Annotated in this window: 246 protein-coding genes, 1 riboswitch and 2 other annotated features (1 of these 249 only partly in view); of the genes, 75 read left to right on the top strand and 171 right to left on the bottom strand. The window is 42.1% G+C overall.

Annotated features, from left to right (window positions below):
* A protein-coding gene (locus PFZ69_RS13715; protein ID WP_270181637.1) for a hypothetical protein crosses the window boundary here: on the top strand, positions 1-59 show its final stretch. Its footprint begins 118 nt before the window's first position; the window shows 59 of its 177 coding nt (coding positions 119-177); the start codon falls outside the window, past its left edge; the stop codon is at positions 57-59.
* A 37-nt stretch (positions 60-96) separates the two neighbouring features.
* Here the strand turns inward: PFZ69_RS13715 and PFZ69_RS13710 are convergent, their stop codons facing one another.
* Entirely contained in the window at positions 97-1,302 is a 1,206-nt protein-coding gene (locus tag PFZ69_RS13710; RefSeq protein WP_270182047.1) for a putative glycoside hydrolase, read from the bottom strand.
* A 193-nt stretch (positions 1,303-1,495) separates the two neighbouring features.
* Here PFZ69_RS13710 and PFZ69_RS13705 point away from each other — a divergent pair, with 193 nt between their 5' ends.
* Complete coding sequence (locus PFZ69_RS13705) at positions 1,496-2,020, top strand: HD domain-containing protein (RefSeq protein WP_270181636.1); 525 nt, start codon at positions 1,496-1,498, stop codon at positions 2,018-2,020.
* Between the two features lies 1 nt (position 2,021).
* Here the strand turns inward: PFZ69_RS13705 and PFZ69_RS13700 are convergent, their stop codons facing one another.
* The 6 genes from PFZ69_RS13700 to PFZ69_RS13675 all read right to left on the bottom strand — a co-directional run bounded on the left by PFZ69_RS13700 (position 2,022) and on the right by PFZ69_RS13675 (position 8,497).
* Positions 2,022-2,414 (bottom strand): hypothetical protein, encoded by a 393-nt coding sequence (locus tag PFZ69_RS13700; protein ID WP_270181635.1) that lies wholly within the window; start codon positions 2,412-2,414, stop codon positions 2,022-2,024.
* A gap of 249 nt (positions 2,415-2,663) precedes the next feature.
* Positions 2,664-3,602 (bottom strand): ABC transporter ATP-binding protein, encoded by a 939-nt coding sequence (locus PFZ69_RS13695; protein ID WP_270181634.1) that lies wholly within the window; start codon positions 3,600-3,602, stop codon positions 2,664-2,666.
* Positions 3,595-4,665 (bottom strand): ABC transporter ATP-binding protein, encoded by a 1,071-nt coding sequence (locus PFZ69_RS13690; RefSeq protein WP_270182046.1) that lies wholly within the window; start codon positions 4,663-4,665, stop codon positions 3,595-3,597. The genes PFZ69_RS13695 and PFZ69_RS13690 overlap by 8 nt, the downstream gene beginning before the upstream one ends.
* 11 nt (positions 4,666-4,676) lie before the next feature.
* A complete protein-coding gene (gene opp3C, locus PFZ69_RS13685; RefSeq protein ID WP_270182045.1) occupies positions 4,677-5,699 on the bottom strand; it encodes an oligopeptide ABC transporter permease in 1,023 nt (340 codons plus the stop codon).
* Between the two features lie 5 nt (positions 5,700-5,704).
* Positions 5,705-6,634 (bottom strand): oligopeptide ABC transporter permease, encoded by a 930-nt coding sequence (gene opp3b, locus PFZ69_RS13680; RefSeq protein ID WP_270181633.1) that lies wholly within the window; start codon positions 6,632-6,634, stop codon positions 5,705-5,707.
* A 174-nt stretch (positions 6,635-6,808) separates the two neighbouring features.
* A complete protein-coding gene (locus PFZ69_RS13675) occupies positions 6,809-8,497 on the bottom strand; it encodes a peptide ABC transporter substrate-binding protein (RefSeq protein ID WP_270181632.1) in 1,689 nt (562 codons plus the stop codon).
* Positions 8,498-8,932: 435 nt separating this feature from the next.
* Here PFZ69_RS13675 and PFZ69_RS13670 point away from each other — a divergent pair, with 435 nt between their 5' ends.
* Together PFZ69_RS13670 and trpS are read left to right on the top strand one after the other, a co-directional pair.
* Positions 8,933-9,304 carry a DUF3899 domain-containing protein gene (locus tag PFZ69_RS13670; protein ID WP_270181631.1) on the top strand — a complete coding sequence of 124 codons (372 nt, stop codon included), beginning with the start codon at positions 8,933-8,935 and terminating at the stop codon, positions 9,302-9,304.
* A gap of 55 nt (positions 9,305-9,359) precedes the next feature.
* Positions 9,360-9,588: a binding site (T-box leader), on the top strand.
* 63 nt (positions 9,589-9,651) lie between these two features.
* Positions 9,652-10,641 carry a tryptophan--tRNA ligase gene (gene trpS / locus PFZ69_RS13665; RefSeq protein ID WP_270181630.1) on the top strand — a complete coding sequence of 330 codons (990 nt, stop codon included), beginning with the start codon at positions 9,652-9,654 and terminating at the stop codon, positions 10,639-10,641.
* A 581-nt stretch (positions 10,642-11,222) separates the two neighbouring features.
* Here the strand turns inward: trpS and PFZ69_RS13660 are convergent.
* From PFZ69_RS13660 to PFZ69_RS13650, 3 genes are all read right to left on the bottom strand, one after another.
* Complete coding sequence (locus PFZ69_RS13660; protein WP_270181629.1) at positions 11,223-11,969, bottom strand: YjbA family protein; 747 nt, start codon at positions 11,967-11,969, stop codon at positions 11,223-11,225.
* Between the two features lie 137 nt (positions 11,970-12,106).
* The gene (fabF, locus tag PFZ69_RS13655; RefSeq protein ID WP_270181628.1) at positions 12,107-13,345 is read right to left on the bottom strand and encodes a beta-ketoacyl-ACP synthase II; all 1,239 of its coding nucleotides are present in this window, start codon (positions 13,343-13,345) and stop codon (positions 12,107-12,109) included.
* Positions 13,346-13,382: 37 nt separating this feature from the next.
* Entirely contained in the window at positions 13,383-14,321 is a 939-nt protein-coding gene (locus PFZ69_RS13650) for a beta-ketoacyl-ACP synthase III (protein ID WP_270181627.1), read from the bottom strand.
* Positions 14,322-14,497: 176 nt separating this feature from the next.
* Between PFZ69_RS13650 and PFZ69_RS13645 the strand changes: the two genes are divergently transcribed.
* Positions 14,498-14,923, top strand: a complete 426-nt coding sequence (locus PFZ69_RS13645) for a YppG family protein (RefSeq protein WP_270181626.1) — start codon at positions 14,498-14,500, stop codon at positions 14,921-14,923.
* A gap of 33 nt (positions 14,924-14,956) precedes the next feature.
* On the opposite strand, the gene PFZ69_RS13640 is transcribed toward PFZ69_RS13645, so the two are convergent.
* Genes PFZ69_RS13640 through PFZ69_RS13625 form a run of 4 tightly spaced genes read right to left on the bottom strand, consistent with a single transcriptional unit; the run spans position 14,957 to position 16,833 of the window.
* Positions 14,957-15,100, bottom strand: a complete 144-nt coding sequence (locus PFZ69_RS13640) for a hypothetical protein (protein ID WP_270181625.1) — start codon at positions 15,098-15,100, stop codon at positions 14,957-14,959.
* A 13-nt stretch (positions 15,101-15,113) separates the two neighbouring features.
* Complete coding sequence (locus PFZ69_RS13635; protein ID WP_270182044.1) at positions 15,114-15,278, bottom strand: ComZ family protein; 165 nt, start codon at positions 15,276-15,278, stop codon at positions 15,114-15,116.
* Between the two features lie 57 nt (positions 15,279-15,335).
* Positions 15,336-15,890: a DinB family protein gene (locus PFZ69_RS13630; protein WP_270181624.1), complete on the bottom strand. Its 555-nt coding sequence runs from the start codon at positions 15,888-15,890 to the stop codon at positions 15,336-15,338.
* Positions 15,891-15,909: 19 nt separating this feature from the next.
* Positions 15,910-16,833, bottom strand: coding sequence for an NAD-dependent epimerase/dehydratase family protein (locus tag PFZ69_RS13625; protein WP_270181623.1), 924 nt, complete (start codon positions 16,831-16,833; stop codon positions 15,910-15,912).
* A gap of 84 nt (positions 16,834-16,917) precedes the next feature.
* Between PFZ69_RS13625 and PFZ69_RS13620 the strand changes: the two genes are divergently transcribed.
* On the top strand, positions 16,918-18,105 hold the full coding sequence (locus tag PFZ69_RS13620) for an NAD(P)/FAD-dependent oxidoreductase (RefSeq protein WP_270181622.1): 1,188 nt from the start codon (positions 16,918-16,920) through the stop codon (positions 18,103-18,105).
* 2 nt (positions 18,106-18,107) lie between these two features.
* Here the strand turns inward: PFZ69_RS13620 and PFZ69_RS13615 are convergent, their stop codons facing one another.
* Positions 18,108-18,833 (bottom strand): hypothetical protein, encoded by a 726-nt coding sequence (locus PFZ69_RS13615; protein ID WP_270181621.1) that lies wholly within the window; start codon positions 18,831-18,833, stop codon positions 18,108-18,110.
* A gap of 213 nt (positions 18,834-19,046) precedes the next feature.
* On the opposite strand from PFZ69_RS13615, the gene PFZ69_RS13610 reads away from it, so the two are divergent.
* Positions 19,047-19,511: a TspO/MBR family protein gene (locus PFZ69_RS13610; RefSeq protein ID WP_270181620.1), complete on the top strand. Its 465-nt coding sequence runs from the start codon at positions 19,047-19,049 to the stop codon at positions 19,509-19,511.
* Positions 19,512-19,586: 75 nt separating this feature from the next.
* The gene (locus PFZ69_RS13605; protein ID WP_270181619.1) at positions 19,587-19,766 is read left to right on the top strand and encodes a YjzD family protein; all 180 of its coding nucleotides are present in this window, start codon (positions 19,587-19,589) and stop codon (positions 19,764-19,766) included.
* Between the two features lie 29 nt (positions 19,767-19,795).
* Here the strand turns inward: PFZ69_RS13605 and PFZ69_RS13600 are convergent, their stop codons facing one another.
* On the bottom strand, positions 19,796-19,984 hold the full coding sequence (locus tag PFZ69_RS13600) for a YjzC family protein (protein WP_270181618.1): 189 nt from the start codon (positions 19,982-19,984) through the stop codon (positions 19,796-19,798).
* Between the two features lie 158 nt (positions 19,985-20,142).
* Between PFZ69_RS13600 and PFZ69_RS13595 the strand changes: the two genes are divergently transcribed.
* The gene (locus tag PFZ69_RS13595) at positions 20,143-20,955 is read left to right on the top strand and encodes an undecaprenyl-diphosphate phosphatase (RefSeq protein ID WP_270181617.1); all 813 of its coding nucleotides are present in this window, start codon (positions 20,143-20,145) and stop codon (positions 20,953-20,955) included.
* 32 nt (positions 20,956-20,987) lie between these two features.
* Here PFZ69_RS13595 and moaD read toward each other — a convergent pair whose 3' ends face one another.
* The 4 genes from moaD to PFZ69_RS13575 are packed head-to-tail and all read right to left on the bottom strand — an operon-like array spanning position 20,988 to position 23,415.
* Positions 20,988-21,224 carry a molybdopterin converting factor subunit 1 gene (moaD, locus tag PFZ69_RS13590; protein WP_270181616.1) on the bottom strand — a complete coding sequence of 79 codons (237 nt, stop codon included), beginning with the start codon at positions 21,222-21,224 and terminating at the stop codon, positions 20,988-20,990.
* Positions 21,217-21,681, bottom strand: a complete 465-nt coding sequence (locus tag PFZ69_RS13585) for a molybdenum cofactor biosynthesis protein MoaE (RefSeq protein ID WP_270181615.1) — start codon at positions 21,679-21,681, stop codon at positions 21,217-21,219. The genes moaD and PFZ69_RS13585 overlap by 8 nt, the downstream gene beginning before the upstream one ends.
* Entirely contained in the window at positions 21,668-22,171 is a 504-nt protein-coding gene (mobB, locus tag PFZ69_RS13580; RefSeq protein WP_270181614.1) for a molybdopterin-guanine dinucleotide biosynthesis protein B, read from the bottom strand. Before mobB ends, PFZ69_RS13585 begins: the two co-directional genes overlap by 14 nt.
* The gene (locus tag PFZ69_RS13575) at positions 22,168-23,415 is read right to left on the bottom strand and encodes a molybdopterin molybdotransferase MoeA (RefSeq protein WP_270182043.1); all 1,248 of its coding nucleotides are present in this window, start codon (positions 23,413-23,415) and stop codon (positions 22,168-22,170) included. The genes mobB and PFZ69_RS13575 overlap by 4 nt, the downstream gene beginning before the upstream one ends.
* 146 nt (positions 23,416-23,561) lie before the next feature.
* On the opposite strand from PFZ69_RS13575, the gene PFZ69_RS13570 reads away from it, so the two are divergent.
* Entirely contained in the window at positions 23,562-25,235 is a 1,674-nt protein-coding gene (locus tag PFZ69_RS13570; protein WP_270181613.1) for a LysM peptidoglycan-binding domain-containing protein, read from the top strand.
* A gap of 39 nt (positions 25,236-25,274) precedes the next feature.
* On the opposite strand, the gene PFZ69_RS13565 is transcribed toward PFZ69_RS13570, so the two are convergent.
* From PFZ69_RS13565 to PFZ69_RS13555, 3 genes are all read right to left on the bottom strand, one after another.
* Complete coding sequence (locus PFZ69_RS13565; protein WP_270181612.1) at positions 25,275-25,586, bottom strand: metal-sulfur cluster assembly factor; 312 nt, start codon at positions 25,584-25,586, stop codon at positions 25,275-25,277.
* Between the two features lie 78 nt (positions 25,587-25,664).
* A complete protein-coding gene (locus PFZ69_RS13560; RefSeq protein WP_270182042.1) occupies positions 25,665-26,432 on the bottom strand; it encodes an alpha/beta fold hydrolase in 768 nt (255 codons plus the stop codon).
* Positions 26,433-26,549: 117 nt separating this feature from the next.
* Positions 26,550-26,870 (bottom strand): hypothetical protein, encoded by a 321-nt coding sequence (locus PFZ69_RS13555; protein ID WP_270181611.1) that lies wholly within the window; start codon positions 26,868-26,870, stop codon positions 26,550-26,552.
* Between the two features lie 189 nt (positions 26,871-27,059).
* Between PFZ69_RS13555 and PFZ69_RS13550 the strand changes: the two genes are divergently transcribed.
* The 3 genes from PFZ69_RS13550 (at position 27,060) to PFZ69_RS13540 (ending at position 28,367) form a co-directional block, all read left to right on the top strand.
* Complete coding sequence (locus PFZ69_RS13550) at positions 27,060-27,899, top strand: Cof-type HAD-IIB family hydrolase (protein ID WP_270181610.1); 840 nt, start codon at positions 27,060-27,062, stop codon at positions 27,897-27,899.
* Between the two features lie 102 nt (positions 27,900-28,001).
* Positions 28,002-28,148, top strand: a complete 147-nt coding sequence (locus tag PFZ69_RS13545) for a hypothetical protein (protein ID WP_270181609.1) — start codon at positions 28,002-28,004, stop codon at positions 28,146-28,148.
* Complete coding sequence (locus tag PFZ69_RS13540) at positions 28,149-28,367, top strand: DUF3813 domain-containing protein (RefSeq protein ID WP_270181608.1); 219 nt, start codon at positions 28,149-28,151, stop codon at positions 28,365-28,367.
* 37 nt (positions 28,368-28,404) lie between these two features.
* On the opposite strand, the gene PFZ69_RS13535 is transcribed toward PFZ69_RS13540, so the two are convergent.
* Complete coding sequence (locus PFZ69_RS13535) at positions 28,405-28,986, bottom strand: GDSL-type esterase/lipase family protein (protein WP_270181607.1); 582 nt, start codon at positions 28,984-28,986, stop codon at positions 28,405-28,407.
* Positions 28,987-29,019: 33 nt separating this feature from the next.
* A complete protein-coding gene (locus PFZ69_RS13530) occupies positions 29,020-29,679 on the bottom strand; it encodes an adenine nucleotide alpha hydrolase (protein WP_270181606.1) in 660 nt (219 codons plus the stop codon).
* Positions 29,680-29,824: 145 nt separating this feature from the next.
* On the opposite strand from PFZ69_RS13530, the gene PFZ69_RS13525 reads away from it, so the two are divergent.
* Positions 29,825-30,283, top strand: coding sequence for a GNAT family N-acetyltransferase (locus PFZ69_RS13525; protein WP_270181605.1), 459 nt, complete (start codon positions 29,825-29,827; stop codon positions 30,281-30,283).
* Between the two features lie 61 nt (positions 30,284-30,344).
* Positions 30,345-30,605: a NifU N-terminal domain-containing protein gene (locus tag PFZ69_RS13520; protein ID WP_270181604.1), complete on the top strand. Its 261-nt coding sequence runs from the start codon at positions 30,345-30,347 to the stop codon at positions 30,603-30,605.
* A gap of 33 nt (positions 30,606-30,638) precedes the next feature.
* Here PFZ69_RS13520 and PFZ69_RS13515 read toward each other — a convergent pair whose 3' ends face one another.
* Complete coding sequence (locus PFZ69_RS13515) at positions 30,639-31,478, bottom strand: YitT family protein (protein WP_270181603.1); 840 nt, start codon at positions 31,476-31,478, stop codon at positions 30,639-30,641.
* Positions 31,479-31,713: 235 nt separating this feature from the next.
* Here PFZ69_RS13515 and PFZ69_RS13510 point away from each other — a divergent pair, with 235 nt between their 5' ends.
* A complete protein-coding gene (locus tag PFZ69_RS13510) occupies positions 31,714-32,568 on the top strand; it encodes a DegV family protein (RefSeq protein ID WP_270181602.1) in 855 nt (284 codons plus the stop codon).
* An 80-nt stretch (positions 32,569-32,648) separates the two neighbouring features.
* Positions 32,649-32,780: a DUF3941 domain-containing protein gene (locus PFZ69_RS13505; protein ID WP_270181601.1), complete on the top strand. Its 132-nt coding sequence runs from the start codon at positions 32,649-32,651 to the stop codon at positions 32,778-32,780.
* A gap of 79 nt (positions 32,781-32,859) precedes the next feature.
* Here the strand turns inward: PFZ69_RS13505 and PFZ69_RS13500 are convergent, their stop codons facing one another.
* The 5 genes from PFZ69_RS13500 to PFZ69_RS13480 all read right to left on the bottom strand — a co-directional run bounded on the left by PFZ69_RS13500 (position 32,860) and on the right by PFZ69_RS13480 (position 37,745).
* The gene (locus PFZ69_RS13500) at positions 32,860-33,660 is read right to left on the bottom strand and encodes an energy-coupling factor transporter transmembrane component T family protein (protein ID WP_270181600.1); all 801 of its coding nucleotides are present in this window, start codon (positions 33,658-33,660) and stop codon (positions 32,860-32,862) included.
* On the bottom strand, positions 33,644-35,071 hold the full coding sequence (locus PFZ69_RS13495) for an ABC transporter ATP-binding protein (RefSeq protein WP_270181599.1): 1,428 nt from the start codon (positions 35,069-35,071) through the stop codon (positions 33,644-33,646). Before PFZ69_RS13495 ends, PFZ69_RS13500 begins: the two co-directional genes overlap by 17 nt.
* 11 nt (positions 35,072-35,082) lie before the next feature.
* Positions 35,083-35,661, bottom strand: coding sequence for an ECF transporter S component (locus PFZ69_RS13490; RefSeq protein WP_270181598.1), 579 nt, complete (start codon positions 35,659-35,661; stop codon positions 35,083-35,085).
* The gene (tenA, locus tag PFZ69_RS13485) at positions 35,658-36,350 is read right to left on the bottom strand and encodes a thiaminase II (RefSeq protein WP_270181597.1); all 693 of its coding nucleotides are present in this window, start codon (positions 36,348-36,350) and stop codon (positions 35,658-35,660) included. Before tenA ends, PFZ69_RS13490 begins: the two co-directional genes overlap by 4 nt.
* A gap of 116 nt (positions 36,351-36,466) precedes the next feature.
* A riboswitch (TPP riboswitch) is annotated at positions 36,467-36,569 on the bottom strand.
* A gap of 48 nt (positions 36,570-36,617) precedes the next feature.
* The gene (locus PFZ69_RS13480; protein WP_270181596.1) at positions 36,618-37,745 is read right to left on the bottom strand and encodes a histidine kinase N-terminal domain-containing protein; all 1,128 of its coding nucleotides are present in this window, start codon (positions 37,743-37,745) and stop codon (positions 36,618-36,620) included.
* A gap of 142 nt (positions 37,746-37,887) precedes the next feature.
* Here PFZ69_RS13480 and PFZ69_RS13475 point away from each other — a divergent pair, with 142 nt between their 5' ends.
* The 4 genes from PFZ69_RS13475 (at position 37,888) to ligD (ending at position 42,059) form a co-directional block, all read left to right on the top strand.
* The gene (locus PFZ69_RS13475) at positions 37,888-38,757 is read left to right on the top strand and encodes an SDR family oxidoreductase (RefSeq protein ID WP_270181595.1); all 870 of its coding nucleotides are present in this window, start codon (positions 37,888-37,890) and stop codon (positions 38,755-38,757) included.
* A 259-nt stretch (positions 38,758-39,016) separates the two neighbouring features.
* Positions 39,017-39,859: a non-homologous end joining protein Ku gene (gene ku, locus PFZ69_RS13470; protein ID WP_270181594.1), complete on the top strand. Its 843-nt coding sequence runs from the start codon at positions 39,017-39,019 to the stop codon at positions 39,857-39,859.
* A 35-nt stretch (positions 39,860-39,894) separates the two neighbouring features.
* Entirely contained in the window at positions 39,895-40,824 is a 930-nt protein-coding gene (locus PFZ69_RS13465; protein ID WP_270181593.1) for an ATP-dependent DNA ligase, read from the top strand.
* Positions 40,825-40,835: 11 nt separating this feature from the next.
* Positions 40,836-42,059: a DNA ligase D gene (gene ligD / locus PFZ69_RS13460; protein ID WP_270181592.1), complete on the top strand. Its 1,224-nt coding sequence runs from the start codon at positions 40,836-40,838 to the stop codon at positions 42,057-42,059.
* Positions 42,060-42,096: 37 nt separating this feature from the next.
* Here the strand turns inward: ligD and PFZ69_RS13455 are convergent, their stop codons facing one another.
* From PFZ69_RS13455 to PFZ69_RS13440, 4 genes are all read right to left on the bottom strand, one after another.
* Positions 42,097-43,116 (bottom strand): LacI family DNA-binding transcriptional regulator, encoded by a 1,020-nt coding sequence (locus tag PFZ69_RS13455; protein ID WP_270181591.1) that lies wholly within the window; start codon positions 43,114-43,116, stop codon positions 42,097-42,099.
* A gap of 168 nt (positions 43,117-43,284) precedes the next feature.
* On the bottom strand, positions 43,285-44,127 hold the full coding sequence (locus tag PFZ69_RS13450) for a sugar ABC transporter permease (RefSeq protein ID WP_270181590.1): 843 nt from the start codon (positions 44,125-44,127) through the stop codon (positions 43,285-43,287).
* Position 44,128: 1 nt separating this feature from the next.
* Positions 44,129-45,412 (bottom strand): carbohydrate ABC transporter permease, encoded by a 1,284-nt coding sequence (locus PFZ69_RS13445; RefSeq protein WP_270181589.1) that lies wholly within the window; start codon positions 45,410-45,412, stop codon positions 44,129-44,131.
* 95 nt (positions 45,413-45,507) lie between these two features.
* Positions 45,508-46,791: an extracellular solute-binding protein gene (locus PFZ69_RS13440; protein ID WP_270181588.1), complete on the bottom strand. Its 1,284-nt coding sequence runs from the start codon at positions 46,789-46,791 to the stop codon at positions 45,508-45,510.
* 284 nt (positions 46,792-47,075) lie between these two features.
* Between PFZ69_RS13440 and PFZ69_RS13435 the strand changes: the two genes are divergently transcribed.
* The 3 genes from PFZ69_RS13435 (at position 47,076) to PFZ69_RS13425 (ending at position 50,814) form a co-directional block, all read left to right on the top strand.
* On the top strand, positions 47,076-48,812 hold the full coding sequence (locus PFZ69_RS13435; RefSeq protein WP_270181587.1) for an alpha-glycosidase: 1,737 nt from the start codon (positions 47,076-47,078) through the stop codon (positions 48,810-48,812).
* Between the two features lie 249 nt (positions 48,813-49,061).
* Positions 49,062-49,403, top strand: a complete 342-nt coding sequence (locus PFZ69_RS13430) for a P-II family nitrogen regulator (RefSeq protein WP_224881418.1) — start codon at positions 49,062-49,064, stop codon at positions 49,401-49,403.
* Positions 49,404-49,425: 22 nt separating this feature from the next.
* A complete protein-coding gene (locus PFZ69_RS13425) occupies positions 49,426-50,814 on the top strand; it encodes an ammonium transporter (RefSeq protein WP_270181586.1) in 1,389 nt (462 codons plus the stop codon).
* Between the two features lie 39 nt (positions 50,815-50,853).
* On the opposite strand, the gene PFZ69_RS13420 is transcribed toward PFZ69_RS13425, so the two are convergent.
* Positions 50,854-52,071: an MFS transporter gene (locus PFZ69_RS13420; RefSeq protein ID WP_270181585.1), complete on the bottom strand. Its 1,218-nt coding sequence runs from the start codon at positions 52,069-52,071 to the stop codon at positions 50,854-50,856.
* Between the two features lie 62 nt (positions 52,072-52,133).
* Positions 52,134-52,383: a binding site (T-box leader), on the bottom strand.
* A gap of 122 nt (positions 52,384-52,505) precedes the next feature.
* On the opposite strand from PFZ69_RS13420, the gene PFZ69_RS13415 reads away from it, so the two are divergent.
* On the top strand, positions 52,506-53,228 hold the full coding sequence (locus tag PFZ69_RS13415) for a DUF4386 domain-containing protein (RefSeq protein ID WP_270181584.1): 723 nt from the start codon (positions 52,506-52,508) through the stop codon (positions 53,226-53,228).
* Here PFZ69_RS13415 and PFZ69_RS13410 read toward each other — a convergent pair.
* From PFZ69_RS13410 to PFZ69_RS13380, 7 genes are all read right to left on the bottom strand, one after another.
* Positions 53,208-53,792 (bottom strand): Crp/Fnr family transcriptional regulator, encoded by a 585-nt coding sequence (locus PFZ69_RS13410; RefSeq protein WP_270181583.1) that lies wholly within the window; start codon positions 53,790-53,792, stop codon positions 53,208-53,210. The genes PFZ69_RS13415 and PFZ69_RS13410 overlap by 21 nt on opposite strands.
* A 32-nt stretch (positions 53,793-53,824) precedes the next feature.
* The gene (locus PFZ69_RS13405; protein WP_270181582.1) at positions 53,825-54,301 is read right to left on the bottom strand and encodes a DUF523 domain-containing protein; all 477 of its coding nucleotides are present in this window, start codon (positions 54,299-54,301) and stop codon (positions 53,825-53,827) included.
* A 171-nt stretch (positions 54,302-54,472) separates the two neighbouring features.
* Positions 54,473-56,320 (bottom strand): asparagine synthase (glutamine-hydrolyzing), encoded by a 1,848-nt coding sequence (asnB, locus tag PFZ69_RS13400; RefSeq protein ID WP_270181581.1) that lies wholly within the window; start codon positions 56,318-56,320, stop codon positions 54,473-54,475.
* A gap of 96 nt (positions 56,321-56,416) precedes the next feature.
* On the bottom strand, positions 56,417-57,415 hold the full coding sequence (locus PFZ69_RS13395) for a class I SAM-dependent methyltransferase (protein ID WP_270181580.1): 999 nt from the start codon (positions 57,413-57,415) through the stop codon (positions 56,417-56,419).
* Positions 57,416-57,434: 19 nt separating this feature from the next.
* Positions 57,435-58,763 carry an FAD-dependent oxidoreductase gene (locus PFZ69_RS13390; RefSeq protein WP_270181579.1) on the bottom strand — a complete coding sequence of 443 codons (1,329 nt, stop codon included), beginning with the start codon at positions 58,761-58,763 and terminating at the stop codon, positions 57,435-57,437.
* A 129-nt stretch (positions 58,764-58,892) separates the two neighbouring features.
* On the bottom strand, positions 58,893-60,641 hold the full coding sequence (locus tag PFZ69_RS13385; RefSeq protein WP_270181578.1) for a sensor domain-containing protein: 1,749 nt from the start codon (positions 60,639-60,641) through the stop codon (positions 58,893-58,895).
* 206 nt (positions 60,642-60,847) lie between these two features.
* The gene (locus PFZ69_RS13380) at positions 60,848-61,198 is read right to left on the bottom strand and encodes a DUF1516 family protein (RefSeq protein WP_270181577.1); all 351 of its coding nucleotides are present in this window, start codon (positions 61,196-61,198) and stop codon (positions 60,848-60,850) included.
* A gap of 166 nt (positions 61,199-61,364) precedes the next feature.
* Here PFZ69_RS13380 and PFZ69_RS13375 point away from each other — a divergent pair, with 166 nt between their 5' ends.
* A complete protein-coding gene (locus PFZ69_RS13375) occupies positions 61,365-62,558 on the top strand; it encodes an ornithine--oxo-acid transaminase (RefSeq protein ID WP_270181576.1) in 1,194 nt (397 codons plus the stop codon).
* Between the two features lie 39 nt (positions 62,559-62,597).
* On the opposite strand, the gene PFZ69_RS13370 is transcribed toward PFZ69_RS13375, so the two are convergent.
* From PFZ69_RS13370 to addB, 8 genes are all read right to left on the bottom strand, one after another.
* Positions 62,598-64,022: an NAD-dependent succinate-semialdehyde dehydrogenase gene (locus tag PFZ69_RS13370; RefSeq protein WP_270181575.1), complete on the bottom strand. Its 1,425-nt coding sequence runs from the start codon at positions 64,020-64,022 to the stop codon at positions 62,598-62,600.
* A gap of 66 nt (positions 64,023-64,088) precedes the next feature.
* Entirely contained in the window at positions 64,089-64,967 is an 879-nt protein-coding gene (locus tag PFZ69_RS13365; protein WP_270181574.1) for a fumarylacetoacetate hydrolase family protein, read from the bottom strand.
* Positions 64,968-65,026: 59 nt separating this feature from the next.
* Positions 65,027-66,157 (bottom strand): efflux RND transporter periplasmic adaptor subunit, encoded by a 1,131-nt coding sequence (locus tag PFZ69_RS13360; RefSeq protein WP_270181573.1) that lies wholly within the window; start codon positions 66,155-66,157, stop codon positions 65,027-65,029.
* 19 nt (positions 66,158-66,176) lie between these two features.
* Entirely contained in the window at positions 66,177-66,827 is a 651-nt protein-coding gene (locus PFZ69_RS13355) for a hypothetical protein (RefSeq protein ID WP_270181572.1), read from the bottom strand.
* A gap of 151 nt (positions 66,828-66,978) precedes the next feature.
* Complete coding sequence (locus PFZ69_RS13350) at positions 66,979-70,320, bottom strand: AAA family ATPase (protein WP_270181571.1); 3,342 nt, start codon at positions 70,318-70,320, stop codon at positions 66,979-66,981.
* Positions 70,321-70,338: 18 nt separating this feature from the next.
* Positions 70,339-71,499, bottom strand: a complete 1,161-nt coding sequence (locus PFZ69_RS13345; RefSeq protein ID WP_270181570.1) for an exonuclease SbcCD subunit D — start codon at positions 71,497-71,499, stop codon at positions 70,339-70,341.
* A gap of 75 nt (positions 71,500-71,574) precedes the next feature.
* Positions 71,575-75,294: a helicase-exonuclease AddAB subunit AddA gene (addA, locus tag PFZ69_RS13340; RefSeq protein ID WP_270181569.1), complete on the bottom strand. Its 3,720-nt coding sequence runs from the start codon at positions 75,292-75,294 to the stop codon at positions 71,575-71,577.
* A complete protein-coding gene (gene addB, locus PFZ69_RS13335) occupies positions 75,278-78,784 on the bottom strand; it encodes a helicase-exonuclease AddAB subunit AddB (RefSeq protein ID WP_270181568.1) in 3,507 nt (1,168 codons plus the stop codon). Before addB ends, addA begins: the two co-directional genes overlap by 17 nt.
* Before the next feature lie 189 nt (positions 78,785-78,973).
* Here addB and PFZ69_RS13330 point away from each other — a divergent pair, with 189 nt between their 5' ends.
* From PFZ69_RS13330 to cotJC, 4 genes are all read left to right on the top strand, one after another.
* The gene (locus tag PFZ69_RS13330; RefSeq protein ID WP_270181567.1) at positions 78,974-79,171 is read left to right on the top strand and encodes a hypothetical protein; all 198 of its coding nucleotides are present in this window, start codon (positions 78,974-78,976) and stop codon (positions 79,169-79,171) included.
* Positions 79,172-79,285: 114 nt separating this feature from the next.
* Positions 79,286-79,495, top strand: coding sequence for a spore coat associated protein CotJA (locus PFZ69_RS13325; protein WP_270181566.1), 210 nt, complete (start codon positions 79,286-79,288; stop codon positions 79,493-79,495).
* 2 nt (positions 79,496-79,497) lie between these two features.
* The gene (locus PFZ69_RS13320) at positions 79,498-79,764 is read left to right on the top strand and encodes a spore coat protein CotJB (RefSeq protein ID WP_270181565.1); all 267 of its coding nucleotides are present in this window, start codon (positions 79,498-79,500) and stop codon (positions 79,762-79,764) included.
* A gap of 20 nt (positions 79,765-79,784) precedes the next feature.
* Positions 79,785-80,354, top strand: coding sequence for a spore coat protein CotJC (cotJC, locus tag PFZ69_RS13315; RefSeq protein ID WP_270181564.1), 570 nt, complete (start codon positions 79,785-79,787; stop codon positions 80,352-80,354).
* 794 nt (positions 80,355-81,148) lie between these two features.
* On the opposite strand, the gene PFZ69_RS13310 is transcribed toward cotJC, so the two are convergent.
* The 5 genes from PFZ69_RS13310 to PFZ69_RS13290 form a co-directional block, all read right to left on the bottom strand.
* Entirely contained in the window at positions 81,149-81,763 is a 615-nt protein-coding gene (locus PFZ69_RS13310; protein WP_270181563.1) for a TVP38/TMEM64 family protein, read from the bottom strand.
* A 121-nt stretch (positions 81,764-81,884) separates the two neighbouring features.
* Positions 81,885-82,340 carry a pyridoxamine 5'-phosphate oxidase family protein gene (locus PFZ69_RS13305; RefSeq protein WP_270181562.1) on the bottom strand — a complete coding sequence of 152 codons (456 nt, stop codon included), beginning with the start codon at positions 82,338-82,340 and terminating at the stop codon, positions 81,885-81,887.
* 210 nt (positions 82,341-82,550) lie between these two features.
* On the bottom strand, positions 82,551-83,906 hold the full coding sequence (locus PFZ69_RS13300; RefSeq protein ID WP_270181561.1) for a hypothetical protein: 1,356 nt from the start codon (positions 83,904-83,906) through the stop codon (positions 82,551-82,553).
* A gap of 83 nt (positions 83,907-83,989) precedes the next feature.
* On the bottom strand, positions 83,990-84,508 hold the full coding sequence (locus PFZ69_RS13295; RefSeq protein WP_270181560.1) for a hypothetical protein: 519 nt from the start codon (positions 84,506-84,508) through the stop codon (positions 83,990-83,992).
* Between the two features lie 235 nt (positions 84,509-84,743).
* Positions 84,744-84,962: a hypothetical protein gene (locus PFZ69_RS13290; protein ID WP_270181559.1), complete on the bottom strand. Its 219-nt coding sequence runs from the start codon at positions 84,960-84,962 to the stop codon at positions 84,744-84,746.
* Positions 84,963-85,145: 183 nt separating this feature from the next.
* On the opposite strand from PFZ69_RS13290, the gene PFZ69_RS13285 reads away from it, so the two are divergent.
* From PFZ69_RS13285 to PFZ69_RS13275, 3 genes are all read left to right on the top strand, one after another.
* Positions 85,146-85,592 carry a protease complex subunit PrcB family protein gene (locus PFZ69_RS13285; protein ID WP_270181558.1) on the top strand — a complete coding sequence of 149 codons (447 nt, stop codon included), beginning with the start codon at positions 85,146-85,148 and terminating at the stop codon, positions 85,590-85,592.
* Between the two features lie 35 nt (positions 85,593-85,627).
* Positions 85,628-86,395 carry a DUF3891 family protein gene (locus tag PFZ69_RS13280; protein ID WP_270181557.1) on the top strand — a complete coding sequence of 256 codons (768 nt, stop codon included), beginning with the start codon at positions 85,628-85,630 and terminating at the stop codon, positions 86,393-86,395.
* Between the two features lie 231 nt (positions 86,396-86,626).
* Positions 86,627-88,036, top strand: coding sequence for a SulP family inorganic anion transporter (locus tag PFZ69_RS13275; RefSeq protein WP_270182041.1), 1,410 nt, complete (start codon positions 86,627-86,629; stop codon positions 88,034-88,036).
* Positions 88,037-88,087: 51 nt separating this feature from the next.
* Here the strand turns inward: PFZ69_RS13275 and PFZ69_RS13270 are convergent, their stop codons facing one another.
* The 18 genes from PFZ69_RS13270 to PFZ69_RS13185 all read right to left on the bottom strand — a co-directional run bounded on the left by PFZ69_RS13270 (position 88,088) and on the right by PFZ69_RS13185 (position 101,289).
* The gene (locus PFZ69_RS13270) at positions 88,088-88,225 is read right to left on the bottom strand and encodes a hypothetical protein (RefSeq protein ID WP_270181556.1); all 138 of its coding nucleotides are present in this window, start codon (positions 88,223-88,225) and stop codon (positions 88,088-88,090) included.
* Between the two features lie 113 nt (positions 88,226-88,338).
* Positions 88,339-90,201, bottom strand: coding sequence for a PAS domain S-box protein (locus PFZ69_RS13265; RefSeq protein WP_270181555.1), 1,863 nt, complete (start codon positions 90,199-90,201; stop codon positions 88,339-88,341).
* Between the two features lie 110 nt (positions 90,202-90,311).
* A complete protein-coding gene (locus tag PFZ69_RS13260; RefSeq protein ID WP_270181554.1) occupies positions 90,312-90,551 on the bottom strand; it encodes a hypothetical protein in 240 nt (79 codons plus the stop codon).
* Positions 90,552-90,620: 69 nt separating this feature from the next.
* Positions 90,621-90,770: an aspartyl-phosphate phosphatase Spo0E family protein gene (locus PFZ69_RS13255; RefSeq protein ID WP_270181553.1), complete on the bottom strand. Its 150-nt coding sequence runs from the start codon at positions 90,768-90,770 to the stop codon at positions 90,621-90,623.
* Between the two features lie 651 nt (positions 90,771-91,421).
* Positions 91,422-91,592: an H-type small acid-soluble spore protein gene (locus tag PFZ69_RS13250; RefSeq protein WP_270182040.1), complete on the bottom strand. Its 171-nt coding sequence runs from the start codon at positions 91,590-91,592 to the stop codon at positions 91,422-91,424.
* Between the two features lie 63 nt (positions 91,593-91,655).
* On the bottom strand, positions 91,656-92,288 hold the full coding sequence (locus tag PFZ69_RS13245; RefSeq protein WP_270181552.1) for an HD domain-containing protein: 633 nt from the start codon (positions 92,286-92,288) through the stop codon (positions 91,656-91,658).
* Positions 92,289-92,334: 46 nt separating this feature from the next.
* Positions 92,335-93,060, bottom strand: a complete 726-nt coding sequence (locus tag PFZ69_RS13240; RefSeq protein WP_270181551.1) for a SurA N-terminal domain-containing protein — start codon at positions 93,058-93,060, stop codon at positions 92,335-92,337.
* 141 nt (positions 93,061-93,201) lie between these two features.
* A complete protein-coding gene (locus PFZ69_RS13235) occupies positions 93,202-93,879 on the bottom strand; it encodes an amino acid ABC transporter permease (protein WP_270181550.1) in 678 nt (225 codons plus the stop codon).
* 16 nt (positions 93,880-93,895) lie between these two features.
* Positions 93,896-94,741, bottom strand: coding sequence for a transporter substrate-binding domain-containing protein (locus tag PFZ69_RS13230; protein ID WP_442865160.1), 846 nt, complete (start codon positions 94,739-94,741; stop codon positions 93,896-93,898).
* 161 nt (positions 94,742-94,902) lie between these two features.
* Entirely contained in the window at positions 94,903-95,157 is a 255-nt protein-coding gene (locus tag PFZ69_RS13225; RefSeq protein ID WP_270181549.1) for a hypothetical protein, read from the bottom strand.
* 68 nt (positions 95,158-95,225) lie between these two features.
* Positions 95,226-97,064, bottom strand: a complete 1,839-nt coding sequence (locus PFZ69_RS13220) for an LTA synthase family protein (RefSeq protein ID WP_270181548.1) — start codon at positions 97,062-97,064, stop codon at positions 95,226-95,228.
* A gap of 132 nt (positions 97,065-97,196) precedes the next feature.
* Positions 97,197-97,469, bottom strand: a complete 273-nt coding sequence (locus PFZ69_RS13215) for a hypothetical protein (RefSeq protein ID WP_270181547.1) — start codon at positions 97,467-97,469, stop codon at positions 97,197-97,199.
* 90 nt (positions 97,470-97,559) lie between these two features.
* Positions 97,560-98,348 (bottom strand): formate dehydrogenase accessory sulfurtransferase FdhD, encoded by a 789-nt coding sequence (gene fdhD / locus PFZ69_RS13210; RefSeq protein ID WP_270181546.1) that lies wholly within the window; start codon positions 98,346-98,348, stop codon positions 97,560-97,562.
* Positions 98,349-98,353: 5 nt separating this feature from the next.
* Positions 98,354-99,373, bottom strand: a complete 1,020-nt coding sequence (gene moaA, locus PFZ69_RS13205) for a GTP 3',8-cyclase MoaA (RefSeq protein WP_270181545.1) — start codon at positions 99,371-99,373, stop codon at positions 98,354-98,356.
* A gap of 119 nt (positions 99,374-99,492) precedes the next feature.
* On the bottom strand, positions 99,493-99,975 hold the full coding sequence (locus PFZ69_RS13200; RefSeq protein ID WP_270181544.1) for a ribonuclease H-like YkuK family protein: 483 nt from the start codon (positions 99,973-99,975) through the stop codon (positions 99,493-99,495).
* Between the two features lie 89 nt (positions 99,976-100,064).
* Positions 100,065-100,271 carry a DUF2188 domain-containing protein gene (locus PFZ69_RS13195; RefSeq protein WP_270181543.1) on the bottom strand — a complete coding sequence of 69 codons (207 nt, stop codon included), beginning with the start codon at positions 100,269-100,271 and terminating at the stop codon, positions 100,065-100,067.
* A gap of 48 nt (positions 100,272-100,319) precedes the next feature.
* Positions 100,320-100,571: a hypothetical protein gene (locus PFZ69_RS13190; protein WP_270181542.1), complete on the bottom strand. Its 252-nt coding sequence runs from the start codon at positions 100,569-100,571 to the stop codon at positions 100,320-100,322.
* Between the two features lie 58 nt (positions 100,572-100,629).
* On the bottom strand, positions 100,630-101,289 hold the full coding sequence (locus tag PFZ69_RS13185) for a DUF4397 domain-containing protein (protein WP_270181541.1): 660 nt from the start codon (positions 101,287-101,289) through the stop codon (positions 100,630-100,632).
* Positions 101,290-101,493: 204 nt separating this feature from the next.
* Between PFZ69_RS13185 and PFZ69_RS13180 the strand changes: the two genes are divergently transcribed.
* The 6 genes from PFZ69_RS13180 to PFZ69_RS13155 all read left to right on the top strand — a co-directional run bounded on the left by PFZ69_RS13180 (position 101,494) and on the right by PFZ69_RS13155 (position 103,464).
* Positions 101,494-101,715, top strand: coding sequence for a spore germination protein (locus PFZ69_RS13180; RefSeq protein ID WP_270181540.1), 222 nt, complete (start codon positions 101,494-101,496; stop codon positions 101,713-101,715).
* A 71-nt stretch (positions 101,716-101,786) separates the two neighbouring features.
* Positions 101,787-102,398: a spore germination protein GerPC gene (gerPC, locus tag PFZ69_RS13175; protein WP_270181539.1), complete on the top strand. Its 612-nt coding sequence runs from the start codon at positions 101,787-101,789 to the stop codon at positions 102,396-102,398.
* The gene (locus PFZ69_RS13170) at positions 102,395-102,571 is read left to right on the top strand and encodes a spore gernimation protein GerPD (protein WP_224881323.1); all 177 of its coding nucleotides are present in this window, start codon (positions 102,395-102,397) and stop codon (positions 102,569-102,571) included. Before gerPC ends, PFZ69_RS13170 begins: the two co-directional genes overlap by 4 nt.
* A complete protein-coding gene (locus PFZ69_RS13165; RefSeq protein WP_270181538.1) occupies positions 102,568-102,957 on the top strand; it encodes a spore germination protein GerPE in 390 nt (129 codons plus the stop codon). Before PFZ69_RS13170 ends, PFZ69_RS13165 begins: the two co-directional genes overlap by 4 nt.
* Positions 102,958-103,018: 61 nt before the next feature.
* Positions 103,019-103,234, top strand: coding sequence for a spore germination protein (locus PFZ69_RS13160; RefSeq protein WP_270181537.1), 216 nt, complete (start codon positions 103,019-103,021; stop codon positions 103,232-103,234).
* 14 nt (positions 103,235-103,248) lie between these two features.
* Positions 103,249-103,464 carry a spore germination protein GerPB gene (locus PFZ69_RS13155; protein WP_270181536.1) on the top strand — a complete coding sequence of 72 codons (216 nt, stop codon included), beginning with the start codon at positions 103,249-103,251 and terminating at the stop codon, positions 103,462-103,464.
* Between the two features lie 73 nt (positions 103,465-103,537).
* Here the strand turns inward: PFZ69_RS13155 and PFZ69_RS13150 are convergent, their stop codons facing one another.
* The gene (locus tag PFZ69_RS13150; RefSeq protein ID WP_270181535.1) at positions 103,538-106,333 is read right to left on the bottom strand and encodes a transglycosylase domain-containing protein; all 2,796 of its coding nucleotides are present in this window, start codon (positions 106,331-106,333) and stop codon (positions 103,538-103,540) included.
* Positions 106,334-106,467: 134 nt separating this feature from the next.
* Here PFZ69_RS13150 and PFZ69_RS13145 point away from each other — a divergent pair, with 134 nt between their 5' ends.
* Positions 106,468-107,307: a superoxide dismutase gene (locus PFZ69_RS13145; RefSeq protein WP_270181534.1), complete on the top strand. Its 840-nt coding sequence runs from the start codon at positions 106,468-106,470 to the stop codon at positions 107,305-107,307.
* A 36-nt stretch (positions 107,308-107,343) separates the two neighbouring features.
* Here PFZ69_RS13145 and PFZ69_RS13140 read toward each other — a convergent pair whose 3' ends face one another.
* Positions 107,344-107,658 carry a hypothetical protein gene (locus PFZ69_RS13140; RefSeq protein ID WP_270181533.1) on the bottom strand — a complete coding sequence of 105 codons (315 nt, stop codon included), beginning with the start codon at positions 107,656-107,658 and terminating at the stop codon, positions 107,344-107,346.
* Positions 107,659-108,157: 499 nt separating this feature from the next.
* Between PFZ69_RS13140 and PFZ69_RS13135 the strand changes: the two genes are divergently transcribed.
* Both PFZ69_RS13135 and PFZ69_RS13130 read left to right on the top strand, forming a co-directional pair.
* Positions 108,158-108,631, top strand: a complete 474-nt coding sequence (locus PFZ69_RS13135; RefSeq protein ID WP_270181532.1) for a glycine/sarcosine/betaine reductase selenoprotein B family protein — start codon at positions 108,158-108,160, stop codon at positions 108,629-108,631.
* Between the two features lie 39 nt (positions 108,632-108,670).
* Positions 108,671-108,895 (top strand): hypothetical protein, encoded by a 225-nt coding sequence (locus PFZ69_RS13130; protein WP_270181531.1) that lies wholly within the window; start codon positions 108,671-108,673, stop codon positions 108,893-108,895.
* Positions 108,896-108,929: 34 nt separating this feature from the next.
* Here PFZ69_RS13130 and aceA read toward each other — a convergent pair whose 3' ends face one another.
* The 9 genes from aceA to PFZ69_RS13085 form a co-directional block, all read right to left on the bottom strand.
* On the bottom strand, positions 108,930-110,204 hold the full coding sequence (gene aceA, locus PFZ69_RS13125) for an isocitrate lyase (RefSeq protein ID WP_270181530.1): 1,275 nt from the start codon (positions 110,202-110,204) through the stop codon (positions 108,930-108,932).
* A gap of 21 nt (positions 110,205-110,225) precedes the next feature.
* Entirely contained in the window at positions 110,226-111,140 is a 915-nt protein-coding gene (locus PFZ69_RS13120) for a hypothetical protein (RefSeq protein ID WP_270181529.1), read from the bottom strand.
* A gap of 17 nt (positions 111,141-111,157) precedes the next feature.
* Positions 111,158-111,304 (bottom strand): hypothetical protein, encoded by a 147-nt coding sequence (locus tag PFZ69_RS13115; RefSeq protein WP_270181528.1) that lies wholly within the window; start codon positions 111,302-111,304, stop codon positions 111,158-111,160.
* 254 nt (positions 111,305-111,558) lie between these two features.
* Positions 111,559-111,891 carry a thioredoxin family protein gene (locus PFZ69_RS13110; protein ID WP_333489741.1) on the bottom strand — a complete coding sequence of 111 codons (333 nt, stop codon included), beginning with the start codon at positions 111,889-111,891 and terminating at the stop codon, positions 111,559-111,561.
* Between the two features lie 4 nt (positions 111,892-111,895).
* Positions 111,896-112,738, bottom strand: coding sequence for a DUF1206 domain-containing protein (locus tag PFZ69_RS13105; protein ID WP_270181526.1), 843 nt, complete (start codon positions 112,736-112,738; stop codon positions 111,896-111,898).
* A gap of 242 nt (positions 112,739-112,980) precedes the next feature.
* Positions 112,981-113,865, bottom strand: a complete 885-nt coding sequence (locus PFZ69_RS13100) for a metal ABC transporter permease (protein WP_270181525.1) — start codon at positions 113,863-113,865, stop codon at positions 112,981-112,983.
* Between the two features lie 2 nt (positions 113,866-113,867).
* A complete protein-coding gene (locus tag PFZ69_RS13095; RefSeq protein WP_270181524.1) occupies positions 113,868-115,199 on the bottom strand; it encodes a metal ABC transporter permease in 1,332 nt (443 codons plus the stop codon).
* Between the two features lie 15 nt (positions 115,200-115,214).
* On the bottom strand, positions 115,215-115,967 hold the full coding sequence (locus PFZ69_RS13090; protein ID WP_270181523.1) for a metal ABC transporter ATP-binding protein: 753 nt from the start codon (positions 115,965-115,967) through the stop codon (positions 115,215-115,217).
* Between the two features lie 30 nt (positions 115,968-115,997).
* Positions 115,998-116,921: a metal ABC transporter solute-binding protein, Zn/Mn family gene (locus tag PFZ69_RS13085; protein WP_270181522.1), complete on the bottom strand. Its 924-nt coding sequence runs from the start codon at positions 116,919-116,921 to the stop codon at positions 115,998-116,000.
* A 395-nt stretch (positions 116,922-117,316) separates the two neighbouring features.
* Here PFZ69_RS13085 and PFZ69_RS13080 point away from each other — a divergent pair, with 395 nt between their 5' ends.
* Positions 117,317-117,553 carry a helix-turn-helix domain-containing protein gene (locus PFZ69_RS13080; protein ID WP_270181521.1) on the top strand — a complete coding sequence of 79 codons (237 nt, stop codon included), beginning with the start codon at positions 117,317-117,319 and terminating at the stop codon, positions 117,551-117,553.
* A 99-nt stretch (positions 117,554-117,652) separates the two neighbouring features.
* On the opposite strand, the gene PFZ69_RS13075 is transcribed toward PFZ69_RS13080, so the two are convergent.
* Positions 117,653-119,455, bottom strand: a complete 1,803-nt coding sequence (locus tag PFZ69_RS13075; RefSeq protein ID WP_270181520.1) for an ATP-binding protein — start codon at positions 119,453-119,455, stop codon at positions 117,653-117,655.
* A gap of 201 nt (positions 119,456-119,656) precedes the next feature.
* Between PFZ69_RS13075 and PFZ69_RS13070 the strand changes: the two genes are divergently transcribed.
* The gene (locus PFZ69_RS13070) at positions 119,657-119,941 is read left to right on the top strand and encodes a hypothetical protein (RefSeq protein WP_270181519.1); all 285 of its coding nucleotides are present in this window, start codon (positions 119,657-119,659) and stop codon (positions 119,939-119,941) included.
* Here PFZ69_RS13070 and PFZ69_RS13065 read toward each other — a convergent pair.
* Both PFZ69_RS13065 and PFZ69_RS13060 read right to left on the bottom strand, forming a co-directional pair.
* Positions 119,932-121,782 carry a helix-turn-helix domain-containing protein gene (locus PFZ69_RS13065; protein ID WP_270181518.1) on the bottom strand — a complete coding sequence of 617 codons (1,851 nt, stop codon included), beginning with the start codon at positions 121,780-121,782 and terminating at the stop codon, positions 119,932-119,934. The genes PFZ69_RS13070 and PFZ69_RS13065 overlap by 10 nt on opposite strands.
* Positions 121,783-121,812: 30 nt before the next feature.
* Complete coding sequence (locus PFZ69_RS13060) at positions 121,813-122,997, bottom strand: amidohydrolase (RefSeq protein WP_270181517.1); 1,185 nt, start codon at positions 122,995-122,997, stop codon at positions 121,813-121,815.
* A gap of 231 nt (positions 122,998-123,228) precedes the next feature.
* Here PFZ69_RS13060 and PFZ69_RS13055 point away from each other — a divergent pair, with 231 nt between their 5' ends.
* Complete coding sequence (locus PFZ69_RS13055) at positions 123,229-123,846, top strand: NAD(P)-dependent oxidoreductase (protein ID WP_270181516.1); 618 nt, start codon at positions 123,229-123,231, stop codon at positions 123,844-123,846.
* Here PFZ69_RS13055 and PFZ69_RS13050 read toward each other — a convergent pair whose 3' ends face one another.
* The 6 genes from PFZ69_RS13050 to PFZ69_RS13025 form a co-directional block, all read right to left on the bottom strand.
* Positions 123,847-124,935: a Ger(x)C family spore germination protein gene (locus PFZ69_RS13050; protein ID WP_270182038.1), complete on the bottom strand. Its 1,089-nt coding sequence runs from the start codon at positions 124,933-124,935 to the stop codon at positions 123,847-123,849.
* 1 nt (position 124,936) lies between these two features.
* Positions 124,937-126,022 (bottom strand): GerAB/ArcD/ProY family transporter, encoded by a 1,086-nt coding sequence (locus tag PFZ69_RS13045; protein ID WP_270181515.1) that lies wholly within the window; start codon positions 126,020-126,022, stop codon positions 124,937-124,939.
* Positions 126,023-126,059: 37 nt separating this feature from the next.
* Positions 126,060-127,511 (bottom strand): spore germination protein, encoded by a 1,452-nt coding sequence (locus tag PFZ69_RS13040; protein WP_270181514.1) that lies wholly within the window; start codon positions 127,509-127,511, stop codon positions 126,060-126,062.
* 116 nt (positions 127,512-127,627) lie between these two features.
* Entirely contained in the window at positions 127,628-128,335 is a 708-nt protein-coding gene (gene deoD / locus PFZ69_RS13035) for a purine-nucleoside phosphorylase (RefSeq protein WP_270181513.1), read from the bottom strand.
* Positions 128,336-128,757: 422 nt separating this feature from the next.
* A complete protein-coding gene (locus tag PFZ69_RS13030) occupies positions 128,758-129,288 on the bottom strand; it encodes a DUF420 domain-containing protein (RefSeq protein WP_270181512.1) in 531 nt (176 codons plus the stop codon).
* 122 nt (positions 129,289-129,410) lie between these two features.
* Complete coding sequence (locus PFZ69_RS13025) at positions 129,411-130,001, bottom strand: hypothetical protein (protein ID WP_270181511.1); 591 nt, start codon at positions 129,999-130,001, stop codon at positions 129,411-129,413.
* Positions 130,002-130,379: 378 nt separating this feature from the next.
* Here PFZ69_RS13025 and zwf point away from each other — a divergent pair, with 378 nt between their 5' ends.
* Together zwf and PFZ69_RS13015 are read left to right on the top strand one after the other, a co-directional pair.
* The gene (zwf, locus tag PFZ69_RS13020; RefSeq protein ID WP_270181510.1) at positions 130,380-131,876 is read left to right on the top strand and encodes a glucose-6-phosphate dehydrogenase; all 1,497 of its coding nucleotides are present in this window, start codon (positions 130,380-130,382) and stop codon (positions 131,874-131,876) included.
* 74 nt (positions 131,877-131,950) lie between these two features.
* Positions 131,951-132,574, top strand: coding sequence for a cyclase family protein (locus tag PFZ69_RS13015; RefSeq protein WP_270181509.1), 624 nt, complete (start codon positions 131,951-131,953; stop codon positions 132,572-132,574).
* A 26-nt stretch (positions 132,575-132,600) separates the two neighbouring features.
* Here PFZ69_RS13015 and PFZ69_RS13010 read toward each other — a convergent pair whose 3' ends face one another.
* The 3 genes from PFZ69_RS13010 to gndA form a co-directional block, all read right to left on the bottom strand.
* Positions 132,601-133,218 (bottom strand): TetR/AcrR family transcriptional regulator, encoded by a 618-nt coding sequence (locus PFZ69_RS13010; protein ID WP_270181508.1) that lies wholly within the window; start codon positions 133,216-133,218, stop codon positions 132,601-132,603.
* On the bottom strand, positions 133,172-134,440 hold the full coding sequence (locus tag PFZ69_RS13005; protein ID WP_270181507.1) for an MFS transporter: 1,269 nt from the start codon (positions 134,438-134,440) through the stop codon (positions 133,172-133,174). The genes PFZ69_RS13010 and PFZ69_RS13005 overlap by 47 nt, the downstream gene beginning before the upstream one ends.
* Before the next feature lie 143 nt (positions 134,441-134,583).
* Positions 134,584-135,996 (bottom strand): NADP-dependent phosphogluconate dehydrogenase, encoded by a 1,413-nt coding sequence (gene gndA / locus PFZ69_RS13000; protein WP_270181506.1) that lies wholly within the window; start codon positions 135,994-135,996, stop codon positions 134,584-134,586.
* A 226-nt stretch (positions 135,997-136,222) separates the two neighbouring features.
* Here gndA and rpiA point away from each other — a divergent pair, with 226 nt between their 5' ends.
* Positions 136,223-136,885 carry a ribose-5-phosphate isomerase RpiA gene (gene rpiA, locus PFZ69_RS12995; RefSeq protein WP_270181505.1) on the top strand — a complete coding sequence of 221 codons (663 nt, stop codon included), beginning with the start codon at positions 136,223-136,225 and terminating at the stop codon, positions 136,883-136,885.
* Between the two features lie 30 nt (positions 136,886-136,915).
* Here the strand turns inward: rpiA and PFZ69_RS12990 are convergent, their stop codons facing one another.
* Both PFZ69_RS12990 and PFZ69_RS12985 read right to left on the bottom strand, forming a co-directional pair.
* Positions 136,916-137,350, bottom strand: a complete 435-nt coding sequence (locus tag PFZ69_RS12990; RefSeq protein ID WP_270181504.1) for a universal stress protein — start codon at positions 137,348-137,350, stop codon at positions 136,916-136,918.
* Between the two features lie 84 nt (positions 137,351-137,434).
* Positions 137,435-138,712, bottom strand: a complete 1,278-nt coding sequence (locus PFZ69_RS12985; protein ID WP_270182037.1) for a purine/pyrimidine permease — start codon at positions 138,710-138,712, stop codon at positions 137,435-137,437.
* Positions 138,713-138,904: 192 nt separating this feature from the next.
* On the opposite strand from PFZ69_RS12985, the gene PFZ69_RS12980 reads away from it, so the two are divergent.
* From PFZ69_RS12980 to PFZ69_RS12965, 4 genes are all read left to right on the top strand, one after another.
* Positions 138,905-140,182: an NCS2 family permease gene (locus PFZ69_RS12980; RefSeq protein ID WP_270181503.1), complete on the top strand. Its 1,278-nt coding sequence runs from the start codon at positions 138,905-138,907 to the stop codon at positions 140,180-140,182.
* 74 nt (positions 140,183-140,256) lie between these two features.
* The gene (locus PFZ69_RS12975; protein ID WP_442865158.1) at positions 140,257-141,099 is read left to right on the top strand and encodes a polysaccharide deacetylase family protein; all 843 of its coding nucleotides are present in this window, start codon (positions 140,257-140,259) and stop codon (positions 141,097-141,099) included.
* A 59-nt stretch (positions 141,100-141,158) separates the two neighbouring features.
* Positions 141,159-141,284 (top strand): DUF6254 family protein, encoded by a 126-nt coding sequence (locus tag PFZ69_RS12970; protein ID WP_270181502.1) that lies wholly within the window; start codon positions 141,159-141,161, stop codon positions 141,282-141,284.
* Positions 141,285-141,361: 77 nt separating this feature from the next.
* Positions 141,362-141,571, top strand: coding sequence for a heavy-metal-associated domain-containing protein (locus tag PFZ69_RS12965; protein WP_270181501.1), 210 nt, complete (start codon positions 141,362-141,364; stop codon positions 141,569-141,571).
* Positions 141,572-141,651: 80 nt separating this feature from the next.
* On the opposite strand, the gene PFZ69_RS12960 is transcribed toward PFZ69_RS12965, so the two are convergent.
* Both PFZ69_RS12960 and PFZ69_RS12955 read right to left on the bottom strand, forming a co-directional pair.
* The gene (locus tag PFZ69_RS12960; protein WP_270181500.1) at positions 141,652-142,497 is read right to left on the bottom strand and encodes a YihY/virulence factor BrkB family protein; all 846 of its coding nucleotides are present in this window, start codon (positions 142,495-142,497) and stop codon (positions 141,652-141,654) included.
* A gap of 479 nt (positions 142,498-142,976) precedes the next feature.
* Positions 142,977-143,990 carry an LCP family protein gene (locus PFZ69_RS12955; RefSeq protein ID WP_270181499.1) on the bottom strand — a complete coding sequence of 338 codons (1,014 nt, stop codon included), beginning with the start codon at positions 143,988-143,990 and terminating at the stop codon, positions 142,977-142,979.
* 173 nt (positions 143,991-144,163) lie between these two features.
* Here PFZ69_RS12955 and PFZ69_RS12950 point away from each other — a divergent pair, with 173 nt between their 5' ends.
* The 3 genes from PFZ69_RS12950 (at position 144,164) to PFZ69_RS12940 (ending at position 148,266) form a co-directional block, all read left to right on the top strand.
* Positions 144,164-145,819 (top strand): PAS domain S-box protein, encoded by a 1,656-nt coding sequence (locus tag PFZ69_RS12950; RefSeq protein WP_270181498.1) that lies wholly within the window; start codon positions 144,164-144,166, stop codon positions 145,817-145,819.
* Positions 145,820-145,930: 111 nt separating this feature from the next.
* On the top strand, positions 145,931-146,947 hold the full coding sequence (locus PFZ69_RS12945) for a YecA family protein (protein WP_270181497.1): 1,017 nt from the start codon (positions 145,931-145,933) through the stop codon (positions 146,945-146,947).
* Between the two features lie 635 nt (positions 146,948-147,582).
* A complete protein-coding gene (locus PFZ69_RS12940) occupies positions 147,583-148,266 on the top strand; it encodes a DNA alkylation repair protein (RefSeq protein ID WP_270181496.1) in 684 nt (227 codons plus the stop codon).
* 49 nt (positions 148,267-148,315) lie between these two features.
* Here the strand turns inward: PFZ69_RS12940 and PFZ69_RS12935 are convergent, their stop codons facing one another.
* On the bottom strand, positions 148,316-149,047 hold the full coding sequence (locus PFZ69_RS12935) for a CAP domain-containing protein (RefSeq protein WP_270181495.1): 732 nt from the start codon (positions 149,045-149,047) through the stop codon (positions 148,316-148,318).
* Between the two features lie 301 nt (positions 149,048-149,348).
* On the bottom strand, positions 149,349-149,903 hold the full coding sequence (gene lepB / locus PFZ69_RS12930; protein WP_270181494.1) for a signal peptidase I: 555 nt from the start codon (positions 149,901-149,903) through the stop codon (positions 149,349-149,351).
* Positions 149,904-150,082: 179 nt separating this feature from the next.
* Between lepB and PFZ69_RS12925 the strand changes: the two genes are divergently transcribed.
* From PFZ69_RS12925 to PFZ69_RS12915, 3 genes are all read left to right on the top strand, one after another.
* Positions 150,083-150,751, top strand: a complete 669-nt coding sequence (locus PFZ69_RS12925; RefSeq protein ID WP_270181493.1) for a haloacid dehalogenase type II — start codon at positions 150,083-150,085, stop codon at positions 150,749-150,751.
* Between the two features lie 154 nt (positions 150,752-150,905).
* Positions 150,906-150,992, top strand: coding sequence for a YjcZ family sporulation protein (locus tag PFZ69_RS12920; protein ID WP_224882924.1), 87 nt, complete (start codon positions 150,906-150,908; stop codon positions 150,990-150,992).
* 213 nt (positions 150,993-151,205) lie between these two features.
* Entirely contained in the window at positions 151,206-151,541 is a 336-nt protein-coding gene (locus tag PFZ69_RS12915; protein ID WP_270181492.1) for a hypothetical protein, read from the top strand.
* Here the strand turns inward: PFZ69_RS12915 and PFZ69_RS12910 are convergent.
* Positions 151,536-152,369, bottom strand: coding sequence for an STAS domain-containing protein (locus PFZ69_RS12910; RefSeq protein WP_270181491.1), 834 nt, complete (start codon positions 152,367-152,369; stop codon positions 151,536-151,538). The two genes, PFZ69_RS12915 and PFZ69_RS12910, sit on opposite strands and share 6 nt — an antisense overlap.
* 595 nt (positions 152,370-152,964) lie before the next feature.
* Between PFZ69_RS12910 and PFZ69_RS12905 the strand changes: the two genes are divergently transcribed.
* Entirely contained in the window at positions 152,965-153,441 is a 477-nt protein-coding gene (locus PFZ69_RS12905; RefSeq protein ID WP_270181490.1) for a sigma-70 family RNA polymerase sigma factor, read from the top strand.
* A gap of 34 nt (positions 153,442-153,475) precedes the next feature.
* On the opposite strand, the gene PFZ69_RS12900 is transcribed toward PFZ69_RS12905, so the two are convergent.
* The 4 genes from PFZ69_RS12900 to PFZ69_RS12890 form a co-directional block, all read right to left on the bottom strand.
* Entirely contained in the window at positions 153,476-153,718 is a 243-nt protein-coding gene (locus tag PFZ69_RS12900) for a type B 50S ribosomal protein L31 (RefSeq protein WP_270181489.1), read from the bottom strand.
* Between the two features lie 360 nt (positions 153,719-154,078).
* Entirely contained in the window at positions 154,079-154,270 is a 192-nt protein-coding gene (locus tag PFZ69_RS12895; RefSeq protein WP_270181488.1) for an aspartyl-phosphate phosphatase Spo0E family protein, read from the bottom strand.
* Positions 154,271-154,452: 182 nt separating this feature from the next.
* Positions 154,453-154,632 carry a Fur-regulated basic protein FbpA gene (fbpA, locus tag PFZ69_RS21035; RefSeq protein ID WP_442865157.1) on the bottom strand — a complete coding sequence of 60 codons (180 nt, stop codon included), beginning with the start codon at positions 154,630-154,632 and terminating at the stop codon, positions 154,453-154,455.
* An 11-nt stretch (positions 154,633-154,643) separates the two neighbouring features.
* A complete protein-coding gene (locus tag PFZ69_RS12890; protein WP_270181487.1) occupies positions 154,644-155,339 on the bottom strand; it encodes a DUF421 domain-containing protein in 696 nt (231 codons plus the stop codon).
* A 147-nt stretch (positions 155,340-155,486) separates the two neighbouring features.
* Here PFZ69_RS12890 and recQ point away from each other — a divergent pair, with 147 nt between their 5' ends.
* On the top strand, positions 155,487-157,565 hold the full coding sequence (gene recQ / locus PFZ69_RS12885) for a DNA helicase RecQ (RefSeq protein WP_270181486.1): 2,079 nt from the start codon (positions 155,487-155,489) through the stop codon (positions 157,563-157,565).
* Positions 157,566-157,604: 39 nt separating this feature from the next.
* Here recQ and PFZ69_RS12880 read toward each other — a convergent pair whose 3' ends face one another.
* The 11 genes from PFZ69_RS12880 to PFZ69_RS12830 all read right to left on the bottom strand — a co-directional run bounded on the left by PFZ69_RS12880 (position 157,605) and on the right by PFZ69_RS12830 (position 172,379).
* Positions 157,605-158,792: an ABC transporter permease gene (locus tag PFZ69_RS12880; protein ID WP_270181485.1), complete on the bottom strand. Its 1,188-nt coding sequence runs from the start codon at positions 158,790-158,792 to the stop codon at positions 157,605-157,607.
* Positions 158,789-159,478, bottom strand: coding sequence for an ABC transporter ATP-binding protein (locus PFZ69_RS12875; RefSeq protein ID WP_270181484.1), 690 nt, complete (start codon positions 159,476-159,478; stop codon positions 158,789-158,791). The genes PFZ69_RS12880 and PFZ69_RS12875 overlap by 4 nt, the downstream gene beginning before the upstream one ends.
* Positions 159,475-160,593: an efflux RND transporter periplasmic adaptor subunit gene (locus PFZ69_RS12870; protein ID WP_270181483.1), complete on the bottom strand. Its 1,119-nt coding sequence runs from the start codon at positions 160,591-160,593 to the stop codon at positions 159,475-159,477. The genes PFZ69_RS12875 and PFZ69_RS12870 overlap by 4 nt, the downstream gene beginning before the upstream one ends.
* Before the next feature lie 4 nt (positions 160,594-160,597).
* Complete coding sequence (locus PFZ69_RS12865) at positions 160,598-161,272, bottom strand: Yip1 family protein (RefSeq protein ID WP_270181482.1); 675 nt, start codon at positions 161,270-161,272, stop codon at positions 160,598-160,600.
* 277 nt (positions 161,273-161,549) lie between these two features.
* Complete coding sequence (locus tag PFZ69_RS12860) at positions 161,550-162,791, bottom strand: DHH family phosphoesterase (protein WP_270181481.1); 1,242 nt, start codon at positions 162,789-162,791, stop codon at positions 161,550-161,552.
* A gap of 158 nt (positions 162,792-162,949) precedes the next feature.
* Positions 162,950-164,509 (bottom strand): fatty acid--CoA ligase, encoded by a 1,560-nt coding sequence (locus tag PFZ69_RS12855; protein ID WP_270181480.1) that lies wholly within the window; start codon positions 164,507-164,509, stop codon positions 162,950-162,952.
* A 233-nt stretch (positions 164,510-164,742) separates the two neighbouring features.
* Positions 164,743-165,339, bottom strand: coding sequence for a TIGR00730 family Rossman fold protein (locus PFZ69_RS12850; RefSeq protein ID WP_270181479.1), 597 nt, complete (start codon positions 165,337-165,339; stop codon positions 164,743-164,745).
* Positions 165,340-165,481: 142 nt separating this feature from the next.
* Complete coding sequence (locus tag PFZ69_RS12845) at positions 165,482-166,192, bottom strand: NAD-dependent deacylase (protein WP_270181478.1); 711 nt, start codon at positions 166,190-166,192, stop codon at positions 165,482-165,484.
* Positions 166,193-166,331: 139 nt separating this feature from the next.
* On the bottom strand, positions 166,332-167,891 hold the full coding sequence (locus PFZ69_RS12840) for a glycine betaine uptake BCCT transporter (RefSeq protein ID WP_270181477.1): 1,560 nt from the start codon (positions 167,889-167,891) through the stop codon (positions 166,332-166,334).
* A 174-nt stretch (positions 167,892-168,065) separates the two neighbouring features.
* Positions 168,066-168,350 carry an HNH endonuclease gene (locus PFZ69_RS12835; RefSeq protein WP_270181476.1) on the bottom strand — a complete coding sequence of 95 codons (285 nt, stop codon included), beginning with the start codon at positions 168,348-168,350 and terminating at the stop codon, positions 168,066-168,068.
* Positions 168,351-169,142: 792 nt separating this feature from the next.
* Positions 169,143-172,379, bottom strand: coding sequence for a DEAD/DEAH box helicase (locus PFZ69_RS12830; protein WP_270181475.1), 3,237 nt, complete (start codon positions 172,377-172,379; stop codon positions 169,143-169,145).
* Between the two features lie 170 nt (positions 172,380-172,549).
* Between PFZ69_RS12830 and PFZ69_RS12825 the strand changes: the two genes are divergently transcribed.
* Positions 172,550-173,188 carry a LysE family translocator gene (locus PFZ69_RS12825; protein ID WP_270181474.1) on the top strand — a complete coding sequence of 213 codons (639 nt, stop codon included), beginning with the start codon at positions 172,550-172,552 and terminating at the stop codon, positions 173,186-173,188.
* Between the two features lie 21 nt (positions 173,189-173,209).
* Here PFZ69_RS12825 and PFZ69_RS12820 read toward each other — a convergent pair whose 3' ends face one another.
* Together PFZ69_RS12820 and PFZ69_RS12815 are read right to left on the bottom strand one after the other, a co-directional pair.
* A complete protein-coding gene (locus PFZ69_RS12820) occupies positions 173,210-173,404 on the bottom strand; it encodes a hypothetical protein (RefSeq protein ID WP_270181473.1) in 195 nt (64 codons plus the stop codon).
* Between the two features lie 254 nt (positions 173,405-173,658).
* On the bottom strand, positions 173,659-174,255 hold the full coding sequence (locus tag PFZ69_RS12815; RefSeq protein WP_270181472.1) for a kinase: 597 nt from the start codon (positions 174,253-174,255) through the stop codon (positions 173,659-173,661).
* 126 nt (positions 174,256-174,381) lie between these two features.
* Between PFZ69_RS12815 and PFZ69_RS12810 the strand changes: the two genes are divergently transcribed.
* Positions 174,382-174,513, top strand: coding sequence for a hypothetical protein (locus tag PFZ69_RS12810; protein WP_270181471.1), 132 nt, complete (start codon positions 174,382-174,384; stop codon positions 174,511-174,513).
* A 33-nt stretch (positions 174,514-174,546) separates the two neighbouring features.
* On the opposite strand, the gene PFZ69_RS12805 is transcribed toward PFZ69_RS12810, so the two are convergent.
* The 5 genes from PFZ69_RS12805 to PFZ69_RS12785 all read right to left on the bottom strand — a co-directional run bounded on the left by PFZ69_RS12805 (position 174,547) and on the right by PFZ69_RS12785 (position 179,620).
* Positions 174,547-175,080 carry a GNAT family N-acetyltransferase gene (locus tag PFZ69_RS12805; RefSeq protein ID WP_270181470.1) on the bottom strand — a complete coding sequence of 178 codons (534 nt, stop codon included), beginning with the start codon at positions 175,078-175,080 and terminating at the stop codon, positions 174,547-174,549.
* Positions 175,081-175,138: 58 nt separating this feature from the next.
* Positions 175,139-175,855 carry a trehalose operon repressor gene (treR, locus tag PFZ69_RS12800; protein WP_270181469.1) on the bottom strand — a complete coding sequence of 239 codons (717 nt, stop codon included), beginning with the start codon at positions 175,853-175,855 and terminating at the stop codon, positions 175,139-175,141.
* An 11-nt stretch (positions 175,856-175,866) separates the two neighbouring features.
* Entirely contained in the window at positions 175,867-177,546 is a 1,680-nt protein-coding gene (gene treC / locus PFZ69_RS12795) for an alpha,alpha-phosphotrehalase (RefSeq protein WP_270181468.1), read from the bottom strand.
* Between the two features lie 108 nt (positions 177,547-177,654).
* A complete protein-coding gene (gene treP, locus PFZ69_RS12790; RefSeq protein WP_270181467.1) occupies positions 177,655-179,058 on the bottom strand; it encodes a PTS system trehalose-specific EIIBC component in 1,404 nt (467 codons plus the stop codon).
* 61 nt (positions 179,059-179,119) lie between these two features.
* Complete coding sequence (locus tag PFZ69_RS12785) at positions 179,120-179,620, bottom strand: PTS sugar transporter subunit IIA (protein ID WP_270181466.1); 501 nt, start codon at positions 179,618-179,620, stop codon at positions 179,120-179,122.
* Positions 179,621-179,870: 250 nt separating this feature from the next.
* On the opposite strand from PFZ69_RS12785, the gene PFZ69_RS12780 reads away from it, so the two are divergent.
* Positions 179,871-180,386: a cupin domain-containing protein gene (locus tag PFZ69_RS12780; protein WP_270181465.1), complete on the top strand. Its 516-nt coding sequence runs from the start codon at positions 179,871-179,873 to the stop codon at positions 180,384-180,386.
* A 94-nt stretch (positions 180,387-180,480) separates the two neighbouring features.
* On the opposite strand, the gene PFZ69_RS12775 is transcribed toward PFZ69_RS12780, so the two are convergent.
* From PFZ69_RS12775 to PFZ69_RS12760, 4 genes are all read right to left on the bottom strand, one after another.
* On the bottom strand, positions 180,481-181,329 hold the full coding sequence (locus PFZ69_RS12775) for an aldo/keto reductase (RefSeq protein ID WP_270181464.1): 849 nt from the start codon (positions 181,327-181,329) through the stop codon (positions 180,481-180,483).
* A gap of 24 nt (positions 181,330-181,353) precedes the next feature.
* Positions 181,354-181,632: a hypothetical protein gene (locus tag PFZ69_RS12770; protein WP_270181463.1), complete on the bottom strand. Its 279-nt coding sequence runs from the start codon at positions 181,630-181,632 to the stop codon at positions 181,354-181,356.
* A gap of 333 nt (positions 181,633-181,965) precedes the next feature.
* The gene (locus PFZ69_RS12765) at positions 181,966-182,628 is read right to left on the bottom strand and encodes a type 1 glutamine amidotransferase domain-containing protein (protein ID WP_270181462.1); all 663 of its coding nucleotides are present in this window, start codon (positions 182,626-182,628) and stop codon (positions 181,966-181,968) included.
* Positions 182,629-182,714: 86 nt separating this feature from the next.
* The gene (locus tag PFZ69_RS12760) at positions 182,715-182,978 is read right to left on the bottom strand and encodes a hypothetical protein (RefSeq protein ID WP_270181461.1); all 264 of its coding nucleotides are present in this window, start codon (positions 182,976-182,978) and stop codon (positions 182,715-182,717) included.
* A 188-nt stretch (positions 182,979-183,166) separates the two neighbouring features.
* Here PFZ69_RS12760 and PFZ69_RS12755 point away from each other — a divergent pair, with 188 nt between their 5' ends.
* Entirely contained in the window at positions 183,167-183,970 is an 804-nt protein-coding gene (locus tag PFZ69_RS12755) for a peptidoglycan-binding protein (RefSeq protein WP_270181460.1), read from the top strand.
* Between the two features lie 69 nt (positions 183,971-184,039).
* On the opposite strand, the gene PFZ69_RS12750 is transcribed toward PFZ69_RS12755, so the two are convergent.
* From PFZ69_RS12750 to PFZ69_RS12725, 6 genes are all read right to left on the bottom strand, one after another.
* Positions 184,040-184,459 (bottom strand): DUF4181 domain-containing protein, encoded by a 420-nt coding sequence (locus tag PFZ69_RS12750; protein ID WP_270182035.1) that lies wholly within the window; start codon positions 184,457-184,459, stop codon positions 184,040-184,042.
* Between the two features lie 169 nt (positions 184,460-184,628).
* On the bottom strand, positions 184,629-185,528 hold the full coding sequence (locus PFZ69_RS12745; RefSeq protein ID WP_270181459.1) for a zinc-dependent metalloprotease: 900 nt from the start codon (positions 185,526-185,528) through the stop codon (positions 184,629-184,631).
* Positions 185,529-185,726: 198 nt separating this feature from the next.
* Positions 185,727-186,827, bottom strand: a complete 1,101-nt coding sequence (locus PFZ69_RS12740) for an AI-2E family transporter (RefSeq protein WP_270181458.1) — start codon at positions 186,825-186,827, stop codon at positions 185,727-185,729.
* 9 nt (positions 186,828-186,836) lie between these two features.
* Positions 186,837-187,445: a serine/threonine protein kinase gene (locus PFZ69_RS12735; protein ID WP_270181457.1), complete on the bottom strand. Its 609-nt coding sequence runs from the start codon at positions 187,443-187,445 to the stop codon at positions 186,837-186,839.
* Between the two features lie 130 nt (positions 187,446-187,575).
* Entirely contained in the window at positions 187,576-188,520 is a 945-nt protein-coding gene (locus tag PFZ69_RS12730; RefSeq protein ID WP_270181456.1) for a nucleoside hydrolase, read from the bottom strand.
* 144 nt (positions 188,521-188,664) lie between these two features.
* Positions 188,665-189,552, bottom strand: coding sequence for a diacylglycerol/lipid kinase family protein (locus tag PFZ69_RS12725; protein ID WP_270181455.1), 888 nt, complete (start codon positions 189,550-189,552; stop codon positions 188,665-188,667).
* A gap of 170 nt (positions 189,553-189,722) precedes the next feature.
* Here PFZ69_RS12725 and PFZ69_RS12720 point away from each other — a divergent pair, with 170 nt between their 5' ends.
* Positions 189,723-190,337 (top strand): PH domain-containing protein, encoded by a 615-nt coding sequence (locus PFZ69_RS12720; RefSeq protein ID WP_270181454.1) that lies wholly within the window; start codon positions 189,723-189,725, stop codon positions 190,335-190,337.
* A gap of 32 nt (positions 190,338-190,369) precedes the next feature.
* Here the strand turns inward: PFZ69_RS12720 and PFZ69_RS12715 are convergent, their stop codons facing one another.
* From PFZ69_RS12715 to PFZ69_RS12695, 5 genes are all read right to left on the bottom strand, one after another.
* The gene (locus tag PFZ69_RS12715) at positions 190,370-191,407 is read right to left on the bottom strand and encodes an STAS domain-containing protein (RefSeq protein ID WP_270181453.1); all 1,038 of its coding nucleotides are present in this window, start codon (positions 191,405-191,407) and stop codon (positions 190,370-190,372) included.
* 22 nt (positions 191,408-191,429) lie between these two features.
* A complete protein-coding gene (locus PFZ69_RS12710) occupies positions 191,430-191,663 on the bottom strand; it encodes a hypothetical protein (RefSeq protein WP_270181452.1) in 234 nt (77 codons plus the stop codon).
* A gap of 70 nt (positions 191,664-191,733) precedes the next feature.
* Complete coding sequence (locus PFZ69_RS12705; protein ID WP_270181451.1) at positions 191,734-192,618, bottom strand: aminoglycoside 6-adenylyltransferase; 885 nt, start codon at positions 192,616-192,618, stop codon at positions 191,734-191,736.
* 86 nt (positions 192,619-192,704) lie between these two features.
* Complete coding sequence (locus PFZ69_RS12700; RefSeq protein ID WP_270181450.1) at positions 192,705-192,959, bottom strand: hypothetical protein; 255 nt, start codon at positions 192,957-192,959, stop codon at positions 192,705-192,707.
* A gap of 73 nt (positions 192,960-193,032) precedes the next feature.
* Positions 193,033-193,881 (bottom strand): MBL fold metallo-hydrolase, encoded by an 849-nt coding sequence (locus PFZ69_RS12695; RefSeq protein ID WP_270181449.1) that lies wholly within the window; start codon positions 193,879-193,881, stop codon positions 193,033-193,035.
* 162 nt (positions 193,882-194,043) lie between these two features.
* On the opposite strand from PFZ69_RS12695, the gene PFZ69_RS12690 reads away from it, so the two are divergent.
* From PFZ69_RS12690 to PFZ69_RS12670, 5 genes are all read left to right on the top strand, one after another.
* A complete protein-coding gene (locus tag PFZ69_RS12690; RefSeq protein WP_270181448.1) occupies positions 194,044-194,700 on the top strand; it encodes a peroxiredoxin in 657 nt (218 codons plus the stop codon).
* A 132-nt stretch (positions 194,701-194,832) separates the two neighbouring features.
* Positions 194,833-196,257: a spore germination protein gene (locus PFZ69_RS12685; RefSeq protein ID WP_270181447.1), complete on the top strand. Its 1,425-nt coding sequence runs from the start codon at positions 194,833-194,835 to the stop codon at positions 196,255-196,257.
* A gap of 4 nt (positions 196,258-196,261) precedes the next feature.
* The gene (locus tag PFZ69_RS12680; protein WP_270181446.1) at positions 196,262-197,413 is read left to right on the top strand and encodes a Ger(x)C family spore germination protein; all 1,152 of its coding nucleotides are present in this window, start codon (positions 196,262-196,264) and stop codon (positions 197,411-197,413) included.
* Between the two features lie 11 nt (positions 197,414-197,424).
* Complete coding sequence (locus PFZ69_RS12675) at positions 197,425-198,528, top strand: GerAB/ArcD/ProY family transporter (RefSeq protein ID WP_270181445.1); 1,104 nt, start codon at positions 197,425-197,427, stop codon at positions 198,526-198,528.
* Positions 198,525-198,728, top strand: coding sequence for a hypothetical protein (locus PFZ69_RS12670; protein ID WP_270181444.1), 204 nt, complete (start codon positions 198,525-198,527; stop codon positions 198,726-198,728). The genes PFZ69_RS12675 and PFZ69_RS12670 overlap by 4 nt, the downstream gene beginning before the upstream one ends.
* A 79-nt stretch (positions 198,729-198,807) precedes the next feature.
* Here PFZ69_RS12670 and PFZ69_RS12665 read toward each other — a convergent pair whose 3' ends face one another.
* Complete coding sequence (locus tag PFZ69_RS12665) at positions 198,808-199,212, bottom strand: peroxiredoxin-like family protein (RefSeq protein ID WP_333489740.1); 405 nt, start codon at positions 199,210-199,212, stop codon at positions 198,808-198,810.
* A gap of 257 nt (positions 199,213-199,469) precedes the next feature.
* Here PFZ69_RS12665 and PFZ69_RS12660 point away from each other — a divergent pair, with 257 nt between their 5' ends.
* The gene (locus PFZ69_RS12660; protein WP_270181443.1) at positions 199,470-199,886 is read left to right on the top strand and encodes a VOC family protein; all 417 of its coding nucleotides are present in this window, start codon (positions 199,470-199,472) and stop codon (positions 199,884-199,886) included.
* Positions 199,887-199,921: 35 nt separating this feature from the next.
* On the opposite strand, the gene PFZ69_RS12655 is transcribed toward PFZ69_RS12660, so the two are convergent.
* The 14 genes from PFZ69_RS12655 to PFZ69_RS12590 form a co-directional block, all read right to left on the bottom strand.
* The gene (locus PFZ69_RS12655) at positions 199,922-200,461 is read right to left on the bottom strand and encodes a GNAT family N-acetyltransferase (protein ID WP_270181442.1); all 540 of its coding nucleotides are present in this window, start codon (positions 200,459-200,461) and stop codon (positions 199,922-199,924) included.
* Between the two features lie 10 nt (positions 200,462-200,471).
* The gene (locus tag PFZ69_RS12650) at positions 200,472-202,106 is read right to left on the bottom strand and encodes an alpha-glucosidase (protein WP_270181441.1); all 1,635 of its coding nucleotides are present in this window, start codon (positions 202,104-202,106) and stop codon (positions 200,472-200,474) included.
* Positions 202,107-202,121: 15 nt separating this feature from the next.
* Positions 202,122-202,955, bottom strand: a complete 834-nt coding sequence (locus PFZ69_RS12645) for an alpha/beta fold hydrolase (RefSeq protein ID WP_270181440.1) — start codon at positions 202,953-202,955, stop codon at positions 202,122-202,124.
* A gap of 144 nt (positions 202,956-203,099) precedes the next feature.
* Complete coding sequence (locus PFZ69_RS12640) at positions 203,100-203,309, bottom strand: helix-turn-helix transcriptional regulator (protein WP_270181439.1); 210 nt, start codon at positions 203,307-203,309, stop codon at positions 203,100-203,102.
* Positions 203,309-203,710 (bottom strand): hypothetical protein, encoded by a 402-nt coding sequence (locus PFZ69_RS12635; protein WP_270181438.1) that lies wholly within the window; start codon positions 203,708-203,710, stop codon positions 203,309-203,311. Before PFZ69_RS12635 ends, PFZ69_RS12640 begins: the two co-directional genes overlap by 1 nt.
* A gap of 129 nt (positions 203,711-203,839) precedes the next feature.
* Positions 203,840-205,807, bottom strand: coding sequence for a phospholipase D-like domain-containing protein (locus tag PFZ69_RS12630; protein ID WP_270181437.1), 1,968 nt, complete (start codon positions 205,805-205,807; stop codon positions 203,840-203,842).
* A 237-nt stretch (positions 205,808-206,044) separates the two neighbouring features.
* Positions 206,045-206,392: a DUF4260 domain-containing protein gene (locus PFZ69_RS12625; protein ID WP_270181436.1), complete on the bottom strand. Its 348-nt coding sequence runs from the start codon at positions 206,390-206,392 to the stop codon at positions 206,045-206,047.
* Positions 206,389-206,784 carry a hypothetical protein gene (locus PFZ69_RS12620; RefSeq protein WP_270181435.1) on the bottom strand — a complete coding sequence of 132 codons (396 nt, stop codon included), beginning with the start codon at positions 206,782-206,784 and terminating at the stop codon, positions 206,389-206,391. Before PFZ69_RS12620 ends, PFZ69_RS12625 begins: the two co-directional genes overlap by 4 nt.
* Complete coding sequence (locus PFZ69_RS12615; protein ID WP_270181434.1) at positions 206,785-207,525, bottom strand: ABC transporter permease; 741 nt, start codon at positions 207,523-207,525, stop codon at positions 206,785-206,787.
* Positions 207,522-208,430, bottom strand: a complete 909-nt coding sequence (locus tag PFZ69_RS12610; protein ID WP_270181433.1) for an ABC transporter ATP-binding protein — start codon at positions 208,428-208,430, stop codon at positions 207,522-207,524. The genes PFZ69_RS12615 and PFZ69_RS12610 overlap by 4 nt, the downstream gene beginning before the upstream one ends.
* A 355-nt stretch (positions 208,431-208,785) precedes the next feature.
* Positions 208,786-209,925, bottom strand: coding sequence for a mannitol-1-phosphate 5-dehydrogenase (locus PFZ69_RS12605; protein WP_270181432.1), 1,140 nt, complete (start codon positions 209,923-209,925; stop codon positions 208,786-208,788).
* Between the two features lie 2 nt (positions 209,926-209,927).
* Positions 209,928-210,365: a PTS sugar transporter subunit IIA gene (locus PFZ69_RS12600; protein WP_270181431.1), complete on the bottom strand. Its 438-nt coding sequence runs from the start codon at positions 210,363-210,365 to the stop codon at positions 209,928-209,930.
* 1 nt (position 210,366) lies between these two features.
* A complete protein-coding gene (locus PFZ69_RS12595; RefSeq protein WP_270182033.1) occupies positions 210,367-212,448 on the bottom strand; it encodes a BglG family transcription antiterminator in 2,082 nt (693 codons plus the stop codon).
* Between the two features lie 50 nt (positions 212,449-212,498).
* Complete coding sequence (locus PFZ69_RS12590) at positions 212,499-214,262, bottom strand: PTS mannitol-specific transporter subunit IIBC (protein ID WP_270181430.1); 1,764 nt, start codon at positions 214,260-214,262, stop codon at positions 212,499-212,501.
* A 271-nt stretch (positions 214,263-214,533) separates the two neighbouring features.
* On the opposite strand from PFZ69_RS12590, the gene PFZ69_RS12585 reads away from it, so the two are divergent.
* Positions 214,534-216,090 (top strand): catalase, encoded by a 1,557-nt coding sequence (locus tag PFZ69_RS12585; protein ID WP_270181429.1) that lies wholly within the window; start codon positions 214,534-214,536, stop codon positions 216,088-216,090.
* A 78-nt stretch (positions 216,091-216,168) separates the two neighbouring features.
* Here PFZ69_RS12585 and PFZ69_RS12580 read toward each other — a convergent pair whose 3' ends face one another.
* The 7 genes from PFZ69_RS12580 to PFZ69_RS12550 form a co-directional block, all read right to left on the bottom strand.
* Positions 216,169-216,666, bottom strand: coding sequence for a GNAT family N-acetyltransferase (locus PFZ69_RS12580; protein ID WP_270181428.1), 498 nt, complete (start codon positions 216,664-216,666; stop codon positions 216,169-216,171).
* A 25-nt stretch (positions 216,667-216,691) separates the two neighbouring features.
* On the bottom strand, positions 216,692-216,865 hold the full coding sequence (locus tag PFZ69_RS12575; RefSeq protein ID WP_270181427.1) for a hypothetical protein: 174 nt from the start codon (positions 216,863-216,865) through the stop codon (positions 216,692-216,694).
* A 69-nt stretch (positions 216,866-216,934) separates the two neighbouring features.
* Positions 216,935-217,870, bottom strand: a complete 936-nt coding sequence (gene murB, locus PFZ69_RS12570) for a UDP-N-acetylmuramate dehydrogenase (protein WP_270181426.1) — start codon at positions 217,868-217,870, stop codon at positions 216,935-216,937.
* A gap of 202 nt (positions 217,871-218,072) precedes the next feature.
* Positions 218,073-219,017 carry a hypothetical protein gene (locus PFZ69_RS12565; RefSeq protein WP_270181425.1) on the bottom strand — a complete coding sequence of 315 codons (945 nt, stop codon included), beginning with the start codon at positions 219,015-219,017 and terminating at the stop codon, positions 218,073-218,075.
* Between the two features lie 49 nt (positions 219,018-219,066).
* A complete protein-coding gene (locus tag PFZ69_RS12560; protein WP_270181424.1) occupies positions 219,067-219,351 on the bottom strand; it encodes a hypothetical protein in 285 nt (94 codons plus the stop codon).
* A 90-nt stretch (positions 219,352-219,441) separates the two neighbouring features.
* Positions 219,442-220,068, bottom strand: a complete 627-nt coding sequence (locus PFZ69_RS12555) for a class I SAM-dependent methyltransferase (protein WP_270181423.1) — start codon at positions 220,066-220,068, stop codon at positions 219,442-219,444.
* Positions 220,069-220,138: 70 nt separating this feature from the next.
* Positions 220,139-220,762, bottom strand: coding sequence for a hypothetical protein (locus tag PFZ69_RS12550; protein ID WP_270181422.1), 624 nt, complete (start codon positions 220,760-220,762; stop codon positions 220,139-220,141).
* Between the two features lie 124 nt (positions 220,763-220,886).
* Here PFZ69_RS12550 and PFZ69_RS12545 point away from each other — a divergent pair, with 124 nt between their 5' ends.
* On the top strand, positions 220,887-222,011 hold the full coding sequence (locus tag PFZ69_RS12545) for a CapA family protein (RefSeq protein WP_270181421.1): 1,125 nt from the start codon (positions 220,887-220,889) through the stop codon (positions 222,009-222,011).
* A gap of 14 nt (positions 222,012-222,025) precedes the next feature.
* On the opposite strand, the gene PFZ69_RS12540 is transcribed toward PFZ69_RS12545, so the two are convergent.
* The 8 genes from PFZ69_RS12540 to PFZ69_RS12505 all read right to left on the bottom strand — a co-directional run bounded on the left by PFZ69_RS12540 (position 222,026) and on the right by PFZ69_RS12505 (position 229,063).
* On the bottom strand, positions 222,026-222,586 hold the full coding sequence (locus PFZ69_RS12540) for a GNAT family N-acetyltransferase (protein ID WP_270181420.1): 561 nt from the start codon (positions 222,584-222,586) through the stop codon (positions 222,026-222,028).
* 202 nt (positions 222,587-222,788) lie between these two features.
* Positions 222,789-223,832 (bottom strand): M14 family metallopeptidase, encoded by a 1,044-nt coding sequence (locus PFZ69_RS12535; protein ID WP_270182032.1) that lies wholly within the window; start codon positions 223,830-223,832, stop codon positions 222,789-222,791.
* A 282-nt stretch (positions 223,833-224,114) separates the two neighbouring features.
* Positions 224,115-225,305 carry a dicarboxylate/amino acid:cation symporter gene (locus PFZ69_RS12530; protein ID WP_270181419.1) on the bottom strand — a complete coding sequence of 397 codons (1,191 nt, stop codon included), beginning with the start codon at positions 225,303-225,305 and terminating at the stop codon, positions 224,115-224,117.
* A 159-nt stretch (positions 225,306-225,464) separates the two neighbouring features.
* Positions 225,465-226,103 carry a FusB/FusC family EF-G-binding protein gene (locus PFZ69_RS12525; protein ID WP_270181418.1) on the bottom strand — a complete coding sequence of 213 codons (639 nt, stop codon included), beginning with the start codon at positions 226,101-226,103 and terminating at the stop codon, positions 225,465-225,467.
* Positions 226,104-226,193: 90 nt separating this feature from the next.
* Positions 226,194-226,439 (bottom strand): hypothetical protein, encoded by a 246-nt coding sequence (locus PFZ69_RS12520; RefSeq protein ID WP_270181417.1) that lies wholly within the window; start codon positions 226,437-226,439, stop codon positions 226,194-226,196.
* 229 nt (positions 226,440-226,668) lie between these two features.
* Complete coding sequence (locus tag PFZ69_RS12515; protein ID WP_270181416.1) at positions 226,669-227,235, bottom strand: HD domain-containing protein; 567 nt, start codon at positions 227,233-227,235, stop codon at positions 226,669-226,671.
* Between the two features lie 53 nt (positions 227,236-227,288).
* Positions 227,289-228,788, bottom strand: coding sequence for an argininosuccinate lyase (gene argH, locus PFZ69_RS12510; RefSeq protein WP_270181415.1), 1,500 nt, complete (start codon positions 228,786-228,788; stop codon positions 227,289-227,291).
* A 71-nt stretch (positions 228,789-228,859) separates the two neighbouring features.
* On the bottom strand, positions 228,860-229,063 hold the full coding sequence (locus PFZ69_RS12505; protein WP_270181414.1) for a hypothetical protein: 204 nt from the start codon (positions 229,061-229,063) through the stop codon (positions 228,860-228,862).
* A gap of 201 nt (positions 229,064-229,264) precedes the next feature.
* Here PFZ69_RS12505 and PFZ69_RS12500 point away from each other — a divergent pair, with 201 nt between their 5' ends.
* Positions 229,265-229,501, top strand: a complete 237-nt coding sequence (locus PFZ69_RS12500; RefSeq protein ID WP_270181413.1) for a transcriptional regulator SplA domain-containing protein — start codon at positions 229,265-229,267, stop codon at positions 229,499-229,501.
* A gap of 29 nt (positions 229,502-229,530) precedes the next feature.
* Positions 229,531-230,559 carry a spore photoproduct lyase gene (splB, locus tag PFZ69_RS12495; protein WP_270181412.1) on the top strand — a complete coding sequence of 343 codons (1,029 nt, stop codon included), beginning with the start codon at positions 229,531-229,533 and terminating at the stop codon, positions 230,557-230,559.
* Positions 230,560-230,686 lie beyond the last annotated feature (127 nt).

The following is a 230,686-nucleotide window of genomic DNA, read 5'->3' as shown; positions in this document are numbered from 1 at the left end:
GTCACCACCTGAATAAAAGTAAGAGCAGCTGGCGTGGAATCCAACGAGATAACCATTAAAATGAAACAAGACCGCCAATGTGAGGCGGTCTTGTTTTTATGGTGTGTAATCAACGTTATTCGTATACGTGTTTCCTGCATTCCAAAGCAAGAATTCGTTGATATTGTTCTTTTTAAGTGCTTTTATTTGTGCTTCTACTTCGGCTTTACCGTAATTTAAGTAATTTCCGCTTCCTAGGTAACTCGCAGTGAAGTCTTGTATCCACGGTCTGCTCGTAGGTGGTGTGTCTAATGCAGCTAGCACTTTATTCTCCACTTGAGCATACTCATCGATGAGCTTGAATGGCTCTAGGTCTGGTTTAGAAATACCGAAGTAAGGACCCCAATGACTCGGATAGATCATGGATGAGATTACGTCAACGTTCTCAGAGATCTTCGAGAAGTTTTGCCCAATGCCAGGCGCTTCTGGAATCGTTGCAGAATAGCCAAAGATATCTACAGACACATCCACTCCATAAGGTTCTAGCTTAGAGTTTGCGTATGCTACGAAGTCTGTAACTGCAGCAACTCGTTTCTGGACGTTTTCCATTTCGAGATCTTTGTAATCGCCCATTGTGTACGTAAGAGAAGTGTCACGCTTTTCGAACCCTTCAGGGAATCGAACATAATCAAACTGAATTTCCTTAAAGCCCATTTTCGCAGCTTCGATCGCGATCTCTACATTGTAATCCCATACCTCTTTACTGAATGGGTTTACGAATGCTTCTCCTCTTCCATTCTTCCAAATAGCGTTTCCATCTTTATAGGAGAGCTCTGGACGTGCTTCAGCTAGTACACTATCTTTAAAAACTACTACTCTAGCAATCGGATAGATTTCATTCTTCTCTAGCTCTTCAAGTACCTTACGCGGATCTTTCATGAAAGGTTTGCCGATATCCAACTTAGCTAGTGGAGAATCTTCCTTTGGTTCATATGTAAGATTACCAAAATCATCTTTAATGTCGATAACCATCGAATTCAATTCGGTCGAATTCACAAAATCGATCAGCTTATCGAATTTTGCTCCACCGGCTGAATGTCCTGTAAGATAAATACCTCTTACAGCATCAGGATATTCAAAACTTAATCCTGAATCATACACGAATCGAGGAAGTGTATCTGGAAGCTTCAACACTTTCCCTTCAACTTTGATTCCATCATGATCTTTAGCTTCTAGAGCTGATTCTTCTGCGAGAGCTGGTTGCCCAATAACAGAAAAAATCAAAACCGTTGCCACTAGGTTTCTCAACCCAACTTTGAAAATACGCACAGCTTCTCTCTCCTTTATTGTTATGCCTCCTCTATTATAAGACGTTTATTAACACTTTGAAAGAACTTCCAGTAAATTTCACGAAGTCTTTTTTTGTCTTTTTAGTGAACGGTATCAGTTGCGTTCATTTTGAGTACATGGTATGATTTTTAGAAAAACATTTAGGATAGCGAGGAGGCAGTTAACCATGAGAAACGTTACACTTACAGATATTTTTCAATTACCATTTGCTAGAAAGTACTTGAAAAGAGCTGGACTAGCTCATGCGGTTACAGTCGCTCAAAAGGCTTACGACCTTGCCTGCCAGAAGGGAGTTAATGCAGATTTAGCTACAAAAGCTGCACTTCTACACGATATCGGACATTATACTTGGTATCGCAATGGAGAATGGGACTTTGAGCTTTATAAACAAAATGACATCCATGCGATCAAAGGCGCAGAACGTGCACACAAGATGCTCATTCGATTAGGTGAAGATCCAGAAGCAGCAAAAGAAATTGCTGTTGCAATCTTGTTTCACACGGACTCTTATTTTAAGGGAACTGTACAACGTACTTCACTTCAAGAAGTGGTCGCGATGGCAGACGAAGCTGATGAAGAACCAAACGGAAATCACCATTACAAAGTAATCTCAGAGGCAGAAGCTGCAGAACGTTTAGCAGAATTAGATGAATTGATCGCACAGGATTCTCGCCTTCAGCAAAGTGTCTAACTCATGTATTAATTTGGAAAGGAATCTTCACAATGCTCTCTTCTTTCTTCCTTTCCATCACCTTCCCTCCCCACTTCATCATAAATTCTTCTTGTCTTTCTCCACTAGGAAGCTTCATAATTAAACTAGTCTTCCCTTGTTTTTTTGATGTGCGAACAACGAAATCGTATAGTGCCCACTTCTTTTCATGATGACCATTAAAGTAAAATTCAAAAAGCTCAGCTTGATCATCCTTCATTTGAATCCATATATAACCAACAGGCGCATCGTTTGCTTCGAGTATATAAATAATTGAATCATTAGATGGTTCACCTGAACACGCGTCTTGATTATGACTTCTTAATAATTGTAATGATTCTTTATCAAACTCGGGATTATACGAATAAAAAATCATCTTCATCCCCCTTTTATCTTTTACATAAGGAGTTTTAAACCATGGCAATAAGACTCATACTGCTAGTTTCTACACTAGTACTCATAACAGCGATTTTAATAGACTATTCTACTTCATTGAACTTATCCCTTTTTATTCAAGCAATCCTTTTCGTAACAATTACAATTTATCTAATCTACATTGTAAAATACAAAATTAAAAACAAAAAATAAAAGGCTGCATTTCAAATGAAATGCAGCCTTTTTCTAATTATACCGTTACGGTTTTCTTTAGTTTGTTGTACTCTTCTTCCGTACAAGCAACCCAGTGGCCATCCGATACTTCACGAAGGATTCTTTCTTCGCCGTTCTCAGGCAAATTCTTCTCTGGATCGTACACCATACGCTGTCTTGAACGCTCATACTCAGGATCCGGTAGTGGAATCGCAGATAGAAGCGATTGCGTATAAGAATGGAGAGGATTACGATAAAGCTCTTCACTCTCTGCCAATTCAACGATTTGTCCACGATACATCACACCAATACGATCACTAATGTATTTAACCATGGAAAGATCGTGTGCGATGAAAAGGTATGTTAAACCTTTTTCACGCTGAAGCTTTTTCATCAAGTTAACAACCTGTGCCTGAATCGAAACGTCAAGAGCTGAAATCGGCTCATCGGCAATGATAAATTCAGGATCTACGGCTAGTGCGCGAGCGATACCGATACGCTGTCTTTGTCCACCACTAAATTCGTGAGGGTAACGGTTAGCGTGCTCTTTGTTAAGACCTACCGTTTCAAGCAGCTCATGTACTTTATCCATTCTAGCTTGCTTGGATTCTGCTAGGTTATGAATATCGATTCCTTCTGCAATGATATCAGCAACTGTCATTCTTGGGTTAAGTGACGCGTAAGGATCTTGGAAAATCATCTGCATTTTACGATTGAATTTTTTCAGATCTTTAGCAGACTTTTTGCCGTGAACGTCTTCTCCCTTAAAGATAACTTCGCCGTCAGTTGCATCATATAGACGGATGATCGTACGACCTGTTGTTGATTTACCACAACCAGACTCTCCAACAAGTCCAAACGTTTCACCTTTTTTAATATCAAATGTTAATCCATCAACAGCTTTCACAGTACTCTTACCCACTTTGAAATGCTGTTTTAGGTTTTTAATTTCGAGTAGTTTTTCTTGGTTAGACATTTCTTTCACCATCTTTCGTGGCAATGATCGGCTCGTCTGGAGCCATGCCGCGTAGGCGTTTCTTAATCGCTGCTGGCGGTTCTACTTTTGGTGCTTTTTCGTGCAACAACCACGTTGCTGCGTAATGAGTATCAGATACTTTGAAAAGAGGTGGCTCCATCTCAGTATCGATCTTCATCGCGTATGGGTTACGAGGAGCGAATGCGTCTCCTTTCGGTGGATCTAGTAAGTCTGGAGGAGACCCAGGAATTGCGATCAAATCCTCTTCAGTAGCTTCTAGACTCGGCATCGAACCAAGAAGACCCCATGTATATGGATGTTGAGGGTTGTAGAAGATCTCATCTACTGTACCTGTCTCAACGATTTTACCAGCATACATAACAGCTACGCGATCAGCGATGTTTGCTACAACGCCTAGATCGTGAGTGATAAAGATGATAGAAGTTCCCATCTTTTCTTGAAGATCTTTCAATAGCTCAAGAATTTGAGCTTGAATCGTTACATCAAGTGCTGTAGTAGGCTCATCTGCAATAAGAACTCTTGGGTTACAAGCAAGTGCGATCGCGATAACAACACGCTGACGCATACCACCAGAGAATTGGTGAGGATACTGTGTTACTCGACCCTCAGCATCTGGGATACCTACTAGCTTAAGTAGCTCAATCGCACGTTCCTTTGCTTCAGATTTATTCATATTTTGGTGCTTGATCAAACCTTCCATGATCTGCTTACCTACTGTCATCGTAGGATTAAGAGATGTCATTGGATCCTGGAAGATCATCGAAATTTCTGAACCGCGGATCTTTTGCATTTCCTTCTCAGAAAGCTTAGAAAGGTCACGGTCACCGAATTTAATTTCACCTTGCTTAATTCGTCCAGGAGGATCAGGAATCAAACGCATTACTGCCTTTGATGTTACGGACTTACCAGAGCCTGATTCTCCTACAATTGCTAATGTTTCACCTTTATTTAAATGGAAGTTTACTCCTCGAACTGCTTTGACTTCTCCAGCAAACGTATCAAAGGAGACATGCAGATCGTTTACGTCTAGAATTCTTTCCATCATAATCCCCCCTATTTACGTAGCTTTGGATCAAATGCATCTCGAAGCCCATCACCTACAAGGTTAAAGGCAATCATGATCAATGAAATGATGATCGACGGCCATAACACTAAGTGAGGGTAGATTTGTAGGCTTGAGAAACCGTTGTTGATAATTGAACCTAGTGAAGCTTCTGGTGGTCTGATACCTAGACCGATAAAGCTTAAGAATGCTTCAAAGAATATTGCTCCAGGGATCGTAAACATCGTCGTGATGATGATCTGACCAAGTACGTTTGGAATCAAGTGTTTACCTATAACACGGCCACTTGTTGCTCCAAGAGTACGTGACGCTAGTACGAATTCTTGTGTTTTTAACTTCAGAACCTGTCCACGTACGATACGCGACATTCCGACCCATCCTGTTAAGGATAAGGCTACGATAATCGAGAATATACCGGGTTCAAATATTAGAATCGCTAGGATGATCAAAATCAAGTTTGGAATTCCTACTAGTACCTCGATAATACGCTGTAGAACATTATCTACTCGTCCACCGTAATAAGCTGAGATACCGCCGTAAGCAACTCCGATTACAAAGTCAATGAATGCTGCCGCTGCAGCAATAAATAGTGAAATACGTGTACCTTGCCAAACACGAGTCCACTGATCACGTCCGAATTCATCGGTACCGAACCAGAAATACTCATCTTCATAACCTTTCGCTTCATATTGGTCCACGCCACGAATATCTACACCGTTTACTCCTAGAAAATCAAAGTTTTCTAAAACAGGCACTTTAGCAGGCAGCTTCGCTCTAGTTAGCTCCTGCGTACGATAGTCATGTTCGTTCATATAGGGCCCAAAGATAGCTAAGAAAGTGATGACAAAGATAATTACCAACCCAATGATTGCACCTGGGTTTTTCTTCAAACGTCTCCAAGCATCTTTCCAAAAGCCAGTACTTTCACCGGCTATCAATTCATTCTCAGAATCATCGATATTAGCGGGCTGAAACATATCATCTGTAAGGTCGTGTAGTTTTTCTTGTTGCATACTCATTACTCTTTCCCTCCCGCTAAACGAATTCGAGGGTCAACAATTCCATATAAAATGTCAACCAATAAGATTACTAAAATAAACAGAAAACTAAAGAATAAGGTCGTTCCCATAATGATTGGGAAATCATTTGTCAAAATGGAGTTAACAAATTTCTCACCAAGACCTGGGATTACAAATATTCTTTCAATAACTAGAGTACCTGTCATTAGACCTACAACCAGTGGTCCCATAATTGTAATGATAGGTATAGAAGCATTACGGATTGTATGTCTAATAACAACCGCTGTACTGCTTAAGCCCTTTGCTTTCGCTGTTACGATATAATCTTGTCCAAGAACCTCAAGCATCTCTGTTCTCATGAAACGAGCGATCGTCGCAACAACAATTGAAGCAATCGCAATTGTTGGCATGATTGTATATGCGAAGCCGTCCCAGTATGCTACTGGTAGAAGCTGCCACTTAACACCAAACCAATACTGCATAAGGCCAGCGATAACAAAACTTGGAATTGAGATACCGAGTACGGCTACGACCATTGTTCCGTAGTCCCAAATGGAATTATGTCTTAATGCTGCAACTATTCCAAGAACTAACCCTAAAATAGTACCTACCACTAATGATTGAAAACCTAGATAAGCAGATGGACCAATACGTTCTCCAATAATCGTTGATACTTGACGGCCGTCCTGCTGGAAGGAGACACCAAGATCACCCTTAAATAAGTTTGTCATGTAAGTAAAGTACTGAACTGCTACTGGATCATTTAGTCCATACTTTTCATTAAGTTGTACGATTTGTGCATCACTTAGCTTTTCCTGGTTATTAAAAGGTGTACCAGGGAGAAGCTTCATCAGGAAAAACGTTAGTGAAGCAATAATTAGAAAGGTAATAACCATTGAAACTACCCTTCCACCGATATAACGTCCCACTACAACCAACCTCCTCGAGAAATACCTGCTTTTTAATTATAAGTCGAAAAACAGTGAATAACCAGATATTATTTTTATCTTTCTGATAATTTAGCTATCATTCGACATTTTTTTTAATACAGGTAAAAAGAGAGTATATGTCAGGATGACATATACTCTCCTGAAAAGCTTTAATTATTTTTCAATCTTAATCCACTTGTAAGATGCGTCAGCACCGAATGGGTGTACATAGTAGTTCTTAACGTAATCCTTTTGAAGGATTGCAAGACCACGTTGGTAAGTAGGAACGATTGCGATGTCCTCTTCCATTAGTACTGTTTCAGCTTCTTGCATCATTTCCCAACGCTTAGCAGCGTCAGTTTCAGTTTTAGCGTTTGAAACTAGCTCATCATACTTCTCGCTTGAGTAAGCCATACGGTTGTATGCACCGTCAGTTTCAAACATGTAAAGGAATGTCATTGGATCTGGATAGTCAGGACCCCAACCACCAGTTGAGATATCAAATTCTCCGTTATCTTCAAGCTCTAGGAACTGCTTCCATGGCTGCTTGTTGATAGTAAGAGTAAGTCCGTCAAGCTTAGACTCATACTGCTCTTTTGCATATTCTGCAATCTTAGAAGCAAGCTCAGAGTCAGTTGTTAAGAATTCAAGTTCTACAGAATCCATACCAAGCTCTTCAAGTCCAGCTGCCCAAGCTTCTTTCGCTTCTGCTTCACCCATGTCAGCGTGGAAACCGTCTGGAGCGTGATCACGGAAATCATCGCCATTTGGTCCGCTTACAAAGTCTGAAGGTACGAAGTATTTCGCAGCGATTGAACCGTTGTTAAGAAGAACGTTTACAAGTCCTTCACGGTCATACGCAAGGAATAGTGCTTTACGTACGTTTTTGTTAGCAAGAGCTTCGTTCTCCTGGTTCATACGAAGGAAGAACATTGTTGGCTCAAGAATAGTAGAGAAATCTTCTCTATCTTGGAACTGATCTACGAAGTCAGAGCTAAGACCAGCGCGGTCAATCTTTCCAGTTTCATAAAGGTTTACTGCAGTAGCAACGTCTTGTACTACTTTTACAGAGATGTTTTCAAGACTTACAACATCAGCATCCCAGTATTCAGTGTTCTTCTTGTAGTTCCAGCCTTCACCGTGGTTCCACTCAGAGAATACGAATGGGCCGTTGTAAAGCATAGTGTCTGCTTCAAGAGCGTACTTGTCGCCTTGCTCTTCAGCAAAACCTTTAGGTTGTGGATAGAACGTTGCGAAAGTTAAAAGAGACTTGAAGTAAGGAGTCTTGCTTTCAACTGTGAGTTCAAGAGTTTTTTCGTCAACTGCTTTAGCACCTAGTTCTTCAACCTTACCGTATAGAGGATCGCCTTCAGTAACGATTGCGTTACCGTTCTTGATTCCTGCAGTTCCAAACATGGAAGCGTAAGGAGAAAGAGTGTCTGGGTGTAGAGCTTTGTGCCAAGCGTAGATGAAGTCTTCTGCAGTTACTTGAGAACCGTCAGACCATTTAGCATCTTCGCGAAGTGTAAAAGTATAAACAGTTTCACCGTCTTTTTCTTCTACTTCTGGCTCATCAGCCGCAACACCAAGTGTTGGTTCGTTGTTTTTGTCTAGGCGGTATAGGCCTTCAAAAACTTGGTTCATTGCTTTGAATGAAGTTGTATCTGTTGCCTGAGTAGTGTCCATTGAAGGAATTTCTGCACTATCAGTTAGATTCAGCTCTTGTTTAGCTGATTCAGATCCGCTGTCGTCTCCTCCAGCATTTCCATTACCTTCGTTTGAGCCGCCACCGCCGCAAGCGGAAAGGAACATGCTCAAAACTAGCACAAGAGATAGGACAAGAGTCCATCTTGATTTCTTCATGCTGTGTGACCTCCCTTAAATTATGTAGCTATAAAAGCCATTTTCTCGTGAGACGAAATTCATCAAATTATCTAAAAATTTGACTCGCTCCTTCCCACAACTCGTATTATACAAGTTTTCTAACTATTTTGCATATGTAATTTTAACGAGAATTTACAAAAACCGCGTCAGCATTACGTTTGCATAACAAAAGATAGTCCAAAAGACCTAGTATGTAATTCGGGGTTTTGGGTAGTGATTTGTACTTTTGCATGCTTTTGCATGAAAATCTAACTAGTGCCATGTATCTAAAAGTATGTAGTGCTTTAAAGTGAATAACCTATGCATGAAACATAATTTTCTAATAAATTACTTTTGTGTAATTAACTATAAGTTATTGTTCTTATCGTTTACATTTTTTATACTTATGAATGACAAACAAAGACGGGGGTTCCAATGAAATCATTATTAAAACGTTCTATAGTACTAATCGTAGTTGCTTTACTTGGAGCAGTCATCACTTCTATCCTATCCGATGATGGTTTTTCTTTCCAGGGTGCATCTGATATTTTATTTATGATATCACTCGCGATGCTATTGATCGGTGCTGCACTACATGTTGTTCAAACTGGATTTTTTGATGGCATCGTATATTCTTTCAAGAGATTTTTAAGATCTTCTACTAAACATCAAATGATTGAGGAAGACAAATCAGAGCTTTCGTATAGGCTGAATTATGATAATCCCATCACGTACCCGATATTGATTGCAGGTGGTTTTTGGATGATCATCACCATTATTATCGCTGTGATTATCACAAGTAGTTGAATTGTTGCATGAGTAGGTATCGTTAAGATATACTTATTGTACGAATAGGATACGGAAAACCGCTATGACAAAGAGTAGTACATTCAGCCGTGATATATAGAGAGCCTGTGGATGGTGTAAACAGGTATCACACTGTTTGGAATGGACTTTCGAGCACCTTTACTGAATGGTTCAGTAGGTAAAGGCGTGAGCATTCACGTTATCACCAGGTTTAATGATTAAACCAACAAGTGATCCATTAATATGGATAAGCAGGGTGGCACCACGGTCCATTCGTCCCTAGCAATAAGGGATGAATGGGCCTTTTTTGTATTCTATCGATAAAAAACTTTTTTGGAGGGAAAACAATGAGCGTTATTTTTTCAGGTATACAACCGAGTGGAACATTAACAATTGGAAACTATCTTGGAGCAATGAAGCATTTCACAGAGTTGCAAGAAGATAACGAATGTTACTTTTGTGTCGTTAACCAGCATGCGATTACAGTACCACAGGAAAAGAAAGCTTTAAAAACAAACACGAAAAGCTTGGCAGCTCTCTACCTAGCATCTGGAATCGATCCAGAAAAATCTACCTTGTTCATTCAATCTGAAGTGCCAGCGCACGCGCAGTTAGGCTGGATGTTACAATGCGTCTCTTATATAGGAGAACTAGAGAGAATGACGCAATTTAAAGATAAATCGTCTGGAAAAGATGCAGTTAGTGCAGGTCTACTCACGTATCCTCCACTTATGGCTGCTGACATTTTGCTTTATGGAACAGAGATCGTACCGGTTGGGGACGATCAAAAGCAGCATATCGAGCTCACACGAAATCTCGCTGAACGATTTAACCGCAAATATAACGATATCTTTGCAATGCCAGAACCACGCATTCCAAAAGTTGGCGCACGGATCATGTCTCTTCAAGACCCAACGAGAAAGATGAGCAAATCTGACGAAAATAAGAATGCATTCATCTCGATGTTGGATGAACCGAATACGATCATTAAGAAAATCAAGCGCGCTGTGACTGATTCTGATGGTGTCGTTCGATTCGATAAAGAAAATAAACCAGCCATTTCGAACTTGCTGACCATCTACTCCCTATGTTCTGGAAAATCGATCGAAGAAATTGAAACGATGTATGAAGGTAAAGGATACGGAGATTTCAAAGCAGAACTTGGTGAAGTCGTCGCTGAAACACTACGTCCGATCCAAGAACGCTACAACGACTTGATCAACTCAGAAGAACTGGATAACATCCTCGACCTCGGAGCTGAAAAAGCAAACCGTAAAGCAAATAAAATGCTAGCAAAAGCGGAAAGAGCGATGGGACTGGAAAGAAGAAAGAGGTAGACATGAAAGGCGGAAGTGAGCGTTTAGAAACGGCGATATTGGAAGCATTTCAATTGAACACGCTTTTTGTGTTCGGTTGAAATGGTGAAATATCAGAGTTTCTGCGAGCTGCAGCTAGACATGAAAGGCGGAGGTGGCCGGATAGGCTCGACAAGCGCTGGAACCATTGCGAATGAACACGCTTTTTGTATTCAATCGCAATGGTGAAGCGACTCGAGAGCCTGCAGCTAGACACGAAAGGCGGAAGTAAGCCGCTCAGAATTCCTTTTCGCAGATATATTCTCATTTTCGGATAAGTAGTACAATATCGCGGATAAATCAAAATTCCCGCGGATATCTAGAACCTTTTCGCGGATATCCATCATCTGGCAACTTGAATAGCCCTCTCCTATACCCGGAGAGGGCTATTTTATTGTCCAAAGTTCAATTTTATTAGCTAAATTCCTAATTTATTGTCCAAAACAGCTAGTTTATTAGCCAAAGTCTCATTTTATTGTCTAATAAGAGTAATACTTATTTCTACCCATACACCTCAGCATATCGAAACACAAAAAAAGACTGCCTCCCTGGCAGCCTTCTTCTTAATTCACATGTGTACCCTTCTCAAGCTCCCATATCTTTTCAAAATAGGGTTGGCCTTTGATAATTCGTTCGCAGATCTGTTCATGCTTAGGGGACCAGCCTGCTTTTACTTCACGATAAAGCCCTTCCCAGGCCTCGTCCATTTCCATATGTTGAATCGCCATGTATTTCTTTGGCTGGCATTCTGTTAACCAGTATCTGATTTCTGCTGAATTTCCAGTTGTGTAGAGCTGATCGAGTGCCATGAATAACAGCTGCTTAAGCTGACGTTCTTTCCTGGTCAAGCCTCTCATGACATCAGGACCTGGTGATAGAATGTGATGCTCTTTCACTGGGTTATCTGCTGTAAACGGATAGATCGTTGCTTCTACGTCCGCTACCATTTCGTAGACGGCTTTTTCTTGTCTTGGAATGACTCTGCTTTTTCGGATCGGGATTTTATATCCAAGCGTGTCAATGATGATTACGCCTCTTCCGTCAGTTGCAAGAAAACAATATTCTAATGGAGATCGCTCGTTATTTTTACGAATGTAGCTCTTCTGAAATACGTCACTAAGTAGACTTTCAGGAAGCTCTGCTAGGTCGTTCTCGATGTAGTGATATAAAAGTGATTCTACTTTAATGACTGGAACTTGATCTAATAACTCAATAAAGTCGTCTTTTCTCCATTCGTGAAAATCACAAACGTTATATCCGTTTTCTTCACCTTCAAACCAATTCACCCACACATCTCGCAAATATAACATTCGGTTACCCCTCACTTCGCTACTGTTTGTAAAATCAGTATAGTCAGGAGTAAGTCAAAATATTCCATGATGAGCATATTCTTAAGAAAAGAGTTTTATGACAAAGAAATACCCCCGGTTTCCCGGAGGTATCTTGTTTATTTTACAAATTTCTTGAAGATCAATGTTGCATTGTGTCCACCGAATCCAAGGGAGTTATTTAAGATCGCTTGTACATCTGATTTACGCGCTTTATTCGGCACATAATCGAGATCACAGTCTGGATCTGGTGTTTCATAATTGATTGTTGGAGGCAGGACGCCTTCTTCAATTGCCTTCGCACAGAAAATACTTTCTACTGCACCAGCAGCTCCTAATAAGTGGCCCGTCATAGACTTCGTAGAGCTTACTGCTAGCTTGTAAGCATGATCTCCAAACACCGATTTGATCGCTGCTGTTTCATACTTATCGTTATATTCCGTACTTGTACCGTGTGCGTTGATGTAGTCGATGTCTTCTGGCTTTAAGCCAGCATCTTCTATCGCTTGCTTCATCGATCTAGCACCGCCTTCACCTTCTGGTGCAGGTTGTGTGACGTGATAAGCATCTCCAGTAGAACCGTATCCAACGATTTCACCGTAGATTTTTGCACCACGAGCTTCAGCAGATTCTAGGCTTTCGATTACGAGAATTCCGGCACCTTCTCCGATAACGAAGCCGTTACGGTTCGCATCGAAAGGTCTGCTTGCTGAGCTAGGATCTGGGTTCGTTGATAAAGCCTTCATCGAACTGAAACCTGCAACGCTCATGTTCGTGATCGGTGCTTCAGATCCACCCGTGATCATGACATCTGCATCACCACGCTGAATGACTTTAAACGCATCTCCGATGGAGTTTGTTCCGGAGGCACATGCTGTCACAGTACATGAATTGATGCCTTTAGCGCCAAGCATGATCGATACTTGTCCTGATGCCATATCAGGAATCATCATCGGAACAAAGAATGGGCTGACGCGACGTGCACCTTTACTCATGAACGTACGGAACTGAGACTCGTATGTCTCCATTCCACCGATTCCTGAACCGATCCAAACGCCAACACGTTCAGCATTTTCGTCAGTGATCTTAAAGTTTGCATCTTCAACTGCCATTTGAGAGGCAGCTACAGCAAACTGTGTAAAACGGTCCATCTTTCTTGCTTCTTTTCTGTCCATGAACTGTTCTGGATCGAATTCAAGTGCTTCTGCTGAAACTTTCGCAGGAAATTCATTCACGTCCAAACGTTGTAGAGGGTTCACACCAGATACACCGTTTAAAACGTTAGTCCACGTTTCTGAAACAGAATTTCCTAAAGGTGAAATCGTTCCTAAACCAGTTATTACAACTCTTCTATTCATTTCAAACAACTCTCCTTTTCCAAAACTACAAGTTCACTTACTTACCTAATTTAAGTGCTACAGCACCCCAGGTCAATCCTCCGCCGAATCCAACGAGAACGACGATATCATCATCTTTTACACGACCTTCTTGAATCGCTTCAGAAAGTGCGATCGGAATTGTTGAAGAAGACGTGTTTCCATATTTCTTCACCGTCGTCGCCATGTTTTCCTCTGGTAATTCAAGCTTCTGACGAGCAGCTTCCATGATTCTGATGTTTGCCTGGTGCGGAATGAGGTAATCGACGTCTGCTTTTGTGAGACCTGCTTTGTCAATGACGTTAACTGCAGATTGTCCCATTTGCCTTACAGCAAACTTAAATACTTCTCTTCCGTTCATCTCCATAAATCCTTGTGGTTCTTGATATAAGTACTTTGAACCTGAACCATCTGAACCTAATTCAAAGGATAGAATTCCTCTTCCTTCAGAAACAGGACCGATTACGGCAGCTCCTGCACCATCACCGAATAGGACAGCCGTATTACGGTCTTCCCAGTTCGTGATTTTCGAAAGCTTTTCTACACCTACAACTAAGATATTCTTATATGTGTCATTATTAATAAATTGAGACGCTGTAATCATACCATACATAAATCCTGCACACGCAGCACTCACATCCATCGCTGCAGCTTTCGTTGCTCCTAGCTTATCTTGCAGGAGGCAGCCTACAGAAGGGAATGGAAAATCTGGTGTTACAGTAGCGACTAGAATAAGATCGAGATCTTCAGCTTTTATATTTGCATCTTCTAGAGCTTTAATAGATGCTTCATAAGCCATATCGGATGTACTCGTATTATCATCAGCAATTCTTCGCTCTTCGATTCCTGTTCTCGTGCGAATCCATTCGTCTGATGTGTCCACCATCTTTTCTAGATCATGGTTCGTTAAAATACGTTCTGGTACATAATGGCCAATACCCATTAAACCTGCATTCATATTAATTGCTCCTTTATAGGAAATTTTCTAACCCGGATTACCACCAATCTTTAGTAGCTGGTACTAATTTTAATTGAAACTCACCGATTTGTCTACACTATTGCTCGACCGTTTCAACACCAATCATGAGTTGCTACATAAAATAAACATAACGAATGAGTGAAGGAGGTCTATGGATGTATAATCCGTATCAACAGCCGTATCAACATCAGTACTACCCTCAACAGCAAGCTCCCTACCAGTCGTTTCAACAACCTATGGCTCCAGGATACCAACCATACTATTCCCAGCAATCTCCTGCCCCTCAACATTTTTCTGGGTATCCCGGAAGCTCGCCATATCCTAGTCAACCTGGTTACCATAGTCAATTTGGATATCAAGGGCCACCCGGTTATCATGGACACCCCGGCTTCCCTGGAGCACCGCCTTACCCTGGATATCCTGGAGGGCCTGGAGGATTTTTAAATAAGTATAAGAAACCTAATGGAAATTATGATATGCCTAAGATGATTAATTCTGCCAACCAGGTGATGAACACCTTCAAACAAGTTAGTCCGATGGTAAAACAGATGGGTTCTCTCATGAATTTATTTATTAAATAATGGAAAAGACGTGAATCATCACGTCTTTTCATGTTATTTAGAATACAACAGCAAGCTTCCCACCGTAACGACTAAAAGGACACCGGAAATGACCATAAGACCAAAACTTCCTATTAAGATCCCCAATAATAGTCCAATCAGCGGGATGAACCAGATCCAGTAAGATTTCTTGGTCATTTCGCTCTCTCCCTTATTCCTGTGCGTCCTGCTTTCCTAGCTCGTATGCATCTTCCATCGCTTTTAAGAATAGTTCGAGCAGCGGTTGCATCTTTTCTAGATCTAACTCGATATCTTGTTCGCTAAGAGACTGCTTCGCCTCTGGAAAATACTTCATTGCAATCTGCATAAATCTCATGTTTTGTTCCAATACATTCACCCCTATTATTCTTTCGCCTCATTAGGCTCGTTTCTATTATAACGACAAATAGGGTGTATTGAAATGCTCCCATTGTTCTCGCTGCCCCGAAACCATCTTAAGTACCATTGCAGCCTGTCCTCTATGGTAGGCTTCGTGATCGATGAGGTGGCTGATCACCCATTCGGGAGAATAAGCATGGACCTCACCGTTTATTTCAACCGGAGGACCAGGCTTCCGGTAATCGACATCCGATAAATTGTTATAAAATTTACGGCTCATCTCTCTCACTTCTGCGAGTCTTGCTAGAAACCAGGATAGCTCCTTATTCTCTGGTGCTGTAATCACCTGTTCTTCTTTAAAGTAAAACCGTTCCTTCTCATCCTTTGTTACTTCCTCACCCATCAGAGCATTCTTAACCCACCATAGTTCGATCTGTGCAATGTGAAGCAGGTAGCCAGCCACTGTTGGGAACTTTGAATAATGGTAATGAAGCTCTTGATCTTCAATTTTACTAACCATATAAAGCAATTTCTCTCTCGTTTCTTTCAGAGCCTTCATACCGTGTGAAGAATCATGAACATCATAATTTCCTAGCGTTTTTTCCAACATATCGATCGCCCCTTCCTACTCATTCAAGCTGCTGTGAATAATAATCAGGATAAAGCTGCTGTAATTTCATAAAGTGATTGCGCTGCTCTTCTAGCCCTTTTTCAATCGGGGTAAGTTTAGTGAACGAGAGCTTCTTGACACTTTCCTTATTCGACACAGTACAGGTTAATACTGAGCCTTTACGTACATCCACTTTATCTCCTATTAACCATTCGACTCCTTTTTGCCATTCTCCTTCTCTTCCACTAGACAGATTAAATGTTTCAGAGCGTTCCTTCCTCTCAGCTGCTTTCACTAGGGCTTCACATACGTCTTTTACATAAAGGGCGTCAAAATGAAACCTTTCTCCTTCTAACAAAAACGAGTTCGTCAGTGCTCCGGTTTGCAAATAATGTTGGAAAACATGACGATCACGTTGCCAAGGGCCATATACAAGAGGCAATCGTATCTTCTTTACGATCGTGATTTCATCAGAGCAATCAAGGACGACTTCTTCAGCTGCCTTTAACTTTCCTATTACAGTAGACGGATTCAAAGGTGTGCGTTCTGTAATCCTCCCATAGCGTCTCCCGAATACTTCAAACGAAGACGTGTAGATCAGCCGCTTTCCAGAACACGCAGAGAGCAGTTTTTTTGTTATCAACGTACCTTCTTCAAGAACTCGAGCAGATCGCTGCCCTTCAATATTAGAAGGAACACTCAGATGAAATACCGCATCGCATTCACTCACTAACGAATCGAGCGAAGCGTCGTCGATTCGTTCGTCTACAAACGTATAGTTTGCGTTTCTAGCGAAAAAAAGCTCTTTCTCGCTGTATTCAACTTTACGACTGTCGTCGACCTTTCCATCGACTGCCACAACTTCGATTCCTTCATCTAACAGTAATTCGCTCAAGTGAAACCCAATGAATCCAAGTGCACCGGTAATAAGCACTTTCTTCATATTCCTCATCCTCCAAACCTGAATAATTGACACAATCAGAACGCAGTCTAAGAAAACCAACTTAAAACGGAAGGAAAATGGACTATGGACCTTCACAATGGGAAACCATTTTGGCCAACATTACAACAGCATAAAACACTCTTTCCTAAGCTAAAATCTTCTATCTCATGTGATGTGTTGATCATCGGAGGCGGTATTGCGGGTACCATCATGGCTCGCATGCTTTCAGACTATCAATTGAAGACAGTGTTACTTGAAAAAGATGAAATCGGCTCTGGTAGTACTGCTGCTAACACAGGTTTATTGCAATTTTCGAATGATGAGTTTCTTGTTGACCTTATCGACTCCATCGGAGAAGAGAAAGCCGTTTATTTTTATAAACTTTGCTTAAAAGCCCTTGACGAACTCGATAAGTACCATTCCTACTTACCATCGCCTGCAGATTTCAATCGGGTGGACAGCCTTTACTATGCGAGTTCTGATCGACATGCTAAAAAACTTAAAAATGAGTTCGAAGCGTTACAAAAACACGGATTTGCTGCGGATTTTTTAGATCAACGAGCGATTGAGAGTCTATATTCCTTTCGTGCTCCATGTGGCATCTATACGAAAAATGAAGTGGAGGTCAACCCGTATAAATTTGCTCATGCTCTTGCAGCCCATTCACATGATCTAGGTGTTGATCTTTACGAACACACGGAAGTGTTATCACATAGATTTACTGACAACGAGCTTTATTTTGAGACAGAATATGGACAGGTCAAAGCGAAACACGTTATCTATGCAACAGGTTATGCAACTCAAGAGTTTGCAAAAACAAAAGGCGCTCTACTTGAGCGCACTTATACAATTGCGACTGAACCTATTGAAAGCTTTGATGGTTGGCACAATCGTTCTTTAATATGGGAAACCAATCGTCCTTACTACTACTTACGCACCACAGCAGACAGAAGAATTCTGATTGGAGGTCTCGATACCTCATTCAATAAGGAGGATATGCTAGAAACGACTAGTACGAAGTTGCTAGATAAGCTTCATTCGATGTTTCCAAACATCCAGACTTCGATCGCCAATGAATGGAGCTCCGTCTTTGCCTCTAGTAAAGATGGTTTGCCATTTATTGGACAACACCCAAAATACAAGGGCGTGTATTTCATGCTAGGATACGGAGGCAATGGAACCGTTTATAATATGGTGGCGGCTGACATCTTGAAGGACCTCATTCTGTACAACTACCACCCTGCGATGATGATCACTTCATTAAAACGGTAAGGTTAAAGACTACTTTCTTCCGACTGAAAAAACTGAACGATCTTTCTACCCAATGATTGATAACTATCACTTAACAATATTAGTTGTATTGGAGAGCCAGCAGTTTCTTGCAACTGCTCATACTTTCTGATCTGTTCGAGCGAGTAGGGACTTTTGATGGAATGATGCCATATCTTAACTGGACAACGAGCGATCGCAATTTCTTTCCCATCTAGAGTTTCTAATACATCTTCACGCTCGACTCCATATGCAAGACCGATTTCTTTTATCAATCGTTTATAAAACAATTTGTGCTTCTGTTCTTGCAAAATGAGATCTTTCACATTTAAACACGGATTCAAGTAAGCAGCTGAACGAATACGGCTGCTTTTATTATGTTGAAAGGCGTTTGCTGCAAGCACTCCCATTCCTTCAGCTAAAATATGAATTTTCCCATTTAAAATTTCCTGTTTATGAACGAGCTTATAAATCCGCTCTGCTAATCTAACAGCTTTATCTGAACCCCAGTGGCGCCGATATAAATTGCTCGTATAAACGGTATAGCCTGCATTCAGGAGTTCTTCAACGATACTCGCTCTTGTATAGTTTTGAAGCCAAAAACTTGTATCGGCATCAACAAAATGTGAGACGTCTCCGAAAATGAACACGCCGAATCCGTTAGGCTTTTCAGGGACAAGAACGATCGTCCACTCCCCGTCTAATCGATAGACTCGTTTACGAATACACATACTCTCCCCTCGCCCTTTTACATCTTTCTGTATACACTATGCAGGATAAGCTTAGAAGAAAGGGAGATGTGCCTATTTTATAGTCTTTTTCTATGGAGTGAACCACTATTTTCAAACGATGCCCCCTTACAACATCGTATGCCACCCCGAATCGATTCATGATAGAGCTTATTATTACAACAAAAAGGGTAAAAGGTTTGTGGTGGTGATAATATGAAAAAATCAACAGTAGTAGTATTTTTTGCTACATATGGATTATTTAGCCTTTCGGGGTTTCTGTTTCCTTACGACGCAGATTGGTACACCAGTCTTGCGAAACCTGAATGGACACCAAACGGAGCATTGATCGGTGGAATATGGGCAGTATTATTCGGTCTTATCTCCCTTTCCGTTGCTATCGTTTATCAGACGAACGGGTTTGGAAGACCAAATAGTGAATACCTTTCCCTCTTATCGATAAACTATTTATTGAACCAAGCGTTCAGCTTTTTTCAATTTCAACAGCATCAGCTGTTCACATCATTTCTCGATGCATTGTTTTTAGCATTAACATCCCTAGCTCTGATTTTTCTTGCCGGTAGACAGAACAAGCTTGCAGGCTGGCTACTCGTTCCGTATTTCTTATGGACGAGCTTTGCAACCTATCTTTCATGGATTATTTATGTCATGAATCGTTAAAATTGATAGGTGTCGAAAGCCTGTCTTTATGGTATGATGTTCGGTAGAATACGTTTACAAATGGGGTGAAATACTGTGCGCTATATCTGGGCAATTATTTGGGGATTCCTGCTTAGCAACATGATCTTCTACGTACTTGCATCCATGCAGGGCGGCCAATTCAATTTTGCGGCTGCAATTATCTTTGGGCTTATCATCTCAGCAGCTTCGATCGTTTTAGGTGATGGACTCATTACTGATTCAGCTGAACAATAGAAACAAGCGCCTGCCTGGCGCTTGTTTTTTTAGTGGTGTGGTTTTGGCTCACGTGCCCACTTACGATTTTGATTCGAACATTGAGGGAAAGCCTCACCAGCTTTGAGTTCAATCTGTTTAGGGTCTTTTACCATCGTTCCGGTTTCACCTATTTCAATATATACCCCATTGTTCGGAGCTTTTTGCCCTGGCGTATATTGACGATTTTCTCCACCCATCTGACAGCCTCCTTCCTCTTATTCACACCGCCCCCTTTAACAGCATTCAACACCGAATAGTTTTTTATGTAGAAACAAGGTCTTTACAAAACTGGAAAGCCTGGTGTTTAATGGATACATGTGTCAGATAGACGTTTAATTATTGGAGGAAAGAAATCATGGAATTGTGGGTACTTCTAAAGTACGCATTACTTGGACTGCTTCAAGGTTTCACGGAACCGATTCCAATCTCTTCGAGCGGTCACTTAGTTATTGCAAAAGAATATTTCAACTTAGAAACAAAGGGGTTAAGCTTTGAGGTTCTTATGAACTTCGCTTCTCTCATCGCAGTACTGATCATTTACCGACGTGACCTTATAAGGTTAACGACGAATGGCTTGAGTTACATGACGTCAAAGAACAAAGCCGCGAAAGACGACTTTATGTTCATCGTGTACTTGGTCATCGGTACGATTCCTGCTGCTGTACTCGGAATTCTGTTTGGTGACCTGATCGGTGAAAACTTAAGTCATTACAAAACGGTTGGCGTCACTCTCTTGATTACAGGTGTTGCGCTCTGGTTAATTAGAAACCTTCGTGGAGGAAAAGGCGATCAAGATCTTAACTTGAAGGATGCACTCATCGTTGGTTTCGCTCAAGCAATCGCACTTATTCCTGGAATCAGCCGCTCTGGAGCAACGATCGTTGCCGCAATGGGTGTTGGGATGAAGCAAGAGACTGCATTACGTTTCTCATTCTTGTTGTTCATTCCGGTTAGTGTAGGAACGATGGTCTTTGGTATCGGTGACATTCTAGCCGACCAGCGTCTACGTTTAGATGATCTGCTCATCCCGTATATCGTCGCTTTCCTGCTTTCCTTAATCGCTTCTTATTTCTCCTTAAAATGGTTCATGAATATCATGGCAAGAGGAAACCTCATTTATTTTGCGATCTACTGTTTTATTGCAGGTGCACTTGTACTTATTTTCTAAAACAAAAAACACCCAGTTCGGGTGTTTTTTTATTATCCTCCGCTAACTGGAGGAATAAATGCGATGACGTCATTCTTCTCCATTAAACGTTCCTCTTCTTCTTCATATTCCTCGTTGACCGCTGTCATTGTACGGTCAAGTGCTAAAGCAGGGTATTTCTCCTCTAAATAGGTCTTAACAGCGTGGATGTTCATCCCTTCACCATCAAACTCCAATTGATCTTTTCCCACTTTTTCTCGTTGATCTGCAAAAAACAATACCTTAATCATGCCGTTCCTCCTCTGGTCGACCGTTTGGATAAGAGGTTTGTTCGAGTTGATCACCGATCCACTCTTCCCCATCAACCCAGTATTCTTTCTTCCAAATAGGTACGATTTCTTTTATACGCTCAATCGCATACCGACTCGCTTCATAACTTTCTGCTCTATGTGGAGAAGCGACGGCGATGACGACGGCTATATCGCTAATCGCAAGCTTACCTGTTCGGTGGACGATCGATGTTTTTACACCAGGCCATCGATCAGAAATTTCACTCCCTATTCTACAAAGCTGCTTCTCTGCCATAGATGGATAAGCTTCATATTGTAAGGAGACAGTCTGTTTTTGACCAGTAAACTCACGAACAGTTCCAATAAACGTATTCACAGCACCTGACTCAGGGTGAATGACGCTTGAAACAACTTCATTAACGTCGATTTCTTGAGATGTGATTTTATAATACTCCATTTTGTAACTCCTCTAGTAAATGATCGATGCATTTATTGATATCTTGCACGTGATAGCTTTGAGTGTTAGGTAATTGCGACCCCTGTGTGACAATAGCTTTTATCATAGAACCAACGAGCAATCCATCATCACGATGGTCTCTTAGCATCACGACGCGTGGAAAGTGATGGCGTTTGTATCCTTCGATCATAATGAGGTCGAGCTCAAAAGAAGAATAAACGGATATGATTTTTTCAAGCTCCCACTCCTTTTCGTTCATAGCATTGATCGACAAAAGCCCATCTCCACTTACACCTGTTACAACTGCTCCTGCATGTCGGTGTCGGCCGGTGTCCTTTTTACGATCATATACGTCCGGCTTTCCATGACCGTGGTGTTTGATGACGCCTATCTTTAGCCCTCGGTTCTTTGCTTCTTTAATGAAGGTTTCAATAAAAAGCGTTTTACCACTGTTTTGGTACCCAACGACTTGTAAAATCGCAGCACTCATGAGTGGCTGGATCCTCCCTCACGAAGATGGAGGATTTCGACTACATCTCCTGCTTTAAACCCTCGTGTCCCACCAGGGAGAACGGTAAGCGCGTTTGCTTCAGCAAGCGATGTGACGCTACCGGATTTATCTAAACCGGTTGGTTTCACATGGACGGTTCCTTCTACTTCTTCTGTTTTACTGCGAACAAACCTTGTAAAAGGGTTCGGTTTAGGGAAATCCTTTTGTAGCACTGCTTTGCTTCTTAGACGGTATGGTGTATTCGAAAGAAGTGCTCGCTTAAGAATCGGTCTTACGAACAGTTCGAATCCAACGAAACAAGCTGAAGGATTTCCAGATAGTCCGAATAAAATTTTCCCGTTCCACTCGGCAACCGTCGTTACGCTGCCGGGTCTCATGCCTACTTTATTAAAGAGAACCGTCGCTCCTAACTTCTCATAGATAGCCGGTAAATAATCATAGTCCCCTACAGATACTCCGCCTGTTGTTATAAGAATATCAACTTCTTCAAGAGCTCTCTTCACGGAAGAGAAACATTTCTCAAAGTCATCTTCTAGCACCCCAAAATATGTTGGTAGCCCGCCTGCAGCTTTGATCTGTCCTTCGACCATCGGGGCGTTGCTGTTTCTGATTTTTCCAGGCTGTAATGCTTCATTCGGATCAAGGAGCTCAGTACCCGTTGCATAAATCCCTACTTCAGGCTTTTTTACTACCGGTACGTCTGCATAACCGAACGTAGCGAGTAGTGCTTTAACACCAGGAGATATGACTGTTCCACGTTCTAAAAGTACTTCTCCCTTTGATGCATCTTCACCTTGTTTAGATATGTTATCGCCTTTGTTAACGTTTCGCTTTATGTAAATGTACGGGGCATCTTCACGAACGAGTTCGAACATGATCACTGCTGTAGCACCGTTCGGTATCGGTGCACCCGTCATGATTCGAATTGCTTCGCCACGATTAAGAGTTTTCTTCGCAACTGTTCCTGCACCGATCTCTTCGACCACTTTTAATCGAACAGGATTTTCCTGACTCGCTTCATTGGTATCCTCAGCTCGAATGGCAAAACCATCGTAGGGAGAGCGATCGAACGGAGGCACATCATGATCTGCCTTTAAATCAACACCTAGATGCCTTGCGTCACTCTCAGAAAGGGGGACCGTCTCAATTTGACTTTCGTAAGATAAAGCCATGACTTTTTCTATGGCATCTTGTACTGGTAGTGGTTTTCTTCTTTCAACCATCTTGATCTCCACTCCTTTATTATCAATTGATTTCATTGTAACAAAGAACTCATCCATCCATTGGAATAAACGTTGAATGATTGCCCATCGAACTGAATAGAGTGATAGTGATGCTACTTATATGTGAATGGAAAGGAGTGATGAATATGCCTGAGAGCCACTATATGGTTAAGCCCGGCGATACGTTGTTGTCGATTGCTGATTCTCATAATCGGCCCGTGAGTGAAATTAAAGAACGTAACGGACTTCCTTCGAACATCATTTACGTCGGACAGATGCTCCGGATTCCTACAGATTCTACGCCGTATGAAGTCCAAAGAGGAGACACACTTTTAACAATCGCCGATCGATTCAGCGTCCCTGTCGACGAAATCAAGCAAGAAAACCAGCTACGAACCAATATTATTTATGTTGGTCAGCAGCTTGACATTCCTGAAGGACGCAGCCGCTCATACCGATTGGATTATACGGTGAAAGCTGGAGATAGCCTCTACCAGATTGCGAACGAATACAATACGACGGTGAAAAGTCTCCTTACATTAAATAACCTTGAAGCGGATTCATTGACCATTGGCCAAAAGTTGAAGATTCCTATGTATACCGAAGTTGTTACACGAACTGATCGTGCAAATGTAAGAACGGGACCTGGGAAAGGGTATAACGTCATTACTCAAATGCGTTCTGGCGCAAGACTTGCTGTTAATGGGATTCGTGACAATTGGTACAAAGTTGAGCTTTATGATGGGACGGAAGGTTGGATTTCTGATGGTGTCGTTGAGTTTAAAGTGTATGGCGATGATAAGCCAGTCTCTCGTATCATAGGCTATTATACACTTGAAGAAGGTCCTCAGCTTCCTTCTTCTTATAAATCGTTTGTGTCTCATCGGCCTTCCCTATCTCAACTCGCGCTGTTTCTGTTTCGAATCAGTCAGGAAAACCCAACGAAGATAGAAAAGTTTGGTAAGTTCACAGATAAAGAAATCGCTAAACTCGTGCAGCTCGCTCATGAGCAAAACATTAAGATCATGCCCGTCGTTCATAATCTTCTATATAAAAAGGGAGATACTGAACCGAGTAAAAAAGTGGTTCAGAAGCTCGTTTCCAGCGAAGAAAATAGAAGAGCTTTTGCGCTAAATCTCGTAAAGCTTGTGGAAAAATATAACTTTGATGGTGTTGACATCGATATTGAAGATGTGTACATCGAAGACTCAGAAAAGCTTTCACTTCTTTATAAAACGATTGGAGAGGAGATGAATAAGAAAGGCTACTTCTTCTCAGCGAGCGTACCTTCACGCGCATCTGACGAACCTGCAAATCCATTCTCTGACCCGTTTGATTATGCGGAGATCGGAAGTGCTGTTGACCAATTTATCGTTATGCTGTATAACGAATTCGGATGGCCAGGAAGTCCTGCTGGACCTGCGGTAACTGCAGGATGGATGGATAAAGTGATGAAGTATGCGAAAACGAGAATTCCTCCTGAAAAACTCGTGGCTGCAGTTTCTGTATTTGGATTTGACTTTAATCTTGATAAAGATAAAAGCACTTATGTAACGTATGATATGGCAATGAAATTAAAGAAGAAATATAATGCAGAATTAAAGTTTGATGAGGAGCGTAAAACGCCTTACTTCACATATACGGACGATGAAGGGAATAAGCATGAGGTGTGGTTTGAAAACGAAGAAAGCATCAGGGCGAAGATTAATCTCGCAGACCAACTCGGCATTCAAGGAGTAGCGCTTTGGAGACTCGGCATGGAGGATCCGGCGATGTGGACGATGGTCAGCGATGAAGTCGTTGTAGAAAGAACTGAATAAATAAAGGAAGAGGGTGAGCCCTCTTCCTTCTTCATGTTATCACGTAATGCCAAGTGCAATCTTAGCATAACGGGACATTTTGTCTTTTGTCCAAGGTGGATTCCACACGATATCAACCTCTGCGTCATTCACTTCTTCAACATCTGAAAGACAACGTTTTACGTCGTTGACAATCGTACCTGCTAGTGGGCATCCCATTGCAGTCAACGTCATCGTAACGTGCGCATTGCCTTCTTCATCTAAATCTACATCGTAGACGAGACCTAGATTTACAATATCGATTCCAAGCTCAGGGTCGATTACGTTCTCAAGAGCTTCGAGCAATTTATCTTTCGTTGCTTGATCTGCCATCTTCATTCTCCTTTCATACGTCATCCACATACTATTATAACAAACTGAGTTTTAACTTAAACCGAAAAGCACTTATTGCTACAAATGAGTTTTAAACCACTCCACTAATTCGAGCACAGCTTCGCGCGAAACTTTATGACCAGAAGTTTCATCTTTTACAAACTTTAAGTTTTGCTCGTTGCCCTCGTAATGCGTTTTAATTTGATGATAGAAATCATACGTAAGGGTGTAAGGCACTACTTTGTCCACTGTACTATGCCACATCAATAGAGGGCGACCACGCAATGTTTCTTCTTTTAGAGAAAGATCATATTCTTGCAGTCCTTCGATCTGTCTCTTCATCTCTTCTTCAGAAATCGGGAGACTGAACCCTTCTTCTTTCAAATAATGAATCTGTGCATTTGCTAACTTAAAATAGGAAGGTGATCCCATCAATGAAACAGCTGCTTTAATCCAGGAGTACTGTGTCAAAGCACCAAAGGTAAGGATTCCTCCCATGGATGTGCCTGACATACCGATTCTCTCTTCTTGTACGAGGTTTCGGCTAATTAGATGCTGCCTTATGTAATCGAGTTCATTCAAACTCTGAATGACAATATCCCAAAATACATACTGCCTCTTTTCTTCTGAGAGGTTTTTTTCACGTTCTCCGTGATGGACAGCATCAGGAAGTACGACCCTGAATCCTTCCTCAGCTAACAAGTATGCAATGTGGAGATTGTGTTCCTTTGCACTTGTAAAACCGTGCTGAAACATCACGAGAGGCAGCTTCTCTTTAGAGAGATTCGCATCGACTATATGTAACACTGGGATATTTTCCATCAACTCATTTTGTATCGTAATCATGTACATAGCCCCTTTATCGTTCATCTCTATTAATCCTACCATTCAAGGAAAGTATTAGTAAATTTTTTGCTCCATTTTCAAAAAAAAACACGCAGGCATTTGCCTGCATGTTCAATCTTATTTATTGAGTTGCTTTTCGTTGCTCTCTTCTACCGATTTCATGTTTTCAAGTTTGTTGTAGTACTGCGTAGGAAACTGGGACCCTTCATAAACCATCTTGCTATCTCCACTATCGTATGCTTTATCTGGAGGCGTTGGATTTCCTGCTTTTTCAACAGGAAGACCATCACTGAATTTTTTGGATACTTGATGGCGAATATCTTTGGCTTTCGTTTTCAACTTTGCTCTCTTCTCCTTATCTTTCAATAAGTAAGAAGAAATGCCGATTGTACTAGCTGCTGCAATACTTGAAAGAAGTAACGTTTGTTTTTTCGTCATAATCGACTGCACCTCCAATAAAATGTTAGTAATGGTTTACCCTCGTAATTCTATTCTCAAACAGGCATACCCTTCTTTTTAATTTATTGTAAATTTTGTAATATAGTTAGACACTTGTTTTGGAGCGATGTACAATATTCAGTATAGCCAGAAAGGCTTAAACTAACGACACTTTTCAAAGGAGCTTCTATGACAACAAAACCGCATCTTATCGCCATTGATCTTGATGGAACGTTGTTAAACGGAGAGAAAAACATTTCTGAACGCTCAAAAGCGGCGATCCGCGAAGCACGAAACCAAGGACATCACGTTGCCATCGCAACGGGAAGACCGTATCGAGCTAGCGCCCGCTATTACGATGAGCTTTCACTCGATAGCCCGATGATTAACTTTAATGGTGCATTTGTTCATCACCCGCTCGATTCATCATTCGGTACGTATCACACACCGCTTGATCTCAAGACTGCGCATTCGATCGTTTCTTCTTGCAATGAAATAAAGGTGAAAAATATTATGGCAGAAGTAATCGACGATGTATATCTTCATCAGCATGATGATCAAATCATTCAAAATATGATAATGAATGAGTCCTCCATCGTTACTGGAGAGATTCTTAAGAACTTAAATCATGATCCAACGTCTCTTCTGATTCTGCCTCACGATGAGCAGCTCACACAGCTTAGAGAAACGTTACACACTCATCATGCAGAAGCAATTGAGCATCGTGTTTGGGGAGCACCGTGGAACGTGATCGAAATCGTACGCATAGGACTTAACAAAGCGGTTGGCCTAAAGCGACTTGCCGAACACTTCAATGTTCCTCAAGAGCGCGTTATCGCATTCGGCGATGAAGATAACGATCTTGAGATGATCGAATATGCCGGGACAGGTGTTGCCATGGGCAATGCAATCGATCAACTTAAAAATATTGCGAATGAAATCACCGTAACAAATGAAGAAGACGGAATCGCGGTCTATCTAGAAGAACGTCTTAACTTATCTTCACACCGTACAGGACAGCTTTTATAAAAGCTGTCTTTTTTTATGCTCTATATCACGAAATCACGCAGGTGATGACTGCATAATTACTACAAAAAGGACTCATCCTAGTGACAAAGGGAGGGATTTCTTTTGGGTAAGAACAGCAAACAAAAGCAAAGAATGGCAAGAGCAGGAGCAGATCGAGCGGTTGCACATGACGACCCGCGTGATCTGACGAGCATGAGCAGTCAGGAACGTAAAAAGGTAGAACAAGAACGTCTATCGGGTGGTGAGTAAATGGGCAACCGATACTTTCAACTTGCTAGAGAAGCCGTTGAAAACGCTGAGCAGCTTGCATCAAGCGGTCAACAAGGTCTCCAGCAGCAAATCGAAGTAGCCAAAAACAATTTATCTGCTGCTTTCCATCAATCGACATCAGCAGAGAAAGAACAGCTTACTGCATACCAACAAACCATTCAAGAACTTAGTCAAGAATCTTCCAACAAACCCTTTTAAAAGCAAAAAGAACCCGGCTGCTGCCGGGTTTTCTTCGTTAAAATAATTTCAGCGCTCTCCTAAAAGAAGATCGAACGCCTAGTGCTTTATACAGTTCACTCGTTAACAGCTTATATCCTTTCCTGTTTAACTGAACACCGTCTTTCTCATACAGGGATTCCTGCGCTTTGTGTTCTTTCATGATCGACCATAGATCGATGTGTTTCGTATTAAACTTTTGTGAAAGGGACTTAATCTTATCTGCGTATCCTTCGATCTTATGATTGGTCACAGAAGCGTTCTCCTCTGCTCGAATCGGTGAAGGCGATATCAGAATGACGCGCTCTCTCGGCAAATTGTTCAGCATATACCCGATGTTTTTCTCATATTCGAGGAGATTACTTTCCTTATTTATGCAAGCTTCCTGTGTTCCAAAAAAGATCGTGACAAAATCAGGCTGATAGCTTAATACATCTGTTTGAAATCGTGAAACTCCTTCTCGAGTCGTTGAAGAAGAACCAGCATTGATCACGATCCATTCCTCTAATTCGTTTCTTATGAGAGATGTAAGCCGTTCATTTCCTTTCTCATCAACTTCCCTTGCTGTTAAACAGTCCCCAAAACAGACGAGTACTGGCAATGATACCGCCCCTTTCTTTATTGATTTTTAATCTTACTCCCCTTGAAGTCGTGCAGTTATGTATGGATCGTTGTCGATCATGCCTTCAATTGAAAACGAAACGGCATTTGCAAAGATTGGTCCATCATATACAAACGTATGAAATTCCCCATTTTCACCGCAAGGATCAACTTCATCACACAAACTAGAAAGAAAGGTGTGATCGAAAGGTCTCCCTATCCAAATGGGATCGATCTTCGTATGATCTACTGTAGTGATAACCGCTTTAAATCCGCTCTCTATAAAACGTTCTGCCGTATCTATGGTTGAATTTCGCCATAAAGGGAACACCCCCATTAGGCCACTTTTCTTTAAAAGCTGTTCCCGATAGTTTCGGATCTCTTCTACATATAGATCAGCGTATGCAATCCCTTCGATTCCCCTAAGGATAAACCGCTCGAAGGATTGCTTCATGATCATTTCATACTGGTTGTTTGAACAATTATCTGGTAGATTTGTAATCGTTAGTGGAAGTTGTAGCGCTTCGGCCTGTTTCTTTAGTAAATTCACCGTTACCCCATGAAAAGAGATCATTTCTTTTGGAGCAGTGATCGTGGTCCACAGGCCATCAAGATGGATCTTTTCATTTGTCATGATGTCATAAAGAGCTAATGCGCTATCTTTTCCAGAACTCCAAGAAAAAAGAAGATTCATTCGTCATTCTCCTTTCCTCTATATAGACGAATGAGAATGCCATAATGTTTCAATTATTTAGAAATTATTAGAAATAATATTAATTTACTTTAACAAGGGTTCTTCCATGAAAGAGTCGAAACAATTACACGGAGGTGGAGCGGGAATGAACGTTTACCAGTTGTCTAGCCAAGTCGAGGATGATGTGATCGAAAAAGTAGCGAAACTACTCATGAAGCAGATCACGCATGCCGATCGCGAAGGAAGTTATGAGAAATTAATCAAAGGAGCAAAACTTGCGATAAGCGAAGATACGGCTTCTAGAATCGTTGTTGCAGAAGATGATAACGAGATACTTGGCGTTGCGTTTTTTAATATGGGAGTGAGTGTCGCAAATGGCGGTCCTTACTTATGGTTGAATGAATTATTCGTGGATCCAGAAGCAAGAAATCAGGGTATCGGTCGAAGGCTTTTATTACATGTGATCTACTGGGCTGAACGCGAAGGAATCACGGGCATTGAACTTGAAACCGGGATAAATAATGCTGTTACGAAACATCTTTATAATTCACTTGGGTTTCACGATATTATTTCTAAGCGATATGGTTTCACTTTCTCGTCATAATTGATTTATGCTAAGAGAGAATTTTGGTACACTAGTAGAAGTTAAGAAAAGGAGGCTTATTATGCAATTACGAGTAGATCATACACCAAACCCAAATGCGATTAAAATCACAGCTGACAAGAACCTTTTTGAAGGCTCATCCAGTCATTCTTTTAAGAAGAATGACACTCCTGATCATCCAGTAGCTGCTGAACTACTGAAGTTAGATGGTGTCGACAATGTATTTGGCTATCAAGATTTCATCACGATCAACAAAATGCCTGAGGCAGAATGGGACAGCTTGCTCCCAGAAGTAAAAGAAATCATTACGAATAACGCATAAAGAAATTCCCCGGGACATCCCGGGGAATTTTATTTAGTGGTCTTTTCGGAAAAACCCAAAAATACCTGCAGTATTGACAATGTTCGTAAACGCATGAGGGTCGATATCATTGATGATATGTTCGAGATCATAAAGTTCATAACGTGTAACGACCATCATAAGCATTTCTTTATCTTCGCCTCGATATGCGCCTTTCGCAGGAAGCTTTGTAATTCCTCGTACAAGCCTGTCATGGATTGCTTTTTGCAGCTCATTCCCTTTAGAAGTGACGATCATCGCCGTTAGTTTTTCATGACGAGTATGGATGACATCGATCACACGAGAAGAAACATACAAGGTAACGAGCGTATAGAGTGCTTTCTCCCAACCATACAGCATACCTGCTGTTAAAATGATCAAAGCATTCAAACTAAAAAAGTAAGTACCGATCGGACGGTCATTCATTCTAGAAAGAATCATAGCGACGATATCCATTCCCCCGGTTGAAGCACCCCACTTTAACGTAAAGCCGATTCCGATCGCGGCGAGTGCTCCTCCGAATACTGCGTTAAGAAGAATGTCTTCTGAGAGAGCTTGAACAGGAATTATTTCAAGAAACAATGTTGTAAGGCCAACACTGATCAAACTGTATAGCGTAAACGCTTTTCCTACCTTCTTCCAACCTAGAATGCCAACAGGAATATTTAATAAGAATAGCAAGATACCCGTTGAGATATGGATCGGCGTATAATCGTTCAACACGCTCGAAATCAACTGGGCAAGACCGGTAAAACCACTAGCATATACGTTTGCTGGGATGAGAAATAAATTTAGTGATACTGCTCCTAGAATTGCTCCTAATAAGATAATAATTATTTTCTTTACTTCTTCCATGTTAACACCCTTTTCTGTAACTGCCTCTTCTTGATGAAAAAGGACGATTGATTTTATTTCATTAGCAAGATTTATTGTAAGGCTTTCGGCACAGTTCGACAACATCAAATTTAAGTGTTATTCAAGTAAAGCCGATCAAGCACTTACTTTACGATATAATCATTGATTTTAAACGATTCTAGGGATAAACTTTAAGAAACTAGCCTGTATCATAATTATGAAAGGACGGTTCTTAATGAGTGTACAAATCATTACAGATAGTGCCTCTGATCTTCCAGAGGAGTTAGTGCAAAAGCACAACCTCGAAATCATGCCTCTCATTGTTATTTTAGAAGAGAAAGAGTATTTCGACCGAGAACAGATCAAATCGAAAGAGCTATACACTGCGTTACGAGATGGAAAATTAGCGAAGACCTCTCAAATCCCTCCGGCTCGCATCAAAGAAACATTTACAAAGTTCGCGAAAGAAGGTCAGCCGTTCATCTATATCGGCCTCTCATCAGGTATATCTGGAACGTACCAATCTGCAGCCGTAATCAAAAATGAAGTCCAAGAAGAATACCCTGATGTCAAAATGGAAGTCGTTGACTCAAGAGGCGCATCTCTTGGATACGGGCTGATGGCGATCCACGCTTCAGAACTTTCAGCACAAGGAAAGAACGTTGAAGAGATACTCGAAAGCCTTAACGAATCATACATCGACCATATGGAACACATCTTTACTGTAGATGATCTCGACTTCCTACAAAGAGGTGGCAGAGTGAGTAAAGCATCTGCTTTCTTTGGCGGCATGTTAAAAATAAAGCCGATCCTCCATGTGGAAGATGGAAAACTCGTTCCGATCGAAAAAGTCCGTGGAAAGAGCAAGGTGTACAAGCGGATGGTTGAAATCATGGAAGAACGCGGTGTGAACCTTCAATCTCAGGTGATCGGTATCTCACATGGTGATGACCTTGAAAGTGCTGAAAAACTAAAAGAAGCGATTCAAGAAAAGTACGGCGGACAAGACTTCATCATCACTGAAGTTGGTGCCACGATCGGTTCTCACTCAGGCCCAGGTACACTTGCCTTATTTTTCCTAAATAAGTAAATTGTATGCTACATAGTATCTCCTTCAACTGTGTACCCTAAAAGTAGTGATTTAAACTATGGGTCCAGGGAGGGAATATCGTGCCTAATACGACAGACAATAATAAAAAGCCAGTGGATCATAATGCGAAGCGAATGCTGAAAAATGATCAAAAAGAAATAAACCGTGAAAAAGGGAAACATCAGTATTCAAAGAGCAGTGATCATCTATAAAAATCAAGCAGGCTGAACGATCAGCCTGCTTTTTTTGATCAAAAAAACAAAACTGCCTATTGCTCGGCAGTTTTGTTTTTCAGTCTGAATTTCTCACATCTGTAATTTCATATGTGGGGACTTCTAACCCTAACCAGACCATCGTCACTACTCCTAGGACGATGTACAGAACAAACAGTCCATCGAATTTTGATAAACGGGTCTCATAATAATACGTTCGTTTTCCATTGTGGAACTGCTTCGATTCCATCGCCACTGCTATTCGATGCGCTCTCCGAATACTTTGGGATAAAAGCGGTACAGCATACAACGTGATGGATTGCGTAATCCTCTTCCACCCTTTCTCTTTCTTTACTCCACGAACTAACAGCGCATTCTTAAGCTGTTGAAACTCTTCCACCATCATCGGTAGGATTCGAACTGCCGCCATAAAGCTATATGCAAACCGAGGCGGGACTTTCAGCTGCTGAGTCAATGAGTAAAATAGCAGGACAGGTCTTGTCGTAAGAGCAAAGATCAAACCGAGCAATGCAAAGTTAAGTGCTCGGAATCCAATATGAAGACCTCTGTAAAAGCTCTCTTCCGTAATATGAATGAGTCCCCACTTCCACCACGTCGTCGTACCCTGTCCAAAAAAGATCATGCTTGATGAGCTAGATACAAACAAAAGAAGAAACGGAATCATCAAGATTAACAATAGCTTTCTTTTATGTCCTGTAAAGAACGCCACAAGAATGAGCGGGAGCAGCGTTACATACGTGATGATGTTCGGATTATGAATAAACAACAGCCCTAAAAACAAGAAAAGAAAAAAGACGAGCTTAAAGGCAGGATTCATGCGATGTAACCACGTTTCATTGTAATCAAGAGTCAACTGCATGAACGACAGCCTCCTCTCCTCGATTCACGTTACGATCAGATACCCTTCTCCCTTTCGAGATGATCCACTCTCTCGTCGCGTACGTTTCTACGATATTTGGGTCATGAGTAACCATCATGATGGTGATCCCTTTTGACCGTAAATCCTCGAAATACTCCAGTAGTTTAAAGGTATTCTTTGCATCCTGTCCAAAGGTTGGCTCGTCTAACAATAGGATCCGTTGGTTTCCAAACAATGCCGTTCCAACACTCAGCTTGCGCTTTTGTCCTGTCGAGAGCTGATAAGGATGCTGATGTTGATGGTTTAACAACTCATAGTTCTGAAGCCAGGTCGTGACTCGATTCTGAACGTCCTCAGACATCGAATATGCTAACTCATCATATACCGAATTCGTAACAAATTGAAATTCTGGATTTTGAAATACAAACGCTAGTTTTTCTCTAGCTTCTTTTATAGAGTGCAACGCTTTACCGTCAACATGTACATCTCCCGTTGTTTTCAACACTTGCATGATACTAAGGAGAAGAGAACTTTTCCCGGCTCCATTCTCGCCAGTGATGACGATCCACTCACCTTCATGGATCACGGCTTCAGGAAGTTCTACAAGACACTTCTTCCCTTTGAAGCCTTTTAAATCCTCAATGGTCATAACAGAGAGGGCGTTTTTCGTCTCCCTTTTCAAGCCATGCTCGTGTTCTTTCCAAATACCAGGGTACCAAATTCCGAATTCCTTCATCTTATGTTTATAAAAAGAAAGAATCGTTTCAGGATCACTATCTGCAAGTATTGTTCCGCTATCGTCGAAAAGAACAACGCGATCTACAAAATCGATGACATGATCAACTTTATGTTCTACGATTACCATCGTTTGATCGTCATCGATCTTCTTTATCGTCTCCCATACGTCCTTCGTCCCTTCAGGATCTAGAAGAGCGGTAGGCTCATCCAAGTAAAGGACATCTGGTTCTAAAGATAAAACGGATGCAATAGCAAGCCTTTGCTTCATTCCTTGAGAGAGCGTAGCGATTTCAACATGAGGATCATCAAAATGTAACCCAACCTTATCGAGGTACGTATTGATCAATCCCTTCATCTCGCTTCTAGGGATAGCACGGTTCTCTAAAACAAAAGCCATTTCCTCATCAACGTAAGGCATACAAAATTGTGCGTCAGGATCTTGAAACACATACCCTGTCGATTCAGGAATCATCTTCTCTTCCACTTTCATTGGGACTGGTACTGCCGCTGGGATGAGTCCGGATAATACTTGAAGCAACGTTGATTTTCCACAGCCACTAGGTCCTAGTAAAAGCACCTTTTCCCCTTTTTCGATATGAAGTGTAAGGTCATTAAAAAGGAGCTCAGATGCTCCTGCATATTTCACTCTAAGATTCGTCACTCCTACTCTCATAAGCTGCCTCCTTACTTATCCAATGCTTTGAAGTCCTCATGACTAGCAGGTCTTACAAGGCTTGTCACCCCTGTTTTTTCAAGAGCTTCCACAAGGAAGTAAGCAAAGATTCCGGCAATCAGTATACCACCAAGAACTCGAGCTGAGATCAATAATAGCAAGTTCCACAGTGCGAGATCTAAAATGTAACCATAAGCTACATCCATGATCAAGGAACCTGCAGCTGCTGCAATTCCACTAAGAGCAGCTACAAATGCCGTGTAGCGCTTATATCTAAACAGCGCAAAGACAAGTTCAGTTCCAAGACCTTGAACGATTCCATATAGAAGAACAGAGAGACCATACTCTGAGCCGACTAGGAATTCACCTGAAGCCGCTGCAGTTTCGGCAAGCAGTGCTACACCTGGCTTTCGTAAGATCAACATTGCGACTGTTCCTGCTATAAACCACATGCCATATACGATGTCCCCAACATGTAGGCCAAATGGTTTTACAAGGTTATAAACGGGGCCCCAGAGTTTATAAATGATACCAAAAACAAGTGCGATGACAATGGTGATCAGAATATCTGAAAGTTTCAACCTTTTCATATCCGCTCTTCCTCCAGGATTGGAACAGGCCACTGTTCAATCGTATATGCCATCTCCCAAAAACCATACTCAAGTTGACAGCTTTGAATATAAAGGTCTCTCATCCTCTTAAGCTCAGCCTCCGTAGCTGATTTAGCTCGTTCGTCTACAATTTCCCTAAGCTGATCTGTTACGGACACCATCTCTTTTTCACCGTAAAATGTAATCCAATCATAAAATGGATGATCTTTCCTTGGAGAAAGGTCTTCAATCAGTCGCTGTCCGATCTCTTGATACGTCCATGGACAAGGAAGTAGAGCGGCAGCAATATCACCTAATGATCCAGAATGAGCTGCATCGAGCATGTGTCTCGTATAATGATGGGCAGTTGGGGCGAGCGGAAATCCTTGCAATTCATCGTACGTCACGCCTGCCACGTTACAGAAGTTCGTATGAGGGTGAACTTCACTGTTTAAAACAAATGAGATTTGTTCATTGAAGAATTCCATCTCCTCTCTCTTTTCACATTTCGATAGTGCAATCCCATAAATACGAGCAAACGTATTCAAGTACTCGAAATCCTGCTTCACATAATGAATAAGCTGCTCTTTTCCCAACTTTCCTTCAGCGATGCCCCTCACGAACGGATGTTGGTAAATGGCCTCAAAAATTGGTTCTGCTTCTCTTCTAATTTGATCAGTAAACAACATAAAAAACTCCTTTCCGCTTATCATCCGCCTGATGAAGAGGAAAGGAGCTCACATGCACGAACATCAACATTTTTGAAGCAAAACAAAAACCGCTCCAAAAATGGAGCGGTTGCGTTATGCATCCGTCTCCACTTTCCTCCGCTGGCGCTAACCAGATCAGGTTCAAAGGGTCCAGGTTTTCCTGTCTCAGTCATGTGAATGACTCCCCTAGTGGACTATAAGCATTTCATATTATAATCTTAAAGCTACTATTCATTTCTTCCTCTGTCAACAATTTTCTGGTAGTTTAATTACGAATGTTGTTTCATCTTCATTGGAACGCACAGAGATGGTTCCATTGTGTTTTTCAATAATTTGTTTGCAAACCGAGAGCCCAAGGCCTGTTCCGAGCTCCTTCGTACTAATAAAAGGCTCAAATATACTTTCAACGAGATGAGAAGGGATCGGCTCGCCGTTGTTCGTAATTTGAGTGATAACCCACTCACCCTCCTTAAACCCCTCGACCACTATCTTTCGTGACTCTTGATCGTTCTCACTCAATTCTTCTATCGAGTTTATCATGATATTTAGAACAACTTGTTTAAGCTGTTCCTCAACGCCGCAAACGAACAATTCTTTAGAAACCGTTGTGATCACTTCAATATTCGATTCAAGGAACCTCGGGTATAACACTTCGACAGAGTACTCGAGCAAACTAGTCATGTTCACCTTCGACGGCGTATCGTCGATTCCACGCATCTTTGAAAGGAATAAAAATTGACGAACTTTTTCTTCAAGATTATTCATTTCTTCATTGATAATTTCAAAATAGTGGTTCCTCAGCGTCTCATGCTGCTGTCCTTCTAAAAGTTTGAGAAACCCTTTTATCGATGTGAGAGGATTACGAAATTCATGAGCGAAGCTAGCCCCTAACTGTCCAAGGATCGTAAGTCGATCGCTGTGCATCTCTTTAATAAACAAATTCTTATCTTGAATGATACTATCTTTTTGCTTCGTATATTCGGTCACTGAATGGTAAAGGTAAGAATTAAAATAATCATTGACCTTATCTAATGCTCTCGATAGATCGTCGCGATTGAATTCCGATTCATTCAATACAGAAATCACCACTGAACGACCTGAATTAATATTCGCTACGAATTCACCTATATTCACATTCGCTTGAATACGCTCCGTTGCGATTTTCTTGGTTAGCGTAACGATCCAACTTTCATCTTCTGTCAAAATATAATGAGAAATCAATTCTACCGTACGTTTTCCGTTATTTATGATTTCCTCGTAGTAAGGATCTTCTTTCGAGAGCTTTGCGATGTTTAGCCACTTTTGAACAATTTTTGGCTGGCTATCTTTTAAAAATGCTGCGAGTTGTTGTTCAAACTGTTTATCATTTTCCATGGCGTTCCCTCACTGACTACTTATACTTGTTCTAGTTTATCATGAAATACTGATTCCTACATGATAGAAGCAATGTTTGAAAACTAACAGGAATGGTAATCACTACCATAGGTAAAATTATTCTTGAGGAGATGATCTGATTATGCGACCAGATTTTAAACAAACGGATGGTCAACCAGCTCAACATCAAAACCATCAACCAGGCTCACAAGAAGAAATGAATCCAAAGCCATTGATTGAAAACTGGGATTACAAAGGGTCTGGCAAGCTTACGAATAAAGTTGCTCTCATTACGGGTGGTGACAGTGGGATCGGTGAAGCTGCCGCTCTCGCCTATGCGAAAGAAGGAGCTAATCTCGCAATCGTTTACTTAGATGAAGAAGAAGATGCTCAAAACACGAAAAAACTCATCGAGGAGCATGGCGCTGAATGCCTTCTGCTCTCGGGTGATATCGGTGATGAAGCATTTTGTCAAAGCGTGATCAACCAAGTGATCGAAGCTTATGGCACCCTTGATATCCTGATTAACAACGCAGCCGAACAGCATCCTCAGAAAGGGTTAGAGGATATTACTGCAGAACAACTTGAGAAAACGTACCGAACGAACGTGTTTTCCATGTTCCATCTAACAAAAGCCGCTCTCCCTCATTTGAAAAAGGGTAGCGCAATCATCAACACGTCTTCCATAACAGCTTACGAAGGAAACGAACAGCTGATCGACTATGCGAGTACGAAAGGTGCAATCACGTCCTTTACAAGGAGCATGGCAAAATCGCTCGTAGGAAAAGGTATCCGTGTGAATAGCGTTGCTCCCGGGCCAATTTGGACACCATTGATCCCATCCACTTTTTCAGCAGATAAGGTGAAGAACTTTGGAACGAATACACCGATGGGACGCCCTGGACAGCCAGAAGAACTCGCTGCTGCTTATGTGCTTCTTGGTTCCGACGACTCTTCCTATATGACGGGGCAAACCATCCACATTAACGGCGGACAGTATATGACTTCATAGGACCTTCTCCAAACCTCCTTTTCGAAGGAGGTTTTTTACTTTGGCTAATAAAACGGATATTTGGACAATAAATCGAGAATTTGGACAATAAAATGGATGTTTGGCTAATAAATTTGTTTTTTGGACAATAAACCTCTATGACTGGTACATGCGACTCCTCTTTCATTCTATGTGCAACCGAATCCCAACCTTTTCTCTGCATGCTTTATCGTTCATGAGACATTCTAACAGTATAGAGAAGCTGAAAGGATTGAATATCATGCATACGATGTGGAAAGGCTCGATAAGCTTCGGGTTGGTTAATATTCCGATAAAGCTATATTCCGCTACAGAAAATAAAGATATCAAAATGCGCTACCTTCACGAGAAGTGTCATACGCCGATAAAATATGAGAAAACATGTCCTCACTGTGAAAAAGCACTTGAATCAGATGAAATCGTGAGAGGCTACGAGTATGAAGACGGTAAGTTCGTGATCATCGAAAGAGACGAGATCGAAGCGCTCGCTCAAGAAAAAAACAAGTCTGTCGAAATTGTGGACTTTGTCGAACTAGATGACATCGACCCCGTGTATTTCAACCGCTCCTATTTTATAGGACCGAACGAAAATGGCAGCAAGCCCTATACCCTATTGAAAAAAGCAATGGAAGCGTCGGGAAGGATCGGTATTGCAAAAATTACGATACGTTCAAAGGAACACCTCGCTGCCGTTCGTGTATACAAAAATGGATTGATGATGGAAACGATGTATTTTCCTGATGAAGTGCGTGAATTAGATCATGTACCTGATTTACCAGAAGAAATGGATTTAAGTAAGAAAGAATTAACGATGGCGCAGCAGTTAATCGAACAGCTAACAACTGAATTCGATCCTTCTCAATACAAAGACGAGCGACGAGAAGCCATCATGGCTCTGATTCAGAGTAAGATATCTGGTGATGATATTAAAGTCGTGAAAGAAAAACCAAAGAAGAATGTTGTTGATCTGATGGATGCCCTTCAGGCTAGTTTAGAGCCGGCGGATACTGGCTCAAAGGCAAAGTCAGAGCAAAAGAAGAAAAAAGTATCTGTGAAGAAAAAGAAAGAAAAAGAAGCGAACTAGCATGCTCGCATAGGCACGTGAAATGAGGACTTAAAATGAAACCGATCAAACCATTTGAACCAGTATCTTCTACCACGATTCCACCTTCTTATCTTGCTCAGGTGAAGTGGGATGGCGTGCGGGTTTTAGCCTATTTCGAACAAGAGTTAACGCTTTTTAACCGCTCTCTTAACGAACGTACTAATACGTACCCCGAGCTACACGATCTGCCGGATTTAGTAAAGGCGAAGTCATTTATTTTTGATGGTGAAATCGTAGCTCTAAACGAAAAAGGTGAACCTTCTTTTCATGATGTCATGCGCAGAGACCGACTAAAAAAAGACCACCAAATCGCAAGAGGTGTTGGATCGAACCCGATCTTCTATATGATTTTTGATGTTGTCTATTGGGATGGTGAATGGGTTAACGAACGTCCATTGTTTGAACGGCTCGCTCTTTTAAAGAATGGTCTCGAAGAAAACAATTCGATAAGAATCGTTCAAAATCACGAGGATGGTAACCAGCTCTACGAGGTGATCAAAGAAAAAGGAATGGAAGGCATCGTATGTAAAGATGTTAACAGCCCTTATGTAATCAATGGAAAAAGTGCAAATTGGATGAAGATCAAGAATTACAAAGACATTTATGCTCTTGTGTGCGGTGTCACGTTTCGAGGGAAATCAGTCAATACGTTGTTGTTGTGTTTGTACGACTCTGATAAGAAATTACGCTATATCGGAAGTGCTGGGACGGGGAAGCTGAAGAGCGATGAGATCGCAGACTTTTCTTCAACAATCGAATCACTACAAGAAGCGACGCCACAAGTTATTGATGGCCCTCAACAATCAGGTGTCAATTGGGTTTCTCCTAAGATCATTGTAAAAGTTACCTACCTTGAATGGACGAGTGATCATCGCCTGCGTCAACCTGTCGTTCAAACAATTGTCGAAGGTAATCCTACTGATTGTACGCTTCAACAAATTTAGGAGGGGCGTTAATGGAACAGGTATTGAAGGAAACCCTCTCTCATGGTGGTAGAGGAGTCGTTATTGTTACTGGGTATCACGAGATACGCGCGGAATTTATCGCATCGATTATGAAAGACGATGTGGTTACATTCATCGGATTTTTTTCGCAAGGTCTCACGAAACAAGAGTTTGAGAGCTTGCTTAAGACCATCGAATCAAACCAATCGCACCGTAATGGAGAAAGCATTTCAGTAGCTCCTGGAATATGCGTTGAACTTTCTTTCAAGGGTATGAAAAATGGCGAACTCACCGATACTTCATTTCTTTCTTTTACACTCGACACTGATTATCAAACTTGTACGATCGAGAAACTGATCCTAGACAACTTGCCTCATAGAGAAGACGTTTCCATCACACACCCTTCGAAACAATACTGGTCTCATGTAAAGAAGAGTGATTATATTTCTTATCTAATGCATGTCTCCCCTTTTCTACTACCGATGCTGAAAGAGAAGCAATTGACTGTTATCCGTTACCCTGACGGTGTGGATGGAGAGTCGTTCTATCAAAAGAACTGTCCTGACTATGCTCCCGACTTTATTCAAACAAGTAGACATGATGACATCGACTACATTGTGTGCAATGATTTATCAACGTTAGTTTGGCTAGGAAATCAGGGGACCATTGAGTTTCATATCCCCTTCCACACACGCAGGTCAACGAAGCCCGTTGAAATTGTGTTTGATTTAGATCCACCTGACGAGCAATCCTTTCATCTCGTCATTTTAGCTGCGAAGGAGATCCATGCTATCCTCTCCTCTTTAAAAATCGTGAGTTTTCCTAAGCTCACAGGAAGCAAAGGCATACAGATCCACATTCCGATAAAAGGGTTAACCTATGAGGAAACAAGGGTGTTCACTTCGTTTGTCGCAGATTACCTTGTCGAAGAGCACCCTTCCTCATTTACTGTGGAACGGTTGAAACGAAACCGTCACGGAAGACTGTACGTAGACTTCCTTCAGCATGCGGAAGGTAAAACGATGATCTGTCCTTATTCAACAAGAGGAAAACAAAACCCAACCGTCGCAGCACCTCTTTTTTGGGAGGAGGTTACGGATTCTTTATCTCCTACTTCGTTTACTATCGAGACTGTCCTTGAACGAATACAGGAGAAGCCTTGTCCATTTGATAAGTACTATGGTGAAAAGAACGAACCACTTAACGTGATCATCGATAAACTCCGTGAACGATAAAAAAACCTGCTGAGAAATTCTCAGCAGGTTTCGTAACCTAAAGCGTTTTTACAGACCATCGTTCAACGAGCTTATGCGGGACACAAACACGCTTGTTGCTCGACTCTGCATCTTCAATCTTTTCAAGTAAACAAGTAACAGCCTGATAGCCTAGTTGAAAAATATTAATATCAACTGACGTTAGTGGCGGACTTGCATATTCTGCAAGCATCACATTATTAAAGCTGATGATGGAAATATCATCTGGGACCGATAGTCCGATCTCATCTAACTTGCTCATGATTCCAAGCGCCATTAAATCATCCGCTACGACTAGTGCCGTTGGAGGCTCTTCAAGTGAGCACAGTTCCATCACGGCTTCATGTCCGCCTTCCTTCAGAAACTCCACATGCACGATATACTCATCGCGGTACGTTAAATTTGCCTCACGCAATGCTTTTTCATAGCCACTCAACCGATCTACCGTCACAACTAAGTCGAGCTGGCCACCTACGAACGCTACTCGTTCATGCCCTCTTTCGATCAGATGTTCCGTCACGTCTTTTGCGGCCCTGAAGTTGTCGTTATCCACATGTGTTACTTCGTCAGGATACTTGAACGGCTTTCCAATCACTGTAAACGGAAACTGTTCTTCTTTTAAAAACTTCATGATCGAGTCATCGATTCTAGAATAAAGTAAGACGATTCCATCTACTCTTCTTCCATGAACCATCCCTTTCACAGCATCCAGAATCTCTTCTTCCTTGGAACCGGTCGACATGTAAAGCGTAAATTCATTTTCATGTGCTTTTGTGCTGATTCCCCTTAAGACTTCTGGAAAGAAAGGGTTTTGAAACACTTTATCTGCTGAACTAGGCATGACGACACCTAGCGTTTGTGTGCTTCTGTTCGCTAAGCTACGAGCGTTATAGTTCGGGTGATAACCGAGTTCTTCCATCGCTTCACGAACGCGGCGCTTAGTTTTTTCACTGATTCTCGGATTATTTGCAATGACACGAGAAACAGTGGATGGGGCGACATTTGCTAACTTTGCTACATCTTTAATCGTTACTGCCACTGGTTTCCCTCCTGAACAACAGGCAAGTCGCTGCCAGTCACACCGGTCAAGCTTCTTCCGTTGTTTGTTACTTTCTTATTGTAAACGATTCCACTTTTAAAGTACAAAATGAATTAAGAAAGGAGAAAGAAGATGGCATTCACCTAATTCCTCTTCCTCCTTTATGACTTACCCTTTTGTTCCTCCTGCTGTTAGACCGGAGATAAAGTAACGCTGTAGCGATAGGAATAGAATGGAGATCGGGATTGCAATGAGAACAGAGCCCGCTGCGAAGGTTGTAAACTCATTTCCGAACTGATCAGAAATCATTCGATATAATCCCACTGCTAGTGTAAATTTCTCTTCACTTCTCAAAATAATCTGTGCAAGGATAAAATCAGTAAATGGTGTGATGAAGCTAAATAGTGCTACAACTGCTAGGATCGGCTTTGCAAGTGGCAAGATAATCTGCCAAAAAATTCGGAAGTGTCCTGCACCGTCGATACGAGCCGACTCATCGAGCTCTTTCGGAATCGTATCAAGATACCCTTTCGCAAGCCACGTATTCATCGGCAACAAGCCACCAGCATAAACAAGGATCAACGCAAAGTGTGTATCAAGGAATCCTGTGATATAAGCAAGGACATAGATCGCGATTAATGCTGCGAAGTTAGGAATCATCTGCAAGATCAAGAATGTCATCAGACCATTTTTACGTCCAACGAAACGATAGCGTGAAAACGCATATGCCATGCAAGAAATCATAGCGACCGCAATGACCATCGTGATGATACAGATCTTCAGTGTATTCCAATACCAAAGTAAGTAATCACTTTCAGCAGTATTGAAAAGATCTTTGTAGTGCTGAAGCGTTGCATTTTCAGGAATGATCGATGAACCAGACAAACTATCACCCGGATTGAAGGAAGAACCGACAATCCATGCTACTGGATATAGGATGATGATACAAGCGATAGCAATAACAATATAGGACAGTGTTAAACGGATGGTGTTCTGCATTTTTGTACTCATATTACATCATATCCTCTTCTTGGAATGATTTCGTTCTTCTAAACTGCCACAATGCAACCGCGATCACGATCACGGAAAGGATCATGGTAATTGCTGCAGCTTTACCATACTGTGCTGAAGTAAACGTCAATTTATAGATCCATGAGATCAAAATATCAGTCGAACCAGCAGTTTGACCTGAAACAGCAGGTCCACCTCCATTGAACAGATAGATCACGTTAAAGTTGTTAAAGTTAAACGTATACTGTGTGATCAGAATCGGTGCGATCGCGAAAAGAATCATTGGGAGCGTAATCGCTCTGAACTTTTGCCAGATCGAAGCACCATCGACTGTTGCAGCTTCGTATAATTCGTTTGGAATCGACTGAAGTACACCCGTAACCATCGCAAAGATGAAAGGGAAGCCTAACCAAAATTGTATGAGTATTAAAGCTACTTTGGTCCAGAACGGATCCGTTAACCACGGAATACTGTCTACCCCAAATGCAGCTAAGATGTCATTGTTGATGGCACCGAACGTTTCGTTGAACATTCCTGCAAAAACAAGGATCGATACGAAAGCCGGTACTGCCCATGGCAAAATGAAAATTGTTCGAATGATGCCTTTGAATTTAAGGTCTTTCTGGTTCATCAAGACGGCTAGGAAAATACCGATTGCGATTTGACCAGTTGTTGCGACGAACGTCCAGACGATCGTCCATGAGAATACGTCTAAGAACGTATTACGCCAAATATCCATACTAAAGATGTCGATGTAGTTTTGGATGCCAATCCAGTCTACTAGATTAGCAGGTGGCGAGTGATAAAGATCATAGTTTGTAAACGATAGTAGAATTACGAAAAGAATTGGAAAAATAACAACAAAGATTAATAGAAAGAATCCAGGTGCAAGCATTAAATAAGGAAAACCTTGCTCAGAAACATTTCGATACTGTTCTCTTACTGAGTTAAGTGGAATGCCAAGGTCACGATTTCTTCCGTTCAAGTAAGCATCCCGAAGGTTCAAGAAGTAGATCAACAACCCGATCGCAATGACTAGGACCGCGATGATCCCTTGCGTTAAAAGGAAAATGGAGTGATCTCTTGGTAACTTTTCTCCTAGCGTAACGATTCCCCATAGGCCGATATTGATTAGATCAGCAAAAGCAACCGCAAAGGAAATGGTTAGAATAAAGAACATTAACCCTTTCAAAAGCTGCTTGTTATAAAATTGACCCAACCCTGGTATGAGGGACAATGCTAATGCAATTTTTCGATGTTTAGTTTGACTTCCATTTGCCTCCATCGTGATGGCAATCCCCTTTCTCCCCTCACTTTGTCACCCTTTAAAGTGAGAAGCAGCACTCCGTTTCCGGAGTACCGCTTTTAGTTTTCTTTACCTTAATTGCTGTGGTTTTGTTCGATTTGAGACTTGATTGTTTTCGTAGCTTCTTCAAGTGCAGGCTTAGGATCTTGTTTTCCAGTCGCTACTAATTGAAGTGCAGATGCTGCTGGTCCCCAAACTTCTGCCATTTCAGGAATGTTAGGCATTGGAGTACCGTACTGAGATTGAATTGCAACTGCGCTAGCAGCTTCGTTGTCAGCGATTACAGGATCTTCGATAAGAGATTTAACTGGAGGAATTTCACCAGTTTCTTCATAACGAATCTTACCGTTTTCTGCATTTGCTACCCATTCGACTAGCTTAGTAGCCCACTCTTTGTTCTCAGAGAAGTTACTTACATGCCAGCCTTTAACACCGATAAACGTCTTGAAATTTTCTCCGTTAGGAAGTTTAGGCATCGGTGCTACACCGATCTCGATTCCAGCATCTTTGTATCCTTGGAAAGACCATGGACCGTTCATAACAGATGCAGCTTTTCCTTCGTTAAAGAGACCATCCATCGTAGATCCACCGTTTTCACCGATAAGACCTTTAGGGAATAAACCTTCTGTGTACCATTTCTCGATATATTCTGTACCTTCAACAGCACCTTCGTTTGCTAAACCAATATCTTCTGGGTTCAGACCTTCATCAGAACGATCGAATACATAACCGCCGTATCCAGCTAGGACTGCGTTCGCAAAGTAGAAGTTATCCCAAAGTGCAAGGAAACCATACTGCTTGTCCTTTGTGTAATCTTTTGCGAATGTGTATACATCATCCATTGTTTCTGGAGCTTCGTCCATGATTGCTTTGTTATAAATAAATACTGGTGTCTCAGTCGCTTTTGGAAGTCCATAAAGCTTACCATCGTATGTTTGTGCTTGAATAGAAGATTCAGTGTAACGATCAACAACTTCTTGATCCACTTCGATTGGAGAGATCAATCCTTCTACAGCAACTTGTCCAATTTGGTCATGAGGTAGAGTTAGAACGTCTGGACCAGTACCCGCTGGGCCATCAAGACGAATTTGCTCTCTGATTTCATCAGCCATTCCTAGTTCCTTAAATTCAACTTTAATACCATATTCTTCTTCGAAACTCTTAATTGCTGGTTCAAGCGCAATGCCTTTATCTTTATCTTCCCATACAACTAGTTTCTCAGGTTTGTTAGCATCAGCGTCTCCTTCAGAACCTCCGCCTTCGTTCGTAGAAGCGCTTTCATTGTTTTGCGGACCACAAGCAGCGAGTACGCCGATTGCTAAGACCAGTGTTAGAAATAAGGCAAAAAACCTTTTCATTTCCTAAACCCCCTCTAATTTTTACGATAGTTATGCTGAATCGTGAAAACGATTGCACTAACTTTCTATAACTAATTATACATGTAGCGGAATTTTTAGCAACCGTTTGCACAAACTTTTTTGAAATTTTTTTATTCTACATTTCTTTCGTTTATAAAGGGATTTGACTAGTTCTCTATAATCTTCTACATTTAATCTAAGAGTGCGTATCAGACTTCGTTTCGTTCGATAGGTACTTTTATACTAACAATTCATGCAAGCGATTGCATTCAGGAGGGGACAATTTGCAAAAAGAAGCGATCTATCATCGACCTAAAAACAACTTCGCTTATCCTTATGACGATGAAACGCTACACATCAAACTACAAACGCAGAAAAATGATGTAACAGCTGTATCACTCATACATGGGGATCCTTATGATTGGAAACAAGATGGCTGGCAATCTAAAAAGCAACCTATGACCCTATCAGGTTCAGACGCTCTCTATGATTATTGGGATGTTGCAATCAAGCCTCCATATCGCAGGCTTCGATATGGGTTTCACTTAGAGGACGATCAAGAATCATTCGTCTTCACTGAAAAAGGTTTTTACACAGAACAACCAGCTGATACGAACGATTACTTCAGCTTTCCCTTCTTGAATAGTAAAGACGTATTCCGTGCACCTGAATGGGTCAAGGACACGATCTGGTATCAAATCTTCCCTGAGCGGTTTGCGAATGGAGATCCTTCCATCGACCCAGACGACAGTTTACCGTGGGGAGAAGCTGCACCAACACCAACAAACTTTTTTGGCGGAGATTTTCAAGGCATCATCGATCACCTCGATCACCTTATTGAACTTGGCATTAACGGGATCTACTTCACCCCTATCTTTAAAGCTCAATCTAATCACAAGTACGATACGATCGATTACATGGAGATCGATCCACAGTTTGGTGATAAAGAAACGTTTATAGAACTAGTAAGACTCTGTCACGAACGAGGAATAAAAATTATGCTCGATGCCGTATTCAATCACAGCGGCTATTACTTTGAACCGTTTCAAGACTTGCTGAAGAACGGAGAAAAATCCCGTTATCGTGATTGGTTTCACGTTCGCTCGTTCCCAATCGAAACAGATCCGTTACCTTCATATGATACGTTTGCGTTCCAACCAGCGATGCCTAAACTCAATACGGAGAACCCGGAAGTACGTGACTACCTTTTACAAGTTGGGCGTTACTGGGTTGAAGAATTCGACATCGATGGATGGCGTCTTGATGTTGCGAATGAAGTGGACCATGCTTTTTGGCGTGAGTTTAGAAACGAAGTGAAAAAAGTGAAGCCGGAACTCTATATATTAGGTGAAATTTGGCATGATTCGATGCCATGGCTCCAGGGGGATCAGTTCGATGCTGTCATGAATTATCCGTTCACGGCTGCAATTCTTGATCATTTCGCACATCAAAAAATATCAGCTACAACGATGGCAAACAGACTCACTTCACTGATTCATTCATACCCAGCGAATGTGAATGACGTTGCATTCAACCTTCTCGGGAGCCATGACACTCCGAGGTTGTTAACGCTCGCGGGTGAAAACAAAGACCTCGTTAAGCTCATGTATGTGATGCAGCTATCGTTCCCCGGTACACCTTGTATCTACTATGGAGACGAAGTCGGTATGACGGGAGGGGCTGACCCTGGCTGCCGATACTGTATGGTATGGAATGAAAAAATACAAGACAAAGATCTGTTTGAATTCCTTCAAAAGCTCATCTCTTTAAGAAAAACTCACGATGCATTCGGGAGTGCTGGGTCATTTGAATTGTTAACAGATCATGAGAAAATTACGCAATATGTGAAGCGAACAGAAAAAGAAACGTTACTGTTCCTTTTGAACAATGACGACTCTTCTTCTACCCTTTCCATTTCAAACTTTGGTAGCCATGCGAAGAGTTTGTTAAGTCATGAAGAAATCGATGTGAATCATGTAGAGCTCAAACCTTATGACTATGAGATCATCTCACTAACCTAATCGCAAAAAGCTTCTGGATTTTATTCCAGGAGCTTTTTTGTGTTCAAAAAACACTTCCATATTGTGAAAGCGCAACCACCTCTACCCAGCCTGCACTTATACGAATTTAGAATTCCATCCATGTCAGATTACCTTACAGAGTATTTTAAATTTTCTAAAAATAAGCTTGAACTTATACGCTGTTCAGCATAATATAAGCATATAGAAAAATTAGTTTGTTAGATTAACTCACATGGAGGTGCCGAAAAGGTGAAAAAAGTCGAAGCGATTATTCGTCCTGAATCATTTCAGGACTTAAGAGATCGGTTACGTGATGAAGGGATTACAGGGATGACTGTTTCAGAAGTAGCGGGTTGTGGTCTCCAAAAAAAGCAAACTGGATTATTCAGAGGAAGTCATTTCGAAGTCGATCTCCAGCCGAAAGTGAAAGTTGAACTTATTTTTGAAGATTATCTACTCGATCATGTTGTCAAAACAATTCGCGATGTTTGTTCCACTGGACAGGTAGGAGACGGAAAGATCTTCGTTTATCCCGTAGAAGATGTCATTCGTATCCGGTCTGGTGAACACGGTCTAACTGCTTTTAAATAAAACAGTAAAGGATGGTTACGTCATGAAAAAAGTATCAGTTCTCTTTGCAGCTATTATTCTCTTATCAAGTGGAAAGGCTTTTGCTGCCACAGATGCATCTGCGGTTACAGCACTCAGTCAGTCCATCGACACGGTTTGGGTTATGATCGCAGCATTCCTCGTGTTTTTCATGCATGCAGGGTTTGCGATGGTAGAAACAGGTTTCACCCGCTCGAAAAACGCACTGAATATTTTGATGAAAAACTTGATGACGATGTCGATTGGAGCAGTATTGTACTTTGTAATCGGATATGCATTTATGTTCGGTGAATCTGCTTCTGGCTTTATTGGCAGTAATGGATTCTTTCTCGCCGGTCAGTCTGATCAAATTGGGTTCTTCGTTTTCCAGGCCGTGTTTGCTGCAACGTGTGCGACGATTATATCAGGTGCTGTTGCTGAACGTATGAAGCTTATAAGCTATATTGCGATCACCGTTGCAATGGTAGGCTTCGTTTACCCAGTAGTTGGTCACTGGATCTGGGGTGGCGGATGGTTAGCCGAACTAGGATTTACTGATTTTGCAGGATCAACGGTCGTCCACCTTACAGGTGCTCTTGGTGCAGTTGTTGCAGTTACGTTCTTAGGTGGTCGTATTGGGAAATATTCAAACGGTAAAGTAAACGTTATTCAAGGTCACAATATTCCACTTGGTGCTCTAGGCGTATTTATTCTTTGGTTCGGATGGTTTGGCTTCAATGCTGGTAGTACATTATCTGCTAGTGACGCACTCATTCCTTCTATCGTCGCAACGACTCTATTAGCCGCTTCTGGTGGCGTTATCTCAAGTGCCCTTTATTCCTATATCAAATACAAGCAGATCGATGCTTCACTAACGCTTAACGGTGCACTGGCAGGGCTTGTTGGTATCACTGCTGGTACCGCGAGCGTTTCACCGATCGGAGCGATTGCAATCGGTCTTTTCGCAGGGGTTATCTTGATCGAAGCGGTTCAGTTGATCGACCGTCGTGTGAAGCTCGATGATCCAGTTGGTGCCATCGCGGTTCACGGTGTATGTGGTGTGTGGGGTACGCTCGCTGTAGGGCTCTTCGCAATAGACGGCGGCCTCTTCTATGGAGGCGGCGCTGCTCTTCTAGGTGTTCAAGCAATTGGAATTCTAGCCGTCATGGCGTGGACGTTCTCGACAGTTGGCTTGTTCCTCTTCGTTTACACACGCTTCTCATCGATCCGCGTTTCAAGAGAAGAAGAAATTCAAGGACTCGACTTCTCAGAGCATGGATCAACAGCTTATGAAGTTCGTGGAGCGATCAACTCAAGCAATAGTCTTTCCACTGGCGCTGGCTTTGGTCATGGACTTGTCGATCGATTGAATCGGTTAGAATCTCCGAAAGTAAAAGAGTCTCAAACCCAATAAAGTAGGAAAACCGCTCGTAACCTGAGCGGTTTTTTCTTTTTATGATGAGGCCGTACTTGAATAATAGTCCACTTTGGATGGCATCACGCTCAAAACAATCAGTGGAAGCGATAAGAGGAACATGACAACCGAGCCTCCAACAACAGCAAACTGAATTGAAATCACTTCTGCCGTTAGTCCAACTATTCCCATCACGATAATAATGAGAAGTGATTCGATAAAACCAAATAAACTCCCGATTCTTCCCATTATTTCGACTGGAACGTTCGTTTGATAAAATGTATCGAACCCTGTGTTTGCAAAAGCAAGTGCGAACGATAACGTAAAGAACCCAACACTCGCCATTCCAAAGCCACCTGATAAAGCATAGACGATATAGCCTATCGAGAGAACGACCGTCCCCCCTCCTAATAACCATGATGTTGTTAGCTTTTTGATGAGAAGGGTATTAACGGTCGCACCGATTAGGATTCCTACGCCTGAAATACTTACAAGATAACCATACGTACTATTCGTTAAGTGCAACACTTCTTTTGAAAACGCAGCTTCTAGTGAATCCGTCCCCCACGTCATGATCGTGATTGCACTAAATAAGAAATAGATCGCGACAATGTAAGATGCCTTCCTAGAATAGTTAAACACAACCTTCCAATCTTCCACCATCACACGGAATGACAGGTTTAGCTTTGCCTTAACACTTCGTTCAACATCAGGGAGGGCCATCATAATGACAGCAGAAACTGCGAGGGCAAGAGCGTTTATATAGATCGCATACGTAGGCGTTCCTACGATAAACAGAAATCCCGCTATAGCCGGCCCAATAATAAAGGCACCAGAATCTACGAGACTTCTGATCGAATTGAAAGCCTTCCTATTTTTAGCCGGAATGAACTTTGTAAGGTATACCATCGATGTTGGCTGATATATGGAACTTGTCATGTTGATTAAAAGAACCATGCAGAAGATCCAACCAATCGAACTTAGTGAAGGTAGAAATCCTATAACGACAGATTGAAAAAGAGCTAATCCGATCATTAACGCTCGTTTGTTCAAGCGGTCGATCAAGGTACCACACCACCCGTTCGTAAGAAGCGATGCGAGCGGCTTTAAAGTATATAGAGCTGTGATTGCTAGCACTGATTTTGTCATGTCGAGAATGATCAAGTTAAGTGCGATATGATAAATCCACCCTCCAACGTTGGATAATCCGATGCTGACCAATAAGATAACATGATCCTTAGTAATTCCCTTCATCATACACACCCCGTTACATATTTTTTATTGAAACAATAAAAAAATCTCACCCCCAAGACTTTTGTCTTGAGGGCGAGAAGTATCGCGGTGCCACCTCAGTTTATCGATATGTCACCATACCGAACTTATCAGGTACGGCAATTTAACATTGCGTATACCCTATCTCGATAACGGGAGCTCCCGTTACACCATCACCAGTCGGATCCGATGTAAAGCTCAGAGGTTTGGTTCGATCACGTATCCTTCCTCCTTTTCAGCAACCGGAGTTCTCTGTAAAAAGATAGCATGATCTACTCTTCTCTTCATCGCAGCTTATTTGTGAAGATATTACCAAATCTCTTAACAATTGTAAATCACTATTTTTCACTTATTGATTTAAGTCAATGTGTGAAATACAATCTCTCAGGTATGATAGGTGTAAAGTAAGGAGGGTTATTATGAAACGTGTAAACACTCAAGAAGTGAACCCGCGACCAGCCATCATTGCTGGAGTCAGCTTAATCGTTATGACGCTAGCCGCTTTCTTTTCATATGGATTTGCTCATACTTCTTTGGTAATGAATGATGATGCAATGGCTACTTTGAATAAGTTACAAAGCTCTCTTTTGTTATTTCATTTTGAACTTGTAGGATGGGGGATCATTATCCTCACTGACATCATCGTTTCATGGGCATTTTACATGGTTTTAAAACCCGTCCACCGTTCATTTGCACTAGTCGCTGGGGGGATTCGGCTTTTATATACCTCGATTCTTGCCGTAGCAGTTTTTCAGTTAGGTAGAGTCACCACCCTCATACAGAACGATTCGACTGTAACACGAGATCTAGCAGCACAAGTCATGGGACAGATTGAAAGTTTTGAAACAACGTGGTCCATTGGATTAATCGTATTTGGTATTCACTTATTGGCCGTAGGTACTGTTGCGATGAAGGCGGCATTTATTCCGAAGGTGATCAGTTTATTGTTACTTATCGCTGGAGGAAGCTACATGCTGATTCACTCGATGTATAACCTCACTCCTCAATATGAAGAGATTACAGGTATGATCGAGATGTTCCTTAGTCTGCCGATGATAATCGGTGAATTAGGGTTCGGTATGTGGCTATTGATTAATGGAATCAAACCAAAAGTTAACCGCTCATCCCTTCAAACTCCCTAATCGTTTTTTTATTCTGCTAAATGATTCAGGCGTCATTCCTAAATAACTAGCAAGCTGATGCTGTGGAATTCTTTTTAAAAGCTCCGGCCTTTTCGCAAGGAGAGCTTTGTACCGCTCTGCAGGAGAAGAAGACATAAAACTAGCAAATTCATCATGCATTTCTCCTAAGTCACCTTGAACCATATTTAGGATCATCGCTTCAAGACCAGGATTCTCTTCATATGCAGCACGCTCTTCTGAAAGGTCTCCAACAACAAGGACACAATCCTCCACACATTCTAAACGATACCGTGATGACTTGTCTGCTGCATGCTGATTAAAGATGGTTACGCTTTGCTCCTCTGTGTAAAGCTTGAAAGTCGTTTCTTTTCCACATTCACTAACTGAATATTTACGAATACAGCCTTTTAAAATAAAGTAACATTTCTCAGGCATTTCTCCTTGCTGTAGCAAAACGGTCCCTTTTGAAAACTCTTCAATAGGCACATTGGATGCAATTTTGTTCAATTCTTCTTCAGTACAATCAGAGTATCTTTTCATATAGTTGATAAGGATGTGTTTCATAAGAGTCCCCCCTTCAGTCTCTTAGCAATGGATTACGATTCTACTGAAGGAGATCCATTACCTTCTACAAATTGTTTCTCTGAAATGACTGTAAAACCGTTTCGTTTTAATAGCGCAGACGTAACGCCGTCCCCTACAACCTTTTTGCCGTTAAATTCCCCATTATAAATCATTGAACTTCCACAGGATGGACTATTCTCTTTCAAAATTATGGTAGTGGCACCTACTCGCTTCGCTATTTCCAATGCCTTTTCCGCACCTTCAATATATGAAGCGGTCACATCCTTTCCTGTTTTATCAACGACTCTAGCATTACCGTCTAAAACGTCTTCTCCGCTCTCTCCTATGATTTCAGCGGGCTCTCTTGGCGTTCCGAACCCGCCTAGTAATTCAGGACATACTGTAACGGCTTTCTTATGTTCTACTAATCTCCTGACTTTTGAATGTAAACTATGGTTTCCATCATATCTTACTTCTAACCCAGCTAAACAAGAACTCACTAGGATCATCAGCTGCACCTCTTCCGTTTTTTCGCTGCTCGACGCATCTATAGAACACTTTCTTTTATTACTTTATCATTTTTCGATTCTTCGCATATCAGAATTTTGTTGGTAGTAAGAATCATGAAGAAACCACACCTGTTCTCAAAGGTGTGGTTTCAATGATGTTATTCTGAGCGATCAATCGACAAGATTAATCTTATTATGCTCTAACCAAAAATTAATCTGTGCAAGATGGGCGATGAGCTGCGGCCCTGCCATAAGCTGGCCAAACCATGGAACTTTGAAAGCTTTTCCATCCGTATCTAAGATATCCTGAACGACTTTTCGGTCGATCAGATCGAGGATTGGCGCCTGTTTATCTGCAAGCGTCTCTGTTAGCCACGTCTTCACCGCTTTCGTGTAAGCAGGGTTATACGTTTTTGGGTAGGGACTTTTTTTACGATAAAGGACGTCATGTGACAATGCTCCTGTCATCGCTTTTCTAAGAAGACCTTTCTCTCTTCCATCGAGCATCTTCATTTCCCAGGGAACGTTCCACACATACTCGATGATTCTGTGATCAGAAAAAGGTACACGCACTTCAAGACTTGCGCCCATACTCATTCTGTCTTTTCTTTCGAGGAGAGTGGTCATGAACCAATTCAAATTCAAATAGAAGAGTGCTCTTCGTTTCGCCTCAAGTTCACTTTCACCATCGAGCGTTGGCGTTTCTTTGACCGTATCTCTGTACCGTTCAGTAACATAGCTTTCGAGCTTTAACTTGTTTCTAATATCTTCTTTTAACATTGCCTGACGTTCAAGAGTAGAACGCATCCAAGGAAACTGTTCTTGGTCGAGTAGCTTTGGCTTATGAAACCATGGATACCCGCCAAAGATTTCATCTGCACACTCACCGGATAGCGCAACCGTTGCTTGCTGTTTGATTTGTTTTGAAAACCATAATAACGATGAATCAACATCAGCCATACCAGGCAGGTCACGGCAGATGACCGCTTCTTTTAAATGGTGCACGAGCTGATCGGTATCGATGACGCAGTTACTATGGTCCGTACCAAGCTCCGATGAAACTTTCCGAATCCAAGGCGCGTCTGAATTCGGCTGAAACTCACTGCTTTTAAAGTATTTATCGTTATCTACATAATCGACAGAAAATGAACGAAGGATGCCTTTTCCGTCATCTTTAAACGCCGATTGCGCGACAGACGTTATCGCACTCGAGTCAACTCCACCTGATAAGAATGTACACACGGGAACATCCGCGACAAGCTGGCGTTTTATGGAGTCCTTCAAGAGATTCCCAACCGTTTCGACGGTTGTATCAAGGTCATCTGTGTGTTCCGCACTCTTAACGTCCCAATAGCGCCATGTTTTCAACCCGCTTTGATTAAAGACCATGGCAAATCCAGGTCGAAGCTCATTGATTCCACGAAAGACGCCGTGGCCAGGGGTGCGCGATGGTCCGAGTCCAAATATTTCTTGTAACCCTTCTCGATCGATTTCTGTTTTCACATCTGGGTGCGCAAGAATCGCTTTAAGCTCTGAACCAAACTGTAAGGATGGTCCGCTAGATCGATAGAAAAGAGGTTTTACCCCAAGACGGTCTCTTGCAAGGAACAGTTGTTTTCTAAGTTCATCCCAAATGGCGAATGCGAAGATTCCGTTCAAATGATCGACACAGTCTTCACCCCATTCGATATAGGATGTTAATAGCACTTCTGTATCAGAATGAGAGCGAAACGTATAGCCTTTTGTAAGCAATACACTGCGTAAATCTTCTGTGTTATAAAGCTCTCCATTATAACAAATCGTATATTTCTGATTAAGATGTTCCCGTGACATCGGCTGGCTTCCGCCGGACGGGTCTACAACGATAAGACGCGTGTGACCGAAACCACAGTGTCTATTCACGAAACAGTTCGTATCGTCTGGTCCACGCTTTGACAGGGTGCTAGCCATCTGTTGAAGTACGCTTTCTTTATGTGTCAGGTCCTGCTTCCAATCTACCCACCCGGTTATTCCACACAAAGGCTTCCCCTCCAATCCATACTCTCTTTAACGTATGCAGGAGCCCAGGTTTTGTGATTGAAAATCATAAAAAAAGAAACCCTCTACAGGGTTCCCTTATGACGCTTTTTGGAACGTTAAACAGTACCAAGCCCCTTCTTTCACGATCGGTTTCATGTGCTTCAGTCCAAAACCAGCACGCGCTGCCATCTCGATCATTTCGGTGCTAGTTGGGAGCTGGTGTAAGTTACTATGAGCACTCATAAAACTATTGAATGCTGCTGAGAATGCATGCCCGTGATCTGATTCATGAAGAGGTGAAATAATGATAAGCGATCCGTGATCATTCGTGACCTCACTTGCTTTTTGAAAGAGATGAGACCTTTCATCTGGTGCAAAGTAGTATAGAAGATTATTCATCATCGCAACGTCAAAACGTTCGCCATCCCATTTCCAACTCATCATATCTTCAGGATAAAGATCGATCGATGATTTTAATCGGTACGGAATATGTGATTCAGCATCTAAACACACTTGCCGATTCTTCTCGATTCCTACGAGTCTCATATTTTCTTCTTTAGCACCGATTCTAGAAAGGTAGCCTGCATACCCAGCTCCGAAATCAACGACAGACTTTGCATCTACCTTTTGTAGCCATTGATAAACCTTCGGAAATGCGAAACGTTCGATAAAGCTTGAAGTAGCCGCTACTGTGCCTGCGTAATCATCGTCTTTGTATGAAGCATAGTCATCTCCTATCAATAGATCAGAGTAAGAGAGGAGAATCGGAATATGTAACTCCATCATCTCTTTTAACAATACGCCAACATCCTGGTCACTGCTTTTCGACATGGATTCAACCATGTTTTTCTTTGAGCGAATCGTGCCATCTTTCTCTTTCTTCAAGTGTCCGATCGCAACTCCTACTTCTGCCCATCTCGTTAGAAGCAGCTCGTTCATACCACGGTTCTTCGCTACGTCTCTGACTGTAGCGCCATGTTCGAATTCATCGAAAAGATCATGCACATAGCCTACGTGCGCATGCCAGGCGTAAAGGAAAGGCTCGTTGCTTTTCATCCATTTTCTTGCACGCCAGATCTTTTTAATTTCATTCATCCTATCTCCTCCTTATTCATTAACCAACGTTCCATGGATAATCATCTTTTTTGTTAAAAATCACGCTATGTTCCTTGGCTGAAATTTTCTTCGTATTGCTCCTAGCCGGAAGGAGACCAGCTTGCTTCATCCGATCCCAAATAGTAAACTTCCAAATTCCTAAGCCAGAAGTATTGAGCATCTGCTTGTAGTGTAGAACGGACGAATGTTCCGTTTGCTGCACGCCTTTTATTCTAAGCCTTTGCCATGTGCGGTACGGAAATGAATATAGTAATGCCGCCTGATGGCTGAGACGAGAAACAAATTCCGCTCTTGGCTTTCTTACTTTTTCGTACCATTCAAGGTGATTCCAATCCGTTTGGTTCGTCTTAAACATCCAGCAAAGGAGCTCCCCAAGAACATCAGAGTCTTGAATAGCAAGGTTCATTCCTTCACCAGCCATAGGATGAACACTATGCGCGGCGTCTCCAGTCAAAATAATATTCTCTTTCACATACTGCGAGACATTGTGTCTTACTGGGATCATGAGCTGTATCTTTTTCCAAGAATCGATCTGTTGCACATACCCATCTAATTCAGGGATGAGTTCACAATATGCACGATAAAACGAATCGAGCCCTTCTTTACGCATCGTCTTAAACTCCCCAGGCTTTATCAATAATACGCTGCGGACCTCGTTATTCGGTAAAGGAAATAGCCCTAGGAAACGATTCTGTGTCGTAATGATCGTCGATTGATCAAGGCTATCTGGACGAGGAAACGATACCGTTAGAAATTGATGGTTGTAGGTTGTTTTCTTCATCTCTACGTTCATGGCACTTCTGGTTGGTGATGCTCTTCCTTCAGCACCGATATAAAATTTCGCTTGAACTTCAAGACTGCCCTCTTTCGTCTCGATCAGCGCTTTTTTCTTTTCAGGATCCTCATCTGTAAATCCTGTAAACTTAGCTGGTTGAATGTGCTCGACCGAGTCGTACTTCGATGCCTCTTCAAACAAAAGCTCTTTTAACTTTTCATGCGGGATCATCAAGGAAGTGTTATAAGGTGAATCGATCACGTCATAGCGAAATTCATTTTCACTTAACTTCTTAAGAGAGGAATCATCGAGTCGTTCAAATTCATGAAATTGAATGGATGGAAGAACAACTCCGTTTGCTTTCACCTTCTCAAGCAGGCCGATTCGATCTAAGATATCAAGACTCTTCGGCTGTAAAAGTTCTCCTTTATAAATCAAGCCGCTTTTCTTATCTTTTTCTACGAGCAGGGTCTTCACATTGCTCTGACCAAGTTTCACAGCAAGGGTCAGGCCTGCGATTCCTCCTCCAATAATCAAGACATCGTATCGCATCTCTATCACCTCGTTAATACCCTTCTCTTCCCTTCAATTGAGGGGAATAAACAGCTTGAGGCTCTTGTGTGCGTTAACATAAAAAACCACCTATTGAACCAATTCGATTCAATAGGTGGTTAGATTCCGTTACGTTGCGAGCGGGAATTTACGAGACGTAAGTAATTTCTCAAAGTGTTCTTTGTTTAAAGGTTTACTATAAAAGAACCCTTGCGCGAAATTACATCCAAATCGTTTGACGATTTCGCCCTGTTCCTCTGTTTCGATCCCTTCCGCGACGATCGATAAATTCAGCCCTTCACACATTGTGATCACCGCTTTTACAATCGCTGCGTCCGCACTATTTTCCTTCAAATTGCGAATAAACGATTGATCGATCTTTAAAATATCGAGCGGAAAGTCCTTTAGATAACTAAGTGAAGAGTAGCCAGTGCCAAAGTCATCGATCGAGACTTTGATCCCCATCTTCCTCAACTGCTTTAGCATCGAAATACTATAGTCTGTGTTCACGAGCGTTGTGCTTTCCGTTACTTCTAAATGTAGTGAATGAGGCGATAGCTGAGACTTGTTAAGCGCGTCACGAACAGATTCCACAAAATGTTCGCTCTGGAATTGCCTACCCGAGACGTTCACAGAGATCGAAAGGTGCTCATATCCGAGATCCTGCCACATTTTCGTTTGCATACAAGCTTCATTTAATACCCAGATACCGATCTCTTCAATAAGACCCGTATCTTCAGCAAGCGGGATGAACTGTGCAGGTGATACTAAGCCCAACTTTGGATGATTCCACCTGATCAAGGCTTCACAGGCATAAATCTTCTGTTCATCTAAATTCACTTGAGGCTGATAGAATAGCGTGAGTTCTTCCTTCTCGATGGCTCTGCGTAAATAGCTTTCTAGCTCCAGCCTCTCAAACGCCTGGTCATTCATCTCATCTGTGTAAAATTCAATATGATTTGCGCCCTGCTTTTTCGCTCGGTCTAATGCGATATAAGCATTTCGCATCAATTCATCCATATCGACACCATCATGAGGGAACATACTTATTCCGATTCCTACCGTCATGAAGTATTCCACATCGTTAAACACGATCGGCTCTTTAAGTTCATCGATGATTTTCTTTGCTAAACACAAGGCTTCATTCTCGGCTTTTATACCTGAAAGAATCAACGTGAATTCATCGCCACCGAACCGTGCTAACACGGCATCATCTTGAACGGCTTCTTTCAACTTCGCTGTAACGAGTTTTAATATGTGGTCTCCTTGGTGGTGACCAAGACTATCATTGATAAGCTTGAAACGATCTAAATCTACAAACATAACAGCTACCATCTCATCAGGTGCTTTAAGAGATTCTTGTAATAGATTCTCAAATAAGAGACGATTAGGTAGTTCGGTAAGGACATCATAATAAGCAAGGTGTGCTATTTTTTCTTCTGCTCTAAGCTGCCTCATGATATTTTTACCGATTCCATATGCGCCAACGACTTCCCCATTCTCGATAATAGGAATATTCGTTATGGTAAAAAGAACGCTTTCGCCAGACTTGTGGATTAAATGCACATCATATGACTGAGCATTTCCGTTCAAAGCGAGTTCAAACTTTTCTCTTGTTTTTGAATAATCATTTTGACTTACGAAATCTAGAGAGTATTTGCTCATCACCTCATCGGGCCTATAGCCTAACAATGGTTTAAGAGCAGGGTTCACGCTGGTAATCTTACCGAAAACATCAACAGAATAAACGAGGTTCGGATTTTGTTCAAATAAGGAGTTATAACGTTGCTCAGACTGCTGCAAACTCGCTGCCAACGATTCCAACTCTTCTGTTGATGCCTTTATCAAGTGAGATAATGCCTTTGTTCCTCCATCCAATTCGTTCATCTCCTGCATGTTAAATGATAGTATACGTTCGATTTCCGTCTCTATGTAATATAATGACGTTTAGTTACGTCCATAATAACAAAAAGTATAGGGGCCCGAATACCTTTAAAGCAAAAATATGTCTATTACCCTATTCCTTATATCGGAAGAAAAAACCATTTGTTTAATAAAAAAACCGCCGTATTGGCGGTTTTTGTCTACAGCTGATATAGATGTAGTACAGAATACCCATAAAAAAAGACAAGAAAGAATGCAAATAGAAATTGCAGCCAAAACGGCCAGATCGATTTCCCCTTCTTTCCTCTTACGAGTATCATTTCCATAGATGAAAGCAACCAGATCGCTAGGACTGCTTTTACGATGGAAGGTCCCCAAAAATTATATCCAGAAACTAGTATAATTCCGGAGATCAATGTTAAGACGTACAACGTTCGGAGCACCATATGAGTGATCTTTTGCCCTTTCGCCTTCCCTTTTCTCATAAGAAAGTAGCTAATGATAAAGACCAATAGCGTTAATCCGAATGCAGTATAATGAGCATGAAGCATAGTGATGTTCCTCCTCAGAATGATTACAACGCTTCTATCTTATCATGAAGATGGATTCTCTTGGAAACTATCAGATTATTTTGACTCAAACGATATGAAGGATGCGATTTCATTGTTATAATAATGGAGTGTGACATGAATAAATAGACGGGAGTGACGGAGTATCATGGTACAAACACAAGACATTATTCAAATGACAGAGCAATACGGAGCTAATAACTATCATCCATTACCAATCGTCATCGCAGAAGCAGAGGGAGTTTGGGTTAAGGATCCAGAAGGGAATCGCTACATGGATATGCTCAGTGCGTATTCAGCAGTGAACCAGGGGCATAGACACCCTAAGATCATCCAGGCTCTTAAAGACCAAGCCGATCGCGTCACATTAACTTCTAGAGCATTTCACAATGACCAGCTCGGACCATTTTATCGTAAGATTTCAGAATTTACGAACAAGGACATGGTGTTGCCGATGAATACAGGTGCTGAAGCTGTAGAAACAGCTGTGAAAGCGATGCGCCGCTGGGCTTACGAAGTAAAAGGTGTAGAAAAGGACAAAGCAGAAATTATCGCTTGCGAAGGAAACTTCCACGGTCGTACGATGACAGCTGTTTCTCTATCTTCTGAAGAAGAATATCAGCGCGGATATGGACCGATGCTTCCTGGTATCAAACTCGTTCCATACGGAGACATCGAAGCATTGAAGAAAGCGATCACACCGAATACGGCTGGTTTCTTGTTTGAACCGATTCAAGGTGAAGCAGGGATCAACATCCCTCCAGAAGGGTTCCTAAAAGAAGCTTATGAATATTGTAAAAAACATGACGTTCTCTTCGTTGCTGATGAGATCCAAGCGGGCCTTTGCCGCTCAGGGAAAAAGTTCGCTTGTGACTGGGATGACGTAGAGCCTGATATGTACATCCTTGGTAAAGCACTTGGAGGCGGGGTCTTCCCTATTTCTTGTGTTGCAGCAAACAGTAACGTCCTCGGTGTATTCACTCCGGGCTCTCACGGCTCTACGTTTGGAGGTAATCCGCTAGCTTGTGCTGTTTCAATCGCTTCGATCGAAGTGCTTGAAAATGAAAAGCTTGCCGATCGCTCTCTTGAGCTCGGAAACTATTTTCAGCAGAAACTAAAAGAAATCAACAATCCGGTGATCAAAGAAGTTCGCGGCCGTGGCCTATTCATAGGCGTTGAACTTCATGAAGCTGCACGCCCTTACTGTGAAAAGTTGAAAGAAAGAGGCCTTCTCTGTAAAGAGACGCATGAGACGGTAATCCGTTTCGCACCTCCTCTTATCATCAGTGAAGAAGACCTAAACTGGGCGATCGATCAAATTAAAGAGGTACTTTCAGCATAAAATTAAAGCCCCGCTTAGCCAGCGGGGCTTTTTTCAATGTTATAATCCGATCGAAACATATTTTGTTTCTAGATACGCTTCGATTCCCTCATGTCCACCTTCACGTCCAAGTCCACTTTGTTTCATTCCACCGAACGGTGCTTGCGCAGCAGAAGGAACGCCGTCATTCCATCCAACGATTCCATAATCGAGACCGTTAACGACAGCATTGCCTCTTCGCACACTTTCACTGAATACGTACGCTGCAAGTCCAAAAGGTGTTTGATTTGCATACTTGATCGCTTCTTCATCAGTAGACACTTTTTGAATCGGCGCCACTGGACCAAACGTTTCTTCGTTCATGATCAGCATACCAGGTGTAACGTCCTTCAAGATCGTAGGTCGATAGAAGTAGCATCCGTTCTCTTCGTATCCTTCGCCTCCAAGTGCAACTGTTGCTCCCTGGCTCGTAGCGTTCTTCACATGTTTATCAACTTTGTCATATCCATCTTTATCGATCATCGGTCCGATATCAGTTCCAGATTCAAGACCATTACCGACTTTTAACGCTTTCGTTTTCTCTACGAACCGTTCTACGAACTCGTCGTGAATCTTTTCTTGTACATAAACCCTGTTACCACAAATACACGTTTGCCCACCGTTTCTAAATTTTGAAGCGATGACACCGTCAACAGCTTTTTCGATATCGGCATCATCGAGTACGATGATCGGCGCATGGCCACCAAGCTCGAGCGAAATGTTTTTAACCGTTTCAGAAGCTTGCTCCATCAGCTTCTTCCCGACTTCAGTTGAACCTGTGAACGTCATCTTTCTCACGTGAGGATTACTCATCAGTTCTCCAGCAACCTCTGAAGATTTCCCTGAAACAAGGTTCACAACGCCTTTCGGAATCCCTGCCTCTTCACATAGTTCAACGAGTCGAACTGCAGTTAGGGGCGTTGCAGAAGGTGGCTTGACCACGAACGTACAGCCTGCAGCAAGCGCGGGTGCAAGCTTCCTCGCAATCATTGCAGCTGGAAAATTCCATGGTGTAATCGCACCGACAACACCGACAGGCTGCTTTCGAACTTCCATCATTCTACCTTCTTTATGTGGAGGGATCGTGCGCCCATATACGCGCTTCCCTTCTTCAGCAAACCATTCAACGAATGAAGCCGAATAAGCGACTTCCCCCTTCGATTCATGAAGAGGTTTCCCCATCTCCTTCGTCATTAGCTCTGCTAACTCTTCTTCATGCTCCATCATGAGAGCGTGAAGTTTCTTTAAGTATGAAGCTCGTTCGTATGCAGTAAGATTAGACCATGCAGGAAATGCATCATGTGCAGCTTCGATTGCTTTTTTCGTTTCAGACTTCCCACCGAGTGGAACTGATCCAACCACTTCATTTGTTGCTGGGTTTCTTACTTCGATCTTTTCTAAATCGTGACCTGTCCATTCTCCGTTAATGTAATGCAACTTCTCCATTTGCTAACCCTCCTGATAAACTGGAATCTCGCCATACATTTCCTTTTTTAACGAGCTGTTAAACGCTCACCCTATACTTATTTCATTTTGAAGGGAACCAATTCCTTCAATAGAAATCGTAATCTTATCCCCATCTCTTAAGAACTTAGGAGGTTTGAACCCTTTTCCAACCCCCGAAGGCGTCCCCGTTGCGATAATGTCACCTGCTTCGAGCGTCATTCCTTTTGAAAGTACCGATATGAGCTCTGGAATATCAAAGATAAGATCGCTTGTATTTCCGTTTTGCCTCACCTCATTATTAATCGCTGTAACGATATTCAGCTGATGAGGGTCTTCGATCGCACTTCGGTGAAGAATGGCTGGTCCCATCGGACATGACTGATCAAGACTTTTACCGATAAAGAACTGTCCATGTTTTTTCTGAAGATCACGAGCCGTGATGTCATTCACGATGGTATATCCGAAGACATGCTCCATCGCATCTTCACGAGAAATCCTCTTCCCATCCTTTCCAATAACAATCGCTAGCTCACCTTCATAATCTAGCTGCTCCGAAACGTCTTGTGAGAAAGACAACACCTCATTCGGATTCGAGATGGTTGTCGGTGCTTTTGTAAAAATCATAGGGTCAGATGGAATATCCTTTTCACTTCCCATCTCGATCGCATGATCTCTGTAGTTTTTGCCAACACATAAGACATTCTTATTCACCTTCGGGATTGGAGCCAATAGCGTAATCTCGTTTATTGAGATGCTATACTGATCATTTTTTTCAAGAAGGTTTATCATCTCATCATGCATATCGTTCTTGATCAAATCGACTAAGGTTGAAATTTGTTTTCCTTTATCTTTGAAATACTTGAAGCAATCGATAACCTTTTCCTCTTCTTCTAACCAAACTCCAAACCGCTGTTCTTTCTCATAAAGAAATGATACGTATTTCAAATTTTCATTCTCCCTTCACGATATGTTTAAAAAAGACCTGCAGGTTGCAGGTCTTCTCTCTATCCTTTTGTTTCAGGATCGTTTTCTTTATTCTCAGATAGCAGCTCAGTAAACTCTTCTCTTGGTCGTTTTAACACGTTCTCTTCAACATTAAGACCAGATATCACTTCAACTGCGTTTTCTTTACTTCTTCCAGTTTCAATCGTTCTTAGCTCGAGCTTATCCTTTTCTACGACAACTACATACGATTTATCATCTTTCATGATGATGCTCTCCTCAGGAACGACCGGGGCATCTACGTTTTGATGAAGCGGCACTTCTATCATTACGTGCGTGCCTTCTTTCATTTCGTTTGTTCCTTCCATCAAGACAGTAAAGTTAAAATAGCTAGTTCCCTCTTCGATGGTGTACGGACGGTTTTCAATCAGTGTGATACGCCCAGTTAGTGATTGGCCAGGATACGCAGGCGCTTTGATCGTCACTTCTTGATCGACAGATAGTAAGGGAAGGTCGAGTTCAGAAACAGACCCTTGAACAGCAAGCTCGTTCGACAATACTTTCGCTACAGCTTCTCCATTTTCAGGTGTTCGGTTTAACTCAGCAACAATCCCTTTAAGAGATGACTCTACTTCTCGTTCAACGTCACTGCTCTCGGCTTCCTGGATTTTACGATCGAGCTCTTTCCCTTCTAACTCTGCTAAACGCTTTTTATACTCGGTCTCTCGTATTTGTTCATCGATCCCGAGTAGGAGTTGAATCCTTTCTTCCTCATTCAACTCAGAATTAAGTTGTATGGTTGAAGCCTGTGAAGAAAGGTCATCAAGTTGATCATCCAACACATCGATCTCTGTTTCTACTTTGTTTTCTTCTGCTTTTAGATCTGATACATTCACATCGTTCTCTGCTTCATATTCAAACAGTGCGGTTCCTACTGAAACTTCTTCTCCTTCACTCACCAAAAATGCTGAGATATCGCCCTTCGACTTTTCATAGTAGACTACTTCTTCATCTTGGGGAACAAGGAGACCTTCATAGCTATGTAAATCTTCAAACGTTTCTTTTTTGACCGATACCGTTTCGAGCTTCTTCTCACCTGCAAGAACACGATGGATAACAAAAGTGTTTACAGTTACGAAGATCACAAGAAGCAGACCGACACTTATACTGACTAAGACCGACTTACGGTTCAAGACGAAATCCACCTCTCATTTAAAATGCCGTTCGTATATATGCCATCGCGAAAGCAAGCACGATGTCTAGAATGATGATCCAGGTAACAATGTATCCTCTTCTTCGAGAGGTCGATTGGTATATGGCAGCATACTGTACGATGATGAGCCATACAAAAAACAACGATAGACTATAGCTAAAATAAAGCCAGAATGAATCATCCACGAAAAGATCGATATAAACACCGATACTAAAAGGTGAGATATATGAAGGTTCATGGAGAAACATAATAAATGGCAGCTGCAAGATCATCCCAATCAACAAAATAAACACGCCATAACTATGTATAAACGCTAATCTTTTATACCCCACATCCTGAAAGAACGGCCAAAACAAGAGAGCGCCTACAAGAATGATAGATAAAAAGACAAGTATTGCTAAAATGCCGTCTGAGATCACTTCACTCAATACGAATAGCAGCTTCTCACTTGAGGCTAGCCCCGCATACTCTGGCAGCTCACCAGCGTATTTGATATTCAAAAATGTTGTCGCTGCCGTTACGAGAAATGCAAGTAACGCAAGTAAAAAAAGACGCCACCACGAGCCTTTTATACGGTAAGCCGAACGTAATGTTCGAAAGTGAGTAAAAGGCCTCACAATTCCTTTTCCTAATTTCATAGAGTGCAACATCCATGTTCCTCCTACATTAATTACCTCAACTACTAATCATATTTTTACATAAAATGCGTTAATTTGACAGTCTCTTTCTTCAATTCTTTACATTTATTGTCTCTGTCTAAACAACAAGCCGCCGAGAATACTCTCAGCAGCTCGCTTAACCTTATAAAGTTTCTAGTTCGATTCTACTTCCTTTACCTGAAGGCTCAGACGGGGTGACGATCAGCTTCCTAGGAAGTCTCGCTCGTAATTCAGGTACATGACTGATCACGCCAACTGAAAGGCTTTCTGTTTGCAGCTTCTCAAGCGATGTGATCACCGTATCTAGTAAGCCTTCATCAAGCGTACCGAACCCTTCATCCAGAAAGAAGAACTGTAGCGGATGTGCGCCTCTCAACTGAATTTGTCCCGATAATGCGAGGGCTAATGAAAGTGAAGTTAAAAATGTTTCTCCACCTGATAGCGTTGAAACAGGTCTCTTCACTCCTCCGTTCGCATCATCTCTGATCAGGAATCCACCAGAAGAATCAACTTCAAGCGCATACCGTTGACCCGTTAGATCTCCTAGTTTCTGTGAAGCGTCGAGGCTTACCTGCTCGAGCTGTTCTGATGCGATAAACTCTACAAAGCTATTGCCTCGGAATACAGCTTGAAGTTTGCCTAGCTTCTCAAGCTCATCACTCGTTTTCTTTCGATCGCTTTCTAACTCCATAAAGCGTTCATGGCGTTTCGTAACATCGTCTAGATGATGACGACTTGCCGCAACATGCGAGTGGGCATCGTCCCTCGCTTTCTGCTTTTGCTTCAGAACATCCTCCGCTTCTTTCCATTCTTCTTCTGTAATCTTCTCTCCACCGAGTCTTGCTTCGAGTTCTTCAATTCCATGGATCACGCGATTCCATTCTCTATCGTGCGATTCCACCTCTTCTTCCCACTTTTCTCGAGAGTGTTTCGAAACGTCTGCTTCTCTCACACTCTCGCGATCTTGGAAGATCGATTCCTCTTGTTCTTCCTCGTAAGCAGATCTCGCTTTTTCCAAACGTTCACGTACGTCCTTAACATAGTGGTCATCAGATGCAGCCTGTCTTTCTGCGCTTTGGTAGTGTTCACTCTTTTTCGTTAATTCTTCTTGAGCCGCCTTTTCTGCAGCACGTAGATCCGTTAATCTCTGTTCAACTTGAATATAAGATTCATGCGCTGATCCTTCACCTACTAGTTCTTGAAGGTCTCGTTCAAGTCGTTCTAACTGTTCTTTATTTTGCTGAAGTATACTCTTGATTTCCGCTTTTTGAACAGAGAGAGCTTGAACGTTTTCTTGTAAACTAGCAAAACGTTCTTCTTTCTTCTCGATGTATGGAATGCTTTTTGAAAGGCGTTCTCGAATGACTTCGGCTTCGCCATCCATCTCCTGAAGCTTTGTTACTGTCTCTTCAACTTCATCAATCGTAAAGGAAAGTTCTTCCATCATACGTTCCTTTATTTCATCCGCTCTGACAGAAAGCGTATGCTTCTTTTCTAAGATGGCGGACAGGTTATGATTGACCTGATCGAGTCTGTAGGTATTTTTTGATACAGCCGTGTTGTACTCCTGAAGTTCTTTCCCTAGTTTTCTGATGTACTCTTCAAGCTCACGTACATCTTGAGTGAATGATTTCATTTCGGTGAGGAGATCGTCCGACAACTCGACAGGCTGATCGGAAGTGATATCTTTCACACCCTCATCAAGGTCGAGCATTTGATCAGAGAGCTGTTCGAGCTTGTATTGCAACTGCTTTCCATGTAAAAGGCTATCTTTAAAAGCCTCTCTCTGCTGCTCCGTTTGCTCGATTTTATGTTGCCATTCAAGTGTCTCGTCTTCTCCATCTGCAAGATCAACATGCTCGGTTGCTCCACAAACAGGGCACGCGTCTCCATCCTGCAGTTCTGAAGCAAGCTTGATCGCGATCGCATGAGTCCGACTGTTCTCAAGCTTTTGATAAGCGTCATGAATCTCTTTACTTAATCTTGCTATACGTTGGTCTACCGCTGTTTTGCATGCTGATACACCTTCATAGCTTCTCAACACTCTTTTGAAAAAGGTACGATAGCTTTCTTTCGCTTTTGTGAGCTTCATATTCAAATCTGACTGCGAAGCTTCTAAAGAGTTTTTTTCTTCGTTGATTTTCCGTTCTTCCTCTATCACTTCATCGATCTGCTTCTTAGCACCTTCGTACTCATGCTTTAATTGCTGCGCTGTCGAAAGACGCTTTCGTTCGTCATTCGGAACCTGAAGACCGTCGAGCTTGCGATTTAAATCCTCTTGTAAGTTTCTCGCAACGTTTAAATCGTGCTCAGCCTGTGTCATGGCTTTGTTCGTTTCGTCATCGTCTTCTTTGATCTTGTTCCATTTTACAAGATTTCTTTCTCGTATCGTTTTAAGCTCATCTACTTCTTTCTCAAGCTTTATTCCACGTTCGAGGTCATTCAACCTTTTGATCAATTGTGGTTCTTCACTCTGTTGTTTCGCTCTACTATCATCATGCTTTTTCTTCGCATCTTCATAGTACGTTTTCGCTTCAGTTAAAATTGCTTTCGTACGCTCATAACGGAGACGCGCTTCTTTTTCTTCCTTTTCGGTCGATTCTAGCGTATCCAGATATGGCTTGAGTGCTGAAGCCGCAAACGACCGCTTGATCTTCTTCTTAAGATGATCCATTTCTTCACTTTTCAATAGAAGTTTCGATTTCTTATTCGATAATTCCGTATGCTCTTTCTGAAGTGACCAGATTCTCTCTGCATCGTTTCTTCGTTTCTTCGATGCCTCAAGCTCTTCATTCGCTTTTTCAGCTGCTAGCTCAGCGCTTTTTAACGATTCCTTCGCTTCCTTCAGGTGCTCCTTAGAAGCATCTCCTAGACCCGTTTGCTCTGCTGTAAGCTCATTCAACACGCTTTTTTCTTTATCGACTCGGGCCTTCAGTCTGCGGTTGAACTGATCGCCATATTTCTCTAACTGAAACAGCCTCTGAAGCATCTGACGTCTTTCAGTACCTTTTAACGAAAGAAACTCGGCAAATTTCCCCTGTGGTAAAACGACGGCACGAGTAAAATCATCGATCGTCAATCCAAGAATTTCTTGAATTCTTTGAGATACATCGCGATCTTTATCTGCCAAAACGCTTTCTTCATCAGTGATTTCTACTAGACGAGAGGTCGTTGAGCGTACGGATATGTCTCCAGAACGCTTGTAGCTCCGCTCGACACGGTAATGAACCCCTTCACTGAGTTCAAAGGTAAATGACACGGACAACGTATCTTCTGCATGATTCATGATTCCCTGCGTATTGTTCGTCGCACGTTCGACCTTCCCGTACAATGCGAGCGTCATCGCATCGAGCAAGGAAGATTTTCCACTTCCAGTCGGGCCAAAAATACCAAAAACGCCTCCTTGACAGAGCGCTTCAAAATCTACAACCTGTGGTTCTCTAAAACTATGAAGACCTGATACAGATAATCGTAATGGTTTCACAAGTGGTTTCCTCCTTTCCTACTCATCTTCATCACCGTGAGAAAGCTCTAAAAACAAGCGAACGAGCTCATCATCCGGCTCGCCTCCATCCGTTTGCTGTTCATAAAACCGTTTGAACAGTTCATCGATCGGAAGACTTGATTTTGCCGCGGTATCCTTCTTTTCACTTTTATTAAAAACGGGACGAATATGAATGAACCCGTCATGCTTGCTCCGAAGCCTATGGATTTCCTCGATCGAAAGCGTATCGTTTAAATGCACTTCAAGATCGACCCAGGCATCCTGATCTTTTCCTTCTTCAAGCCAGGTATAGACCTGCTCGATGCCTTGATCTGCAACCCATTTCACAAGAGGTTTCCCTGCATTAAGAGGAACTTCCTCAATATGTGCGAGCCCACCAGGCTCCACCTCGACTAACGTAACCGACTTCGCATGACTTGCTTCAGAAAAGCTGTAAGCAAGAGGTGAACCAGCGTAACGAGCAAGAGCAGAACCTCTTGTAATGGTTTGAGGACGGTGGAGATGTCCAAGTGCAACGTACTGCGCCTCCTTCGGTAACGAGTTCGCAGAGACGGTGTAAGCCCCTCCTACTTGAATTGGCCTTTCTGAATCCGTTTCTCTACTTCCTGCAACATAGATATGACTCATCGCAATATGAACTGCATCGTCAGGAACATCTGAGGAAAGGTCATTAAACAACTTCTCCACCCGATCGTCGTAAGCGAGCTGAAGGACGCCTTCTTCCTGGCTTTCTGTTAAGCATTCGTTTAATCGTGATTCTGAAGGGTACGGAAGAGCAGCGATCGAAAGCGTTTGTCCATTACGAACTGTTAATTGAAGGCGTTCTGCTGTTGGAAAACCGATGATCGTGATCCCATTTCGATCAGCAAGTGGGCGAGATGCCGCTAGACGATCTGGACTATCATGATTACCTGAAATAATGATCAGCGGACGTTCGCCGTTTTGCGTGAGCTTAACAGCCGCATCGTAAAATAACGTTTCTGCAGCTGCTGGAGGATTGACCGTATCGAAGACGTCTCCTGCCATCAAGATCGCATCCACCTCTTCGTCATCAGCGATGGTGATGAGCTCATCAAGAAATGCTTTTTGTTCAGGTAATCTGCTTCGTCCTTCAAGCGTTTTTCCTAAATGCCAATCTGCCGTATGAAGCAACTTCATCGTGTTCACTCCTCTGCTAGTTGATTATGTATGTTTGAATAAATAAGCTAGCCGGACATGAGCCCGGCCAGCATGTTAATCGATCGTAATCGATCGTCCACCATCGAAAAAGTAAAGTACTTTTTCTTTACAAGGGAGATTCCATATTTCATCGATTGCTTTTTCGTATAATTTCAACTGTGTTGAATAGCGATTTTTCATGGTCGTTTCGACTTGTTCTTCTGAACTAAATCGGTTTTGAATCACATCTGTCTTATAATCGACTAGGATTAGGCCATCTTCTTCTTCGATGATACAGTCGATGACACCTTGTAAGACAACCGTCTCCTCTTCACCTTCAAAATCATCATAAATCCAAGTGGAATCAACACCAAGGCTGAAAGGAACTTCCTTGTGAATCGCTTTTGCGTGTCTCATCTTCTTACCTAGAGATGACTGCGTGAACTGCAAAATCTGGTTCGCATCAATCGCATCTGTTTGTTCAGATGTTAATAATTCCTTTTGTTCTAGTCGAGCGATTAAATCTCTTACTGCATCTTCATCCGTTACATTCGTAACATTCAAGTGTTGCATCACAACATGCATCGCCGTTCCTCGTTCAGCCGGTGTGAGCTTTTTACTTTGTAGGAAGCGAGGGCGCTCTTTTAGCGACTGTTTAAACCCACTTACGATCGTTGAGTCACTACGCTCATCAGAAAACACTTCCCTCTGCCTCTTCACTTCAGTGACAGACTGCTTGGATTTCGTTTCAGTCGCTGCCGTGTGGGGGTACGTCCAACTGAGTCGGTTTACGACTTCATCTCGATGTGTGCTACGTTCAGGAATCGTCTCTTTTGACTGAAGTAATTTCTCATACTCTTCTTGCCTCGCAACATCTTCAGATTCCACTTCTGCAAAATCGGCTGCAGAGTGAATCGCTAGGTCCCACCTTGACGTATGATTAAAGACAGGAGTTGGCTTCTTAATATCTGCCACGTCATCAACAATTTGTGCTAAATCTCGATGACGAAGTAGCGAAGGGCCAATCCAGCTCAAATATGATTTTCCTTTGGAACGTTCAAAATCAGAAAGCAACCATTCTTCTGTTGAAGCGCCTGTCCAGGATAAGAGCTCTTTTTCCCACTCTTTTACGGTACCGATCAAATAGAGCTTCTCCTTTGCTCTCGTCAATGCAACATACAACACACGCATTTCTTCAGCAAGCATCTCGAGTCGCATTCTCTTTTGAAGAGTAAAATACGGTAGCGTTGGATATGTGATGCGATTGATAGGGTCGATGAATTTGGAAGCTACCCCAAGCTCTTTATGCATCAGCATCGGATTGACCATATCTCTCAAATTGAACTGTTTTGCAATCCCTGCCACAAAAACGATCGGAAACTCAAGTCCCTTACTTTTATGGATGGTCATCACTCTCACAACGTCTTCCTGTTCACCGAGCGCTCTAGCAGTCCCAAGATCGCCACCTTGCTCTTTCATACGATCGATAAAGCGTAGAAATCGGAATAAGCCTCGAAACGACGTTGCTTCATACTGTCTCGCACGATCGTAAAGTGCTCTCAGGTTTGCCTGACGCTGAAGGCCCGCTGGCATTCCCCCTACAAACTCATAATAATTCGTTTCACGGTACAACTGCCAAATCAATTCTCCAAGAGAAGACTGTCTCGCTTGATCCCTCCATTGATTTAGCTTCTCTAGAAATTCTGAAAGCTTGTCTGCAAGCTCATCTGACTCATCGTCTGCATACGTTTGTAGTGCTTCAAAGTAATTCCCATTTTTCTCATGAATTCGAATCTGAGCCAGCTCTTCCTCTGTTAGACCGAAAATAGGAGAACGAAGCACGGATGCGAGCGGAATATCTTGATACGGGTTATCGATCACGTTAAGTAAGCTCATCATGACAGCTACTTCTGTCGCTTCAAAATAACCTGTTGCTAAATCGGAGTATGCAGGAATCCCTGCCTGTTTTAACTCTTCAAGGATGACCGGAGCCCAGCTCGCCGTCGCGCGAAGCAGGATGACCATATCTCTGTACTCAACCGGTCTCATGCGCTCTTCTTTTCGGTCGTATACTTTCGCACGCTCTCTTTCACCTTTCCCCATCATCGTCTTGATGCGAGATGCCATTAATCGTGCTTCGAGCTGCACCTTTTCGACATCCTCTTCCTGATCTTCTCCTTCTGAACTCTGGTCGATCAGATGAACTTCTGGAACGACCGCTTCTGAAGAAGGGTAGCTGGCACCAGGAATCAACTCAGCAGCTTCATCGTACTCGATTTCACCAACACGCTCATCCATGATTTGCTTAAAGATGTAGTTCGTCCCGTTAAGAACTTCTTCACGGCTTCTAAAGTTACGGGCAAGATCGATTCGCTTTGAAGGGGCGTCTGATGAACGCCCGAACGTCTTATATTTAGAGAGAAATAAACCTGGCTCTGCTAAACGAAAGCGATAGATACTTTGCTTCACATCGCCTACCATGAACCGGTTTCCCGCTTCTTCACCACTTCGACTGATCGCATTCAAAATCGTTTCTTGAACTGAATTCGTATCCTGATATTCATCGATCAACACTTCAGCAAACTGCGTTTGATATTCACGAGCTGCATTCGAAGGGATTGGATTTTCCGGGGTAGAATCCTTGTTGAGTAGTACGGCAAGACAATAATGTTCGAGGTCACTATAGTCGACGAGCCCTTTTTCTTTTTTCAGAAGCGTATACCGTTCTCTGAACTGCTTAACGAGCTCAGATAACGTACCTAGAACAGGCGCTAACTGTTCAAGATCTTCCACGTACTCTTCAGGAGTTCTCTGGAACAACTCTTCCTGCAAACTCTGAATCGTCTTCTTAACTTTGTCTCTCATCCCTTTGACTGCATCGATTTTGGCAGTATCATACTGATCGCCTTTACATGGTTTCAACCGACCGAAATGAAAAGCTTCAAAGCTAGATGCTAATGACGACCAGGTTGCTTGAGCTGAGGATAAGGCATCTAGTACCATCTTATGCTCAGACTGTAACGTTTCGAGGTACGGTTCAGGACCATCTGATGAAGATGCGAGCTCGATCGATTTTTCTTGGAGCTCCTTCATACCTTCAAGCTGAAGAATGACATCTTTCTTTAATTCCTTCACCCAAACGAGTTCATCAAATGCCACTTTCCCGGCATTTTCATACTGAGCGACACTTTCATACAACCATTGATCTGGCCATGGATGACTCGAGGAGAAGTGATACAGCTTTTCGACGAGCTGTTGAAGGTCAACATCGCTTCGATCGCTGCTGTACCTGTCGACTAGGTCAAAGAACGCTTCGTTCTCACCGCTATACTGTTCTTCGAATAACTCCTCCATCGCTTCCTCTCGAAGAAGAGCCGCTTCCGTTTGATCAGCTACCCGAAAAGCAGGATCAAGATCGATTTCATAATAATAGCGACGAAGTACTTCCATGCAGAAAGAATGGAGCGTTGAGATGGAAGCTCTGTTAAGCATGGATAGCTGTCTTCGTAAATAGAGCGAAGAGGGATCTTCTTTTAATCTCCCTTCGAGTGCTTCACCGATGCGGTGTCTCATTTCAGCTGCAGCAGCATTCGTGAATGTAACGACAAGAATCCGATCTACCTCTGCTGGGTCTTTCTCATCCGCGAGTCTTCGAATGATGCGTTCAACTAATACCGCTGTTTTTCCAGAGCCTGCAGCTGCTGCAACCAGCACATCCTGATTTCTAGCCGCGATGGCATCCCACTGTGCATCCGTCCAGTGGGAACCTTCTGGTTTTTTAATGTACTCCGTCATCCGTGCCCTCTCCTTTCTCTCTCATATTTCTTAAAATCGTTTCATCGTCTTTTACTGGGATCACTTTGTACGAATTGTCTTCCATCGCCTGGTCAAACTGACAGAACGATCGGTATGAACAGAACGTACACGGAATCTTATCTTTCATTTTGTATGGATCGATATCGATTTTACCGTCCGAAATATCTGTTCCAATTCTTTGGATCGTCTTTCTCGTATATGCCCTAAGCGCATCAAAATCTTCAGATGAAAGGACAGATGAGTTCTTTGTAAAGTTCCCATCTTTTTTCAGCGCTGCCGGTACGATATCTGACTTATCTCTTTCGATCGTATCGTCCATCAAGCTAACGACATCCTTATCAGCAAGTAACAAGCCTTTCATCTTAAACTTCTTGAAAAGCTCCCTTTGTATGGCTGATTGAGCTGGTGAAGACGTTTGAAGCATCGGATTATGAACGTGGAAATAAAGCATACCAGCTGCTGCCGCTTCTCTTCCTAGCCATAGATGAGAATAAGAAATCACGACATCTAAATATGTGAGCATCTGTAGTGCAAGGCCAAAGTACACTTCTGATAGATCGAGCGAAGTTCCGCTCGATTTGTAATCGATGACCCTCAAGAGGAGCTGATCTTCTTTAAACGCCTGATCGACTCGATCGATCCGTCCGATGAGCTGCAGCGTAACGCCGTTCTTAAGTTTAAATTGAATCGGTGGTATCGCTTCTCCAGGACCAAAAGCAAGTTCAAGCCCAGCAGGCTGAAATCCGCTTCGCTTTGCTTGCTGTCCGAGTACAGACGAAGCTCTCCCAACGACTTGCTTTAACTTCCTCATAATATAGTGATAGCGATTCGAGCTAAGCAGAATTTCATTTTGAAGCCTTGGCGCGAGCTGTTCAACGATTTCTCCTGAAAGCTCATAGTATTGATTCGTCGAAAGCTTACTCCAATCCCAGTCTCGTTGCTTGATTGTTTCAGCAAGCATGTTTAGTGATGCATGAAAAAGCTGACCGATATCCGGCGCTTCTAGTTTAAAGGTGGAGCGCTCTTTTAACTTAAGGCCATGTGAAGCGAATTGAGAGAACGCACAAGACTGATACCGCTCCATTCTTGAGACACTCGCCTGGATTTTCGAACCGTATAGCTCACGGCTCGTTTCACGAGAAAGGTTAGTCGCTTTGTTTCGATAAAACAAGCTTTCTACTAATCTCAGTTTACTACTCTCGCGATCGCTGTTTTCAACGAACCAGTTATACGCATCCCACCAGATCGCATCGATCGGATAGCCCCTGTGCCACTGTCTCAGTTGGCCAGTAAGCCTTCCGATCGTTTTTAGCGGATTCGTTATGAATGAGAGTTCGTCATCTGCTTCCTCGCCAGGTTCAGCAAACTTCAGTCCAATCGATAGATCTCTGAACATTTCCTGCATTCGATTCATAACGATCGAAGGCTGTAGGCCTTTCCCTTCGCCGTCCGCAAGTGGACAGCTCACCCATAAATTCTCTGATGGTGTTGAAAGGGCGTGATAGATTAGGAATTCTTCATCTAGTAATCGCCGCTTCAAGCCTGGAGCAAGCTGAATCCCTTGTTCTTCAAGCTTTTCTCGATCTTGTTCACTTAAAAGTCCATCATCCTGAAGTTTTGCTGGTAACACCCCGTCGTTCACGCCGAGCAGAAATCCACACTTTACATTTGTAAAACGGGTCCGGTCGATGCTTCCGATCACCACTTGGTCGAGAGAAGCGGGAACAAGTGCAAACTTCATACTTTCGATACCAGCTTCTAATAGTTTCGTAAACTGTTCGATCGATAACTCCTGGTCTCCAATCAATTCGACCGTTTCATCGAGAAGAGCGATGACTGCATCCCAAACTTGATCATGCTCTCTCGCCTTCGTTAATTGTCCCGCTTTCTCAGCGTGTTCTTTTAGCCGATCTACTTTTTCAGCAGCATTACAGTTTTCAAGGAAATAGTATAGAACTTCACACTTCTCGCGTACTGTCTTTGCTTGTTTCATCATACGCTCGAATTTTTCTAAAGGGTTCGAAACCCATTCTTTCGTTTCGTTCAATCGTTCTTCCATTCGCTCGATTTCATCAGACGTTACGGTTTCTTTATCCTCTAGTTGACGATAGATATTCGCCTTCCACCGCTCTCCTGATCTCCACCGGTATCCTTTGATCCCTTTTGCAATCACATAATTTTCGAGCTCATCCATCCGATTTCTAAGATCTGCTTTGCTATTCTCCGTGTCGTCAGGGAACAGAAGCTCTGTTTTCACACAGCGGAAAACAGCTTCATATCTCCAGTGATACTGAATGATATCGAGACTCGATCGTATAAGCTCGATCAAAGGATGATGGAGCATCGTCCGTTTTTGGTCAGAGAAGATAGGGATTCCATGATCTGTAAAAATCGTTTCAACAAGCTCGTAATACGTTGACATATCCCTGACCATCACAGAGATATCTCTGTATCGATAGCCTTCGTCTCGTACAAGCCTGAGCGTCTCTCTTGCTGCAGCTTCAACTTCAGATCGAATATTCACCGCATGATTGACTTTTATATGCTGAAGCTCTCCTGTATAAAAGACAGGAGGGCGTTCTCCGTAATTTGCTTCTAAATGACGAAGCTCGTTGTTTTGGTACCTCTTTTGGTTGGTTAGTAGCTCTGGTGCCTTTACGTCGATCCCTTCTTCATTCGCCATTTGAAAAAGGGTCTGGTACGTTGTCGCTGGCTCGTGAAAAAGATCTAGTTCATGGACAGAAGCTGGATTCATTTCGGTATCCATCGTGATGGTAAACGTGATATCCGCACCTTTTTTCATCAAAGCTTGTAAAACGAGAAGCTCCTGAGGTGTAAAGCTATGGAACCCATCCACCCAAATCGCGGCATTCTCTAGATACTGTGATTCAGAGATTTTCTCAGCTAGCAGCTGAAGGTAATCTTCCGAATCTAAATAATGACCGATCATCGCTCGTTGAAATGCTTCGTATACAAGGTGAAGGTCATAGAGCTTGTCTCGTAGAAGACTTCGATCGTCGGTTGTATAGTAATCATCAGCGTAACTTTTTATATGATCTGGCTCGAGGCAGTAGCGCTTAAATTCAGTGACCATATCATTCAACTGATCGATATAGCCTGTTTTGTCTGACGAGCGTTGATAAATTCTCAGTTGTGCTTTATTTTCTTCAATAATATGTCTAAGCATCATACTCGTACCGACAGACGTTAAATGCGGCCTCGCCATACCACCTGTCTCTTGAAGGACTTTCCATGCAAGACGTGTAAAACTGAACACTTGAGCACGAATCATGCCTTTTAAATTACGGTTATGTACGAGCTCATACTCTGACTGAAACGTCATCTGTTCTGGAACTAAGTAGATCATCGTCTCCCCAAGAGGACGTTCGGTCAACTCACGCTGAATGTCAGTAAGACAGTGATCGGTTTTTCCGCTCCCCGATCGACCTATAATAAATTGAACTCCCATTCGTTTCTCCTCCCGTACACGTGTACTAACTATCCCATTATCTCACGTTTTTTCGCAATTTAATAGACTTCATAAGAAGATACGTTCGCATTCTGTTTTCCAATTATTGAGTGATCGTCTCAGTAGGTTTCAGGGAAAACTGTAAGGGTATAGAGTACTAAGCACAACTTTTGAAAAGGAGTTTTGGACATGGAAAATAAAGAGATGGATACATTTAAATGGGAGCTCAACCGGATTACGAGAGATATGACAGAATTTGTGCATAGTTACGAAAAGCTCGATGAATCACAGAAAACGAGCGTCCACAACAACTATCCGTTTGAGTTAGATCTTCACGAATTAAAAAACGCGTTAGCTAAATGGAATAACACCGTAAACAAAATGTAAGCCAGCCAAGCACCTCCAATGAGTGGAGGTGCTTTTTTCATGGAGCGAACATCTTTTATAAGGAAAAAACATACATCTAATAAGGTAGCCAATCGAATTTTTAGGAGGGGAACGATGTACACCAATAGGAAATATTACGAACCTTATATTAGCCCCTTTGACCCGTGTAAGCCGATTCGAGTGAAATCTTACTCTACGCCTCCAAACCTTTACTTAGGTTTCCAACCTCCAGGACTCGAGCAGTTTTCGCCACGAGAAGCGCTCGCAGCAGGAACGCTCTGGAAAGTGTTCTATGACCCTTACGAAAAGAATAAGGAGGGCTAACGATGAAGCACAAACAGCTACCGAACGAGTATTACGAGTTACTCGAAGAGCTTCAGGCTACTGACTTTGTGCTGTTAGAACTAACGCTCTACCTCGACACCCACCCGAATGACATCGATGCGATCAAGCAGTTCAATGAGTTTGCAAAATTGAGGAAGCAATTAAGGAAGAGGTATGAAAAAGATTACGGACCTCTTCTACAGTACGGATTAAGCTACAGCAGCTACCCGTGGAACTGGAATGATACCCCATGGCCGTGGCAAGTTTAATTTGGAAAGGATGAGTGCTTTTGTGGGTCTATGAAAAAAAGCTTCAATATCCAGTGAAAGTAAGCACATGTAATCCGATGCTTGCGAAGTTTCTAATCGAGCAATACGGAGGCGCAGATGGCGAACTCGCCGCTGCCCTCCGATACTTAAATCAACGTTACACGATCCCAGATAAAGTCGTAGGACTTCTAACCGATATCGGTACAGAAGAATTCGCTCATCTCGAAATGATTGCAACGATGGTTTATAAACTAACGAAAGATGCAACACCTGACCAAATGAAAGAAGCTGGACTCGGCGCGCACTACGCAAACCACGACAGAGCACTCTTTTATCAAAACGCAGCCGGCGTCCCATGGACAGCAAGCTACATCGCAGCAAAAGGCGACCCGATCGCTGACCTTTACGAAGACATCGCCGCCGAAGAAAAAGCCCGAGCCACCTACCAATGGATCATCGACCTCTCCGACGACCCAGACCTAAACGACTCCCTCGCCTTCCTAAGAGAACGAGAAATCGTCCACTCCCAAAGGTTTAGAGAAGCTGTGGAGATTCTGAAGGAAGAGAGGGATAAGAAGAAGTACTTCTAGTGCGAAAAGCGGAGACGAGCGGTTAGAAACGGAGCTATTGGAACTCTTGAAATTGAACACGTTCTTTGTGTTCAGTTGAAAGAGTGAAATAGCGTAGTTTCTGCGAGTCGCAGCTGGACATAGCGAAAAGCGGAGGTGGCCCGTTTAAATACGCAGGGAGTTGGAAGAGGAGCGAATGAGACGCTTTTTGTCTCAATCGCTCCTCTGAAACTACCGGAGTATTTGGCCACCGCAGCTGGACATACCGAAAAGCGGAGGTGGCCCGTTTAGGCTCGACAAGCGCTGGAAGCGTTGTGGATGAACACGCTTTTTGTGTTCAACCACAATGCTGAAGCGTCTCGAGAGCCTGGCCACCGCAGCTGGACATGAAAAGCGGAGACGAGCGGTTAGAAACGGAGCTATTGGAACTCTTGAAATTGAACACGTTCTTTGTGTTCAGTTGAAAGAGTGAAATAGCGTAGTTTCTGCGAGTCGCAGCCTGTAAACCTCAGTTCGCCGATAAAATCCTCATTTTCGCTGATATATTTTAAAAAGCGCTGATAAAACCATCAATATCGCTGATATATCAAAAATTTCGCTGATATCCGTCCAATTATCGCTGATATCTCTACCAAAGCTTCCTGCGAAATAAGCAGTACACCCTAAAACAAACCTGTTATTGTCCAAAATCTCTATTTATTAGCTAAAATCATGTTTTATTGTCCAAATCTAAGTTTTATTAGCCAAAATCGAATTTTATTGGCTAAATTACCGCTCTAACATCAAAACAAAAGCCATGCCGCTACCGGCATGGCTTATCTTGATTGATCTTCCATTCTTGTTTTTCTTGGTCGCTGATTCAGCTTGAGCTCGATGATCTTCCCTGCACCCCATAATAAACCGATGGCGAGGACGATCAGCACCAATTGCAGTGGTTGATGGATTAACGAAAACACGTCATGTCCGATGAATGAAACGATGGCGATCATGACCATTTTTCCAAGAAGAACAGCTAGTACAAAACTTCTGATACTCATATTTGAAAGTCCAGCGACAACGTTGATGAGGGCTGATGGTGTGAATGGAAAGCACAGTAAGAGGAACACCATGCCAAACCCATGTCGCTCGATCCACCTTAGCGTCTTATCGATCTTCTTATGCCTTGTGATCAAACCCATGAACCGCTGTCTTGCAAGTTTTCTTACGACAATAAAAACGAGCAATGCACCTAGGGATGCACCTAACCATGAAAGAAGTGACCCATACCAAAAACCGTAGGCTGCAGCATTACCGGCCACAAAAAGAAACAATGGCAATATCGGGAGCACTGCTTCTAGCATCGGTAGCAGGATGCCTGGCAATGGACCAAGTGCAGCATACTGGTTAAGCCATTCTTTTATCGTCTCTTCGTTTAAAGAATCAATAATCATTCCCCACTCCATATGGGAATCAACCTCGTTTCATGATGCGAGTGTCATTTAATGTGACAGCACGAATTGCATTTCTTACTCTATATTAAAGCATAAATAAAGATCGATAGAAAGTTGGAAGCTATTTCATCAGAGCTGTATAGACCTCAAGATCCAGCGCTTCTGCTTTATCTTTGTTGTATGTTTTTTCAAATTGTGGGTCTGCAGTAATTTTGGCTCCCCAGAACATAGACTCGATCACCTGCTCAACTTCAACGTTGATCTTAGCAAGTTTTAATGAAACGCCGCTCATCGCCTTTTCTAAAATGGATGCGTTCCCTTGAATAGAATATACCGTTTCTAAGCCGATGATGGATAGTACGACACCCTTGTTACCTTTTACATTTTCCACCGTTCTAGAGTTACTCGTCACGGAAAAACGAATATTGTTCTTATCCAACGCTTTCACCCAGGAAATAGCTGAAACATTCGGAGTGCTTGTTTCATAGTCGATCGTCGATAGCATGACGAGTTTTTCGCCATTAAGAAACGATGCTAAGTCTTCTGTCAATTCGGTAACTTTATCTTTCTTTGCCATTCGCTTCATCCTTTCACTTCTATCTCTACTCTTTCCTAAAAGATTAGCACGAATACTTCATTATGGAAACGCTTCAGAATAAGGAGGTTAACAAAAAAATTGCCGCACTCGAAGAGTACGGCAAAAAGGGGGAAAATCAATGTGAAACATCATTACTTAGGGGGTTTGATACTAACTATACCCGGTTTTCTAGTTTCAAAACCTTAAAATTTATTTTTTTAACAATTTTAATGAGGCGCTTACCTTTTCCCTTACACGCACAATGTCAGGAAGGTAAGATAGCTTAACGGTTACTGGAGATAACGATGTGGCATGGCCCATATCGAGGTTTATGAGAAAACCTGTATCTGACTCTTCAATATCATAGATGAGGATATCATCGCCATTCCGATCTTTAATGGAAAGAGTGATGAAATCTTCTTTATATGGAAACTGACTGATCTCGTTTTCATTAATCATATGTAGCATTCGAATGACATCGTGTTCAACGGAATCTTGCGCCTCTAAAGAAAGAGCAAGAGCGTGCGACGATCCTCTCGCTCTCATACTGATCCCATAAGAGACTCCACCATAATTACCTGCTTCTACAACACCGCCATCTTTTAGCTTCGTTAACTCTTCAGAACTTAATGTTGATTCAACCGAGCCAGTTTTATCCCTAAGAATTCCCGCTATTTCAAGATTCAACTTCTCTTGTAACTCTTGAAAAGGTTGCATCGTTATTGAGAAACGATCACCTTCATTTTCGACTTTGTACCGATTTTGAAAGGTATGGTCTCCAACCTGCTCATTAACTAAGATGTAGGAGAGATCATTTAAGTCTGATTCAAAATACAGCTTATTTTTTGTGTAGGAAGCTGTAAATTTTTCGAACTCAATGGTCCCATCTCCCACTTGCAACGCTTGATCTAAATCGGCTTCTGCAAAAGGTGTTCCTTTATAACCCTTTTCCACCTTTAACGTCACATCGTTCAGTGTTTTTTTCTTTTCACCATGGCTTACTACGATGTCTTTTAACGTTAATTCCTCCAAATTGAGTAAGTCCATTTCTTCTTCAGTAATAAAATTCAGGTTACTTTCAGGGGTCAAGATAACGGCTTGATATAAACGGTATTCATTTACTATCGGTTTCTGTGATTGAATGAGATGTTGCTCCACATACTCTGATTTTTTTGCGCCTGATCCATCTCTATAGCTAATACTTCCAATGGAAAGCTGCGGGAGGTCGAACGGCATGTCTTCTTCTTTAAGCGAAAAGGAATAAGATAGGTAGATTCCACCGTATGCTACCACCATCGCTTCGTGTATGATCAACTCTCGATCCAAGTCGAGAATCGGAATAGATTTATTGTATGTATTGATAAGGTCGAGCTCTTTCGCTAATTTGAATTGGGGGATCATTTGATTCATGTGATCATCAAGTGCTTCTGCAGACTCAACGACATCAAATGCTTTTGAGTTCACTTCAAAATTCGGCTCTCTATTTTGCAGAAAGTTGAAGATCACCAGAAACAATCCGAATGTAATTAATATTCCGACTATTTTATATAGATTGAGTTTCTTCATTCTTATCCCCCTATGTGTTGTTCCTTCTAGTTTAGCATACGTTTTGATTTCAACTAAAAAAAACAGCAGATGTTCTGCTGTTTTTAAGGTTGAATTTCAACAGGAATACGGAATACGAACTGTTCCTTTTCCCCTTCGTATTCGATTGGAACTGCGACTTCAATTTGGTATACACCGGGATCGAGTTCTGGCGTTAGCTGTGCTTGTCCTTCAATCACTTCTTTTGGTGTTACGTCGACTGTATCCGTTGGTTCTTCAGAGCCAAAAGGGATCACAACTTCATCCGTTTTATGCTTTGTAATTTGATAATTCAACATCTCACCATTGATCACTTTAAACGAACCATCTTTTTCACCGCTGTATCGAAGTTTAGCGACTAAAGAAACTTGGTTATCGATCAGCTTACTATTTAGTAATCCCCCTACTGGAATTTTTGGTTGTGTTTCAGATCGAGATACGACATCCTTTTGATCTTCACTTAGAACATACTCACTCGTGTTCATTTTGCCGTCACTCATCAAAACGTTTGTGGCTCCGACGATAACAAATACGATAAAGAAAACAATGATAAACGTTGTACCGTTAAACTTGATTCGTTTCATGCTGACATCCTTCCATCCCTTAACTCAATGCTATTAGTATAGCATTTTCTTTCTCTTGTTGGATGAAGAATCACACAAACTTTCTAAACAGTTTGTTACACTAAAAGGAAACCTTCACCTGAAAGGATGTCACACATGCTATCGATTGTAATGGACGTATTGATTGCTATCGGACTTTTTTTCTTTTTACTGTTTGGATTGTACTTAGTCGATGTGTTTCGTCGCAAGAAGTAAATTAAGCTTCTGGCCCAGCCTTATATAACACTGATGGTGCCGGATCCACCACGGATGCGTCGAATTCTGTTTGAATTTTTGTTGGCGGAATTTCTTTTATTGCCCTTACAAGTTCCTCTTCATCAGGGCTATACCCTTTGTTTGATAAATACTCCATGATTTCATGAGTAGAAACTGGTTCTTCAACATTTCTTAGAAATTCAAGAATTGCGTTCTGCATATCAAGTCCCCTTCCTTGTCATTTTAACTCCATGGTTGATTATTATCTCCATAGGTTCATTACCCATTCAATAAGTAATGTAACCGTATAACAAGGTAAACCCTTTCCATTTCATCTAATTTTCGCTAAACTTAAACATACTAGCACATGTATAGAGGCATGTGTAAGGAGGGAGAAAGATCAGTGCGTCACATTATTCTTTTACTTACAATTGTGATCGCTTTCGTTATCTCTGGCTGTCAGAACAATGCTGAGCCAACAGATACAAATGGGGGTGAAGAAGTGTCTGAGGAGATTGATTTTGAAATCGTCCAAATGAATAATGCACCAAACGATATACAGACCACTTTGCAACAAAAATGGATTGAAAGAGCGACATTCGCCGTTCCTTCAGGAGATCACCTTTATATCATTATTACGCGAGGTGAAATGCCAACAGGAGGGTACTCGGTCACAATCGATAATATAACTAAAGAAGGAAACAAGCTGCTCGTTACATACTATACGACGGACCCTAAAAAAGATGACATGGTGACCCAGGCTATTACGAAACCTTTCACAATCGCTAAGATCGACCATACGAATGCACGTATTAACTTTCAGGAAATCAAAAAAAGCTCCCCTAACTAGGCGGAGCTTTCTAAACCTTTCGAAAGGATGAGTGGATGATCGTCTATGAACATAATGACTGCTTTGTCATGATCAGGCAGCACGAACATGCGCTTCTATCAGGACAGCTTGCCAAGAAGCTAAACCGAACGTACTGGCCAGACCTTTCATATCAATATGATGTTCTCTATGCGATTCACCATCACGATCGTGGATGGAAAACGCTGGATTCGGTTCCAATATGGAATGACGATGAAAAGTTCCCATTCTCTTTCATGGACTACCCTCTTCCGATCAAGCTCGATTACTACCAAAAGGGAATCGAAGAGGTTTTAAACTACAGCTCATACGCTGCATACCTTTGCAGTAAACATTATCAATCCTTCTTCAAACAAGCTACTTCGCGAAGAGGGGTCAGCTTTTACAATCATGAAAGCAAACGCCAAAAAGATTTGCTACATGACTTCGAGGTCCAGGAAGACCTCTTTACATTTCACTTTCAGCTCCTTCAATTTTTCGACGATCTTTCCTTATATGTATGCTTTCAAGAACCAGGTGTCACGAAAGAAAACGAACTTACGTGGTTTAAAGAAGGCTTTTCACAGTCGTTTTATTTTCTTGAAAAGGACGAACGCATACTCGCTAATTGGAAGGATGACCATACGATTCAATTATCACATCCACTGATTCCAACAGACGAGCGTTTTTCAATTCAAATAAAGCGCGTTCCAAAAGAGCTTGTTCAAAAAGATGGGATCGCATCAGCTTATGAAGCAACGTCTGTTGAACACCGCACATTTCAATTTTCACCCCCAAAAAGTTAAAATCTAATGAAAAACAGAGAAAACCGACGCATATTTAAGTATTTTAAGCATGAGTTCGCTTACACGGCACTATTAGGGGCTCGTCACATTCCTATTTCCTGCGTATAATTCACCTTGTTTTGTCCGGTTCACCTTTCCGGGGAGGAAAGGAATACGCAGAAAAAGGAAGTGTATTATTTGTCAATTCAACAATTAAAAAGTGAATGGTTTGGGAACGTCCGTGGTGACGTGATGGCAGGCCTAGTCGTAGCGCTTGCTCTTATCCCGGAAGCCATTGCTTTCTCTATAATGGCAGGAGTCGATCCAATGGTTGGATTGTACGCCTCATTCTCTATCGCCGTCGTCATTTCGTTTACTGGTGGAAGACCTGGAATGATCTCTGCAGCAACAGGTGCAATGGCTGTATTGATGGTTACTCTTGTCGCCGATCACGGACTGCAGTATTTATTTGCAGCAACGATCTTAACTGGTATCTTGCAGATTGCTATGGGAGTCTTGAAAGTCGGTAAATTTATGAAGTTCATTCCTCGTTCGGTTATGGTAGGCTTTGTAAATGCCCTGGCTATCCTGATCTTTAGCTCACAGCTGCCACATTTCGTTGGAGAATCTTGGCCGATGTATCTCATGGTCGCTGGAGCTCTTGCAATCATTTACCTTTTACCAAGGTTTACAAAAGCTGTCCCTTCCCCACTCATTGCCATAATTGTGATTACGATCATCGCAATTATGTCAGGAAGCGGAGTACGTACAGTTGGAGACATGGGTGAGCTTACCCAAGCACTCCCAGCATTCTTTATCCCTTCTGTTCCATTTAACCTTGAAACACTAATGATCATCTTCCCTTACTCATTAGCGCTTGCTCTTGTAGGACTTCTCGAGTCGTTCCTAACAGCATCGATCGTTGATGATATGACGGATACAGATAGTAACAAGAACCGTGAAGCAAAAGGGCAAGGTGTTGCAAACATCGTAACAGGTTTCTTTGGCGGTATGGCTGGTTGCGCAATGATTGGACAATCTGTCATCAACGTTAAGTCTGGTGGTAAAGGCCGTCTTTCTGCACTAGTTGCCGGTTCGTTCTTAATGTTCTTGATCCTTGTGATGGGAGATATCGTGAGTCAGATTCCACTAGCGGCTCTTGTTGGGGTTATGATCATGGTATCAGTCGGAACGTTTGACTGGTCATCACTTACAAACTTACACCGCCTGCCAAAAACAGATGCAGCGGTAATGGTCGTGACGGTATTAACCGTATTATTCACGCACAACCTTGCAAACGGCGTACTTGCTGGAATCCTCTTGAGCGCTATTTTCTTTGCTGCAAAAATCTCTAAGATTCATGTTAACAGCACACTTGATGATGCGAATAATCGCAGAATCTATGAAGTTTCTGGTCAAATCTTCTTCGCTTCGGTCACTGATCTCGTGAAAGCATTTGACTATAAAGAAAACATCGACCGTGTTGAGATCTCACTATCAGATGCTCACCTCTGGGATGATTCAGCAGTTGGTGCGATCGATAAGATTCATGCAAAATTTGTTCAAAACGGCATTTCTGTTAAGTTCGTTGGCTTGAATGAAGCAAGTACAACATTGATGAACAAACTATCCGATAATAATTCAGATAAAGTTGCGTCTTAAATGGAAAGGCACTTCCCCTTTTTGAGGAAGTGCCTTTTTTATATACAATTTCTACAATAAGTATGTGATGCCATAAATCAGTACTGCAAGAGTTGCGATTGAATAATTAAAAAGGCGATTGTCTTCTTTCCAATTCTCAGCGTTGAACTTTTCAAAGGCAAGGAGTCGGTATTTCGTCTCGCTTCTCACTCTCAACACATCCTTTTATTTAACTATTCAGAAAATATCTTTCTTATATTGTAAGCGCTTACTTTATGTTTGTAAAGAATTCTTCTCATATAAATAAGCGCCCGCATGGACGCTTATTTGTGCAGCTCTATTGGTAGTTTGATGCAGACGGTTGTTCCGATCCCTTCTTCACTTTCAAACGTAAGCTCACCTTGATGGTTTTGAATAATTCTTCTACAGATCATGAGTCCAAGTCCATTCCCTTTTTTCTTGGTTGTGTAGAACGGTTCGCCTACATGAGGTAATTGATGATCTGGTATGCCTGTGCCGTTATCTTTCACTTCAATCATAATATCTTTAGAGTCCACATAAACGGATACAACGATTTCCCCACCGTCTGGCATGGCTTCTATCGCATTTTTCATCACATTGATCAAGACTTGCTTGATTTGATTTTCACTGCATGTAATGGATGGGGCTGTATTAATAAGCCGTGTGTAGATTTGTACATTGTTTAAGATCGCCTGTGTTTCAATTAATGTCAGCACATTCTCAATAAGATCGAGAATATTTGCTTTTTCAAAAGAAACGGCTTGAGGCCTTGCCAATACCATAAATTCGTTTACGATCATGTTGATTCGATCGAGCTCAGACATCATGATCTTAATAAATTCTTGATCACTTTCATCAGAAAGCCTAGATTTAAGAATTTGTGTAAACCCCTTCAATGATGTGAGTGGATTTCTGATTTCATGAGCGACTCCAGCCGCAAGTTCACCAATGACCGAGAGTTTATCAGATGTTCTTAGGAATTCTTCGGTTTGTTTTCGATTCGTTATGTCTTTTCGAATATAAACATATTGATAGGGTTCTCCTTTATCATCTAGAAAAGGGACCACTGTCGTATCGACCCAAAAGATTTCTCCATCTTTCTTTTGATTGTTTATTTCACCTTTCCAAACTTCTCCATTGGCGATCTTCTTCTCCATCTCATGGAAAAAAGCAGGGGGATGATACCCTGAATCTAATATCTTATGTTCTTTACCCATCAGTTCCTCTTTTGAATAGCCAGAGGTTTTACAAAACCGGTTATTGACAGATGTAATTCTTCCTTGCTTATCTGTAATCGATACGAGCGCACTTTCGTCTAACGCATACTTCATATCCTTCAGCTGTTTAAGGGTCTGCTTTAATTCTCGCTCCGCTTCTTTTTTCTCTGTAATATCTCTTGTTACGACAACGAGTGTTCTCTCACTGTCCACTCCTGCAGGAATAAGGGTTGCCCGATCCTCAAGACATAGCCACGATCCATCGGCATGTTTTCTTCGAAATTCTACAACAGCTGGTGAGTGATCAAGTGGATCATCCTTTAATAAATCAACGATACTTCTCTGGTCATCAGGATACACATCGAGTTCGATGGATTCACCCAGGTAATAATGTGGTGGATGACCAAGAATTGTTTCGTGGGAGGGAGATGCGTAGATCACACGATCACTCTCAACATTCACTAAACTTATGAGCTCTGAAGTATGTTCAGCAATAAGTCTGTATTTCTCCTGGCTTTCTCTTAGAGCTACGGCTGTCTCTCTTTCTGACGTAATATCTCGTACGATACTAAATGCACCATCAATTTTATTATCTATGTAGACTGGAATCGTAATGATCTCCACATCTACTGTAACTCTTACTTCGTGTAAGAGGGTCGTTTGAATTTGAGTGATCTGTCCTGCTAGCGTATCTCTAAATGCTTTGTCGACTTCCTCTCGATCTTGATGAATAATAAATTCTGTATAATGTTTGTTAATAACAGTTTCACCACTTTTGTGAGCAAACTGTTCACCAAACTTATTCATATTTTTGACGAGTCCATCGAGGTTTAGAGAATAGATCATACCAGGATAATGGGTAAAGAGAGACAGATACTTCTCGTATTCTCGATGTAGCTCATGAAGCTGGTGTTTTTCTATGAGAATATTCTCTGACTGTTTGACCATTATTTCCTCCCCAATTTATGGTAAAATCATTATCTTCCTACACTTTTCTACAAGATTAGGTTTTTATCCTGCTTTTCTTAAAAAAATCCAACAAAAAAAGCCGTGTCTAATTAACGGCTTTTGCATTCGTTAAGTGGATCAACTTCGTCTTTCCACATTTGTTCATTTCGAAGAGCATACAACGTCCAATCATCGTTCCCATTATAATTAATATCATTGCATTCTCGAAATTGTACGATGGATTGAAAGATACTGCCTTCGATCGATTCTATTAATTGATTTCGCTTAGGGTGTTCTTGTATCCAATCAAACAACTCTTCGTTTAGAATTGCTTTAAGGTCAATTTTCATGATGATTTCCTCCTTAATTAACCCACACAGGAAGAAAAATATTTACCTCTAATTTCTCTAACCCGCTTATTACGTAGTCCGGCGTTGCATAAGAGCATTTAACAACCGGTCTAACTCCTGACTGCAGCGAATCGTTTTTTCAGAAGCAAATCCATACCGTCCAGCTATATCGAACATTTCTTTTCGTTTCTTCTCGATGATTGCTTCATACTCATACATTCTGCATTCCTCCTCAATCGAACACATAACCATTATGCCCAATAGTGAGTGGAATCAAAACGCATTCGACTAAACTTCTAATTACTTTGCATATAGTGCATAAATTAGACAAGCTTCGCCGCAACCTATTTATCAAGAATGTTATAAGAAAGTCATTTAAATTACTTATTTGTCTTATTCCCCAAAAAACAGGAATCCATGCATTTTGAAGTATAGAATTGCTTTATATGAACAAAACACATCAATCTTACTATATTATGAATACCTTCCTGATCATAAAAAAAGAACCAAGTGAACAGGTTCTTTTTGTGGTCCCTATGCCGCAGGAGTTTGAATACCTCTTGCTTTCCTGTGGACGAACGCCCGAGCCTCCAAGTGGACAAAACCGGTCCACTCAGAGTCTCGAACGCCCGTTGGACCACGGGAGTCAAGAGGTCTTCACTCCTGCTAGAATACAATTAAATCAATTTAAACTGTCCGTCTAATTATGCTATCTTCATGTAACTTCCATTTAAAGTTGATTTTTCTTTAATTCTAATGAACTTAAAACCAGAAGTTGAAGCGGGTAATCTAACTATAATAGTTGTAGATAGCTATTAAAGCTTTCTGGACATTCTAAGAACAGGTCATCCGGATCCTAGAAGCTCTCGATTACTGTTCAAATAGCTGATACAGCGAAACATCATGCTCATGATCTGGTCGATCTGTTTCATGAATTCTCGCTGTTTCCTTCTGCTCGTTTACGCTAGTCAACCAGACTGGGTTTCCGTTATGAAGGACTTGAATCTCTTCTTTTGAAGCTAATATTTGCTTGGCTCTCATTGCATCCACTAAAAACATCCTCTCGTCTTTTGTTTTCAGTTTGTACTAGTAAGAGTCAATTATTCATCCTTTTCCTTCCCACTCGTTATAAAATTGATCAAGAAATGCCTCCATAAATTTGTGGCGCTCTTCTGCTAGCTCTTTTCCTTTTTTCGTGTTCATCGTGCCTTTTAGCTTTAACAGCTTTTCATAAAAATGATTGATTGCTGTAGAACGTCCTTTCCGATAACTTGATACCGACATGGCTTCTCTAGGTGGAAGGTGCGGGTCATACATCTGATCCCCCTTGGATCCAGCGTACACGAACGTTCGTGCAATTCCGATCGCTCCGATAGCGTCCAACCGATCTGCATCCTGCACAACTTTTGCTTCAAGGCTCTCAACTGGCGGCATCCCTCCTCCCTTAAAAGAGATGGTGGAGATGATGTTTAAGATATGATCTGTTTCTTTAGTGCTAACTTTCTTTAAAAGATGTTCGACTTCTCGTATCCCTTCTTCAGGATCACCAAGCTTATCATCAACAAGATCATGAACGAGTGCGGCCACTTCACAAACGAATCCATCGGCACCCTCTGCTTCAGCAATCGTCTTTGCATACTTTGTTACACGATCGATATGTGACCAGTCATGGCCGCTCCCTTCACTTTCAAGCTTTTGTTGAACATACGCACGAATTTCTATAATTACATTCTCCACTTCATTACCTCCTGCTTCATAAAAAAAGGTCAGCTTGTTGGCTGACCTAGATCATCTCTTCTATTTCTGCTTTTTCTTTCAGCTCTTCTCTAAGCTCTTGAACTTCTTTTTGAAGCTTTGTTTCTTCAAGGTAGCTCTTGATTCGGTCTTTCATTTCATCATAAGATGGCGGGTTGTCCGCGTCCTTTGTAAACTGCTCATCGTAAAATGCCTTCATTTCTTCTTCAGTGACTTCTGGCGTGTTAATTTTCTCTTCTACATATTTATCGACTACAACAATGTTTTCATATTGAGTTTCAAGCTGTTCAAGTGTTAGCCCTTGCTTTTTCAAAGCTTCTTGTAACTGCTCTTCACTTTGAAACTGTGACTTCACTTGTTCAAGCTCTGTTTCTACTTCCTTATCAGATGCTTTATAGCCTTCTTCTTTAGCTTGTTGCAATAGAAGTTCCTGACCGATCAGGTTGTCCATCACTTCATTCTTAATCGTCTCGGCAGTTTCACTTTCAGAAGGGTCTTTTCCTTCCATCGTATAACGTAGTTGGGTTTGCATCAACATTGAATTGTAGTCTTTCCCTTTAATTTCTTCACCGTTAACAGTCGCAACTATTTTATCTTCTTCAACCTTCATTGCTTCGAGTTGTTTTTGCGTTTCTTCCATAGACACCGTATCATTCTCGGAAGTTTCTTTCTCTTGCGTGTCACCTTCATTGTTTGAACAAGCAGCTAGTAAGAGGGCTGCTAACAGGACTAGCATACTTATTTGTTTTTTCATGCTGTGTCGTTCTCCCTTCACGTTTGGCAATTTCCTATGTAAATGGTATCACACATTCAATGACTTTTACGACATAGAAAAGAGTATTTTGGTAATTTTTTGATACTTTTCTCTAAAGAAAATCCCTGCTAATGCAGGGATTTAGTTCACATAATAATACCGCTTCTCTAGCAATTCTTGTATGAATGACACGGCGACACAAACACCCCAATAAATGAAGGCAACCAAAATATAAAGTGTCATGAAATCGAACTCGCGCCCTCCGACTCTTTGAGCATGATGGAGCAGCTCTGGCACTGTAATAACGGCCGCTAGAGAGGATGCCTTGATCAAATCTAGCATCACATTCGATAAAGGAGGGATCGCAATCCTGGTTGCTTGAGGTAGAATGACCTCTTTCATCGTTCGCCAGTAGGACATTCCGAGTGCTGTTGATGCTTCCCATTGTCCTTTTTCAATCGAAGATAGCGCAGAACGCTGAATCTCAGCCATGTAAGCTGCACTGTTCAAACTGAATCCGATCAACGCAGCTGTTATGGCCGAAAACTCAATTCCTGCCATCGGAAGTCCAAAGTACAATATATAGAGAAACACTAGAATCGGTGTCCCCCTCATGAACGAAATGTACAACCGAGCTGGCCACCGTAACATTTTGACCTTCGACATTCGACCGAGAGCTAGAAACAAGCCGAGGATCAGGCCGACGATCATTCCGACCACCGAAATCAACATGGTTAACCCTAGGCCTTGAATCACATAGGGAAACGATCTTATCGCAAGATCTGCATCAAATAGGTTTTCAGGTTGAAAATTCCCCATTTGTTACAACACCCTTCTACTGCTCAAAATCAACATCAGGCTCTACTGAAACATCTGCACCGTTGAAGAACTCTGCAGAGATCTCTTTCAGCGTACCGTCTTCTTTCATTTCCTTGATCGTTTCATTAACCTTTTCTAAAAGCTCGTCATTTCCTTTATTCATCACGATCGCTTGATTGTTTGGTAGATACTTGATGTCTGGGTGAATCGTGATATTTAGTTCAGGAAATGCAGCTAAAGCGAGCGTTTGAAGGTAATAATCATTTAAAATGATATCCGTACGACCTGTAGAAACGTCTCGTAAATATTGTTCGTTGGTAGCATTTGAATAGATTTTCTCTTCAGCACCATTCTCTCGAGCGATCTCCATATAAACTGTGGTAGATGCGCCTGCAGCGATTTTCCCTTCAAGATCGTCTAGTGATTCGATGCCTGACAGATCATCTTTACGAACGATCGCTGTTCCATAAGAATATTTTACAGGCTCAGAGAAAGTAAACTTTTCTTTACGTTCTTCCGTATCTGTAATGTCATTCGCTGCAAGGTCGACTTGACCTGACTTTAGACTTGTCAGCATGCCATCGAAGCCCATTTCCTTAAATTCAACTTCAAGCTCAAGGCGCTTTGCCATTTCCTTTACAACTTCTACTTCATACCCAGTGATCTCATCAGAACCTTCTTTATAATACGAAGTTGGGTAAAGCGTTCCTGAAGTTGCAACGACAAGTTTGCCCTCTTCCTTGATTTCATCCCACTTTGAAGTCGTTTCTTCGCTTTGTTCGTCATTCGAACAAGCACTTATCGCTAACACGAGTAGTCCTACAACAAACATAGGTACCAATCGTTTTATGTACGTAGACATACTAGTAATCCCCCTTTAATATACTAAACAGTTAAAAATATATCATTTTTTTACGACAAAATGCAACAAATTGTACAACTTCCTGCAACATACTAAGTATTCGCTTTTTTCACAAAATAAAAAGCACGACCGTTTTCTGGAAGTGCTTTCTTAGCTTAACTCTAATGATGACGCATTTGCTCATCGATCTTGTCATGGAGATATGCGGTAGCTTCGTCGAGGTGCTTGATCGCCTCACCAGGAAAGCGGTCGATCTCTTTCGCTCTCTTCACATGACCATATAGTACAAGATCTTGTGAGTTCATAATGATTTCAAGAACTTCACTACCGATCTCATCCTTCCTTTGATCCATATGAATCGCTGTTTTGTATTCTCGAATTACTTCAGCAAGTATTTGCAAACGTTGAATATCCATACACTCAAACTCCTTACCTTTAGTCCTATTAAAAAGGTTACCACGATTGGTAACCTTTTTACATCATCTTACTTCATAAATCGGAGAAGATCGCCGTAAATCACGCGATCAGAATAATCTAGCTCATCTTGTACGTGTTCGAAGTGTCTTGCACATTTGTTTCGATTCGTTTTCTCTCCCGTTTCTTTGTTGTAGCATGTGTTCTTCGTATACACATAATCCTGGGTCACAAAACTTCCGTCACGTAAGATCACAAGGTTTTTTCGATCAGGTGCTAAGAGACTTCTACCAAAATTCAAGCCATTCTCCTCTTCAACACCCAGGAGTTCAAGGATAGTCGGCTTAAGGTCAATCTGCCCTCCAACGGTGTCAAATACTTTTCCCTCTTGACCTGGAATATGGATGATCAACGGTACTTTTTGAAGCTGAATGTGCTCTACTGGACCGATTTCTTTACCGAGGTATTCACCGATCGCGTTATTGTACGTTTCAGATAACCCGTAATGATCCCCGTACAGAACAAAGATTGAGTCTTCATAAAGCCCTTCTGCTTTTAAGTCTTCAAAGAACTTTTTGATCGATTCATCCTCATACCGAACAGTTGCAAAATAGCGATTCACAACGCTTTGGCTCGTCTCTGGTAATGGGATATACGTGTCTTCTTCTTCTAGCAAGAATGGGAAATGATTTGTGAGCGTGAGAAATTTTGCTGAGAAAGGTTCTTCAAGCTCTTTCAGATAAGGAATAGACTGTTCAAAGAAGGGGATATCCTTCAGTCCATAGTTGATTGAATTCTCATCTGTAACATCGTAATCTTTCTTTGAATAAAAACGATCATAACCTAGTGTTTCATACATTTCTTCACGATTCCAAAACTGGCGGTCATTGCCATGGAATGATGTCGTCGTATACCCTTCCTCCTTCAATACTAGCGGAAGAGAATGAAAGTTGTTTTCTGGTTTCCTAACGAAGACCGAACCTCCTGCAAGAGGATACAAACTATTATCGATCATAAATTCAGCATCTGACGTTTTTCCTTGTGCAGTCTGGTGATAGAAATTCGGAAAGTAAAAACTCTCATCTTTTAAGCTGTTCAAGAATGGCATAACTTCTTTGCCCTCAACTTCTTCTTCCATCATAAATGCTTGAGTGGACTCAAGTGAAATAAGAATAATGTTCTTATCTTCTGCAACACCGAAGAAAGAAGACCGGTCTACACTGTTCTTATCTACAAAGTCCTGTATTTCAGATATATCTGTATCGTCCGCGAAAACGCTATTTAAAGATGTGATCGATTGGTAAGCTACGTCGTACACGTGATAGGTATAAGCTCCTAACGACTTCACGAATAGCTCACGGTCGTAGGATTTCTCAAATAGTAATGGATGGAGCATAATCGCAAACACAGCTGTCACGAGAAACATTCCCGATGCAAGATAAGCTGTTCGCTTCTTTAGCTTGCTAGATAAGGAAGTCCCATGAATCTTCCACTTTTTCAATAGCCAAAACAATACGAACGAATCTAAGACAAGTAAAGGATCATACCAGTTGATCAGTTCGACCGTACTTTGACTCAATCCACCTACGTTACCAAACTGGAAAAGAACAGGCACCGTTATAAAATCTATGTAAAACCGGTAATAGAGCACATTTGCATATAAAATCACAGATAACAAAAAATAAACTGCTAACATCAGCCCTGGTTTTGAATGTTTCTTAAAAAGGCCGATCCCAAGCAGCAAAGAAATTGCTCCTAGTGAATTGATAAACAACAACAGCTCTTCTCCAATCCCGGTCATCGTTAATGAAAACTCAAAGCGGTAGACAACATATGTTTTCACAAATAACAGTGCTACTAATATAAAATAGAATTGCCATATTCGCTCTTTCCTTTTCTCTACTTCCATCTACTCCAACCCCTTACGTCTCCCTGTATCGTTCTATTCTATACATTAATACCACTAATAGAGGGAGACCAAACGGCTACCCTTGTTTTCACATTACTAGTTAAACGAATGATCTGCTGAGAAGGTTTCGTTTTAGTATGAAAAAACAAGTGCGATCACACCAAGTACGATGAGGATTAAGCCAGTAAACACACAAAAGAGCGTCACGATCCACCATGGTATCGCATCGAGTGCTTTCGTCTCAAGAAAGAACAGGATACTTTCTCCTCGATCAGAGTTTCTAGATGCTCTTGAATGATTGGCTGTATCTGATTTCTTTAATTCAAGTTTATGGAACAATACCCTTGGACTTGCAACGAACAATATTCCAAATGCCCAAAGAAGCATAGCAATCGTCCAACCCATCACCAATCCGCCTTTCATTACTCTATATGTATCGTAGTATGAGCCGATACACACAAGAACATGCGAAACAGATAGAAAAACGCTCAGAATTTACTCTGAGCGTAGCTTGATTCGGTCGGCTCTCGTATAAACGTTAAATCCGCCTCGTCTTATAAATCCGACTGTTGTGATCTCTAAATCTTCTGCAAGACGTAAAGCGAGATCTGTAGGTGCAGATTTAGATAAGAGAACTCCGATTCCCATTTTGGATAGTTTTATTACGACCTCTGACGAAATCCGTCCGCTGAAGGCTACTGCTAATTGAGACGGTGGCACCTCATTCTGAAGCATATATCCATATATTTTATCTAACGCATTGTGACGACCGATGTCTGTTCGAATCGCAATCATTTCTTCACGGTTAAAAAGAGCAGCATTATGAACACCACCAGTGGAATGAAAGGTCGAAGATTCATCTTGTAACGTGCTCATGTACTTTATACAATCTTCAGCCGACAAAGTAGGCGCGTTCATGATCGTTCTAGCAGTTTTCGAATCACTTTCAAAATAAAAATGTCGACTCTTTCCGCAACATGAACTGATTTTTCTTTTTGTATATGCCTTTGTTTCAAGCGAAACGTTCGTTTTAGCTTTCACATTCACTATTCCTTGTCCATCGTTGAAAAGCATTTCTTCAATCATTTTATGAGATGTCACAACACCTTCTGAAGCAAGAAAACCAATGACCAATTCCTCAAGATCATCAGGAGTACACACAACCGTTGCAAACTCCAAACCGTTCACTCTAATCGTAAGCGGCTTTTCTAACGCAATCGTATCTTCTTTCTCAACAAACGTTCCATCCTGATAGCTAACGATTCTTCTCTTGCTACTGTTCATCTCTTTTACCCACCTATGAAGGACATTTCGATCTTTTCTCGCTTTTCGACTCCTTCTTCCGTTCGTTCATCAGAATAGCGGTCGTCTCGTCCCTTCCAAACGGAATGGAGAAGATCTGCCATCTGACTGTCAGTCGCACCGTTTCGCAATGGATTTCGAAGACTTGTCCCCTTGGATGAAAATAAACAGGTATAAAGAGCTCCATCCGCTGATAATCTCGCACGCGTGCAATTCGCACAAAATGAATCACTTACAGAAGAAATCACACCGATTTCACCAGCTCCATCGAGGTATGTGAAACGATTCGCAACTTCTCCATAATAAGCAGGTTCGACCTCTTCCAAAGGGTACAGGTCAGAAATAGCATCTACGATCTCTTTTTTGCTTACGACATGGTCAAATTTCCACCCGTTTGAATTTCCCACATCCATATACTCAATGAACCTCACGACATGTCCGCTGTGTCGAAAGTACGCTGCCATCGGGATGATCTCGTGGTCATTCACACCTTTTTGTACGACCATATTAATCTTTACTCCGAGGCCAGCATCCGTTGCTGCCTGTATCCCATCGAGGACCGGCTTGATCTTTGTTCCTCTTCCATTCATCTTCCCGAACGTTTCATCATGAATCGCATCGAGGCTTACGTTGACACGATCTAAGCCCGCTTCTTTTAAGCTCACAGCATGCTTCTTTAGTAAAGATGCATTCGTTGTAAGAGCAATATCTTTTATTCCATCGATCGATGAAAGCATATGTACTAAAACAGATAAGTCTTTTCGAAGGAGGGGTTCTCCTCCAGTAAGTCTGATCTTCTCGACTCCCATTCCCACAAATACCTTCGCAAGTCTTGTGATTTCCTCAAAACTCAATAAACTTGCTTTTGGTAAAAATTCGTAATCTGGACCAAACGTTTCCTCTGGCATACAATAGCGACAGCGAAAATTACATCGATCGGTTACAGAGATTCGTAAATCTCGTAGCGGACGCTGATAGCGATCATAAACCTTTTGCTCACGAGCCATAACCTCACTCCTTTCACAATGTGGTAGTAAGGTTAATGTTAAAGGGTTCGTGCATATTTTTCCAGCCATAACCCCAAATTTATTAGGATTGTCCAAAGAAAAAAACTGGCATGGCCAGTTTAACTTATGGATTTCGTATAACGATCAGCAACACTGCTCGCTCCATATGAGTACGGTTTAATACGGGCAATGTACCCTACTGCTGTTACCCAACCAACAACCTCTTGGATGATCTTACGCGTTTCACCTTGTTTTCCTACATCAAGATGAATTTCGATCGGCCATTTCTTTAAAAGTTCAGCGATTCCTTCTTCCTTTAACGATTCCATAAGCTCGAGACTCATTTCAGTTTCTTTATAGATACGATGTCGCAATTCATGAATGGGTTTGTGTTTTTCTCTTCGGTAGAAGATTCTTGCTCCTTTTCCTACCCGGTGGATGATCAAGGCAGTTACGAATTGCGTCGTTTTACGTGTTGTTTGAGAATCAGTACCTATAACAATGCGATAAGTCGCTTTAGGGTCTTCTTTCGTATATGACTCGATTAATCCGGTAACTTGTTCGACCGTCACTCTTCCAGCTGAGGGACTAATAAAATCCATCGCAGTTCCCTTCTTTCATCTAAAAGTAGTAGTTAGTACTACTATATTTATTCAAAAGCTGAAAAATATGTACGCCCGAACGAAATTTACTAGTCATTATAGAGGCTTTTATCCTCGATTTCACCGTCTAACTTATGGATGATAAGCTCTGAGGGTCTATTAGAATCACAAAGCTCTCTTCCAAACTGATAGGCCTCTTCTTTTGTAGAAAACGTTTTGGTAGCTTGTTCAGCTCCTTCTCGTTTCACTTGCCACTTCTCATCACGATGGCTCTGAACGTGATAAATCGTCTTCAATTAGAACCACCTCCTTTTTGAAAAGTTAATACCACTTCCGGCCCTATTTTAAACGCTCTCCTTTCGCTTCGTGAATAAGAGAATTTCTGCAGGCGCTTTCTCTACTTTTATTACGAGCGTCTTATACCCTTCTTTTTCTTTAGCTTGAAAGGTTTTCCGCGTGATCGGACGTCTTGCCGACCATTGGATAGAAGAAGGATTTTGCCAGGAATCATGAGTAATGAGCTCCTGTTTATAATAATAGTGATTTCCGCTTTGATACTGTTCGCAAATATAACGAACGGTTTGCTTTGTGTGCATGCAATTCACTCCTAATATTGGATAGAAAGAACCGCAGCGGAATCGCTGCGGTCGTGTGTTAATTACCGTCTTTTACAAGAACAACGTTCAAACTAGGTTCATCTTCTAGGAAACCTACTGCTATCGCAGTATAATTCTGCCCACTTTCAACAGGAATATTCGGTAAATCTAAAACGGATTGACTACTCCCTGCAGGTCTAATCTCAAGATCATACGTCCCTGGGTCAACCGTCTTGTAGTCGGAAGATTTACCGAACGACAGATCGCTGATGATTGCATCTCCATCTTTTACAGCGATATCGACAGCCGGCGCGTCTGGCGAAGCATGAACAGCGCGGATACCCGCTTTCTCTGAAGTCGCTGTCTCATCCTCTAAAACAAGCAATGAAAGGTCAGAAAGCTTTCCTAAAGCAACAACAGAATAGTCTTTGCCGCTGCCGATCGTTAATGTTTTCTCGAGGACTGCATCCCCTTTTCCTCCCGCAGATGAAGGAAACACTTGTATTTTCCTTTCACCAGGTGTTACGGATGCATAGTCCGTTGCTGCTTGGAACGTCGCTCCTTCAAAAGCAGGTTTCCCGTCCACATAGACATCTACCTCTGGCGCATCTGGAGAAGCATGAATCACTCTTACGTTTGATTGTTCGCCAGCTTGAGTGATCTGGGTTAATCCCATTACCATACATACGGTTAAGAGTAATGAGGCGATCATCTTCATACAAACACATCCTTTTTCTTCTATTATCTGACGAGACTATTTTTTATCAGAAGGAAGTCAAATATTCAAAGAAGAAACGATCTTTATTAAATATGCTGATGACCCTTCGATACAAGAGGATGGATCCGCCCAATCACTTGTCTGAACATTAGCCCGTTTTATCGCATACAGTAACAAGAGACGCTAGAAAAAGGATGTGAAATCATGCCGGCATTAGTTGGAGCAATCAAAGTAAACAGCATCGGTAGTAGCGGAGTATTTCATGTCGGTGACGTGTTTATCGTATCTCCTATCAGCACAGCGAAAACATTTGCTGGTGCAGGTTCATTCAATACAGGAAACGGACTTAACGTAAGTAGTTCCTACAGCGTAACGACAGTAAACGATTCCGATGTTGCAGATCAGAACGTGGTTGCAAATATCTAAAATAGGGCGAACACCTATTATCAGTTACAGCATAGACTGAAGTAAGATTCCTATACGGGAGAGGATTGTCTATGTATCCAAACGATAACTTATACGCGATACTGCAACGGATGCAAGAAACTATTGCCCAACAAGACAATCGAATCAGCAAGCTTGAAAAAAAGATCAAGCGGCTCGAGTTAAAAATGCAAGAGCAAGCGCAATCTCCTAAAACAAATATTGAAAAAGTTGAATATAAATTTGACCAACTTAAAATAGAAAGGTTGGATGGTACCCTTAACATCGGACTGACGCCAGGCGCAAATGGAGAAATGTTAGAAGACTTTACGGTCAATGGTCAGCCACAAGGACCAAATGCTCCAGCAGCTTCACCAGAAGCCATTCAAGCCATTCAACAGAACGTCCAATCTTATATGCAGAGGGATGCGTTGCCTCAACTAATGGAATTGGAAAAACAATATAATTACCCTCTCGACGATCCTTATCGTCATTTTATATTAAACGATATACAAAAACAGCTCGATCAAAGAATCAATCATTATTTGAACGATTCGAGCACTCGTTCTTCTTCAGCAACGAATGAAGAAGTGACGGAAGAAATCGTAACAAAAATCAAGCGGGATGTCGTAAAGGGAATGGAAGCTTTCATTAAAAACTTACCGAAGGGGATGGAACCACATTGAAGTACACCGTCATAAATAGAGGACTTTCAGTAGGTCAGCTTTCGATCATGGCCGTAGCGAGCTCATCAGTCGTATTGATCGGAGATACGCAAACTGTCGCATGCTCATCAATATTCGATACACCTCCAGAATCATTAATCGTCACAAGACCATTTGTGCCGATTACGACATGATCCCTTCTAGAGCTTCACTCGTTAACTGGATTCGCGTCGCGTCCGTAGACCTTGCAGCAACAGTGCAGATAGGGGACAGCAACCAAGTTACTCCTGAATCGCAGGTATTCGCCGTGCAACGAGAGTTACCCATCTTTAAAGGCGATGAAGCAAAGGATTTATCCGAATTTCCTATTTATTCTCAAGAGATTCCTCTCCCTGTTATTACAGAGTGTGTGGAACAAATAACGATTCAAGAAAACCCCGTAATCAAAGTAGGCGGAGTCGATATTATCGGTGTTGCAGCTTCTTCTGTTCTACACGTAGGTTCCACGCAATTTATTCGAAGCGAAGCGAGAGTAAAGAACATTCGTGAATTCTTCTCTGATCCTGAAGAGGATAAGTAGAACATATCCCTAGATTAGACATAGTATACGGTATAACTATCACTGCAAAGGATGTTTATCCATGCCTTCTATTGTAGGTCCAGTAAAAATCAACAGCGCAGGGGGAGTCGTAAACTTCGGGGACAGCTTCAATACAACACCAAAATCGACTTCGAAAACGTACGCAGGTTCAGGAGGGTTTAATACTGGGGATTTTCATGTTGTAAACAATGGATTCAGTATGACGAACTCATTTGATCCTGACATCGCTGACCAAGATATCACCGCAAATAATTAGGGAGCTGAAGAGCCTTGAATTTCTTTGTAAATCAAAACATCGTCATTCATCAGCTTAGAGTAGAAGGAATTTCAAACTCTTCAGTTCTTCAAATTGGTAGTGCAGGTGTCATCAAACCTCTTTCTAACCTTTACAATACTGGAGCGTATACAGAGCCAGCTCCAGAATTTGAATCTCAACAGTCTCAGTCTGAATTTAGCCCATATGTACCGTTAGCCCCTCCATCTTGATACCGCCAAAGCGGCGGTATTTTACATACGAAAAACAACTAAACCTCCAGATGTAATCTGGAGGTTTTCAACATTAGCCGTTAGAAGACTGTTTCGTATTTTCAGTTGAGTCATCGTTTGATTCTTCATCCTCTTCATCAGTTTTAGAGCTTCCGTTTCCCGGTTCTGCTGAACCCTCTTCATTTCGAGTGTTTCCTGAATCTGAGCCATCAGTTTCTTCTTCACTTCCGGAGTCTCCTGATCCTGAGCCAGCACCTTCTTCACTTCCGGATTCTCCTGACCCTGAGCCAGCACCTTCTTCACTTCCGGATTCTCCTGACCCTGAGCCAGCACCTTCTTCACTTCCAGAGTCTCCTGATCCTGAGCCTCCTGTACCTTCTTCACTTCCAGAGTCTCCTGATCCTGAGCCTCCTGTACCTTCTTCACTTCCAGAGTCTCCTGATCCTGAACCATCTTCATCTCCGGAGTCTCCTGTTCCTGAGCCATCTTCACCTCCGGAGTCTCCTGTTCCTGAGCCATCTTCACCTCCGGAGTCTCCTGTTCCTGAGCCATCTTCACCTCCAGAGTCTCCTGTTCCTGAGCCATCTTCACCTCCAGAGTCTCCTGACCCTGATCCTTCTTCACTTCCTGAATCTCCTGATTCAGAACTCTCGGTGTCTTCTTCACTTTCGGTCTCTTCTGAACCTTGTTCACCGCTGTTCTCTTCGTTTGCATCTTCAGAAGAATTACTCTGTTCATTTGTTTCAGAGGACTCTTCAGGTTCATTCGTTTCTTTGTCTTTTTCTGCTTCCTTTTTATCGCTATTGTTAGGAGGAGCTGGTTTCTTTTTCTCTTCTTTTTTCGGTTTTGGTTCAGGCAGCTTTGCTTTTTCTGGTTCCTCACCCTTGAAGAATAGTTCAGTAATCGTTTCTGAACTAGGAGTCTTTGAGTTTGCTCGCAAGCCTGAATTCTTGTCGATCTTTAACTCTACAACAGAATCTGGTTTCTCAAAAGCTGCTGTTTCTACATCGGTCGATACTGTTGCCATCACATGCTTAAACAACAATTTTGCGATGTCGTCATCCTTCTTTTTTATAAACGTTTCTGCCGTTGTTTGATCATAACCCGTCCATACTGCTGCCGTAAAATTAGTCGTATAACCTGAGAACCACGAATCTGAAGTTCCTTCAGCATTGATTTCTTCTGGTAAGTTCGTCGTACCAGTTTTTCCAGCTACGTCAAGACCTGGAATGCTCGCTTGCATACCCGTCCCATCTTTTACTACAGTGCGAAGCATATCTGTGATCATGTAAGCTGTTCCTTCACTCATGGCACGGCTTCCCTCAGATGCTAGATTCAACTCTTTCCCATTTGGATACACGACTTTCTCTACGCTATAAGGTTCATGAAAAACTCCTCCAGAGCCAAAGGATGCGTATGCTCCAGCAAGTTCTAATGGAGATATCCCTTTATTGAACCCTCCAATCGCATATGAAGGATAAGTATGGTCGATCGAGATTCCTAGATTTTCAGCGAATGCTTTCGCTTCTTCCCCACCGACTTCCATGAATGCCTTGATGGCTGGGATATTATATGACCACTGTAATGCAGTCCTAATGGATACACTGCCATGGTACTCATCGTTCCAATTGCTAAATTCTTTTCCATTTAGTTCAAGCTCTTCATCCACGAACTGTTTGTTCGTAGACCACTTTTGTTTTTCAATACCAGGAGCATAATCTAATATAGGTTTAATCGTCGATCCAGGCTGACGCTCTAATTGTGTTGCATAGTTGAACCCTTTTTGAACATCTTTCTTCTCAGAGTTACGATTTCCACCTATAGCTCTGATCTTACCTGTTTGTGTATCGATCAACACAATACCAGCTTTAAACTTCTCATCTGGATACGCTACTGCCTTATCCGTTGTGAGGGCATCATCAACAACTTGCTGTGCATTTTGATCGAGTGTCGTATGGATTTCCAAGCCGCCTGTAAAAAGTGCTGTTTCAGGTATTCCTGCTTTCTTCAAATCTACGATCACTTGATCAATAAACGCGTCATTGGTCGTAGAAGGTGCTTTCTTCTCGACAATCAAGTCAGATACTGCTACAGATTCTGCTTCTTTTCGTTCCTCTTTACTAATGAAACCGTGTTTCTCCATCAGATAGAGGACGGTTCCTCTTCTCTCTTCCGCAAGATCTTCATGTTTGTATGGATCATATCCAGAAGGTCTTTGTGGTAATCCGGCCAATAGAGCAACTTCACCAGTCGTTAATTCATCCAAATTCTTATCAAAGTATGTATCAGCTGCGGTTGCGACACCGTATGCTCCATTACCAAAATAGATTTTGTTCACATACATTTCGAAGATTTCTTCTTTCGAATACTCTTCTTCTAACTCAATTGCAAGATAAGCTTCTTGGACTTTTCGCTTCATCGTTTTCTCAGGTTCAAGAAGCATGTTCTTCACGACTTGCTGTGTGATCGTACTCGCGCCTTCTGCGCCGAAACCTTCTTTGATATTCGCAAGAATCGCACCGCCTATTCGTTTCACGTCGACGCCGCTATGATCCCAGAACCTCACATCTTCTACTGCGATAAACGCGTTCACGACGTGGTCTGGAATGTCTTCAAATGCTACTGTTTTTCTATGCTCCTTACCGATAAGATCTTTTATCTTATTTCCATCTCGATCGTAAATCGTTGAAGACTGAGCAAGGTTTAACTCTTTCTCATCAAGTTTAGGTGCATCATTGATATAAGCATACGTATTATAGCCACCAAAAGATAATACAAATATCATGATAAACACCATGCTCAATGCTATGTATCTTAAGAAAGTACGTTTTCTAGGCTGCTTCGTCCCCTTATTCGTGCTTTTCCCCATTATAATCCCACCTTAAAGGTCTTAGTCTATAAGGAGGAATACCCACATACTACTTGTAAAAAACATTAAATTTTGATGATAAAAGTTCTATTCCCTTTCATATAGTAATAACGGCAAGTAAAGGAGGATGAAATATGGACAGTTCCACACCTGATGAGCTATTGATATGGGGAAATCATTTTTACGAAAAGATTATGAACAATGAGCGGTACGAATCACTCATCCCGTTAACAGAAAATTGGTTAAGGGATTTAGAATATCATGTAGAGCTCCAGGACCCATCTCCTAACAATTCTCTTTATATAAGAGCCGCAGAGCTATACAACGAATGGAGAGCGATTCGCCGTGAGAGTGTACCGATTGGTGGTCATACACTGCCACCTCTGCCTTATGCGTACGATGCATTAGAACCTTATATCTCTGCACGTATTATGAAGCTTCACCATGATAAACATCACCAGAGCTATGTAGATGGCTTAAACCAAGCAGAAACGGAGCTCGAAAAGGCTAGAAAAAAAGGAAAATACGAGCTCATCAAACACTGGGAGAGGGAGCTAGCTTTTAACGGTGCAGGGCACTATCTACACACGATCTTCTGGAAAGTGATGACGCCACACGGAGGAAAACCTTCTGGTGTATTGCTTGATGAAATCAATAAGAGTTTTGGCAGCTTCAAGCAATTTAAAGAACAGTTTACGAACGCTGCAAATAAAGTCGAAGGTTCAGGGTGGGCGATTCTCGTATGGTCACCCGTTTCGAGACGATTAGAAATTCTCCAAGCCGAAAAGCATCAGAACCTGAGTCAATGGGATGTGATCCCTCTTCTTGTTCTCGATGTATGGGAGCACGCCTACTACCTTCAGTATGAGAATAATCGAAAAGAGTATATTGATAACTGGTGGAATGTTGTAAACTGGCTCGAGGTAACTCATCGTCTTGAAACAGCACAACTTGTGAAATGGGAATCGTTTTAAATAAAAGAAGCAAAGACAGCGTCTTTGCTTCTTTACTTATCTATAAGAACCTTGCCAGTATGGTGAACTATACTGACTTCCATATCCTCCGTAACCACCTGGGTAGCCCCCGCTTTGGTAGCCTGCTCCATATTGTCCTGGGTAGTTTTGATATCCATACGGCGGATAGCCATAACCTCCACCGTAATAAGGAGGCCTTGGACCAGGATAGCCGTATCCGGGTGCTATGGCACTTCCGATAAATCCTCCAGCAAGCCCACCTGCCAAACCGCCGAGAAAAGGATATCCAAGGCCAAACTGTCTCATTTGATGATTGTATCTCGTGTGTAGACGCGGATCATAACAATTCATATGATGTCCCATATACCTCACATGTCATCTCCCTTTCCATTACCGTTCGATTGCCTACAGTATAGGTTATGGAAAGTGCTCGATTATGAAAGGGACATTAGCGGAGATATTGGGATTTCACACATTAAAACTTAGGCCAATATACACTTACCCAAATCACAATGATTCCAGATGCAAATAAAAACATCTCCGGTCGTCGTGATACATATTGTAAATATTCTAAAACAGTGTGACCGATGATAATAAAGTTTAGTTCGAGTATTAAAGTAACGCCACCTGCGACAGAGAGACCAAAGCCAACTAGAAAAATGAAAAAACGAAAGATCATGTCACATAGGCAAACGTCTTTTTCATTCCTGCCTGTCCCTCCCAACGTTTTTATTACCCATCATATTAACTTGTCCTTCTAATTATGAGTGTTAGAGCATATATCTTTTCATCTGTTGGCATAAATGATAAAACGGAATGGGGATATTACATACGAAAGGAGGAGAAAAAGTTGATCGAAAAAGTTGAACAAGCAGTAAGGCAAAACTGGGTTCCATCGTTTCGATACGAAAAGAACGAAACTACACCTTTCACACCTTTTACAAAAGATCTAAGTAATGCAAAAGGTGCTATCATCACAACAGGTGGGGTTTATGTAAAAGGACAAACACCTTTTACCGATCATTTCGGATTAGGTGATCCTTCTTACCGAGAAATACCTGCAACAACACCGAATAAAGATCTATCTTTCTCTCATGAACATTATGACCAAACGAACGTGAGGCAGGACCCTAACGTCCTCTTCCCGTTCGAAAGAATGAATGAACTGGTGGAGGAAGGAAGAATTGGGGGGCTCGCAGATACCCACTATAGTTTTATGGGCTATATCCCAACTCCTCATCCACTAAAACAGGTTACTGCACCTGAAGTAGCACAAAAACTACTTCAGCAAAACGTTGATTTCGCATTGTTGGTTCCTTCCTGACCAATTTGCCAACAGTCGGCCGGTCTGGTCGCTCGCATATTGGAAGAACACGGAATTCCAACCGTTACACTCTCGATGTCAAAAGAAATTGCAGACTATGTGAAAATCCCCCGCACGCTATATAGCAGATTTCCTTTTGGTAGTGCTGTAGGACAACCTGGTAATAAAGAACAACAACAACAGGTTCTTCATAAAGCACTCGATTGCTTGAAAGAGGTAACTGAAGGCGGAACGATCGTGGAGTCTAACATAAAGTTCAAGTAACGAAAAAACCGGCTGAAATCAGCCGGTTTTTACTTTAATTCGTCGAAAACTGTTCTTCTTCTGTTGACCCTTTGAGAGCTGTCGTGGAAGAAGTTCCTCCTGTAATCACTTGAGAAACCGCATCAAAGTAACCAGTCCCTACTTCCCTTTGATGCCTTGTCGCAGTGTAGCCATCCGCTTCGCTTGCAAACTCAGCTTGTTGAAGCCTCGAATAGGCAGCCATTCCATGATCTTTGTAATCCCGAGCAAGCTCGAACATGCTGTGGTTGAGCGCGTGGAAACCAGCAAGTGTTACAAACTGGAACTTATAGCCCATCTTCCCTAATTCTTTCTGGAATTTCGCAATGGTTTCGTCATCAAGCTTCTTCTTCCAGTTGAACGATGGAGAACAATTGTATGCAAGAAGTTTTCCAGGGAATTTCTCATGAATCGCTTCTGCAAATCGTTTCGCTTCTTCAAGGTTTGGTTCAGATGTTTCACACCAGATCAAATCAGCATAAGGTGCGTATGCAAGCCCTCGAGCGATCGCTTGATCGAGTCCAGCCTTCGTGTAAAAGAAGCCTTCCGGTGTTCGTTCGCCTGTTAAAAACTCTCGGTCATAGCCGTCTACATCGCTTGTGATCAAGTTAGCAGCGTTCGCATCTGTTCTAGCGATGATCACGGTTGGTACACCCATCACGTCAGCCGCTAGTCTTGCGGAGATAAGGTTCCGCACAGCTTGCTGCGTTGGAAGCAGCACTTTCCCTCCGAGGTGCCCACACTTTTTCTCTGAAGATAGCTGATCTTCGAAGTGAACACCTGCAGCACCTGCTTCAATCATGGACTTCATCAGTTCAAATACATTCAGTGCACCACCGAATCCAGCTTCAGCATCTGCTACGATCGGAACAAACCAATCACGATTAAAGCTACCTTCTGAATGCTCAATTTGATCTGCTCTTTGAAGAGCCTGGTTGATTCGTTTTACAACTTGCGGCACGCTGTTCACTGGATATAGACTTTGATCGGGATACATTTGCCCTGAAACGTTTGCGTCAGCAGCTACCTGCCATCCGCTTAAGTATATAGCCTTCAAGCCCGCTTTTACTTGTTGAACGGCTTGATTTCCTGTCAATGCACCGAGCGCATTCACAAAGTCTTCTTCGTTTATGGATTTCCAGAGCCTTTCAGCACCTCTACGTGCTAATGTATATTCGATCTGAACCGATCCTCTTAACTTCATTACGTCTTCAGGTGAGTACGGTCGCTCAACACCTGTAAAACGGTCTGATTTCCAGCTATCCAGTAACTTTTTTCCTTCATTCATCATTAATTCCTCCCCTAATGTAAGTTAACAAGTGATTCCTTTTCGTTTCTTCCATAACTGATTTGCATCTGGCATAATATAATTCCAAATGATTACCATACTTTCGATGGCTGTATGATTGCTAATACTAATTCCGTCAAATCCAGTTATCGCTTCTGATTCGGCTGCTTTCTCGGTGAACGTTCGCTCTTTAAGTGCGATGACATGAGTACCTCGCGCATGGCCGATCGCAATGGTGTTTTGTACGATCTCGCTATCAACGTGTCGATCATCAGTCACCACCCTAAGACCAGCACAATGGTCTTTAAACTCATAAAGAATGTGTTCGCAGTCGGTATAATTCACAGCGTCAATTTCAACCGCCACTTTGACAGTACCTCTTATAAGTGATAGTTCAGCTTCAGCGAAGGAGATAAGCTTTCTCCATACCCTCGCCATCTCACAAGAAGCAATCCCTCTTAGTGAAAAATATGGTGCTGACCGCCTATGTAATAAGGCTTCAGCATTTTGAAACAAGTACTTTCCAACGATTAAGACCGATTCCTTTTCGTTTGCTTTTACATCGCACATTATCGCTGGAATTTGGCTCCTGCTTCTCGTTGCTTCTTCGATAGCGCTTTGAATATAGCTAAATGAGGAATGACGATCTGATGAGTCTAAAAAGTCGACCGTAATCACCTTCGCCCTCGATTCAAGGCTTCTCTTCATTTCTGAATGATGTCTTACGATCAAACCGACTCTTTGATCTTGCAGATCTTTTCTCACCGGCTTAACGTGCCAGTTGCTGTCGATACGATTTACGTTTGTGTTCAATCCGCTGTTTCTTGGCTCATGTATCTGGGAGCGTTCTACATCGAATGTATGAATGAGCCTCGATAGGAACTTTGCTTCTTCATCTGACCGTGTTAGTGATACAGTTTTTACATTCACCGTTCCCATTTGTAGCCCCCTTTCAATTAATCCAAACGTCCGTTGCCACTGCAGCGGTGGCATCCAACACAGCCTTCTCCGCGACAATGCTTGCATTGTTCAGCCGTTCTTTCCTTACCGTGACAATGAGGACAAGAAAGTTCACCATTTCCAGAACACGTATAACAATTCATTATTTACTTCCTCCTATCTGTTATAGTACAACTAACTTAATATGTTAGTATTATATAACAATAAAACAAAAAGGTTCAACCTATTTTTCAGAAAAATAAAAAATATTATAAACACCCAAATTTCACAGAGTTTATCGAGTGATTTTTGTGTGATAACACAGAAAAGCACAGCATCCTGCGGGATGCTGTGCGCTGTTTTCTTATTTTCGTGTTATGATACAGAACTTCCCTCCTAGCTGTGAACCAGGAAAGCCTTAACCTTTTATAAGAGTCGTGATTCTCTCGATACTTGAAGCAAAGGAATCCATGTTAACAAATCGTGCTTCTCGGATCGTTTCTTTTCCCTCCACATATAAGAGGAGAACAGGGATCGTAAACACGGAGAACTCACCTGCCGCTTCAGGAACCTCATGTACGTTTAATTTTCCACACTTTATTTCTGGATACTGCTTCATCACTTCTTCTACCTGTGGTAGTAATGCATGGCAAACTGAACAGTTCGTTCCATACAGGTATAAAAAGAACAATGTTTCATCCTGTATCGCTACTTGTGCATCTTTCAACGAAATCTCTTTCAAACATTCCACCTACCTATGAAGAAACGGTTACTCTCCTATTCTTCGCCTTTACAAACATAAATAATCCATATGCGATGAAACCGAGAGCAACAATAGCTAATAGAACTGTACCATATGGCTGCTGTGACAATTCTGAAAGGGCGCCATCGAGTCCTTTTGTTTTATCAGGATCTGCTGTGATCGCTGTTTGAATAAAGAAGATTCCCATCAAAGCGAACACAACACCTCGAGCACTCAAGCCAAATTGACCGAAGCGCTTGCCCCACCACTGTTCCTGGTCATGCATATTGTGATTTTTTAAACTCTTCATAAACGACTTCTTATATGCTCGAACAACTTGAGAAATGCCGAATATGATGAACCCAACGCCAATTAATGCGATGATCCATTGTCCAAAAGGCTTACTTAATAACATAGCAGACCATGACTGTTTTCCGCCAGAAGAAGAACTCCCAGCTCTTGAGATGATCTGAACAGCGTTGTAGGCTAAAAATACATGAACGATCCCACTTCCGACAAATCCAACGCGTAAGAAGATTTCCTTCGTCCCATTTCCCTTTTTCTCAGGATCTTTAATGCCTTGAATACACTTCCACATCGCATACCCAAGCAATCCAACAGTTAAGACCCAAAGAAGTGCTTCTCCAAACGGTTTTGAGGCGACCGCTGCGAAAGCTCCCTTCGAATCAGTCGTTTTTCCTCCCGTACCAATTGCGGCTTGAAAGGCCAGAACACCAATAATTAAATACACAACGCCTTTTGCAATATAGCCCATCCTTGCCAGTCCTCTGATCCAGGGCTTTACATCGTTTTTTGCTTGCTGAGCCTTCACTCTTGATTCTGTACCTACATCCATCTCTATTTCTCCTCTCAATCAATTCCATTCCACAGGTATATTCCCTATGAAATTTCATTTCAATCTAAAAATAAAAAAAGAAATAGCCATCCTAACGAATCCAGCATTCGTTAGGATGGCCCTTCAATTGAGGAGATAGACCCGTGGGTACAGTCTATCGATATGAACTTACTATACTATAAGTCTCTAAATTTTCATATAGTTTCGAATCATTTCTTCTATAATTTATCGCGTTAAATGGATTATGAGTGCTGTGTAGATATCGACCTTCTAGCAAGCACCTTACCTAAGAGTCCATGTTTCGGAGATAAAATAAACGTAAGACCAAAGATCAAACCAGCGATCGAAGCCATAGAACCTGAAATCGAAATGTTCCATGCAAGCGCCGCGTAATAGCCTCCGACTGCAGAAGCGACCCCGATTACAGCACTGATACAAAGCATGATGATCAATCGATCTGTTAACAAGTACGCAGTGGCACCAGGTACGATCAACATCGCAACAACTAAGATCGCACCAACACTATCGAAAGATGCTACCGTCGTAATGGATACCATCGACATCAAAAGGTAGTGGATGAAGATGACCGGAATCCCGATCGCTGTTGCCATAGCAGGGTCGAATGAGCTGATCTTAATTTCTTTATAAAAGAAAAAGATTAAGATAAGGTTCAGTATCAGGACAAAACCAAGCATCCATACAGCAGATGGTCCAAGATCCATTCCATTGATCGTTAACGTATCCCATGGAATGAATGTAATTTCACCCATCAATGCATGGTTGACGTCAAGGTGAACTTTTCCTGCAAAAGCTGATAATAAGATAACTCCAAGAGCAAACAACGATGTGAACACAACGCCGATCGCTGCATCAGATTGAACGCCAGACGTATCGAGGACCTGTACTAAGAAGGCCGTCAAAAGTCCGATTATTCCAGCCCCTACAAGCATATATATTCCTTCGAGGGAGTGACTTACAAGGTATGCAAGTACGATTCCTAATAAGACGGTGTGACTGATCGCATCAGCTAACATCGCCATCTTCCTCAATATTAGAAAACAACCAACGATTCCACATGATACTCCTACGAGTGAGCCTGTTAGGATAATCCATGCGCCATAGCTCATGATCAGTTCACCTCCCTTTTCTGCTCATCATGATTTCCAAAAGTCGCAAATAACTCTGGATCTAATTTTGGCGTTCGGTCGTGAACTGCCATGTATCCCTTAAGTTCGTTTAACGTTTCCGCTGAAAGTTCTTTATAATTCCATGAATCGTTTGCGGCTAGTTGAAGATGTGCGAACTTCATTTCATACATCAAGTACGTTTCGAACAATCGATTGTTTAATGTGATTTCATAGCTCTCTACCGCACCGTTAGATGTTAATTTCCATTTGTCTCCCGAATTGACAACCAAGCCTTCTTTTTCAAGTGATAAAAGATTCGCTTGAAGTTTTCGATCACTCATCGGTCTGCGTTCAGCAATCGCTTGCGGTGTAAATTCGATTTCTCCACCGCTCGTGGTTGTCGACTCCGTTAAATCATAAAGCGTTTGGAGAACCGTTTCACGAGCGACCTCCTTACGTAGTTTATATAGCTTCACACCTTTTGAAACCAAACCGCGTTTTGGAGCGAAGACGAGTGAAAAAAGAAACATCAATGTCGCAGCAATGACGATGACTGGACCAGTCGGAAGGCTATTCGCCATCGAACTCAAAATCGTACCGAGAGTTCCTGATAGCGCTCCGATTCCTCCTGCAATGATAACCATGCGATCAAGACGATCCGTCCAATACCGAGCGGATATTGCCGGCGTAATCAGCATCGCAGCCATCAAGATAACACCTACTGCTTGAAGACCGATTACAACAGCACTAACGATCAACGTCATCAATAGAGCGTTCAACAGCCCTGTCGGTAATCCGATTCCTTTTGCGAATTGACGGTCGAACGTAAACAGTTTTAGTTCTTTAAACAAGAGATACGTGATGATCAGTAGTACAATTGCGACACTAGAGATGACCTTTACATCATTTCCAACTAATGATGCCGCCTGCCCAAAAATAAAATCATCTAGACCACTTTGATTTCCGTTTTCCGATTGTGCAATTTTTGTTAAAAGTACGATACCAAAACCAAAGAACACGGAGAGCACTAGACCGATCGCCGTGTCTTCTTTGATTCTTGAATGATGGATGATCGATTGGATGAAATAGGTCGCTAACAAACCTGATAGCGCGGCACCAATAAGAAACCAACCGATCGACTTCGTACCGTATAGGAGAAAAGCGATACAGATCCCCGGCAATGCCGCGTGGGCCATCGCATCTCCGATCAAGCTTTGTTTACGAAGCAGCGCAAAACTACCGAGCACGCCGCTCGCTATACCGAGAAGTATGGATCCAAAGAGGACCCATTGTGTATTAGCATCCTGTAGAGTCAGGAGTATCTCATTCCACATTGCCGGTCCTCCTTATCACTGTTGAACGAACGGTTGATTCACTTGCTGATCTAGAAACGCAAGTCTTCCTCCGTACGTTTTCTGTAAATTATCGATCGTAAACACTTCTTCAGTCGGCCCAAGTGCTACCTGCCTTTTATTCAATAGTAGGGTCCAATCAAAATATTCTTTGACTGTTTGGAGGTCATGATGGACCACCAACACCGTTTTACCCTGGGCTTTCAACTCGTTCAATAGCGCGATGATCGCTTTTTCTGTAGCAGCATCTACCCCAACGAACGGTTCATCCATAAAATAAACGGTTGCATCTTGAGCGAGAGCTCTTGCAAGAAACACGCGCTGTTGCTGTCCACCTGAAAGCTGGCTGATCTGTCTATCCGCATACTCTTTCATTCCAACTTTATCGAGTGCCTGCATCGCGATTTTAGTATCCTTCTTACCAGGTCTCTTAAACCATCCGATGTGGCCATATCTCCCCATCAAAACGACATCAAGCGCATTCGTTGGAAAATCCCAATCGACAGAGCCTCTTTGAGGAACGTATCCAACGAGTTTTCTCTGTGCCTTGTAGGGTTTGCCGTATATTCGAACAGTGCCAGAAGCTGTTGGAACCAGCCCTAAGATCGCTTTGATCAATGTAGATTTGCCTGCACCGTTAGGACCTACGATTCCAATAAGCTTTCCTTCAGGGACATTGAATGTCACTTCCTGAAGAACTGGCTTTCTGTCATATGCAACTGTTACGTTAGATATATCAACGGGATTCATTCCTGAAACTCCTTTCGACTTCTTACATCCTTATTTTAACGAATTCGTGATCGTATCGATGTTGTGTCGGTACATTCCTGTGTACGTACCTTCTGGCGTTCCCTTTTCTCCCATTGCATCTGAGAACAATTCACCGCCAATTTTCACATCGTGACCCTTTTCTTTTGCACCTTCGACTACTGCATTGATCGAGCGTTCTGAGATACTCGTCTCGATAAATACTGCTTTAATGTTTCTGTCAACAAGAACGTTCACAAGGTCTTGCACATCGCGCAAGCCGTATTCTGAATCCGTGCTTAGTCCTTGAAGCCCTTTTACTTCCATTCCATATGCCTGACCGAAATACTGAAATGCATCGTGTGCAGTTACTAGCACGCGGCTTTCTTCAGGAATCTCGTTGATCTTCTCCTGAGCTTCTGCCTGTACTTCTTCTAATTCCTTAATATAAGCTTCCGTATTCTTCATATATTCTTCTTTATTCTCAGGATCGTATTCGATCAAACCATCGCGCACTTCTTCAACTGCATATTTCCATAGATCGATGTTAAACCAAACGTGTGGATCGATTGCAGATGCGTCAGCTTGATCTTGAAGAAGTTTTTCTTCCGGAATGGCTTCAGCAATCGGATATGTTGGCTTATCTTTCTTCATCTTTGCGAAGATGTCTCCCATCTTTCCTTCAAGATGAAGACCGTTGTAAAAGATAATATCAGCTTTTGAAAGTTTATTGATGTCTCCCTGTGAAGCATTGTATAAGTGAGGGTCAATACCTGGTCCCATTAGTCCATCCACTTCTACGTGCTCTCCACCTACATTTTCAACGATATCTGCAATCTGACCGATCGTAGTTGTAACAACGATCTTTTCGTTCTCGCTCCCTGCATCTGTGCTGCCACAAGCTGAAAGAACGACCGCAAGTACCGCCCCTAGAAATAGTCCTATAAATTTCTTCATGATTTGTTCCTCACTTTCGATTAGTTAAAATAATATTCTTCGGTTGTGATATTGTGCATAGCGGAAAAAAAGGTGGCTTGGTGCATTTGTGACAAGTAATCTTGGCCACGTTTATATTTGTTTCCCCCGGGCAAAACTTGGTTAAAAAAAAGGAAGTCAGTTATGACTTTCAACTTTTTATCACACTATGCATTCACACACAAATGTTTCCTTAGTACAAAACTATCGCGTTCTGCCATCTTTGTCAACATTATTTTATTCATTTTATAGCTGTTTAGAATCATAAGCGTGATGAATGTCACAGTTTTCTTTCAAATCAGTCTATACAATAGCACTATAAACTGCTACTCGATAGGCAAATGCCCGCAATAAAAATTTGATAGGAGGAAGAGAAAATGAATGGATTATCTGAAATTATCCGAAGACATAGACTTGAAAAAGGGATGACGATTGAAGAGCTTGCCGTGAAAGTCCGCATTGGAAAAGGTGTGATGAAGGCGATCGAAGAAAACCGCAAATCTCCTGACGGGCAAACGCTTTTAAAAATTTCGACCGCTTTGGATATTCCCGCTTCAGAATTCAAAGGATTTGATCATCCCCATCTCGAGCAGCCGACGAAAAATGGAAGTTAGATCGCACAAGCGTTACGCCCTGGAACCGATTTTTGGTCAAATAATAAAGAAATGTAATATGTTTCTACAATAGGAAAAGCGCTGACAACTGTCAGCGCTTTAATTGACTATTATTAGATTTTCTTCAACAGAAGGCAAGACGACTTCGACAGTGGTTCCTTTTCCCTCACTACTTGTCAGCTGAAGCGTACCACCATGATTCTCGATGATGTTGAAGCTTACCATCATCCCTAGACCCGTACCGTTTTCCTTCAACGTGTAGAACGGTTCACCGATCCGTTTCAGCTGTTCATCTGAAATCCCCACACCTTGATCTGTTATACTAACTAACGCTTCGTTCTCCTCATTCAGCAAAACCTTCACCGTGATGATTCCGCCATCAGGCATCGCCTCGATCGCATTCTTAATAAGGTTAACAAATACTTGTTTGATCTGGTTCTCTTCACATGTGATCAGGAGACGATCAAATTCGTAATGCGTTCGAATCACAACGTCATTTAAAATTGCTTGTGTTTTTAGCAATGTAACCACATGCCTTAGGAGTGAGATCAGGTCACATCGAGCGAACTCTTTATCGTGAGGCCTAGCGAGGAGCATGAACTCACTAACGATCACATTGATCCGATCGATCTCAGAGAGCATGATCTGTAAAAACTCTTTCGACTTCACGTCTGTCGTAGAAGTTGAAAGGATGTTTGCAAAACCTTTTAACGATGTGAGTGGATTACGAATCTCATGTCCTACACCAGCAGCTAATTCACCTACTGCAGTTAATTTCTCAGATTTTCTGAGAAGCTCTTCTGTTTCTTTTATCTCAGTGATATCTTCTACAATGACGATAACCCCTTTAATGCTAGCATCGATCACATGAGGAATCATTATCAACCTAACTTTGACAGAGTGTCCCATCTTGTGCAGGATCGCTGACTCACATTTTTGTGAAACTCCTCTCTTTACTTCTATAAAGCACTTCATAGTTCTTTTTTTCGTTCCACCTGAAAGGATGTTATAACAGTTGAGATTTGTTGCCTCTTTTAAAGTATAGCCTGATATTTTCTCTAAAGCAGGATTGATGTTGATGATCATTCCCTCAAGATCAACGAGCATGATGCCATCTGGGTTGTTTTCTACAAGAGAAAGATAGCGTCGTTCACTTTCCCGCAGCTGAGCTGTCTTTAATGCTAACTTTCGATCTCTAACGACACTAATTAGAAGAAGGACCGTTACGATAAAAACAGCAGTTAAAACAAGATATTGCATCATAGAGTTTTCACTGTAGTTTTCAAGGTTAAACGATGTTGATGAAGAAGCATAAGAAATCGAGAAGTAATGAACAGATGCGATCCCTAACCCTATTACTAGAGCACCGACTAAGTTATTAATAAACTGACGCTTTTCATTCCTCATACCGTATACGATCCAAAAGCTACTAAACGATGAAAATAAAGCAATAAAAGCAGTCACGACCAATTGCCAGACGTTCCCTAAACTATAAGATATGCCTAGAATAAAAACAGAGCTCAAAAGCTGAAGAGCTAGCAATGTCACCGTTAAAGAGATACTGCACAACAAAACAGTAATAAAACGACCGAGCTTTAATGAAAGTAAAAAAAACGTCGCGATCGAACCGAGCAACGGTAGCATAAAAGAAAGCATAATGAAACGCGGTGTATCGAACTGTGATGTAATATTGCTCGAGTACCCATGCAAGCCTATATAATAAAGAATCCAAATACCAGAACCAAGCGTAATCGAACTTCCGATCACCCATAGCCTCTTCGCTCTGTAAGTAGCATTTAATGATCGCTCATGAAAGTCGAATGCCGTATAGGCATAGCTCACCACCATGAATATAGACAGTGCAACAATAAAGAAGTGAAATGTATAGGTGAAATTCCCCATAGAATACCCCGCTCAAATTGTGGATGATTGCAACACAATGTAAAAATAGAATTGTTATGTAATCTATTAGACATTTCTTTGTAATACCCTTCCATCTTTCAGCAAAATATCCTAAATTTCTCAAAGCAGCGCATCCATTTATAGGCACGACTTCTTGAGTGTTTTATAATAACAGTACCATCATAGAAGAGGAGGCTTCTCATGGATCAACTACTATTCAAAGTACAAAGAGTCATACGACTCGAAAACTATCATATACCAGGCACGCTTGAAGCGGAGGTAGAAGTAGAGTTGATCGATCGCAAATCAGGAGATTTGCTCAAACAAGCTGTCCTACCAGTCCGCTTCAATGAACATGGTGCCTTTCCTTCGATTTCACACGTTCGCTCATTTACAAGCGATAAAAAAACGCAGACGAAGCTATTGTTTGATATTAGAAGATACATTAGAAAACTTCGTCCATTCTTAGAACCTGATCAAGATTGATTCACATCATAAAGGTATTTATAGATGTTGCATGCGACCTGAATATTTAATAAATCCCCAGGTGAGTTAAAATCAACAGATAAGATTTCTTGTATTCTTTGTATGCGATAGTTCATCGTATTGACGTGGATATGAAGTAATTCAGATGCTCTTCTTAAATCCTGTCCAGTAGAAAGATAGATAAAGAGTGTATGAAAAAGGTCGCCTTTCCTACGTTTCTCGTACGTCAATAGTGGACTCAGATAGTCAAGGGTGTAATCGGAAAGCTCTTTTTCATTATTGTTCAGCAACAACCTTAGTGCTCCGATATCTGCATATGAAGCAACACTTCCCTCAAAGGCGAACCTTCGTAAAAACAGTACGGTTTTCTTGGCTTCTTTAAACGTTTCAAACAGCTGCTGCATTCCTTTAACAGTTTTTCCTATTCCGATTCTGTATTGCGGGTCATCGATCACTGTGTTCAGTAGCGATGTTAGCTTTTTAACAAAAGTGTCGACTTTCTCTATTGCATCGTGACGCTCTATCTCCTTGTCAAAATAGAAGAGCAGAACGATTTGCCTTCCCCACTCCGTAACGTGGATGTTTTTACATTGAGATTGAGAAATAGAATACTGAATCGCAGCATGAACGCACTGCCTCAACCACTCTTCCTTATCTGGACCCGTTTCCTTAGGAAGATCGATAAGTGAGATCGTATATAAGCCGTCTTCACTCGTATGTAGTCGCGTGGCAAGATAGTCAACATCAGCATCCTCACCTTCGACTGACATCATGTTGATCAATAGCTCATTCGTAAGCCGATGCTTTTCCTTCTCATCCCCTTCTTTCTTCATTAACTGCAATCCAGCAACGGTACAAGAATGCCAAATAGCAGAGTGTTCAAACCTTGTTAGTTGAGTGCCGTTCGATAAGATCGCTAGATAGCCTGTTGGAAACGTTAACCTTCCTAAAGCGAACAGCATAAAGCCGTCACCGTGGAACATACTCTTTCCAATGCTTCTCTCAGTAGAACGTATATTACAATGAATGGCTTCCCTTATTTCTTCAACGTGAGGAAACTCCTCTATGCTCGTTGCTTGAACATCTCCAAAAGCACTAAACAACACGACTGGACGGTCGATTGAATTTGCTAGGAAGGTACAGATATTCTGAAAAGAGTTCTCTTCCATCCCAAAATCAGAGAGAGATTGATGCGTTTCAACCGATTTTGATAGATTTTCGTTTTGTTCAACGACTGTTTTATTAAACGTCTTTAATTTCTCGATCGAAGCTTTTTTATTTTCATAAAGCCCTGCATTTTCAATAGCGATTGCAGCTTGTGAAGAGATCGCTTCAACGAGCTTGATATCCTCCTCTTCAAACTGCTTCATCTCATTAAAATTATCGAGTACGATCACACCTGTACAAGAAGATTCTTTCTTGATCGGAACACAAACTGTACTCATCGGTAAGCGGATTGCCGACTCATGATACAGCTCCTTATTGCGTGAGGTCATCGTGCTCATCGCCTCGGCTGCTTTTTCACTCGTAGGAAAATGCATTGTCTTCTTTCTTTCAAACGAAAGCCCCGTCATCGATTCTCCAGGATACAAAACGACTTCATTCAGGCTCGTTTTATTGAACCCTGTTGAAGCAGCGACTTTCAGCCCCTCCTCGTTTTCGTCTAACAGAAAAAGAATGCCTCCTTCAGCGGCATCGATCGCAGAAACTGCCTCTTCAATCACCGACTGTATAACAGAGTAAAAATTTAAAGATGAATTTAAAATCGTGGAAACTTCCATGAGTAGATGAAGTTGACGTTTACTTAGTTCAGCTTCATTGTTTAGTAACCCTTTCGACATACGTCCACTCCCAATCCGTGTAAACTCTCTCTATCTATGAGTCTTCTCTAAATATTTTAATGTAACATCACAAAGCGTTTTCGCTGCGATCAGCATCGATTTCTCATCGATATCAAACATCGGATGATGATGCGGATAAACGGCATTTATTTCTTCACTTCTTGCTCCAGTTAAAAAGAATGTGCCTGGGACTTGCTGTAAGTAGTATGATACATCTTCCCCTACCATCAATGCGTCTGTTTCAATCGTTTCGTTCACATCATCAATTTTTTCTGCAACTGATGCGAGCAGCTTTGTTTCCTCTTCATGAGTAACGACAGGAGGATACCCTCTTTTATATGTGAAGGAATAGTCGGCTCCAACTGCGTCACAAGCTGCTTTGATCATTCTTTCCATTCTTTTTACGATGTCTTCACGCACTTCCATATCAAAGGTTCGAACAGTCCCTGTTAACGTAGCCGATTCAGATATGACGTTGTACGCAGAGCCAGCATGAAATGACCCAACAGAAAGGACTGCTGTTTTAGAAGGGTCGATCGAACGGCTGACGATTTGCTGTAGACTTCCGACGAGCTGACTCGCGATGACGATGGAATCGATCGCCTCATGCGGAATACCGCCATGGCCACCTTTACCTTTTATGACGATTTCAAATGAGTCTGCTGCTGCCATCAGTTCGCCCGCTCTGTAAGCGATCGTGCCTGTAGGAAATCCAGACCAAAGGTGCGTTCCAAATAAAGCATCTACTCCGTCGAGGCAACCGTCTTCTATCATCGGTTTTGCTCCGCCTGGTGCAAGCTCTTCAGCAAACTGATGGATGAAAACGATCGTTCCTGTCAGGTTCTCTCTCTGCTCATAAAACGCTTGGGCTAAATAAAGCAATGTTGAGGTGTGGCCATCGTGTCCACAAGCGTGCATGACGCCTGGAACCGTAGACTTATACGGAACTTCTTTTTGATCATGAATCGGAAGAGCATCGAAATCTGCTCGAAGCGCGACGGTTTTTCCGGGTTCTCTTCCTTTCAGCGTCGCCACGACCCCTCTTCCTCCTACTTTGGTTCGCACTTCCATCCCGAGACTTTCGTAAAAGGATGCGATCAATTCAGGAGTTCGAATTTCTTCGAATGAAAGTTCTGGATGCTGGTGAAGATCTCTTCTGAGTGACACCATATCTGGGTATAGTTCTTCGAGTCTGTTATGTAACGTTTCCTTCATGTCGTTAACCCCTCTCCTGTGTTCAAAGTTGATTAGACTTATGAGTAGTTTAACAAAAAAGACTGGTAAAAAAAGGCTAATTACAATAATTTTCTGTTAAAAACGCAAATTTTCTAACAGTTTACCATAACGATTCGAACGATGCGCGTCGTTTGTTACGGGAAGTCGGTTGCATTGCAATCATAATGGAACTTTTCTAAAATAATGAAAGAGTACAAGGAGGTTTATACGATGCATATTTTACTATTAGGTAGCACTGGGAGAGTCGGAAGTCACGTACTAAGATCAGCAGTCGAAGACGGACATGATGTGACCGTCCTCGTCCGTTCTAAAGAGAGGCTACAAATGAAGGAAGGGCTTACGATTATCGAAGGTGATGTGCTCGATGCATCGAAACTCGATGAAGCTGCACGTAATGCTGACGTGATCGTTAGTGCTCTTAGTACAGATAAGACAACAACGTTATCTGAAAGCGCTCCGCTCATCATCGATACGATGAAGAGGCATGATATTAAGAGGATCGTTACTGTTGGAACAGCAGGAATACTGAATAGCCGGACAAACCCGGAGCTGTTCCGATATGAATCACCAGAATCAAAAAGGAAAACGACGAGAGCAGCTGAAGAACACCGGAGCGTCTACGAAGTATTAAAAGAAACGGACCTAGACTGGACGATTGTTTGTCCAACTTACTTACCTGACGGTGAAGCTCTTGGACATTACCGTACGGAACAAGATGTTTTACCTGAAGACGGCAAGAAAATTACTGTAGGAGATACTGCGGACTTTGTTTACAAAGAACTCTTTGAAAGAAACCATCTTCATAAGCGAGTTGGGATTTGCTACTGATCATTGCATCATTCCAGTGTCCTTCACTTTCACATCGACTGATAACGTGATCGGTGTCGTTTGAAGGATACTGTCTTTATCTAACGCTTTCCATTCCTTAAAGGATAATGAATTTCGCACATACTGCTTTAACCCAAGGCTGTCTGTGCGATTCTCTTTTAAAATGGAAAGAACTTTTTCTCCATTCTGTGTGATATAGTCTTCTGTTAGCTTTTCAATCTTTTTACTTTCTTCAGGAGAGGAGATCACGCCCTCTTTTGTATCTTCAAGGACCGAGCCTTTTAAATCGATCTTAATCTCGATTCCAGTGATGTCCTTTCCCTTCTTCTTCACCTTAACGTCTCGATCACTTTCATTATAGTTAAAGTTAATATAGCGCATATGCTCTCCGTCTGGCATCTTCACCGTTAACTCACTCGAATTCACTTTGCCGTATAGTGTTAAGAAGATTCGAGATAACTCTGAATTCAAACTGCCTACATACCGATCGTCCTTAAATAACGCTGTCCCCTTTAGATTAGCTCTCCCCTCTGTCAGTCCTATTAAAGGCGTTACAGGGTCAATCCCATCATCGAGGAGATCTCTGTAAAAAATGTGGATGTCTGAATTAGGAACTAAATATTCCTCGGCAGCTTTCTTAATCATTTTTTCCATATAATCACCGATGTTTTCAACACCTGTTGACTTTAAGATGGCTACAGCTTCGCCCTCTGCAACCATCGCCTTCACACGTGAACCTATTTCTTGCTCCCTTTCCATCGCTTGAATGATATCCTTGATTCCCTTAGATGCTAAATCTTCTCCGAATATCACAGAACGAATTTGCCCATTCACTAATTTTTGGCGCGTCTGATTCGCCAATTTCTCTTCAGCTTCTTTCATAAGGCTTGCTTCTGCCTCAAGTATTTCTTGTTCTGATGTTGCTTCGATGGAGTAATCAGGAATCACAGCCGTTACTTTCATCTTGTGCTCTTCCGATTCACTAATATCGTCATAACTGATTAAACTAACGATCCCAAGTTGTTCGATGATTTTTTGGTCATTACAACCTGTCAGCAGTATGAAGGCAAGGGTAACCACACAGCTCATTTTACGCACGATTTCTCCTCCTTATTTTCAGAATGCCTAAGACCGTAAGCATGATCAGAGGTAATGCTATTGCGATGCTAGCTCCTATGAGGCCAAATATATTCAACCACTCTCCTATCTCATACTCCAAGTTTGCATTAAAGGTAATGGCTAGTCCTGAGAAAATAAGAATGAGGGTTACCCATTTATCCGGAACGACTGGGAGAGCTCTCTTAAATAGGAGTTTTGCAACCCAAATATACATCACGATCGACACCACAATTTTCATCAAAAACAGCGTAAAGATAAAGCTTTCTATTCGCTCGATCAACTCTATTTCTATGAAAGCAATTAAGTTTAGGACGGGAAAACTCGTTAACTTTAGCTGCTCAAGTGAAAAGAACATATAGGAAACAATCGATATCACTAAGTAAATGAAAGTTGTGATCATATTTCCGATATAAACACTTCGGAACCAATTCTTCTTCGATCGATCGATATAAGGAAAAAGAAAGACCACAATTTCAAAACCAAGAAATGCTGTGAACAGATTGATAAATCCTAAGAGGAAGTTCTCCCCTTCTGCTAAAAAGAATGGCGTCATTCTTGTAAATGACATATATGGAATGTGATAGAAAATTAGTAATGTCATCCAAACCGTAAACACAAAAAACACAGCAGTCACCTTTGTAATGGTATACACGTCTTTACTTACTAGATAGATGACGAGGAGCAGCATGATGATGATAAAGTAATATGCGTTTGTATTTTGGAAAGAGAGCACCTGTGTGATCACAACATAATCTTTTCCGATGAGAATGACTAACACGGAATAAATAAATGCGAGTAGAAGATAAAAAGGTGCCATAACACCTCGAGGAATCAGCGCTTCCATGATGTCGAACAGGTCCTTCCCTCCACCTATTCGATTCACAAGACCGATTAGAAAGATGTTACAACACGCAACGAATGAAACGAGGATGACCATGATCCATCCATTCGTTCCAAAATCAACAGCAAGCAAACGAGGTAGTTTTGTCAGCGTTACTCCCGATTGGATCATATAGATTAAGATAGCTAGATGAAAAGGAGCAATCTTTTCAGACATTCTCATCCCTCAGTTCCCTATGCGTTTCGTTATACATTCATCGTTTTTGTGAGCTCTTCGAAATCGTCGGCTTCGTTTTCATTGAAGAAAAAGGAGCTCTGATCAAAAAGTCTCTCCAGTCCTTTTTAAAAAAAGGAGATAGAGGTGCAGTATAAGGAGCACCAGCACTAGTTAACCCACAAATATGAATGATTAGAACAGTAAGTCCGACCATAATCCCAAAATTCCCAAGAATTCCAGCAAGAATAATTAAACCAAACCTCGTTAACCGAATACTTGCACTCATCACATAGCTCGGAATGACAAAAGAGGAGATCGCTGAACTTGCAACTACAATGATAAGAACGTTACTCGTAAAACCAGCTTGTACAGCAGCTTGTCCGATCACGATACCCCCTACGATTCCGATCGTCTGTCCGATTTTCGTAGGTAATCTCGCTCCAGCTTCCCTAAGAAGTTCAAGGGTGATCTCCATCATCAACGCTTCATAAATCGGTGCAAACGGTACGCGACTCCGTGACTCAACGAGCGTCTGCAGAAGAGATTCAGGTATCATTTCATATTGATACGTTGTGACTGATACGTATAGAGCAGTTAATAAAATGGTGATAAGAAATGCTGCAAAACGTAATAGTCTTGTGGCTGAACCTGTAAGCCAGCGCTGGTAGTAATCATCACCAGCTTGGAAAAAATCAAAAAACGTAGACGGCGTGATGATGACAGACGGACTGCCATCAAAAAGGATGGCGACCTTCCCCTCAACGAGCTCAGCCGTTACTGAATCCGGCTTTTCGTTTAACACATGTTGAGGAAAGAGCGAGTATGGGTGATCTTCAATTAACTGTGAAAGCATATGAGAATCATACACACCATCGATCTTGATCGACTGAACACGAGTTTTAAGTCTCTCGACGAGCTCCTCGTTCGCGATTCCTTGAATATAGAGTAAGGTAACCGTCCCGTTCGTAACTTCCCCAACAGAAACATCTAAAGCCTTTAAATCTGAACTCTTCAATCTTCTTCTAATCAGGGAGAGGTTCGTTGAACTACTTTCGACAAATGCATCATGTGGGCCGTTTATCGTTCCCTCAGTCTCAGACGGTTCGATGCTTCTCTCTTTTGGACCGTAGAGATCGATCAAATACACCTTGTCTTGAAACAAGATACCGGCATAACCGTTTAAAATCTTTTGAGTGATCTCATGTATGTCGTCGGAAGCCATGTATGTAAAGCGATTAAAGACGGTCAACATCTCATCTTCTCTAACCTGATAAAGAGGTTTTAACAATTCTGTTTGAAACATCTCGTCATCAAGTAAATGTTGAAAATAAAATAGATGCAGCTGTAAATCAGGCAAAAACCTCTTAGAGAGATCTGCACATCCTTCAAACTGATGCTCAATTTGCTCTAGAAGAGTTGCTTCATTGGTAAGATCCTTTTCTTCTGATTCTTGTAATTTTCTTCTTCGCTTTATCGACCTTCTAACCATAACGAATCCTCCAACTGTTAGCTCTTCTTAGCATGACGCTAAACAATAAGAATATGCGTTGGACGTTGTGAGCCATAAAAAAAGAGGCTGTCGTTTGGACAGCCTCTTACGATGTATTATTTTTTTAACGATGCTTCAAGCGCAATGACCATCATATCTTTGAACGTCGTTTGACGTTCTTCAGAAGTTGTTTCTTCTCCTGTCACGATATGGTCGCTTACCGTCAATACAGTAAGTGCGTTCACGCCGTATTTCGCTGCGATCGTGTAAAGAGCAGAAGTTTCCATCTCTACACCTAGCACTTGATAATCAGATAACTTCTGGAAGATCTCTGGGTTGTCACGATAGAACGAATCACTCGTGAACACATTCCCAACATGTACGCTCATTTCTTTTTCTGCTGCAGCGTCATACGCATTCTTCAGTAGGTTGAAATCTGCAGTCGGTGCAAAGTCCATGCCGTCGAACTGAAGACGGTTCACGCCAGAATCAGTCGTTGCACTCATCGCTAGGATGACGTCTCTCACGTTTACTTCCTTCTTCAACGCACCGCAAGTCCCAACACGGATAAGATTTTTAACGCCATAGCTCTGGATCAATTCGTTTACGTAAATCGAGATTGACGGTACACCCATTCCTGTTCCCATTACAGAAACTCGTTCGCCTTTGTATGTACCCGTAAACCCGAGCATTCCTCTTACTTCATTAAAACAAACCACATCGTCAAGAAACGTCTCTGCGATGAATTTTGCTCTAAGTGGATCTCCTGGTAGTAAAATCGTTTCAGCGATATCGCCTTGTTTTGCTCCAATATGTACGCTCATTTGTGTTTCCTCCTTGAGTTTCATTCACTATCAAAAGTAGCATAAGATGACAAGACAATCCAGTATGAATCGCCTTTTGTTACGTTTCCATATTTTACAGAATGGTATGCGGATTTTGGGTAGTTTCCGCCAATAAAATTTGAAGTTTGGACAATAAAAAGCGATTTTAGCTAATAAATCTTGAATTTAGCTAATAACGTGTGCGGTTTGGACAATAAGTTGCGCTGAGGCGATGTATTGGAAATGCGGATTAGCAGATATCAGCGAAATGCAACTGGATATCAGCGAAAAATTCATTATATCGGCGATTTTTCAAATATATCAGCGAAAATCACATACTTATCAGCGATATTCCACTTTTATCGGCGAAACCGCCTCGACCACCCTCTCCCAAACAAAAAAAGCGCTCGAGTCAGCGCTTTTTAATAATACGGAGAGATCATCAAATACACGATCACACCAGTCAGGCTGACATACAGCCAGATCGGCATGGTCCACCGTGCGATCTTACGATGTTTCTCGACTTGCATGTTCAAACCACGCGCTACGGTGATCAGCGCCAGCGGCACGATCGCTGCAGCAAGAATGATATGACTGATCAGAATGAAGAAATAGATCGAACGGATGATTCCTTCTCCACCGAACGAAGTCGATTCAGATAAACCGTGATACGTCACATAGGATAGTAAAAATAATGCCGTCGTCGTAAAGGCTGCAAAGATAAAGCGTCGATGCACTTTCACGTTTTTCTGTAAAATAAAAATCAGGGCAGCTAGTAAAAACACAAACGTGAAGCTATTTAAAATCGCGTTTAATAATGGAAGGATCGTAATATCAAATCCTACTTCACCGTTGTATTCTGGTAGTAAAAACAGAACGACAACGAGCACGTTGACAGCGATCGATAGCCCTACGATCCATGGTGTATAGTTACGTTGTTTTACTTCATTCATTGGGATTCTACTCCTTATCACTGAGATGTACATACTAAGGATAAGAAAGTTTACCTTATTGAGCAACTACTTGCAGTCAACTGTAGAAAGATATTTTCCTCTCCATTCACGTTTTGTTCACATTACGGCGTCCATTGATCGTGAACGATCGCGACTAAGTGCGGCTCACCTTCATAATCGCTAAAAACGAGTTTGAGACTTTTCCAGTCCATCCCTTCATACTCTTCAGATCCAGGAACAAAATATTCCACATACGTACTTTCCGGGAATGCTTCATGGATGTTCTCGACACTGTTTGTCTGTTTGTACATCCCGTCTTGTGTTACAAAATCTGTTTCTAGAAATTCAACATCATATACATATTGATCAAAATACTCACGTGGGGTCAACCGAATCGGATCTCCTTTCCCAGCACTCACACCCCACTCAAACTGTTTTTCAAACTCCAAGAGCTTTTCGACCTGGCCTTTCATGAAGACTTGTGCTCTCTTCTTGTCGATCGTCGTATAAGGTGAGAACAGCAATCCTTTCGTCGGATGAACGACGTTCGAAAGTGCCTCCATTTCTTCGTTCTTTATTGCGGAAAGGACGTTGTACGACCGCTCCATCACACTAACAGGTTTCTCTGCTTCCACAGGCTTTTCCTCAACGTGTCCGTTCGTACAGCCTACCAATAATACTGCAAGGAACAAACAGATGACTCCTTTACGCATCGTCAATCATCCCCCTTTTGTTAAGCTGATTCGTTGTTAACTATATTCGCCGTTCGAGCCCACAATCATTCATATCGTCTAAAAGACGGGAATTTTCCAAATAAATTTTATTCGTTCTGTCATCGCTTACATCTCTATGATAATAGGTTCAAACGGGTAACTAGAGAGTAATCCTCAATCTCACAATTTGATTTTAGTAGGAAAAAGCTATAAAATTTTTACTTGGGAACCCGATAACTCATAAGTTATGGGATCGTCGCACTAATCATTCGAATCAAATTGTAGTGTCTGTTTCGTGATTAACGATACAAATGTCGCACTGTTCCGTTTGAATCCGTTCCCTCTGGAACAGCAATAATGAAAAGTGAGGTCAGAAAGATGAATCAACCATCCAAAAAGGCTTCTGTTATCGTCATATTTGGAGCTACGGGAGATCTAGCAAAACGTAAACTTTTCCCTTCGTTGTATAACTTATATTGCAAAGGTGAACTTGAAGAAGATTTTGCTGTTGTTGGTGTAGCTCGCAGAAAGCTTTCAAATGAAGAATTTCGTTCTCGTGTACATGATGCAGTGATCGATACGGCATGCATGGACAAGGATGATAAGCATAAACAATTCAGCGATCACTTTTTCTATCAACCGTTCGATGTGACAAAAAGTGAATCGTATCAAGATTTAAAAGCGTTGACTGAATCGCTTGATACAGAATTCAATATTCCAGGAAACCGTATTTTCTACATGGCTATGGCGCCAGAGTTCTTCGGAACGATTGCACTTAACCTTGATGCTGAAGGATTGATCGAAGGCGATGGCTGGAATCGTCTTGTGATCGAAAAGCCATTCGGTCATAACTTCTCCTCTGCTCAAAAGCTTAACGATGAAATTCGCCAAGTGTTCTCAGAGGATGAAATCTATCGTATCGACCATTATCTAGGAAAAGAAATGGTACAAAACATCGAAGCGATTCGTTTTGCGAACGCACTGTTCGAACCGCTTTGGAACAATCGTTACATATCAAATATCCAGATCACCTCTAGCGAAACGGTTGGCGTTGAAAACAGAGGCGGCTATTACGAAAAATCAGGTGCCTTACGAGACATGGTGCAAAACCATATGCTTCAGATGGTGTCCTTGCTCGCTATGGAGCCACCAGCTAGTTTATCGACAGAAGAAATTCGTAGTGAGAAAGTAAAAGTTTTACGTGCTCTTAGAGCCGTTATACCTGAAGAGGTTAGCAAATACTTCGTTCGCGGTCAGTACGATGCTGGTGAAGTGAACGGTACCCATTTACAAGGCTACCGTGAAGAAGAAAACGTCGATGAAGCATCGAATACAGAAACATTTGTTGGCGCGAAACTGATGATCGATAACTTCCGCTGGGCTGGCGTACCGTTCTATATCAGAACTGGTAAACGTATGACGAGTAAATCTACTAAAATCGTCATCGAGTTCAAAGATATGCCGATGAACCTCTACAAGGAACAGAGCGGAAAGCTCGGTCCAAATCTTCTTGTGATTCACATTCAACCTGAAGAAGGCATGACTCTTCACTTGAATGCGAAAGACACAGGAGATATGCGTAAAACGACGCCAATTCAATTAAACTTTAACAACAAACAGGAGAACTACATCAACTCTCCTGAAGCATACGAGCGCCTGCTACACGATGTGATGCGAGGAGATGCAACAAACTTTACTCGCTGGGATGAAGTAGCGCTTTCTTGGAAGTTCATCGACCCGATCTCGATCGCTTGGGCAAATGAGAAGGAGCCTACCTTCCCTAACTACGCTTCAGGATTGATGGGGCCACAGGCATCTGATGACTTGCTTGAAAAAGACGGCTTCCACTGGTGGCCGTTACCAGAAAACAAATAAGAATAGAAAAAGATACGTGCACAGCGTATCTTTTTCTTTCTCATATTCACTACTATGAAAGGAAGTGCAATGCGATGAAAATGTATGATGTAAGCGCACCAATTTTTAAAGGAATGGCAGTTTATAAGAACAAAGAAGAAAAGCAGCCAGAAATCGAAACGAAGACGAATGGTCATGTTACGGAATCTCGCCTTTCACTTGACGTTCATACTGGTACACACGTTGATGCTCCTCTTCACATGATGAACGATGGTGCAACGTTTGAAACGATCAATCAAGAAGACCTCGTCGGTACGGTAAAGGTGATCGACGTTACAAACGTTAAAGGGGCAATCACAAAATCTGATATCGAGTCTGAAGATATTCAAAAAGATGATTTCATTCTATTCAAGTCACAGAACTCGTTTGAAGAAGAATTTAACTTCGAGTTTGTATTCGTAGGTGAAGATGCAGCGCGTCACCTTGCAGAATGCGGTATTAAAGGTGTAGGTGTCGATGGGCTTGGAATCGAAAGAAGCCAGCCGGATCACCCAACGCACCGTTCCCTCTTTGAGAAAGATATCATCATCATGGAAGGTCTTCGCCTGAAAGATGTCGATGCTGGTCAGTATTTCATGGTCGCAGCACCACTGAAACTTCAAGGCACGGATGCATCACCAGCACGTGTGCTATTGTTCGAAGGCTTAAAAGAAGCATAATAAAAAGCCGGGGATACTTCCCCGGCTTATTCTTTTACCTCAAGCGCCATCTTTAAATACTCGATGAACATGATCGACTGCTCTTTTAGCTTGATATCTTCTCGATCTAGGATCGCGTAATCGAGCGCAAGTCCATCAACGAATGAAATGATTGACCGCGCGATCATCTCACTGTCGAACTTCGAGCTGAACTCACCACTCTCCTGTCCTTTCTTAATCACGTCATGATAAATGCTTAACCCATAAAAGTAGCGCTCTTTTCCATACTTCCTTCGTCGTTCATCGTTACGACCCGTGATGAAGAATTCAAGATTCGATGGTGCCATCGGATCCATCTCATCTAGCTCTTGCTCTTCTCCGAATAACCGTTTCATAAGAAGTGCCCAATGAGTGAGCTCCTCTTTCTTAAGAACTTCCTCAGTGTCCTCCATAGCCGTTTCTAGGCCTTCTTTTAGAATTGCCTCATACACATCCTCTTTACTAGAGAAGTACTGATAGAGACCCCCTCTGCTTACATTCGCTTCTTCCATGATGTGTTTCATCGTTGCACGCTCATAGCCACGTTCTATGAAAACAGTTTTAGCCGCCTCTAACAACTCAGCTCGACGCTGCTCCTTGTGCTCCTTGCTCACCTTTGGAGACATCGTTCTCACTCCGTTCTATTTTTGATCTAAACAGCAGTCCTACTAATGACATGATAACAAGTAATGATGCTGTTGTGATAAACATTGGGATCACCCCGAATACCGTTACGAGAATTCCGCCTAATAATGGACCGATAATCGTAGCTGTTGTTGTTGCGCTATTGATCACCCCAAATACTCTTCCCGTTATGTGTACCGGTGTATCCGTTTGAACAGCAGCTTGGAAAGGAATAAATACGATCCCAGCCGAGAAACCGGCTACGAGTCCAAGACCAGGTCCCCATAAAATTGAGTGTGCGAGGTCCATACCAGTAAAGACTGCTAATAAACCAAAGCTTACGCCCATTCCAAAAACACCAAACAGCATGAGGAGAATCGGTTTATAGTCTGTCTTTTTTGAGAGGATCCAACCGGAGAAAAACATTCCGAGACCAGAACCTGTCACAATGATACCGAACAAGTCAGGAGATGCGTTGGTTAACTCTCTGATCAAGACGATGATTTGTGAATCCGATAGTTGCAAAATAAGGAGGCTGATCGTGAGAATTGAAAGGCCGACTAACAAGAACTGATTCCCTTTCATGAAATTCACACCTTCTACAAAATCCTTTCTAAACGATGAGCTCTTACTCTTTTCACTTTCTAAAGGTTCAGCCAATGCGCTAGCAGGCAACGTGATGAGAAGGATTGCGGATAAGATAAAAGTTGCTGAATCGATGACGAATACAGGTGTAGAACCAAATGCTGTTACGAGCAATCCACTGAGTAGTGGTCCAAGCACTTTCGTTCCAGAATCGATCATCGATGTAATCGACATCGCACTCTTCATTTGATGATCAGGAACTAGTTCTTTTAACTTTCCATTTTTTGCAGGGATGAAGAGTGCAGCAAACAAACCGATACCAAATAAACAAATGTAAACCATCCAAATCGTTGTAGCAAAGATCAGCATGATGACGAGGCCTGCTCTAACGAGATCCGAAACCACCATCAATGTTTTTCGGTTGAATCGATCAGCAAATGTACCAGCAAACGGTCCAAACAACGCCATTGGCACAGCAAGACAAAGGATGATAAGCGATACTTCAATCGGTGATGCGTTCCACTTTAATCCAACCATTGTGATGATGGCAACGATACTTAACCAGTCGCCGATGCTTGAGATGAGCTGTGCAACCATAAGCGTAATGTACCCTTTGTTACGTAGTAGTGATCCTTCCATACGAACGCCTCCTCAAAAAGACACTAGTGTCTTTTTTGTTACTCTCATTATAACGACACCCGTGTCTTTTTTCAACCCTCTTTTTCAGAACATAAAAAAACACGCCTGACCTTAGTAGGTCAAGCGTGTTATTTCGATTACGATTAATCTTCAAGCCACTCTGTGTGGAAGACGCCTTCTTTGTCGATACGCTGATACGTATGAGCACCGAAGTAGTCGCGCTGTGCTTGTAGTAAGTTCGCTGGCAATGTTTCGCTACGGTAGCTATCGTAGTAAGCAAGTGCACTAGATAGACCAGGAACTGGGATCCCACGCTGTACAGCAAGTGATACAACGTCACGTGCAGCGCTCTGGTACGATTCAACGATCTCTTTGAAGTAAGGATCTAGTAGTAGGTTCGTTAAGCCAGCTTCACGGTCATAAGCTTCTTTGATGTTTTGTAGGAAGCCTGCACGGATGATGCAACCACCACGGAAGATCATAGCGATGCTGCCGTAGTCGAGGTTCCAATCGTACTCATCTGAAGCAGATCGCATTTGAGCAAAACCTTGTGCATACGAACAGATTTTGCTTAGGTAAAGGGCTTTACGGATCTTTTCGATCAACTCTTTCTTATCGCCATCAAATGGTTTTACATCTGGGCCACTCAGAATCTTACTTGCTTTCACGCGCTCGTCTTTCATTGCAGAAATAAAGCGGGAGAATACAGATTCTGTGATAATCGATAGAGGCACACCTAGGTCAAGCGCACTTTGACTCGTCCATTTACCAGTTCCTTTTTGACCAGCAGTATCAAGGATTACATCCACAAGCGCTTTGCCTGTTTCAGGATCTTTCTTTGTGAAGATGTCAGCAGTGATCTCGATCAGGTAGCTATCGAGTTCGCCTTCATTCCACTCTTTGAACACTTCATGAAGCTCATCAGTTGATAGTCCTAGCACGTGCTTCATCATATAGTAAGCTTCACAGATCAACTGCATATCACCATACTCGATGCCATTATGCACCATCTTCACATAGTGACCCGCTCCGTCTGGACCGATATACGTTGTACACGCTTCGCCGTCTACTTTTGCAGCGATATCTGTAAAGATATTTTCAACTTCGCGGAAAGCATCAGGCTGTCCACCAGGCATGATCGATGGGCCGTTAAGCGCCCCCTCTTCTCCACCTGAAACACCTGCTCCGATGAAACGGATGCCTTTTTCCTTCAATTGCTCAGAGCGAGCTTGCGTATCCTTGAAGAATGCATTTCCTCCGTCGATGATGATGTCATCTTTATCAAGATGAGGAATAAGCTGTTCGATCGTTCCGTCTGTTGGTCCGCCTGCTTTGACCATCAGCAAGATTCTTCTTGGTTTTTCTAGTGATTGAACGAATTCTTCAATGCTATATGTATCTTGGAAGTTACGTCCTTCAACTTCACTCATCATTTCTTTTGTTTTACCTTCTGAACGGTTATAGACAGAAACAGAATAACCGCGACTTTCGATATTCATGGCAAGGTTCTTTCCCATTACGGCAAGACCGATTACACCGATTTGTTGTTTTGACATGTTTTACCCTCCAACTTTATACTGTAATACTCTACTCGGGTGACTGCACTTGAAAGTATACCATAAACAGTGTTTTATAGTATGCACGCCTTACGGTTACTCATACAGCCTGACAGTATGCATTATACGTCTTTCATGCTTTTGGTGCAAAGGTTACAACCTCAGTGTGAGTAATTTTAGAATGAATGGGAAAATAAAAGAAGGTAACAAAAAAGGAGTGACTAGAGTGAATGAGAAAAAAGTAGCTGGTGAGCGTGCTGCTCACCTCGTTCAAGATGGAATGGTCGTCGGCCTCGGAACGGGGAGTACTGTTCATTATACAATATTGGAGCTTGCATCAATGGTAAAGGATGGCCTTTCGATCACAGGTATCCCAACATCTAAACAAACAGAATTATTAGCTCGTGAGCATGGCATTCCACTCGTCACGTTAGGTGAGGTAGAGAAGATCGACTTAACGATCGATGGTGCTGATGAACTGGATGGGCAGCTAACGCTTATTAAAGGTGGCGGTGGCGCACTACTCCGTGAGAAAATGATCGCCTATCACTCGAAGAAGATGATCGTCGTTGCAGATTCAAATAAACTTGTGAGACAGCTTGGAGCATTCCCCCTTCCAGTCGAGGTAGTTCCGTTTGGCTATCAGAAGACGATGGACGCTCTTACAAGACTTGGCTGTCGAACTAAGTTACGAACGAACGGAGAAGAAATATTCATTACAGACAACGAGAATATGATCGTGGATTGTTCGTTCGACAGTATTCCTTCTCCTCCTAAGCTCCATGAGTGGCTCAACGCCATTCCAGGTGTCGTAGAAAACGGCCTATTCATCGGAATGGCTGAACAAGCCTTTATCGGTCGCGATGGCGGCGTAACGGTTATCGAATAAAAGAAACCCCGGCTGATCAGCCGGGATTTCCTATTTAATCACGAGTACGGGGCAGCTTGCTCTCTGTAAGACGTTATGACTTACGCTACCAAGGAAGATCTCTTTAATTCCACTGAGCCCTCTACTCCCCATCACGATAAGATCACATTCATTTTCCTCTGCATACTTGACGATCTCTTCGCCAGGATTTCCTTCAAGCACCATCGTACTTAAATCATCCTGTGGAATTCGCTTTTTCACGCTTTTACTTACTTCGTCCAACATCTCAACAGCATCTTTCCTTAATTCGTTCAATACGCTCGCATAAATGACCGCTGAACTGATTTGAGCTGTAGGATTAAGAGCCGTTACGATGTTGAGATGAAGCTCTGGGTTCTCCTGAGCCATCTTAATGGATTCCTCGAGTGCCTTTACGCTCAATTCAGATCCGTCAAAAGCAACCAGGACTCTACTATATTGTTTCATACGTCATTCTCCTTTCCTGATCTGCTTAAAACATACCAAGTCTTACGTCCGGAGTCTGTGACAATGATCACAATAGGCAACCCTTTATGCTTTTTTCTTATACAACACTTGCTCAGTGACGATCGCAGTGATCGAACCTAATATTAAACCATTATTTAAGATTGATGCCATGATAGGCGGCGTGTTTTGAAAGGCTTCTGGCGGTATGAACATCGTACCAATACCAACCATAAAGGAAATGCCTATTATAAATGCTTTTCCCTCAGAAGTGTCCTTATTAAACTCATTGAAAGCAATTCCCACCATTTTCACAAAAACTAGAAAGATAACGGCATACCCTACAGGTTCAGGAAGAGCCGCAAAAAAGGCCATCACGGCTGGAAAGAGACTGATGAGCACGATTAATGCACTCCCAATTATAAACGGAAGCCGCTTTTTAATGCCTGTTGTGATAATAAATCCAGCAGCACCTGATATTGGAACACTCCCTACTGCTGAGAATACGCCACCAAGGAGCTGGTTGATTCCTGAAATGAACCCTGCTTGCTTATACCGAGACTTCGGCCGCTCATTATTCAGATTACTCAATACCTCTTCGACTACCCTGATGCTCGCGATCATGTTCGTAAGAAGCAATAGCGTGACGAGCGCTGCTGTTACGATCATACCGGAGTCCCAAATCGGCATACCAAAAGCAAAGATTTCAGGTAGCTTTAAGAGTGACTTTTCTGATAAAATGACCGGTTTAGCTAAGCCTAACAAAGCAAAAATCGCCCACCCTACCATTATAAGGATCAGGATGGAATATTGCTGAATAACGGGTGGCATTCTGCGTGAGAACCAAATCGATAGAATCACAAGGACGAGTGACAAACCTGCAATTCTTAGATCGAGCCCTTCTTTTAAATAGCCAACTCCCATCATGCCGTTTAAAAAAGACCCGCTGAGCTGTGCTACAAGAAGTAATAGGTACACCCCCGTTACAACAGGTGTAAAAAGTTTTGATAGTTTCTCAACTAGTCCTAGCCCGCTCAATAGAATAAAAAGAATTCCACTTACGATCATAGCTAGTTCAAGTGCTTGTAGTGTTTTGATTTCAGAACCAAACAACGTTGCACTTAATCCCGCGTAAAGGACAAAAACTCCCCACCATAATCCGGCAGGTCCTTCATTAATCGGCAGGCGATGACCTAGGGTAACTTGTAGAATTCCTGCTACTCCTAATACAAACATTGTTCGCTGTACAAACCCTGCAGCAGCAGTCGGATCTAAATGAAACAAACTCGCAATCGCAACTGGTGCAACGATCGATCCTGCAATCATAAAGACAGCCCATTGAAGAGCAGATAACGTGTTTCTCATCATATTGAATCCTCATTTCATGGTGATACGTTCCAAACTTCCTTTTCCATCATAACAAACGGTACTTGAGCGGTCATTACGAATTTTTCCACTGGGCAACGTACCTTCCCTCTGTTATACTGTTTTCTTGGTGATTTGATTTTTATCAAAGTCACGGGTGGGAGAGGGATAAAAAAGTAAGAAGGGAATATAGTGAAAACGAAAATTAATTTTGATTTTCAAGCTCACGATACTTCACTGAAAAAGGAGATACTCGCAGGTTTAACATCGTTCTTTACGATCGTTTACATCGCAGCTGTCAACGCTTCGATCCTCGCAGATGCAGGCATTCCGTTTGAAGCTGGGATGATCGCAACGGTCATCACCTCGGTCTTTGGGTGTTTGCTCGTTGGTCTATATGCAAATGCACCGATCATACTCGTTCCAGGAATGGGCGTAAATGCGTTCTTCACGTTCACGATGGTACAGTCGATGGGCTTAAGCTGGGAAGTTGCGCTTGCCTCCGTGTTTATTGCAGGAATTCTGTTTGCGATCACGGCATTCACACCACTAGCAGGGTTACTTTCAAAAGCGATTCCAGTTTCACTTAAAGAAGCAATTACAGTTGGTATAGGACTTTTCCTTACCTTCATCGGTCTTCAAAAAGGTGGAATCGTGGTGTCGAGTGACTCAACGTTCGTTGCACTCGGAGATATAGGATCAGCCCACGTTCTTGCAACGCTTGCAACATTAGCAATCGCAGCCTTGCTTTTCATTCGAAACATTAAAGGTCATTTCTTGATCAGCATGCTGATCGGAACTGCTATCGCATGGAGCATGGGATTGATCGAAACAGGTCAACAACAGGAAGGCTTCTCGTTCAGTTCATATGCATCGGTTTTCGCAGCGATGTCTTTTGAAGACTTCTTAGTATTACCGTTCTGGATCGCAACGTTTTCGATGGCGATGATCCTCGTTTTTGAAAACATGGGTCTTCTTCATGGACTGCTTCCAGATCAGTCTAAGTTCTCAAAAGCCTACAAAGCGAACTCGATCTCTGCTATATCAGCTGGACTTTTCGGAACAAGCCCGACTGTATCGACGGTAGAGAGTGCTTCTGGAATCGCAGCAGGTGGTCGAACAGGCATGACGTCCGTGACGACAGGACTACTGTTCTTAACCTCGCTGTTTTTCATACCTGTCTTCAAGATGATTCCTGATTCAGCGATTGCACCAGTGCTCATTATCATTGGTGGTTTGATGATCACGTCGATTCAAAACATTTCGCTGCAGGATTTCTCAGAAGGCTTTCCAGCATTCTTAATCATCGTGATGATACCACTTACGTACAGTATCGTTGACGGAATTGCGTTCGGTTTCATCGCTTATCCTTTCATGAAGCTAGCGCTTGGTAAAGGAAAAGATGTACCGGTTCCAATGTATGTAATCGCGAGCTTGTTTTTCATCAACTTCTTCCTCCACGGAATTTAACAAAAACGTCCCCACCGGGGGCGTTTTTTTGTCTAACGTTTCCTAAAAACCTGTGATATTCTGGTAAATAGGTGATGATATTGAAAAAAATGACTTTCGCTTTACTTTGTTTCTTGCTTGTTGGCTGTGACCAGGAAAACGTTATATTCCATTCCAATATCGTAAATACGATCCCTAAAGAGAAAGTGCTCCCAATACGTTCAACACTAAAAGATAAAGAAACGATCCTCTCCACCTTCATCAACAAAACGCCTAACGAATGGGGAGAACATGTGACGGGTGTGAAAACGTCCTTTCAAACGAATGAACGTGAACTTGCGCTGACGTTCGATGCATGCGGAGGTCCATTCGGAAGTGACATCGACCACGAGCTTCTCTCTTATCTAAAGGATGAACGGGTTCCAGCGACCCTTTTTGTGAACAGCCTCTGGATTGAAGAAAACAAGCAGGAGTTTCTAGAATTAGCAGAAGATCCACTTTTCCAAATTGAAAACCATGGGACTGACCACAAACCGCTATCCGTTACAGGGCAAACTGCCTGGGGTATTCATGGTACCTCTTCCGTTGGTGAAGCTTTTGATGAAATCACAAAAAACCATGAAAAAATCACTGAGCTAACAGGACGGTCTCCAAACATGTTTCGCTCAGGGACTGCTTATTATGATGAAGTGGCAGTTGAAATCGCAGATGACTTGGGGATTAGCGTTGTGAACTACTCTATTCTTGGAGATGCCGGTGCGACCTATTCGAGTCATCAAGTAAAGACCGCTTTGTTGAGTGCTTCACCTGGCGATATTGCCCTATTACATATGAATCAGCCGAATAGCGGAACAGCTCAAGGTGTGATTGAAGCGGTACCGCTTCTTAGAGAAAAGGGCTTCTCGTTCGTCCAGCTTTCTAACCATAAATTACGTTAATAAAAGCAAGGTCCTCTGGCTATGTTAATTATCATCAACTGAAAAGGGGTGATGATGAGATGAGTCAATCAAAAGGACAGCGCGAGCGTCAATTCCGAAAACGGAAAGAAGCACAGAATCCTCACGGCAAGATCAAGTCTCTTGAGCAGCTATCTAACGAAACGGATTCTAAAAAAACACCATAAACCAATCTAGCCGATTAAACTCCACTCATATCGGGTAACTACGCAAAGAGTGAACAATTTGAAGGGAGTTTATCCATATGAACGAAATTAAAGTGTCAGTAGCCGGCATGAAGGGCGAGGACTGTATACAAGAAATCGAACAAGCTCTACTTTCTCTTAGTGGAGTGGAAAGAGCTCTAGCTGATTTAAAGGAAGAGATGGTATCGATCGAATATGATGAAGAGGCGATCGACGTATCCGTGATCATCAATACAATCGAAGGAATCGGCTTCGAGCCTGCACAATAGCCTGCATCCGTGCAGGCTTTTTTTTCACTAAGAAAGAGTAGGCATTTGCCTACTCTTCAGAATAAAACCAAGTTTTCAACCTAGACATCTAAAGGCCTTTCATCTGGTGGAGCACTCATTCCAATTTTTCTCTTATGAATAAGCGCATTAATTTCTCCTCCAACAAGGAGTATCAGTCCCGTTAAATAAAACCATAACATAAGGATGATAACTCCCCCTAGGCTACCGTACGTTGCAGAATAGTTCCCAAAATTACTTACATAGAAAGAGAACGCGAGTGAAATCACCTGCCATCCAATTGTAGCAACGATTGATCCAACAAACACTTCTTTAAGAGGAAAATGTTTATTTGGAGCATAGCGATACAATACAGAGAGCACTAATGCCATAACGGCTACTGCTACGACCCAGCGAAGAACTCGAAACAAGATTTCCGTTGACTCAGGTAAATACAAGGACCTCGTTACAGTGTCGATGATGAGATCACCGAATACAGGTAAAACGAGTGTAACAACAAACGCTAAAATTAGTCCGATCGTAAGAAGAATGGAAAGAAGGCGAGCTTTGATGAATGACCTCGTTTCTTCCACATCGTACGCCAAATTCAATGCTCGTATAAGCGCCATAATTCCATTTGAGGCAGACCAAATCGTACCAAGAATACCGACCGTTAACAGCCCTCCCTGTGGTTCACTAATAATCGAAACAACATTATCCTGCAGGATGCCTCCGATCTCTCCTGGGGCAAATTTCGTAATAAAGTCAACCGCCTCCTGCTTTTCTATCGATAAATATGGGAGGATTGAGATGACCAATATGAGCAGAGGAAAGATCGATAGCATAAAGTAGTAGGCAAGTTCAGCTGCTAGACTTGTTACCCGATCTTCTCCAATCTCTTTTCCGAGTTTCTTAACAAAAGACATCATGTCGCTTTTCCCCTTTCTCTCAGTCTTTAATTTTCATACCCTCATTGATCGCTATGTAATCTTTCAAAAGAAAAAGAGCAGGCTGAATGCCTGCTTTATACTGTAGAGAAAGGTATAAGAACTATTTACTAAAATATGGGGAGAGTTTTACTCCACGCCACATTTCATTAAGGTTATTATATTTCAAAGATATAAATTATCTAAAATGATCAAACGCCAAGAAAGATTTGTTAGCACAATCGGTCGGAAAGTTTTATTTGATTTAAATGTATTCTAGTAGGAGTGAATACCTCTTGACTCCCGTGGTCCAACGGGCGTTCGAGACTCGGAGTGGACGGTTTTTGTCCACTTTGAGGCTCGGGCGTTCGTCCACAGGAAAGCAAGAGGTATTCAAACTCCTGCGGCATAGGGACCACATTATCTTGGTTTTGTTAACAACAAAAGAGCAGGCTATTTACCTGCTCCTTTGCTATCAGAGATCAACTGTGACCTTCTTTATTTTCCTCATCTTGATGTTCGATCGCATTTAAGCTATCGCTCGCTCCTTCAATATCCAAATGATCCCTTAACTCCATTCTTGCATTACTTAGAGTTGGTTCATCTAACTTTAAATAGTAGGTGGAGCCGGGTTGATAATTTTCACCTGAAAGCTGAATCTTATCGATCGAATCAAGGTTTGAAATAAACGGATAAAGACTTAGTGCTTCTTTAAACGTCATGCTCATCGTGAGGTTTTCACCTATACGCTCGAGTACGCCACCGTACTTTGGAATAGACGAAAGCGAACTTAGTTTATCGATCGAAGACGTAATAACTTCCATCTGTCGCTGTCCACGCATAAGATCAGAATCCGCTTTACGAGTTCTTGCGAATGCCAATGCCTCTTTTCCATCGAGCGTATTTTGCCCGACTTTTAAGGCCACCTCACCTTTTGATTCTTTATATAATTGATCCACAATACTTTGTTTCTCGATCGCAACATCGATGCCACCGATCTCATCGATAACCGTTTTGAACGCATCGAAATTGACTCGGACCACTTCATCGATCGGAATGCCGAGCATCCCTTCAACCGTTTGGATCGTTAAATCGATGCCACCATATGCATGAGCATGTGTGATTTTATCCATCCCCTGCCCTGGTATTTCGACATATGAGTCTCGAGGGATACTCAATAACTTCATCGACTTATCATCCTGGTTAAACGTAGCGACCATCATCGCATCGCTTCTCCCATCAGATGATGCTTCTCGATCATCCACACCAAGAAGCAGAACAGAGAAATGGTCTTTCCCGATGTCCACACCCTCTTCTCTTAAAGTGGATTGTGCCCCTCTATCCGGCTCCATCACAGACTGTTTTGAAACCGTTGAAACTTTATAAAATAAGTAACCCCCATAGCCGGTGACTCCGATTAAGAGCAGTGATAATACGAGGATAACGCTTCTTTTTAATCTTCTCTTTCTTCTACGCTTTCCATATCGGTTGTTCAATGTTCTAAATTCCCCTTTAAAAGAGTCTCATTTCGAAACATTTAGATCATTCGAAAGTAGCAAGTAAAAAAAGACGGTACACACTCTAAATGTTGAGATCACTATGTTTTTTGTATTTCACGCTTTATAGCTGTAAAATACATAAGTAGACCAAATAGAAGGGATGGAGCGCATTGGAGATAAAAATTAAATATGTACCGTGGATTATTATAGGAAGCTATTTCGTATTCGGTTCTCTATGGATCCTGCTCTCCGACACCATCCTTTATCAGATTACAGATAATTTCATGGTCAGTAAACAGCTCGGATTGTATAAGGGCTGGTTTTTTGTCTTAATCACCTGTCTTCTACTTTACTTTCTATTGAAACAACTTCTTTCCATAAATAAAAGCACACAGGATCGATTGACTGAAAGTGAAGAACGATACAGAAGACTTGTAGAATCGTCTCCTTACGCGATCGTACTCTATCAGGAGGGCAAAATCGTTTATTCGAATCAAGCGGGACTAGATTTGGTTGGCGTTCGATCGAAGGATGTATTAGATGACCGAACTCATCCGCGAGTCGTTGACCCTGTCGATCTTGTACATATAAGAGAGATCCTTAAACGGTTGCATGAAAAGGATCATGGTGTCGCAGAAAGCTTTGAATACCAAATTTTTAAGGACGAAGGATATGTAATCGATGTGGAATCAACGTTTACCCCTATTTCTTTTAAAGATAAGAATGCGGTTATCATTCAGACAAAAGATATCACAGAACATAAATCAGCTTTGAAGGAACTGTGGGAAGCAAAGCAAATGATTCAAGCCATCATATCCGCTTCACCGATCGCGATCGTGACGCTCGATTTAAACTCGACCATCCGTTCTTGGAACCCTGCCGCTGAAAAGATTTTTGGCTGGAGTAGTTTTGAAATCATCGGAAAACCGAACCCCATCGTTCCAAAAGATGAAAAAGATATTACGATCGCTGAAATCGTTCAGCATGGCCATATCGTAAATAAAGAAGTGAAACGAAAAAGAAAAGATGGCTCGATTGTCTACACCGTTTTATCAACTGCTCCTATCGAAGACGAAATGGGAGAGATCAACGGAATCATGGCTGCTTTTATGGATGTGACCGATACGAAGAAAACCGAAGAAGCCTTGTTGAAGACGGAGAAGCTTTCTGCTGTTGGGCAGCTCGCTGCAAGTGTTGCTCACGAAATACGGAACCCGCTCACTTCTGTAAAAGGATTCATTCAATTACTACAGCGTGATGAAGAGATTGCAAAGAATGCGCCATATCTCAGTATCATTCTATCTGAAATCGATCGGATGGATAATATCATTAAAGATCTTTTAGTCCTTGCAAAGCCTCAGGCTGAACGTTATACGACTCTCTCGATAAACGATTTACTCTCATACGTCGTCCAGCTATTGAACAGTCAGGCTTCCCTATATAATATCTCTTTCAAGATGGAGTTAACAGATGAGTGTCTATGTATTTACGGAGAAGAAAATCAATTGAAGCAAGTATTCATCAACTTGATCAAAAATGCGATCGAAGCAATGCCGACTGGCGGGACGGTAACACTTGAAACAGATCATGTTGATGACGAGGTAACGATAACGATTCAAGACGAAGGAGTAGGCATTCCTGCTCATAAAATCAAAACACTCGGTGAACCCTTTTATACAACGAAAGATGACGGTACAGGCCTTGGCCTTCTATCTAGCTTCCGTATCGTTGAAAATCACAAAGGATCTCTATTTTTTGATAGCACAGAAGGCATCGGTACAAGGGTAACAGTAAAGCTGCCCCTTGCTGAATCGGCGTGTGAATAGCCCAAACTAGTCGTTTCAATTTGAATTTTTTTGTCCTTCCTTCCCAATCTATGCTAAAATATCTTTCGTCTCTTATGTTCGAATAAGGTTCACCTGAAGGAGGAAGCAACATTGGATAAAATCAAACGTAATGATCCGTGTCCTTGTGGAAGCGGAAAAAAATATAAAAAGTGCTGTATGGGATCAGAAGCAGCACAAGGTCAAATCGAAGAACAGCTCTACACACAGGAGCTCTACACGATTCAAGCACAGCTTGTTGAATACGCGATGAGCGAACATGATTATAAGATGGTCACACTTGCAAATGAACTATTCATTCGCTATAACATACCAAAAGAGTTAGAAGAAACGTACATGCACGGCATTTTCCCATGGGCGATCTTCCATCAATCTGTTAATCAGTGGAATAAAACGATCGTAAAAGAATACATTCAGCGCTACGCTAGCACGTTTTCAACTGATACAGTTAGAGAAGCTGTTCAAGATTGGCGCGATGCTTACATGTCTGTCTATCTAGTTGAAGAAACAACAGGTAACACGGCAGTGGTAAAAGAATACAGTGCTTCACAGCCATTTAGTATCTTACTTCCAGATGGCGCAGATCTTACAAGAGGAGAAATCGTAGCAGGTATCATGCTACCTGTAAAAGGCGGAGCAATGCCATTCATCGAGCTACTTAAGATTTCAAACGAAGCGATGAAGACGATCATCACGAAACTTGAGCAAGATCAGCAAACGATCCGCACGCTCATGCATACTGCATTCCCTGAAGTTTTGAGCGACATTGTAAAACTGAAAAGCGGTAGCAAAGAGAACGAAAAAACAGAGCTTCAATGGGAACGAGAAGAAGATCAGGAAGTGGCATCCCTCTTTACTAAGCTAAGCGATGAAATAAGTACTGATCAGCGAGATGAAATTCTCTCATTCTGGATGAGATACAGTGAAACAGAATCTCCTTCTATTAGAAAGCCTGCGATTTTCGCAGCTGCACTCGAGTATTTAGCAGCGAAACAATACGGCATTTCAGTAAGCCAAAGCGCACTTGCTAAAAAATATGAAACGTCAGCATCTAGTATTTCAAGTAAGTATAAAGCGATGGCAAAAGAATTTGAGCTTGTACCACAGTAATTGAAAGAGGCTGGGACATAAGCATATAACCATGAGAAAGACCCGATCAATTCATTTGAATTAGATCGGGTCTTTTGTAATTTACAGATAGGAAACCGCCGCTTCGCCAACATACTTCGCTTTCCGCGAGCACGGCCTCAGTCTCCTCAGAAAGCAAAAAACGCTTTCCTGCAGGGCCTTCGGACTCGTGCTGTTCCCGCAGGAGTCTACCTACGTATGTTGGCTACGCTAAGTCTTACTCTTTACCATTCTACATTCGCGATTTCCTTCATGTATGTTGGTTTTGTCCTAGCCTCTTTTTTATTACCATGAATCATGTTTGTAACATTATCGAAGATTTTGTAATGGTTATCGAAAATAACACATAAAGACCAAATCCTCTTCCCTCCCCTGCTATACTGATATCAATCCAGTTAACCTTTCTCTCAACCCGGAAAGGAACTGGTGTTGATAGGAGAAGTAAGTGCATCCCTTTCCCCCCGGAAAAACCTCCTTATTCTTAAAGCTAGAAAGAGGCGCGTCGAGAGACGCGCCTCTTTCGTATTTGTAGAAGGCTCGTTCCGTAAACATTTTCTCTTGCAACAAAGATTCCCCTTCCTATTTCCTGTATGATAGACATTAGGAGGGTGATGAAGATGCTTACGGCAGAACATATTTATTCCACTTTCGAACCGCTTAGAAATCGTGAAAATGCAGAGAAAATGGAGAAATACATGCGGAACCTCTTTCCTTTTCTAGGTGTTAAAACTCCTGAAAGAAAACAGGCTTATCGATCTGTCTTAAAAGAATATGGCGCACCTGCTAAAGAAGAGATCATTCCGATCGTAAAGGAACTATGGCATGCAGAAGAACGAGAATACCAATACGTAGCTCAAGAACTACTTGCTCGTAAAAAACAGCTCGAGGTAGATGACGATGAACTGATCGAATTTCTTGTTACGACAAAATCATGGTGGGATACGGTCGATGGACTTGCTTCCAACACAGCCGGTACATATTTCATGCAATACCCAAAACGGACAGAAGAGCTTACAGGAAAATGGATTCATCATGAAAACATGTGGCTGAATCGAACAGCTATCCTTTTTCAATTAAAGTATAAGGAGAAAACAGATTTTGAACTTTTAAAAGACTACTGTTTAATTCACGCTGAATCAAAAGAGTTTTTTCTACAGAAAGCGATCGGATGGGCGTTGAGAGAATATTCAAAGACAGACCCTGATGCTGTCGAGCAGTTTATTGAACAGCATCAACTCGCTCCACTAAGTAAGCGTGAAGGGCTGAAAGTGGTTAAGAAACAAGCTACTAATAACAGATAAAAAAAGGCTGTTGAGAACATTGTCTCAACAGCCTCTTCTATGCAAATCGTTATTTTCCGATAAATTGTTGTGTCCAGATGTTTCCTTCTTCAACATAACCTACACCGATATGAGTAAAGCTTTCATTCATAATGTTCTTACGGTGTCCTTCACTGTTCATCCAAGCATTTACAACTTCTTCAGGAGTTTGCTGTCCTTTCGCAATGTTCTCTCCTGCTGTTCGATACTCAACGCCAAACTGATCCATCATGTCAAATGGAGAACCGTAAGTTGGGCTGTTATGCGCAAAATAGTTGTTCGCTTTCATATCTTCTGACTTCGCTTGCGCTACTTTACTAAGTTCAGTATCAACTTCTAGTGCTGGCAAACCAGCTTTCTGTCTTTCAGCGTTCGTCAACTCGACTACTTCTTGTTCAAATTGAGAAAGCTCATTTCCTTGCTTTGATTCGTTATTTTGAGATTTGTTGTTTTGAGCTTCATTCTTTGAAGCTGACTCACTCGGTGCCTGCGGTGTAGCTTTTTCTTCATTCTGCTTCGGAGCAGGCTTTTGCTCTACTTTTCCATTTGAAAAGTTGATTGAATCCTGGATCGATATATTATATTGGTTTTCGAATCGCTCGATGAACGACTGAAAATCCTTCATGTTATCAAATTGATAAGACTGTGTCTTCACGTCGATATTGGAGTTTTGTTCAGCTCCTGTACTCGCTGAACTTGTTGCTGGGTTTGCTGCCAACAGAGCTGCTGCCGCTGTGACACTTAGCAAAATTGATTTCTTCAATGGTATTCCTCCTTGTTTTGGTGAAAATGTCTTGCACATTGAACGTACCATATGAAAACGAGCATGTAAGACCGTAAAAAATTCCTTCGACTGAAATATCTGGTAAAGACTATTAAACTCATAAACACGAAAAAAAACCCTTAATATCAAGGGTTCAGTTCATTTCTCGCCCATTTTATAGCGAACGTCACTTGGAATTTATTCCATATTATAGGAGATGAATAGCCATTAACTATTCTTTTCAACTATTTCAAAATCGTAACAAAAAAGAGAGAGCTGTAACAGCATCTCTCTTAAACACTCAATTTGTTGATCTAAAGTCAGTGAACGGATACCAAACCATTTCCGCTCGCCCTACTACATCATCCGTTGCAATCTTACCGAGACCGTTTCGACTATCCATGCTTCTAAGCCGGTTATCACCCATGACAAACAATTGGCCTTCTGGTATTTCGATAGGTCCGAAATCTTCAGTTAACTGCATTCCCATCGTTTCCGCTTTATTTCGGTTCGTCGTAAGATAAGGTTCCTCTAATTCTTTTCCGTTCACTAAGAGGCTATCATTCTTCATTTCTACCGTATCACCAGGCAAGCCGATTACTCGTTTGACATAGTGTTTGTCTTTCTCAGGATCTTCTATAATGACGATATCACCTCTTGCAGGTTCGTCTTGTACATATGAAATCAATTTATTTACTAATAGACGATCACCGTCATGCAAGGTTGGATCCATCGAAGCACCTTCCACGATATAGGGTGCTACGATAAACATTTTCAACACAAAGGCTAGAGCGACCGCAAATAATAAAGGACTTGCCCACTCTTTTACCCATTTTGTTTGAGATTCTTTCTCCATGTGATCCTCCTAGTATGCATAATATCCTAACCTGATGAGATTCCCAGTATATTCTAGCATGATTTTCCTATAATTTTCTAGTCTATGCCACCGTCTAACTGCCTATTTTTGAGCATTAGATTTCATTTTTACACCAGTTTATGATGAACTTAACGTATCACACGTTTAGGAGGATATCTATGGATACTAGCAAAGCATTCGTTTTCGATGCTTATGGAACGTTATTTGATGTATTCTCAGTCATAGAGAAATGTGAAGAGCTTTTCCCTAGCAATGGAGAGGCAATAAGCCAAACATGGCGGAAAAAGCAGCTAGAATACAGTTATTTAAGACAGATGATGGGAAAGTATCGGCCTTTTTCTGAAGTCACGAGGGATGCGCTTCGCTACGCCGTTGCAGAAGCTGGTCAGGAGTTAACGCATCAAAATGAACAAGCGTTATTGGATGCATACAAAGAGCTTCATGTATACGAAGAAGTAGCTGAAGTATTAAAAGAGCTTAAAGCACATAACGCAACGATTGCAATATTCTCCAATGGGTCCCATGATATGTTAGACCCTCTCGTAGAACAGTCGCCTCTTTCTGAATATATCGATCATATTATTAGCGCTGATGACGTCAAACAGTATAAGCCAACCCCAGCATCATACACTCATGTGATCGATTCTTTAGGGATTAAAAGGGACGACGTTTTATTCATGTCTTCAAATGGTTGGGATATTTCTGGTGCAGCGAACTTCGGGTTCCACACAGCCTGGATCAACCGAAAAGAACAGCCAGTCGAAGAACTGAGCCTTCCACCTACATCGATCTATCATGATTTAACTGGATTAAAGAAATGGATGTAAACGACAATCCTATATAGAAATACGAAACTGCCGAGAGAAAACCTCGGCAGTTTTTTGATGACTTTTTTCATTCTTAATTGCCCAAACCATTTATAACTTCTTACATACAATACTATTACAGATCAACAAAAGCTTGTTAAAGGAGGTGACTAGAATGGGTTACGGCTATGGCCAAGGATTCGCGCTTATCGTAGTTCTTTTCATTCTGCTTATCATTGTAGGTGCTGCTTTCGTTTATTAATCTGTGCTAAAAGAAGAGGGAAACTCCCTCTTCTTTTTATTACTTCTCACGTTGCATCGTTATAGTAGCATAGGTTCTCCAAAAAGAACGGGTCTTTAGACCTAAATGGGACGAGCTAACTTCCCATTTTATACCCATTGATTCTTTCACCTCTTAGCCTTATAATCTTCGCATAGTACAAGTTTTGATGAAACGTGGTAAGGAGGGATGGGTATGATGCAAGAAAACGGTTTATTCAAAAGCGAAATCATTCGTTATCAGGAACATTTGAAACAATATCGAATTTCTTTTCAACAGCTAAGTGTTCACACACCAGTAGAACCATCTGTACGAAACTGGTGCAAAGGTGTGGCATACAAGCTGATCGAACTTCCTAAGCTTTCAGACCGTGTCATCCAAACACGAAAGCTCCCATACCGAGAGCTTGTGCAGCACTATTTATTTAATAAATCGACCCTTAAGCGCTATCATAAATACATCTTAGCCATTTTCCTATTAAAGCACGGTAACTACGAACACCTAAGTGGGTATCTTACCTTTTCATTATAAAATTTCATGTATGGCTTGGTGCAAATGGGCGTATGTTTTAACGCGATCAAAATCCAGCCCCAAGCTCACTGTTGTCTGTGCAATCTCTGGTCGAATTCCTGTGACCGTTGCATCGATACCTGATAGCTCTAGTATCTTAATCAGCTGAAAGATTTCATTCGCGACCATCGTGTCCATAATTGGGACGCCGGATAAGTCGATTACTAAGTGAGAAAGACCAAGCTCAGCACTTTTCTCAATTCCTCTTCGTTGAATGAGAGACGCACGGTACGTATCGATCGTCCCAATCAATGGGAGGACCCCAACGTTTTTTGATAGTGGAATAATCGGAACGCTCAATTCTGAAATTTTCGTATCCTGTGCATTCATTCTCTCTTCATTAAGCTGATTCGTATAAACCGTTACTTTATGAAGAAGAAGGTCAAAGGACTTGTTCATGAAGCTGCCCCATTCAGCCAGTTGGCTCGCTTGAATGTTTTCTGTTGTTTCTTGACTAAACTCAACCATAATATCCCATAGAATCTGTCTTAAATACGTAAGACTCGCGACAGATTGTTGCAAGGAAAACGTATGGTTCACAAATATTTCTACGATCCGACTCGCCCACTGCATAACATCACGTTCATTTGATTCGAGGAAAATCATTTGACGCACAAAATCTGAGCAAAACGCTTCGATTTCTCTTTTAAGCTCTGCATCATCGATGACTCCCGTATCAGTCGCCTCATTTTCGTTAACAAGCAAATGTAGTCTTGCAATCCACTTTTCACCGATTTCTCCTATGTGATCTTGGAAGAAATCTACATACCTTCGTTCAACTTTGTTCATGATCTCTTCTCCCATTTTTTAGAATTTATTGTTAGTACATTGATTCCCCCTTTTTTCATTTTATACACTTTACTATCATGAAGAATGTGCCATTTCTTAAAGGTATTAGCCTTTTAAAGTGGAATAGTATAAGGTGGAGAGTTTATTTCATATCGATACGTTTAGTAATTGCAAGCAAAGGGAAACAGTATTTTGACATGATAATCCGAAGTCAATGGCTCTTGCCCTGTATCATACATTCTCCCGGAGGTGCCACATGCTAAAAGAAAAACTATTAACGAAAGAGGAACTTCGTCGAATCGTACGTGACCTTCAAGGAAAAGGTGTTAAAGCACAGCTCTGCTACAGAAAAGCATAGGACACTCTGAGCGATCTTCCAAAAGGTCGTTTTTTTTGTTCTAAAATAGACACAAACGGCGTATTTGAACTCTTCCATTTCCTCAATATTCCTCATTTGCTTCGGTGAAACATGCCATTTGAGACCTTTATCTCGATCAAACATTCTGTTTCCTAAGGTGAAGATCAAATTGAAATACACTAAAGTTGCCTTACCGACGGAATTTGAAAAGGGTGCACCCTCACTGGAGAAGTATAGGTGGAAGATCATGAATTCGAAGTGCTCGTTACGCAATACACGCCTCTCATAAAAAGTCAGATTGCTAAACTGCGTCTTACGAAAAACTATGCGTACTATGAACAGATGGCTATGATCGCTTTATGGGAGTGCGCTACTAGGTATGACGCATCAAAAGGCAGTTTTTCATCATTTGCTTATGTAAAAATACGAGGGGCATTGATCGATGAGATAAGAAGAGAAGCAACGCGATCTACCCGATTCGTTAGTTCTGATGATATCACTGAGTTTCCTTCTGCCGAAACTTCTGTTCGCTCTGAGTATGAATTGTCCCACTACCTTTCTTTATTAACGTCGAATCAGCGGAAGTGGATCGAACTGTCACTTGCCGAAGAACTTTCCGTTAGCGACATTGCAATGAAAGAAGGCGTGACGGTTGAAGCGGTAAAATCGTGGCGAAAGCGTGCGATCATGAAACTGAGGAAAGCACTACAGTAAAAAAACACCCCGTGGGAACGGGGTGTTTTCATGCTTAGCGGTTGTATTTCTTCTTGAACTTCTCAACACGACCACCAGCATCGTTAAAGCGCTGCTGACCAGTGTAGAACGGGTGAGACTCAGAACTGATATCAACTTTGATTAGTGGATATTCGTTACCGTCTTCCCACTCGATTGTTTCGTTTGATCCTTGAGTAGAACCAGTTAGAAACTTAAATCCGCTACTTACATCTAGAAAAACAACTTTTTGGTATTCAGGATGAATTCCTTGCTTCATTAGTAGACCTCCTTTATCGATCGAATCATCATTTACGTTTAAATGAAGGGTATAACTTAAGAGATTTTGACTTCAACATACGATGAGTTCAAAACCCGTCCTTCCTAGTATATAATCTTTGAGCAATTTGTTCAAACATTGAATCACAGATTTTTAATAAAAATTTATTTTATGGTATGTAACGATCTTATCAACTCGTGCATACGGACGACACCTTCTAATAAAAACCGTATGAAAAAAATCGATAGAGATTCAATGGAATAGTTATGATAAGCTTATCGTGGAGGTTGTTGAGCGACGTAGCTCTAGAAGTAAAAGTGATTGTGTATAACGCGTCTTGATGAATAGAAGAACCGATATCTATCGAACTGCTTCTTTCTGTTGAAACTGAAATCTTTGATAAGACGTTAACAAACTATCTAACTCTTGACTACACTGTAACGTTTCCTCATGCGATATTCCTTTTTTTACCCCGATCTCAATCATTTCCTCCTGTTTACGTTTTATCCAATCAAGCAAAACTTCCCTAGCATCATAGTCAACATACAACAATCCAGGTCCCTCCTTCAATTTGTACAAACTCTATTATCCAAATTTTCACTCGACTTGTGAACCCTTTCGCCAAAACTAGACAAAAACTCCTGCTGTGTTTAATCTCTATACATTCATTCGCACAAACTTCCAATTTACGACCATATTTTTGAAATAAAAAACAGCTTCTAAATGAGAAGCTGTTAAGAACTAACCTTAGAATTTAATACCTGAAGCGTTTCTTTAGTAAGCGACAAGTAGTAATAAAATAATTCTGTAGTAGAACATTCGTATAATTGCTTATGCTTTATCTTGTATATTCCCTTTTCTAATAAAAGGGAGATAAGCTCATCTTTCGAGCGTGTAACCTTTGCCACGTTCATTCCTCCAACTACTAGGTATCAGGTTTAGCATCATCAAAATAATCAAGTGTCAGCCTTCCATCCGAGTGCAATTGCGCTAAATAGACCTCTTCTATGCTGACTTCTTTCTCTTTAAGTTTTGCTTGTAACCATTCTTCCGATTTTCCAATATTAGCAAGCACTTCTGTCATGACGTCTCCGTCCATGATTAATGACTTCGGCTCCTTTTCTTCAGGAAGGTGTAGCCATAATTCTGACGGTCGTACCGGACGGTAGTCCCGTTTCAAGAGGATGCTGAGCTCACCGTCTGCTTCTAGTAATGCAAACTCAACTTCACTTGCTGAAAAAACATCTTTCTTACGTAACATCTCTAATAGTTCATCTGTAGAGATGCGCTCCTTCCTTAAGTTCTTCTCAAGAATCTTTCCATCCTTGATGAACACAGTTGCTTTCCCTTCAACGATATCTCGAAACTTTTTGTTTTTTAGGGAGATGATACTGATCACAACAGATGCTCCTGCCCAAATAAACAGACTCGTTAGTCCATTGAACAGATTCGCTTCTTTACTCATCGTCAACGTACCTGCGATATCACCGATAATGATACCGACGATGTATTCAAAATAAGACAGTTTTGAGAGCTGCTTTTTACCAAGAAATTTTGTTAATAAAAATAAGACGATCAGCGTAAAAAATGACCTTCCAACGATTTCTAACCAATCACTCATCTCATTTTCCCCTTTTTTTCAACTTGAAACATCTCATTAACATTTTCTACTAGTTTGCATATCTGAATTAGAATTTATGTGTCCTGTACAGCTACTGTGGTGTACGATAAGATAAAAGTTGTCCGATCTGACAGAAAGGAAGATACCATGCTCGATCAAGCAAAAAGTCAGCTGAAACATTATTTTGGATATGATGAGTTCCGATCCGGTCAAACGAACATCATCAAAAGTATTCTTACAAAGCAAAATACCTTAGGAATCATGCCAACTGGTGGAGGTAAATCGATCTGTTATCAAATCCCTGCTCTTATGAACGATGGGTTAACGATTGTAATTTCACCGTTGATTTCTTTGATGAAAGACCAGGTAGATGCCCTATCTGGTTATGGTATCGATGCTGCCTATATAAACAGTTCTCTAACAGAAACAGAAATACGAGCGACAATGCAAGAAGCAGAATACGGTGAGATAAAACTTCTTTATATCGCACCTGAACGATTAGAAGCACCTTCTTTCAAACAAATGTTGAATCGAACGTCGGTTTCATTGATCGCAGTTGATGAAGCGCACTGTATCTCTCAGTGGGGACATGATTTCCGCCCTAGCTATATGAAGATCAGCCACATGATGGACGCTTTCTCTGACCGCCCGCCGATTATCGCGTTAACCGCAACCGCTACTCCAGAAGTCGTTCATGACATTCAGCGCATCCTTAACATCGAGGAAGAACAGACGTTTATCTCGGGTTTTGAGCGAGAGAACCTTCATTTTTCGGTGGTAAAAGGTGAAAAGAAAAAAAGCTTTATTACCTCGTACTTGAAACAAAATGCTTCTCAATCGGGCATCATCTACACGGCCACTCGAAAGGAAGCAGATCAGCTGCATTCCTCACTTGAGAAGCTTGGAATAAAGGTTGGCAAATATCACGCTGGATTATCAGAAACCGAGCGAAAGGCCGCTCAAGAAGCATTTTTATTCGATGATATTGTGGTAATGGTTGCTACGAACGCCTTTGGTATGGGAATCGATAAATCCAACGTGCGATTTGTCATACACCATAACCTTCCTAAGAACATGGAGTCTTATTATCAAGAAGCGGGACGTGCGGGAAGAGATGGGGAGGAAAGTGACTGTTTTCTTTTATTTTCACCAGGAGACATTCATATTCAGAAATTCCTCATTCAAGAAAACCAGCATGACGCTGTAAGAAAGTCAGCGGATCTTGCAAAATTAAAAGCGATGGTGGATTACTGCCATACTGAAAAATGTCTGCAAGGCGCGATCCTACACTATTTCGGTGATGAGCGTCCGAACTATCGCTGTGGAAAATGCAGCAACTGTGTTGACGAGCGAGAAGCTGTCGATATTACGAAAGAAGCACAAATGATCTTCTCTACGATAAAGCGAGTGAACGAACGGTTCGGGAAAACAATCATCGCACAGATTCTAAAAGGCTCTAGATCAAAACGAATAAAAGAACTTCAGCTTGATCATGTTACGACGTTCGGTCTCCTTGCACGTCGAACGCAACAGGACATCATCGATATGATTGATTTTCTCACGGCTGAGCAATTCATCACGTTAACAGATAGTAAATACCCTACACTCATTCTCCAAGAGAAAACCTTGCCCGTGCTTAAAGGACAAATCGCTATCCATAAGAAAGTATCGAGAACGCCTGAAGCGATCGAAGGAAACGATGAACTGTTTGAAAAACTCAGAACGCTCAGGAAGCAAATTGCTGACCGAGACGGCGTTCCACCGTATGTCGTTTTTGCTGATAGTACGTTAAGAGAATTATCCGAGGTGCTCCCTACATCACGTGACGAGATGCTAAAGGTCAAAGGTGTTGGAGAAATGAAGTATGAAAAATACGGAAAAGCATTTCTTGACCTATTAGACTCTCTCTCTTCTCGTCATCAAGATGAAAAGCCCAGCCACCTCACAACGTTCGAACTGTTTCAAGATGGAGAAGAGATTCCGATGATCGCTGCTTCAAGAGGACTAAGTGAATCAACCGTCGAAGGTCACCTTTTAAAAGCAATCGAAGAAGGATTGTTGGAAATCGATCGATTAGTAGCTCCTGAAACGGAAGAGCTCATCTTGAATGAAATAGATCGAATTGGAGTAGAGAAACTCAAGCCATTGAAAGAAGCACTGCCAGAAGAAATCACCTATACGCAAATTAAAGCTGTATTGTCCAAAAAGAGAAAAGTAACGAAATAAAAAGAGGAAGAGCGATTTGCTCTTCCTCTTTCATTACCTCTACTCATAACGTAACGAATCGATCGGATCGAGTCGTGACGCTTTGTTTGCTGGTAAGATGCCAAAGACGATACCGATAAGCATCGAAAACACGAGGGCTCCTACGACAACTTGCCATGAAATGAGTGATGGCCAGTTCGCAAAAAACGATACGAGGTATGCCGTACCTGCACCAAGCAAGATGCCGATCGTGCCACCGATCAACGTCAAGATGATCGACTCCACGAGAAACTGAAGCAGAATCTGCTGTCTCGTTGCGCCGAGTGATTTTCTTATTCCGATTTCTCTTGTTCGCTCCGTAACGGAAACGAGCATAATATTCATGACTCCGATTCCTCCAACGAGCAGCGAGATACCTGCAATACTACCGATGATCGTTGTCATGATCGTCGTGACCTGACCGATACCTGCAGCGATTTCCTCCATGTTCATCACTTGATAGGAATCCTCAGTATCATGCAAGCGATTCAAAACTTCTGTCGCCTGCTCTCCTGTCGGCTTAAGGTCATCTGTATCTCCTACTTGTAACGTTACCTGACTATAATTATTCGTTCCAAACATGTTCCGCATTGCAGACCATGGGAGATACGTGTCGACAGATCCAAATGCAAACAACCCAGTAGGCTTTTCAAGTACACCGATGATTTCGACGGGCTGAACGCCTACTCGAATGATTTCTCCGATTGGTGATTTTCCTTCAAAAAGCTCTTCCTTCATGGCAGCACTAACTACCGTCACTCTTCTCCCGCCAAGGAAATCAGCGGAAGTAAACCCACGACCTTCTGCAATATCAAGCTTGTTGACGTCCATGTACGCCTGGTTGATGCCGATGATCGATGTATCGGTCGATTCTTCTCGGAGCCGAACAGTGGAGTATTCTGAAGTCGATGCTACGACCTTCGTTACTTTTTCAATCTTTTCAAGCTCTCTGATATCATCGTTAGTAAATGGGTTCTGCTCCCAGTCGCCACGCTGCATCTCTTCTTCTGATGGCTGATAAAAGACTTCGATCGTATTTCCATCTCCAGCAATTTGAGACTTTAGCATCGCTTCGCCACCCTGACCTATCGCAACCACGACGATGACAGCGGCTACACCGATGATGATGCCGAGCATCGTCAAAATCGATCGCATTTTGTGAGCCTTAACGGACATCAGAGCCATCTTAATATTTTCTAAGAGACTCATGAAGGGAAACCTCCAGTCGTAGGCTGTTTTCCGAGCAAACCATCTCGAACGTAAATCACACGATTCGCATACGCCGCTACTTCTGGTTCATGTGTTACGACGATGATCGTTGTACCTTCCTTGTTCAGTTCAACGAAAAGTTCCATGATCGCGACACTCGTAGCCGTATCGAGGGCACCTGTAGGCTCATCCGCAAGAATGAGAGATGGATCATTAACAAGCGCTCTTGCAATCGCGACACGCTGCTTCTGCCCACCGGATAACTCGTTTGGAAGATGCCCCATTCGATCTCTAAGGCCGACGCGTGTCAATGAATCACTAGCACGTTCTTCTCGCTCTTTCTTCGAAGCCCCTGCATAGACCATTGGAAGTTCAACATTCTTTAAAGCGGTCAACCTAGGCAGAAGCTGAAACTGCTGAAAAACGAATCCGATCGATTTATTACGGACCTTCGCAAGTTCAGGATCTGAGTGTTTCGAAACATCTTCTCCTTCTAAATAATAGGATCCTGCCGTCGGACGGTCTAGGCAGCCGATGATATTCATCAACGTTGATTTTCCTGAACCAGACGGCCCCATGATCGCAACGAACTCACCTTTCTCAATATCAACGGAAATCCCTTTTAATACTTCGACCGTTTCTTTACCTAGCGCGTAGCTTTTGACGATTTTTTCTAGTTGGATCATTTAACACTCACATCCATCCCATCCTTAAGTTTACCAGGAGGGTCGATGACAACCTGATCATCCTTCGTAACACCGCTTGTTACTTCGATTCGTTCAGCGGTAGAAGAACCTGTTTTGATGTCTTTTCGAACAGCTTTTCCACCTTCAACAGCGTAGACATACTGATCATCACCGTCCTGAAGGACTGAACTAAACGGCAGCGTCATCGCTTGATGTGATTCAGTTTCGATCTCTACAATCATTTGAAAGCCCGGTTTAAGGTTAAGCTTTTGCCCATCATCGATCGTAACCGTGACAGGGAACTGAACAGCAGAAGATCCGCTCTCTGTTGCAGTGGTTTCCGGTAAATAAGCGACTTCAGAAACTTTTCCTTTCCATTCCTGATCTGGAACCGCATCTGACGTAAGTGTTACACTCTGGCCATCATCCACGCTCAACGTGTCATATTCAGAAAGCTTGCCTTTTACAACAAGATCGTTCATACTCCCGAGTCGAATGAGCGGCTTCTCACCCTGAGTCGTTGGCGAGCTACTTTCGTTCACTTCAATCACGACACCATCGATTTCGCTCGTCACTGTTAATTCAGACATGCGTTCTTTCAGACGATCACGCTGCAGCAACGCTTGACGAAGGTCAAGATTTGCCATGCGAATATCCATTTGTATTTGGTCGAGCTCAGCTTCCATCGTCTCTTCTGCTTCTTCTCTTCCTACGTCGTCTGCTAGTTCATCTTCTTTTTCTTGTAATCTCGTTTTTTGTTTGTCTAGTGAATTAATGCGAAGGTAGAGCGATTCGATGTTAATATCGTTCTGCTCTTTCTCCATCTTTAGATCAGGATTCTCGTACGTTAATACGTTATCACCCTTCTTAACAGCGTCTCCCTCTTCTACATGGACCGTCGTTAGTTCACCTTTCGATGGGTCTTCAAACAAAAGACTTTCATTTGCGAGGGTCAATGTCCCAGGAGTCATGACCGTCGTATTAATGTTTTCACTTTCTAATGTTCCTGTTTCAACCTCAGCTGATTTACTAGCTGACGTTCTGTATACGTTAAATCCTATTATCAGAGCTAATACTGCTACTACAGAAATCGAAATCCATACTTTCTTCTTCATTCGATTACATACCTGCCATGCTGTTCATAATCGCACCGATCGCTGCGAAACCGATACCGATCAAGAAGAAGATGATTGGAATGATCCATGCAAGTGCTTTTGGCCATCCAGCTGTAATTCTAAGACCGATCGCCGTTAAGATCGTTGTCCAGATTCCGAAGATTTCAAAACCATTCAAGATGCCGCCTGCAGCTCCATCTGCATTTACTAGACTACCGATACTCGTATACATCGAATCGATGGATCCGCCTAGTAATGCCATCAAACTACCGTTCAATAAAAGTCCGATCGTACCAACAAAAGTAATGAATAAGTTCATTGAAAATAACTGCTTGAATGTCACTTCAGAAGGTGTAGCTTTTGAAATCAACCAGTAAATAAAGCTTCCGATCAATACACCGAATATTGGGGAGAGACCGATTGAAATCGCAGTTGATATCTTAATGAAAGTCAGCATGCCTTCCATGCCTTCCATACCTTCTGCGCCGTTCATGTTACCAGCCATCATTTCTTGTTCAAAGTCAGGGCTCATCACCATCAACCAGCCCGCAAAAAGTGAAGCGAGCACTACGATCAGAAGTGGTACCCATACCTTTGGCTTTTCGCGGATCCTCTCAAATTGTTCACCTGGGCTAAAGATCATCCCTAGGATTGATGGATTTGTTGAGTTCTCGTTCATCTCGTCACAACCTTTCTAATTTACTCACCTGTATATACGCACAAGGATTTTGAAAGGTTCCCAAAAATTATAAAAATATGTTTTGATTTTCCTTCACTCTTTCTCATATTCGGCATCTTTTAGAACACGTTCATACTTCCTGACCGCGTTAATGATAAATCCAGCAACACTCAATAGTGTAAGCGATAGAACTCTTTTCATGAGATGCTCTCCTTTAGGTATGATTCCTTCATCGTATGATGGCATCGATGTTCAGTTCCATGATAAAAAAAGACGCTCAACTAAGAGCGTCTTCCTTCTGTTGATTTAGTACAGTTAATAGTTCATCATAGCGTTCAAAGAGCTGTTCTTTTGAAAGAGGTAGCACTCTTGTAAGGTCTTCCACAACACGCTCATCTGACCTTAACCAAGCGTGATACTGTCTCTTAACGTATCGTTCTGCGTCATCGAACGTATGGAACGTGCAGTCTTCCACTTCACCTTGTCTTACTACCTCAAACGTCTCATCGACTTGTCGAATAAAAATGATGTCACCTTCATGATTTTCATAGAATGAACCACTTTCACCATCTCTTTGGTTTAGACGATTACGATCAGCATCGCTTTTTAACGGCTTTAATTGAAATGGTTTTGCGATAAAGATTTCGAATGTCTCTTCTGTTAGTTCGCATCCAGAAGCTTTTGGATGGCCACCGCCTCCGAATCGACCGGCAAACTCCGAAACATCCACTTCATCATGAATCGTTCGAAAACCAAGACGCTTGCTTCCAATGTTGATGATCGTGATGAGGTCGAGATGAGGATGGCGTTTGTTCAGTTCGTTTCCTAACTCAGAATGATAAGATTCAGCATGCACCATTCCTACGCAATATTCGTCAATGAACGTTTGTACGATTTGAAAGTTCTTCTTATGAATGTAGCGACTGATCTTTCGCTCTTCTAAATCGAGAATCATTTCTTCGGATTCGCTCAATGAGAATGAGTCCGGATCACGAGTCAAACGTCTTATCATTTCTGCTTTGAACGTTTCTCTCCCTAATATCGAAAACAAATCGTTCAGGCGTTTGGCATCCGTATCATCGTCTTCTTCCCATTCCCACGTATCATATTTACGAACGAGTTCTAGGAAAAGTTCTAATCCCTCACTTCGTTCAATCTTTTCACGGTCTACTAAGTATTGATAAAACAATGTAGCTGCGCACGTTTTTTTGTCATCACCAGGCTCTACATATCCCCATTCGTACTCATTAAAGTGCATTGCGCTCGCATGATGATCGATCATTTGTACATGTTTGCCTTCTTGGAAACGCTTCTCCAACAGTTGTTCGATCTCTTCGTTCACAGAAAGGTCTGTAATAAAAAGTGGACTTTCATCGTTTTTCTCTAGAAAAGATTCTACGCGTTCATTTAAGTTCCGATATGTACAATGTGTAATGTCAGCACTTTTCTCAAATGCAAGTTCTGCAATGAGTGCACATGCTGATCCATCTAGGTCACTATCTGTAAAAAGTTTTATCATCGCCCACTCCTCCTATTCCACGTTAGTATGTGCTTGGTGTTTAAAATCATTACGAAAATCCACCTCATAAAAAAAAGCGAGCACGGTAGCTCGCTTTTTCTGACAACCTGACAACCCGTTAAATTATACATCTGAACGGTTTATGACACAACAGGTGGTCATGCGTTAGTTTTTGTTTCAAAACGTTCACGGAGCATGAACTTTTGAATCTTCCCACTTGCATTCCTCGGTAGTTCATCAACAAAAATATATTTCCTTGGTCTCTTATAAGTCGCTAAGTTAGGACTTTCTTGACAGTGACGATCGAGATCTTCTTCAGTAATAGATGCGTCTTTTTTCACGACGATCGCCGTTACGACCTCGCCCCACTTTTCATCTGGCTGCCCAAGCACCGCTACATCTAAGACACCATCATGGGCATGCAAAACGTCTTCGATCTCTCTTGGGTACACGTTCTCACCACCAGAAATCACCATATCATCTACTCGGTCGGAGACGTATAGATAGCCTTCAGCGTCCATATAACCGAGGTCTCCAGAGTGGTACCACCCTTTATAAAGGGCCTGTTCTGTCGCATCCGGACGGTTAAAGTAGCCGATCATCATACATGGTCCCTTCACGATGATTTCTCCTACTTCTCCCGGCGGAAGAATGGCTTCTGGATCTGATGGTCCTTCTTCAGAAGGGCGCACGACTCGCACCTCATGGTTAATCGCGGCTCGCCCAGCTGAACCAACTTTAGATAACTGTTCATGCTGATCAAGGAACGTCACTGCAGGTCCCATCTCTGTCATGCCATAAGCCTGAAGGAGATTGATACCGAGTCGTTCTTTAATGATCTTCACCATCGCCGGTGCCATTGGGGCAGCACCATATAGCCCTATTCGAAGGCTGCTAATATCATACAAAGCAAGGTCTTCTTGAAGAATCATGTTCCACATCGTAGGTGCACCAAAGAAGATGCTTACTTTTTCTTCTTGAATCGTTTCTAACACTTTCTTTGGTTCGAAATGATGAAGGATGACGTTAACCGCTCCAAAATGTACACGAGGCAAGAAATTACAATGAAGTTCAGCACAATGAAACATCGGAGCAGCGACAAGTCCAATGTCATGATCTTTTACATGTAAGCTAGCTCCACATATTAAACTTTGCTCCACCATGCTTCTATGCTTATGAAGCACTCCTTTAGGTCTTCCTGTCGTTCCGCTCGTATACATGATGGCATACGTATCGTTTTCATCTACCTCGATTGTTGGCTCTTCTACAGACGAAAGGCGTACAAGCTTTTCGTAGCTTTCAGAAAACGCTTGTGGCTCTCCTTCTGTTAACCAGAACGAGACATTAGGAAAATTCTCTTGCACAGCTGTTATGACAGGTTCAAGCATCTTTTCATAAACAACTACGGAAGGCTCAGCGTCTTTCAAAATGTAAGCGACTTCATTTGGCTTCAACCTAAAGTTGATCGGGTTAAGAACGGCACCGATCTTAGCACAAGCGAAAAACAGACAAGCGAGCTCAGTATTGTTAAACAGCAGTGTAGAAACACGGTCACCCTTTTTTACACCTGCATCCAAAAGCGCATTCGACACTCGATTTACTTCGACATTCCATTGCTCATATGTCCACCGTATCCCCTTTGTCTTATCGACAAGAGCTTCCTTAGGACCGAACTTTCTTACCGTTTGCATAAATAGAGAACCGATCGTTACGTACATGTACATCCTCCTCATTTGAATAGTGTGACGATGATTGGTCTCGTATGTATGTGTCCACTGTGTATAGTTCCGTTTTCTTTGCTAAAAATCCTTCTTATATCTGAAAATTCTGATTTAAACGGAGCCTAAGTCTGTCGAAAAGACTCTTGAGACCCATGACAGAATAGAGAGTATTTTCCCTTAGACCGCATCAACAAATTAAAAAGACTGTCGTGAATCGACAGTCTCATTAGTTATATTCGATCGGTCAGGTCGTCCTGACTCCATTTGTTCATCTTAGGTACGTGATGATGCTTGATCATCTCTAGTAATTGAACGGGGTCTTCGTGTGAAAGGAGAGGTTCCATATATTGTTTCGCTAGGAAGCCTTCGCTTACCATGTGTTCTAGCATGGAATGATAAGGTGCGTAGTAATTTTTTGTATTTAACAACGCGATCGGCTTGTTATGGTATTCGAGCTGGTACCAAGTGAATATTTCTGTTAGCTCTTCTAATGTACCGATCCCACCAGGCAGTGCTAGGAACGCATCACCGTGATCATACATTTTTGCTTTCCGTTCATGCATCGTTTCTACGATGATCAGTTCTGATAACTCTATGTGCGCAACATTGTCATAGATTTTTCTAGGAATGATGCCAGTTACTTTCCCACCGTGTTTAATCACCGTACGAGCTAGTGCTCCCATCAGCCCGACGTTTCCACCGCCATAAATAACTTCGATTCCCTGGCGTGCTAATTGCTCTCCAAGTTTTTCGACAGCCTCATAGTAGAGCCTGTCTACATTCTCACTAGAACCACAAAATACAGTAATACGATTTAAGTTCGTCATTCACAGCGCCCCTTTCGTAAGATATTCCCAACCACATCGTAATCGTACTATTTTATATGAAAGAAAAATAGAGGAAATACTCACAAAAAAGTGATGCCTACTTATCCATAAGAAGAGACTGCCAACGTTGGCAGTCTCCCCATCACCCTTTTTCTTCTGCTAGCTCTGTTAATACATCTTTGATTTTCCGATTGATGACGAGATCAGCCATCGTATCATATTTCGTTTCTTCATCATTAACGATGATTACTCTGGCACCATGGCGCTTCGCTTCTACCGGAAACAAGTTTGCTGGTGAAACACTTAAAGAAGAACCTAGTACGATGAAAAGATCCGCTTTCCTTGTTTCTTGCTTCGCTAAGTGGATCGCGCTCATAGGCAACGGCTCTCCGAACAACACTACACCCGGTCGTTTAAATCCCCCACAGTCGCAAATATTGTCATCGTTTAAGAAATGAGCGTTTTCAAACGCTTCACCACAATCGTCACAATACACTTCACATAATGTGCCGTGCATTTCTGCGACGTTTTTACTACCAGCTTTTTTGTGAAACCCATCAATATTTTGAGTTAGTATCGAGCTAATATGACCGCTTTTCTCCCATTCTGATAAATAGTAATACCCTTCATGAGGCATTGCAGATTGTAATTTTTCAATTCGATTTTTATAAAAACGGACGAACAGTTCGCGTTCATATGTCATGGCATCCCGACTAGCAAAGAGCAATGGATCATACTCATTCCACATGCCATCGAGTGCCGATCTAAAATCAGCTAAGCCACTCTCAGTGCTCATCCCAGCACCTGTCAGCACAACAGTATGTTTCGCTTCATAAAACCATTTTGCAAGCATTATCATTCACCTGCCTTAGAAGTACGAATAATTAACCATTCACATATTTTCAATTGTTCAAACCTTTTTCCCTATATTTTGTTATTTCTTTGTAATAAAAAAACAATGAGGCGAGTGTGCCTCATTGTTTTGTCAAATGTTACGATTTTGCAGGAGATGGGTCTTCTGAAACCTTTTGATCTCGCTTCTTATCCTTTTTCGGTTTAGGACTTTTGGCAACAAGATGCTTCTCTTTCGTTATCGCCTTATAGAAGGAGACGGTCATGAGAATCATAATGACTGAGAACGGCATCGCAGCGAGGATGAGTACATTCTGTAGTGCCTGTAACCCGCCACTATAAAGCAACACGGCTGCCATAGCTGACTGCGTTATTCCCCATGTGAGCTTTACACTAGTACCAGGATTTAGTGACCCGTACGTTGTCTGCATTCCAAGAACAAATGTTGCAGAGTCTGCGGACGTTACGAAGAATGTTCCGATCAATGTAATCGCTATGATGGAAAGTACTACACCAAACGGATAGTTCTGAAACGTTCCGAATAACGCTTCTTCTGTCGCAAGTGACGCGATATCTGCTGTTCCATTTTGTTGAAGATTAATCGCAGAAACACCAAAAGTTGAGAACCAAAGGAACCCTACGATAGATGGAACTAACAATACCCCAACAAGAAATTCTCTGATGGATCTTCCGCGAGAAACACGCGCGATGAAGATTCCAACGAACGGAGACCACGAAATCCACCATGCCCAGTAGAAGATGGTCCAGTTGTTGATCCACTCTCTATTCTCAGGGTTTAGCGGAGCAATGCGGAAACTCATCGCTAAAATGTTTGTTAAGTACGATCCGATCGTATCTGTAAACATGTTCAAAATGTAAATCGTTGGTCCAAGGATGAACATTGCGAGGAATAAAAATCCAGCAAGACCAATGTTCGCATTACTTAAGTACTTGATTCCTTTACTGATGCCTGTCCATGCTGAAATCATGAATAGCACAGTTACGACAGCAATAATGATCAATTGAGAGGTAAAATTGTTAGGAACGCCTGTTAAGTAAGAAAGTCCACCGTTGATTTGTACTGCACCAAAACCAAGCGTTGTTGCTACCCCAACGATCGTAGCAAAGACAGCTAACGTATCGATTACTTTACCAAGCAGACCGTTCACGCGATCACCAAAGATCGGGTAAAGTGTCGCACTGATCAACCCTGGCTTATCATGTCTAAATTTAAAATAAGCGAGCACGAGTGCAACGATGGCATAGATTGCCCAAGCATGAACTCCCCAGTGGAAGTACACATACTGCATGGATTCCTTTACTGCTGCTGGTGTTCCTGTTTCAGCTGTTGGAGCATTCACAGCATAATGATAGATCGGTTCTGCTGCTCCCCAGAAAACAAGTCCAATCCCCATACCAGCACTGAACAGCATGGCAAACCAACTTAGTGTTGTAAATTCCGGCTTTTCATCCGGCTTACCAAGCTTAATTTTACCGTACGGTGTAAAAATGATAAATACACAAAAAATAACGAGAAGCGTTACTAATATTAAATAATACCAACCAAACTTATTCGAAATAAACGTTTGGGCACTGGCCGAAATGGATTCAAGACTGCCAGGAGAAATCGATCCCCACACGACCATCATTAAACTGATAACCAGCGTACTCCAAAACACTGATGAAATTTTTCCTGTCACAGTTGTCACCTCAACTTCATTTAATTTTCTGTTTTAAAACAGAATTTAGTACGTTTTTACCTCTATCTATCTATACCACTACAAAATAGGTCGAAACACCGAATTTCAAGTTAAGGCGATCTCTTTTACCCACTATTTACTAAAAACCCTAATAACATGCGACCTATAGCGGGACTATTTTTTTCTATTTTTTTCGTTCGATTTCGACACTTTCACTCGTTTTGTGGATGGTTGTTTTTTTATCCACTTTAAAAACCGTCGAATTTGGTCGTCCTCTTTTAACTTTTTTATCGTATTGAGTCTAATTGCTAACTCTTGATTCGTGTATAACGCATGAATTTGCTTGTGACATGCAGGACATAAATTTGCAGTTGGTCCAAAGGTCCCTCCCTCTTCTTTTGGTGTTAAATGATGAACCGTACTAGATACTCCTTTTCGCCCGCACAGTTCGCATTCCATTCCTAACCACCCCTCAACTCTTCGTTATTATTTGTTCTTTGTTATTACGTATACCACTTAATCAAAAGAAAAAAGCCTTCCGATGTGAAAGGAAGGCTTCAGTCTGTAAACGGGATAGGAGTGATTTACGCTCCAGAATGCTCGCTTTCCGCGGGGCGGGCGGTGAGCTTCCTCGTCGCTTACGCTCCTGTGGGATCTCACCTGTCCCGCTAATCCCGCAGGAGTCGAGCATCCTTCCGCTCCAATCCGCTTTATTATGATGGATTAAAAATAAACTAATTGAAAATGATGAGTTGAAAAGTTGTTATCATAATAGACTGGAAAGTTTAACTTTGATTGATTGTATCCTAACAGGTAGGAGTGAATACTTCTTTACTCCCCTGGTCCAGCGTTCGTTCGAGGCTCGGACGGTTCTTTGTCCGCTATGAGGCTCGGCGTTCGTCTAACCTGGGTGAGTGTTAGCTTGTCTAGATAATGTGGTTCATATGCCATAATCCATTGCTTTCCAAATAACGTTGATGGATAAAAAGAAGGTTAGAATTGCCATGTTGGACTGTTAAACTATTAGGACGGAGTGTGACTTTGGACTTATTCCTTCAAGTAGGAGAGACGATCGCGGACTCCTGCGGTAGTACGGGCGGCCGAGACCGGGGTGTGGGTTTCACCTCGGGCTTGGCCGTTCGTCCGCGGAAAGCATGCGATCGTCATCGACTACGGCATCGGGAGCACTAAATAATGATATAGGTTTCTCTACAAACTAAAGCCTTCCGATGTTTCGGAAGGCTTCTTGCGTTATATACTTAAAATCTCTTTAATTTCTTCCTCAGAAAGGCTTGAGATCATCGTTTCACCAGGCTGTATGACTTTTTGAATCAACTCTTTCTTCTTTTGCTGGAGCTCATAAATTTTCTCCTCGATCGTTCCTTGCGTGATCAATCTCAGAACTTGAACAACTTTCTTCTGACCGATTCGATGTGCTCTTCCAGCTGCCTGCTCTTCAACGGCTGGGTTCCACCATAGGTCATATAAGATAACGGTGTCGGCACCCGTTAAGTTAAGTCCAGTTCCTCCAGCTTTTAATGAAATAAGAAAGATTTCTTTTTCACCGTCATTAAATCGTTCCGTCATCTCAACTCGCTCTTTAGATGGTGTTTGACCATCTAAATAAAACACTTCGTGGCCCGCGGCCGTAAGATGATCCTGAATGATACGCAGCATGCTTGCAAATTGAGAAAAGATCAGTATCCTCTGCTTGTTTTGAATAGACGTTGCTACGATATCCATAAGCTGTTCTAGCTTACCTGAGTACCCATCATAATTTTCAAGAAACAATGACGGGTGACAGCATAGTTGACGCAGTCTTGTCAGTCCTGCAAGAATCTTCATTCGGTTGCGTTGGAAACCTTCTCCTCTGAGACTCTCCTTTGTTTCCTCCTGAATTCGGTGCAAGTAACCGAGATAAAGTTCTTTTTGCTGCTTTGTTAATTCAGAAACTTGAACAGTCTCGATTTTGTCCGGCAGTTCTTTCAATACATCCTGCTTCACACGTCTCAAGATGAATGGGCGAACCATTCTAGATATTTGTTCATGCGGTAGCTTTTTAAAAGAACTTAAGTCTTGAAAAAATCCCGGCATGATCGAATGGAACAATGCCCACAGTTCATCTAGTGAATTTTCGATCGGTGTACCACTGAGCGCAAACCTTTTTCTTGCTCTCAACTGCCTAACGGCTTGGGACGTTTTTGTAGCAGGATTCTTAATCGCCTGCGCTTCATCTAGAATCACTGAATCAAACTCCATCGCTTCATAATGAGAAATATCCTGCCTAAGCGTTGGGTAAGATGTAATCCACACATCTGGCTCCGATTGAGACAACAATTCTCTCCGTTCAGGAGGTGCGCCGGCATTGACAGCTACGTCCAAGCTCGGTGCGAATTTCTCAAATTCTTTCTTCCAGTTATAGATGAGCGAAGCAGGTGCGATAACAAGTGCTTTTGCATTAGGATTTTCTTCCTTCTCTGAAAGGAGATAGGAAATGCTTTGCAGCGTTTTTCCTAGCCCCATATCGTCAGCAAGAATACCGCCTAAATGATAATATCCAAGCGCCTTCAACCATTGAAAGCCCGTCAGTTGATAGGACCGCAATTCAGCATCCAGCCCTTCAGGCAAGCTGAACTGAAGGTCTTCTGGATGTTTCAGTCTCGACAACAGTTCACGGAAAGCTTTGCCATAACGAGAGCTACGCTTCTCTTTACCCATCGTTTCATCGATTTGCAAGCCTCGATAAAGTGGAAGCTTGAGATCTCCGCGACTGATTTCACTTTCTTTAATGTTCAACTCGTCCAAGAGCTTTCCAACGTGCTGGAAATCTTCATCTTCGATCGAAACGAACGAACCGTTCTCAAGACGATAATACCGTTTCCTTTCGATCATCGCTTTCAGTACATTCGAGATTTCGCCCTCATTGATGCCTTTCATATCAAAACTAACGTCGAGCCACGTTCCTGTTCTATCTACGTCGACGGATGTGACCGGAACAGACTCTTCATCAAGTAACCATTTCTTTGCAGAATCTGTTAAAAGCACTTCTGCAAGTTCATCCAGCCGAGGAAGCGTCCAATATAAGAAATCAAAGATTAATGCTTCATCGTCTACGTACAGTTCTCTGCCATTGAATTTTAAAGATGCTTGCTCGATTAGCGCCATGATCTGCTGTTCTTTTTCACTATCTCTTAAGATGATCCCTCCATCCTTGTTCTCAATACGCGAAGCGCTGTCGAACGGATCGATTCGATCTTCCCCATATTTGTACGTGACGTTAACGAGAAGACGCTCACCCTCTGCATTCACATAGACCTTCGCTCGAAGCGCTGGACTTTCGATCTTCTCTGAAATATCTTCTGATAACGTGACGTCCCCTAGTTTCTTTAAACGCGGGACGACCTGAGATAGGAATGGTTCGATCTGGTCACCAGAAATTGATACAGAACTTGCAGCTGAATTTCGAAAGGGAGCTAACTCTCTTAAAAGTTTCTGCTGCCTTTGGCTCACTTTGTAAAGCGATTCATCGTGAAACACCCATCCGTATGTTCCAAATACAGCAGCTTCTTCAAACCCATTCAAGTGTAAAACATAGTCAGACTCTACTTGCTCAACAGCAAAGTCGAAAGGATGCTTATCTTTATAAAGCGTAACGCCTTCAAATAATTCACGATTAAATTCAAAACGTAGCGAACGGTCCTGTTTATAAAGCTCTTCTAGAAACTCGTTCGCTGTCAATGGAGGCAAGATCAACTCTCTGTTATCTGTAAATCTCCCCCAATTATCTGGAATGCTTAAATACACTTTCTCGTTACTTCGAACAGCTAGCAGCAACTCAATAAAGGGGTAATCCCGCTCATCGAATTCTTGTTCATGTGGCTCATAACTAAATTTCTTAGTAAAATATAACGATTCTTCAGCTAGCACAGCATCTAGAAATGCGCGAATGTCCTTCACGATATATAAGCGATCGACCCCTACTTTCATCTCGATCGTCCACGGGGCATCTCCCCTCGATCGTCTAAGCGATGGATAGGAGGTTCCTTTAATCGTAAACTCCACCTGCAGGCGATCTTTTTTGGATGAAGGGATATCAGACAAATCCACATCATAGTCGCTCAAAGCCCGGATCAACTGATCAGTTTCATCGTAGTTCTTGGGTGGCGCAGTGCTTTTTTCTTTCTTCTCTTCTTGATCCGGTGGATGAGAGTCGCTGATCGCGATTAGAACAGCGGCGATATGCTTACACGTTCCATACGTATCGAATGCGGCACATTCGCACGAGCCGAACCAGTTATCGCTCAAAAGCTCGATAACAACTTCATAATCATCCGTTCCGTGTACGTGTGCCGTATACGACTTTTTCTCTGTATCATAGTTCAGGACATGCACGCGACCGTCCTGATAGTAAGTGAGGCCTCTTTGATAGAAGCTCACCGGAAACCGTTCTTTTATTTCACTCTTCGAAAACATTGAGTATTGGTTCATCTCGATATCACTTCAATTCTCAGCGTAGTAGTACCCTTCATTATACAATCTTCTATGCATTCCACAAAATCTTAACCGCTTCTTCAGATATTTTTTCATGCATCACTTCTATTTTTCTACTTTGGGACATGTATTTAATTAGAGACATGCCAAAAAGGAGAATGCTATCGATGCTAGAAACTGTGGTAGGTCATATCATTCTTGGTTTATCGATTGCAGCACCGATCGGTCCTATTAATATTGAGATCATGAAGCAAGGAATACATAAAGGATTCTGGTCTTCCCTTCTCGTAGGCGGAGGCGGGATGAGTGCAGATCTCATCCTGATGTGTTTGATGTACTTTGGAATCGCTGCTTTTGTGAAAATATCTTATGTACAAATAGCTTTACTCGTACTCGGGTGTGTGATTCTTACATTATCTGGTCTTCAGGGTTGCTTGTCTTCTGTCAGTATTGACGAGGCGAGAGACAAAGATAAGTCGGGACTTTTCAACTCATATGCAACAGGCTTCATGATCGCTGCCTTCAATCCGATGAACCTTCTATTTTGGCTTGGGATTTACGGTTCAGTTCTCAGTCAATCCTTGCAGCGCCCTGACAAATGGGAAGCATTCTTTCTTTCCACACTCGTTTTCGTCGGAATCGGTCTTTGGAACTTGAATATGTCGTTGACCGTCCATTTCGGCAAGACACTTATGAAACCAGCAACGCTAAGAGGAATAAGCGTTGTTGCAAGCCTTGTCTTACTCTTCTTCGGTCTTCGATTTGGTTACCTCGCTGCAGAAATGCTATTTGTAGCTTCAAAATAAAAAGAGCAGCTTTAGCCGCTCTTAAATCATGTACACATAAATTGCGATTCCTGCAACAGCTAATATACTCACTACAACATAAATAGAAAAAATCGTAATGCTCGTATTTTTCGCTTTCTTATCGTACCCACTATCACTTTTTCCTGCTACCATAAGCGTACCGATCAAAATTAACACGATAAAAAATATGATTAAACCAGTTGCTACCTGTATCATATCTTTCCCCCCTCTTCTTTATCATACATTGGATTGGAGATATGATGGAACAAGGAATTTATCGATTTTCTTACAAAATCCCCGGGCATTTTTCAGCCTTACAACATGAGCACAAAATTTAATTATTTTTTTAACGTATTTGATTCCGGATTTATGACAACACTTTTTTATACAGTCGGTCATTATCTTTCATTACAATGAAGATGCTGTCAGATGGCCGGCCGTACCACAAGCAAGTCCCTTGAAAAGCCCCTCTACTTAGAGGGGCTTGTTCCATTGTCTAAAACGAAGTCTGCATGGAGAACGGGGTCTACTTTTTCAAAATAGTAGTCTTCAGCTTTCCAATAACGATTATAAAACTTTTTAAGGTTCTTTTTCGTTTCCTCACTCTCTCTTTCAAACCTCGCTCTACGAGAACATTCAAGATAAATAACGTATTCGAGATATCCTCTCCACTCTTCCCGCTGAATGAAAACTCCTTCAATAAGGACAAGTGCATTTTCTGGAATTAGTTGAACGTAAGAGGTGTGAGTATCACTCTTTTCATCATAACGCTGAAGGGTTAATTCAGAAGTCTGTTTAACCTTATCAAACAAGTGATCTCGTAAGTAGGAAACATCCCATTGAAGATAGTAATATTCGAACCACTCCTCATAGCCTGTTCCATATCGTTTATTCCTTGACACGATAAAGTCATCAATGTGAATCACGATGACTTCTCGTTCAGTAACCCTCTCACACATGTTATTCACTAAAGTCGTTTTCCCTGATCGACTCAATCCATCGATGCCTACTACCACCCTGTTTTGTTTTGGAAACTTTGATAAAATATCGTCCATTACTTCCTTCACGCTTCACTCACCTCAGAATTTTTGCTAATTTTCAACATTTTTCACAAATTCTATTGCTTTCCAACAAGGCAATGGATAAACTGATAGTACATTCGATAAAAAGAACAGTTTAGGGGGATTGAACGAATGCATAAAACCAAAACGCTGCCAGAAGATTGGCTACCTCTGGTGGAAGAAGCGATGAATTCATCCACTACGAAAGAAGAATTTGCTGCTTACTTAAAAGAAATAGAGACTTCACTTAAAAAGTCTTCATAAATAAGAAACCCCAACGGAAAGACGTTGGGGATTTTATAGAAACAAATGAAGAATGGACATAGGCCCTGATCTGCCTTCTTTCTTTTTACCTAAATCCACATATCCTTGTTCAAGGTAGATCGATCGAGCCACTCCGTTTTTCACATTAACGGCTAATACCACTTCATCAATTTCAGGGAAATTAGATTTTACATAGTCTTTAACAAGAAACATGGCATGTTTTCCATACCCTTTTCCCTGCTCCTTCTGATCGATACTGAGCGCTCTTAACAGCATAGCGTTTTTGTTTGAAGTGTATTCCTTCGCACCTTCACCACTATGTAATACGAAAAAACCAACGACTCTCTCTCCTGATAAAATGACGACTGGATGCCGTTCAGGATCTTTCATACACGTTTCAAATGCTGGCATCGGCAGAGAAGTGTACCTCATCTGATCATCTGAAAGAGTGAATTTCCGTAGTGCTTCAAGGTGAAATCCTTGTGTTCTTGCTAGTTTTAGTTGATCTGTAGCCTGCTTTGTCATCACTTCTCTCTCCTTTCGCACCATACTCATTCTATTTAACATATCGAAAAACCTTCTTCTAATAAAAAAAGCAGCATACGAGGTGTATGCTGCCAACATGTTATTTCTCTCTTCTTGCAAAATCAACGAACCGAAATTTATCTAACCTGTGACGAGATTCGGTATACTCGATTAAAGTCGTGTCGTTTAAATACACATAGTTCCGCACGACAACGACGTGCTCATAATGTTTTAAATCTAAATAGCGCCTGTCATCTTCGTGTGCATCCTCAACAACGATTTCTTTCTTCGCATAGCTGATCGATAATCCAAGGTCGTTTTCCAAATAATCATAGATCGAGTTCTCACAGATCTGTTTTGTTAATTCGGGAACGGACTGTACAGGAAAATAATCTCGATCCAAAATGATTTTTTCTCCGTCTATTTCTCTTGCTCTGACTACATGCCACACAGAATCGCCACTACGAAGACCAAGTTGCTCTCTCACCCATTCTGTGGGCTGTTCTTTTTCGAGGTAATGAACGATTGTTTTAGACGTTTTGCTCATTCGCTTAGATACTTCTTTAAAACTGACGAGACCCGAAACAGGAAACTCATATCGATTGACATCGATCACAACGGAACCTCTCGCTTTGATTTTTTGAATCAGTCCATTTTGTGAGAGGAGGTTCAATGCCTTTCGAATCGTTTCTCGAGATGTTCCATACGCTTCTGCTAGTTCGTGTTCAGAAGGTAGTTTACTGTTCGGTTTGTACGTCCCATCTTGAATTTTCTCTGATAGCTCTTGATAAATCTGTGCATATTTCGTTTGTTTCATTCCACCATCACCTATGACTTTTTGACATAGTACACGACGGATTCAAATGGTCTTAGCACCTTACCATCGATCTCCTCATGTGGATCTTCGGAGTAATTTGAAAGCAAGCGTTCGAACCCGTCAACCTCTACATGATCAGGAAGTTCAACCGTTGCTTCAGTTTCATAAAAGTTGTTAATAACGAGCAGCTTTTCTCGATCGGTTTCACGTACGTAAGCGAAAATCTGTGGATCTTTCGCTAAGATGAGTTCATAGCTACCTTCCGTTACAACCTCAACGGTCTTACGTAGCTCGATCAGCTTCTGATAATGTTCAAAGATCGAATTCTCTTCTTGAAGCGTATCTTCTACGTTGATTTGCTCATAGTTTTTTGCGACGGGTATCCAAGGTTCACCTGTCGTGAATCCTGCTTGAGAATCTGAGTTCCATTGTACAGGCGTACGAGAATTATCTCTCGACTTGTGTCGTAAAATCTCAAGAATCTCTTCTTCACTATACCCTTTTTCCTGAAGAATGGAATAGATGTTCAACGATTCAACGTCACGATAAGAAGAAATATCGTCGAACTTCGGATTGGTCATTCCAATCTCTTCGCCTTGATAAATGTACGGCGTTCCTTGCATCATGTGCATCGTCGTAGCAAGCATTTTTGCTGACTCTTTTCTATACTCACCATCGTTCCCATAACGGGAAACGATTCTTGGCTGGTCATGGTTGCACCAGAATAGCGCGTTCCAGCCTCCTCCTTCATGCATCTCTTTCTGCCATGTCGACAGGATGTTTTTTAATTTGAGGAAATCAAAGTCTGCGACCGACCACTTCTCACCGTTAGGATAATCCACTTTCAAATGGTGGAAGTTAAACGTCATGCTTAGCTCATTACGTTCTGGATTAGAATACTTGATGCAATCCTCTATCGTGGTTGACGACATCTCACCGACTGTCATCGGATTGTACTTCATAAACACTTCTCGATTCATTTCGTTCATGAATTCATGAGCACGAGGTCCATCTGTGTAAAATTTACGCCCATCTCCAGGGGCAACCGATCCATCATCGTTCGGAAAATCTTGGTCTTTCGAAATCAGGTTGATGACGTCGAGACGGAACCCATCAACACCTTTTTCAAACCAGAACGTCATCATGTTATAGACTTCATCACGTACTTTTTCATTTTCCCAGTTCAAATCAGCCTGTGTCACATCGAATAGATGAAGATAATACTGTCCTGTTTCCTGATCAAACTGCCATGCCGAGCCACCAAATTTGGATTGCCAGTTCGTAGGTTCCTCACCGTCCACAGGATCTTTCCAAATATAATAATCACGGTATGGATTATCCTTTGATTTACGTGATTCAACAAACCACTGATGCTCTGTCGACGTATGGTTTACAACGATATCCATGATGATTTTAATGTCACGTACGTGAGCTTCCTCAAGCAAACGATCGAAGTCTTCCATCGTCCCGTATTCTTCATAGATACTGAAATAATCACGGATATCATATCCATTATCATTTTGAGGGGAATCATAGATCGGCGTTAACCACACTACGTCCACACCTAGTGTTTTTAAATAGTCTAACTTCTCAATGATTCCGTTGATATCTCCTGTACCATTTCCTGTCGTGTCATTAAAACTCTTTGGATAGATTTGATACACGACTGACTTTTTCCACCATGCTTGCACGCAACTCAACTCCCTAATTCAATTTCAATGATTTCAATACGAAAAAACGATATCACCGGAACTGTCATATGAACCGGTAGACATTCCAGGTGATATCGTACGTCCTAATTAATTCTCTACTTTTCTTATCTTCCCATACATGAGTGTAAGAAGGAATGGTAGAACAAGAACGATTGCCATTCCTAGGAAGAATGCTCCCCAATATTCTTTAAAGATCGATAAGAATCCAGGAACGCCCCCAACACCGATCGACTGTGCTTCTACTCCCATTACCGTAATAACGAGTCCTGCGATGGCAGAACCGATAATTGCTGCAAAGAATGGGAAACGATAGCGAAGGTTTACACCGAAAAGTGCTGGCTCGGTTACACCTAGGAATGCAGAAACTGCAGATGTTCCTGCGAGACCTTTCGTTTTCTCCTGCTTCGTAACGAGCATCATCGCAAGTGCTGCTGCACCTTGAGCGATGTTAGAAAGAGCTAGCATCGGCCACAAGAACGTGCTTCCTGTACTTCCGATCAATTGAAGATCGACTGCTAGGAATGTGTGATGCATACCAGTAATAACGAGAGGAGCATACAGTGCACCATATACAAGGCCTCCGATCGCTGGTACTGCATCGAACAAGCCAATAAATCCATCAGTCAAGAGGTTTGCAATCCAGAACGTAACAGGTCCGATCAACGTGAACGCAAGGAATCCAGTTACGAGCAATGCGACTGGTGCAACGACAAGCATCTGTATGGAATCATGCACCCGTTTATTTAAGAACGTTTCAATTTTCGCTAATATATACGCGGATACAAGAACTGGTAAGACCTGCCCTTGGTAACCGATTTTTTCAATTTCAAGACCAAACAAGTTCCAGGTTGGAATGTCATCTGCCTGACCATACGTCCAAGCGTTAAGTAAATCAGGATGGACTAAGATAAGACCAAGAACGATTCCGAGTAACGGACTACCGCCAAACTGTTTCGCTGCTGACCAACCGATCAGTCCTGGTAAGAACACAAAGGCGGTGTTCGCGATCAAGTTGATGATACTTGCAAGGTCAGCCCACTGAGGATATACCTCAACGAGTGGTGCGCTGAAGAAGATATCTTCAGCAGTAAGGATGTTGTTGATACCGAGTAACAAACCTGCAGTTACGATGGCAGGTAAAATTGGGATAAAAATATCTGCTAACGTCTTAACAGCACGTTGTAACATATTTTGTTTCTGTGCTGCAGCGTTCTTTACATCCTGTTTGGATGCGCTCTCAATTTCTGTAATTTCAGCGAAGATCTTAAACACTTTATCAACAGTTCCTTGCCCGATGACGACCTGAAACTGACCGTTAGCCGAGAAAGAACCTTTTACGAGATCATTTTGTTCAAGTGCTTCCTGATCGACTTTGCTTTCATCATGTAATACGAGTCGTAGTCTTGTTACGCAGTGTGTAGCAGTTGATACGTTTTCTTTACCACCGATCGCTTCAACGATCTGCTCGACAGACTTTCTGTCAATAGCCATGCTTCTTCCCCCTATTCATAACCAACAGGTCGCCTACGAACGACCTGCTGTCATTCATCAATTACTTCTTAACCTTTGTATGCATAATTTCGACTTCACCACGAGTAGCGCCATCTGTATAAGACTTTTCAACATTCTCAAGAATATCTGCATTCGTGATGATGACAGGTGTTATCGTACTTGCTGCTTTTTCCTTCACAAGATCAAGGTCTACTGAGATCAATGGGTCGCCGACCTTAACTTTGTCGCCTTCCTTCACGTGTCCTTCAAAACCTTCTCCACCCATACCAACTGTTTCTAAACCAACATGGATGAGTAGTTCTAGTCCAGATTCAGACTCGATGCCGACAGCATGTTTCGTGTGGAAGAACTGAATGATCTTTCCGTTTACTGGTGAAACAACCTCACCATCAGTCGGTTCGATCGCAACACCATCACCCATCATTTTTTGTGCGAACGTCGGATCCGGTACGTTTTCAAGTTCAACGACCTTTCCGTTCATCGGAGCAAGAATCTTCTCCTCTGTAGGCGTTTCCTTCTTACCGAATAATTTCTTAAGCATCATGTATTCTCCTTTCAACCGCTTTCATTTATTGTTTAACTTGTCTATACATGTTCAATACAATTCGTAGTTTACCTTGTATATACAAGTTAGTCAACTGGAACGTTTTATAATCGATAATCGGGGGAAGAAGCAATTTCCAATGAAATCAATAATCCTTTTCCCTTTTATCCTCCTGCTAAACGAAAAGATGTTTTATGTTGTGTGAAATCGTTTAATATATGTATTAGACATGAAGGAGGGATAAAGAATGAACAAAGTGGATGTTGAAACGCTCTATTTAAAGGAGAATGGGGACATACCGAACAACCCAGATCTTCCTCTTATCCTTTATCGTGGAAGTTTAGTAGATCTTGAGAACCAATGCGCAGATCAATTCAAAAAGAACAACTGGACGAACAGCTGGCAAAACGGCGTGTTTGATTACCATCACTACCACAGCAATACGCACGAAGTCCTTGGTGTTGTAAGTGGAGAAGCTACCATCACGTTCGGCGGTGAAAACGGTGAAAAAGTAGACGTTAAAAAGGGCGATGCAGTCGTTATTCCTGCAGGCGTCGGACATAAAAGAGAAAGCGCATCTTCAGATTTCCAGGTGGTTGGTGCATACCCGAATGGAGTAGATCACGACTTGAAAACCGGTGATCCGAACGAACGAGATGCTCTTGAAACAATCCAGTTCGTTCCGTTTCCAGAGACAGATCCAATCTTCGGTGGCGATGGTCCGCTTATAGAGATATGGTCGAATGTAAATAGAGGGTCGTAAGGAAGCTCGTTCAATAGAAGTACACAAAAACCGACCAGAGGTAAATGCCTCTGGTCGGTTTTGTTGATATAGTGTCATGTTATTTCAAATACGACTACCCTTTTCTTCCCGGGACCGTTTCATCATAAAAGGGTTTATGGTCTGGATGATGAGCAAGCCTGCTATCTTCATTGCAAGCATCAATCTTCTTCATTTGTTCAGATGTTAAGTTAAAATCGAACAAGTCAGCGTTTTCTTTTATCCGCTCGGGCTTTGATGACTTTACGTTCACAACAACATCGTGGTTTAGACACCACCTCAATACAACTTGAGCCGGTGACTTTCCAACACTTTTACTGACCTCTTTGATCGCCCTGTTCGATAATACCTTGCCCCGTTTCAAAGGAGACCATGCCGCCACTTGAATATTTTTCGCATCGCAATAGGCTCTAAGGTCTTCTTGAATCAGTTCAGGATGAAACTCGATCTGGTTCATGACAGGCGTCACACTTGAATTCTTAAGGATCGTTTCGAGGTGATGCTTCTCGAAGTTACTTACACCGATCGCGCATACTTTCCCTTCATGATACAGCTTCTCTAGAGCCTGCCATGTCTCTTGGTACAGCTCAGGAACGGGCCAATGGATAAGATAAAGATCGAGATAATCAGTACCGAGCCGCTCGAGTGACCGGTCGAACGCGTTTAGTGTTTCATTATAGCCCTGCTCATCGTTCCAAACTTTTGAGGTTATAAAGAGTTCTTCACGAGGAATCCCTGATTGTTTGATCGCCTCGCCAACTGCTTCTTCGTTTCCGTAGTAAGAAGCGGTATCGATACCTCGGTATCCGCACTGAAGCGCTTCGGTTACAGCTTGAACAGCTTCGTTTCCATTTAGCTTAAAAACACCAAAACAAACCTGTGGCATCTTCACACCGTTTGAGAGTGTCACGCGTGCTATTCCCATCCCCTCTTCATCCTCCCCCTATGGTTAAATCAACTTCTTATATTCTTCAACAAACGAACGAGGATCTTCTTTTATCATAAAAGAGATGACGCCTCTGTTTGTGTGGAGATAAAGAAAACCAAAGCTTTCCGATGTGAAGCGATACGATACATCGAACACATCGTTCAACCGATAATACTGAGACGTGGAGCGAATGCTATCTTCATAGAGCTCTAATTCGTATTTTTCTTCTACCGTATGCTGACCGGTCCGCTCGATCTTACGAACCATCTCTATAAACGGATGAGAAGTGATAAATGTCATGTTCGTCACTGCTTTCTTTACATAATCTCAGTTACTACTATATGCCTGTTATACCATGTTTTAATCCTGCAGTAAAAATCCACTTCTACACCGTGCCCTCTAGCTCCTTCTTTTGGAACACATGTAACACGGTTTCGCTGATATAAGGGAGATTTCGCCGATAAAATTCATTTTTCGCCGATATCCACCCATGTTTCGCTGATAAAAAGCAAAAATCGCTGATATTCTTTCGTTTTTCGCCGATATGTCTGTTATTCCCTTATTTTCCGTCATTGAAAACCCACGATAAAACAAAGAAAGAGCGAATCTCGAGGATTCGCTCTCCATATATGCTTATGCTTCTAATGCTTCGACGACTTTATTTGCTGCGCTAGCACTTGATTGAGGGTTTTGCCCTGTTACGAGCTTGCCGTCACGAACTGCATAGTCAGCCCAGTTGTCTTTAGAAGTGAAATCTGCGCCCTTAAGACGGAGCGTGGATTCAAGCAAGAACGGCATCTTTTCGACTAGCTGCATCTCTTCTTCTTCAGAATCTGTAAATGCAGTCACTTGCTTACCTTGTACGAGTGGTGAGCCGTCTTTGTACGTTACATTTACGAGTCCAGCTGGACCGTGGCAAACAGCTCCGATGACCTTGTCATTCTCTGCTTGTTCCTGAAGAACGTGAAGAAGCGTTTCGCTATCTGGGAAGTCAAACATCGTACCGTGTCCACCAGGCAGGAATACTGCATCGAACTGATTCGCATCTTCATTCGATAATTGCGTCGTATTCGTTAGCTTCTCTTGCGCTTCCTCCCACTCTGCTGGGTTCTCTTCAGGAATACTGTTTGGATCCAGTTCTACTCGGCCACCTTTTATTGACGTTACCTTAATATCGTAACCTTTTTCTTTGAAGATATTGTAAGGAACTGCAAACTCTTCAAGCCAAAGGCCTGTTTTATTTTCTGCATCGATTTCTGTATGGTTCGTTACGACCATTAGTACTTTTTTACTCATTGAAATCCTCTCCTTTATCTTCTATGATCTAACCACTTTTGTATATTACCCGATGAAATAATTTTTAATCATACGAAGTGGCTAGACTAATACAGTACCTTTGGAATGATAAAGAACATATAAAAAACATTCAAGAAAACTGCTCCGAAGACGAGTAACGTGTTTTGCTTTTTCACTTGTATGATGTACAAAACAAGCCAAATGAGCAAAAGCCCAATCGGAATCAAGCCGTACACGTTATCTGATCTTAAAACAATAACGCCGATCAACTCGAGTATCGAGTAAGGAACGATGATGATTCCAAGAATTCCGTTTATAATATGTATCCATTTCTTTTCAAGCGGCTTCAATACTAATTCTCCTTTCGCTATCCCTACTATTCTCCTTTTCTAGTATATAACAATGCGTCGCCTTCTTTGTAAAACCATTTTCTGGTCGTTCTCTGGTTAAAAGGTAGTGTTTTCCTCTTCGATTGTCGTTACATAGCGAACATTGCCGAATACCTTTCTGTGAATACAATTGCAGAAAGTGAGGAAACATGATGTTTCGTAAATCAAAAATGATCATGATGTTCGTAGTTGCTGCATTCGTAATGATGGCAACGCCCGCGCTTGCATCGGCCGAGCTTGGGGATCGAACATTAAGCAAAGGAGACAGAGGTTCTGATGTTGTGGAACTTCAAAACTATCTCCTAACAAAAGGTGTGTTTCCGTATCATACGGCAACAGGGTACTATGGAGAGATCACTAAGAATGCAGTGAAAGAATTTCAAGAATCTCGTAATCTGAAAGTAGATGGCATCGCTGGACCGAACACGAACAGTAAAATCAAAGTGCTTCGCTATGGTGATATCGGAAAGCAAGTCATACATATCCAGAGTCAGCTTGAAAAAACAGGCTATCACACGTCAGGCCTTGACGGAGTTTATGGAAGTGGAACGAAATCTTCTGTGAAGAGCTTCCAAAAAGCAAAAGGGCTTACAGTCGATGGAATCGCCGGACCAAGCACCCGCTCCGCTCTTGATCAAGCTGCTTCAAAAAGTACAGCTGCAGGAAAAGAACTTACTGTAGAAAGCACAGCTTATACAGCTCATTGTGACGGCTGCTCAGGCGTAACGCGTATGGGTGTGAACTTAAAGAAATACCCTGATGCAAACCTGATCGCCGTTGACCCTGAAGTGATTCCAATGGGATCGATCGTTGAAGTAGAGGGCTACGGCCGTGCGATTGCTGCTGACACAGGCGGCGCGATCAACGGAAAGAAAATCGATGTCTTTATTGAAGATCAAGACGATGCAATGGCTTGGGGTCGTAAAGACGTGAAAATAAAAGTAATCAAGTAACCATAAACCGTACCGCTTCCTGAGATTAGGAGACGGTACGGTTTTTTTATTACGTTAATGTTTTATGTATTACAATAGCCAAAAGAAATCACTATAAAACGCTGACACCATCACGAAGATTAAAAAGATTAGTTGACTTATCGTAAACAGGTAATCTTTTCGATTTGCTGCATACTTCCATTCCATGTAAGCTGTAAACGATTCAGAAATAATTATTAATAATATTAATAAAAACCAAGGTTCGAGAAACCATACCCACTCTTCTCTAGCTCTTGTAATATTATAGAAGGTCCCAAAAAGGATAAGGACGATTGCTACCCCTCTCATAACCCGATCCACTTTCTTATGCGTGCCATTCACAATGGTATTGGAGTAAAGCTTCTTCTTTTCAACCTTTAGCAACCTTCTCATAATCGCATTGAAAGATGTGATTAAGAAAACTAAGATTATCAGCACAATCAGTAACTTCAGCCAAAAATATGGTTCCACGCCATACAATTAAAACCAATCCTTTCCCCCGCAAACCAGCTTATCTTCTCTTCTTTTCTGGAAAATCCTGATAAGACAAGCTTATCATAGAATTTCTCTTTCATAACGATCATTCAGTATTCCATACAAACAACGCCCGGTTTCCACCGGGCGCTTTCGCTAAACTATCTTATTTTCCATACCAGCTTTTGTTGGTTTCGATTTGGTCGTCATGTTCTTGATCCCAGTAGTCGACGCTATAAGCATAATCGTAGTTCATAATGCACTTGATGCCGCTTCCTTGCGGGTCATGACCTAGGCCATAGTTATGAGAGAATTCATGCTGAGCTGCATGCCATGTGTTTTCTGCACCTTGGTCAAGGTTTACTGAAACTGCACTCTGATATGGGTCGTTGGAGTACACATATGCGATTCCACCAGAGTTAAAGTTCGCATCACGCGTGAAGCCTACTAAGAAATCTTCTCCGTTTCCATTCCAGTCGCGGTCAAGGTCTTGAAGAATTTCAGAAGCGTTCGCACCTTCTGAGTTCCATTGTGCGAATGTCTTCACTTGAAAATCAATATCGTGGTCACGAGTAAATCCGTTATCTGCGTTTTCAATAATGTTTTGAGTATACGTTTGCCAGTCACTGTGTGCTGCACGGTATTCTTCGTCAGCTGCAACGATGACCGTTACGACGCGCGTTCCGTTATCTCCTGAACCCGTATCGCCATCGTCGTCAGATCCACCTCCGCCGCCACAGAACAAGCAGATAAGCTCTCCTTCTTTCTTGTTCTTAGCAACATTTTTATCTTCTTTCTTTTGTTTCACGTTCTTTTTGATTTTCTTTTCTCCGATTTTCTCGCCTTGCTCGTTCACGATCTCTGCAACGGAATCATTCTCTACTTCAGCAGCTCCAGTGAACTCTTTTTTCCCTTTGTTCTTCGCTTTTGGAAGTGATTCGATCATGACTTTATTTCCTGCAGAATCGATCGTAGTTTCCCCTTCATGCGCATCATGTGTTGAAAACCCTGGCGCGATCGCTAGCGTAAGTGCTAGAGATAGTGCAACAAACCCTTTACGTTTCATGTGATGTTTCCCCCAAGTTTTTTTATTTTAGATTCGAACAACTATTAATCTAGCACAACTAAACACACGATTTCAGGGGGCTATTGGTCGAATCTTGTATGTTTATGTCTAAGAACAAAGAACTGTTTTTTTAAATAAAATCATAACAATAGGCTAAAATTCAATAGAAAAAACTCTCCTATATCGGAGAGTTTTTGTTTAACTACCGCTATGTTTGCCGCGCTGCTGGAGCTTTATGAGTCTATAGGTATGGGTAGCGATCACTTTTAGAACGGCATAGGTCGGAATGGCTAGAATGAGTCCGAGGAACCCAGCTAGACTACTAGCAACGAGTAATAATAAAATGATCGTCAGAGGATGAATATCGAGTCTTCTTCCCATCACCTGAGGTGAGATCAAATTACTCTCAATTTGTTGTATCACGATGACACCTAAGACGACGTAAAGCGCAGTTAATGGAGATTGAATAAACCCGACGATCACACCTGGGGCTGTCCCAATGATTGGACCAATAAACGGTACAACGTTTAAGAATAGCGCTATGAATGCTAGGATCAGCGCATAGTCGAGGCCGATGATCACATACCAGATATAGACGAACGTTCCTATAAATAGGCTTACGATCAGCTGTCCTTGAATGAACCCACTGAGTGCATCATCCATATCCTCAAGAATCTTCGCACCTTCCTTACGGTGAGCACGAGGCACAACGCGTAACAAAGAAGGCATAAGCTTTTTTCCATCCTTCAACATGTAATAGAGGATAAAAGGTAGAAGGACAATTCCTATTACAACATCCGTCACGATGGTTAAGAACGATAGTAAGTAGTTACCGAACGATGAACTGATCTCTCCGATCGATCCTGATATCCGTTCTGTCAATCCATCGACCGACACCATCTCACTTTGTAAAAGATTCGCTATGTAAGGATTGCTTTCCCACTCTGTTAGTGCGTCTTGCAGATCAGCTACAAGTGCAGGCGCACCTTGAGCAAGACTATTAAACTGCTCTGTCAGTATGGGTCCGATGCTCAGCACGAGACCTGTAATCCCACCAGCAAGAGCAAGATATACGATCAATATTCCAAGCGGTCTCGGAACCTTCCCCTTTTCTAGTAAAGCGATGATTGGGCGCAATAAATAGTAGAACACTCCAGCAGCAATGATAGGGAATGCGAGTGTCGTAATTAAAATCCCGATCGGCCGAAATAGGAATTCGATCTTACTTCCGACCCATATCACTGTAAAAATCAATAGAAGCCATATGAGGAAACGAAACAAACGCGACCGTTCGATCATAACCATCCCTCACTTTCCTTTGTTAAATTTGATGATCCCTTTTCGATATAATCTGATGACCGTTTCTACGATCCATGCTGGCACTTTCTTCGGAAAATAAGAATTGCAGTAAATCGTATCGTAGGCTGTCTTCAGATCTTCCCAATGGCTGCATTCTTTCGTCTGGCGAAAACGAACAACGTCGATCACACGCACTTCTCCATTTTTAAGCAACATAACGTTTTGAAGATGTGTATCACTTGGATTCAACCCTTTCGTTCTAGCGTAATTGAGGGCTTCATCAACGACCTCTACCATTTCCCTTGTGATTTCGACCCCTTCGATCAAGCAATCATAGAACGTGATGCCATCCAAATATTCCAGAATGAGATAGCCCTCCCCAACTTCGTAGAGCTTCGGATAGTAGACGTCATTATCAAGTTCTTTATAAATTTCTGCTTCTTGAACTGCTAGGTTATGAAATTCAGGATAAAAGACTTTCACTACCTTCTCTTCACCAGAAAGTTTAAATACCGCTGCACTCCTCCCTTTCCCTATCGGATGGAGTCCGTCTGGATACGCAACGATGGATGCCCCTTCAAAACGAATGCTGTTAACGAGATCGACTGCTGTTGTCATAGGGTCTCTTCCTCTCCTGATCCTGCCGTTATCTCTATTATATACGAAAGAACCACTACCACTATGGTAACGGTTCACGAGCAGTACCATATACATTTCTTACGATTTTTCTATACTAAAAGTTTCATAGCTAGAATGAGTCTCCTGTCATAATCTCCATGAAATATCGATAAAAGTTGAAATAGTCCAGTTTTATCGCAACGTTTTGTACCGGCCTACCATCAAATTCTTCCTGCTCAAAACTTTGCCTGAAATCACCGATACTGAGTCCTCGTGCCACACCATCGATTTCAACCGCAACTGGCGTCTCAAAAAACGTAAACAATTCGGGATGGACGACCGCCATAATCGTTGCCGCATCATGAACAGGTGATCCGCCTAAACCAGGTACCTTTTTCTGATAAAATTCAAAGTAGTAGTAATCAAGAAGTGGTTTGATCAAATCAGACTTACCTTTCGAATCGATATAATCGACCATCCCAGGCGTAATGATCGCGCTTTGTGTCACGTTTAACGGAAAAAGATTCACATTTTGAGCGTATCGCATCACGATGTTCGCTGCGACCGGATCTGCATGGAAATTGGCCTCTGCACTCGGTGTCACATTACCAGGTACATTAAACGCACCACCCATTACGTAAAAAGCATTGATTCTCTCCATCTTCTCAGGATACAACAAAAACAGCGTCGCAAGTGACGTCATTCTCCCCACGTTCACGATTACGAGATCATCATACTTTTCAATTAACGGAATCACCTGAAAAAAGTTTTCCAGCGGTGGAGAATGATTCGTTGGTGGTGTGATGGGCCCGAGTCCTTCTGGTCCATGAACGTCGGGATAGAAAACAGGAACTTCACCGGTCATAGGTTTTTCGGCACCACCCATCACGGGAATGTCCGTACGCCCCACTTCCTTTAAAAGGTAACGAACGTTATTCGCAGTTTGTTGTTTCGGAACATTTCCATAACAGGCAACGATCCCAATCACATCGATTTCATTCGATAAGTAAGCATATAGAAGTGCAATCGTATCATCGATCCCTACGTCTCCAAAAAACAGTACCTTCTGTCCCATAGATCCACCTCATCCAATTTCATCCTTATGGGAATTTATTCAATGAGCGTGGCATATAGACGTATTCGAAAAGAATCGTAGAACCGGAGTCTTGTAAAACCTGCTTAGTCATTACATTCATACAAGAAAAAGAGCAGTTCTCACCTACTGCTCTTTCACAAAAATCGTTAGCTCATTGTGCAAGGCTTTCGCGCTGAACGGAAGGGGAAAGCCTTCATCTCCATCGATGTTTACGACGAGGTCCACCGAGGATTTTACTTCAAGGTTTGAAGCTGGGAAATACTCGATCTGCTCGTTACTCTGCAACTTGCCATTGAAGAGGTCTGGAATCAATTTGATCACATGCGGAATCGAAAGTTTCTTAAGAATGAACACATGAAAATACCCATCGTTCACTTCAGCATGAGATGCGAACGACTCGATGCCACCAACTGAATTCGTTAACGCTACAAGCATCAGATAACCTTCACCTCGCCACTCTTTGTCATCGTATGTAACCTTGAGATCAAAAGGCGTTTTGTCTCTGAGCGCTTTTCCTCCTTCGATGAAATAAGCGAGTGGACCAAAACGTGACTTTTCTTCAGGTGTTACATCATACACCGCTTCAGCAATGGCTCCGACAGCAAGAACGTTCATGAAATATTGATTGTTGATCTTTCCGATATCGACCGATTTCGTATGACGATCTCTTAAGATGTCGAGAGCTTTTTCCGGCTGCATCGGTATGCCGAGGGCTCTCGCAAAATCATTGACCGTTCCAAGTGGGATAAATCCAAAGTCAGGTCTGTCTTCTCTTTCAGCAAGGCCATTGATACTTTCATTGATCGTCCCGTCTCCACCTAGGGAAATGAGCGTTTGGTATGGTCCTTCACACGCTTCCACCGCAAACCTTGTGGCGTCTCCTTCTTTCTCAGTAAAGCGTACGGTCACCTCATCGTGATTCTCTTTCAATATCGCTACAACTTCTTCTTCAAATTCCACTGCCTTCTCTTTACCGGAAGAAGGATTCACGATCAACATCGCTTTTTTCATACAACATCCCCATTTCTCTTACTAATTGATAGGTAGAAAGCTATGGTTCTTTTCCCATTATAGAAATTGATGAAACAACGTAATCAAGGAGTATCGATCATCTTATATGAAACTTTCTCTTTCCTTCATCCGTATACGTGATGTACCTCATAATTGAAAGGATGATCTCATTGTTTAAAAAGGTTGCCTCAGACGTATTAGGACTAAGTGATGTAGGAAGTGTCATCAAACCCGCTGATTACGACAAGGTAGATGCAGATGATTACGTACTTCACGAAGATGGAGAAAAGATTTATTTCTTGATTAAATCGAAAGCTGATGAATATTGCTTCACAAATCTCGCTTTAATTCATGTCGATGGTAAGAGCGCAACGAGCAGCAAGCGTACGTTAAGACGCTATGAATACAGCCACAACACGTTCAAGAACGTAGCTCTTGAAACAGCTGGTACAGTCGATCTTGACGTTGAAATCAAGTTTCAGCTAGGGAATGAAGTGTTTTCGATCGATGTACATAAGAAGTTTATTGAGGAGCTGAAAGATCTCTATAAGTCTCTCATCCGAATCGCTGAACTATCTAGAGAAAACGAAACGTATCACGAATTCTCAAGAAAAAGTCTAGATTTAGCTTCCTCTACTTTGACGAGTATGCGCCACAGCAACACAAACCTACATGAAGAGTTCAAGCAGATCAACGAGATTGCATTCAACTGGCTCGAACAATCAAAGAAGCAATACACGATCAAAGACTTTGGAGATGTGTTTGAACGCTACATCAACAATTAATGAACAAAGGGTCAGGCAATACGCCTGACCCTTTACCTTTGACTTTCTAACGTCAATCCTTCTCTCGCTAGTGCAAAATGAATGCCGTGACGTAACGTTGAAAAACACGTAAGTCCTTCAAGTTCTGCCCGTGATTGAACAACTTGTATACTAAGCTTAGGGGAGATCCCTACCAACAAGCATGTTACGCCTAATAATTCTGACGCTTTTACCATGCTATGCAGTAAGTCGATTGTCACGTTATCGACATCATTGATTCCTGTTAAATCGAGAATCAACGTATTGGCTTTGTAGTCTGGAAGCTGTTTAAGCGTTTTTGTCATCAACTCATCAATTCGAGTTTCATCGTATTTCCCTATGAGTGGAATGACGAGAATATGATCCAATACCGGAATGATCGGTGCCGATATTTCTTTAATCATCTGTTGCAGCTCATTGGTACGCTCTGATACTTTTTTCTCTAGATCAACGAGTTCAAGCCGTTTTTTCTCCTGAATCAAATCCCTGATGTGCTCTTTAGGCGTTATGGATGATGGCGCGAATTCATACTCTGAATAGCTATCTCCTTTTATTTGGCTTTTCCTAACGTTATACCAAACTTTCTCTTTGAACAAGCCGCTGAAAACTCCTGCCCAATGTCCTGGAATAAACGTTCCTTCCTCATGTTTCCCTTGTTCTCTATTAACCTTGTATTCCCAGCTGTTCTTCACACGAACAATAGCTTTGTTTCTTGCTTGGTCAACGTCAAGTATCGTCGTAATGCCCCAACCAGCTGTTTTGTAAGTATTAGGTAAACTACTTACAATGAGCTCAATATTCCCAATCGATTCATGATAGAAATCGCTTACGATTTCTCCGGTTCGATAGCCTGCCGTTTCTAACACGAGTGCTGCCTCGTCTTCCCCTGCTATTTCTTCAATGGAATCCAGAAAAACTTTAAACGCGGTATTGATCCAGAAGATTAATGCCCCATCTCCTTCATACGTAAAACTTCCTTCGTCTGTATCCCACTCGAACTTCGAGCCGTTCACATCTAGATAGTGGTGATTCGTGCTTAAATCATTCCCCATCGGTAAACCTCCTAAAATGGGGTCAGGCACGCGCCTGACCCCATTGATATGCATATCCAGAGAAATAAACATCTTCATTATCTTTAAATGTATAAACAACTTCTTCTTGCTCAGGATGAAAGTAGACAATTAGATAGTCTCCACTCTGATCTTTCATACGCTTACCACAATTATACAATGGATACTCGTTAATTTGTAGAGAATCGCAATTTAATTCTGTCCTGATCCACTCCATCACCGCTTCATTCTCATCCATAACTTCCCCCTAAGATGTAGCTTATTAACACTACGTTTCCACATATCGGAGGTTCCAAAACCATTAATTGTTAGATTTCAATTTCCTTTGCGTCTGGATCGAGGCTGTGTACTTTTTGTAAGTAATGAGTGATATTCTTCTCGACTTCTTGTGGGCATTCAAAACCTAACTCATTAGCGACGTGTCTACAAAGATCCATGAAAAGGTCATTCATATTGAAAAGCGCGTTCCAATTATCCTCAATATCTGCCCCTGCATACGTTTCCTCAAGCTTTTCCCACGTTTCAGAATCAAGATAGCGCTTAAACCAGCGCCCGCATTTATTAGGGTTAACTTCCCAGTTAAACTGGACCCCTAATGACCATTCAAGAATTCTTTGTAAGTAGTTAAACCGCATCACATTGTCGAGCATGTATTTTGCAAAAAAAAGTTCATCACGCCACAAGCTTTTGGCCACATACGTCGTGTCCCACCAATAGCTATTGACGAGTTCTTGAAATTCATCTTGTGTCGGCTTTTTCACCTGAAATGCTTTGTTACTAGGCGTCACCATATCCTCAACGATCTGATCTTTATCTAATAAAACCTTATAACCCAGGTCATAGTGAGGTGGCAGTTCTTGTAACTGTGCGATTTCTTTTAAAGTCGCTGTACTTGAGATTTGGAAATCGATCCGAGTACCATCCATATACATAACGAGCCTCGTCACCCACCCATCACTTTCTCTTGGGACTAGCGGGACAGTCGTCAAACGATCACCAAACCGATTCAGCCATGTGTCGTCTTCTAGGAACCGGTCCAAGCTGTCTGTAAATACTTCGATATCATAATCTGTAAACACATCGCGAAATGCATGCGGATTTGCACGAGAGCTTGTCATCAATAACGCTCGAACATGTTCATCTGCGGTTCCCCATTCCATCAAGTCCATCAACATTTTTTTTTGATCCTTCACTTCTGCTTCACCCGCTCCCTTATTCTTTTGTCTGCCATTATGTATAAAAAATCCGAAGCTTCATGCTTCGGATCTTTTATTTAAATTTAAAACAGTACTCCAGCGATCGCTCCAAGCACTCCTAAAATAATGATTAGAATCACCCAGAAGATCGCAAAGATAACAATGATCCAACCAATAAGCTTTCTGCCTGTTTGGATAAAATAAATACCAAGTACGAGCGGACCAATAATCAATCCCAAAATCGCCCAAAGAATAGCGCTTTTATCTCGTTTTTTTGCATCAACATATAAATAAATAGCGATCACGATATTAATTAATAAACTAAATGACAGTTCCATGTCCTCACCTCACTTCTCTGTTGGTAAAATGATACCCTATTGAATTTTTAAATAAACAGAATAAATCCTTATCTTAAACATTCACCAAAAGCGTATCGTAAGCAAACGACACGTTCTTTCCTTCTAGTTTAAGCTTTTCTTCCACTTTTACTAAATCGTCGTATCCCAAGCGGTCCGGTTCTTCTATATGCGTAAACAGAACCTGCTTCACATTTAACTTCCCAATAATCTCCAACGTTTGTTCAAACGTTGCTTCTTCAGAAAGAACAGGGTGCTCTTCTAAGATTTGTCTCTTACCTGTTAATGGATTGAACTCAAACACTCCTGATGGAACAACTGCGAGATCAAGTTCTCCTAAGTCTGGTGGATTCCAGCCATATAGCTCGTCTGGGGCAATCAAGACCCTTTTATCTCCTTCAAATAAAAAGGCATACACATAATCCTCTGATAAACGGAATGGTGTGATTGTCACCCCATTTTGTGTGATCGATTCACCATCCGTAAGATGATGAATTGCTATGTAGTTTTGACTTTCAAAGAAGGAAAGGTGCTCACCGGAACCTAATCTCGTATTAAAATCGATGCCTACTTGTTCAGGTAAATACACATCCATCGTCGTTCCATTCGGTGGGTAGTTGATCCAATCTGCATTCATCGTCTCTAGTACCCTTCTTCCCATCACATGGTCAGGATGCCAGTGAGAATACAAAACACCATCGATCTTCTGAACGGATGAGCGATTCAATTGCATGTAGCTATCTTCTGGTGTATCGATCAAGACGTTCGGACCATGAATAAAAACACTTGGGCCAGACCTACTATATGGAACTCCCTTCTCTCTCGCTTCATTACATACATGACAATGACAAAGCGGACGCGGTGCAGCCATCGCTCCGCCTGTTCCTAAGAACTCGATTTTCATAACTCCACTCCTCTCTTGCAATAAGTCTACAGAAGTTCCTTATGGAAAAAAAGAGAAATAGTAGTAAAGTTTTACTTAAAATACACAACGGATTCCTCAGTTTAGTTCTCACTGTCGGTGGAAGATTTGCTATAGAATCAATTAAAGGAGGATGTTAGCTCAATGCCTGAAACGGAAACGACTTATCAACTGCCAAGGATTGGTTCACCAGCACCTGCCTTTACAGCAACAAGTACACATGGAAAGATTTCTCTTGAAGACTATAAAGACAAGTGGTTCATTCTCTTTTCTCACCCTGCAGACTTTACACCTGTTTGCACGACTGAGTTCGTCGCTTTTCAGGAGGTTTATCCTGAGCTTCGAGACTATGGAGTCGAGCTTATCGGATTGAGCGTTGACAGCGTATCTTCTCACCTCGCATGGATCCGAAACATCGAGAAGAATTTTAACAAAGAGATCGAGTTTCCAGTCATCGCCGACCTTGACCGAGAAGTCGCAACAAAATACGGCATGATCATGCCTGGAGAGAGTCAAACTGAAACGAGTCGAGCAGTTTTCGTCGTCGATGATAAGCAGGTCGTCAGGTCGATCATCTATTATCCATTAACAACCGGGAGAAACATGAAGGAAATTTTGAGACTCGTGAAAGCACTAAAAACAACGGATGATAAAGGAGTCCCGACTCCTGCAAATTGGGAACCTGGAGATAAGGTACTCGTCTCTCCACCTAAAACGGTTAAAGCGATGAACGAACGGGAGATGGATCCAAACCTCGAGTGCATCGACTGGTACCTTTGTCAAAAAGAACTGAGAGAATAACAGGTGCACGGCTGCTCAAATGAGCGGCCGTTTTGTATGTCCAATCCATTCCTGAAATTTCATCTTATGGCATATTCCTGCGACGATTGCACACAGTAAAGCTATATACGTAAAAAAAGCGAGGTGATGGTGATGTTCAATAAGAAAAAGTCTTTTCATAAACGAATCGAGAACATAAAGCAGACGTTCGGACAACCTGATGACTTAATCATTCATATTGTCCAAAAAGAATCGATCACTATTGCCATCATCTACTTTAAAAGCCTTGTAGAACAAGATGCCTTAAAAAGGGAAATCGTCAAGAAGATCCAGCTTTCTTCCGTTGATGAAGACTTTCTAGAAAACTACATGAACGTCGTGACGTCACCCGCTTCACTTAAGGAGCAAGACGAAATATTGGATGACCTTTTAGAAGGAATGGCCGTTGTGATCGTGAGTCATTCAGATGCATACGTGATGTGCGATGTTGCATCGACTGAAGGAAGAGATATCGTCCCATCAGAAACTGAGATCAACATTAGAGGCCCTCATGAAGCATTTACTGAAAGACTCGATAAGAACCTTGGTTTACTTCGCATGCGTCTAAGAAACCCTAAACTACGGTTAGTCACTTTCCATATAGGAAACGTGACAAAAACAAAAATAGTTGTGAGCTATATAGAAGGTACAGCTCCTTCAGAAATTGTGGAAGAAGTATTCAGTCGACTTAATCAAATCGATATTGATATCGTTCTTGAATCCCAGATGATTGAAGAATCGATCGTAGATAAACAAATATCGCTTTTCCCAACCATTTCAAATACAGAACTTCCTGCAAAAGCAGCTTCTAGACTCATCGAAGGGCGTGTTGCAATTCTCACGGAAGGGACTCCATTCGTACTAACTGTCCCTTCTCTTTTTACCGAGTTCTTTCAAGCCCCAGAAGATTATTATCAGCGCTGGGACATTGCATCGCTGCTTCGATTGTTGCGGTTTACAACGTTCATATGGGGCACACTTGTACCAGGGCTCTTTGTAGCACTCACAACCTATCACCAAGAAATGATCCCCGGGCATCTCTTATATAGCTTTGCAGCACAGCGTGAGGGTCTTCCTTATCCATCCCTCGTGGAAGTTCTCATTATGGAGTTTATCTTTGAAGTGCTCCGTGAGGCTGGGGTTCGGATGCCTGTTGCGATTGGTTCTGCCATTTCGATCGTTGGAGCACTTGTCCTAGGTCAGGCAGCGGTACAAGCAGGCTTAATTTCTGCTGCGGTTGTTATTGTCGTGTCACTCACGGCCGTCGCAAACTTTGTTAGTCCTGCATACAACTTCGGTGTCACTGGAAGAATCCTTCGATTCGGTTTCCTTTTAGCAGGCGGATTCCTGGGATTTTATGGCATGTTCTTCTTGTTTTTGATCGTCCTGATCCACGCTGCTTCCCTTCAATCATTTGGAGTATCATACCTCACACCTTTTGCACCAATAAACTTGCGTGATTTACAAGATACGTTCGTACGTTTACCTAGTAACTGGGTAAAAAACCAACTACCTAAAGGAATCGAAAGAAAGGAGTAGGAAGATGAGAAAAATCACTGCTCTTCTCCCTCTTCTTATCCTCGTGCTCCTTTCTGGATGCTGGGATCAGGGGGATATTTCAGAACTCGTAATCGTGGACATGATAGGAATCGATAAAGATAAAACGACCGATGAATTTATCCTCTACTTTCAAGTGGTCAACCCAACATCTTTTGCAACACAGGATAGAAGAGTAGAATCAAGTCCAGTCTATACGTATGTTAGCAGACACAAGTCATTAAAAGCTGCGGTAGATAAAGCGAGTCTACAAGTTCCAAGACATATGTTTTTTGCTAAAACAAAAATTCTATTGTTATCAAACGAGTTAGAAGTAGCGGATATGATCGAAGTGTTTAACTTCCTCGATCGAAATAGCGAAACAAGAGCACCCATTCAAACTGCCGTCTCTCTCCAACCGCTAAGTGAAACGATGTTTCGTCTCACAAAGATAAATTTTATTCCAGGGCAATGGCTCTCTGATAACTTCGAAGCCTCTCAAAAACATTACACAGCAACACATACGAAGTATCGAATCAGAGACAACGTAGAAAAATACTACAGAGACGGAAACCTCTTGTTCCCTGCAGTAATCTTCTTAGACCAAGAAGCAGAAAACATGGAATTCTTAAATGAAGTCGACACGAGTAGTGGCCATGCTCAGTTTGTAGGCGGAATCGCGTATCAAAAAAAAGCTGATCCGGTATCACTTTCAAATGAGGAGATGGCGCTGTATCATCTGTTAACGAATCAACTGAATCAAATGCCGATCACGATAATGGAAGATGAGAAGGATGCTCATTTTTTAGATATCAATCGATGCGAAACAAACCATAAAACCACAAAAAAATATCCTTTTGCATTTTCATTCGATATTAAATGCAATGCTGACTTTTTAAACAGTAAAGTTTCAAAATCTATAACGATCAATACAATCGATAACATCCAGAATAGCGCGAATGAAACTCTTGAAGAAAAACTGAAAGAGTTAACTGAAAAGCTGCAAGAGGACGAGCTAGACTTACTCGGGCTTTTTGCGAGGTATCCTTCGATGAACACTGAAGAGAAGCGTGCATCATTCAAGAACGCTACGATTTCATATGACGTTACCATCAAAATTGATGACGTCGGAAACATCATCAATCCATACAGCGACTAGGAGGAAGAGAGATGAAGGATTTAAGCGTCAACCATTTGACAACGTGGCAATTCTTCTTACTTGCAACGAACTACTTGATCGGACCTACCTATTTCGTCCAAATGAGTGGGTTGATCGGAACAACAAAACAATGGTCATGGATCCCACCTATTCTTGCATTCATCATGAGTCTTGGCGTCATTTGGCTATGGCTGCACCTATTAAAACGACATCCAGGAAAAGACCTTGCAGAAATTACGGTTAATCTGCTTGGGCAAAAAATAGGGTTCGTTATCTCCTTGATTTTTATTTATTTCTTCATCTTAATCGCATCCCTTGCAACTAGAAATGTTGGTGATGTGATCAATACTGTAGCGATGGATTTTACGCCAACCGTTGTGTTTAACCTCCTTACCATTACGGTCGCCATCTACGTCCTTTCAAAAGGAATACGTACTCTAGGTCGTACAGTAGAGATCTTAACTCCATTAATCTTCGTTATTTTCTGGGGTTCACTGTTACTCGTTATCGGGGAATGGGACACAGAACGCCTCATTCCAATGCCTGGGTCATTCGATTTGAAAGCGATCGGCAGCATGACGGTCTCGTTTTTCAGTTTTCCATATCTTGAATTCCTTCCCATTCTCATGCTGATTCCACTCACAAGAAATAACAAACGAACAAGGAAGAGTGTGTATTTAGCAAGCACCGTTACGACGGTATCTACGATCGGAGTCATTTTCCTTCTAGTAGGAACGATCGGTTGTATGCGTATATCAAACTTAACGTATCCTACCATGGCTTCCGCTCAAGAAATTAGTCTATTTAAAACCATTGAGAACCTTGACGTGTTTGTTTCATCGATCTTGATAACGACTGTATTGATCAAAGTTTCGATTCTGCTCTACGCAGCTTTTATCTTTATAAAATGCGTCTTTCGTTTTCCATACAAAACTCCCATACTTTTTACCCTTCTATTTACGACAACCGCTTTTTCAATGGGTGCTCACGCTAATATCGTTGAAAACATTCATTACGCTAAAACACTCGTACCGATCTATTCTGTAATCCTCGGTATTTTTCTCCCGCTGTTATTGCTAATCATTTCATATGTACGAAAGGGAGTTCAGTCATGAATGTGTTCATGTTTTTCCCATTTCTTGCTTTCATACTCATTACAGTGATCTACCTTATCGTTAAGAAAGACAAAATAAACCTGATAAAGTTTTTATTAATGTCCCTTGTAACCGGATGGATTTGGTGGACGTGGTCAATGGACAAACTCATCGATCCACTCTATCCAGTAAAGCTGCTTGCTAAAGGACTCAACTTATAATTGTCGTATCGAATCTAATAAAATAGAGCTTGGAGGGCAAAAAGCCTTTCCAAGCTCTCTTCATTAGAAAGAATAGCCCTTATTTTAATTTTTCCAATACTGTATCGATCTTCGCATGATCTTCAGGTGATGAATCGACATGCTGCCAGATCAACTGACCTCTCTCAGAATAGAGATACGTTCCGCCTTGTATGTAAACATCGGCTTTTTTCATAGATGTTAACACAACTTTTTTCTGACGCTCATCACTTGGAATAAAATTCTTTACCTTCCCAAAAACAAAACCGATCGCTGCTTTTGATAGAAGCTTCCATTTTGGAGATGTTTTATGACCTAATTGATAATACGCCTCTTTATTGGGATCACCAAGAATCGGAAATGGAAAAGGTCCAAATGCTTCTAAGAACTTTCCGATAAATTTAGCATTCGAAGGGGCAATCGCATAAACAGTGACACCATGAAACTCATCAATTCGCTCACGCAACTGCGTGAGATATTCTCGACAGATCGGTCAACCGAGGTGGCGAACAAAGACGATCATTGTTTTACTGTTTCCTTCAACGATCTGATCGAACGATCGTTTGCCTGACTGCGTTTCAAAGTTTACGTTCACACTACATTCCTCCATTCTCTTCAATTATTGTATCGATCTTCAAAAACCCTATCAAGAAATTGGATTGTTCGGAACTTTTTCCCATCACCAGTCGTACTAAAGGCAGTACAAGAAAAAGGAGGAACGACATGTTCAAAGTAGGCAGTATTTTCATTCCTGTAACTGATCTCAACAAAGCGGTAAAGTGGTACGAAGACAACCTCGGTGTGACGAAGATCGACAGCTGGGATGGCGGTGTTGGATTTTACTTTCCAAACGATGATACACAGCTCGCCTTAATTCAAGTAGGTGAGTCACAGTCAACTGAATTCACAATTTCGACTGATTCAAAGAACGGGTATTATAATTTTCTCGTCGATGATATTGAAGAAGCTTATGAAAAGTTACACGAAAATGGCGTTGTGACAACTGAAATCGAGGCATTTGGTGGCATGAAGGTATTTGATTTCTATGATTTAGACGGCAATACGTTCAGCGTAGTAAATGAAGTGAAGGACTCTCCATATCATCGTGATGAGGTACGGAAAGAACAGAACAAGCTCTAACATAAAAGCGCCCTCCCCCTGGGCGCTTTAGTTATTCAGTCCTGAACGATTGCATATACTTTTAAGTCACGATGTGTCCCTTTTACAAGCATTGCTTTTCTCGTTATCCCTTCATAGGACATCCCTAATTTCTTCATAACCTTTTCAGATCCGATATTTTCCAAAAAACACCTAGCCTGAATTCGCACTAAATCCATGCTCTCGAAACCAAACCTTATTACCGCCCTGCCTGCTTCGGTGATGATTCCCTCTCCCCAATGTTCATGAGAAAGAACATAACCAAGTTCTGCGCTTTTATGCTCAGGGTCCCACCAGACGAAGTGAACGGTACCGATCAACCTACCAGTTTGTTTGAGTTCGATTCCCCACGGAGCATCATATCGAGGTAAAAATGTATGAATAAATTCGATACTGTCCTCCAATGCTTCGTGAGTATGCCACGTGACGAGACGAGTTACGTCTTCATTCGAAGCATAATGATACACATCCACTGCATCATCGAGCGTTATTTTCCTTAGGATGAGTCGTTCTGTTTCAATCGTTGGGATATCCCCAAACCGTTCAGCTATCTTCATACGCCACCTCTCATAGTTCATAGATCCTTGCTTCATGAGGTCTAAGAGAAGTGCCCTTTAATACATCGTCCTCAGTAACATCACGGTAGTTTGCAAGAATTAATCGCTTCCTGTTCTCATCGATCGCTACATCGGTATGAAAAATCGTATGATCGTCGCTATAGTTTAAGATGATGAGCCAGCGGGACTCACCGTACTCCCTCGTATATACATAAAGCCTTTGTTGTCCTTTTGATAAATCTTTATAATCACCGTAAATCATAACCGGATGCTCTTTTCGTAGTGCTATGAGCTCCTGATAATAACCAAAGATCGAGTCCTCTTCAGAAAGGTCACGCTTGACGTTGATCTGTTTATAGTTTGGGTTTACCTTGATCCATGGTTCACCTTCTGTAAAGCCAGCTTGTTCTGTTTCATCCCACTGTATAGGTGTCCTCGAATTATCCCGACTCAAAGGCAATAAGGTTTCAAATACCTCAACAGGGTTTCGGCCCTTTTCAACTTCTTCTCTAAATTTATTTTTCATCGCGATATCGTTGTAATCTTCGATCGAATCGAATCGAACACCCGTCATGCCAATTTCTTCCCCTTGAAAAACATAGGGTATTCCTGGAAGTGTATGAATCATCGTGGCAAGAAGCTTGGACGATTCTTTTCGATAACGATTGTCATTCCCGTATCTCGTTACCTGACGTGTGTGGTCATGATTATTCAAAAACTGCGAATTCCACCCTTTTCCATAAAAAGTCTCATGCCACTTCTCCTGAATTTCCTTATACCGGACCATATCCCAAGTCGGCATATCGTCAGCTACCTCAAAATGAAAGAGCGTCTTTAACTCTCCTCGGTCTTCTGCTACGTACTTTAAGCCTTCCTCAGGTGTAACGAACGGAATCTCTCCAACTGTCAAAACGTCATAATGAGAGAGAACCTTTTCGTTCATCTCTTTCAAATACTCATGGATGCCTGGATTATTTGCAAGGTAATCAGTATAGTCGGGATTTTCAGCATTCGGAAAACCATCGACCTTCGCTAGAAGGTTAATGACGTCCATTCGAAAGCCATCGATGCCCTTCTCAAGCCAGAAGCGCATCATCTCATAGATCGCCTCTCTCACTTCTTTGTTCTCCCAGTTCAAATCTGGCTGCTCAACTGCGAAGGAATGAAAATAATATTGTCCTGTGCCTTCGTCAAACTCCCAAGTTGATGGGGTAAAATAGGAGCGCCAGTTATTTGGTTCTTTTCCATCCACAGGGTCTCTCCATATGTACCAATCTCTCTTCGGATGCTCTTTCGAGGACTTTGATTGTGTAAACCAGTCATGTTGGTCCGAAGTATGGTTCACCACAAGATCCATGATGACCTTTAGGTCCCTCTTGTGGGCTTCATGTAACAGCTTCTCAAAGTCCTCCATCGTACCGGCCTTCTCCATCACTGAGTAATAATCGGAAATATCATACCCATTGTCACGATCAGGTGATTCGTAAAAGGGATTGAGCCAAACGACAGATACCCCAAGCTTCTTGATATAATCTAACTTTTCGATCACGCCTCTTAAGTCGCCATATCCATCTCCATCACTATCATAGAAACTCCGCCAGTAAACTTGATATACGACTGCTTCTTTCCACCATGTTCGTTCCATCCCGCTTCTCTCCTTTTAAACCCATCTCTGTGTAATGACGCTAATAACATACTCCGGCTGATCCCAGTGGAGCATATGTGTACTATGAGGAACAAGTTCCACGATCGCACTCGCTTCTTTTTCAAATACACTCGCCATCCTCGAACGCTCACTCTCCCGCTCCTCCGGGAGGGTAGCGCGCAGTAAAATGATTTCTGCTGGGAGCGCTTTATAAATATCCATAATCTCATGCTTGTGCATGGCTTTTACAATACTACTTCCCGTTTTCCCTCTCGCGTGCCAGTAATACTTACCACCTTTCATCAGTAGCAGATCTTCTGCTGCGAGATCTAAAGATGGAGTTCTCCTCGTAACCGCTCCATACGCAGCATGCTCTCTAAACGATTCCCACGATTCCATATAATCTTCAAAATCGATTTCATACGAAGCGGCTTCTTCTTCCATCGAAAGCTGTGACTCTCGTTTACTTTGATAACCTCCATCTAGTAAGAGTGAACCTTTTACCTTTTCTCTGTTTTCCTTCAAATAAAAGAGTGTAACAAAACTTCCCCATGAATGGGATAAAAAGTAAAATGCGTGAATGTTCAAGCGATCGAGCACACGGTTCAACCACTCTACCATTTTTGGCATCTCATAGTCTTCTTCTCGATCGAAAGATTCCGATTTCCCATGACCAGGGGCGTCAACCGCGATGATGTGGTATCGCTCTTTTAATCCTTCAGCAATTTCGATAAAGCTAAGGCTCGTACTCCCAAGTCCGTGCAAACAGAAAATAGTCGGTTTATCCTCATTTCCCCACTCCGTAACACGGACGTTCTTTTCATTTACATTTATATAAAATCGATTCAATTACTTATCCTCCCGTAAGCTTGATCCGCACAACGCTTCTATTATTGTAACAGACTGACAATTCAGAAAGGGGGCCGCCTGTCGATTTAGAGAAACCAAAAAAATTGAGCGTCAATCAATTGCGCGCTCAATTTTGTCAGGTGTTTATTCTATTAACTCTTCTTCATCGAAGATAAACACGTCTTCTATCCGTGACTCTAGCTGTTTTGCAATTTTCGCAGCAAGCTTAAGAGAAGGATTGTACTCCCCTTTTTCCAAAAAAACGATCGTTTCTCTTCGCACGTTAACCCGCTTTGCAAGATCTGCTTGTGTTAACTTGCGGATTGCGCGCAGCTCTTTCATTCTTGTTATCATTACTGAAACCCTTTCCTTCTAACAAACAGCCAGTTAATTCCGAAGCTTAAGATCATGAAAGCGAGCCCTACCATGAGGAGGTCATCTTTTTGGAGATAAGAATGGAAGGCAAATAGGACAAGCCAAATGATAAGAGATGAAAAATACGCATAGCCAGCGGCAAACATCTTCACCTTTTTTGAGAGCTCATCATCATGAGGTATTCCAGCCTTCACATCTTTTCTTAGATTTAAGAGTACTGGGATTAAGATCACCATCACTACAACGGTTGCAGCAGTTAGCAGCAGCTGTGCTGACGTCATGTTATCACTACTTAACAGCGAGTACAGTTGAAAAAGGAGTCCACCGACAAGGGAAACTGACAGAATAGAAAAGAGCATCAACGCCGTTTTTGATTTCAATTCTTTCACTCCTTTTGTTAGAAATAATTAACTTTATGTTATAAATATATAACATTATAACTGATTTGTGCAAATTTTTTCTAAAAATAAAAAAAGCATGAAATCGATACGATTTCATGCTCTTCTGAATTAATTTATTGTTCCACCTGCTTGAATGTACCGTGCGTTGAATTCCTGTACAAATTGGTTCGTGATTGCATCATCATGAATGATGAGCATGTTTTCGTCATTCACGTCGTTACCGTTTGTGCTCCAGTTCGTTGAACCGACAATGACGGTTGGATCACTGTTCGTTTCTGCATCCACAAGCATCGTTTTACTATGAAGCTTACGGGATTCAGCATCCTTGTATACTGGAGCAGCATTCGCCCAGCGAATATTCGGGTTGTTTTGACTTCCCGTTACCGTGCGGCCCGTCATTTCGATACTCGCTGACCACCACTGATTCCAGAAATCACTTGAGAATACGCCTTTTACATCGAAGCCAGTAAGTGTTCCTTGCTGGTCCTGGTAAGAACCTTCCCACTTGTACTTCAGCTCATCGACTAGAGTCTGATCACTCCAAGCGAAGATCGTGAAATACGTGTTGAGATCAGCTTCAGTTTTGATTAGTTCAGCCATACGACCGACCGCATCATCTCCAGCGGAGAAGTAAACCTCAACTGTTTTCCCACCTATCGTTACTTGATGTGGTGTGTTATCCGTTTTACGAGAGCCAAAGTTAGCATTCGCTGTGCTTGGTGTTAATGTTGATGTTCCCCACATTTCATTGAATTCAGTTTCATAGATTGATGCTAATTCCGAAGAATTCACTTCCACAACGTGCTGCTGGTTACCATCAAGAACGCCGTTCGCCATGTTTTCTTCAGACCCATAAAGACCTGTCACTGTAAAGTTCCAGCTTCCAGTAAACACCCACTGGTCATCAACGAGTGCAAATTTATTGTGCATTTGATCGTCAGGAGAATAATACGTCCCGTCAGTTTGCTGTTCCGCTTCAACGAATAAATAGCCTGTCATTTCAGTGTTCCCGATCATAACCGTACGCTGTGGGAAATCATCTGGTGAAGAAGGTAGGTTATGGTCCGCACGTAGATTTGTGTCTTCGACTGCTAGCATTGGAGAATCAGAGAATACGTGAATATCGTCTGCCGTTCCGACAACCATATCTTTTCCACGCACCATTTCTTCAACATAAAGTCTCATTGTCTTGAAGCGGTCTACGTAGTGAGGATCTGTCGCGTCTTTCGAGTCTGCGATCACACGTACGTCTACACCTTCAGATGCCTTTTGGATAAGAGCATCAACGATTTTAGGAAGGTTGATCTCATATGTCGCGAAATCGATGCTTGTCGTTGCTGCATTAATACGCTTTAAGAGACGATCTTCAAGATTTACATTGTAGTTTGCTTCGTTACCTGCATCAGCATATTGAGCCATCGCACATTTATTGAAATAAACGTTGATTGCGTCAGGTGATTCAGAAACTTGATTCAGGTGCTCTGTTGTATCTGTACAAGCTCCCCCCGAACCGCCTGAGCCGCCGCTTGTGTTCGATGAAGCAGGCGTTCCTTTACCTTCAGTGTATGAACCAGTAGAAGTAACCCAGTTAGAAGCATCTGTGCCTGCTACTCCAGGGTCTACTCGTTCCATCGTCGCCTTCGTGTCGTTATCACCCGCATGCCATGCGTCAACGCTATCGATCAATGCGCCGCTACCATCGCGAAGTTCGAAGTTTTCGCCAGAGTTGCTAAGTGCCCCACTGTAAATATGATCAGCCGTAACGCCAGATATTGTATTATCATCTGTTCTTTCAAGTATGTAATAACCGTCTGCTGGGATACTGCCAGTCAAGTTGATAGATGGACTGCCATCTGTTGCGTTTAGCGTCCAGCCATCTAGTGAAATGGCGCTGCCCGTATTGTTGTAAAGCTCGATCCACTCATCGTTGTAATCAACTGTCGTCCCCATCCATGCTAATTCATTGACAACAACATCGCCATTCGTTGCTGCATGAACCTCATTTGGCGTCATCGATGGCGTAACAACAGTAAGTGCCATACTGATCGACGCAATAATCATTCCCAATTTCTTCATCGTGTTTCCCTCCCTAAGATGTCCTTTATGTAACTCGTTCCACACTATCCTACAATTTTCGACGAATTTTTAATATACTTTTAATGAAAATATTTTGTAAATTATAAATTTACATACTATGCACTAGTTCGAATAGCCCGAATAAAAGGTAAGCGCTTACATAATTGCCATTAAGAGCTACTATGAAGGGATAAAAACAGATAGAAAAAAAGACCGTCGAAACGGTTCCGACGGTCTTTACGCCTTTTGCAAGTGCGTGATTTTAAAGTCCTCTGTAGACTTCAATCCATATCCGATCATTCTGTCCATTCCGATATGTGCTGTCCAAATGAGCCCAATGGCTATGAAAAGGGGCTGATTCACCATCAAACTCATCAGGATCAAGATTAACGGCAGGCTATAGGAATGGATCACGTTATAGCAATACGCTCCTACTTTCTTCCCCATCGCATAGCCGAACATCGCTAAATCCGGTGTGAATAATAAAAGAAGAAACACCCACCAGCTTACGTCCATTGTCGAGAAAAAGTAGAGAGATAGAATGAAGACTACGAAACCTTCTATATGCAAGAGTAGTTTAGTCACTTTGGTATCACCTCTGATTGAAAAGCTGAAGGTACGGTATAGCAATGACTCGAATTGCAGAGCTTTTGAGACTGACTGTTATAGGAAAGCACTTCTCGAGTTTGCTTTCTACTAAACTCTTTCATACCTTCAGAAGTTTGTAGGACGATCGCATAATCTCCTTCTTTACTCTGACTGCTTTTTGATGAGTCTCGTATTGCTTCCAAGAACTCCTCTGCCCCTAAAACCGCAATCGTTTCACCCTCATGTTGTACAAAGACTTGGTCCATTACGCCGAATTCTGTTCCAAACATTTGGTTGATCTCGACCTCGATGTTTGATTTAAGAGGAGAGGGGTCGCCACATCCTGTTAGAACAAAAAGAAATATGAGAGTAGGTAGCTTTCGATTCACTCACTTGTCACTCCATCGGAAAAACCGTGATGCAAGAATCGTAGATACGACGGAAATACCGAGCAACACCCCTACTTCAAGACCATAATCGGTAATCGGACCAACGTTCCACGTTCCGCGAAGCAATTCTACTACGTAGTAAAGCGGAAGAACTTTTGCAGCATTTTGGAGGATAGTCGGCATGAATTCAAGCGGAAAAGCAGCTCCCGATAAGAAGAGCATCACGTTCAAACATAATGAGCTGATCGCTGCGGCTGCCTGCGAATTTTTTGCAAGCGACGTCAGAAACAATGCAAACGGGAAAAACGCTAGAATACTAACAAGAAGGGCTAGCAACGTGCTTCCCATATATACTGGTAACGTGAGATCATACATTAATATTCCGAAGACCATAAGCAATAGTGCTGAGATAACGAAGATAACGGAACCTTGAAACGTATGTGCAGCAAGAATCATCCATGAGCGAATCGGTGTGGATTGGTACCTCCTTAGAACCCCCGTCTCTCGATAGTTCGTTAAAACTGTTCCTAGGGTAAAGAAGGAAATCGTCACGATGTTTACACCAATCCAAGAAGGAACGAACATTTCTGCGAAGGAAAGTCCATTCAGATTGCTATCTCCAAACATCGAGCCGAACATCCAAATCATGAGAACAGGAAAAAGAAATGTCCAGAACACGCTCAGACGATCTCGGAAAAACATTTTTGTTTCTAAACTAGCTAGCTTCATCATCGCGGTCATGCGGACGCCTCCTTTTCAAGAAAATGGACGAACAGATCATCGAGTGATCCCTTTTCGAACCTAAAGTCTTGAACCGGAATCTCGTTATCATAGCAATATTTAAAAATGTAATACGCAGTCGTTTGCTGATCATCGCTTAACACCTTGTATGATTGGTTCTCGTTTTCAACGCTAACTACGCTTGGTAAGGAGATGAGGAAATCGTACAGCAGCTCTTCACTATCAAACGTAAGGTAGTGAGCAGGAATCTGGTTCAAGAGCTGTTGAGGAGTACCTAGTGCTCTTAGTTGACCGCTATAGATCATCGCAACGCGATCACAAAGCTTTTCTGCTTCTTCCATATAGTGAGTTGTAAGAACGATCGTGCACCCTTGTTCTTTCAGTGCATTGATCAAGCCCCACAGTTCTCGCCTAGCGTGAGGATCAAGCCCCATGCTCGGTTCATCAAGGAATAAGATTTCCGGTTTATGAAGGGTAGCGAGTGCAAGCGTAACGCGCTGCTTCCACCCACCTGACAAGTCATCGAACATCACACCTAGTTTTTCATGAAGCCCCAAAAGATCGATAAGATGATCTTTTTGAGTAGTTGGATAAAATGATGCGAATAGATCGATCGCCTCTTTTACCTTCATCTTCTTCTGAATGGCCGTTGCCTGAAACTGAACACCGATTTTTTTGTTCAACTCTCGCAGCTGTTTATGAGGCGTTAGGCCAAGAACCGAAAGTTCTCCACCGTCAGGCTTTCGTATGCCTTCAAGCATTTCGATGGTCGTTGTTTTCCCCGCACCATTCGGTCCGATGATGCCAAAGATCTCTCCCTTATTAACTGTAAGTGAAATGTCTTTTACTGCCTGAATACTACCGTATGACTTTACTAGATGGTCAGCTTTGATCACTTCTCCCATTCCTAGTCCCCCTTGCTTAAATTTCGCGGATACCTGCTAATTGATATGATAGTCTTCAACTTCTAATACGTTAATCCTTCAGAATAGTTTCAAAACAATTAAAATATCAGGAAGATTAACAAAGGGGGCTTTGGAAACCTATTTAGGCACAAATACCATATCCCAGAGTAGCCTCCTCAAGGAGGTTATCGGCGATCGTTAGCATTTATCAGCGATATTTTGTTTTTATCAGCGAAATAGAAGTTTATATCAGCGAAAAGGGCTGTTTTATCAGCGATATTTCCTTTTTATCAGCGAAACCGTATTGGTTCAGACAGCATAAAAAAGCCACCGAGATTACCTCGGCAGCTATGTTCTAACTCAATTCATCGTAGTGCTTTTTGATTAGGTTGAATAGGGATGAGCCTTCTTCAATGCCTGTGTAAGTTGTGATGGCGTTTGACAGGCCATTCGTTTGGATAGCTTCTTGGATTTGGACAGCTTCTTCGTCACCTTTTGGATCGAAAAGAAGTGCCGCCGCAATTCCTTTTGCTAAGTACGTTGGCTCTTTACCGATCTTCATCAGCTGACTTGCGGGCCCGGTTAATCGATCGTTCGGACCGAGTTTACGAATTGGTGCACGACCGACTCGTGTAACTTCGTCTACAAGATGTGGGTTCTCGAATCTCGCAAGAATCTTCTCGATATACGCACTGTGAACTTCTGAGTCAAAGCTGTATTTATGCTTTAGCAATGCACCCGTTTCTTCTAAGGCACGTTTCACATCTGCATAGAGCGCTTCATTTTCAAGAGCGTCTTTAATCGTTTCTGCACCAGCAAGGTAACCTAGATACGCCGTCATTGCATGACCCGTGTTCACAGTAAACAGCTTGCGCTCGATGTAAGGAGCGAGATCGTCAACGTACGTAATTCCCTTGATTTCCGGGACTTCTCCCACCATCATCGTCTTGTCGACAGCCCACTCATAAAACGGTTCGACCGCTACTGTTAAAGGATCGTCATGCGTTTGGTTCGGTACGATACGATCGACCGCTGCATCTGGAAAACCAGCATACTGTTCGAGTGAACCGCTTCCTCCCATTTGCTCCTGAATCGCTTCTTTCAACATCGTACTTCCGCCGATCATGTTTTCACATGCGATGATGTTAACGGGAGCTTTCCCTCTTTCGATGCGCTTTTCGATGCCTTCTTTTATACTACTAGAAATCATTTTTAGCACGGTTGGACCAACCGCTGTCGTGATGAGGTCAGCTTTACTAATCGCCTCAACGACCGATTCAGGATTCGCTTTACTGTTGATCCCCCGTACGTTATCCACCTTGATTTCTTTACGCTCTTGGCCAAGAATTTCTACAGTGTATTGATTCTTTTCATTCAGTTCATCGATTACCGTTTCATTGATATCAACAAAACAAACCTCATAGCCTGATTGTGATAGCAGCTTACCGATGAACCCTCTCCCGATATTCCCAGCTCCGAAATGTACAGCTAGCATGATTAGTTCACCTCGTTAAACATAGAGATAAATGTTTCTTTATCTTCTGCTTGAATGAGCTTCTCCACATTTTCTTCTTCTGAACACACGATTGCTATTTGAGATAGAATTTCAAGGTGCTCGTTATCTTTTCCAGCAATTCCGATAATAAGCTTCGCGATATTTCCATCACCAAAATCAACGCCTTCACGAAGCTGTACGATGGAAAGACCTGAATGATTTACTGATTTCTTCGCATCTTCCGTACCATGAGGGATCGCTACGTAGTTCCCCATATAAGTTGTCGTGATCTTCTCACGTTCAAACATTTGGTCGATATAGCTTTCTTCAACGTACCCTTTCTCCACAAGAATGTTTCCTGCAAGACGGATCGCGTCTTCCTTCGTTGCTGCAGTTTCGTTCAATACGATATTTTCTTTCGTTAAAATGCCGTTAGCCATATTAGTTTTCTCCCTTTGATTTTAATTTTTCAGTGATGAATCCTTTTAAACGCTCTGCTAGAAAGAGCTTGATTCGTTCCTCATCTTCCTGTTCAAACAAAGCGAGTGTTTCACCAGTTTCGATAATGATGGTACTGATGAAGCTCATCACTTCAATTTGTTCTAACGTTGCTTCTTCTGGTGCAAGCTGTAACAGAATCGTTTTCATATCGATTTCTGTTCCATCCATCGCGCTTCGCTTAACCGGACTTTCCAACCTGATCATTGAAAATGTCGGCTTAAGAACCTCTTTTGTACGCGCATGAAACAACGCAAGAGAAGATTCTGGTATTCCAACGCCGCCTAATTCTTCGCGTTTTAGAACTGCTTCCGTAACTGAAGCTGAACTCGTAATGGTATTACCCTTTTGCAGTCGGCTGCATTCGTTTATTAACAAGTCTTCTAGTTGATCTGATTTAGCTTGTGTTAGAAGGAAATGGTCCATAATAGAAGCTGCTGCCTCGCTGTATGAGGCTGTTTGCGTAAACCAGGATACAGCTTCTCTCCCTGACTGAAAGGCGCTTTCTTTACGTTCAAGTACTCTTTTGCTTGATCCAGTCGATCGTTGAAGCGCTGTTCGGATGCCTGTTGCTTCTTTTTCAGATAGAAACGGACTCACTTCAATATAGTCTGCATCCAACTCCGTTAAAGGGATCGTCGACACGATCAGGTCGAACGCATGGACATCTTCTTTTTCTAGTTGGAAGAGCGAGACGCTCTTCACATCATGTATCTCGTGAAATTCTTGCTTGAGCCTTGTAGCGAGCATCTTTGACGTTCCGATTCCGCTAGAACAAACGGCAAGAATTCTCAGATCGTTCTTCTTATTTCGACCTTCAAGCGCAGAACCAAAGTGAAGGACTAGAAATCCAACTTCTTCATCGGGAACGGAAAGCCCTTTGAAGACATTTTCAACAGCCTCCGAGATGATAACGAAAAGTTCTTGATAATCTTCTTTGATTTTCGTTAAAAGTGGATTATGGATGCTCATTTTCTGATTGAGACGATGCATCGCTGGACCTAAGTGTGTTACAAGCCCTTGAAATAGAGAATCATTCGACACAAGGTCCACGTTCGTCTTATCACTAACTTCTCTAATCAGCTGTTTCGCCTTTACAGTGATCGGATAATTCGACTCTTCTAAATAATAACTGCTTGAATTCCGAAGCTTTGCTCCTCTGAGGTGCATCGTGATATACCCGACCTCAGCTTCAGGGATCGGAACAGAGAAATAATCTTCCATTCGCTTGCTGATCGTTTCTGCAATCGTGAATTCTTTTGTTTCTTTCATAGTGGAAAGAAAATCTCTTTCCATCTCGATTTTTTCACCTTGCTGAATTCGTTCGATCGCAAGTGTTAAATGAACGATGAGACCAATGTAGGCACTATCTGCCATCATGTGAGATAGGTCATTATTTACTTCCCTAACGATCGTTTCGACTTGATGCAGCTTTTCGTGATCAACAAGCCCAAGAAGCTGCTTTGAAGCAGACTCCATCACGTCACCTTTTGATTTGTTTTGAATCGAACGCTGCAATAATGTAAAGAAGTCTGAGTCGTTATACTCTGTCGCAAGCAGAGAACTGATCGCATGTCTCTTCAATGCTTCTGCACCCTCTACCTGAACACCATACCCGCGCTTTCTAATTAAAGAAAGCTGCATATTCTGTAGCCATTCTTCTACTCTGTTCAAGTCGTTGCTGATCGTTGCCACGGTGACCCTGAGATCATGCGCAAGACTGACGAGTTTAATAGGCTCATGGGATTCTAAAAGTTTACAGAGTATCAATGTTTCTCTTTCATCTTGTGTATACTCGGTAATGTTTAAATTGTACAAGTACCGTTTGAGCTCTTCACGCTGAGAGGGATGTCCATCGAATTGGACACCCACCCCTGCCTTTTTTATTAATGTCAATCCGTAGTGATTCACAACATCTTCTATTCCCGCTAAATCTCTATGAACGGTCCGTTCACTAACACTGAGTTGCTTAGCTATTTCTTTCACCGTAAAGAAATCGTCTGTTTCAAGCAAAAGTTGTAGAATACTTCTTTCCCTTGCTGATATAAAGATGTGAGTTCACCTCTATCCTTTTGTTAACGGTCTTTTAGCATGTTAACAAGTTCATCGTACTTAGGACTATTCATGAAGTTCGCCACTGAAATGTGCTCAGCGTCTGGACGCTTCGCTTTTGCACGATCCGTTAAGTCTTTGTGGGTCACGATTAAGTCTGCATCATCTGGTAGATTGTTGATAGATGTGTTCGATACATCGATCTCTTCAAGTCCTGCTTTCTTGAACTTGTTTCGTAAAACAGATGCCCCCATCGCACTTGACCCCATTCCAGCGTCACATGCAAACACGACTTTTTGAATGTCTTTTGCAGCCACTTCAGTGTCCTTCGTGCTAGTTGTTTCTTCCTCCTGCTTATCCCCTGAAAGATCACTTACAAGCTCATCATATTTCGGACTGTTCATAAAGTTTGTTACTGAAATGTGATGCGCCTTTGGAAGCTTCGCTTTTGCACGATCTGTTAAGTCTTTATGAGTGACAACAAGATCTGCATCGTTCGGAAGATTGCTGATCGATGTGTTGATCACTTCGATATGCTCAAGACCTGCTTTTTTAAATTTATTTCTCAACACGGACGCACCCATTGCACTTGAGCCCATACCTGCGTCACATGCGAATACAACTTTTTTGATGTCTTTGTAGTTAACAGTTGCGTCGGATGACGTTTCTTCTTTCGCGCCTAGTGATGACCTTACGCTACTCTTCTTCCCTTTCATCGCTTCCATCTTTTCTGCTGCTTCTTCAAGATTTTCATCAGAGTCACTTGATCGCTTAAGGATGAAGGATGCAACTAGGAATGAAACGAGTGTAGCGACAACAACACCTGCGATAACCCCAAGGTATCCTCCACGCGGTGTCATGATCATGAGTGCAAAGATACTACCTGGTGAAGGTGGTGCGATCAATCCTGCATTCAGAATACCGAATGTGAATACGCCGCTCATTCCCCCAAGGATCACTGCGATGATCAATGCTGGTTTCATCAAGATGTACGGGAAGTAAATTTCATGAATACCACCGAAGAAGTGGATGATCGCAGCACCTGGTGCTGATTGCTTTGCTGAACCTTTTCCTGCAAACCAGAAAGCAAGAAGAATTCCAAGTCCAGGTCCAGGGTTCGTTTCTAATAGGAACAGAATCGATTTTCCTGCGCTAGCTGCCTGATCGATTCCTAGCGGGCTTAAGATCCCGTGGTTGATCGCGTTGTTCAAGAACAATACTTTGGCTGGCTCAACTAGAATACTAGCTAGTGGTAACAGTCCAGCATCTACGATGACTTCTACTCCAGCTGCAAGTGCTTTGTTTAAACCTAGTACAACTGGTCCGATCGCTAGTGAAGCGAGGATCGTCAGAATACCACCGATGATACCTGCTGAGAAGTTGTTAACTAGCATTTCAAAACCGGATTTGACTTTGCCTTTGATCGCTTCGTCGAATTTCTTAATCGCATAACCACCGAGTGGTCCCATCGCCATCGCACCTAGGAACATCGGAATATCCGCTCCGACGATCACACCCATCGTCGCTGTCGCACCGACTACTCCGCCTCGTGCGCCGTAAACAATTTTACCACCAGTGTAACCGATTAAGAGTGGTAATAAGTAGTTGATCATTGGACCAACAAGTGATGCTAATTGTTCATTTGGAATCCAACCATCTGGAATAAATAATGCTGTAATAAGTCCCCATGCAATAAATGCACCGATGTTCGGCATGATCATGCCGCTTAGATAGCTACCAAACCGTTGAATCTTCACTTTGAAACCGGATTTTTCTTGGTCGCTCATGATAGTTCCTCCTCTTCTTTCGCAGGGAAGACTTGTTGACATGTTTTATTAGATCCTGTCAGTTAGCTTTCCTTGCGAAATGTTTTACTTGTTAATTCCAATAGTAAGGCCATAAGAAAGCGTTCGCAATGAATTCCAAACTCAAATTCGGCAGATGACTTGTTGACATTTTTAAATAATGGACAAAATGACCCAATAAATTGTATTGCAAAGTGAATATGAAGGTGCTGGTTGGAGATAACTGAAATCGTGAATAAAAGGAGGGAGCTTTATGGATGAAAAGAAGAAAAAGCCTCAGGACGAGACGTTAACAAACCAGCAGGGACATCCTGTCACGAACAACCAGAATGTCCGAACAGTAGGAAGTCGCGGGCCAACCACTCTTGAGAACTACGATTTCCTTGAGAAAATCAGCCATTTTGACAGAGAGCGAATCCCTGAACGCGTCGTTCATGCACGAGGGGCAGGTGCGCATGGGTATTTTGAATCGTATGGAAAAGTAGGAGACGAACCGATTTCGACGTATACACGTGCAAAAGTGTTTACGGAAGCTAAGAAAACGCCTGTTTTTGTAAGGTTCTCAACGGTCGTGCACGGCACACATTCACCAGAAACGCTGAGAGACCCTAGAGGATTTGCAGTTAAGTTTTATACAGAAGACGGAAACTGGGACCTTGTAGGAAATAACTTAAAAGTATTCTTCATCCGTGACCCTCTCAAGTTTCCTGATATGGTGCACTCCTTCAAGCCTGACCCTGTAACGAACATACAGGATATGGAGAGAATGTTTGACTTCCTTTGCCAATCTCCTGAATCGATGCACATGGTTACCTTCCTGTTCTCTCCATGGGGCATTCCAGCAAACTTTCGACATATGCAAGGATCTGGTGTCCATGCATACAAATGGGTGAACGAAGAAGGAAAAGCTGTACTTGTAAAGTATCACTGGGAACCCGTCCAAGGAATTCGCAACCTTTCACAAGATGAAGCGGATCACATTCAGTCGATGAACTTTAATCATGCGACGGCTGACTTGTATCAAGCGATCGAAGAAGGAGACTATCCAGAATGGGAGCTCTATGTACAGATCATGGAGGATGGCGAGCATCCAGAACTAGATTTCGACCCCCTCGATCCAACGAAGCTTTGGTACAAAGAGGATTTTCCTTGGCATAAGGTTGGGAAGATGACGCTCAACAAAAACCCTGAGAACTATTTTGCTGAAGTGGAACAAGCAGCATTTGGTACTGGGGTATTGGTCGATGGGCTCGACTTCTCTGATGACAAGCTTCTGCAAGGCAGGACGTATTCCTACTCTGATACGCAGCGATACCGTGTTGGTTCAAACTACTTACAACTTCCGATCAATAAGCCGAAGAAACATGTTTCGACGAACCAGAGCGGCGGCCAGATGGACAACCGCACTGATTATGGGAAAGATGAAAACCCACATATCAACTATGAACCTTCTTTGATCGGCGGGTTGAAAGAAGCAGCGAATCCAGGTGTGGAACATGAACCATTTGTTGAAGGAAATTTATCGAGAAAAAGCATTCCTCGTGAAAACAACTACGGTCAAGCGGGAGAAACGTATCGCAGACTAAACGACTGGGAGCAAGAGGAACTGATTTCAAACCTCGTCAGTGCACTCATGGACTGCCGAGAAGAGATTCAAGAGAAGATGATCGAACACTTTACACAGTGTGATAAAGAATACGGGGAACGAGTCATGAACGGATTGAAGGAAATGAAGAAGTCTACCGGCTCCGTACTCGATGAAGCTGTATGTGAAGCTGAGGACAAGAGTCATCCATCAGATCCGTACTAAACAGTTGAAAAAAGCTTGGCATCGTTGCCAAGCTTTTTTATATAGAGTTTAAACTGAATTTATGATTCGTATTTTTCTTTACAGCAGCTTCCCCATATAATACTCATCTACATATGTATCATCCATCAGCAACGAATGTCGCTTCAACCCTTCTACTTCAAAGCCGAACTTTTTGTATAGCGCGAGCCCTCCTTCGTTCGGGGTCGCGACGTTCAACTCCAACCTATGTACGTTTTTACTCTCCGCCCAATCCTCTAATTTGTTAAAAAGGGCCGTTCCGACTCCTGTGCCTTGAGCCTTTTCGAGTACACCGATGACGAGGTAAACGGCATGACGCTTTTTCTTTGCTTCACTTCCAACAGCGACTAAATAACCTACCAATTTCTCATCTTGTTCAGCGACAAAGATCGTAGACGTTTCATTTCTCAACATCGACGCAATCTTCTTCTTTTCTTCCTCTACATCGGCTTTTCGCTCATCAGCACCAAACAGCATGTATCGTGACTCCGCGTCGACCTGATTTCTAATCTTACAGAACCCTTCAACGTCTTCTGCTTTTATCTCTCTAACCTTCATCCTCTTCCAACTCCTTTAAAAGTTCCTATTCAAGCTCGCACTTTACATTCCAATTCATTCCGAGAAAGTCCTTCTCTATCTTCGCTTCCCCGTTTGCTTTTATACAGCTATCTACAGTAGATTGCAGACTGAAGTTATTTGAAAAAAAAGCAATGACGAGAAATAAGATGATGACCACCCCGACTGTCGTTTTTCTCACGATTGATCCTCCTTCATATAAAGCAAAAAGGGATGAATCACATCATCCCTTCTTACCTTTCACCATATTCTATTCTGAAGCATCTTTTTCCTTCAACGGCTCACCGATGACCCTTACTTCACGTTCTAGATCGACCGAAAACTTTTCTTTTACAGTGTTCTGCACGTGATGGATCACGTTCAGATAATCTGTTGCAGTGGCATTGTCGATGTTAACGATAAAGCCTGCATGCTTTTTGGAAACTTCCGCTCCACCGATTCTTGTTCCCTGCAAGCCTGAATCTTGAATGAGCTTTCCAGCGAATAAGCCTGGCGGGCGCTTGAACACACTTCCACAAGAAGGATATTCGAGCGGCTGCTTGCTTTCGCGTTTAAACGTTAGATCATCCATAATCGCTTTGATGTCGTCATAGTTTCCTTTTTTCAACTGAAATGTTGCTTCAAGTACGAGGAACCCTGTTTCATCCACGTTACTATGACGATACGATAAGTCGAGCTCTTCTGCTTTTCGACGAACAAGCTTGCCGTCTTTTGTTACCCCTAGCACACTTTCGAGGCAGTCTGCTACTTCGCCGCCGTACGCGCCAGCGTTCATATACACAGCACCACCAACGGAACCAGGAATTCCACATGCAAATTCTAGTCCTGATAAATGTTCTTTCAAGGCGAATTGTGATACTTCGATGATACGAGCGCCTGCTTCTGCTACGACCGCATCTTCCGTTCGTTCAATTTTGTCAAGCGTCGAGATATTCAATACGATTCCTCGGATTCCACCATCCTGGATGATGACATTCGATCCTTTACCGAGAATGGTTAGCGGTAAATCATGCTTATTGGCATACTCCACCACTGCTCTTGCATCTTCCGCACCACCTGGAAAAACAAACACATCTGCTTCTCCACCCATCTGTGTGTACGTATGCACATTCAGTGGTTCATTCAATCTGACATCTGCTGTAGGCAAACTATTTCTCAGGTCGTTAAACACACGTTGATTATCCATTACTTACCTCACTTATGAACATGTTCGATTGTGTAATCGTACTCGAACCTTTTATTTTTATTATAGTTATAATCAAAACTGTTCGTGTCTAAAATCTTTATTATTACGGCATACCGCAAAAAACAGCTTTACACAATCATTTATTTTACCATTAATGGGCAAATACTTCATCTCTAATACAAACTCTCATTACGATTATCTACTACTTTTCCTTTAATGAATCATTCAATTGAGAAAGAATGTCTTTTCTAAGTTCGATCAGTTCAGGAAATTGATAAAAGAAAGCTATTTTCTGCTCAGCGATCGTATCACCTTCTGGCTTCGTAGAAAAGATAAAATGTGTCCACGCTTCTGCGATATCTTCTTCAGGATGTGTCGCTGCATAGTCGGTTGAAAAGTGATCCGCATAATCATCATAAAACGCGACCTGCGCTTCTTCGTTCCATTCAACTTCCTTATCGAGCCACTCCTCATAATAATCGGACCAAAACGTTTGGAAGAAGGCGTTCATATACGAATTTTCCTTACTACACCCATTGAATGCAAAGTAATCATCACATGCCATGAAGGCTTCTTCTACTTCATCTTCATCCTCTAAATTCGTCGCATTCACCTGATCATCTTTCAAAGTCAGAAGATGACCATATTCGTGCACGAGCGTATAATAGAAATCCTTCTCGTTCGTTGTATCTTCATAATCGATCGCGAGACGCCACTCTTTCGAATTGTCTAGTGGTTCCACATACCCGAGGACTTCATCCTTCCCATCCGTAAAGATCAAGAACTCTTTTACCATACTGCGGTCTTCAGAAGGGATTAAGTCAGCAAATAACTTCCAAAGCGCCTCATGTGCTTCGTGTTGCTTAGTATATTCTAGATACTCTTCTTCTTCTGTTAGAACATTATGATTTTCTATGTGATCTCCGACAATATCGTATGAAACAACCGTTGTTTCTACTGCTTCTCGTTCTTCCTCTATGGACTCAGGGATATCTAGAAAATCCCCTTTTAGCGCATTGATTTCGCTTAAATACCGATCCCCTTCTTCAATTTCAGGCACGTCTGAAGTGGTGCTAGGTTGGTCCACATCCACAGCGCAACCGGTCAATAACAACATGACAAAACAAGCAATGATCCACTTTTTCATCGTGTACCCTCACTTTCTAGTTTAAAAAGCAACTACATCTAATGATACATTATGTTGCTACGTAGATAATGACTTTTGTTACTAGAAAGAATAGGTAAAAAGCTAACAAACCTACTACGGCAGCCCTTCCTTTTTTCATTGCTAGTTTAATGAAGTAAACGACTGCTATCCCAACAATGATCACGACTATTGAAAACATTGTCGTGAGTATAGGAGATTTTGAGATTTCAGCTTCAAAGAAGGATAGGATTCCGAAAACGAAATAGGAGCTTATCAAGATGGTTACAAACAATTTGTGTGCTAGTTGCTTACGGAATAAAGTCGAGCTTTCCAACGGATCACCTCACATGTTGATAGTTGATTCGATGAGCAACGTGAAAATCCTTCATAAAAAAAAGGATGCCTAAGCATCCTCACCTGTTTCTTAGTTTGAGATTTGTATCACACCGCCGCAGTGGGAGAAATCGTGAAATTCGAGTTTACACGATCCTTCTAACTCCGCTTTTAGTTCATCAAAAGCAAAGTAAAATTCATCATCATCCCAGTGATGAAGGTTTTCGCTTCGACACGCTTCTAATTTCCTGCGATTTTCAAACGCCACATCACCGATCAAAATCTTTCCGTTTTCTGACAGCTGTGGAAGGAGTTCTTTAATGAATGCAACCTTCTCACGATCAGAAATATGGTGCAAAGCGTATGTGCTGATAATAACGTCATACTGCTTTTTCTTAAAATGTTCAGGAAGTCCGTGTGTAAGATCCCATTCGATCAGCTGCGCATATGGCATTTTCAACTGAGCGATCCGAATCATTTCGTTCGAAAAGTCGATACCGTTTATGTCGTGTCCGGCTTCGTACAACCTGCTCGCAAGAACACCTGTCCCAAATCCGATATCGAGGATGTTTGCCTTTTCGGTCGACATGACCTCGTTATAGATGGCATTCAAGATTTCCTTATAGCCAGCGAATGGATAGGAATCGCTTTCTTCACTTACCTGTACAGAATGATCGTACTCATTCGCCCATAGATCAAATCCTTGTTTACTTAGCATCAAAATCCTCCTACATTTATGTGTCTATCTATTACGTTTGGAGTTCGACTTATCTAAATACTAACACATTTCAGTTTTCTCCCGCTCGTTCCTCGACCTTAATCTTCAAAAGTAGGACAACATGCTCATCATGAATCATTTCTTTGAGGCCTTCTTCCGTTTGCATATCGACCGACCTGATCATATTATCTTGCTCACTTTCATAGTACGCTCCAATCACTTTTGTATCTCCAGAATCAAGCGTGATCTTCTCTTCCAGCGTATATCCGTATCCGTGTGGTTTGTCTGTATTTATGGGGTTATTTGGTATCACTTCAGGACCTGTTGTGGCACCTGGTGCATACAGAGAAACTAACTCTTCTCCTTCTTCAGGTTGGATGATGCCGAACCCAACGCTCCCTTCTTGTTCTTCCTCTTGACTAAACCCATAAGAGAGCTCAGTTAGACGTGACGGTGTCATCGGCTCTCCATCTCGGTAGCCCTCGACCCAAACTGTGACCCACGTTTTATCCGCTTTTGTAAGCTTAAGATCATAGTTTAATATGATCCCCATATTCATCTCTTCAAACATCTTTTCATGGTCGTTTCCCACCTTGTGAGAAAGGTAAGCAAGGTGCTCATCTTCCATCGAAAACTCAACACTGCAGCCTCCTAGAAGGAACATAACTAACAATAACCAGATCCCTTTTTTCAAAACACTTCTCCTCTCACCTGTAAAAATTTTACCAGTTACTCCCTAAAAATAGGTCTAAAGACTTTTATTTCCATGTTATAATTTACCTTGTACTCCTAATTTTTTATAACTTTGAGGTGTAGATATGAAACGTTTGGTTATTCTAGTAAGTTTGTTGCTCGTCGTTGGTGTGCTGAGTCTAGTAGCTGTAAATCCTTTCAACCAATCAGAAGCAGTCAACTCTTCTAACGTTCATTCAGAGATTTCAAGAGATCTTTCGAAAGAGCTTATAGGAAAATCGTCTAGTTATGAGATTACAGTCGTAGGGGACACGATGTTCGACTGGTCGATCAAAGAAGCGATGAGCTCGAAGGGGGCAAACTTTCCACTTCAACATATTTCCCCAATCATCAAGGATTCTGACCTCGCCATCATGAACTTAGAAACAGCGATTGGAACAGCAGGGATAAAAGAGAACAAGCTGTACACGTTTCAATCCCCACCCGCTTCAGCCAAAGCAATTAAAGACGCTGGCTTTGACGTCGTCTCACTCGCAAACAATCACGCAATGGACTTCGGTCGAGAAGGCTTACATGAGACGATCGATCTACTGAAAAAAGCAGACCTGAACTATGTCGGAGCTGGTACGAACGAAAGTGAGGCGTACCGTGCTCACTCGCAAACGATCAATGATCACAAAGTCGATATTCTTGGTTTTTCGCAAGTTCTGCCAACCATCTCATGGTACGCAAATGAAAATGGAGGACTCGCTAGCGGGTACCAGCAAGACCGAGTGATCGAGCATATCAAACAATCTGCAGCCACCTGTGATACGACGATCGTGTATATCCACTGGGGAGCTGAACGGACGATCCAGCCTAGCGATAGTCAACGAAACTTTGCACACAGCATGATCGACGCGGGGGCCGACATCATCATTGGTGCACACCCTCATGTGCTGCAAGGGATGGAGTACTATGATGGGAAGCCGATCTTATACTCACTCGGCAACTTTTTATTCCCAGACTACGTTGAGGGTGATACCGCTGACACGGTTATCGCTAAGATCGACGTCACTGTGGACAACTATGAAGTTACCTTTATCCCTGCAGTCATCCATGACAGCACTGTTACTCTCGCCGATAAACAAAACGCCACTCGCATCACAGATAAGATGATTTATCGTTCTAGCTTAATCTCGCAAACTACTGATTTTGCTGTATCTGAAGGAAGCGCACAATCACTAATGATTGCAAAAGCAGGCGAATGATAGAAAGCGCTTCCTTAGAACACCTTTGCGTAAATACACGTATCCGATAATCCAGATCCATCTAATGAAACATCATCGTTTCGTAAAGTCGCTTCAAGCACGTAATCGAGTCGTTCAGGTACTGCACGGCTCTTTTTGTTTTTCAGGTCACATTGAATCTCGATTCGTTTCATGCCGAGTTCTTTCTCCGCAAAGTTTGTCAGTTCACCAACAGCTTCTGTTATGTAACCGCGTCCGCCAAACTTCGTGTTAATCCAATACCCAACTTCCGTCTTCGGCACATCCCAATCAAGATTATGAAGACCCGTTGTGCCAACATATTCACCTGTCTTCTTCTCAAATATCAGAAACCTGAACCCTATTCGCTTTAAAAACTTGATATGTGCCTCTCTAACATTGATCTCTGTATCCTCAACCGTTGGATTTTCTCTTGCGAATCCTACCCATGGAGATAGTTCCTTCATTGAAAAGTGAATCGCTTCGTTGATGACTTTACCATCACCTGGTTGAGGCATACGTAGAAGTAATCGTTCCGTTTCTAGCTCAGTGCGTACATCCATTAAAATCGGGTTCATCTGCTTCTTTAGCTCCTTCTGGTAAATGTAATAGCTCTATTATAGACATAGTAGATTTTGGAAATAAAGGGGAATATTTTAAAAAGTCACTATCTTTATACAATAAAAAAAGACGAGGCGTTTGCCTCGTCTTCAAAGTGAGAAGCCAATTCGCTCCTCATCGTTCCACCTCAATTATTATCAGCCTAACAATCGTTAACGATCATTCACTATCTTTATGTCCACTTTCAGGCAGCGTATCCCAGAACGATGTATCTTGAGACTCAATCGATCCATCCGCTATCGCTTTGATCACGGCTTTCATCCCGGTAACAGCCTGATTGATCAAATAACCGTTACTTTTTTGACCAAGAATATATGGCTCGTAATAGTGATCTGCCATTCCTCTCATCTCAAAAAGAAGCGTAGAGATGCCATACTCAACCGCAAGACCATTTCGACTGATTGTAGGTGCTGTTCCCCCTACGTACTTGGACAAGGTCCCGTATCCTTTTGCTTCGATCGCATTATACAACACGCCACCAAGCTGTTTAGATTTTTCGCGCACCTCAGCATCTACGTTTTCATTCGTTGGGTAAAGAATCGATCCGGATACAAGTTCATCAGTATCCCCTAGCGTCGTTTCGGTACCTTGATGGTGAAGGTCCACCATGTATTCCGGCTCATATTTCTGTAGAACATTCTCATGCAATGCCTTTGTTTCTGGCTGATTTCGTTCAACATGATCGCGATTCAAATCTACGCCGTTTGCATTGTATCGTGTATGTGTACCAGCTGCGTAATCTTCAAGGGAAAAGTTTACGTCCCCTTCAGCACCATCTACATTTAATCGCGGTGCGATGAGTACGTTCACGTTTTGGAGAAGCTCTCTCACTTCCTTATTGTTCGTACTCAAATACTTGATAACCTTTAACGCACCTTCTGTCGTCAGCGTTTCGTTTCCATGCTGCTGTGTTAAAAAGAGAATTGTAGGGTTTTCTTCGTTCTCTCCAAACTTAGCAAGGTAAAGATCCCTGTCTTTAACAGATTGACCATAAACTTCAAGCTCAAGTGCATCAGACTGCTTATCGATTCTTTCGAGCAGTTTTACCATTTCCTCATAGCTATGTAATCGCTCATTCTTCACCGTTTCATTACCGTTATAACCCGGCCCATTTCCAGTAGCTCCCACGGTAGCACCGTTTAACAGTCCTCCTGAAACGACCAACATCCCTGAAACGACAATCGGAATCATTTTTTTCTTCATCATAAGTCCTCCAGTTTTTATAAGATTCCTGTCACGTTTTCGCTATTATTTTTTCCTTTCCTGTCAAATAATAGGATTTGATTCGTTAGACCTGTTCGGTTTCGAAAAAATGGAAGAAGAAGATTGTTTAGCTGGATTTTTAGTACAATACTCATGATCAATGAGCGCAACCATCACTCACATAAGAGAATAGAATCACCTTTCGTCATACTTCTTCTAAAAAAATGAGTCTAACGATAGAAAAAAGAGCAAGCTCGTATTGAGCTTGCTCTTACTTTCTTTCTAATTCGCTTTTGCAACGGACTGTACGTTCTTCTTTTTCGACGTTAATTTGTCGACAAGACTTGATAGTGCTCCGTCTCCCGTAACGTTCGTTGCTGTACCAAAGCTATCTTGTGCAAGATAGAGTGCGATCATAAGAGATACCATCGTTGCATCGAATCCTAGCATGCTCTCAAGAAGTCCGATCGCGGCCATCACCGCTCCACCCGGAACACCAGGTGCTGCGATCATCGTGATTCCTAGCATCAAGACGAAAGGAATGATAGAAGCGAACGTTGGGTCCTGTCCATTTAATAGCATCACAGCCATCGCACAGGAGACGATCGTGATCGTACTTCCTGAGAGATGAATCGTTGCTAGAAGCGGGATACTGAAGTCCGCTACTTTTTCGCGTACACCGTTCTTCTTTGTCTGCCTAAGCGTAACCGGTATGGTAGAGGCAGATGACTGTGTACCGAGAGCTGTGAAATACGCTGGAATCATCCCTTTTAATAATGTAAAAGGATTTCGCGATGTAGCAGCACCCGTCACGCTATATTGAATCAACAGCATCGTTAGATGAAGTAGAATGATCATGACAAAAACTTTTGCAAACACGCTTAAGATCGTTTGCACCTGACCAGCACTCGTCATATTCGCGAATATACCAAGGATGTGCAGTGGCAGTAACGGAATGATCACGTAGCTGATTACTTTTTCGATGATCGTTCTAAATTCAACCATAACGCCTTTAAGCTTATTTTCTTTCATAGCAGCCATTCCTAAACCGAGCGTAAACGCTAGTACAAGAGCTGTCATAACGCCCATCATCGGCGGGATTTCCACCTGGAAAAATGGCTCTAGAAGTGATTCTTCAGGGTTTTCCATCTCTGAAGCTGCGCCGCCAGTTGTAAGAAAAATAGGATAAAGGTTACGAGCTGCAAAGAATGCGAGTAATCCTGCTAGAAAAGTAGAAAGGTACGCAACCGTCGTCGTGACCCCGATCAGCTTTCCAGCACCTTTACCAATTTCACCTATTCCTGGTGCGATGAATCCAATAATGATCAGCGGAATAGCGAATCCAAGGAAGTTACCGAATATACCGTTGAATGTCGCGAATAATCTTACTGTCCATTCTGGTAGAAACGCTCCAATTAATACACCTAAAGCAATTGCGATAAGAATTCGTGGTAGTAGTCCAATCTTCTTCATAGTGTCCTCCAAACAAAAACATTTGTCCATCTGAGATGTAATCTACGGAGTACTTTACAAGATAATCGAGGTTCTAGCAAGCTTTTAACGCAAAAAAGGATTAAAAACTTTTTCCAATAAAAAATCACCGCCCTTTCACAATTGAAAAGGCGGTGTTTTTCATGCGTTCAACGCTTCGTTATGAACTTTTTCAAAAAAAGCTTCAAGCGGAGCCGTATCTTTCAGGTACTCATTACACAAGACGCTGTCTACACACATATAGTGACCGACCGTGTGGTAGTCTTCATGATCATGGACCCGGGACGATACATGCGCAACTTCACCATACCGACCGCATAAGTAACAGGTTGTCCTCTGATTTAATATCGTATAAGATCCTTCCACGCCGACGAGGTCGCCTTTATATGGATAAATAAGATACTTTCGTTTTGATTGTATATCATTCCAACCAAGATAGGTGATCGTTCTAGGATAAGAATAGGGAAGCTTTACTTTTTTACTTTTACGAAAAAGCTTCTCTATTTCGTTGTTCGCTAGCTCTGGGAAAGGAATAACGATTTTTTGTGCTCTTTCAAGAAAGTGTTCGATTTCAGAAACGTCCAAGTAACGGATTTCGTCGATGAAGGCATGTTGTTCTTTTGAAAGGGTAGGAAACAGAGCGAGTAGTTTATCTGCGATCGTATGCTGCACGGCAGCTTTCACGTCGGCATCAACGAGATGGCTAACGTTGTATAATAAAACATCAATTTGTTCTCTAATGACATTCAGATGGTGATTATACAAAAACGGCTGAAGCATAAAAGCACCCCTCCTTGTGTTTTCTTTATACCACAATCAGAGTGTTCCATCTACACAAAAAGCCGGCTATGCCGGCTTTAAAACGCGAGATCAATCGCTACCTGTTACGAAGTCATCTTCTTTCATCGATGCAAGAATGACGCCAGACGTCACGCGATCGTTTTCTTGTACGTGTAGTTCAGAGATTTGCCCACTTACGTTGAGCGTGACATCCTCAACGTTGCCCTGTCCATCGCGAATGACAAACATCGGCTCCCATTCGTACACACGGGATGAATGGTTCACATAAACTTTTTCAACAATCCCTTCACATGGACAGACCACTGTGCGATTCATGTTATTGTGCCCCTTTCTGACATGTATTGTTCCTCGAATGAGGACGAAAGTCAGTTTACTATCATGATATGTTTCACATGGCCAAGTATGATGTGAAACATTTACTGAAAAACCTCGCGTCTATTTTACCGGCATTTGAAAGAATCGCAACCCCGAAACTAAAATCCATACATTTCAGAAAAATGCAACCGAATTCAACGTAAAAAACGAGCACCTTATGGATACTCGCTTACGGCTTCCCTTCATCAATTTTGTTTTTCGTTTCGAGGTCGATGAGTTTTCTGACCTGTTTCATTAAAGGGTGATCGAGCTCATACTCTTTCCCATAAGTAAGGTTGAACTCGTAGTCGAACCCTGGTGGATTCGTTCCTTGAGTATGCTGAATGATCGTTTCCATCTTATCGAGTGCCTTTACAAACTTTGCTTCGCTCGTTTCTCCTTTGTTATATTCCTTACATAACGTTAAGATCGCGCTTTGGTTTTCTTCTGGCAAAGCATCCGTTAACCGCTCGACACCTTTTTCCTCTTTTTTGATCTTTTTATCATGATTCACCTTCACCGTTGCTGAAATGTCTCCATCATACGCCTCTCCAAGATCGTGAACGAGGCACATCTGAATCACTTTATTCATGTCGAGCCCTTCTAGCTCATCCTTTAGTGCAAGTGCAAACATCGCGAGCCTCCAAGAATGCTCAGCAACGCTCTCTCGTCTTCCCTTCTTCGTATACGCAGATCTCGTCGTTTCCTTCAGTCTCTCTAACTCCTTAATGAACGTGACGATTTCCTTCGCATCCACCGTAACTAACCCCCTCTGTTTGGTGCCCTGTTTGGTGCCTGTCACCACCCGTTTCATGTCGAATGTCGAACGTTTTTCAACTGCTGCTCTTTTTCGTATAGGCGTCCCTTTATCTTCTCACACTCATCGTGATGTTTCTTCAATGTAGCTCTTCGCACTTCGATCATTCTCTTTACTTCAGTAGGGTTGGGGCCTCCTCTTACACTTCTCCTGCGAACAAATTCTTCAGGACAAACGATCCCTTTCCACTCTTTATCTGAAAGAGCCACTGTCATCTTTATTTGCGCTTTCAACAAATCGTTTACTTCTCCTACGTTCCAATCAGCTAACTCACGATTTTCATCAACACATTTTCTAGCTAAATGACTCGCAGCCTTATGAGCCTCACGATAGGATACACCCTTCTCTCTCGTCAATACATCTGCGAGCTCTGTAATCGTAATACAGTGTTGAGACGCTTCGGAACGCGCTCTTTGTTTATTTACTTCCATCGTCCTAATAACGGCATTCATCAAGCGATACACTCGTGAGGCTTTATCGAATCCGCGATAAAGATGGGGCTGTAAGTCATCTTCCGTATCGACGATATCTCCATACGGCGTATTGTGAATCATCTGAATCACACTTAGCGCCTCACCTATAGCACTACTAGCAATCGCGCGAGCATGCTCGATCGATACGGGATTTCGTTTTTGCGGCATGATACTGCTTACTTGCACGTAAGGTGCTGCAACGTGTAAAATCCCCACTTCAACCGTAGCAAGCCTTAAGAAGTCTTGTATCCAGCGACCGGTATTCGTCATCGATGTGAGAATGGCAGTAGCAGGATCGAGTAAATAATCAACGCCGCCGATCGCATCGTATGAGTTCTCCATCACACCTTCGAAACCTAACAATTCACTAACCCGCTCACGGTTGATGGGAAAGCCAGTCGTCGTAATCGCCGCTGCCCCCATAGGGGAATGGTTTATGGTATGAAATGCATCCCAAAACCGATTCAAATCACGCTCAAGAACATCATACACTGCTACTAGATAATGCCCGAGGGTTGTTGGCTGTGCGGGCTGTGTATGCGTATGAGCAGTCATTACTGTATGGATGTGGTCCTCTGCTTGCTGGATAATACCTTCCTTAATCGAAATCAAGTCACCGATGAGCGAAAGAACGTGATCACGCAGCACAATACGGTACATCGCTTCACCCATATCGTTTCGACTCCTCGCAATATGCATCGCGCTAGCTAAATCCGGACCAACTTCCTTACTTATCGTCGATTCCATCATGAAGAACAGATCCTCAAACTCTGGTGAATAGGATAGTGAACGTACATCCATCTCTTCAAGACGATTCACGCAGTCAAGGATCACCTTGGCACTTTTCTTCTTGATGATTCCCTGTTCAGAGAGCATCACAACATGCGCCCTATGGATTTGAAACATCGCATGAAATAAATAATCACGCTGATCTTCGAACACATATGTCAATAGCGCCTCAACATACGTCTTACCAGGAAAGACGCTACCTTCTTTTTTAGTGAATTCTTCTTTGTTCATTTGGTGCCTGTCACCACCCGTTTTTACTCATCATATGTCGAAAGAATAAAAACGGGCATTGAGCTGTTCGCTCAATTGCCCGTTTTGTTGTAGTTTTCTTTTTTCCATACATAATACGCTTCGTGGTCGACTTCCCTTACCCAAAGGCTGTGTTTTGGCACAACGCGATCAGACACTTTGTACCATACGCCCCCTCTTAGCCTCCTGTAGAGCTTAAATCGTGACAAGAACTTTTCATTAAGTGAAGGCAGTAATTTCTTAAGAAACTTCAGCATACCTCCACGCACCTCCTTCATAATAGGTCAACAGAACACAATATGTAAGAAGGAGTGAAAAGATGTTAAAAAAAGGCCTTCGACTACATTACAATTTCACATTGCGCCTCACATCTAGATAACAAGAATTACCAACCGTTTTTTTGCAACAATTTCCTCATTTTAGGAACAATGAAGGTAGGAAAAAGGAGTGAATGAAAAATGAATCTCAACGATCCAACACAATACCAAGCGGGAGATATCGTTTATGTGATGTATCGAAATCCACATACATACGACGTCGCTAACATCCAACAAGCAGCAGTCGTGAATGATCCCGACCACCCTGGTGAACTTGCACTCTTTCTGTATGAAACCTATTATCCATTGAATTCAGATATTGCGATTTACCAATCAGAAACAGAGGCACAGCAAGCTTTCGATATGTACTTCGGATAATAAAACCATTTAAGGAAGGAGGAACTGTATTGGTTAAACCGTTTGTTCCACAGCTCGTATATATAGAACCCCGCGCTACCGAATATCCCCTCGGTCGCCAGTTAAAAGAAAAGTTTACGAAGATGGGCATCGAAATACGTGAAACAACCTCTCATAACCAAGTAAGAAATCTACCGGGTGATAACCATTTCCAGCAGTATCGAGTGGCAAAGTCAACGCTTGTCGTTGGAGTTAGGAAAACGCTGAAGTTCGATACATCGAAGCCTTCTGCAGAATACGCGATTCCCTTTGCTACAGGCTGTATGGGTCATTGTCACTATTGCTATTTACAAACGACGATGGGAAGCAAACCTTACATACGAACGTATGTGAATACGGATGAAATCTTCGATGCGGCTGAGAAGTATATGCAGGAACGTGCTCCAGAGCAAACGAGATTTGAGGCATCTTGTACATCTGACATCGTAGGGATCGATCATCTTACGCACACTTTAAAGAGCGCGATCGAGTACTTTGGGAAATCAGAATACGGAAAACTTCGTTTTGTAACGAAATTCGCGCATGTTGATCACCTTCTTGACGCGGAACATAACAAGAAAACAAGGTTTCGTTTCAGCATGAACGCAGACTACGTGATTAAGTTTCTTGAGCCTGGTACTTCAAGGCTCGATGAGAGGATTGAAGCTGCAGCAAAAGTCGCTGAAGCAGGATACCCGCTCGGTTTCATCGTTGCACCGATCTACCTTTATGATGATTGGAAACAAGGCTACCTCGAGTTGTTTGAACAACTCGAAGCAAAACTACCGAAGAAGGCTACAAAGGACTTAACGTTCGAACTTATCCAACATCGCTTTACAAAACCAGCCAAGCGCGTTATTCAAAAGAACTATCCGATGTCAAAGCTTGAGATGGAAGAAGAAAAACGCCAATGGAAATGGGGTAAATACGGAATCGGTAAGTATGTCTACCAAAAAGAGCAGCAAGAAGACATGAAAGAAACACTTGGAGGCTATATCGATAAGTTCTTCCCCGATGCAAAACTCGAATACTTTACGTAAAGACGGTGCCTGTCACCACCCGGTTTAGGTCGAATGGCGTCGAGAGCAACGTGCCATTTGCATTTCATTCCGTAACACCTTAAAATATGAGTGTACTCATTTATGAGCGCACTCATATTTTTATTTA

The organism is Alkalihalobacillus sp. CinArs1 (assembly GCF_947387515.1).
Taxonomy (GTDB): Bacteria; Bacillota; Bacilli; order Bacillales; family Guptibacillaceae; genus Guptibacillus.
Note: the sequence above shows the minus strand (reverse complement) of the source record. Positions and strands in the feature narration are given on the sequence as shown.

Bases quoted from the DNA above. Each gene is read 5' to 3' on its own strand.
- PFZ69_RS13705 (WP_270181636.1), top strand. From the start codon at position 1,496: ATGAGAAACGTTACACTTACAGATATTTTTCAATTACCATTTGCTAGA.
- PFZ69_RS13700 (WP_270181635.1), bottom strand. From the start codon at position 2,414: ATGATTTTTTATTCGTATAATCCCGAGTTTGATAAAGAATCATTACAA.
- PFZ69_RS13695 (WP_270181634.1), bottom strand. From the start codon at position 3,602: ATGTCTAACCAAGAAAAACTACTCGAAATTAAAAACCTAAAACAGCAT.
- PFZ69_RS13690 (WP_270182046.1), bottom strand. From the start codon at position 4,665: ATGGAAAGAATTCTAGACGTAAACGATCTGCATGTCTCCTTTGATACG.
- opp3C (WP_270182045.1), bottom strand. From the start codon at position 5,699: ATGCAACAAGAAAAACTACACGACCTTACAGATGATATGTTTCAGCCC.
- PFZ69_RS13675 (WP_270181632.1), bottom strand. From the start codon at position 8,497: ATGAAGAAATCAAGATGGACTCTTGTCCTATCTCTTGTGCTAGTTTTG.
- PFZ69_RS13670 (WP_270181631.1), top strand. From the start codon at position 8,933: ATGAAATCATTATTAAAACGTTCTATAGTACTAATCGTAGTTGCTTTA.
- trpS (WP_270181630.1), top strand. From the start codon at position 9,652: ATGAGCGTTATTTTTTCAGGTATACAACCGAGTGGAACATTAACAATT.
- PFZ69_RS13660 (WP_270181629.1), bottom strand. From the start codon at position 11,969: ATGTTATATTTGCGAGATGTGTGGGTGAATTGGTTTGAAGGTGAAGAA.
- fabF (WP_270181628.1), bottom strand. From the start codon at position 13,345: ATGAATAGAAGAGTTGTAATAACTGGTTTAGGAACGATTTCACCTTTA.
- PFZ69_RS13650 (WP_270181627.1), bottom strand. From the start codon at position 14,321: ATGAATGCAGGTTTAATGGGTATTGGCCATTATGTACCAGAACGTATT.
- PFZ69_RS13645 (WP_270181626.1), top strand. From the start codon at position 14,498: ATGTATAATCCGTATCAACAGCCGTATCAACATCAGTACTACCCTCAA.
- PFZ69_RS13640 (WP_270181625.1), bottom strand. From the start codon at position 15,100: ATGACCAAGAAATCTTACTGGATCTGGTTCATCCCGCTGATTGGACTA.
- PFZ69_RS13635 (WP_270182044.1), bottom strand. From the start codon at position 15,278: ATGAGATTTATGCAGATTGCAATGAAGTATTTTCCAGAGGCGAAGCAG.
- PFZ69_RS13630 (WP_270181624.1), bottom strand. From the start codon at position 15,890: ATGTTGGAAAAAACGCTAGGAAATTATGATGTTCATGATTCTTCACAC.
- PFZ69_RS13625 (WP_270181623.1), bottom strand. From the start codon at position 16,833: ATGAAGAAAGTGCTTATTACCGGTGCACTTGGATTCATTGGGTTTCAC.
- PFZ69_RS13620 (WP_270181622.1), top strand. From the start codon at position 16,918: ATGGACCTTCACAATGGGAAACCATTTTGGCCAACATTACAACAGCAT.
- PFZ69_RS13615 (WP_270181621.1), bottom strand. From the start codon at position 18,833: ATGTGTATTCGTAAACGAGTCTATCGATTAGACGGGGAGTGGACGATC.
- PFZ69_RS13610 (WP_270181620.1), top strand. From the start codon at position 19,047: ATGAAAAAATCAACAGTAGTAGTATTTTTTGCTACATATGGATTATTT.
- PFZ69_RS13600 (WP_270181618.1), bottom strand. From the start codon at position 19,984: ATGGGTGGAGAAAATCGTCAATATACGCCAGGGCAAAAAGCTCCGAAC.
- PFZ69_RS13595 (WP_270181617.1), top strand. From the start codon at position 20,143: ATGGAATTGTGGGTACTTCTAAAGTACGCATTACTTGGACTGCTTCAA.
- moaD (WP_270181616.1), bottom strand. From the start codon at position 21,224: ATGATTAAGGTATTGTTTTTTGCAGATCAACGAGAAAAAGTGGGAAAA.
- PFZ69_RS13585 (WP_270181615.1), bottom strand. From the start codon at position 21,681: ATGGAGTATTATAAAATCACATCTCAAGAAATCGACGTTAATGAAGTT.
- mobB (WP_270181614.1), bottom strand. From the start codon at position 22,171: ATGAGTGCTGCGATTTTACAAGTCGTTGGGTACCAAAACAGTGGTAAA.
- PFZ69_RS13575 (WP_270182043.1), bottom strand. From the start codon at position 23,415: ATGGTTGAAAGAAGAAAACCACTACCAGTACAAGATGCCATAGAAAAA.
- PFZ69_RS13570 (WP_270181613.1), top strand. From the start codon at position 23,562: ATGCCTGAGAGCCACTATATGGTTAAGCCCGGCGATACGTTGTTGTCG.
- PFZ69_RS13565 (WP_270181612.1), bottom strand. From the start codon at position 25,586: ATGGCAGATCAAGCAACGAAAGATAAATTGCTCGAAGCTCTTGAGAAC.
- PFZ69_RS13560 (WP_270182042.1), bottom strand. From the start codon at position 26,432: ATGATTACGATACAAAATGAGTTGATGGAAAATATCCCAGTGTTACAT.
- PFZ69_RS13555 (WP_270181611.1), bottom strand. From the start codon at position 26,870: ATGACGAAAAAACAAACGTTACTTCTTTCAAGTATTGCAGCAGCTAGT.
- PFZ69_RS13550 (WP_270181610.1), top strand. From the start codon at position 27,060: ATGACAACAAAACCGCATCTTATCGCCATTGATCTTGATGGAACGTTG.
- PFZ69_RS13540 (WP_270181608.1), top strand. From the start codon at position 28,149: ATGGGCAACCGATACTTTCAACTTGCTAGAGAAGCCGTTGAAAACGCT.
- PFZ69_RS13530 (WP_270181606.1), bottom strand. From the start codon at position 29,679: ATGAATCTTCTTTTTTCTTGGAGTTCTGGAAAAGATAGCGCATTAGCT.
- PFZ69_RS13525 (WP_270181605.1), top strand. From the start codon at position 29,825: ATGAACGTTTACCAGTTGTCTAGCCAAGTCGAGGATGATGTGATCGAA.
- PFZ69_RS13520 (WP_270181604.1), top strand. From the start codon at position 30,345: ATGCAATTACGAGTAGATCATACACCAAACCCAAATGCGATTAAAATC.
- PFZ69_RS13515 (WP_270181603.1), bottom strand. From the start codon at position 31,478: ATGGAAGAAGTAAAGAAAATAATTATTATCTTATTAGGAGCAATTCTA.
- PFZ69_RS13510 (WP_270181602.1), top strand. From the start codon at position 31,714: ATGAGTGTACAAATCATTACAGATAGTGCCTCTGATCTTCCAGAGGAG.
- PFZ69_RS13500 (WP_270181600.1), bottom strand. From the start codon at position 33,660: ATGCAGTTGACTCTTGATTACAATGAAACGTGGTTACATCGCATGAAT.
- PFZ69_RS13495 (WP_270181599.1), bottom strand. From the start codon at position 35,071: ATGAGAGTAGGAGTGACGAATCTTAGAGTGAAATATGCAGGAGCATCT.
- PFZ69_RS13490 (WP_270181598.1), bottom strand. From the start codon at position 35,661: ATGAAAAGGTTGAAACTTTCAGATATTCTGATCACCATTGTCATCGCA.
- tenA (WP_270181597.1), bottom strand. From the start codon at position 36,350: ATGTTGTTTACTGATCAAATTAGAAGAGAAGCAGAACCAATTTTTGAG.
- PFZ69_RS13480 (WP_270181596.1), bottom strand. From the start codon at position 37,745: ATGGAAAATGATAAACAGTTTGAACAACAACTCGCAGCATTTTTAAAA.
- PFZ69_RS13475 (WP_270181595.1), top strand. From the start codon at position 37,888: ATGCGACCAGATTTTAAACAAACGGATGGTCAACCAGCTCAACATCAA.
- ku (WP_270181594.1), top strand. From the start codon at position 39,017: ATGCATACGATGTGGAAAGGCTCGATAAGCTTCGGGTTGGTTAATATT.
- PFZ69_RS13465 (WP_270181593.1), top strand. From the start codon at position 39,895: ATGAAACCGATCAAACCATTTGAACCAGTATCTTCTACCACGATTCCA.
- ligD (WP_270181592.1), top strand. From the start codon at position 40,836: ATGGAACAGGTATTGAAGGAAACCCTCTCTCATGGTGGTAGAGGAGTC.
- PFZ69_RS13450 (WP_270181590.1), bottom strand. From the start codon at position 44,127: ATGAGTACAAAAATGCAGAACACCATCCGTTTAACACTGTCCTATATT.
- PFZ69_RS13445 (WP_270181589.1), bottom strand. From the start codon at position 45,412: ATGGAGGCAAATGGAAGTCAAACTAAACATCGAAAAATTGCATTAGCA.
- PFZ69_RS13440 (WP_270181588.1), bottom strand. From the start codon at position 46,791: ATGAAAAGGTTTTTTGCCTTATTTCTAACACTGGTCTTAGCAATCGGC.
- PFZ69_RS13425 (WP_270181586.1), top strand. From the start codon at position 49,426: ATGAAAAAAGTATCAGTTCTCTTTGCAGCTATTATTCTCTTATCAAGT.
- PFZ69_RS13420 (WP_270181585.1), bottom strand. From the start codon at position 52,071: ATGATGAAGGGAATTACTAAGGATCATGTTATCTTATTGGTCAGCATC.
- PFZ69_RS13415 (WP_270181584.1), top strand. From the start codon at position 52,506: ATGAAACGTGTAAACACTCAAGAAGTGAACCCGCGACCAGCCATCATT.
- PFZ69_RS13410 (WP_270181583.1), bottom strand. From the start codon at position 53,792: ATGAAACACATCCTTATCAACTATATGAAAAGATACTCTGATTGTACT.
- PFZ69_RS13405 (WP_270181582.1), bottom strand. From the start codon at position 54,301: ATGATCCTAGTGAGTTCTTGTTTAGCTGGGTTAGAAGTAAGATATGAT.
- PFZ69_RS13395 (WP_270181580.1), bottom strand. From the start codon at position 57,415: ATGAATGAAATTAAAAAGATCTGGCGTGCAAGAAAATGGATGAAAAGC.
- PFZ69_RS13390 (WP_270181579.1), bottom strand. From the start codon at position 58,763: ATGCGATACGATGTCTTGATTATTGGAGGAGGAATCGCAGGCCTGACC.
- PFZ69_RS13380 (WP_270181577.1), bottom strand. From the start codon at position 61,198: ATGCTTCATGCTCATTATACTGCATTCGGATTAACGCTATTGGTCTTT.
- PFZ69_RS13375 (WP_270181576.1), top strand. From the start codon at position 61,365: ATGGTACAAACACAAGACATTATTCAAATGACAGAGCAATACGGAGCT.
- PFZ69_RS13370 (WP_270181575.1), bottom strand. From the start codon at position 64,022: ATGGAGAAGTTGCATTACATTAACGGAGAATGGACAGGTCACGATTTA.
- PFZ69_RS13355 (WP_270181572.1), bottom strand. From the start codon at position 66,827: ATGTTGCACTCTATGAAATTAGGAAAAGGAATTGTGAGGCCTTTTACT.
- PFZ69_RS13345 (WP_270181570.1), bottom strand. From the start codon at position 71,499: ATGAAGTTGCTTCATACGGCAGATTGGCATTTAGGAAAAACGCTTGAA.
- addA (WP_270181569.1), bottom strand. From the start codon at position 75,294: ATGACGGAGTACATTAAAAAACCAGAAGGTTCCCACTGGACGGATGCA.
- addB (WP_270181568.1), bottom strand. From the start codon at position 78,784: ATGGGAGTTCAATTTATTATAGGTCGATCGGGGAGCGGAAAAACCGAT.
- PFZ69_RS13330 (WP_270181567.1), top strand. From the start codon at position 78,974: ATGGAAAATAAAGAGATGGATACATTTAAATGGGAGCTCAACCGGATT.
- PFZ69_RS13325 (WP_270181566.1), top strand. From the start codon at position 79,286: ATGTACACCAATAGGAAATATTACGAACCTTATATTAGCCCCTTTGAC.
- PFZ69_RS13320 (WP_270181565.1), top strand. From the start codon at position 79,498: ATGAAGCACAAACAGCTACCGAACGAGTATTACGAGTTACTCGAAGAG.
- PFZ69_RS13310 (WP_270181563.1), bottom strand. From the start codon at position 81,763: ATGATTATTGATTCTTTAAACGAAGAGACGATAAAAGAATGGCTTAAC.
- PFZ69_RS13305 (WP_270181562.1), bottom strand. From the start codon at position 82,340: ATGGCAAAGAAAGATAAAGTTACCGAATTGACAGAAGACTTAGCATCG.
- PFZ69_RS13300 (WP_270181561.1), bottom strand. From the start codon at position 83,906: ATGAAGAAACTCAATCTATATAAAATAGTCGGAATATTAATTACATTC.
- PFZ69_RS13295 (WP_270181560.1), bottom strand. From the start codon at position 84,508: ATGAAACGAATCAAGTTTAACGGTACAACGTTTATCATTGTTTTCTTT.
- PFZ69_RS13290 (WP_270181559.1), bottom strand. From the start codon at position 84,962: ATGCAGAACGCAATTCTTGAATTTCTAAGAAATGTTGAAGAACCAGTT.
- PFZ69_RS13280 (WP_270181557.1), top strand. From the start codon at position 85,628: ATGATCGTCTATGAACATAATGACTGCTTTGTCATGATCAGGCAGCAC.
- PFZ69_RS13275 (WP_270182041.1), top strand. From the start codon at position 86,627: ATGGCAGGCCTAGTCGTAGCGCTTGCTCTTATCCCGGAAGCCATTGCT.
- PFZ69_RS13265 (WP_270181555.1), bottom strand. From the start codon at position 90,201: ATGGTCAAACAGTCAGAGAATATTCTCATAGAAAAACACCAGCTTCAT.
- PFZ69_RS13260 (WP_270181554.1), bottom strand. From the start codon at position 90,551: ATGAAAATTGACCTTAAAGCAATTCTAAACGAAGAGTTGTTTGATTGG.
- PFZ69_RS13255 (WP_270181553.1), bottom strand. From the start codon at position 90,770: ATGTATGAGTATGAAGCAATCATCGAGAAGAAACGAAAAGAAATGTTC.
- PFZ69_RS13250 (WP_270182040.1), bottom strand. From the start codon at position 91,592: ATGAGAGCCAAGCAAATATTAGCTTCAAAAGAAGAGATTCAAGTCCTT.
- PFZ69_RS13240 (WP_270181551.1), bottom strand. From the start codon at position 93,060: ATGAAAAAACAAATAAGTATGCTAGTCCTGTTAGCAGCCCTCTTACTA.
- PFZ69_RS13235 (WP_270181550.1), bottom strand. From the start codon at position 93,879: ATGGGGAATTTTCAACCTGAAAACCTATTTGATGCAGATCTTGCGATA.
- PFZ69_RS13230 (WP_442865160.1), bottom strand. From the start codon at position 94,741: ATGTCTACGTACATAAAACGATTGGTACCTATGTTTGTTGTAGGACTA.
- PFZ69_RS13225 (WP_270181549.1), bottom strand. From the start codon at position 95,157: ATGGATATTCAACGTTTGCAAATACTTGCTGAAGTAATTCGAGAATAC.
- PFZ69_RS13220 (WP_270181548.1), bottom strand. From the start codon at position 97,064: ATGGAAGTAGAGAAAAGGAAAGAGCGAATATGGCAATTCTATTTTATA.
- PFZ69_RS13215 (WP_270181547.1), bottom strand. From the start codon at position 97,469: ATGGGTTGGACGATTGCTATGCTTCTTTGGGCATTTGGAATATTGTTC.
- fdhD (WP_270181546.1), bottom strand. From the start codon at position 98,348: ATGAACAGTAGCAAGAGAAGAATCGTTAGCTATCAGGATGGAACGTTT.
- moaA (WP_270181545.1), bottom strand. From the start codon at position 99,373: ATGGCTCGTGAGCAAAAGGTTTATGATCGCTATCAGCGTCCGCTACGA.
- PFZ69_RS13200 (WP_270181544.1), bottom strand. From the start codon at position 99,975: ATGGATTTTATTAGTCCCTCAGCTGGAAGAGTGACGGTCGAACAAGTT.
- PFZ69_RS13190 (WP_270181542.1), bottom strand. From the start codon at position 100,571: ATGCACACAAAGCAAACCGTTCGTTATATTTGCGAACAGTATCAAAGC.
- PFZ69_RS13185 (WP_270181541.1), bottom strand. From the start codon at position 101,289: ATGAAGATGATCGCCTCATTACTCTTAACCGTATGTATGGTAATGGGA.
- PFZ69_RS13180 (WP_270181540.1), top strand. From the start codon at position 101,494: ATGCCGGCATTAGTTGGAGCAATCAAAGTAAACAGCATCGGTAGTAGC.
- gerPC (WP_270181539.1), top strand. From the start codon at position 101,787: ATGTATCCAAACGATAACTTATACGCGATACTGCAACGGATGCAAGAA.
- PFZ69_RS13165 (WP_270181538.1), top strand. From the start codon at position 102,568: ATGATCCCTTCTAGAGCTTCACTCGTTAACTGGATTCGCGTCGCGTCC.
- PFZ69_RS13160 (WP_270181537.1), top strand. From the start codon at position 103,019: ATGCCTTCTATTGTAGGTCCAGTAAAAATCAACAGCGCAGGGGGAGTC.
- PFZ69_RS13150 (WP_270181535.1), bottom strand. From the start codon at position 106,333: ATGGGGAAAAGCACGAATAAGGGGACGAAGCAGCCTAGAAAACGTACT.
- PFZ69_RS13145 (WP_270181534.1), top strand. From the start codon at position 106,468: ATGGACAGTTCCACACCTGATGAGCTATTGATATGGGGAAATCATTTT.
- PFZ69_RS13140 (WP_270181533.1), bottom strand. From the start codon at position 107,658: ATGAATTGTTATGATCCGCGTCTACACACGAGATACAATCATCAAATG.
- aceA (WP_270181530.1), bottom strand. From the start codon at position 110,204: ATGATGAATGAAGGAAAAAAGTTACTGGATAGCTGGAAATCAGACCGT.
- PFZ69_RS13120 (WP_270181529.1), bottom strand. From the start codon at position 111,140: ATGGGAACGGTGAATGTAAAAACTGTATCACTAACACGGTCAGATGAA.
- PFZ69_RS13115 (WP_270181528.1), bottom strand. From the start codon at position 111,304: ATGAATTGTTATACGTGTTCTGGAAATGGTGAACTTTCTTGTCCTCAT.
- PFZ69_RS13105 (WP_270181526.1), bottom strand. From the start codon at position 112,738: ATGGATGTAGGTACAGAATCAAGAGTGAAGGCTCAGCAAGCAAAAAAC.
- PFZ69_RS13100 (WP_270181525.1), bottom strand. From the start codon at position 113,865: ATGAGCTATGGCGCATGGATTATCCTAACAGGCTCACTCGTAGGAGTA.
- PFZ69_RS13095 (WP_270181524.1), bottom strand. From the start codon at position 115,199: ATGTGGAATGAGATACTCCTGACTCTACAGGATGCTAATACACAATGG.
- PFZ69_RS13090 (WP_270181523.1), bottom strand. From the start codon at position 115,967: ATGAATCCCGTTGATATATCTAACGTAACAGTTGCATATGACAGAAAG.
- PFZ69_RS13085 (WP_270181522.1), bottom strand. From the start codon at position 116,921: ATGAAGAAATTTATAGGACTATTTCTAGGGGCGGTACTTGCGGTCGTT.
- PFZ69_RS13080 (WP_270181521.1), top strand. From the start codon at position 117,317: ATGAATGGATTATCTGAAATTATCCGAAGACATAGACTTGAAAAAGGG.
- PFZ69_RS13075 (WP_270181520.1), bottom strand. From the start codon at position 119,455: ATGGGGAATTTCACCTATACATTTCACTTCTTTATTGTTGCACTGTCT.
- PFZ69_RS13070 (WP_270181519.1), top strand. From the start codon at position 119,657: ATGGATCAACTACTATTCAAAGTACAAAGAGTCATACGACTCGAAAAC.
- PFZ69_RS13065 (WP_270181518.1), bottom strand. From the start codon at position 121,782: ATGTCGAAAGGGTTACTAAACAATGAAGCTGAACTAAGTAAACGTCAA.
- PFZ69_RS13060 (WP_270181517.1), bottom strand. From the start codon at position 122,997: ATGAAGGAAACGTTACATAACAGACTCGAAGAACTATACCCAGATATG.
- PFZ69_RS13055 (WP_270181516.1), top strand. From the start codon at position 123,229: ATGCATATTTTACTATTAGGTAGCACTGGGAGAGTCGGAAGTCACGTA.
- PFZ69_RS13050 (WP_270182038.1), bottom strand. From the start codon at position 124,935: ATGAGCTGTGTGGTTACCCTTGCCTTCATACTGCTGACAGGTTGTAAT.
- PFZ69_RS13045 (WP_270181515.1), bottom strand. From the start codon at position 126,022: ATGTCTGAAAAGATTGCTCCTTTTCATCTAGCTATCTTAATCTATATG.
- PFZ69_RS13040 (WP_270181514.1), bottom strand. From the start codon at position 127,511: ATGGTTAGAAGGTCGATAAAGCGAAGAAGAAAATTACAAGAATCAGAA.
- deoD (WP_270181513.1), bottom strand. From the start codon at position 128,335: ATGAGCGTACATATTGGAGCAAAACAAGGCGATATCGCTGAAACGATT.
- PFZ69_RS13030 (WP_270181512.1), bottom strand. From the start codon at position 129,288: ATGAATGAAGTAAAACAACGTAACTATACACCATGGATCGTAGGGCTA.
- PFZ69_RS13025 (WP_270181511.1), bottom strand. From the start codon at position 130,001: ATGCGTAAAGGAGTCATCTGTTTGTTCCTTGCAGTATTATTGGTAGGC.
- zwf (WP_270181510.1), top strand. From the start codon at position 130,380: ATGAATCAACCATCCAAAAAGGCTTCTGTTATCGTCATATTTGGAGCT.
- PFZ69_RS13015 (WP_270181509.1), top strand. From the start codon at position 131,951: ATGAAAATGTATGATGTAAGCGCACCAATTTTTAAAGGAATGGCAGTT.
- PFZ69_RS13010 (WP_270181508.1), bottom strand. From the start codon at position 133,218: ATGTCTCCAAAGGTGAGCAAGGAGCACAAGGAGCAGCGTCGAGCTGAG.
- PFZ69_RS13005 (WP_270181507.1), bottom strand. From the start codon at position 134,440: ATGGAAGGATCACTACTACGTAACAAAGGGTACATTACGCTTATGGTT.
- gndA (WP_270181506.1), bottom strand. From the start codon at position 135,996: ATGTCAAAACAACAAATCGGTGTAATCGGTCTTGCCGTAATGGGAAAG.
- PFZ69_RS12990 (WP_270181504.1), bottom strand. From the start codon at position 137,350: ATGAAACAATATAGTAGAGTCCTGGTTGCTTTTGACGGATCTGAATTG.
- PFZ69_RS12985 (WP_270182037.1), bottom strand. From the start codon at position 138,712: ATGAGAAACACGTTATCTGCTCTTCAATGGGCTGTCTTTATGATTGCA.
- PFZ69_RS12975 (WP_442865158.1), top strand. From the start codon at position 140,257: ATGATATTGAAAAAAATGACTTTCGCTTTACTTTGTTTCTTGCTTGTT.
- PFZ69_RS12970 (WP_270181502.1), top strand. From the start codon at position 141,159: ATGAGTCAATCAAAAGGACAGCGCGAGCGTCAATTCCGAAAACGGAAA.
- PFZ69_RS12965 (WP_270181501.1), top strand. From the start codon at position 141,362: ATGAACGAAATTAAAGTGTCAGTAGCCGGCATGAAGGGCGAGGACTGT.
- PFZ69_RS12960 (WP_270181500.1), bottom strand. From the start codon at position 142,497: ATGATGTCTTTTGTTAAGAAACTCGGAAAAGAGATTGGAGAAGATCGG.
- PFZ69_RS12940 (WP_270181496.1), top strand. From the start codon at position 147,583: ATGCTTACGGCAGAACATATTTATTCCACTTTCGAACCGCTTAGAAAT.
- lepB (WP_270181494.1), bottom strand. From the start codon at position 149,903: ATGGAGAAAGAATCTCAAACAAAATGGGTAAAAGAGTGGGCAAGTCCT.
- PFZ69_RS12925 (WP_270181493.1), top strand. From the start codon at position 150,083: ATGGATACTAGCAAAGCATTCGTTTTCGATGCTTATGGAACGTTATTT.
- PFZ69_RS12920 (WP_224882924.1), top strand. From the start codon at position 150,906: ATGGGTTACGGCTATGGCCAAGGATTCGCGCTTATCGTAGTTCTTTTC.
- PFZ69_RS12915 (WP_270181492.1), top strand. From the start codon at position 151,206: ATGATGCAAGAAAACGGTTTATTCAAAAGCGAAATCATTCGTTATCAG.
- PFZ69_RS12910 (WP_270181491.1), bottom strand. From the start codon at position 152,369: ATGAACAAAGTTGAACGAAGGTATGTAGATTTCTTCCAAGATCACATA.
- PFZ69_RS12900 (WP_270181489.1), bottom strand. From the start codon at position 153,718: ATGAAGCAAGGAATTCATCCTGAATACCAAAAAGTTGTTTTTCTAGAT.
- fbpA (WP_442865157.1), bottom strand. From the start codon at position 154,632: ATGAACGTGGCAAAGGTTACACGCTCGAAAGATGAGCTTATCTCCCTT.
- PFZ69_RS12890 (WP_270181487.1), bottom strand. From the start codon at position 155,339: ATGAGTGATTGGTTAGAAATCGTTGGAAGGTCATTTTTTACGCTGATC.
- recQ (WP_270181486.1), top strand. From the start codon at position 155,487: ATGCTCGATCAAGCAAAAAGTCAGCTGAAACATTATTTTGGATATGAT.
- PFZ69_RS12880 (WP_270181485.1), bottom strand. From the start codon at position 158,792: ATGAGTCTCTTAGAAAATATTAAGATGGCTCTGATGTCCGTTAAGGCT.
- PFZ69_RS12875 (WP_270181484.1), bottom strand. From the start codon at position 159,478: ATGATCCAACTAGAAAAAATCGTCAAAAGCTACGCGCTAGGTAAAGAA.
- PFZ69_RS12870 (WP_270181483.1), bottom strand. From the start codon at position 160,593: ATGAAGAAGAAAGTATGGATTTCGATTTCTGTAGTAGCAGTATTAGCT.
- PFZ69_RS12865 (WP_270181482.1), bottom strand. From the start codon at position 161,272: ATGAACGAGAACTCAACAAATCCATCAATCCTAGGGATGATCTTTAGC.
- PFZ69_RS12860 (WP_270181481.1), bottom strand. From the start codon at position 162,791: ATGATAAAACTTTTTACAGATAGTGACCTAGATGGATCAGCATGTGCA.
- PFZ69_RS12855 (WP_270181480.1), bottom strand. From the start codon at position 164,509: ATGTACGTAACGATCGGTTCTCTATTTATGCAAACGGTAAGAAAGTTC.
- PFZ69_RS12850 (WP_270181479.1), bottom strand. From the start codon at position 165,339: ATGACGAACTTAAATCGTATTACTGTATTTTGTGGTTCTAGTGAGAAT.
- PFZ69_RS12845 (WP_270181478.1), bottom strand. From the start codon at position 166,192: ATGCTTGCAAAATGGTTTTATGAAGCGAAACATACTGTTGTGCTGACA.
- PFZ69_RS12835 (WP_270181476.1), bottom strand. From the start codon at position 168,350: ATGGAATGCGAACTGTGCGGGCGAAAAGGAGTATCTAGTACGGTTCAT.
- PFZ69_RS12830 (WP_270181475.1), bottom strand. From the start codon at position 172,379: ATGAACCAATACTCAATGTTTTCGAAGAGTGAAATAAAAGAACGGTTT.
- PFZ69_RS12825 (WP_270181474.1), top strand. From the start codon at position 172,550: ATGCTAGAAACTGTGGTAGGTCATATCATTCTTGGTTTATCGATTGCA.
- PFZ69_RS12820 (WP_270181473.1), bottom strand. From the start codon at position 173,404: ATGATACAGGTAGCAACTGGTTTAATCATATTTTTTATCGTGTTAATT.
- PFZ69_RS12810 (WP_270181471.1), top strand. From the start codon at position 174,382: ATGCATAAAACCAAAACGCTGCCAGAAGATTGGCTACCTCTGGTGGAA.
- PFZ69_RS12805 (WP_270181470.1), bottom strand. From the start codon at position 175,080: ATGTTAAATAGAATGAGTATGGTGCGAAAGGAGAGAGAAGTGATGACA.
- treR (WP_270181469.1), bottom strand. From the start codon at position 175,855: ATGAAACAAACGAAATATGCACAGATTTATCAAGAGCTATCAGAGAAA.
- treP (WP_270181467.1), bottom strand. From the start codon at position 179,058: ATGGCTATTGACAGAAAGTCTGTCGAGCAGATCGTTGAAGCGATCGGT.
- PFZ69_RS12785 (WP_270181466.1), bottom strand. From the start codon at position 179,620: ATGCTTAAGAAATTATTCGGTAAGAAGGAAACGCCTACAGAGGAGAAG.
- PFZ69_RS12780 (WP_270181465.1), top strand. From the start codon at position 179,871: ATGAACAAAGTGGATGTTGAAACGCTCTATTTAAAGGAGAATGGGGAC.
- PFZ69_RS12775 (WP_270181464.1), bottom strand. From the start codon at position 181,329: ATGGGAATAGCACGCGTGACACTCTCAAACGGTGTGAAGATGCCACAG.
- PFZ69_RS12770 (WP_270181463.1), bottom strand. From the start codon at position 181,632: ATGACATTTATCACTTCTCATCCGTTTATAGAGATGGTTCGTAAGATC.
- PFZ69_RS12765 (WP_270181462.1), bottom strand. From the start codon at position 182,628: ATGAGTAAAAAAGTACTAATGGTCGTAACGAACCATACAGAAATCGAT.
- PFZ69_RS12755 (WP_270181460.1), top strand. From the start codon at position 183,167: ATGATGTTTCGTAAATCAAAAATGATCATGATGTTCGTAGTTGCTGCA.
- PFZ69_RS12745 (WP_270181459.1), bottom strand. From the start codon at position 185,528: ATGAAACGTAAAGGGTTTGTTGCACTATCTCTAGCACTTACGCTAGCG.
- PFZ69_RS12740 (WP_270181458.1), bottom strand. From the start codon at position 186,827: ATGATCGAACGGTCGCGTTTGTTTCGTTTCCTCATATGGCTTCTATTG.
- PFZ69_RS12735 (WP_270181457.1), bottom strand. From the start codon at position 187,445: ATGACAACAGCAGTCGATCTCGTTAACAGCATTCGTTTTGAAGGGGCA.
- PFZ69_RS12730 (WP_270181456.1), bottom strand. From the start codon at position 188,520: ATGGGACAGAAGGTACTGTTTTTTGGAGACGTAGGGATCGATGATACG.
- PFZ69_RS12725 (WP_270181455.1), bottom strand. From the start codon at position 189,552: ATGAAAAAAGCGATGTTGATCGTGAATCCTTCTTCCGGTAAAGAGAAG.
- PFZ69_RS12715 (WP_270181453.1), bottom strand. From the start codon at position 191,407: ATGGGGAATGATTTAAGCACGAATCACCACTATCTAGATGTGAACGGC.
- PFZ69_RS12710 (WP_270181452.1), bottom strand. From the start codon at position 191,663: ATGGATGAGAATGAAGCGGTGATGGAGTGGATCAGGACAGAATTAAAT.
- PFZ69_RS12700 (WP_270181450.1), bottom strand. From the start codon at position 192,959: ATGGAACTGTCATTTAGTTTATTAATTAATATCGTGATCGCTATTTAT.
- PFZ69_RS12695 (WP_270181449.1), bottom strand. From the start codon at position 193,881: ATGAAAATCGAGTTCTTAGGAACAGGCGGAGCGATGGCTGCACCGCGT.
- PFZ69_RS12690 (WP_270181448.1), top strand. From the start codon at position 194,044: ATGCCTGAAACGGAAACGACTTATCAACTGCCAAGGATTGGTTCACCA.
- PFZ69_RS12685 (WP_270181447.1), top strand. From the start codon at position 194,833: ATGTTCAATAAGAAAAAGTCTTTTCATAAACGAATCGAGAACATAAAG.
- PFZ69_RS12680 (WP_270181446.1), top strand. From the start codon at position 196,262: ATGAGAAAAATCACTGCTCTTCTCCCTCTTCTTATCCTCGTGCTCCTT.
- PFZ69_RS12675 (WP_270181445.1), top strand. From the start codon at position 197,425: ATGAAGGATTTAAGCGTCAACCATTTGACAACGTGGCAATTCTTCTTA.
- PFZ69_RS12670 (WP_270181444.1), top strand. From the start codon at position 198,525: ATGAATGTGTTCATGTTTTTCCCATTTCTTGCTTTCATACTCATTACA.
- PFZ69_RS12660 (WP_270181443.1), top strand. From the start codon at position 199,470: ATGTTCAAAGTAGGCAGTATTTTCATTCCTGTAACTGATCTCAACAAA.
- PFZ69_RS12655 (WP_270181442.1), bottom strand. From the start codon at position 200,461: ATGAAGATAGCTGAACGGTTTGGGGATATCCCAACGATTGAAACAGAA.
- PFZ69_RS12650 (WP_270181441.1), bottom strand. From the start codon at position 202,106: ATGGAACGAACATGGTGGAAAGAAGCAGTCGTATATCAAGTTTACTGG.
- PFZ69_RS12640 (WP_270181439.1), bottom strand. From the start codon at position 203,309: ATGATAACAAGAATGAAAGAGCTGCGCGCAATCCGCAAGTTAACACAA.
- PFZ69_RS12630 (WP_270181437.1), bottom strand. From the start codon at position 205,807: ATGAAGAAATTGGGAATGATTATTGCGTCGATCAGTATGGCACTTACT.
- PFZ69_RS12615 (WP_270181434.1), bottom strand. From the start codon at position 207,525: ATGACCGCGATGATGAAGCTAGCTAGTTTAGAAACAAAAATGTTTTTC.
- PFZ69_RS12610 (WP_270181433.1), bottom strand. From the start codon at position 208,430: ATGGGAGAAGTGATCAAAGCTGACCATCTAGTAAAGTCATACGGTAGT.
- PFZ69_RS12605 (WP_270181432.1), bottom strand. From the start codon at position 209,925: ATGCTAGCTGTACATTTCGGAGCTGGGAATATCGGGAGAGGGTTCATC.
- PFZ69_RS12600 (WP_270181431.1), bottom strand. From the start codon at position 210,365: ATGGCTAACGGCATTTTAACGAAAGAAAATATCGTATTGAACGAAACT.
- PFZ69_RS12590 (WP_270181430.1), bottom strand. From the start codon at position 214,262: ATGAGCGACCAAGAAAAATCCGGTTTCAAAGTGAAGATTCAACGGTTT.
- PFZ69_RS12585 (WP_270181429.1), top strand. From the start codon at position 214,534: ATGGATGAAAAGAAGAAAAAGCCTCAGGACGAGACGTTAACAAACCAG.
- PFZ69_RS12580 (WP_270181428.1), bottom strand. From the start codon at position 216,666: ATGAAGGTTAGAGAGATAAAAGCAGAAGACGTTGAAGGGTTCTGTAAG.
- murB (WP_270181426.1), bottom strand. From the start codon at position 217,870: ATGGATAATCAACGTGTGTTTAACGACCTGAGAAATAGTTTGCCTACA.
- PFZ69_RS12565 (WP_270181425.1), bottom strand. From the start codon at position 219,017: ATGAAAAAGTGGATCATTGCTTGTTTTGTCATGTTGTTATTGACCGGT.
- PFZ69_RS12555 (WP_270181423.1), bottom strand. From the start codon at position 220,068: ATGCTAAGTAAACAAGGATTTGATCTATGGGCGAATGAGTACGATCAT.
- PFZ69_RS12545 (WP_270181421.1), top strand. From the start codon at position 220,887: ATGAAACGTTTGGTTATTCTAGTAAGTTTGTTGCTCGTCGTTGGTGTG.
- PFZ69_RS12540 (WP_270181420.1), bottom strand. From the start codon at position 222,586: ATGAACCCGATTTTAATGGATGTACGCACTGAGCTAGAAACGGAACGA.
- PFZ69_RS12535 (WP_270182032.1), bottom strand. From the start codon at position 223,832: ATGAAGAAAAAAATGATTCCGATTGTCGTTTCAGGGATGTTGGTCGTT.
- PFZ69_RS12530 (WP_270181419.1), bottom strand. From the start codon at position 225,305: ATGAAGAAGATTGGACTACTACCACGAATTCTTATCGCAATTGCTTTA.
- PFZ69_RS12525 (WP_270181418.1), bottom strand. From the start codon at position 226,103: ATGCTTCAGCCGTTTTTGTATAATCACCATCTGAATGTCATTAGAGAA.
- PFZ69_RS12520 (WP_270181417.1), bottom strand. From the start codon at position 226,439: ATGAATCGCACAGTGGTCTGTCCATGTGAAGGGATTGTTGAAAAAGTT.
- argH (WP_270181415.1), bottom strand. From the start codon at position 228,788: ATGAACAAAGAAGAATTCACTAAAAAAGAAGGTAGCGTCTTTCCTGGT.
- PFZ69_RS12505 (WP_270181414.1), bottom strand. From the start codon at position 229,063: ATGCTGAAGTTTCTTAAGAAATTACTGCCTTCACTTAATGAAAAGTTC.
- PFZ69_RS12500 (WP_270181413.1), top strand. From the start codon at position 229,265: ATGAATCTCAACGATCCAACACAATACCAAGCGGGAGATATCGTTTAT.